The sequence below is a fragment of the Pelosinus sp. IPA-1 genome, from assembly GCF_030269905.1.
Classification (GTDB): domain Bacteria; phylum Bacillota; class Negativicutes; order DSM-13327; family DSM-13327; genus Pelosinus.
In genome coordinates, this window is record NZ_BSVC01000001.1 from 230,686 (window position 1) to 461,371 (window position 230,686).

199 protein-coding genes, 1 pseudogene, 14 riboswitches and 1 other annotated feature (2 of these 215 running past the window's edge) are annotated in these 230,686 nt (G+C 38.7%); of the genes and pseudogenes, 154 read left to right on the forward strand and 46 right to left on the reverse strand.

Annotated elements, in window-relative coordinates; genetic code table 11:
- The 3 genes in view from QSJ81_RS01000 to QSJ81_RS01010 are tightly spaced (at most 22 nt apart) and all read left to right on the forward strand, a layout consistent with a single transcriptional unit that may run on beyond the window.
- Positions 1–219, forward strand: the end of a protein-coding gene (locus QSJ81_RS01000; RefSeq protein ID WP_285715549.1) for a sulfite exporter TauE/SafE family protein. It extends 621 nt beyond the left edge of the window; only the last 219 of its 840 coding nucleotides appear in the window; the start codon falls outside the window, past its left edge; its stop codon occupies positions 217–219.
- Complete coding sequence (locus QSJ81_RS01005; RefSeq protein ID WP_285715550.1) at positions 216–599, forward strand: DUF1634 domain-containing protein; 384 nt, start codon at positions 216–218, stop codon at positions 597–599. The genes QSJ81_RS01000 and QSJ81_RS01005 overlap by 4 nt, the downstream gene beginning before the upstream one ends.
- A gap of 22 nt (positions 600–621) precedes the next feature.
- Positions 622–1,095: an HD domain-containing protein gene (locus QSJ81_RS01010; protein ID WP_285715551.1), complete on the forward strand. Its 474-nt coding sequence runs from the start codon at positions 622–624 to the stop codon at positions 1,093–1,095.
- 162 nt (positions 1,096–1,257) lie between these two features.
- On the opposite strand, the gene QSJ81_RS01015 is transcribed toward QSJ81_RS01010, so the two are convergent.
- From QSJ81_RS01015 to QSJ81_RS01045, 7 genes are all read right to left on the reverse strand, one after another.
- Complete coding sequence (locus QSJ81_RS01015; RefSeq protein WP_285715552.1) at positions 1,258–1,932, reverse strand: energy-coupling factor transporter transmembrane component T family protein; 675 nt, start codon at positions 1,930–1,932, stop codon at positions 1,258–1,260.
- The gene (locus QSJ81_RS01020; RefSeq protein WP_285715553.1) at positions 1,920–2,750 is read right to left on the reverse strand and encodes an energy-coupling factor ABC transporter ATP-binding protein; all 831 of its coding nucleotides are present in this window, start codon (positions 2,748–2,750) and stop codon (positions 1,920–1,922) included. Before QSJ81_RS01020 ends, QSJ81_RS01015 begins: the two co-directional genes overlap by 13 nt.
- A 2-nt stretch (positions 2,751–2,752) precedes the next feature.
- Complete coding sequence (locus QSJ81_RS01025; RefSeq protein WP_285715554.1) at positions 2,753–3,610, reverse strand: energy-coupling factor ABC transporter ATP-binding protein; 858 nt, start codon at positions 3,608–3,610, stop codon at positions 2,753–2,755.
- Positions 3,610–4,179 (reverse strand): tryptophan transporter, encoded by a 570-nt coding sequence (locus QSJ81_RS01030; RefSeq protein ID WP_285715555.1) that lies wholly within the window; start codon positions 4,177–4,179, stop codon positions 3,610–3,612. Before QSJ81_RS01030 ends, QSJ81_RS01025 begins: the two co-directional genes overlap by 1 nt.
- A 62-nt stretch (positions 4,180–4,241) precedes the next feature.
- Positions 4,242–4,503: a binding site (T-box leader), on the reverse strand.
- A 60-nt stretch (positions 4,504–4,563) separates the two neighbouring features.
- On the reverse strand, positions 4,564–6,246 hold the full coding sequence (locus QSJ81_RS01035; RefSeq protein WP_285715556.1) for a methyl-accepting chemotaxis protein: 1,683 nt from the start codon (positions 6,244–6,246) through the stop codon (positions 4,564–4,566).
- Positions 6,247–6,469: 223 nt separating this feature from the next.
- Positions 6,470–7,213, reverse strand: a complete 744-nt coding sequence (locus QSJ81_RS01040; protein ID WP_285715557.1) for an MBL fold metallo-hydrolase — start codon at positions 7,211–7,213, stop codon at positions 6,470–6,472.
- A gap of 35 nt (positions 7,214–7,248) precedes the next feature.
- The gene (locus QSJ81_RS01045; RefSeq protein WP_285715558.1) at positions 7,249–7,611 is read right to left on the reverse strand and encodes a winged helix-turn-helix transcriptional regulator; all 363 of its coding nucleotides are present in this window, start codon (positions 7,609–7,611) and stop codon (positions 7,249–7,251) included.
- A gap of 210 nt (positions 7,612–7,821) precedes the next feature.
- Here QSJ81_RS01045 and QSJ81_RS01050 point away from each other — a divergent pair, with 210 nt between their 5' ends.
- Positions 7,822–8,391, forward strand: coding sequence for a nitroreductase family protein (locus tag QSJ81_RS01050; RefSeq protein WP_285715559.1), 570 nt, complete (start codon positions 7,822–7,824; stop codon positions 8,389–8,391).
- Positions 8,392–8,728: 337 nt separating this feature from the next.
- Entirely contained in the window at positions 8,729–9,856 is a 1,128-nt protein-coding gene (locus QSJ81_RS01055) for a trans-sulfuration enzyme family protein (protein ID WP_285715560.1), read from the forward strand.
- 263 nt (positions 9,857–10,119) lie between these two features.
- Here QSJ81_RS01055 and QSJ81_RS01060 read toward each other — a convergent pair whose 3' ends face one another.
- Positions 10,120–11,463, reverse strand: coding sequence for an amino acid permease (locus QSJ81_RS01060; RefSeq protein WP_285715561.1), 1,344 nt, complete (start codon positions 11,461–11,463; stop codon positions 10,120–10,122).
- Between the two features lie 468 nt (positions 11,464–11,931).
- Here QSJ81_RS01060 and QSJ81_RS01065 point away from each other — a divergent pair, with 468 nt between their 5' ends.
- On the forward strand, positions 11,932–12,525 hold the full coding sequence (locus QSJ81_RS01065; RefSeq protein WP_285715562.1) for a DNA-3-methyladenine glycosylase: 594 nt from the start codon (positions 11,932–11,934) through the stop codon (positions 12,523–12,525).
- Positions 12,526–12,542: 17 nt separating this feature from the next.
- On the opposite strand, the gene QSJ81_RS01070 is transcribed toward QSJ81_RS01065, so the two are convergent.
- On the reverse strand, positions 12,543–13,331 hold the full coding sequence (locus QSJ81_RS01070) for a TIGR03943 family putative permease subunit (protein ID WP_285715563.1): 789 nt from the start codon (positions 13,329–13,331) through the stop codon (positions 12,543–12,545).
- A 15-nt stretch (positions 13,332–13,346) separates the two neighbouring features.
- Positions 13,347–14,309: a permease gene (locus QSJ81_RS01075; protein WP_285715564.1), complete on the reverse strand. Its 963-nt coding sequence runs from the start codon at positions 14,307–14,309 to the stop codon at positions 13,347–13,349.
- Positions 14,310–14,558: 249 nt separating this feature from the next.
- Here QSJ81_RS01075 and QSJ81_RS01080 point away from each other — a divergent pair, with 249 nt between their 5' ends.
- From QSJ81_RS01080 to QSJ81_RS01090, 3 genes are read left to right on the forward strand one after another with little or no spacing between them, the layout of a single operon-like run.
- Positions 14,559–15,512 carry an ABC transporter substrate-binding protein gene (locus tag QSJ81_RS01080; RefSeq protein ID WP_285715565.1) on the forward strand — a complete coding sequence of 318 codons (954 nt, stop codon included), beginning with the start codon at positions 14,559–14,561 and terminating at the stop codon, positions 15,510–15,512.
- Between the two features lie 6 nt (positions 15,513–15,518).
- Positions 15,519–16,271 (forward strand): ABC transporter ATP-binding protein, encoded by a 753-nt coding sequence (locus QSJ81_RS01085; protein ID WP_352230857.1) that lies wholly within the window; start codon positions 15,519–15,521, stop codon positions 16,269–16,271.
- Complete coding sequence (locus QSJ81_RS01090; RefSeq protein WP_285715567.1) at positions 16,268–17,014, forward strand: ABC transporter permease; 747 nt, start codon at positions 16,268–16,270, stop codon at positions 17,012–17,014. Before QSJ81_RS01085 ends, QSJ81_RS01090 begins: the two co-directional genes overlap by 4 nt.
- Positions 17,015–17,111: 97 nt before the next feature.
- On the opposite strand, the gene QSJ81_RS01095 is transcribed toward QSJ81_RS01090, so the two are convergent.
- Positions 17,112–17,357: a hypothetical protein gene (locus QSJ81_RS01095; protein ID WP_285715568.1), complete on the reverse strand. Its 246-nt coding sequence runs from the start codon at positions 17,355–17,357 to the stop codon at positions 17,112–17,114.
- Positions 17,358–17,675: 318 nt separating this feature from the next.
- Between QSJ81_RS01095 and QSJ81_RS01100 the strand changes: the two genes are divergently transcribed.
- The 21 genes and pseudogenes from QSJ81_RS01100 (at position 17,676) to QSJ81_RS01200 (ending at position 45,315) form a co-directional block, all read left to right on the forward strand.
- Positions 17,676–18,299, forward strand: a complete 624-nt coding sequence (locus QSJ81_RS01100; RefSeq protein ID WP_285715569.1) for an HD-GYP domain-containing protein — start codon at positions 17,676–17,678, stop codon at positions 18,297–18,299.
- 16 nt (positions 18,300–18,315) lie between these two features.
- Complete coding sequence (queF, locus tag QSJ81_RS01105; protein WP_285715570.1) at positions 18,316–18,813, forward strand: preQ(1) synthase; 498 nt, start codon at positions 18,316–18,318, stop codon at positions 18,811–18,813.
- Positions 18,814–19,049: 236 nt separating this feature from the next.
- Positions 19,050–19,319 (forward strand): metal-sensitive transcriptional regulator, encoded by a 270-nt coding sequence (locus QSJ81_RS01110; RefSeq protein ID WP_038668463.1) that lies wholly within the window; start codon positions 19,050–19,052, stop codon positions 19,317–19,319.
- Positions 19,320–19,344: 25 nt separating this feature from the next.
- The gene (locus tag QSJ81_RS01115) at positions 19,345–21,777 is read left to right on the forward strand and encodes a heavy metal translocating P-type ATPase (RefSeq protein WP_285715571.1); all 2,433 of its coding nucleotides are present in this window, start codon (positions 19,345–19,347) and stop codon (positions 21,775–21,777) included.
- Positions 21,778–21,953: 176 nt separating this feature from the next.
- Positions 21,954–23,321, forward strand: coding sequence for an N-acyl-D-amino-acid deacylase family protein (locus tag QSJ81_RS01120; RefSeq protein WP_285715572.1), 1,368 nt, complete (start codon positions 21,954–21,956; stop codon positions 23,319–23,321).
- Between the two features lie 321 nt (positions 23,322–23,642).
- Positions 23,643–24,947 carry an ABC transporter substrate-binding protein gene (locus QSJ81_RS01125; protein WP_285715573.1) on the forward strand — a complete coding sequence of 435 codons (1,305 nt, stop codon included), beginning with the start codon at positions 23,643–23,645 and terminating at the stop codon, positions 24,945–24,947.
- Between the two features lie 98 nt (positions 24,948–25,045).
- Complete coding sequence (locus tag QSJ81_RS01130; RefSeq protein ID WP_285715574.1) at positions 25,046–25,990, forward strand: carbohydrate ABC transporter permease; 945 nt, start codon at positions 25,046–25,048, stop codon at positions 25,988–25,990.
- Position 25,991: 1 nt separating this feature from the next.
- Entirely contained in the window at positions 25,992–26,837 is an 846-nt protein-coding gene (locus QSJ81_RS01135) for a carbohydrate ABC transporter permease (protein ID WP_285715575.1), read from the forward strand.
- A 25-nt stretch (positions 26,838–26,862) separates the two neighbouring features.
- Positions 26,863–28,362 (forward strand): arabinosylfuranosidase ArfA, encoded by a 1,500-nt coding sequence (gene arfA / locus QSJ81_RS01140; RefSeq protein WP_285715576.1) that lies wholly within the window; start codon positions 26,863–26,865, stop codon positions 28,360–28,362.
- A 166-nt stretch (positions 28,363–28,528) separates the two neighbouring features.
- Positions 28,529–30,376 carry a cache domain-containing sensor histidine kinase gene (locus tag QSJ81_RS01145; protein ID WP_285715577.1) on the forward strand — a complete coding sequence of 616 codons (1,848 nt, stop codon included), beginning with the start codon at positions 28,529–28,531 and terminating at the stop codon, positions 30,374–30,376.
- Positions 30,364–31,989, forward strand: a complete 1,626-nt coding sequence (locus QSJ81_RS01150; protein WP_285715578.1) for a response regulator transcription factor — start codon at positions 30,364–30,366, stop codon at positions 31,987–31,989. Before QSJ81_RS01145 ends, QSJ81_RS01150 begins: the two co-directional genes overlap by 13 nt.
- A 49-nt stretch (positions 31,990–32,038) precedes the next feature.
- Positions 32,039–33,151 (forward strand): ABC transporter ATP-binding protein, encoded by a 1,113-nt coding sequence (locus QSJ81_RS01155; RefSeq protein ID WP_285715579.1) that lies wholly within the window; start codon positions 32,039–32,041, stop codon positions 33,149–33,151.
- Between the two features lie 254 nt (positions 33,152–33,405).
- Complete coding sequence (locus QSJ81_RS01160) at positions 33,406–34,440, forward strand: glycosyltransferase family 9 protein (protein ID WP_285715580.1); 1,035 nt, start codon at positions 33,406–33,408, stop codon at positions 34,438–34,440.
- A gap of 227 nt (positions 34,441–34,667) precedes the next feature.
- Positions 34,668–36,059: pseudogene (locus QSJ81_RS01165) on the forward strand (PTS mannitol transporter subunit IIBC); the annotation flags it as partial.
- Between the two features lie 118 nt (positions 36,060–36,177).
- On the forward strand, positions 36,178–38,313 hold the full coding sequence (locus QSJ81_RS01170) for a PRD domain-containing protein (protein WP_285715581.1): 2,136 nt from the start codon (positions 36,178–36,180) through the stop codon (positions 38,311–38,313).
- Between the two features lie 2 nt (positions 38,314–38,315).
- Positions 38,316–40,166, forward strand: a complete 1,851-nt coding sequence (locus tag QSJ81_RS01175; RefSeq protein WP_285715582.1) for a PTS mannitol transporter subunit IICBA — start codon at positions 38,316–38,318, stop codon at positions 40,164–40,166.
- 31 nt (positions 40,167–40,197) lie between these two features.
- Positions 40,198–41,130 carry a 1-phosphofructokinase gene (gene pfkB, locus QSJ81_RS01180; protein ID WP_285715583.1) on the forward strand — a complete coding sequence of 311 codons (933 nt, stop codon included), beginning with the start codon at positions 40,198–40,200 and terminating at the stop codon, positions 41,128–41,130.
- A 28-nt stretch (positions 41,131–41,158) separates the two neighbouring features.
- Positions 41,159–42,418 carry a zinc-binding dehydrogenase gene (locus tag QSJ81_RS01185; RefSeq protein WP_285715584.1) on the forward strand — a complete coding sequence of 420 codons (1,260 nt, stop codon included), beginning with the start codon at positions 41,159–41,161 and terminating at the stop codon, positions 42,416–42,418.
- A 457-nt stretch (positions 42,419–42,875) separates the two neighbouring features.
- Entirely contained in the window at positions 42,876–43,571 is a 696-nt protein-coding gene (locus tag QSJ81_RS01190; protein ID WP_285715585.1) for a response regulator transcription factor, read from the forward strand.
- The gene (locus QSJ81_RS01195; RefSeq protein WP_285715586.1) at positions 43,564–44,688 is read left to right on the forward strand and encodes a sensor histidine kinase; all 1,125 of its coding nucleotides are present in this window, start codon (positions 43,564–43,566) and stop codon (positions 44,686–44,688) included. The genes QSJ81_RS01190 and QSJ81_RS01195 overlap by 8 nt, the downstream gene beginning before the upstream one ends.
- 102 nt (positions 44,689–44,790) lie before the next feature.
- Positions 44,791–45,315 (forward strand): hypothetical protein, encoded by a 525-nt coding sequence (locus QSJ81_RS01200; RefSeq protein WP_285715587.1) that lies wholly within the window; start codon positions 44,791–44,793, stop codon positions 45,313–45,315.
- A 213-nt stretch (positions 45,316–45,528) separates the two neighbouring features.
- On the opposite strand, the gene QSJ81_RS01205 is transcribed toward QSJ81_RS01200, so the two are convergent.
- Positions 45,529–45,726: a hypothetical protein gene (locus QSJ81_RS01205; protein WP_285715588.1), complete on the reverse strand. Its 198-nt coding sequence runs from the start codon at positions 45,724–45,726 to the stop codon at positions 45,529–45,531.
- A gap of 267 nt (positions 45,727–45,993) precedes the next feature.
- Between QSJ81_RS01205 and QSJ81_RS01210 the strand changes: the two genes are divergently transcribed.
- Positions 45,994–46,203, forward strand: a complete 210-nt coding sequence (locus tag QSJ81_RS01210) for a hypothetical protein (RefSeq protein ID WP_285715589.1) — start codon at positions 45,994–45,996, stop codon at positions 46,201–46,203.
- A 58-nt stretch (positions 46,204–46,261) separates the two neighbouring features.
- Here the strand turns inward: QSJ81_RS01210 and QSJ81_RS01215 are convergent, their stop codons facing one another.
- The 4 genes from QSJ81_RS01215 to QSJ81_RS01230 all read right to left on the reverse strand — a co-directional run bounded on the left by QSJ81_RS01215 (position 46,262) and on the right by QSJ81_RS01230 (position 50,432).
- On the reverse strand, positions 46,262–46,702 hold the full coding sequence (locus tag QSJ81_RS01215) for a hypothetical protein (RefSeq protein ID WP_285715590.1): 441 nt from the start codon (positions 46,700–46,702) through the stop codon (positions 46,262–46,264).
- 340 nt (positions 46,703–47,042) lie between these two features.
- Complete coding sequence (locus QSJ81_RS01220) at positions 47,043–48,158, reverse strand: mannosyltransferase family protein (RefSeq protein ID WP_285715591.1); 1,116 nt, start codon at positions 48,156–48,158, stop codon at positions 47,043–47,045.
- 19 nt (positions 48,159–48,177) lie between these two features.
- Entirely contained in the window at positions 48,178–49,326 is a 1,149-nt protein-coding gene (locus QSJ81_RS01225; protein WP_285715592.1) for a glycosyltransferase, read from the reverse strand.
- Between the two features lie 245 nt (positions 49,327–49,571).
- On the reverse strand, positions 49,572–50,432 hold the full coding sequence (locus tag QSJ81_RS01230) for an AraC family transcriptional regulator (RefSeq protein ID WP_285715593.1): 861 nt from the start codon (positions 50,430–50,432) through the stop codon (positions 49,572–49,574).
- 364 nt (positions 50,433–50,796) lie between these two features.
- Here QSJ81_RS01230 and QSJ81_RS01235 point away from each other — a divergent pair, with 364 nt between their 5' ends.
- The 3 genes from QSJ81_RS01235 (at position 50,797) to QSJ81_RS01245 (ending at position 53,424) form a co-directional block, all read left to right on the forward strand.
- Entirely contained in the window at positions 50,797–51,006 is a 210-nt protein-coding gene (locus QSJ81_RS01235) for a hypothetical protein (RefSeq protein ID WP_285715594.1), read from the forward strand.
- 124 nt (positions 51,007–51,130) lie between these two features.
- Positions 51,131–51,538, forward strand: coding sequence for a TRAP transporter large permease subunit (locus QSJ81_RS01240; RefSeq protein WP_285715595.1), 408 nt, complete (start codon positions 51,131–51,133; stop codon positions 51,536–51,538).
- Between the two features lie 41 nt (positions 51,539–51,579).
- A complete protein-coding gene (locus tag QSJ81_RS01245) occupies positions 51,580–53,424 on the forward strand; it encodes an APC family permease (protein WP_285715596.1) in 1,845 nt (614 codons plus the stop codon).
- A gap of 130 nt (positions 53,425–53,554) precedes the next feature.
- On the opposite strand, the gene QSJ81_RS01250 is transcribed toward QSJ81_RS01245, so the two are convergent.
- On the reverse strand, positions 53,555–54,844 hold the full coding sequence (locus tag QSJ81_RS01250) for a sensor histidine kinase (RefSeq protein WP_285715597.1): 1,290 nt from the start codon (positions 54,842–54,844) through the stop codon (positions 53,555–53,557).
- Positions 54,834–55,508, reverse strand: coding sequence for a response regulator transcription factor (locus tag QSJ81_RS01255; RefSeq protein WP_285715598.1), 675 nt, complete (start codon positions 55,506–55,508; stop codon positions 54,834–54,836). The genes QSJ81_RS01250 and QSJ81_RS01255 overlap by 11 nt, the downstream gene beginning before the upstream one ends.
- A gap of 249 nt (positions 55,509–55,757) precedes the next feature.
- Between QSJ81_RS01255 and zwf the strand changes: the two genes are divergently transcribed.
- A complete protein-coding gene (gene zwf, locus QSJ81_RS01260) occupies positions 55,758–57,275 on the forward strand; it encodes a glucose-6-phosphate dehydrogenase (protein WP_285715599.1) in 1,518 nt (505 codons plus the stop codon).
- On the forward strand, positions 57,272–58,024 hold the full coding sequence (gene pgl, locus QSJ81_RS01265; RefSeq protein WP_285715600.1) for a 6-phosphogluconolactonase: 753 nt from the start codon (positions 57,272–57,274) through the stop codon (positions 58,022–58,024). Before zwf ends, pgl begins: the two co-directional genes overlap by 4 nt.
- Positions 58,025–58,286: 262 nt before the next feature.
- Here pgl and QSJ81_RS01270 read toward each other — a convergent pair whose 3' ends face one another.
- From QSJ81_RS01270 to upp, 4 genes are all read right to left on the reverse strand, one after another.
- On the reverse strand, positions 58,287–59,150 hold the full coding sequence (locus QSJ81_RS01270) for a 2-oxoacid:ferredoxin oxidoreductase subunit beta (RefSeq protein ID WP_285715601.1): 864 nt from the start codon (positions 59,148–59,150) through the stop codon (positions 58,287–58,289).
- Entirely contained in the window at positions 59,150–60,895 is a 1,746-nt protein-coding gene (locus QSJ81_RS01275; RefSeq protein ID WP_285715602.1) for a 2-oxoacid:acceptor oxidoreductase subunit alpha, read from the reverse strand. Before QSJ81_RS01275 ends, QSJ81_RS01270 begins: the two co-directional genes overlap by 1 nt.
- Before the next feature lie 221 nt (positions 60,896–61,116).
- Positions 61,117–61,359, reverse strand: a complete 243-nt coding sequence (locus QSJ81_RS01280) for a hypothetical protein (protein ID WP_038668535.1) — start codon at positions 61,357–61,359, stop codon at positions 61,117–61,119.
- Positions 61,360–61,564: 205 nt separating this feature from the next.
- Positions 61,565–62,191, reverse strand: a complete 627-nt coding sequence (upp, locus tag QSJ81_RS01285) for a uracil phosphoribosyltransferase (protein ID WP_038668538.1) — start codon at positions 62,189–62,191, stop codon at positions 61,565–61,567.
- Between the two features lie 172 nt (positions 62,192–62,363).
- On the opposite strand from upp, the gene splB reads away from it, so the two are divergent.
- Positions 62,364–63,392, forward strand: coding sequence for a spore photoproduct lyase (splB, locus tag QSJ81_RS01290; protein WP_285715603.1), 1,029 nt, complete (start codon positions 62,364–62,366; stop codon positions 63,390–63,392).
- 28 nt (positions 63,393–63,420) lie between these two features.
- Here splB and pnpS read toward each other — a convergent pair whose 3' ends face one another.
- Complete coding sequence (gene pnpS, locus QSJ81_RS01295) at positions 63,421–65,196, reverse strand: two-component system histidine kinase PnpS (protein ID WP_285715604.1); 1,776 nt, start codon at positions 65,194–65,196, stop codon at positions 63,421–63,423.
- A 185-nt stretch (positions 65,197–65,381) separates the two neighbouring features.
- Between pnpS and QSJ81_RS01300 the strand changes: the two genes are divergently transcribed.
- From QSJ81_RS01300 to QSJ81_RS01315, 4 genes are all read left to right on the forward strand, one after another.
- Positions 65,382–67,187, forward strand: a complete 1,806-nt coding sequence (locus QSJ81_RS01300; RefSeq protein ID WP_285715605.1) for a GGDEF domain-containing protein — start codon at positions 65,382–65,384, stop codon at positions 67,185–67,187.
- Between the two features lie 98 nt (positions 67,188–67,285).
- Positions 67,286–68,146 (forward strand): phosphate ABC transporter substrate-binding protein, encoded by an 861-nt coding sequence (locus QSJ81_RS01305; protein WP_285715606.1) that lies wholly within the window; start codon positions 67,286–67,288, stop codon positions 68,144–68,146.
- A 121-nt stretch (positions 68,147–68,267) separates the two neighbouring features.
- Complete coding sequence (locus QSJ81_RS01310; RefSeq protein ID WP_285715607.1) at positions 68,268–70,415, forward strand: methyl-accepting chemotaxis protein; 2,148 nt, start codon at positions 68,268–68,270, stop codon at positions 70,413–70,415.
- Between the two features lie 414 nt (positions 70,416–70,829).
- On the forward strand, positions 70,830–71,909 hold the full coding sequence (locus tag QSJ81_RS01315; protein ID WP_285715608.1) for an HD-GYP domain-containing protein: 1,080 nt from the start codon (positions 70,830–70,832) through the stop codon (positions 71,907–71,909).
- 87 nt (positions 71,910–71,996) lie between these two features.
- On the opposite strand, the gene QSJ81_RS01320 is transcribed toward QSJ81_RS01315, so the two are convergent.
- Positions 71,997–73,226 (reverse strand): aspartate kinase, encoded by a 1,230-nt coding sequence (locus tag QSJ81_RS01320; RefSeq protein ID WP_285715609.1) that lies wholly within the window; start codon positions 73,224–73,226, stop codon positions 71,997–71,999.
- A gap of 232 nt (positions 73,227–73,458) precedes the next feature.
- Here QSJ81_RS01320 and QSJ81_RS01325 point away from each other — a divergent pair, with 232 nt between their 5' ends.
- The 3 genes from QSJ81_RS01325 to fliB all read left to right on the forward strand — a co-directional run bounded on the left by QSJ81_RS01325 (position 73,459) and on the right by fliB (position 75,913).
- On the forward strand, positions 73,459–73,839 hold the full coding sequence (locus tag QSJ81_RS01325; protein ID WP_285715610.1) for a pyridoxamine 5'-phosphate oxidase family protein: 381 nt from the start codon (positions 73,459–73,461) through the stop codon (positions 73,837–73,839).
- 133 nt (positions 73,840–73,972) lie between these two features.
- The gene (locus tag QSJ81_RS01330; protein ID WP_285715611.1) at positions 73,973–74,584 is read left to right on the forward strand and encodes an acetate uptake transporter; all 612 of its coding nucleotides are present in this window, start codon (positions 73,973–73,975) and stop codon (positions 74,582–74,584) included.
- 384 nt (positions 74,585–74,968) lie between these two features.
- Entirely contained in the window at positions 74,969–75,913 is a 945-nt protein-coding gene (gene fliB / locus QSJ81_RS01335) for a flagellin lysine-N-methylase (RefSeq protein ID WP_285715612.1), read from the forward strand.
- A gap of 83 nt (positions 75,914–75,996) precedes the next feature.
- Here fliB and QSJ81_RS01340 read toward each other — a convergent pair whose 3' ends face one another.
- Complete coding sequence (locus tag QSJ81_RS01340; RefSeq protein ID WP_285715613.1) at positions 75,997–77,211, reverse strand: 6-phosphofructokinase; 1,215 nt, start codon at positions 77,209–77,211, stop codon at positions 75,997–75,999.
- Positions 77,212–77,783: 572 nt separating this feature from the next.
- Here QSJ81_RS01340 and QSJ81_RS01345 point away from each other — a divergent pair.
- A complete protein-coding gene (locus tag QSJ81_RS01345) occupies positions 77,784–79,082 on the forward strand; it encodes an NCS2 family permease (protein ID WP_285715614.1) in 1,299 nt (432 codons plus the stop codon).
- Positions 79,083–79,136: 54 nt separating this feature from the next.
- Here the strand turns inward: QSJ81_RS01345 and QSJ81_RS01350 are convergent, their stop codons facing one another.
- A complete protein-coding gene (locus QSJ81_RS01350) occupies positions 79,137–79,835 on the reverse strand; it encodes a Crp/Fnr family transcriptional regulator (protein ID WP_285715615.1) in 699 nt (232 codons plus the stop codon).
- 175 nt (positions 79,836–80,010) lie between these two features.
- Between QSJ81_RS01350 and ric the strand changes: the two genes are divergently transcribed.
- The 7 genes from ric (at position 80,011) to QSJ81_RS01385 (ending at position 86,757) form a co-directional block, all read left to right on the forward strand.
- Complete coding sequence (gene ric / locus QSJ81_RS01355) at positions 80,011–80,724, forward strand: iron-sulfur cluster repair di-iron protein (RefSeq protein WP_285715616.1); 714 nt, start codon at positions 80,011–80,013, stop codon at positions 80,722–80,724.
- 73 nt (positions 80,725–80,797) lie between these two features.
- A complete protein-coding gene (locus QSJ81_RS01360; RefSeq protein ID WP_285715617.1) occupies positions 80,798–81,988 on the forward strand; it encodes an anaerobic nitric oxide reductase flavorubredoxin in 1,191 nt (396 codons plus the stop codon).
- A gap of 70 nt (positions 81,989–82,058) precedes the next feature.
- Positions 82,059–82,214: a hypothetical protein gene (locus QSJ81_RS01365; RefSeq protein WP_285715618.1), complete on the forward strand. Its 156-nt coding sequence runs from the start codon at positions 82,059–82,061 to the stop codon at positions 82,212–82,214.
- 153 nt (positions 82,215–82,367) lie between these two features.
- Positions 82,368–83,147: an SDR family oxidoreductase gene (locus tag QSJ81_RS01370; RefSeq protein ID WP_285715619.1), complete on the forward strand. Its 780-nt coding sequence runs from the start codon at positions 82,368–82,370 to the stop codon at positions 83,145–83,147.
- 371 nt (positions 83,148–83,518) lie between these two features.
- Positions 83,519–84,817: an NCS2 family permease gene (locus QSJ81_RS01375; protein WP_285715620.1), complete on the forward strand. Its 1,299-nt coding sequence runs from the start codon at positions 83,519–83,521 to the stop codon at positions 84,815–84,817.
- 180 nt (positions 84,818–84,997) lie between these two features.
- Positions 84,998–86,332, forward strand: coding sequence for a DEAD/DEAH box helicase (locus QSJ81_RS01380; protein WP_285715621.1), 1,335 nt, complete (start codon positions 84,998–85,000; stop codon positions 86,330–86,332).
- Positions 86,333–86,394: 62 nt separating this feature from the next.
- A complete protein-coding gene (locus tag QSJ81_RS01385; protein ID WP_038668578.1) occupies positions 86,395–86,757 on the forward strand; it encodes a VOC family protein in 363 nt (120 codons plus the stop codon).
- A gap of 73 nt (positions 86,758–86,830) precedes the next feature.
- Here QSJ81_RS01385 and QSJ81_RS01390 read toward each other — a convergent pair whose 3' ends face one another.
- On the reverse strand, positions 86,831–87,958 hold the full coding sequence (locus tag QSJ81_RS01390) for an HD-GYP domain-containing protein (RefSeq protein WP_285715622.1): 1,128 nt from the start codon (positions 87,956–87,958) through the stop codon (positions 86,831–86,833).
- A gap of 377 nt (positions 87,959–88,335) precedes the next feature.
- Between QSJ81_RS01390 and QSJ81_RS01395 the strand changes: the two genes are divergently transcribed.
- The 5 genes from QSJ81_RS01395 (at position 88,336) to QSJ81_RS01415 (ending at position 92,736) form a co-directional block, all read left to right on the forward strand.
- Entirely contained in the window at positions 88,336–90,315 is a 1,980-nt protein-coding gene (locus QSJ81_RS01395; protein ID WP_285715623.1) for an LTA synthase family protein, read from the forward strand.
- A 212-nt stretch (positions 90,316–90,527) separates the two neighbouring features.
- Entirely contained in the window at positions 90,528–90,725 is a 198-nt protein-coding gene (locus QSJ81_RS01400) for a hypothetical protein (protein ID WP_038668587.1), read from the forward strand.
- A 74-nt stretch (positions 90,726–90,799) separates the two neighbouring features.
- On the forward strand, positions 90,800–90,994 hold the full coding sequence (locus tag QSJ81_RS01405) for a YwbE family protein (RefSeq protein WP_285715624.1): 195 nt from the start codon (positions 90,800–90,802) through the stop codon (positions 90,992–90,994).
- A gap of 34 nt (positions 90,995–91,028) precedes the next feature.
- Complete coding sequence (locus QSJ81_RS01410; protein ID WP_285715625.1) at positions 91,029–91,376, forward strand: poly-beta-1,6-N-acetyl-D-glucosamine biosynthesis protein PgaD; 348 nt, start codon at positions 91,029–91,031, stop codon at positions 91,374–91,376.
- A gap of 16 nt (positions 91,377–91,392) precedes the next feature.
- Positions 91,393–92,736 carry an MATE family efflux transporter gene (locus QSJ81_RS01415; protein WP_285715626.1) on the forward strand — a complete coding sequence of 448 codons (1,344 nt, stop codon included), beginning with the start codon at positions 91,393–91,395 and terminating at the stop codon, positions 92,734–92,736.
- A 54-nt stretch (positions 92,737–92,790) separates the two neighbouring features.
- Here the strand turns inward: QSJ81_RS01415 and QSJ81_RS01420 are convergent, their stop codons facing one another.
- A complete protein-coding gene (locus QSJ81_RS01420; protein ID WP_285715627.1) occupies positions 92,791–93,606 on the reverse strand; it encodes a MetQ/NlpA family ABC transporter substrate-binding protein in 816 nt (271 codons plus the stop codon).
- A 130-nt stretch (positions 93,607–93,736) separates the two neighbouring features.
- Positions 93,737–94,927, reverse strand: coding sequence for a pyridoxal phosphate-dependent aminotransferase (locus QSJ81_RS01425; protein WP_285715628.1), 1,191 nt, complete (start codon positions 94,925–94,927; stop codon positions 93,737–93,739).
- 71 nt (positions 94,928–94,998) lie between these two features.
- A riboswitch (SAM riboswitch) is annotated at positions 94,999–95,103 on the reverse strand.
- Between the two features lie 171 nt (positions 95,104–95,274).
- On the opposite strand from QSJ81_RS01425, the gene QSJ81_RS01430 reads away from it, so the two are divergent.
- The 12 genes from QSJ81_RS01430 to QSJ81_RS01485 all read left to right on the forward strand — a co-directional run bounded on the left by QSJ81_RS01430 (position 95,275) and on the right by QSJ81_RS01485 (position 108,134).
- On the forward strand, positions 95,275–96,561 hold the full coding sequence (locus QSJ81_RS01430; protein WP_285715629.1) for an MFS transporter: 1,287 nt from the start codon (positions 95,275–95,277) through the stop codon (positions 96,559–96,561).
- Positions 96,562–96,573: 12 nt separating this feature from the next.
- A complete protein-coding gene (gene larAH10 / locus QSJ81_RS01435) occupies positions 96,574–97,869 on the forward strand; it encodes an NPN-dependent 2-hydroxyacid racemase, LarAH10 family (RefSeq protein ID WP_285715630.1) in 1,296 nt (431 codons plus the stop codon).
- Between the two features lie 128 nt (positions 97,870–97,997).
- A complete protein-coding gene (locus tag QSJ81_RS01440; RefSeq protein ID WP_038668607.1) occupies positions 97,998–98,768 on the forward strand; it encodes a DeoR/GlpR family DNA-binding transcription regulator in 771 nt (256 codons plus the stop codon).
- Positions 98,769–99,004: 236 nt separating this feature from the next.
- Positions 99,005–99,886 carry an HAD-IIA family hydrolase gene (locus tag QSJ81_RS01445; RefSeq protein ID WP_285715631.1) on the forward strand — a complete coding sequence of 294 codons (882 nt, stop codon included), beginning with the start codon at positions 99,005–99,007 and terminating at the stop codon, positions 99,884–99,886.
- 222 nt (positions 99,887–100,108) lie between these two features.
- Positions 100,109–101,494, forward strand: a complete 1,386-nt coding sequence (fumC, locus tag QSJ81_RS01450; protein WP_285715632.1) for a class II fumarate hydratase — start codon at positions 100,109–100,111, stop codon at positions 101,492–101,494.
- 113 nt (positions 101,495–101,607) lie between these two features.
- A riboswitch (Lysine riboswitch) is annotated at positions 101,608–101,781 on the forward strand.
- A gap of 120 nt (positions 101,782–101,901) precedes the next feature.
- Positions 101,902–103,185 carry a diaminopimelate decarboxylase family protein gene (locus QSJ81_RS01455; protein ID WP_285715633.1) on the forward strand — a complete coding sequence of 428 codons (1,284 nt, stop codon included), beginning with the start codon at positions 101,902–101,904 and terminating at the stop codon, positions 103,183–103,185.
- Positions 103,186–103,446: 261 nt separating this feature from the next.
- On the forward strand, positions 103,447–104,532 hold the full coding sequence (buk, locus tag QSJ81_RS01460; RefSeq protein ID WP_285715634.1) for a butyrate kinase: 1,086 nt from the start codon (positions 103,447–103,449) through the stop codon (positions 104,530–104,532).
- A gap of 15 nt (positions 104,533–104,547) precedes the next feature.
- Positions 104,548–105,453 (forward strand): phosphate acyltransferase, encoded by a 906-nt coding sequence (locus tag QSJ81_RS01465; protein WP_285715635.1) that lies wholly within the window; start codon positions 104,548–104,550, stop codon positions 105,451–105,453.
- 108 nt (positions 105,454–105,561) lie between these two features.
- Positions 105,562–105,777 (forward strand): 4Fe-4S dicluster domain-containing protein, encoded by a 216-nt coding sequence (locus QSJ81_RS01470; protein WP_285715636.1) that lies wholly within the window; start codon positions 105,562–105,564, stop codon positions 105,775–105,777.
- A 4-nt stretch (positions 105,778–105,781) separates the two neighbouring features.
- On the forward strand, positions 105,782–106,852 hold the full coding sequence (gene vorB, locus QSJ81_RS01475; protein WP_285715637.1) for a 3-methyl-2-oxobutanoate dehydrogenase subunit VorB: 1,071 nt from the start codon (positions 105,782–105,784) through the stop codon (positions 106,850–106,852).
- A gap of 2 nt (positions 106,853–106,854) precedes the next feature.
- Positions 106,855–107,607 carry a thiamine pyrophosphate-dependent enzyme gene (locus QSJ81_RS01480; protein ID WP_285715638.1) on the forward strand — a complete coding sequence of 251 codons (753 nt, stop codon included), beginning with the start codon at positions 106,855–106,857 and terminating at the stop codon, positions 107,605–107,607.
- Positions 107,604–108,134: a 2-oxoacid:ferredoxin oxidoreductase subunit gamma family protein gene (locus QSJ81_RS01485; protein WP_285715639.1), complete on the forward strand. Its 531-nt coding sequence runs from the start codon at positions 107,604–107,606 to the stop codon at positions 108,132–108,134. Before QSJ81_RS01480 ends, QSJ81_RS01485 begins: the two co-directional genes overlap by 4 nt.
- Before the next feature lie 80 nt (positions 108,135–108,214).
- Here QSJ81_RS01485 and QSJ81_RS01490 read toward each other — a convergent pair whose 3' ends face one another.
- A complete protein-coding gene (locus tag QSJ81_RS01490) occupies positions 108,215–109,282 on the reverse strand; it encodes an HD-GYP domain-containing protein (protein WP_285715640.1) in 1,068 nt (355 codons plus the stop codon).
- A gap of 129 nt (positions 109,283–109,411) precedes the next feature.
- A riboswitch (cyclic di-GMP riboswitch) is annotated at positions 109,412–109,503 on the reverse strand.
- 230 nt (positions 109,504–109,733) lie between these two features.
- Between QSJ81_RS01490 and QSJ81_RS01495 the strand changes: the two genes are divergently transcribed.
- The gene (locus QSJ81_RS01495; RefSeq protein ID WP_285715641.1) at positions 109,734–110,156 is read left to right on the forward strand and encodes a metal-dependent transcriptional regulator; all 423 of its coding nucleotides are present in this window, start codon (positions 109,734–109,736) and stop codon (positions 110,154–110,156) included.
- Positions 110,157–110,200: 44 nt separating this feature from the next.
- Here the strand turns inward: QSJ81_RS01495 and QSJ81_RS01500 are convergent, their stop codons facing one another.
- Positions 110,201–111,478, reverse strand: coding sequence for an Nramp family divalent metal transporter (locus QSJ81_RS01500; RefSeq protein ID WP_285715642.1), 1,278 nt, complete (start codon positions 111,476–111,478; stop codon positions 110,201–110,203).
- 243 nt (positions 111,479–111,721) lie between these two features.
- Positions 111,722–111,903, forward strand: a riboswitch (cobalamin riboswitch).
- A 186-nt stretch (positions 111,904–112,089) separates the two neighbouring features.
- Between QSJ81_RS01500 and QSJ81_RS01505 the strand changes: the two genes are divergently transcribed.
- From QSJ81_RS01505 to QSJ81_RS01575, 15 genes are all read left to right on the forward strand, one after another.
- Positions 112,090–113,640, forward strand: coding sequence for an ABC transporter substrate-binding protein (locus QSJ81_RS01505; RefSeq protein ID WP_285715643.1), 1,551 nt, complete (start codon positions 112,090–112,092; stop codon positions 113,638–113,640).
- Positions 113,588–114,577 (forward strand): nickel ABC transporter permease, encoded by a 990-nt coding sequence (gene nikB, locus QSJ81_RS01510; RefSeq protein ID WP_285715644.1) that lies wholly within the window; start codon positions 113,588–113,590, stop codon positions 114,575–114,577. The genes QSJ81_RS01505 and nikB overlap by 53 nt, the downstream gene beginning before the upstream one ends.
- On the forward strand, positions 114,574–115,407 hold the full coding sequence (gene nikC, locus QSJ81_RS01515) for a nickel transporter permease (protein WP_285715645.1): 834 nt from the start codon (positions 114,574–114,576) through the stop codon (positions 115,405–115,407). Before nikB ends, nikC begins: the two co-directional genes overlap by 4 nt.
- Positions 115,385–116,236, forward strand: coding sequence for an ABC transporter ATP-binding protein (locus tag QSJ81_RS01520; RefSeq protein ID WP_285715646.1), 852 nt, complete (start codon positions 115,385–115,387; stop codon positions 116,234–116,236). Before nikC ends, QSJ81_RS01520 begins: the two co-directional genes overlap by 23 nt.
- Positions 116,214–117,020, forward strand: coding sequence for an ABC transporter ATP-binding protein (locus tag QSJ81_RS01525; protein WP_285715647.1), 807 nt, complete (start codon positions 116,214–116,216; stop codon positions 117,018–117,020). Before QSJ81_RS01520 ends, QSJ81_RS01525 begins: the two co-directional genes overlap by 23 nt.
- A 19-nt stretch (positions 117,021–117,039) precedes the next feature.
- Entirely contained in the window at positions 117,040–117,558 is a 519-nt protein-coding gene (locus tag QSJ81_RS01530) for a GNAT family N-acetyltransferase (RefSeq protein ID WP_285715648.1), read from the forward strand.
- A 45-nt stretch (positions 117,559–117,603) separates the two neighbouring features.
- Positions 117,604–119,619: a TonB-dependent receptor plug domain-containing protein gene (locus QSJ81_RS01535; protein ID WP_285715649.1), complete on the forward strand. Its 2,016-nt coding sequence runs from the start codon at positions 117,604–117,606 to the stop codon at positions 119,617–119,619.
- A gap of 81 nt (positions 119,620–119,700) precedes the next feature.
- A riboswitch (cobalamin riboswitch) is annotated at positions 119,701–119,883 on the forward strand.
- A gap of 234 nt (positions 119,884–120,117) precedes the next feature.
- The gene (locus tag QSJ81_RS01540) at positions 120,118–120,396 is read left to right on the forward strand and encodes a hypothetical protein (RefSeq protein ID WP_285715650.1); all 279 of its coding nucleotides are present in this window, start codon (positions 120,118–120,120) and stop codon (positions 120,394–120,396) included.
- A 51-nt stretch (positions 120,397–120,447) separates the two neighbouring features.
- Positions 120,448–122,625 carry a methylmalonyl-CoA mutase family protein gene (locus QSJ81_RS01545; protein ID WP_285715651.1) on the forward strand — a complete coding sequence of 726 codons (2,178 nt, stop codon included), beginning with the start codon at positions 120,448–120,450 and terminating at the stop codon, positions 122,623–122,625.
- The gene (gene scpA, locus QSJ81_RS01550) at positions 122,625–124,811 is read left to right on the forward strand and encodes a methylmalonyl-CoA mutase (RefSeq protein WP_285715652.1); all 2,187 of its coding nucleotides are present in this window, start codon (positions 122,625–122,627) and stop codon (positions 124,809–124,811) included. Before QSJ81_RS01545 ends, scpA begins: the two co-directional genes overlap by 1 nt.
- A gap of 1 nt (position 124,812) precedes the next feature.
- Positions 124,813–125,961: a methylmalonyl Co-A mutase-associated GTPase MeaB gene (gene meaB / locus QSJ81_RS01555; protein ID WP_285715653.1), complete on the forward strand. Its 1,149-nt coding sequence runs from the start codon at positions 124,813–124,815 to the stop codon at positions 125,959–125,961.
- Between the two features lie 135 nt (positions 125,962–126,096).
- Positions 126,097–126,280: riboswitch (cobalamin riboswitch) on the forward strand.
- Positions 126,281–126,550: 270 nt separating this feature from the next.
- Positions 126,551–126,737, forward strand: a riboswitch (cobalamin riboswitch).
- 57 nt (positions 126,738–126,794) lie between these two features.
- A riboswitch (cobalamin riboswitch) is annotated at positions 126,795–126,976 on the forward strand.
- 197 nt (positions 126,977–127,173) lie between these two features.
- Entirely contained in the window at positions 127,174–132,237 is a 5,064-nt protein-coding gene (locus QSJ81_RS01560; RefSeq protein ID WP_285715654.1) for a TonB-dependent receptor domain-containing protein, read from the forward strand.
- Between the two features lie 159 nt (positions 132,238–132,396).
- On the forward strand, positions 132,397–133,698 hold the full coding sequence (locus QSJ81_RS01565; RefSeq protein ID WP_285715655.1) for a hypothetical protein: 1,302 nt from the start codon (positions 132,397–132,399) through the stop codon (positions 133,696–133,698).
- Between the two features lie 129 nt (positions 133,699–133,827).
- Entirely contained in the window at positions 133,828–134,808 is a 981-nt protein-coding gene (locus QSJ81_RS01570; protein ID WP_285715656.1) for a S8 family peptidase, read from the forward strand.
- A 25-nt stretch (positions 134,809–134,833) separates the two neighbouring features.
- Positions 134,834–135,436: a hypothetical protein gene (locus QSJ81_RS01575; protein ID WP_285715657.1), complete on the forward strand. Its 603-nt coding sequence runs from the start codon at positions 134,834–134,836 to the stop codon at positions 135,434–135,436.
- A 111-nt stretch (positions 135,437–135,547) separates the two neighbouring features.
- On the opposite strand, the gene QSJ81_RS01580 is transcribed toward QSJ81_RS01575, so the two are convergent.
- Positions 135,548–137,281: an ABC transporter ATP-binding protein/permease gene (locus QSJ81_RS01580; RefSeq protein WP_285715658.1), complete on the reverse strand. Its 1,734-nt coding sequence runs from the start codon at positions 137,279–137,281 to the stop codon at positions 135,548–135,550.
- A 309-nt stretch (positions 137,282–137,590) separates the two neighbouring features.
- Positions 137,591–137,775: riboswitch (cobalamin riboswitch) on the forward strand.
- 251 nt (positions 137,776–138,026) lie between these two features.
- A riboswitch (cobalamin riboswitch) is annotated at positions 138,027–138,209 on the forward strand.
- 347 nt (positions 138,210–138,556) lie between these two features.
- On the opposite strand from QSJ81_RS01580, the gene QSJ81_RS01585 reads away from it, so the two are divergent.
- The 20 genes from QSJ81_RS01585 to QSJ81_RS01680 all read left to right on the forward strand — a co-directional run bounded on the left by QSJ81_RS01585 (position 138,557) and on the right by QSJ81_RS01680 (position 158,289).
- Positions 138,557–138,883 carry a NifU family protein gene (locus tag QSJ81_RS01585; RefSeq protein ID WP_285715659.1) on the forward strand — a complete coding sequence of 109 codons (327 nt, stop codon included), beginning with the start codon at positions 138,557–138,559 and terminating at the stop codon, positions 138,881–138,883.
- A 131-nt stretch (positions 138,884–139,014) separates the two neighbouring features.
- Positions 139,015–139,989, forward strand: a complete 975-nt coding sequence (locus QSJ81_RS01590) for an ABC transporter substrate-binding protein (protein ID WP_285715660.1) — start codon at positions 139,015–139,017, stop codon at positions 139,987–139,989.
- A gap of 62 nt (positions 139,990–140,051) precedes the next feature.
- Positions 140,052–140,233: riboswitch (cobalamin riboswitch) on the forward strand.
- Between the two features lie 181 nt (positions 140,234–140,414).
- Entirely contained in the window at positions 140,415–141,242 is an 828-nt protein-coding gene (locus QSJ81_RS01595; RefSeq protein ID WP_285715661.1) for a sirohydrochlorin cobaltochelatase, read from the forward strand.
- A gap of 22 nt (positions 141,243–141,264) precedes the next feature.
- Complete coding sequence (gene cobO / locus QSJ81_RS01600; RefSeq protein ID WP_285715662.1) at positions 141,265–141,798, forward strand: cob(I)yrinic acid a,c-diamide adenosyltransferase; 534 nt, start codon at positions 141,265–141,267, stop codon at positions 141,796–141,798.
- A gap of 72 nt (positions 141,799–141,870) precedes the next feature.
- Positions 141,871–142,053: riboswitch (cobalamin riboswitch) on the forward strand.
- A gap of 190 nt (positions 142,054–142,243) precedes the next feature.
- On the forward strand, positions 142,244–143,554 hold the full coding sequence (locus tag QSJ81_RS01605) for a nitrogenase component 1 (RefSeq protein WP_285715663.1): 1,311 nt from the start codon (positions 142,244–142,246) through the stop codon (positions 143,552–143,554).
- Positions 143,555–143,649: 95 nt separating this feature from the next.
- Positions 143,650–145,563 carry a TonB-dependent receptor plug domain-containing protein gene (locus tag QSJ81_RS01610; RefSeq protein ID WP_285715664.1) on the forward strand — a complete coding sequence of 638 codons (1,914 nt, stop codon included), beginning with the start codon at positions 143,650–143,652 and terminating at the stop codon, positions 145,561–145,563.
- A 138-nt stretch (positions 145,564–145,701) separates the two neighbouring features.
- A complete protein-coding gene (locus tag QSJ81_RS01615) occupies positions 145,702–146,658 on the forward strand; it encodes a TIM barrel protein (protein WP_285715665.1) in 957 nt (318 codons plus the stop codon).
- A 12-nt stretch (positions 146,659–146,670) separates the two neighbouring features.
- A complete protein-coding gene (locus QSJ81_RS01620; protein WP_285715666.1) occupies positions 146,671–147,621 on the forward strand; it encodes an ABC transporter substrate-binding protein in 951 nt (316 codons plus the stop codon).
- Complete coding sequence (locus tag QSJ81_RS01625; RefSeq protein ID WP_285715667.1) at positions 147,618–148,688, forward strand: FecCD family ABC transporter permease; 1,071 nt, start codon at positions 147,618–147,620, stop codon at positions 148,686–148,688. The genes QSJ81_RS01620 and QSJ81_RS01625 overlap by 4 nt, the downstream gene beginning before the upstream one ends.
- Positions 148,685–149,926 carry an ABC transporter ATP-binding protein gene (locus tag QSJ81_RS01630; RefSeq protein WP_285715668.1) on the forward strand — a complete coding sequence of 414 codons (1,242 nt, stop codon included), beginning with the start codon at positions 148,685–148,687 and terminating at the stop codon, positions 149,924–149,926. Before QSJ81_RS01625 ends, QSJ81_RS01630 begins: the two co-directional genes overlap by 4 nt.
- A 71-nt stretch (positions 149,927–149,997) precedes the next feature.
- Positions 149,998–150,645, forward strand: coding sequence for a MotA/TolQ/ExbB proton channel family protein (locus tag QSJ81_RS01635; RefSeq protein ID WP_285715669.1), 648 nt, complete (start codon positions 149,998–150,000; stop codon positions 150,643–150,645).
- Complete coding sequence (locus tag QSJ81_RS01640; protein ID WP_285715670.1) at positions 150,632–151,042, forward strand: ExbD/TolR family protein; 411 nt, start codon at positions 150,632–150,634, stop codon at positions 151,040–151,042. The genes QSJ81_RS01635 and QSJ81_RS01640 overlap by 14 nt, the downstream gene beginning before the upstream one ends.
- Positions 151,043–151,047: 5 nt before the next feature.
- The gene (locus QSJ81_RS01645) at positions 151,048–151,818 is read left to right on the forward strand and encodes an energy transducer TonB (protein WP_285715671.1); all 771 of its coding nucleotides are present in this window, start codon (positions 151,048–151,050) and stop codon (positions 151,816–151,818) included.
- Positions 151,819–151,910: 92 nt separating this feature from the next.
- Positions 151,911–152,678, forward strand: coding sequence for an SDR family NAD(P)-dependent oxidoreductase (locus QSJ81_RS01650; protein ID WP_285715672.1), 768 nt, complete (start codon positions 151,911–151,913; stop codon positions 152,676–152,678).
- Positions 152,679–152,735: 57 nt separating this feature from the next.
- Positions 152,736–152,918: riboswitch (cobalamin riboswitch) on the forward strand.
- A gap of 196 nt (positions 152,919–153,114) precedes the next feature.
- Positions 153,115–153,822 (forward strand): precorrin-2 C(20)-methyltransferase, encoded by a 708-nt coding sequence (gene cobI / locus QSJ81_RS01655; RefSeq protein WP_038668667.1) that lies wholly within the window; start codon positions 153,115–153,117, stop codon positions 153,820–153,822.
- Between the two features lie 93 nt (positions 153,823–153,915).
- Positions 153,916–154,884, forward strand: coding sequence for an ABC transporter substrate-binding protein (locus tag QSJ81_RS01660; RefSeq protein ID WP_285715673.1), 969 nt, complete (start codon positions 153,916–153,918; stop codon positions 154,882–154,884).
- Entirely contained in the window at positions 154,874–155,890 is a 1,017-nt protein-coding gene (locus tag QSJ81_RS01665; RefSeq protein WP_285715674.1) for a FecCD family ABC transporter permease, read from the forward strand. The genes QSJ81_RS01660 and QSJ81_RS01665 overlap by 11 nt, the downstream gene beginning before the upstream one ends.
- A complete protein-coding gene (locus tag QSJ81_RS01670) occupies positions 155,890–156,681 on the forward strand; it encodes an ABC transporter ATP-binding protein (RefSeq protein ID WP_285715675.1) in 792 nt (263 codons plus the stop codon). The genes QSJ81_RS01665 and QSJ81_RS01670 overlap by 1 nt, the downstream gene beginning before the upstream one ends.
- 28 nt (positions 156,682–156,709) lie before the next feature.
- The gene (locus QSJ81_RS01675; RefSeq protein WP_285715676.1) at positions 156,710–157,549 is read left to right on the forward strand and encodes an ABC transporter ATP-binding protein; all 840 of its coding nucleotides are present in this window, start codon (positions 156,710–156,712) and stop codon (positions 157,547–157,549) included.
- Positions 157,549–158,289, forward strand: a complete 741-nt coding sequence (locus tag QSJ81_RS01680) for an ABC transporter permease (protein WP_285715677.1) — start codon at positions 157,549–157,551, stop codon at positions 158,287–158,289. The genes QSJ81_RS01675 and QSJ81_RS01680 overlap by 1 nt, the downstream gene beginning before the upstream one ends.
- Positions 158,290–158,336: 47 nt before the next feature.
- Here QSJ81_RS01680 and QSJ81_RS01685 read toward each other — a convergent pair whose 3' ends face one another.
- Positions 158,337–159,512: a M20 metallopeptidase family protein gene (locus QSJ81_RS01685; RefSeq protein WP_285715678.1), complete on the reverse strand. Its 1,176-nt coding sequence runs from the start codon at positions 159,510–159,512 to the stop codon at positions 158,337–158,339.
- A 189-nt stretch (positions 159,513–159,701) separates the two neighbouring features.
- Between QSJ81_RS01685 and QSJ81_RS01690 the strand changes: the two genes are divergently transcribed.
- Positions 159,702–160,643, forward strand: a complete 942-nt coding sequence (locus QSJ81_RS01690; RefSeq protein WP_285715679.1) for a metal ABC transporter substrate-binding protein — start codon at positions 159,702–159,704, stop codon at positions 160,641–160,643.
- A 75-nt stretch (positions 160,644–160,718) separates the two neighbouring features.
- Here QSJ81_RS01690 and QSJ81_RS01695 read toward each other — a convergent pair whose 3' ends face one another.
- Positions 160,719–161,414 carry a heparan-alpha-glucosaminide N-acetyltransferase gene (locus QSJ81_RS01695; RefSeq protein ID WP_285715680.1) on the reverse strand — a complete coding sequence of 232 codons (696 nt, stop codon included), beginning with the start codon at positions 161,412–161,414 and terminating at the stop codon, positions 160,719–160,721.
- 345 nt (positions 161,415–161,759) lie between these two features.
- On the opposite strand from QSJ81_RS01695, the gene QSJ81_RS01700 reads away from it, so the two are divergent.
- Both QSJ81_RS01700 and QSJ81_RS01705 read left to right on the forward strand, forming a co-directional pair.
- Positions 161,760–163,793: a PAS domain-containing sensor histidine kinase gene (locus QSJ81_RS01700; RefSeq protein WP_285715681.1), complete on the forward strand. Its 2,034-nt coding sequence runs from the start codon at positions 161,760–161,762 to the stop codon at positions 163,791–163,793.
- A gap of 92 nt (positions 163,794–163,885) precedes the next feature.
- Positions 163,886–164,932 carry a response regulator gene (locus tag QSJ81_RS01705; protein WP_285715682.1) on the forward strand — a complete coding sequence of 349 codons (1,047 nt, stop codon included), beginning with the start codon at positions 163,886–163,888 and terminating at the stop codon, positions 164,930–164,932.
- A gap of 70 nt (positions 164,933–165,002) precedes the next feature.
- Here the strand turns inward: QSJ81_RS01705 and QSJ81_RS01710 are convergent, their stop codons facing one another.
- Positions 165,003–165,341 carry a cupin domain-containing protein gene (locus QSJ81_RS01710; protein ID WP_285715683.1) on the reverse strand — a complete coding sequence of 113 codons (339 nt, stop codon included), beginning with the start codon at positions 165,339–165,341 and terminating at the stop codon, positions 165,003–165,005.
- Positions 165,342–165,530: 189 nt separating this feature from the next.
- On the opposite strand from QSJ81_RS01710, the gene asnB reads away from it, so the two are divergent.
- From asnB to QSJ81_RS01760, 10 genes are all read left to right on the forward strand, one after another.
- A complete protein-coding gene (gene asnB / locus QSJ81_RS01715; protein WP_285715684.1) occupies positions 165,531–167,375 on the forward strand; it encodes an asparagine synthase (glutamine-hydrolyzing) in 1,845 nt (614 codons plus the stop codon).
- Positions 167,376–167,489: 114 nt separating this feature from the next.
- A riboswitch (cyclic di-GMP riboswitch) is annotated at positions 167,490–167,580 on the forward strand.
- A 143-nt stretch (positions 167,581–167,723) separates the two neighbouring features.
- Entirely contained in the window at positions 167,724–169,439 is a 1,716-nt protein-coding gene (locus QSJ81_RS01720) for a methyl-accepting chemotaxis protein (protein WP_285715685.1), read from the forward strand.
- 270 nt (positions 169,440–169,709) lie between these two features.
- Positions 169,710–170,033: a hypothetical protein gene (locus QSJ81_RS01725; RefSeq protein WP_285715686.1), complete on the forward strand. Its 324-nt coding sequence runs from the start codon at positions 169,710–169,712 to the stop codon at positions 170,031–170,033.
- Between the two features lie 173 nt (positions 170,034–170,206).
- On the forward strand, positions 170,207–170,674 hold the full coding sequence (locus QSJ81_RS01730; RefSeq protein WP_285715687.1) for a hypothetical protein: 468 nt from the start codon (positions 170,207–170,209) through the stop codon (positions 170,672–170,674).
- 214 nt (positions 170,675–170,888) lie between these two features.
- The gene (locus QSJ81_RS01735; protein ID WP_285715688.1) at positions 170,889–172,025 is read left to right on the forward strand and encodes an iron-containing alcohol dehydrogenase; all 1,137 of its coding nucleotides are present in this window, start codon (positions 170,889–170,891) and stop codon (positions 172,023–172,025) included.
- Positions 172,022–172,930 carry a decaprenyl-phosphate phosphoribosyltransferase gene (locus tag QSJ81_RS01740; RefSeq protein WP_285715689.1) on the forward strand — a complete coding sequence of 303 codons (909 nt, stop codon included), beginning with the start codon at positions 172,022–172,024 and terminating at the stop codon, positions 172,928–172,930. The genes QSJ81_RS01735 and QSJ81_RS01740 overlap by 4 nt, the downstream gene beginning before the upstream one ends.
- Positions 172,931–173,013: 83 nt before the next feature.
- Positions 173,014–173,358 carry an SMR family transporter gene (locus QSJ81_RS01745; RefSeq protein WP_285715690.1) on the forward strand — a complete coding sequence of 115 codons (345 nt, stop codon included), beginning with the start codon at positions 173,014–173,016 and terminating at the stop codon, positions 173,356–173,358.
- Between the two features lie 15 nt (positions 173,359–173,373).
- Positions 173,374–173,781 carry a divergent PAP2 family protein gene (locus tag QSJ81_RS01750; RefSeq protein WP_285715691.1) on the forward strand — a complete coding sequence of 136 codons (408 nt, stop codon included), beginning with the start codon at positions 173,374–173,376 and terminating at the stop codon, positions 173,779–173,781.
- 24 nt (positions 173,782–173,805) lie between these two features.
- Positions 173,806–175,503 (forward strand): hypothetical protein, encoded by a 1,698-nt coding sequence (locus QSJ81_RS01755; protein ID WP_285715692.1) that lies wholly within the window; start codon positions 173,806–173,808, stop codon positions 175,501–175,503.
- The gene (locus tag QSJ81_RS01760) at positions 175,493–177,049 is read left to right on the forward strand and encodes a DUF4127 family protein (RefSeq protein ID WP_285715693.1); all 1,557 of its coding nucleotides are present in this window, start codon (positions 175,493–175,495) and stop codon (positions 177,047–177,049) included. Before QSJ81_RS01755 ends, QSJ81_RS01760 begins: the two co-directional genes overlap by 11 nt.
- A 186-nt stretch (positions 177,050–177,235) precedes the next feature.
- Here QSJ81_RS01760 and QSJ81_RS01765 read toward each other — a convergent pair whose 3' ends face one another.
- Positions 177,236–178,165 carry a DNA-binding domain-containing protein gene (locus QSJ81_RS01765; RefSeq protein WP_285715694.1) on the reverse strand — a complete coding sequence of 310 codons (930 nt, stop codon included), beginning with the start codon at positions 178,163–178,165 and terminating at the stop codon, positions 177,236–177,238.
- A 4-nt stretch (positions 178,166–178,169) separates the two neighbouring features.
- A complete protein-coding gene (locus QSJ81_RS01770; RefSeq protein WP_285715695.1) occupies positions 178,170–179,459 on the reverse strand; it encodes an ATP-binding protein in 1,290 nt (429 codons plus the stop codon).
- Positions 179,460–179,728: 269 nt separating this feature from the next.
- Between QSJ81_RS01770 and QSJ81_RS01775 the strand changes: the two genes are divergently transcribed.
- The 3 genes from QSJ81_RS01775 to QSJ81_RS01785 all read left to right on the forward strand — a co-directional run bounded on the left by QSJ81_RS01775 (position 179,729) and on the right by QSJ81_RS01785 (position 184,180).
- Positions 179,729–180,994, forward strand: a complete 1,266-nt coding sequence (locus tag QSJ81_RS01775) for a cation:dicarboxylate symporter family transporter (RefSeq protein WP_285715696.1) — start codon at positions 179,729–179,731, stop codon at positions 180,992–180,994.
- A gap of 306 nt (positions 180,995–181,300) precedes the next feature.
- Positions 181,301–182,704 (forward strand): DASS family sodium-coupled anion symporter, encoded by a 1,404-nt coding sequence (locus QSJ81_RS01780; protein WP_285715697.1) that lies wholly within the window; start codon positions 181,301–181,303, stop codon positions 182,702–182,704.
- A gap of 69 nt (positions 182,705–182,773) precedes the next feature.
- Positions 182,774–184,180, forward strand: coding sequence for an aspartate ammonia-lyase (locus tag QSJ81_RS01785; protein WP_285715698.1), 1,407 nt, complete (start codon positions 182,774–182,776; stop codon positions 184,178–184,180).
- A gap of 93 nt (positions 184,181–184,273) precedes the next feature.
- Here QSJ81_RS01785 and QSJ81_RS01790 read toward each other — a convergent pair whose 3' ends face one another.
- Positions 184,274–185,029 (reverse strand): DeoR/GlpR family DNA-binding transcription regulator, encoded by a 756-nt coding sequence (locus QSJ81_RS01790; RefSeq protein ID WP_285715699.1) that lies wholly within the window; start codon positions 185,027–185,029, stop codon positions 184,274–184,276.
- A 359-nt stretch (positions 185,030–185,388) separates the two neighbouring features.
- Here QSJ81_RS01790 and QSJ81_RS01795 point away from each other — a divergent pair, with 359 nt between their 5' ends.
- The 16 genes from QSJ81_RS01795 to nifJ all read left to right on the forward strand — a co-directional run bounded on the left by QSJ81_RS01795 (position 185,389) and on the right by nifJ (position 206,814).
- Positions 185,389–186,468, forward strand: a complete 1,080-nt coding sequence (locus QSJ81_RS01795) for a transaldolase family protein (RefSeq protein WP_285715700.1) — start codon at positions 185,389–185,391, stop codon at positions 186,466–186,468.
- A gap of 237 nt (positions 186,469–186,705) precedes the next feature.
- Positions 186,706–188,220: a sugar ABC transporter ATP-binding protein gene (locus QSJ81_RS01800; protein WP_285715701.1), complete on the forward strand. Its 1,515-nt coding sequence runs from the start codon at positions 186,706–186,708 to the stop codon at positions 188,218–188,220.
- Complete coding sequence (locus tag QSJ81_RS01805) at positions 188,201–189,205, forward strand: ABC transporter permease (RefSeq protein WP_285715702.1); 1,005 nt, start codon at positions 188,201–188,203, stop codon at positions 189,203–189,205. The genes QSJ81_RS01800 and QSJ81_RS01805 overlap by 20 nt, the downstream gene beginning before the upstream one ends.
- Positions 189,206–189,317: 112 nt before the next feature.
- Positions 189,318–190,283, forward strand: coding sequence for a sugar ABC transporter substrate-binding protein (locus QSJ81_RS01810; RefSeq protein ID WP_285715703.1), 966 nt, complete (start codon positions 189,318–189,320; stop codon positions 190,281–190,283).
- 382 nt (positions 190,284–190,665) lie between these two features.
- Positions 190,666–192,042, forward strand: coding sequence for a Sapep family Mn(2+)-dependent dipeptidase (locus QSJ81_RS01815; protein ID WP_285715704.1), 1,377 nt, complete (start codon positions 190,666–190,668; stop codon positions 192,040–192,042).
- Positions 192,043–192,130: 88 nt separating this feature from the next.
- On the forward strand, positions 192,131–194,032 hold the full coding sequence (locus tag QSJ81_RS01820; RefSeq protein WP_285715705.1) for a BglG family transcription antiterminator: 1,902 nt from the start codon (positions 192,131–192,133) through the stop codon (positions 194,030–194,032).
- Between the two features lie 14 nt (positions 194,033–194,046).
- Positions 194,047–194,502 (forward strand): PTS sugar transporter subunit IIA, encoded by a 456-nt coding sequence (locus tag QSJ81_RS01825; protein ID WP_285715706.1) that lies wholly within the window; start codon positions 194,047–194,049, stop codon positions 194,500–194,502.
- 26 nt (positions 194,503–194,528) lie between these two features.
- A complete protein-coding gene (locus QSJ81_RS01830) occupies positions 194,529–194,849 on the forward strand; it encodes a PTS fructose transporter subunit IIB (RefSeq protein WP_285715707.1) in 321 nt (106 codons plus the stop codon).
- A gap of 99 nt (positions 194,850–194,948) precedes the next feature.
- The gene (locus QSJ81_RS01835) at positions 194,949–196,175 is read left to right on the forward strand and encodes a PTS fructose transporter subunit IIC (protein ID WP_285715708.1); all 1,227 of its coding nucleotides are present in this window, start codon (positions 194,949–194,951) and stop codon (positions 196,173–196,175) included.
- 58 nt (positions 196,176–196,233) lie between these two features.
- Entirely contained in the window at positions 196,234–197,304 is a 1,071-nt protein-coding gene (locus QSJ81_RS01840; RefSeq protein ID WP_285715709.1) for a M24 family metallopeptidase, read from the forward strand.
- A 10-nt stretch (positions 197,305–197,314) separates the two neighbouring features.
- Positions 197,315–198,487 (forward strand): MalY/PatB family protein, encoded by a 1,173-nt coding sequence (locus tag QSJ81_RS01845; RefSeq protein ID WP_285715710.1) that lies wholly within the window; start codon positions 197,315–197,317, stop codon positions 198,485–198,487.
- 128 nt (positions 198,488–198,615) lie between these two features.
- Entirely contained in the window at positions 198,616–199,494 is an 879-nt protein-coding gene (locus tag QSJ81_RS01850) for a radical SAM/SPASM domain-containing protein (protein ID WP_285715711.1), read from the forward strand.
- 161 nt (positions 199,495–199,655) lie between these two features.
- On the forward strand, positions 199,656–200,312 hold the full coding sequence (locus QSJ81_RS01855) for a helix-turn-helix transcriptional regulator (protein WP_285715712.1): 657 nt from the start codon (positions 199,656–199,658) through the stop codon (positions 200,310–200,312).
- A gap of 306 nt (positions 200,313–200,618) precedes the next feature.
- Positions 200,619–201,827, forward strand: a complete 1,209-nt coding sequence (gene ilvA / locus QSJ81_RS01860; protein WP_285715713.1) for a threonine ammonia-lyase — start codon at positions 200,619–200,621, stop codon at positions 201,825–201,827.
- 17 nt (positions 201,828–201,844) lie between these two features.
- Positions 201,845–203,236: an amino acid permease gene (locus QSJ81_RS01865; protein ID WP_285715714.1), complete on the forward strand. Its 1,392-nt coding sequence runs from the start codon at positions 201,845–201,847 to the stop codon at positions 203,234–203,236.
- Between the two features lie 32 nt (positions 203,237–203,268).
- Positions 203,269–206,814, forward strand: a complete 3,546-nt coding sequence (gene nifJ / locus QSJ81_RS01870; RefSeq protein ID WP_285715715.1) for a pyruvate:ferredoxin (flavodoxin) oxidoreductase — start codon at positions 203,269–203,271, stop codon at positions 206,812–206,814.
- A 60-nt stretch (positions 206,815–206,874) separates the two neighbouring features.
- Here nifJ and QSJ81_RS01875 read toward each other — a convergent pair whose 3' ends face one another.
- Positions 206,875–207,231, reverse strand: coding sequence for a MerR family transcriptional regulator (locus tag QSJ81_RS01875; protein ID WP_285715716.1), 357 nt, complete (start codon positions 207,229–207,231; stop codon positions 206,875–206,877).
- Between the two features lie 74 nt (positions 207,232–207,305).
- On the opposite strand from QSJ81_RS01875, the gene QSJ81_RS01880 reads away from it, so the two are divergent.
- Positions 207,306–207,704 carry a carboxymuconolactone decarboxylase family protein gene (locus QSJ81_RS01880; RefSeq protein ID WP_285715717.1) on the forward strand — a complete coding sequence of 133 codons (399 nt, stop codon included), beginning with the start codon at positions 207,306–207,308 and terminating at the stop codon, positions 207,702–207,704.
- 192 nt (positions 207,705–207,896) lie between these two features.
- Complete coding sequence (locus tag QSJ81_RS01885; RefSeq protein WP_285715718.1) at positions 207,897–208,277, forward strand: hypothetical protein; 381 nt, start codon at positions 207,897–207,899, stop codon at positions 208,275–208,277.
- 71 nt (positions 208,278–208,348) lie between these two features.
- On the opposite strand, the gene QSJ81_RS01890 is transcribed toward QSJ81_RS01885, so the two are convergent.
- Positions 208,349–209,044, reverse strand: a complete 696-nt coding sequence (locus tag QSJ81_RS01890) for an LrgB family protein (protein ID WP_285715719.1) — start codon at positions 209,042–209,044, stop codon at positions 208,349–208,351.
- Position 209,045: 1 nt separating this feature from the next.
- Entirely contained in the window at positions 209,046–209,423 is a 378-nt protein-coding gene (locus QSJ81_RS01895) for a CidA/LrgA family holin-like protein (RefSeq protein WP_285715720.1), read from the reverse strand.
- 118 nt (positions 209,424–209,541) lie between these two features.
- Between QSJ81_RS01895 and QSJ81_RS01900 the strand changes: the two genes are divergently transcribed.
- From QSJ81_RS01900 to QSJ81_RS01970, 15 genes are all read left to right on the forward strand, one after another.
- Entirely contained in the window at positions 209,542–210,108 is a 567-nt protein-coding gene (locus QSJ81_RS01900) for a YqaA family protein (protein WP_285716054.1), read from the forward strand.
- 108 nt (positions 210,109–210,216) lie between these two features.
- The gene (locus QSJ81_RS01905; RefSeq protein ID WP_285715721.1) at positions 210,217–212,085 is read left to right on the forward strand and encodes a hypothetical protein; all 1,869 of its coding nucleotides are present in this window, start codon (positions 210,217–210,219) and stop codon (positions 212,083–212,085) included.
- Between the two features lie 402 nt (positions 212,086–212,487).
- On the forward strand, positions 212,488–213,276 hold the full coding sequence (locus tag QSJ81_RS01910) for an electron transfer flavoprotein subunit beta/FixA family protein (protein ID WP_285715722.1): 789 nt from the start codon (positions 212,488–212,490) through the stop codon (positions 213,274–213,276).
- A gap of 15 nt (positions 213,277–213,291) precedes the next feature.
- Positions 213,292–214,338 (forward strand): electron transfer flavoprotein subunit alpha/FixB family protein, encoded by a 1,047-nt coding sequence (locus QSJ81_RS01915; protein ID WP_285715723.1) that lies wholly within the window; start codon positions 213,292–213,294, stop codon positions 214,336–214,338.
- A gap of 13 nt (positions 214,339–214,351) precedes the next feature.
- On the forward strand, positions 214,352–215,776 hold the full coding sequence (locus QSJ81_RS01920; RefSeq protein ID WP_285715724.1) for an FAD-binding oxidoreductase: 1,425 nt from the start codon (positions 214,352–214,354) through the stop codon (positions 215,774–215,776).
- A gap of 214 nt (positions 215,777–215,990) precedes the next feature.
- Positions 215,991–217,067, forward strand: a complete 1,077-nt coding sequence (locus tag QSJ81_RS01925; protein ID WP_285715725.1) for a nucleoid-associated protein — start codon at positions 215,991–215,993, stop codon at positions 217,065–217,067.
- Between the two features lie 26 nt (positions 217,068–217,093).
- Positions 217,094–217,390 (forward strand): hypothetical protein, encoded by a 297-nt coding sequence (locus tag QSJ81_RS01930; protein WP_285715726.1) that lies wholly within the window; start codon positions 217,094–217,096, stop codon positions 217,388–217,390.
- A gap of 341 nt (positions 217,391–217,731) precedes the next feature.
- Complete coding sequence (locus QSJ81_RS01935) at positions 217,732–218,127, forward strand: PTS sugar transporter subunit IIA (protein ID WP_285715727.1); 396 nt, start codon at positions 217,732–217,734, stop codon at positions 218,125–218,127.
- Between the two features lie 50 nt (positions 218,128–218,177).
- Positions 218,178–218,651, forward strand: a complete 474-nt coding sequence (locus tag QSJ81_RS01940; RefSeq protein ID WP_285715728.1) for a PTS sugar transporter subunit IIB — start codon at positions 218,178–218,180, stop codon at positions 218,649–218,651.
- Between the two features lie 19 nt (positions 218,652–218,670).
- On the forward strand, positions 218,671–219,405 hold the full coding sequence (locus QSJ81_RS01945; protein WP_352230858.1) for a PTS mannose/fructose/sorbose transporter subunit IIC: 735 nt from the start codon (positions 218,671–218,673) through the stop codon (positions 219,403–219,405).
- 9 nt (positions 219,406–219,414) lie between these two features.
- Positions 219,415–220,227 (forward strand): PTS system mannose/fructose/sorbose family transporter subunit IID, encoded by an 813-nt coding sequence (locus QSJ81_RS01950; protein WP_285715729.1) that lies wholly within the window; start codon positions 219,415–219,417, stop codon positions 220,225–220,227.
- 85 nt (positions 220,228–220,312) lie between these two features.
- Positions 220,313–220,576, forward strand: a complete 264-nt coding sequence (locus QSJ81_RS01955; RefSeq protein ID WP_038668802.1) for an HPr family phosphocarrier protein — start codon at positions 220,313–220,315, stop codon at positions 220,574–220,576.
- 4 nt (positions 220,577–220,580) lie between these two features.
- The gene (gene ptsP / locus QSJ81_RS01960) at positions 220,581–222,299 is read left to right on the forward strand and encodes a phosphoenolpyruvate--protein phosphotransferase (RefSeq protein ID WP_285715730.1); all 1,719 of its coding nucleotides are present in this window, start codon (positions 220,581–220,583) and stop codon (positions 222,297–222,299) included.
- Between the two features lie 41 nt (positions 222,300–222,340).
- A complete protein-coding gene (pfkA, locus tag QSJ81_RS01965) occupies positions 222,341–223,303 on the forward strand; it encodes a 6-phosphofructokinase (RefSeq protein ID WP_285715731.1) in 963 nt (320 codons plus the stop codon).
- Between the two features lie 121 nt (positions 223,304–223,424).
- On the forward strand, positions 223,425–226,361 hold the full coding sequence (locus tag QSJ81_RS01970; RefSeq protein WP_285715732.1) for a sigma-54-dependent transcriptional regulator: 2,937 nt from the start codon (positions 223,425–223,427) through the stop codon (positions 226,359–226,361).
- A gap of 161 nt (positions 226,362–226,522) precedes the next feature.
- Here QSJ81_RS01970 and QSJ81_RS01975 read toward each other — a convergent pair whose 3' ends face one another.
- The 5 genes from QSJ81_RS01975 to QSJ81_RS01995 all read right to left on the reverse strand — a co-directional run.
- Positions 226,523–226,711 (reverse strand): hypothetical protein, encoded by a 189-nt coding sequence (locus QSJ81_RS01975; protein WP_285715733.1) that lies wholly within the window; start codon positions 226,709–226,711, stop codon positions 226,523–226,525.
- Positions 226,712–226,791: 80 nt separating this feature from the next.
- On the reverse strand, positions 226,792–227,523 hold the full coding sequence (locus QSJ81_RS01980) for an MBL fold metallo-hydrolase (protein WP_285715734.1): 732 nt from the start codon (positions 227,521–227,523) through the stop codon (positions 226,792–226,794).
- Between the two features lie 260 nt (positions 227,524–227,783).
- Positions 227,784–229,235 carry an APC family permease gene (locus QSJ81_RS01985; RefSeq protein WP_285715735.1) on the reverse strand — a complete coding sequence of 484 codons (1,452 nt, stop codon included), beginning with the start codon at positions 229,233–229,235 and terminating at the stop codon, positions 227,784–227,786.
- 351 nt (positions 229,236–229,586) lie between these two features.
- Positions 229,587–230,156: a DJ-1/PfpI family protein gene (locus QSJ81_RS01990; protein ID WP_285715736.1), complete on the reverse strand. Its 570-nt coding sequence runs from the start codon at positions 230,154–230,156 to the stop codon at positions 229,587–229,589.
- A gap of 77 nt (positions 230,157–230,233) precedes the next feature.
- On the reverse strand, positions 230,234–230,686 hold the 3' end of the coding sequence (locus QSJ81_RS01995) for a magnesium transporter CorA family protein (RefSeq protein WP_285715737.1). 507 nt of this gene lie beyond the right edge of the window; 453 of the gene's 960 nt are visible here — the last part of the coding sequence; the start codon falls outside the window, past its right edge; the stop codon is at positions 230,234–230,236.

The following is a 230,686-nucleotide window of genomic DNA, read 5'->3' on the forward strand; positions in this document are numbered from 1 at the left end:
GGTGTTACTGGTGCAGCGAGTGCTGGGATCTATTTATTTAGAGGAGATATTAGTCCTCTCATCTCAGCCCCTGTTGCCCTTGGTGTTTTGATTGGCGCTACCATTGGAACTAGAATTATGCAACGGTTAAAAAGCAAAACCATTCGTAAAATTTTTGTTCCAATTCTAATGTACGTGGCAATTCAAATGATGGCACAAGGATTGGGGGTTACATTATGAGTGAAGTATTAGAAAAGGAAAAACAAGCTTCTGTAAAGGCACTTAATGAAGCTGAAATCTTTGTGAGTAAGTCTTTGCGGGTTGGTGTGTTGTTAAGCGCCAGCATTATTTTTGTAGGACTTATGCTTTTTTTAGTAAGTGGGGAAAGTGGTTATCCTGGAGAAACGTATCCGACTCTTCTTAAAGATATTTTTGTAGGAGCATCAAAAATGAAACCATTTGCCATTATTTTGGCAGGGTTAGTTTTATTGATATTAACCCCTATTATGCGAGTGGGTGTTTCAATACTGGTTTTTTTAAAAGAGAAGGATTGGTTATATGTAGTTATTTCAGCTATTGTTTTTCTAATTCTGATTAGTAGTTTTTTCTTTGGTAAATAAATGAGTAAAATGGAGGAACTTTATGAATAGAGTGTTTCAGATACAAGAAAGATACCTTGCTGAAATTGCAAGATTTGAGAATACGAGTATGATTCGAGATATATCTTTAAACTGGGAAAAAATACATATGGCTAGTTGTGCAGCGGTAGGGCGAATTCTTGCAATAAAAAGAGGCGCGGACGCGGAACTAAGTTCCATAGCATGTTCGATACATGATTATGGCCGTATTATAACGGGGAAACAATATGATCATGCCGCTGTAGGTTATGAGCCTCTTAAGTTGTTTCTTGCACAAAATGGTTATTTTACCTCAGAAGAGATTGAACTTCTTGCAAAGGCCGCACAGAATCATAGTAGTAAAAAAGAAATCGGAAGCCCTTTAGAGGAAATTGTCAAAGATGCAGATGTATTTGATTGTTATCAATATGGTCTTCCCCTAGAGAGAGAAGAGCAAAGAGTTCGACTAAAGAGTATTCTAGAAGAATTGAGTCACTAAAAAAACAGCCTGATCCTGTAAAGTAGGATACTAGGCTGTCTTTTTTGCGGAATCAGAAAGTATAACACTTTCTTGATTCCAAGTAAGAACGGCTAAGGCTTCTGCCTGCGTCCGAGGACTTGGCACAAGCCAAGTCTTTTCTTAAAAGAAACAATAAAGTTTCTAGTTGATTTGAATAAAGAGATAGGACGTAAAGAGTACCATAGAAAATAATAAGGCATAGTCGCGGGGGGCGAGGGTTACCTGATTACCAAAGCTACGTTTCTTTCGACTGCCAAAGCCACGCAACTCTAAACTGAGAGCCATAGTCTCTGAGCGAGTTACGGCTTTTAAAACAAGGGGTTTAATAACAGCCATGTAGGAAAAAAAACGTTGGAAAAGATTACCTTGGGGGGAATAACCACGACAAGCTTGCGCTTCTTGAATGGCTTTGCTTTCTGCTAAAAAGTCGGGAATGAAGCGCAGCGCTGCAGTTAACATAAATGCATACTCATAGGGGATATGACATTGCAGAACTAGGGCTGCGGACAAATCTTGCATTCGTGTAGTTGCCAGCAAGATAAAAAAGACTAGCGTCATAGCGATCATTTTACCGGCAGTAATCCCGGCCAGCATGATATCATGGTTTAATACATACTGCATGCCAGCAAGAACAGCGGCGAAAACGAAGAGACTGGCAATTCCTTTATAGATAGTTATGCCTACTTTTGCTATAACGAGGAGGAGCAGTTGGCAAATGATAAGTGCGGCTAAGGCAGGAAGAGATTGTAATACCATGGCCCATATGGTGACGAAAACTGTCAGAGCTAATTTAGTAATCGGTGCTATTGTTTGCATGGATCATTCCTCCTTAACATAGTTGCGATGTCATTTCCTAATTGGTGAATAGAAGCTGTTTGTTTAATACCTAAAGAGGCAAGCTGACGAGAAATCTTAAGGGCTGTGGGTTCAATAAGGCCCCAATCTGACAATTGATGAGTGTCTTGAAACAATTCAGAAGTACTGCCATCAAAGACTTTATGCCCTTTTGCCATAACAATAGCTCTTTTAGCACAAGCAGATAAGAATTCCATATCATGGGTAACTAGAAGTATGGTAGTTCCTTGTTGGTTTAGCTTTAATAATAACTCTAGCAGTTGTTCCCGCTCTCGTGCATCTTGACCACTCGTTGGCTCATCCAAGATTAATATCTTAGGCTGCATAGCCAATGCAGAAGCAATGGTTACTCTTTGTTTTTGTCCCTTGGATAAAGTGAGGGGATAAGCATCCGCCAAATGAGAAAGTCTAGTCAGAGTCAAAGCTTCCGTGACGAAAGATTCGATTTGCTCTGGGGTATAGCCTAGTTGCCTTGGCCCATAAGAGACTTCCTCTGTTACCGTGTCGTGAAAAATTTGCCGATCGGGATTTTGAAAAACATAACCAATATGATGTGCCATTTTGGCGGGAGTATATTTTTCTACGCTATCGCCCTGATAGAGGATGGTTCCTTTGGTCGGTTTCTTTAAAGTCATCATTAGACGAGTTAGAGTTGTTTTTCCACTACCATTACGACCTACGATAGCAAGGAAATCACCTGGGTTTACTGTAAGAGAGACATTGTGAATGACTGGAGACTGAGCTTTATAAGAAAAAGAGATATTTTGTAGGTCGAGCATTCCTAAGCGTCCTCCTTTTCTTGCAAGATATGGTGAAGTTGGGTGATAGCATCTTCTTCGGTGTACCAAGGATCAAATGGTTGTTGCGTAAGCCCTTCCAACATGAGTTTAAGCTGCCATAATGGTGGAATAGCCTCTGGGAAAACTTGATGATTTGCCATAAAAGTGAGTACGTCTTCAGGAATTCCACTTATGGTCAATTTACCTTCTTCTAAAAGGATAAACTGATCGGCATAGGGGAGAATGGTTGCAATATCATGTTCAACTACCAATATTGTTATTCCATGTTCTTTATTAAGCTCACTTAGCAATTTATACAGTGACTGGGTACCCTCAGGATCCAGAGCAGAAGTTGGTTCATCCAGGACTAGAATTTTAGGATTTGTTGCCAGCACACTAGCAAGGACAAGACGTTGTTTTTGCCCCCCAGAAAGAGACGTGACAGCTTCCTTTTCAAAACCTGTCAAACCGACTTTATTTAGTGATTCTTTTACAAGAACTGCAGTTTTTAAAGGATCAGTACCTATGTTTTCTAGACTGAAAGCAACTTCTTCTTCTACTGTCATTGTGACCAATTGGGTTTCATAATCCTGTAAAACCGTGCCTACAGTTAAAGCGATTTGTTGCATAGTAGATTGCTGTGTAGGAATTCCAGTTACCTGTACTTGCCCAGCAGAACTGCCACCGTAGTAGTGAGGGACAGCGCCTGCAACAGCTAGACACAATGTTGTTTTTCCTGCTCCGCTTGGACCGATGATTGCAGAAAATGAGCCTTTTTCAATGGAAAGGTTAATGGTATCTAAAACTTTTTTAGGGTGATTGTAAGCATAACTGAAATTTTGCAGGGCAATATCTAGCATTATTGATCACCTTTCGTATCAAATAACTTTTTGGCAGGGAAATAAAGAATTTGGGTAATGGCAGCATTGGCAGCCGCTACTGAAAATACGACAGGAATCATAGCGTAAAGATATACAGACATAGGTAAAGAAAGAACTAATTTTAATATGGTTATAAAAGTCATACCACTTGCCACAGTACTGATAAATCCTGTAACTGCAGGCTTAATATTTAAGTTTCCTACAGATATTTTGTAGGAGAGGCAGACGATCAATGCGCACACAATAGCACCAATTGGCTCACTTATTAAATTACCATAAGGAAAGGCGGATTTAGAAGTAGGAATATTAATTGCAGCGGCCACAAGACCGATACCAAAAGATTGTTTAACGGTTGGCTTTGTTAAGTTGATAGCAATGCAATACATAGCTATTGTCCAGTTGGGGGTTATTCCGCCAATGCTAGGACTGACTAAATGAAGAATTGCTCCAATGGCCAAGAGTAGGGTTGTGATAGTAACCCAGCGGTATCTACCACCCTTAGTTTTTTCATGGATAATTAAATCTGTTTCATTTTTTTGAAGTTCCATTCTTATCGCGTCCTTTCATTTTTGAATACAAAAAACCCTCGTCCTTATATATAATAAATATATATAGGGACGAGGGGTTAACCCGCGGTGCCACCCTGATTGGCTTTAAAAAAGCCCAGCTTTACAAGATACGGGATATTTACTATCCGATACCTGCTTCCTGATAACGGCGGAAGAATCCCGACAGTTCCTACCTCGCAAATTGCGAATCAGACTGTATCTCCCAGGCCCATTCCACATACCAAGTAGTGCCAAACTTCCACTGTCATTGGCTCGCTGTAACCCTTTTGGGTATTGTGTACTCTTCCTGATCATTGATGATGAATATGTAGTTTAACGTATTGTAACAGATGGTACAAGCAATTGTCAATAGAATTTTTCAGGCTAGCAGCGGAATTGGCGAACGATTTCTTGCAAATGTTGTGCCATTTCTCCCAGTGTTTGGCTTGAAGCCGCAATTTCTTCCATGGATGCAGATTGTTCCTGGGTAGCAGCAGATACGGTTTGCGTTTCTTCAGAGGTTTTCTTACTTAATGTATCGATTTCTTTTACAGATAATACAATCTGCTGACTGCCATCAGCGATTTGTTGTATAGCGGCAGAAATATCTTTAATTTGAGTCGATACTTCTAGTACCAGGATAGCTATATCTTGGAATGATCTTCCCGCAATATCCACAACTTGTGCGCCGATTTTAACTTCACTCGTTCCTTTATTCATAGCTAAGACGGCATCGGCAGTATCGCCCTGGATTTCGCCAATTAGTTGGGCGATTTTTTTTGCTGCTTCCTGTGACTGTTCTGCTAATTTTCGTACTTCTTCTGCCACTACTGCAAAACCCCGACCTTGTTCGCCGGCTCTCGCGGCTTCTATCGCCGCATTCAATGCTAAGAGATTGGTTTGTCCTGCAATTCCAGATATAGTACTAACAATTTGTCCAATTTCCTTGGATTGCTCTCCCAGTTTTGCAATGACGTGGGCTGATGTATTTACTGTTTTTTCGATTTGTGCCATTTGCGTAATAGCCTTTTCTATAGATTCACCACCCTTAGTAGCAGTTTCAGAAGCTTGTGATGATTTTCCAGCGACTGTATTCGCATTAGTGGCTATTTGCTGTATAGTAACTGACATTTGTTGTACTGCATTTGTTGTTTCGGTAAAGGTAACTAACTGCATTTCCGAACTTTGGGCTACATCGGAGATTGAGGCGGCAACTTGATTGGCAGCCTGGGTTGCATGATCCGCACTCGATGTGAGCTGCTGGGAAGAAGCCGTAACTTGCTCTGCTGCGTTAGCAACTTTTTGGATTACCTGGCGCAATTTATCTTTCATCTCGTTAAAAGAACTTGCCAGTTGGCCTAGTTCATCAGTAGACTTTACTCCCAAATTATCAGCTGTCAGGTTCCCTTTCGTGATTTCTGATGCTGCCTGTGTAATCATTATTGCAGGCAGGGAGATACCCCGGCTTATATACATACTAATTACAACTGCGACTCCTGCAACAAAGAGGCTTACGAAAACCAATAGAAGTTGTACTTCTCCCGCTTTTTGTGTGCTGGTACTTTCCTTTTCTTTTACATGACCTTTGACTAACAAAATAAGCTCTTTGGTGGCGGCTATCGAATTTTCCGATGGTTTGCCAGCCTGATGCATATAGAAGCCAACCTGTTCAAGATTATTAGCGCGTTTCGCTTCAAAGGATTTAACCGCAATTGCATCAAATGCTAGTTTTTCTTTTTTTAATGTTGCAAGAATAGCTTGTGCATTTTCGGAGGGCAAAGAATTTTCTAACTTACTGATTTTGTCATCACCATATTTGCGGTGCCCATCAAAGGAGGCTACATCCGCAAGATCTCCTGTAAAATTGAAGCGGCGCATAGCTACAGCTTCATTCGATACATCAATGGCAAGCTCCTCAACAAGTTCAAGTTGATAGAGGCTATCTCTCGTTGTTTCTTGAGAGTAGGAGGTAAGTTCACCAACTTTAAAATATGTAAATGCACTCATGATAAATACCAAACCGATTATCACCATAAAACCACTAAAAATTTTCCTTCTAATTGTCATAACAAGGCGCCTCCTTCAACTTAAATTGGAAGATTACACAATGCAATAAACGCAATAAAGCAATTTTTATATACAAAAAAAGCTGGCAATCAAGCCAGCTTAATAAGCGTATATAGCATTGCAGTCGCAACATTGCGATACCCTTTATCCTGTTGTAATGTTTTCCAATTCTATTATAATAAGAATACTATAGAATAGTCAATCCTATTGTGTATATTTCGACCTATGTATTGGCAAGTTCAGCAATTCGGATGGAGGCTTTAGGGCCATACATACCACCATGATAGCAGATTACATGCTCTATATCATAGGCAACTAGTTTCTTTAGAGATTGTAATGCAGTAGGCATATCGGGAGTATACATTTCAGCTGGACCTACAAGACAGTCATTTTCTATACGCAATTGATCACCGGCAATAAGTAATCGATGAGATTTAACGTATAAACACACATGACCAGGAGTATGACCTGGGGTATGTATAATTTCAATTTCATGAAAAGGAAGTTTGTCTCCATCAGCTAGAACTTGATCAATGGAGAAAGTGGGGATGCTCTCGAAGATAGCTGCGGCTTTTGCTCGCATTGCCTCAGGAAGTGATTGGACTCTAACTGCTATTTTTTCGGGAGTCATTTTTAGATAAGGTATAGCGCCTTCAAGATAAGGTTTTTCATTGGAGTGAGCATAAATCTTTACTTCATTACTTGCCAAAGCAATAGCGGGGACGGTGCCAATATGATCCCAGTCTTGGTGGGTAATGATAACACGTTTAATTTGGGTAAAGGGGACACCCGCCTTGGTTACTGCTTGCATTAATTGTTCAAATTGGCCTGGGAATCCAGCATCCACAAGAGTTGCTCCAGTTTGATCCCAAATCAAAGTAGGATGTACTTTACTTTGTACTCCAAACATATCAACATCGAGGGTAAGCATTTGGATCTTTACTTGATTTTCCATGTAACAGGGCACTGTGCCCTATTTCACCTCCTGAAAAATTTACCTTATTATATACAGGTTTGGTTTACTTGATTTTCGGTTAGCTCCGTGTCATTTGCATAATTAAGTCCCCATTGGCATAAAGTACTTAAGATTGGCAAAAGACTTTTCCCTGCATCTGTAAGAGAATATTCTACTTTCGGCGGAATTTGGGTATGGATGAATCTATGTACAAGACCATGACTTTCTAAGTCTCTTAGCTGCTGTGTTAACATTTTCTGCGTAATTTGAGGCAAGGTTTTTTTTAGTTCGCTGAATCGTAAGGTGTTTTCACCTAAATGCCAAAGGATTAAGGCTTTCCATTTTCCGCCAATCAAATCTAAGGTTAGCTCCATGGAACACTGGTATTCCGTACCTTGAAATTTTATCATAGTTGTCACTCCTAATTATGTAATAATAAGAAAACGATATTGGTATACAAAAACATACTACAACACCAATCAGTGCGTACTTGCAAAAATGCAGATTATTCTCTAAGATTATAGCATGAAAAGAATTTCAAAGAAAGAACAAATAAGGAAGTTAATGTAGGTATTATTCCTGCCCAAACAATAAAATAAATAAAAATAAGTGGAGGGTACATGATGATAAAAAATGAAACTTTAAGTGTAATTAAAAACCGGAGAAGTATAAGAGCCTATAAAGAGGAGCAAATAACAGACGAAGAATTACAAGCTGTACTAGAAGCTGGACTCTACGCACCGAGTGCCATGAATCAACAGTGCTGGCATTTTACCATTTTGCAAAATAAAGAAATTATGAACCAAATCAGTGAAAGCTCTAAGTTGGTTGCCAAGACTTTTGATAATGAGCATTTGCAAAAATTAGCTAACAATGAAAAATTTCACATTTATTATGGGGCTCCTACAGTAATTATCATTTCAGGAGAGGAGAAAGCCCTAATGAGTGATGTGGATTGTGCTGCGGCAACGGAAAATATGTTGCTAGCTGCAGAAGCCATCGGGTTGGGGGCTTGTTGGATCAATTTTACTAGATTTGCTTTTGCTAGTGATAAAGCTGAATATTATAGAAAAACACTAGCAATTCCTGAAGGGTATAGCCCATTTTATTCTATTACACTAGGCTACAAAAAAGTTGAAACCTTGAATGCACCTCCTAGAAAAGAAAATATTGTGAATTACGTTAAGTAAGCTATCTCTTAAATTTAAAAAATGGAAGACCTTCTTTGCACGAAGAGAAGTAAATAAGGAAAAGGATATTTCAATTATAGGGCGAAGAAGTTATTTTCTAAAGAAATAATCTCTTCGCCCCATTTTGGTATTTATAATAGATAAAGGGCAGATTTTCTTATGGTATCAGAATTTATAAGTTTCTAGTTAAAAAGATTGAACTACAAAGACACAATGCCGCTATCACGGCACACAAAGAAGATGGAAATGAAATGGATAGAACTCCTTTGTGACCTTTATGTCTTTGTGGTTCGAAAAGGACGCGTAACGTTTTTCTTATAAAAGGAGAATTTAAAAAATGAAGATTGAAACCAAGGCCATTCATCTTGGTCATGAGGTAGACCCATTAACGGGAGCCATTGCTGCTCCGCTGCACTTATCAACTACTTTTGAAAGAGAAGCAGATGGAAGCTATCCTCGTGGCCATATCTATACTCGCTTAAGTAATCCAAATCGAGATGCACTAGAAAAATGTTTAGCAGGGTTAGAGGGAGGAGAAGGAGCTGTTGCCTTTGCCTCTGGATTGGCAGCGATTATGAACGTATTCCAGGCATTATCGCCTAATGATCACGTCATTGCCTCTCAGGACTTGTACCATGGAACTACCCATATCTTACAAGACATATTAGAACCATGGGGGTTACAGGTTAGTTTTGTAGACGTAACCGATTTGGACCAATTAGAAGGGGCTATTCAGGAGAATACAAAGATCATATATTTTGAAACGCCTTCTAATCCTTTATTAAAAATAACGGATATTAGTAGAGTTGCGGCTATTGCACATCGGATTGGGGCTCTTTGTGTCTGCGATAACACTTGGCCAACACCAATACTACAAAGACCCCTTGAACTAGGGGCTGATATTGTTGTTCATTCTACTACAAAATATTTTGGCGGGCATAGTGATGTCTTAGGCGGCGCAGTTATCAGCAAAGTTAAGGATGCATTTTTTGATCGAATTCGCATGTTACAGCAAATCGGTGGAGCGGTTCCCGCCCCTTTTGATTGTTGGCTGGTACTACGAGGGATTCAGACATTATGTTGTCGGATGAAAAATCATTCAGAAAGTGCCTTTGCCATAGCTAAATTTTTAGATAAACATCCTAATGTGGAAAAGGTTTATTATCCAGGACTTGCCAACCATCCAGGGCATGATATCGTCCTTAAGCAGATGAGTCAGTTTGGTGGGATGCTATCTTTTCAAATTAAAGGTGACAAAGAAGAGGCCTTAGCATTTACAGGACGTTTAAGAATTATTCGACGAGCTACTAGCTTGGGTGGCGTAGAAAGTTTGATCGAGCATCGTGCTTCCATCGAGGGACCACAAAGTAAAACACCTGATAATTTATTGCGTTTTTCTGTAGGTCTAGAGAATGTAGACGATTTGCTAACTGACTTAGATGAAGCTTTAACTAAAAAAGAATAAGGTTTAATGCTATTTGTTTGCTCAAGAAAGAAAAAACAAATGAATATTATATAAGATGAAGGTAGTGGTACAGGATGTCCCACTGCCTTCATCTATTTCACTGAATCAGAAAGTATAACACTTACTTGATTCCAAGTAAGAACGACTAAGCTTCTGCCTGCGTCTGAGGACTTGGCCTAAGCCAAGTCCTTTCTTATGATTTCTTGTTACTAGCCATTTTTGTATCCGGTTATTACATTTTCGATTTGAAGTCAGAAGCATGTTCATAGATCTCTCTTACGATGCAATGATTTTCTAATATAATATACAATACTAATTAAGGCTAGGATGATTACGCCAGCATACAAACCAGGAAGTTGATCTGGATATAGTGGTGTGGAAAGAATCGCAATAAATATTAAGAAAAAACAAAGCCAGGAAAGATAAGGGTATCCTGGAGCCTTGTATTTTAATTTTTCAGGTGCTGTTGCTACTATTTTCTTTCGATAGTAATAATGGGTGGCGGATACGCTCATCCAATTGATGAGCGCTAAAAATCCACTGGCACTAACCGTATAAATGAAGATTGTCTCTGGCAAAATATAAGACAGCATAGCGGTAGCTAAAAGAACGATTCCGCTAATCGCAACTGCTGTTACGGGCACTCCTTTTTTATTTTGGTAACTAGCTATTTTAGGTGCTTGTTTATCTTTAGCTAAGGAAAATAGCATACGAGATGAGGAATAGACCTGAGAATTCAGGGCAGATAAAGCAGCTGTTAAAAGAATGAAATTGACAATATCTCCCGCATAAGGAATCTTAAAAATAGTAAATAGCTGTACGAAGGGACTAACCGTCTCATCAAGTAATCCTATGGGTAGAAAGCTGACAATGAAGTAGGCAGATAGTGTGTAGAGAATTACAATGGAAACTGTAACGATTCTAGCGGCAGGAGGTACATTTTGCTCAGGTTTTTTTGTTTCTACAGCGGCGATACCAATAATACCCGTACCTGTATAAGCAAATAGAATTAAGAGCATAGCACCTAACATGCCCGTCAATCCTTTTGCTGGTGATTGGAATAATTCAGGGATAGGCCTACTTACTTGTGTAACATTCCCAATGGGCATGCCTAATAGAACAGCAAAGCCAATGACAACGAAAACTACAAGGGTGGCCACTTTGGTTATGGAAAGGCCTAATTCAATTTTGCTTAACCCTTTTAGATCGTTAAAGTTTAAAAATGTAATTCCCAAGGAAAGAACTAAGCTGCCTATCCATAAAGGGACGTTAGGTATCCACAAACGCATGAAAATTGCGCAAGCAGTCACTTCACTGGCCATTCCTAATACACCACTGACCCAAAACATCCAACCAATCAAGAATCCCCACCAATCACCAAATACTTCTTGGGCATAGACCTTAAAAGAACCATGCACAGGATTAGCAATTGTCATTTCAATTATGAAAGCCACTTCCATCATCATAATGAGCCCACCTAACAAATAGGCTAAGGGGGTCCAGGCTCCCGCAATGCTGATTACAAGGCTGCTAGCCAAGAAAATACCAGAACCAATAATATTACCTAAAGCCATTATGATAAAATCTGTTTTATTAAATGTCGCCAAACTAACATTGCCTCCCATTTTAAGACTCTATCTTGTATTTTTACTTTTTTCTGGTTATGTTATGCGAGAAAGTAAAACAAAAGGTAAAGTATAATAAAGTGCGATAAGAAAAACACTTTGCGTCCTTTTAGTCTACGGATCAAGCGATGGGTCCATGTTATTATAAGCGTAAGTCAAGTAACACGGTGAAGCGTTAATAATATGGACTCGAAGCGACCTACAAACAACAACAAAACTTATACTTTCTGGTACTATAAGAAAAGACTTGGCTTGTGCCAAGTCCTCGGACGCAGGCAGAAGCCTTAGTCGTTCTTACTTGGAATCAAGAAAGTGTCATGCTTTCTAATTCCGTAAAAAAACGACACGCAGCTGCATGCCGTATCTTTTTTAAATTTATCAATAAGGAAAGTAGAGGTAGGCAATAGTAGGGCAAAATCTAGTTCAAAACTGAAAAGAAGGTAATCACAAGTGGAAAAATTAAAAAGAGAATTTTATGAGAGGGAAACCTTAGATGTAGCGAGGGAGCTATTAGGGAAATATCTAGTTCATAATACAATTGGTGGCCAAACGATTGGTAAAATTGTAGAAGTAGAGGCCTATATTGGTGCGATTGATCTTGCTTGCCATGCTTATAATGGAAAATACACAAATAGAACGAAAGTTATGTTTGGCCGGGGAGGCCATGCGTATGTTTATTTGATTTATGGTGTTTATTATTGTATGAATATCGTTACCAATCAAGAAAATTATCCTGAAGCCGTGCTAATTAGAGCATTAGAGCCAATCGAAGGAATTGAATTAATGGAGACGCGGCGCAAAACAGATAAAGTCCGCAATCTATGTAGTGGACCTGGAAAACTGTGCATGGCAATGGAAATTACGAAATTGCAAAATGGAATGGATTTGTGTGATGATACCATGTATCTTCTAGAAGGGGAAAAGATTTCTCCTAAATGTATCCTTACCACTCCCCGCATTAATATTGATTATGCGAAGGAGGCAAAAGAATATCCTTGGCGTTTTATCATAAAAGATAACCTCTATGTTTCCAAAGGGAAGTAGTGGATTGGGTTGATTTTTTAATTATAGGGATAGACATAAGGTTCTTTTGGCTCGTTTATAGGTTGTAGAGAGGTTATTTTCACTGCAGGGACATTTTTATTTTCATACGTGCTCATTTGAATGACACCTTCAATCGATAACCAGGTTCCATCTGGATAATTCTCTACGTTGGCCCCTTCACACATAACTCCATAGGGCAGGGAATCGGCAGTGCAGCACATAACAACATAACGTACGAGGGAAATCTGATTTTTAGCCAGCTCTGGATTTCTAAAAACAAAACCTGTAATCATCACTTTTTTTCCAATGTAATCCTTGGGAAAGCCATTAATTTCAGAGATAACCTCTGTATAGTTGAGGTTGGTAACCTTAATAAGGCTTAGCGGCTTAAGTTCGGGAGCTAAAGGGCGGGGAACATCCTGAGTAGAATCAGATAGCACATTGATTTGGGTATTGAGTCCTTTATTGTTGACAAGATTTGCATTCAGTGTATTATCAGGCACTGCAAAAGCAATGATAAGAACAGCTAGAAAAGGGAAAAATCTCCATGCACCAGAATGATGGTGGCATTTCTGTTCATTACTATGTGGTGTAGGTAGTAAGGCGCTTAGTAGTTGTATGACAAACATTGGAATTAGTAAATAACAAGATAACTCAGTTAATATGATAAATTTGGGGTTGATATATAAGGATAATTGGTTTGTAATATCAAGCCACCCTAATAAGATAATGAATCCCAAAAGAATAATGGACTGCAAAATTGCGCCATTGTTAAAAGGGTCAGTTCTCGGCGATCTAGGTTCCAATAAAAACTACCTCCTTTAGAGATGATTTATAACATAGGCTGCACTGGAACATAAAAGGATAATCATTAGCGTTAGCCATATTACAAATCTTGTACGGAATGTATAGAGCAGCATTAGAAGATTTTTAAGATCGATCATCGGTCCCAATACCATAAAGGTGATAAGAGAGCCTAAGGAAAAACTGGTGCTAAATGATGCAGCAATAAAAGCATCTGCAGATGAGCAGACGGAGATGAAAAATGCAAACAACATCATGAATCCAGTTGATAAGAAGGAATTTTGTCCCAGTGTAAGTAGCATGGCGTGAGGCAGAAGAATTTGAGATAAGGATCCAAGCATAGCACCTATGAGTAGAAATTTTCCCATTTCAAAAAACTCGTTGCTAGCATCTCGAAATGTAAAAATAATTTTATTAAGAAAAGAAGGCTCAATAAGATGGTTATCAGTTGTATCATGGCAGCATCCATGGGTATGAGAGTGGATTTCGCCAGCCTTTTTCAGCTGATTACCGATAAAGAAAAAATTGATAAAGAGTCCAGCAAACAAAGCAACAAAGAAAGCTGCTCCTAGCCTTAGAAAAACTACCTCAATATGATTTCGAAAAGCAAATGCTGTCGCGGCTCCGACAATCGGATTTATAATGGGAGCGGCCAACATAAAAACAATAGCTGTAGGTAAGGGAACTCCCTTTAAAACTAAGCGTCTAACAATGGGAACCATTCCACAATCGCAAACAGGAAAGAGAATGCCAAGAAAGCAAGCCATGATAAGACTCAAAAATTTATTTTTGGGTAACATACTGCGAATTCTGCTTTCGGAAACAAAATGACTTAACATTGCAGAGACCATAACGCTAAGTATCAAAAAAGGAAAAGCTTCAATAACAATGCTAAGTAAGATTATCTTAAAGTTAATAAAATCATTCCAACTCATAACAGTTGATACCGTTGAAGAAATTATTGACACTATGAGATCCAATCTAACGCCCCCAATTCACCTTGTGAAAGTAATACAAAATCCATTATTTATATGAAGGAAATTCCTCTAGTATTCTAGAAAAATTATAATCTAGAAGAAATCAGTAGATTATTCTTTCTGAAATAAAAGAATATGGGCGAATGATATGGAAATGAGTGTAAGTTAGAGGTGAGGACAGAATAGTTGTCGAATTAAGTGCCAAGACAACAAAAATTATGAGATCCAATTTTAAGGAAACGAGGACAGAAAATGAAAAAAGCTACCATTCTATTAATTTTTGCTATGATGCTGTCTGTTTTAGCAGGATGCTCTAGCGACAAAAAGGATAATAACTCTTCTAAACAGGGGCAGTTACAGAATATTACGATTGGCCTTATGCCTGATGTAGATTCCATTCCTTTTATCATTGCGCAAGAAAAAGGATATTTTAAAGAAGAAGGTATAACAGTAACATTAAAACCTTTTAAAAGTGCTATGGACCGAGATAGTGCTCTTCAAAGTGGTAATTTAGATGGTGCTGTTTCTGATATGTTGGCGGAAGCTTTTGCCAAAGCAGGGGGATTTGATACTGTAATCACCTCGATAACCAATGGGAGTTATAAGTTGGTCGTTAGTAAAGATGAGACAGCTGCTTCCGTTCAGGATTTGAAGGGGAAAGAGATAGCGATTTCTAAAAATACCATTATTGATTATGTAACAGACAAAATCTTGACCGAGGGAGGACTCTCCTCTGCGGATAGTAATAAAGTTGTTATTCCCCAAATACCTACACGGCTGGAAATGTTACAGAATAGTAAAATAGCCGCGGCAACCTTACCAGAGCCGATGGCGACAATTGCTGTTAAAAACGGGGGGAAAGTTCTAAGAACGTCAGAGCAGCTTAATCTAAATCCTGGAGTACTCATATTCACTACTAAATCAGTAAATGAAAAGGAAAAAGAAATACAGGCTATGTATCGAGCTTATAGTAAAGCCGTTGCCTATTTAGCAAGTGAACCAATGGAGAATTATATTGATTTAGTCATTGAAAAAGGCGGCTTTCCCAAAGATGTTAAAGGGGCTCTTGTTCTGCCAAAATACAAAAAAGCTACGGCACCTCAAGAGAAAGATATAGAGGATGTCATAACATGGCTTCAATCAAGACAGTTAATTACGCAAAAATATTTATATAGTGATTTAGTCGATACTCGGTTTTTAAGGTAACTGAAAATGATTAGGATTAAAGATTTGAACATTACTTATGATTCTGGAGGAGTCCTTTTTGAGGTGTTCAGAAATATTAACATGGAACTTTCAGCAGGCGAAACTTGTGCCATTATAGGGCCCTCGGGCTGCGGAAAATCCACGCTTTTAAAAGTATTAGCCGGAATTATTACTAAATTTGATGGAACAGTCGAGATTAACGGGCAGCCCGTTAAACCCAAAGAGCAAAAGATTGGCTTTATTCCACAAAACTACGGACTTTTACCCTGGAAAAATGTACTTGAGAATATAAGTTTGGGTATTAAAATAAAAGACAAAAAAAATCAGAACAATGAGTATAACTTGGCTTTAATGATTGAATTGTTAGGACTTAGCGGGATGGAATACCGCTATCCAGGAGAATTAAGTGGAGGGCAGCAGCAACGGGTCGCATTGGCTCGTGCCTTTCTTTTAAAACCTGATTTACTTTTAATGGATGAACCCTTCTCTGCGTTAGATGCTATGACCCGGGAAGAAATACAGAATGTATTTTTAAACATTTGGAGGAAACATTCTGTTTCAACCATTCTAGTCACTCATCATATGGAGGAAGCTGTATACCTAGGGCAGAAGATCGTGATTTTATCTGCTGCGCCTGGAGCAGTCAGCAAAATGGTTGAAAATCCTCTGTTTGGAGTAGACGATGTTCGAAATCGTCAAGATTTCTTTCAACTATGCATTGAGCTACGTAAGATGATAAAAGAGGATTGGTCAAAGTGAAAGAGACAGGACAGAGGCTTTGGTACTTTTATGGCATACTTATTTTCTTAACTCTATGGCAGTGTGTTGCAAGTTGGATACAATTGCCCATCATTCCTTCACCTGGAAAGGTAATCGAGAACCTATTTAAAATATTTATACCGCAAATTGCAATTCATGGCTTTTATAGTTTATGGCGCATTGTAGCAGGAGTTTTTTTAGCAGCTCTTGTTGGCTTGCCTCTTGGTCTTTGTATGGGGTATTTCCCAAGGTGGGATCGGTTATTATCTCCTGTTGTATATTTGACCTATCCTATTCCTAAAATTGCCTTATTACCCGTTTTAATGTTATTGCTAGGCTTAGGAGAAGTGTCAAAAATATTGATGATATTTTTGATTATTGTGTTCCAAGTTATTATAGCTGTCAGAGATGGAGTAAAAGGAATTCCCAAGGAAACTTATTATCCTTTATATTCTTTAGGAGCTAGCTCCTTGGAAATTTTCCGGGAAATCCTCATTCCTGCCTCCATGCCAAAGTTTTTGACATCAATACGGGTAGCTATGGCTACAGCTGTCTCTGTACTGTTTTTTACAGAGACGTTTGGTACCAAGTATGGGATGGGGTATTTTATCATGGATGCATGGATGCGAGTGAATTACTTGGAAATGTACTCTGGTATCGTGGTGTTAAGCAATATAGGGTTAATTTTATTTGGTACAATTGATTACATAGAAAAGAGAAAATGCAGTTGGCAATATAAATAGGGGGAGATTACCTTAGATATCTTCAATACTAGCAGTTTCTTTACAAATAAAAGGCACTATTTATCGGAATGATAAATAGTGCCTCTTACATTGCCAGTTATTCTTTACTTAAACAAGTATAAATACTTTCTAAGGATTTTGTATATGACTTGCCTGACAATCCAATGATAAATTGACAATCAGGACACTTGCAGGCGTGTTCAGCGCTGCAATATTTTGTAAGTATTTCACTAGTGATTTGATTTTGTTGCATCGTAAGTGTATAGGCTGAAATTTGTTGCGCTACCTCTTTGCCGATGAAGGAACATTGAATAATTCGATTAATAGTAACTGTTTCTCGCACCTCTAATCCCTCCTAAAATTCCCCTATACTTTAAGAATATAACAAAGATTTAGTAGCAGAGATAGGTCAATTATGTTAAGAATGTGTTAATAATTGTTAATTATATGCAGAAGCCATTGCTTTAATTTTTTGTGAACATATAATAGCATAGTTTTATCCTGCAATAAGCAGAAGGAGAATATTACTAAATTCTATTTTATCGCAAAGATAACAGCAGGAATGATTTCACATAATGTAGAATTACGTAAAAGATTGTTATGCCAAAAACATGATATTAATGATAATGTTACCAATACTATAAATAATATAGGTGGACGCATGCATAATTTAAAACAGAACAAACTATCTGTAATAAACATAGTCAATATGGAGGCTATAGAGGAATTTTGTCATCAGGTATATTACTGTGACCCATATACCTCGATGCATGCAGAGCACGTGGCTGAGCTTATGGCTGGATTGGCTAATCAAATGAACATGTCATCGGATGAAATTAATCTTGCTTTTATTGTCGGATTAGTTCATGACGTAGGTAAAATAAAAACTCCTGGCGATATTCTAAATAAGTCAGGTAGGCTTACTGAGGACGAGTTTAAAATTATGAAACAACATGCTGAAAATGGTGCGGATATGCTATCAAACATCGAAGGGGCAGAAAAGCTGGCTACAATTATGCTTCACCACCATGAAAGATACGATGGTAAAGGATATCCAAAAGGGATTGCTGGAGAGAATATACCACTGCTAAGTAGAATGCTTGCTGTTTGTGACACTTTTGACGCTATGACTACCAATCGATGTTATAGGAAACCTGTGTCCCTTGAGGGCTGTATAACGGAAATTAAAAGATGTGCGGGAACACAATTTGATCCAGTGATTTGTGGGTTGTTTATTGAATTTTTAAATGAGAGGTTTATCTTTATGGGAGAGGCCAGCTATTGAGAAAAGGAGAATGTAAATGTCAAGAAATAGTAAAGAATTAGAAGGTATAACCCTTTTAGGGAATCAAAATGTTAAGTATGAATATTCATATACTCCGGAGGTCTTGGAGGTATTTGAAAATAAGCATATTGAAAATGACTACTGGGTAAAGTTTAATTGTCCTGAATTCACTACCCTTTGTCCCATGACAGGACAACCTGACTTTGCCACTATTTATATAAAATATATTCCCGATGTCAAAATGGTTGAGAGCAAGTCATTAAAATTATATTTACTTAGTTTCCGTAACCAAGGTGACTTTCATGAAGACGTTGTTAATATTATTATGAAGGATCTTATAAAATTAATGCAGCCTCGCTATATTGAGGTCTGGGGGAAGTTTCTGCCTCGTGGTGGTATATCCATTGACCCTTATTGCAACTATGGCAAACCTGATACTAAATACGAAACTCTCGCTTGGCATAGAATGCAGGAACACGATTTGCACTCTTTAGAGAAGATTGATAACCGATAATTAAAAAAAGCGGATCTAAGACAAGTTAGTAGTTGTTTTAGATCCGTTCTTCTATTTTGCATTCACAGTTTCATTATGACTCAAAAGCCGCTGTAATATTACAAGGTTAAGGGCATTATAAAAAACGAAGCAATTTACATAAAATACTAAAATAAACAAATCATATTGACTAGATACTAAAATCAATTTATAATTAAAACATACCCTAGGGGGGTATGGTATAAAGGGGTGAAAACATGTTAACAGAAAAAGAGAAAAGTGAATTAAAATTGCGACTGAAAAAAGTGGCAGGTCAAATAAATGGCATTGATAAAATGTTGGATGATGGGCGTTACTGCGTAGATGTAGTGCAGCAAATTTTAGCAGCACGGGCTGCCCTAAATCGCGTGTCAATGATTGTATTAGAAAGTCATGCAAAAAGTTGTGTGGTGACAGCGATTAAAGAAAATCGAGCAGAAGAAAGCATTGATGAATTGATGAATGTCTTAAAACAATTTACGAAATAACCATAGAGAAAAGGAGTTGAACCTCATGACCGATCAAAAGGATAGCACTAAAAATCTCGCCTTGCAGTCAGGTAGTTTTAAAGTTGGCGGTATGACTTGTGCCGTTTGTGCCACTCGTATTGAAAAAGGACTAGGGAAATTAGTAGGAGTAGATAAAGCAGTAGTGAATTTTGCCGCTGAAAAAGCAACTGTTTCTTATGATGCAGATAAAATTGGTTTACAAGAGATTGGGGCAAAAATTGAAGGCCTTGGCTACCAAGTCATTAAGGATAAGGCGGACTTTAACATAACAGGTATGCATTGTGCTTCTTGCTCCAATCGGATTGAGAAGGGCTTAAATAAGTTGCCTGGCGTATATAGCGCAATCGTTAATTTGGCTGCTGAAAAAGCCAGTGTGGAATACAACGCTAGCGAAATAACCGTGGAGCAGATGAAAGCTAGGGTAGCAAAATTAGGATTTACAGCTCATAGTATCACTGATGCTAGCGATGCGAACCAGGAAAAGGTGGTAAAGCAGGCTGAAGTAGCGCGGCAGCGATTTCGCCTTATTTTATCTGCAGTTCTCTCCTTTCCTTTGTTGTGGGCAATGGTATTACACTTTTTTGGCATAATAGGAAAAACTAGTGAATTTTTAATGAATCCCTATTTTCAATTGCTGCTAGCGACTCCTGTACAGTTTGTGGCTGGGTGGGAGTTTTATCGTGGCGCCTATACGGCCCTAAAAAATGGAAGTTCCAATATGGATGTATTGGTTGCCCTTGGAACATCTGCAGCCTATTTCTATAGCGTTTCTAATATGGTAAGGGGCATTCCTGAGTTGTATTTTGAGACGTCTGCAATTCTTATTACACTCATTATTTTAGGTAAATTATTAGAGGCAACAGCAAAAGGACATACGTCAGAAGCGATAAAAGCTCTTATGGGGCTACAAGCTAAAACTGCCCGTGTCATCCGTGGAGAAGAAGAAATCGATATTAGAATAGAAGAAGTAGTGGTAGATGATATTATTATCGTACGACCTGGCGAAAAAGTTCCTGTAGATGGCCAAATTGTAGAGGGAACTTCAGCCGTAGACGAATCTATGCTAACAGGTGAAAGCCTTCCTGTGGACAAAAAGGTGGGGGATAAAGTAGTCGGCGCTACGATTAATAAATTTGGCACGTTTAAATTCAAAGCCATGAAGGTAGGGAGTAATACGGTTCTCGCTCAAATTGTAAGGATCGTGGAAGAAGCCCAAGGCTCTAAAGCCCCGATTCAGCGATTTGCCGATGTTGTTTCTGGTTATTTCGTACCAACAATCATTGGTATTTCCCTATTAACCTTTTTAGGGTGGTACTTTGTATTTGATCCTGGCAATTTTTCCAGAGCTTTAATTAATTTTACCTCTGTATTAGTAATTGCTTGTCCTTGCGCTTTAGGCTTGGCAACTCCCACCTCTATCATGGTGGGAACAGGCAAAGGAGCGGAAAATGGTATTCTCATTAAAGGAGCGGAACACTTAGAAAATGCCCACCGACTGACCGCTATTGTGCTAGATAAAACAGGCACCATCACCAAAGGAGAACCAGATGTTACTGATATCATTCCCCTAGCACATTTGACACGAGAGGAAATACTACAAATTGCTGTAAGGGCAGAAAAAAAGTCCGAACATCCTTTAGCAGAAGCCATTGTCAAATTTGGGCAGACCAAAGGTATATCGGCACAGGATCCCGATTCATTTACTGCTATTCCTGGTTATGGCGTAGAAGTGAATCTTGATGGTAAAAGAATATTAGTTGGAACTCGCAAATTGATGAATGATAATAATATTGTGATTGAAGATTTGCTTCCTCAAATTGAAGCATTAGAAGAACAAGGGAAGACGGTTATGTTGATGGCCCTAGAAAATCAAATGGTAGGCCTATTTGCCGTAGCGGATACGATCAAAGAAAATTCTTTACAAGCAGTAGCAGAGTTAAAGAAATTAGGAATTGATGTATGGATGATTACAGGTGATAATGAACGTACCGCTCGCACGATTGCAGGGCAAGTCGGAATTGACAATGTACTATTTGAAGTTCTGCCTGAACACAAAGCGGAGAAAGTAGAAGCTTTAAAACGAGAAGGAAAAGTGGTAGCCATGGTAGGTGATGGTATCAATGATGCTCCAGCCCTTGCGACAGCCGATGTTGGTTTTGCGATTGGTACAGGTACGGATGTTGCCATAGAGGCTGCCGATATTACCTTGATGCAAGGAGATCTTCGTGGTATTGTTGCCGCGATTAAATTAAGTAAAGCCACCATGAGGAATATTAAGCAAAATCTATTCTGGGCATTGATTTATAACTCATTAGGTATCCCTATAGCAATCGCTGGTTATTTATCTCCTGTATTAGCAGGTGGCGCAATGGCCTTTAGCTCTGTTTCTGTAGTGCTCAATGCTCTTAGGTTAAAAAGGTTTAGACCGTATCATTGAAACGATGATAAACAAATCGATTAAAATCTAGTATTAATAGGTTGGATTTTATTTGTAACATAGTTAACGTAGCGTCATAACGTAAGATAATGATATAATTAATAAAAATAAGTAATCTGTATTTTCATTCAGATTACATGAAATTATCTTTGGTGATAGATAGGTGGTGGCGATACGTGTTTGATATAGTAATTAAAAATGGAATTCTGATTGACCCAGAATCCCTTACCAGAACCAATGGAAATGTAGGCATGAAAAATGGGAAAATAGCCTCCATCACTAAAGAAGAAATTCATGGTGTTCAAGAATTTGATGCTTATGGTAAGATGGTTTGTCCAGGCTTTATTGATATTCATGGGCATATTGATTGGGACGATTATTGTGGGGAACTTTCCCTGCGCCAAGGAATTACTACTACCGTAGGTGGTAACTGTGGATTAAGTCCTTTAGATATAAATGCCTTCTTTGCAGCGCAAGAAAAGCAAGGATTTATCGTCAACCAGGCAGAGCTCATTGGACATTCTATTAGTTTAAGGGCAGAAGTAGGGGCAGCAGATCCTCTAGAACCTGCTACAGCTGAGCAGTTAGCCCGTATGGAATATCTAGTTGAAAAAGCATTCGAAGAGGGAGCTTGTGGTTTATCCTTAGGCTTAGCCTATGCGCCGGGGAGCTCTAACGCTGAAATTATCAATTTAAGTAAAATTGCTGCTAGGTATGGAAGAATTGTAGCTGTGGACACACGGATGATTACAGGAATCGATATGTATTCCCTAGTGGAAGTGATCTCCATTGCACGCCAAACGGGAGCCCGCATTCAGGTATCTCATTTGGTTTACCAATATGGAACAGGTGTCATGAATGAAGCTCTCGCAGTCATTAATCGGGCAAGGGCCGATGGGCTGGATATACGTTTTGACAGTGGTATGTATACCCAGTGGGCAACTCATATCGGTGCGGTACTATTTAGTGAAGAATATATGGAGTTGAACGGGTGGAAACTAGAGGATATTTTGGTGATTACGGGTAAGTACAATGGTCAGCGCTTGACGATGGATATTTATCAGGAACTTCGTACCCATTATCCCCATACAGCAGTAGTGGTGTTTACAGGCATTGAAGAGGAAATTTATATGGCCCTTCATCATCCTTATGCCATGCCTTCCACGGATACGGGGACATATCTGCCTGGTGAGGGACATCCTCAAATTGCAGGCAGTTTCCCCCGTTATTTTAAAAAAATGGTGGCAGAACGCTATGAATTAACCATCATGGAGGCCGTTCGTAAGGCGACATTACTGCCAGCAGAGACGTTAGGCTTTAATACAAAAGGCCGCCTGCGAGAAGGAATGGATGGGGATATTGTAGTAGTTGATATGCAAACTATTACGGATAAGGCAGATTTTGGGCTGCCTAATGCTTATCCTGAGGGAATTGATTATGTTTTCCTCAATGGTAAGTTAGCTCTTGCCAAGGGAGAAATTATGGATAGACAGGCTGGAAAAGCAGTGCGTTGTACCAAACCTGTTTATGACTATCAGATATAGAAAACAAGATGTTGTCATGTAAGACAAAAAATAAGGCTATGTGAAAGACGCAAAAGAGTAAACAGCTTACTCATTTGCGTCTTTTTTACGGAATCAGAAAGTATAAAACTTTCTTGATTCCAAGTAAGAACGACTAAGGCTTCTGCCTGCGTCTGAGGACTTGGCACAAGCCAAGTCTTTTCTTATTTAGATACAGTTAAATAGACTGAAAATAAAAATAATTGAGTGAAATGTAAAATGATTTAAATGCTAAATGACTTTTGGATCGCTTATACTTAATGAGGAACCATATTTTGGTTAAATAATGAGGGGGAGACAATAGTGAAAAAGAGTTTAGCAATTTTACTTTCCACAGTATTACTGTTGGCCATGATACTCTCTGGTTGTGGTGCAAAGACGTCCACAGCAAAAACAGGCGATATAAAGCCTACCACCCTTAATTTTTGGACCTTTCAGGAATTGCATAAAGGCTTTATGGATGATGCAGTTGCAACCTGGAATAAGAATCACCCAGATAAGCCGATTGTATTAAAAACGGATGTATATCCTTATGACGAACAACACAATAAACTTTTAATTGCGCTTCAATCAGGGACAGGGGCTCCTGATATAGTAGATATTGAGATCAGTAAGTTTGCTAACTTTTTGAAGGGGAGCAAACCAGGCTTAGTAGAGCTTAATGATGTGGTAGAGCCTGTAAAGGATAAGTTAATTATGGGGAGAATGGAGAACTATGCAAAGGATGGTAAGTACTACGGTATTGACTATCATGTGGGTGCTGAGGTTATGTACTATAATAAAGCACTCTTTGAGCAAGCAGGCGTAAACATCAATGATATTGTTACTTGGGATGATTACATTGCTGCTGGCAAAAAGATTGTTGAAAAGACAGGAAAGCCGATGACTACCCTTGAAACCACAGAACACTGGTCCTATTATCCCTTGATCAATATGCAAGGCTCCGACTTATTGGGGAAAAATGGCGAAGTTATTTTAGATAACGAAATCAATAAGAAAACATTAGAAATGCTCAAAGATATGTTATACAAAGACAAGATTGCAGTCCCAGCACCTGGAGGTTTCCACCATTCAGAAGAATACTGGGCTTGGATGAATAAAGGAAATGCTGCTTCTGTTTGGATGCCCATGTGGTATATGGGAAGATTTGTACAGTATATGCCTGATTTAAAAGGTCAAATGGTTATCCGCCCTATGCCAATCTTCCCTGGTGGCAAGAAATCAGCAGGGATGGGCGGTACAGGAACTGCGATTACAACCCAAGGAAAAAACATAGAACTTGCCAAGCAGTTTTTAGCGGAAGCGAAACTATCGAAAGACGGCAGTATAAAAACATGGTCACTTTTAGGCTTTGATCCGATAAGAAGTGATGCATGGACAGATCCTGCTATGTCAGCAGACAATAAATATACGGATTACTTTGGTACGGATATTTTCAATACGTTAAAAGCCGTTATTGGTGATATTGGCTCTATCAATGTTGGCGCAAAGTTCCCCAATGCAATTACCTTATTACAAAAAAATATCTGTTTTAAAGTCTTAAAAGAACAAAGTCAGACTCCTGAACAAGCTCTTAAGGAGGCCGCTGAAGAGCTTAGGACAAAATAAAGAGAACGTAAAAGATTCAACCCCCTCCGCTGGTTGAATCTTTTACTAAATATAGTACTTTGGTAGACTATAGACTGCTAGGTGAAGGAGGCGCAAAGGTGGCAGATCCATCAGTAATTGGTCTGGGTAAACCCTTTATTAGACGAAGTCGATTGAAACAACTATTTTCCTCGCAAAAAACAGCACCCTATGTATTTGTTTTGCCCTTTATCCTATCTTTTTTAGTGTTTTTTTTGTATCCCATTGTCTCCACAGTGATTATGAGTTTTCAGAGGATCGATGGGCCAGGAGATATAACTTTTATTGGGCTCCAAAATTACAAGAATCTATTGAATCCCCATTTTTTTAATGCAGTATGGTTAACGACTCGCTATACCTTTTGGACTATTTTGGTGCTGGTACCTCTACCTCTTGTACTGTCAATTTTTTTAAATAAGAAAACTACAATCGGGAAAAATTTCTTCCGGTCCGCCTTTTTTATGCCAGCCCTTACCTCTGTCATCGTAGCAGGACTTTTTTTCCGTCTTGCTTTTGGAGAACAACAGACTACACTAGTCAATTCTATGTTAGGGGTATTTGGTATAAAGCCCACCATATGGCTTCAGGATGCGGATGCCAGCATGTTTGTCATGGTGTTGTTATGCACTTGGCGGTGGATGGGAGTTAACATCATATATTTTCTATCAGGCTTGCAAGGTATACCAGAAGAATTGTATGAAGCAGCTGCCATTGATGGTGCCAGTGAGTTTGAACAGTTTTTACATATCACTCTTCCCTCTTTAAAGCCGGTAATTATGTATGTAGTAACAATCAGTGTTTATGGCGGTTATTCTATGTTTGCAGAATCTTTTGCTTTATGGAATGGGCCACGTTCGCCGGGTGAAATTGGTATGACAATTGTAAATTATATTTATCAGGAAGGTTTTAATAATAACAATCTAGGATTTGGTTCGGCTATCGGTATTGCATTGTTTGCTATCGTCATGGCGGTAAATCTACTGCAACTTTTCTCCAGCGGATTCTTTAAGAAGGAGGGCACATGATATGAAAACGAAAGCTGGGAGTAAGGCCGCATCACTTTTGATCTTCTTAGTTTTAACGGTATTTGCCATATTCTGTCTTGCACCTTTTTTCTTTTTACTGATATCTTCTCTACGGCCAGGAGCTGAGATGATTCGGAATGGGATCTCATTTAACGTCGATTTTACAGCATTAAATTTAAATAATTATTGGCTGTTACTTGAGGGGAAAGATGGAATATATCTCCTTTGGTATATCAACAGTGCTATTATCACGGTACTTCATACTTTACTTTCTTTGTTGGTAACTTCTATGGTGGGATATGGGTTAGCAATGTATGAATTTAAAGGAAAAAATCTGATATTTACGATTGTACTTGTTGTGATGATGATACCAGTAGAGATCTTAATATTACCTCTTTATAAATTGGCGATCGGCATTGAAATGATTAATACCTATATGGGGGTAATTATGCCTTTTGTAGTGGCTCCTATGTCCATCTTCTTTTTTCGCCAGTATGCCGAGTCACTACCCAAAGAACTGTTGGATGCAGGCAGGATAGATGGTTGCGGGGAATTTAGAATTTTTTTTCAAATTATGATGCCCCTCATGTTGCCAGCTTTCGGCGCCATGGGAATTTTACAGGCTATGTTTAGCTGGAATGGTTTTGTATGGCCTTTGATTGTGCTTAGATCGAACGACATGTTAACTCTACCCATAGGACTGCAATCCTTAATTACACCTTATGGAAATAATTACGATATGTTATTTCCTGGTGCTGTTATGTCAGTTATCCCCATTATTCTTTTATTTATTATTAATCAGAAAGCTTTTATTTCAGGACTTACTGTAGGTGGCGTAAAGGGTTAGATCGACAAGATTATGGAGGTAGAAAATGAAAACAGCAAAATGTATTATCGATAAGGATTATAGCATCGCCGAAATTGATCCGAAATTATATGGTTCTTTTATTGAGCATTTGGGGAGAGCTGTATATTCTGGCATCTATGAACCATCCCATAAGACGGCCGATGAGCAAGGTTTTCGGCAAGATGTTATGGAATTGGTAGGTGACCTTGCTGTACCAGTTGTCCGCTATCCTGGTGGGAACTTTGTTTCAGGATACAATTGGACAGATGGTATAGGCCCGGTAAAGGATCGTCCTAAGAGATTAGATTATGCTTGGTTATCCATTGAATCCAATCAAATTGGTATTGATGAATTTGTCGATTGGTGTAAAAAAGTTGGTACAGAGCCAATGGCAGCAGTCAATCTAGGTACTGGCACACCCCAAGATGCTGGATATATGATGGAATATTGTAATCACCCAGCAGGTACCTACTGGAGTGAACTAAGGATAAAAAATGGTCATAAGGAGCCACATAATATAAAAGTTTGGTGCCTTGGCAACGAGATGGACGGACCTTGGCAGACTTGTGGGCTTACTGCAGAAGATTACGGTAAAAAGGCTCGTGAAGCAGCCAAAATTATGAAGTGGATTGACCCTTCTATCGAACTTGTAGCTTGTGGTAGTGCCTCCCCCTGGATGCCAACATACCCAGAGTGGGACAGAATTGTATTAGAACATACTTATGAACAGGTAGATTATATATCCCTTCACCGATATTATGAAAATGAAGGCTGCATAGAAGACTTCTTAGCTTCCTTTGCCGATATGAATGACTTTATAAAAACAGTAGCAGCTACTGCTGATTATGTGAAAGCAAAGGTAAGAAGTAAAAAAATCATGAAGCTGTCTTTTGATGAGTGGAATGTGTGGTATATCAAAAGACAGACACGTTTTCCTTGGACGGAGGCACCTGCCATTCTTGAGGATCAATATTCTTTGTTAGATGCATTAGTATTTGGTGGTATGTTATGTACCCTATTAAATAACTGCGACAGGGTGAGAATGGCATGCTTAGCCCAATTAGTCAATGTTATCGCCCCCATCTTTACCGAAAAAGACGGGCGGGTTTTAAAACAGTCTATCTATTATCCCTTCAAACAGGTATCTCTTTATGGCAGAGGAACAGCCCTAAAAACCTTAACCCAATCGGAAAAATTTTCTACACCCCTGTATGGAGAAGTTCCCACAGTGCAAACTGCTGCCATCTATCATAAAGAAGAAGGGAGGATCACCTTATTTGCTTTAAATTGTGATATGCAAGAGAATGCACAATTTTCTATCGACTTACGTTCCTTTGGCAGTGTTAAAATGACAGAGCATATTATTATGGATGGTCCTGACTTGTTCGCTAAAAATACATTTGACAAGCCTGACACTGTCATTCCAAGATCCGCATCTGTTGTAACTGGAAATCAAAGCTTTACAACAATATTGCCGAAACTTTCCTGGAATGTATTCCATTTTATAAGTATTCCCGAACAGTAAAGACAAAGTAAACATTTTGTTTGCCAGTGTGATACAATACAGATACTATATGTGGTAAAATATTCCATATGAATAAATTGTATTGCCCTTTAGTGGCAGGAAAATGGGAGATAGAGATGGATCATGGGAAAACTTTCTTCAGTGAAATAGCCATCAAAGGATGGCTATGATGATAAAAATCTTTCGAAATTTTAAAATAAGAACTAGATTAGTGCTATTGTTTACCATACTTTCAATTATTCCCTTACTAATCACTGTTATTTTGGTTTATAAAGATTCTAGCGATGCTTTAAAAGCAAAGATTAGTACCTATTCCTTACAAGTTATGAGTCAAGTAAGTGAAAATATAAAAAGGGAGCTAGATAGACTAGAAAACGATAGTGTGGAGATTGGATTTTCTGATGTAGTGCAAAACACACTTGTCCATTATGACCAAATGGGAGAATGGGAGCTTGAACATGCAATCTACATTATGAGAGAAAACCATGTAAAAAAGTTTTCCTTTCTCCACGATGTTTCCGATGTATTACTCTATACAAAAAGTGGGAAAAAGATAAATGCCTATGGTGATGCTGGATTTTCTTTTAATCTGAAACAGGATTATCTTGATAACTATCTCAGCCAGCTTCATGAAAAAGATGGCGGTGTGGTATGGGTACCCATTAATACAGAAAATGAATATCATTTAGTCAAACATGCTACAAGTGCCGAGCAACTAAGTAAAAGCAATGGCGTCTTACTTGGGCGTGCCGTTCGAGCTTTGTCCGAGGGAGATCGTATTGGCTATCTAATGATTCGTACCAATGAAAGATACTTATCAAATATTTATAAAGATATTGATATTGGTCAAGGGTCCGAAATTTTTGTTCTGGATAAGACGGGACGGGTAATATCTAGCCGTAGCCCTCACATACCAGTAACAAAACCTTATTTTGATGCAAAGATGATGGGGAAAATAAAAGAGAATTTTGAAGTTAGCCAGCATGTATTTTCATTAGACATTGAAGGCGAGAAATATCTTGTGTCCTTTGCCCCAGTGGAGGGAGTTGACTGGTTTGTAGTAAGCACAATCCCCTTTTCCTACATCAATTCTGATTCTCAGAAGATCTATGCGGGTGCTATTTTTATCGCTATTATTTGTTTTGTTATAGCGGTACTCTTGGCGTATCTTTTTTCTTCTAGTATCCTTGCACCCCTTAATCGGCTGCGCAAAGGAATGAAGCAGGTACAAGGAGGAAATCTATCGGTAATTGTTCAGGATCATTGCAATGATGAAATTGGTGAGCTTACTCAAAATTTTAATAACATGCTGATTGAGATTAAAAGCCTAATGGATAATATAAAAAATCAAGAAAATCAAAAAAGGTTAGCAGAGTTAAAGGCTTTGCAAGCGCAAATTAATCCTCACTTTCTTTCCAATACGCTAAATACAGTAAAATTTTTGGCAAAATCACAAAAGGCTAACAATATTGAGAGTCTTACCACTTCTCTAATTCAATTGTTTCACATGACCATGGGAAAGGGGGATGACCTTATCACAATTGAGAAAGAATTGGAATACATTACGAATTACATAAATATTCAAGAATATCGGTATCTGAATAAATTTAAAGTGAGTTTTGATATTGAACCAGAAATTTTAGAATGCAAAATTCCGAGGCTTCTTTTGCAGCCTGTGGTAGAAAATGCACTGATTCATGGTATCGGGCCAATGGATGGACAGGGCATGGTGGTAATTAAAGGCTTTTTCTATGACAAAGATATCAAAATTACGATAACGGATAATGGAGTTGGTATACCAGAAGAGGAGTTAGAAGTTATCTTGCAAAAGGATCAGGAGTGTGAGGCTATGCGGGTAAATGGAATCGGTATTGCCAACGCTGGTGAAAGGATAAAAATGTACTTTGGTGCCCAGTATGGCCTATCAATTGAAAGTGCTCAAGGTCTTTACACAACGGTTGAGATTACAATACCAGCGCTAAAGCAAGGAAGTGAACAGGTATGCTCAAGGTAGTAATTGTTGATGATGATTATACAGCTAGAAGTAATTTCAAAACAATGATAGATTGGAAGAAACATGGTTTTGTCCTATGTGGCGAAGCTACGAATGGTCAAAACGCTATAGCAGTCATTGAGGCTAGCACACCTGACATAGTGATTACCGATATGTTTATGCCCTTGATGGATGGAGTTGCTCTTATTTCCTATCTTAGCGTACATAATCCTGACATAAAGAGTATTGCTCTTAGCGGTTATGAAGATTTTGATTACGTAAAAGAAAGTCTTAAAAATGGAGCAGTCGATTATCTTTTAAAGCACAAATTGGATAGTGTAACCTTACTAAAAGTTTTGAGAATAGCAAGTGAAAAAATTAATCGCGAGCATAAAGTTATGAAGCAATTAGTACAAAGTAGGGAAATTTTACGACAGGATTTTATAAAGCGGTTAGTAGTAGGTAGTATGTATGATAGACAGCTCATCAGCAAAACAGTAAAAGAATTGGAGTTACCGATTGACGTGAGCCACTTGTTGTTAGTGGTGGTAGCAATTGACGACCTTCAATTTTTAAAAAACCGTTTCACTCAGGAGGAGATGAGCCGATTCATATCATCCGTTAAAGATGTAATGGAAGATATATTGCAGGATATGGGAAATGGAACCATGTCTTTTATTGATGAGGGTAAATTTGTTATTATTTTTCATTTTGGAACAATCCGCAGTGAGTTATATATCGATAATCATGTAGCGACAACGGTTAAGCGGATACGAGAGAGTTTTAAACGTTACCTAAACATTACAGCATGCTTTAGTCTCAGTCGTTTATTTTACAATATAGGAGATATAAGCAAACTTTATAAAGAGATTAATGAAACATTAAGTGAGAAGATAATCACGGGGCAAGATCAAATTTTCCGAGAATCTTCTAATCTTGGCAGTGGGATTGATTTCTTTAATCTTGATGTAAAAGATGAAAAACTGATTATGATGGCCATTAAGGCAGGTAATACCAAAAGTGTTACCCACTATCTTACTGTTGTTTTTGATAAGATAATAACACTCAAAGTCAGTTATAAAGCAATTCAAATGATTTGCATTGAACTTATCGGTATTGCAAATCGCATTGCAAGGGAATCTTCCATTGATGTGAAAGAAATATATAGTAATAAAGATATACCTTATGACGAGATGAAAAAGCAGGAAACGGTTATGGATGTGAAAAAATGGATTGGTGGTGTATACGAAAGACTCATCAATCTACTTTTAAGTGCAGATGATAGTGAAAATTATACAGACTCTACGAGAAAAGCCATACAATACATACGACGAAATTATACACAGGATGTATCTTTATATCAGGCAGCCCAAGAGATTGGTATTAACAGTTCTTACTTAAGCCGGACCTTTAAGGAGGATTGCGGCATTGGATTTGCCGAGTATTTGAACAACATAAGAGTATCTCAGGCAAAGTATTTAATGGAGCGCACAGATATAAAACTAAAAGAGATCGTAAAGATGGCAGGATTTAATAATTATACTTATTTTTTTAAGGTCTTTAAAGTCATGACGGGTAGAACTCCAGTCGAGTATAAGGCGATATGCAAAAGCACCACTTTGGAAGAGGGGTAGGTCTACCTGTTTGGTAGCAAGGGGAATTTTATAAAAGGGAGTAATACACATGGCGAGTTTACAATTGAAAAATATTTACAAACGATATCCTGGTAACGTCACTGCTGTAGAGGATTTTAATTTAGAAATCCCTGATCGTGAGTTTTTGGTCTTAGTAGGTCCGTCTGGGTGTGGTAAATCTACCACTCTACGAATGATTGCGGGACTTGAAGATATATCAGAAGGTGAACTCTATATAGATGGTAAGTTGGTAAATGAGGTACCTCCTAAAGATAGGGATATTGCAATGGTATTCCAAAATTATGCTTTATATCCTCATATGACAGTCTACGAGAACATGGTATTTGGTTTAAAAATTCGCAAAATACCGCAAGAAGAAATGAAACAACGGGTTATGGAGGCTGCAAAGATTCTTGACATTACCCATCTTCTTGATCGAAAGCCCAAGGCATTATCTGGTGGACAGCGACAACGTGTAGCCTTAGGGCGGGCGATTGTCAGAGATCCTAAGGTGTTTTTAATGGATGAGCCATTATCCAATTTAGATGCCAAGCTTCGTGACCAAATGCGTACTGAGATTAGTAAGTTACATAAGAGGCTACAAACTACCTTCGTATACGTGACCCATGATCAACGAGAAGCCATGACTATGGGGACTTGCATTGTAGTGATGAAAGATGGACTGGTACAGCAGGTAGATTCTCCCCAGATCCTTTATGCTAAGCCAGCCAACTTATTTGTTGCGGGATTTATTGGTAGTCCCCAGATGAATTTTGTCAAGGTTGAGATTGAAAATAAATCGACGGGTGTATATCTTACTTTTGGCAAAAACAGCATAAAATTGCCAGAGAGTAAGGGGGAGATCTTAAAACTTACAAAGTACATAGGCAAAGAAGTGATTATGGGGATACGCCCCGAAGACTTATATGACAATATAGAATGTCTTGAAGAGTTTAGTGATAGTATAATTGATGCTTCTATTGAAGTTACAGAGCTTATGGGAGCTGAAACCTATCTCTTTATGAAGGTAGAGGATAGTGCTTTTGTAGCACGTGTTACTCCTAAAACCACTGCCAAAGCAGGGGAACATATTAAGATAGCAATTGATACAGATAAAATATACCTATTTAATAAGGAGACAGAGCAGGCAATTTTAAATTAAGAAGAAGCATGGCAGCCATAATAGAAGAATCGCTAACTACAGGCTATTGATAGCTAAGTGGTCAGCGATTTTTTTAGTATGTAAAGTAAGACTAGGTATGGTTCATGACCTTATTAAATGGATTAGTAGTAGAGGTAATATTTGAGTCTTATCTTCACTTTATAGAAGGGAAAAACAGGATTTTTTTGCCGAAAAAAGGTACAATAATAAATAGGTTGTTTTTTCTATAACATTAGGCAAAGGTAGGTATTTTTGTGTCCAAGGAAATATTAATTATTCGATTAAGCTCGATTGGCGATGTCATTCACTGTACGCCAGTGGCAAGATCTTTGAAAGCGGCTTGGCCAGATTGTAGAATCACCTGGCTTGTTGGGGAGGTTTCAGCGGATCTTTTAAAAGAGAATCCTTACATAGATGAAATTATAGTTTGGTCTAGGGAAAAGTTTGAAAAGAAATTAAGAACATTCCAATTTAAGGAAGCTTTTGAGATGTGGCGCGAATTAAGAAGTAAATTACAAAAAAAAGATTTTTATGCGGCTCTTGATATACATGGCTTATTTTTAACCGGGATGATAATAAGAGAGGTAAAAACAACAAGACGTATCGGTATGAGGGATGCAAGAGAATTAAACCCACATTTTATGACCAAGACGGGTAAATCGCTAGGCAAACATATTACAGATAAGTATCTTGGTGTTCTACCCTGTTTGGGGATCCAATCAGTGGATCATAGGATGAGCCTTAGTATACCAGAAGACGCTAGAGCATTTGCCAAAAGCTTTTTTGCGGAGCATGCTGTGCTTGCACATGAAAAAATTCTAATATTAATTATCGCAACGACTTGGCCTACAAAAAATTGGCCGCCTGCTTATTTTATAGAAGCTGTTAAGCTTCTAGCTAAGGATTTTAAGATTATTATGTGTGGTGGTAGGGGAGAATTGAATATCGGCAAAGAGATTGAGGGCCAAGCAGGTGTAAAAATCGTGAATGCGATTGGTCAAACCGGTTTACTAGAGATGGCAGCTTTAATCGAGCAAGCTTCCGTCCTAGTAGCAGGAGATACGGGACCTCTTCATATGGCAGGGGCACTTGGAGTACCAACCGTAGGGATATTTGGACCAACAGATCCAGCTACATATGCACCCTTAGGTGAGCAAAATGGAATCGTTTCTAGTCAACTGTCCTGCAATTATTGTCATAAGCAAAGGTGCCCTAAGGGAGAGGCAAGTTGTATGAACAGCATTACTCCTCAGAGAGTAGTTCAAAAAGTGTATGATGTTGCTAGATAAATAAATTTAAGAGTTTAATGGGAGAATGAGAGATTCAAGTAGGGATAAAATATGTCTTATACTTGGATCTTTAATTTTGTCTCTAATCACTATGGACTTATGCATATATCTTTAAATTGAAGGTTTGTATAAAAGGACTTATAATGACATTACCGGAATAGAGAGAATATTTCTGCAGAAAAAACTTGGCGATTTGCGGTGAAAAAAATGAGGGAGGTTAATATTTGATGTCAACTATTCAACTGAATACTCAAACAGGCACCACGAGTACAAGCCAAAAAAACATTCAGAAATTTGGCAGATTTTTAAGTGGCATGGTAATGCCCAATATCGGAGCCTTTATCGCATGGGGCTTAATTACAGCATTTTTTATCCCTACTGGTTGGGTGCCAAATGAATATTTAAGCAAACTGGTTGGGCCAATGATTATCTACTTGCTTCCCCTTTTGATCGGCTACACCGGCGGTAAAATGGTGGCAGATAGCCGGGGCGGTGTTCTTGGTGCAATTGCAACTATCGGTGTGATAGTTGGGGTGGACATCCCTATGTTCATTGGTGCCATGATTATGGGGCCTCTTGGTGGCTATGTAATTAAGAAGTTCGACGAAACGATAGAAGGAAAAGTACCGGCTGGCTTTGAAATGTTAATTAACAACTTTTCAGCAGGTATCCTTGGCGCATTACTGGCATTATTAGCTTATACAGGAATTGGACCCGTGGTTGTATCCTTAAATGTATTTCTTAAAAATGGGGTAGAAGGCATTGTAAATGCAGGCTTATTGCCTTTAGTCTCCTTGTTTATTGAACCAGGAAAAATACTATTTTTAAATAATGCAATGAATCACGGTATCTTAAGTCCAATTGGCATACAACAAGCCAAAGAAGTAGGGAAATCCGTATTCTTCTTATTAGAAGCCAATCCTGGTCCTGGTCTAGGAATCTTACTTGCTTATTGGGCATTCTCTAAAGGCATGATCAAACAATCGGCACCAGGGGCTGTGATTATTCACTTCTTGGGTGGTATCCATGAAATTTATTTTCCTTATGTATTAATGAATCCACTTCTGTTACTCGCAGTTATTGGCGGGGGTGCAAGCGGCGTATTTACTTTTAATCTATTAGGTGCTGGCTTAGTAGCAAGTCCTTCTCCTGGTAGTATCTTTGCAGTGTTAGCTATGATACCAAAAGGCGGTTACTTTTCAGTACTTACTGGGGTACTGGTATCAACAGTTGTATCCTTTTTAATTGCTTCTGTATTTGTCAAACAAGCCAGTGCAAAACAGGATGATTCTCAATTAGAGGAAGCAAGAGAAAGTGTAAAAGAGCTCAAGGGCAGCCCAATGAGAAAAACAGTTAAGAAAGTAATTTTTGCTTGTGATGCGGGGATGGGGTCAAGCGCTATGGGGGCAACAACCTTGCGTAATAAATTTCAAAAAGCGGGTCTCAAGATTGAAGTAGTGAATTGTGCTATTGAGGCCATTCCTGCAGATGCTGAAATTGTTATTACTCATGAAAGTTTAACAGAAAGAGCAAAAACGATTGCTGCACATGCAGAGCATATTTCCATTAGTAATTTTCTAACGAGTCCTAAATATGATGAACTAGTTAGCCGATTACGTTAAGTATGGGGAAATGATTACATCAGGTAAACTGAGGCTAACTTGCTCTTAGTTTACCTGATAGTTTTAAAAATAGGGACAGTATAATAGCGATAAGGTAAGGGTATGGAGGGATTTTATGCAAGATAATAAACTGAATTCACGGATGAAAAAAATCTTGCTTAGAATTTGTGCAGAAGATAAGTATGTAACGATTTCTGCCATTGCCAAAGAATTAGGTGTTAGTGCAAAAACAATTTTAAGAGAATTACAAGAAGTGGAAGATTGGCTTATTTCCAAAGGATGCAGTCTGAGTAAAAAGACAGGGGCAGGTATTAAGGTAAATGGTAGTCACGATAGAAAGACAATGATTCTTGAGATTCTAAAAGGGGAAAAGGAAGAGAACTTATATTCCCCAAAAGAAAGACAAATCGTGATTGTTAGTGAGTTATTGCAGAATCAAGAATCAGTTAAGTTATATAATTTTACTAAAATATTAAAAGTAACAGAGGGAACAATTAGTAACGATTTAGATAAAGTAGAACAGTGGTTTAAAAAACAAGGAATTACATTGGTCAGAAAACCTGGTTTAGGGGTTTATATTGAAGGCCCAGAAACTAATATTCGAAAAGCTATGGTGCATTTTATTTATGAGAATATCGAAGAAGACCAATTACTAGGAGTTATAAGAAATAGCTTAGTGAAATCGACGAATCAAGCAACGGATATTGAAACAAAAACTCGTAGAAGATTACTAAACCTAATTGATAAAGAAGTGATTCATAAATTAGAATCATCGATACATGAAGCAGAAGAAAAAATGGAGCATAAGCTAGCGGACAGTGCTTATGTAGGGTTAATTGTTCATTTAGCGCTTGCTGTGCAAAGAATCAGAAAGAATGAAGAAATTACAATTGACCAAGAGTTTTTGCAAGAATTAAAAAGATATCCGGAGTATTTGGTGGCAACAGATATGGTGGCTAGTATTGCAAAAAATTTTGGCATCAATATCCCAGAATCTGAAATTGGTTATATTACGATGCATATTAGAGGTTCAAAAAACCGGAATGATTATATAAAAGATACTAGCAAAATTGTCGGTAATTTTGAATTGGTGAAGATTTCAAAGGAAATCATTAAAATTGCGGAAAGAGAAACAGGGCGTCTATTAATCCAAAATGAAAATTTACTTGTCGGCTTAGTCAATCATTTGGGGCCAGCTATTAGTCGATTGAAAATGAACTTAGATATTCGAAATCCTTTTTTGGAAGAAATTAAAAACTTCTATCCTGAGCTAGTAGCCATTAGTAGAAAATGTGCTGTCGTGGTAGAAAAACAATTAGGTATTATTATGCCTGACTCTGAGATTGCCTATATCGCAATGCACCTAGGAGCTGCTATCGAAACGGGTAAACGGTTGCCAAAACCTGTATATCGTTGTGCCATTGCTTGCTCAACTGGCATGGGGACTTCTAGATTGTTGGCAACAAAGATAGAAAAAGAGTACGACAACATTCAAATAGTAGAGATTATTTCTACGATTCACATTGAAGAAACAAGGCTAAAAGAAAAAAAAATTGACTTCATTATTTCAACAGTTTCGATTGATTATTGTTCTATTCCAGTAGTAACTGTCAATCCGTTACTCTTTGAAGAAGATAAAAATAGAATCAACACTCAAATGAAATTGTTAGTAAATAAGGTGGAGTATTATCCTAGTAAAAATGTTGATGGAGTTAGATTTGAAGATAAACTGCATGTACTGCAGCAATATGCAGTGGCAATTCTTGAAATTCTAGAAAATTTTTTCACCCTAAAAGACTATGAATCTAATACGATAGAAGAAATGATTCAGGGGGTAAGTTCCTTACTAGGTACAAATGATGAAATGGTAAATCAGTTAGCTACAGCCTTACAAGACAGAGAAGAAAAGGGTGGAACTTTTATTACAGGACATGGGTTTGTTCTACTTCATTGCCGGACAGAGGCAATGAAAAAACTACATTTTGGTGTAGTGCAGAACGTAAAACAAATTTATGCAATGAATGGAAAGGGAGAAAAAGAAGAAGTTACACTAGGAATTATTATGATAGCACCAGAAAAAAGTAGCGAACATGCGATAGAAACAATCAGCCATCTTAGTAAGATGCTTGTAGAAAGACCTGATTTTATCAGGCTGCTACAAGAAGGAGCAGAGAAAGACGCAGTGAAAGAAGTAAGCAATGTATTAGAAGAATTTTATTGGATGAAAAATAAAAATCTTATGGGGGTATAAATATGGGTGAGGGTAGAATACAAGAAAAAGTCCAAAAGTTTGGTCGATTTTTAAGTGGCATGGTAATGCCGAACATTGGAGCGTTTATCGCTTGGGGCTTAATCACAGCACTTTTTATTCCTACGGGATGGTTACCAAGTGAATATTTAAGCAAACTAGTTGGACCGATGATAATCTATTTACTTCCTCTCTTGATTGGTTATACCGGTGGTAAAATGGTGTCAGATAGTCGGGGTGGTGTTCTAGGGGCAATTGCTACCATTGGTGTGATAGTTGGGGTTGATATCCCTATGTTTATTGGCGCCATGATTATGGGGCCTCTTGGTGGCTATGTTATCAAAAAGTTTGATGAGGCGATTGAAGGAAAAGTACCAGCTGGCTTTGAGATGTTAATCAATAACTTCTCAGCAGGTATTATTGGTGCATTACTGGCATTATTAGCTTATACAGGAATTGGCCCTGTGGTTGTATCTTTAAATGTAATTCTTAAAAATGGAGTAGAAAGCATTGTAAATGCAGGCTTATTGCCGTTAGTCTCCTTGTTTATTGAACCAGGAAAAATATTATTTTTAAATAATGCTATGAATCATGGTATCTTAAGTCCAATTGGCATACAACAAGCAAAAGAAGTAGGAAAATCCGTATTCTTCTTATTAGAAGCCAATCCTGGCCCAGGTCTTGGTATTCTACTTGCTTACTGGATGTTTTCTAAAGGCATGATCAAACAATCCGCACCAGGAGCTATAATTATTCACTTCTTGGGTGGTATCCATGAAATTTATTTCCCGTATGTATTAATGAACCCACTTCTCTTACTTGCTGTTATTGGTGGGGGCGCGAGCGGCGTATTTACGTTTAATCTATTAGGTGCTGGCTTAGTAGCAAGTCCTTCTCCCGGTAGTATCTTTGCAGTGTTGGCTATGATACCAAAAGGCGGTTACTTTGCAGTACTCACCGGAGTTCTGGTATCGACAGTCGTTTCCTTTTTAATCGCTTCCATCTTTGTTAAACAAGCTAGTGCAAAACAAGATGATTCTCAATTGGAAGAAGCAAAAGAAAGTGTGAAAGAACTTAAAGGTAATATCGTTAAACACCACGATATTAAGAAAATTATCTTCGCCTGTGATGCAGGCATGGGGTCGAGTGCGATGGGGGCAACAACCTTACGCAACAAATTTAAGAAAGCTGGATTTAATATCGAGGTGGTGCATTGTGCGATTGAAGCGATTCCTAGTGATGCTCAAATCGTCGTCACTCACGAAAAGCTAGCGGCTCGCGCAAAAAGTAAAGCACCTAATTCTGAATATATATTAGTAAGAGATTTTATCGATAATCCTGTTTTTGAAACAATAAGTAAAAGGCTACAGCCTATAAATGGTTCCGTTATTGTAGAAGAAAATACTGATGATAAAGAAGATAGTGCAATTTTACGGAAAAGTAATATTCTCTTAGGTTTAAAAAGCATGGAAAGAGATGAAGTCATTCGCATGGCCGGCAGTTTGCTCTATAAGAGCGGTTATGTAGATGAAGAGTATATTGAAGCTATGATTGAAAGAGAAAAGGATCTTACGACCTATATTGGTAAAGGAATTGCCATTCCTCATGGTGTAGGTAAAGCAAAAGAAAATATTAAAAAATCTGGAATGGTTGTCTTGCAGTTCCCAGAAGGAGTTTCCTTTGGTGACGAAACGGCTTATATGGTAATTGGTATCGCAGGTGTAGGAAATGAACATTTGAGTATTCTTTCTAACATTGCTACCGCGATTAATGAAGAAGATGATAGTATGGTAGAGGTACTGAGAACAACAACAGATAGTGAATATATCTATAACTTATTTCATAGCTCAAATTAGCACAAAAAAATCAAGTCTCTGGAGGAAAATAATGATAATTACTGTTACTTTAAATCCAGCAGTTGATAAAACAGTAGAAATTAATGATCTGCATATAAATAGGGTGAATCGAGTAGCTTCGGCAAGGGTAGATGCAGGAGGCAAGGGGATTAACGTTTCAAAGGTTATATTAAACTTAGAAGGGAAAAGTAAGGCCATTGGGTTCCTTGGCGGCAAAGCAGGGACTTTTATCAAAGGTTATCTAGATGAAATGGGTATTGCCAATGAATTTGTTTTTGTCAAAGGGGAAACTAGGACGAATCTCAAGATTGTAGATCCGATGCAACATACAAATACGGATATAAATGAAATAGGACCAGATATCACCCTTGAGGATAGTAAAAAAATTGATAATATTATTTCAGAGTCTGTCAATGAAAAAACCGTTATTGTTTTCTCGGGCAGTGTCCCTCCTAATGTAGATCTTGCCACCTATCAAAAGTGGATTCAAAGGGCAAAAGAAAAGGGTGCCAAGGCTATTCTTGATGCAGATGGAGAACTGTTACAACTAGGAATTGAAGCGGGACCATATCTGATAAAACCAAATATTCATGAACTAGAAAGACTACTTGCCAGAAAGATTAATAGCATGGAAGACACGGTAGAATGTGCTAAAGATCTTATGGGAAAATACGGTATAGAAATTGTAGTTGTTTCTATGGGAGAGAAGGGAGCCTTGTTTCTAAATAAACAGGTTACTATCTTTGCTGAGGGTATTAAAGTAGATGTGAAAAGCACTGTGGGAGCAGGCGATTCAATGGTAGCTGCCCTTGCTTACGCCATAGATAAAGGAAGTTCTTTTGAAGACGCAGTAACACTGGCTGTTGCTGCTGGCACGGCCAATGTAATGACTTGTGGTACAGAACCTAGTTCTCTTGAGGTAATTAGAGAACTAGAGAAAAAAGTACAGTGGAAGTATTTGTAACATTAAAATTGATAAAGGTGGCTATAAAATGAAAACAAGAGCAGTACGATTATATGGTAAAAAAGATTTACGGTTAGATGAGTTTGAATTACCTGAAATAAAAGAAGATGAAATATTAGTACAGGTCATTTCCGATAGTATTTGTATGTCGAGCTACAAGGCAGCAGTACTGGCAAGCGATCACAAAAGAGTTCCTGCAGATATTGCCGAGTATCCGATTATCATTGGACATGAAATGGCTGGTAATATTGTTGAAGTGGGTTCTAAATGGAAAGATCAGTTTAAAGTTGGAGAAAAATTTTCTATGCAGCCAGCTTTGAATTATAAGGGCAGTATGGATTCTCCTGGTTATTCTTACCGTTATTGTGGTGGGGCTGCTACCTATGTGATTATGCCTCAGGAAGTTATGGAGCTAGGATGCTTACTCAAATATGAAGGTGAATCTTATTATGAAGCGTCCTTGGCAGAGCCAATGTCTTGTATTATTGGATCTTTTCATGCCAATTACCATACGACAATGGGCAGCTATGAGCACAAAATGGGAATTGCTGAAGGCGGAAAGTTGGCTATTTTAGCTGGGGCAGGCCCAATGGGACTTGGTGCAATTGATTATGCGCTCCATTGTGACCGAAGACCAAAAATGATTGTAGTAACGGATGTGGATGAGAACAGACTAAAAAGAGCAGAGAGTATTTTTTCCATAGAAGAAGCTAAGGAAAATGGTATTGAACTTGTTTTTGTAAATACAAAAGATATGGCGGACGCACCTGGATATTTGCGAAATATTACGGGGGGCACTGGGTTTGATGATGTTTATGTGTTTGCTCCAGTAAAACCATTAGTGGAACAAGGCGATAAAATTTTAGGACGAGATGGTTGCTTGAACTTCTTTGCAGGTCCTACAGATATTAATTTCTCTGGAGAGTGTAATTTTTATAATGTACACTATAATTCCACTCATATTGTTGGGACTACTGGAGGGAATACCAATGATATGATTGAATCATTACGGATGACAGAGAAGAAGCTAATTAATCCAGCTGTTATGGTCACTCATATAGGCGGGCTTGATAGTGCCGCTGAGGCTACTTTAAGGTTGCCAGAGGTACCAGCGGGGAAAAAATTAATTTATACCAGTATCAACATGGAATTAACGGCAATTGCTGATTTTGCAGAACTGGGTAAAGAAAATCCCCATTATGCAAAACTAGCTGAAATAACCCAAAGAAATAAGGGATTATGGTGCACGGAAGCAGAAAAATACCTGTTAGAAAATTGGAGTAAATAAGAAGAAGGCCTATAAATCTCAGTTATGAGATTTATAGGCCTTCTTTATTGCTATAGGATAAGAATGTTGAAACACAGAGAACACAGAGCACCACAGAGGGCGCAGAGTAGCATTTATAATATGGTTTGCCATAAAAATCTCCTATTCTCTGTATCCTCTGCGTCTCTGCGGTTCAATTCCCTTTTCCCTCCTATCCAATTTTTTCTTTGTGCTCTCTGTGTCTTTGTGTTTCAAAAAAATTGTTATCCCACACAATTCCCCAAAGGAATTTATATCCTTCATGTCTTCGTGTTTAAAATGTTTTTAATTAATATGCCAAGGCGTTTTTCTTAATCTACCTCCATCATTTCTCCACAAATGGTTTGTATAATATTATATGGGATGCACATTCTGTAATTGTAAGGTATGATTGTTTTAATGATATTTTAGTGCGTAAGTGAGAAGAAGAGGTGTTAATGTGAAGGTATTAGTCGTAGATGATGATGAAAAAATCTTAAAAGTACTAGTTACGTATTTAAATAAGGAAGGATATGTAACAGAAACAGCACAGGATGGTTTATCAGCAATTGCTAAAGTCGATAAAGGTAATCCAGATATAGTGTTACTGGACGTAATGTTACCAGGAATGGATGGCTGGGGCGTTTGCAAAGAAATTAGACGTAAAAGCAATGTGCCAATTATTATGCTGACGGCTAGAGTGGAGGAGGCTGACCGGATCATTGGTTTGGAGATTGGTGCCGATGACTATGTTACGAAACCCTTTAGCCCACGAGAGGTGATCGCCAGGATCAGGGCTATTCTTCGAAGGGTACAGCCTGTAGAGCAGAAAGGAGAAATGCAGGCTGTGTTGCGGTTCGGAGATCTAATCTTGCAGCCTCATAACCATAATGTAATTGTAAAGGGAACAACCATGGAATTAACACCTACGGAATATAAAATGCTGGAATTATTTATAGAACATCCAAAACAAGTTTTTTCAAGGCTGCAATTGATTGAAAAAGTACAGGGATATACCTTCGAAGGCTATGAGCGAACCGTTGATTCACATATAAAAAATCTGCGAAAAAAACTAGGTGAACCCTTTGGAGAATCTCCTTATATAAAAACCGTATATGGCGTCGGCTACAAATTGGCAGGTGAACAGCATGCGTAGTTTGCTTGCTAAGGTAACGATTATCTTTTTTACCACAACGACAGCTGTTGTTGTTGGGTTAATGCTTGTCGTAAATTTCCAGGTATCATCTCATTTTAGTCGCTATTTGAATATGCATGAAATGCATGGAATGCGGAATCATGGAGAAATGATGTCTATGATGGGAGGGCCAGAAATACAATTTATTAGCTCCTTACAACACTCCTTGTTATTCGTTGTTGGCGCTATGTTACTGATAGGTCTTATTGTGAGTTATTATCTAGCCCGTAGTATTACAATACCCATGATTGAACTTAATAAGGCGGTTAATGACGTGGCGGCAGGTAATCTTGATGCTAGTGTGATAGTGAATCGTCAGGATGAGGTTGGACAACTGGCAATGGCATTTAATGCTATGACGGCAAAGTTGAAATCCAATACTATTCTTCGGCAACGGTTTTTAGCTGGGGTAGCTCATGAACTTCGTACGCCACTCACTATTTTAAAGGCGAATCTAGAAGGTATTGGTGATGGAATTATCGAGGCTGATAAGGAACAAATAGATTCTTTAACAGAAGAAGTAGATCGATTAACAAAGATGGTCAATGACTTAAGGGATCTCTCTTTATTAGAGACGGGACAAATCCATCCTGAATGTACAACTTTTGATATTAATTCGATTTTGCGCCAAGTGGTGAGTAAAATGAAATCTGTAGCGGAGGAAAAAGGGCTTGCCCTTAACCTAGAAACAAATAAGATGCCTCCACTTTGGGGCGATGCTGCTATGGTTAATCAGATTCTGTATAATCTCGTTATCAATGCAATTCGGTATACAAGTGCAGGAGGTAAGGTTACTGTCACAGCAATTGAAGAGGCGGGTATGGCAAAAATAAGTGTAATTGATACGGGAATCGGAATTAGCGCAGAAGATCAGGAACATATTTTTGATTATTTTTATCGCGTCGATCCAGCGCGGACGAAAAAAAGTGGCGGTACGGGTCTTGGGCTTGCTATTGTCAAACAACTAGCCTTGGCCCAGGGAGGACAGATTCATGTAACAAGTACCTTAGGACATGGCAGCTCATTTTCATTGCTATTACCCTTGAAAATTCATGAAAATCTCACAGTTTCTCCATAAAAAATCCACATTCTTCGATTATACTATGAATATAGAAGGCATCTTATCAGTTACAGGATACTGATCAAGAGCTAAGCATATAAAATGTGGAGGGAAATAAATATGAAAAAGAAAATCTTATTAATGGTAGCGCTAGCGGCGCTTATTGCGATACCCGTTTTTGCAGCAACAGAGTCTGTTAATCCAATGAATGAACATCATAGTCAAATGATGACTCATCATCAACAAATGATCGAGCAAGCTGTTACCGATGGAACCATTACAACTGAAGAGGCAGCCACCTTAAAAGAAAACATGGAGAAAGTAGCACCTATCATGCAAAAAATCATGCAAAAGGGTGGCATGATGGGGAATGGCATGATGAAGAATCATGATAAGATGCAAGGCGACCATAATCAAATGATGAACCACCATCAACAAATGATCGAGCAAGCGGTTACCGATGGAACGATTACAAGTGAAGAAGCAGCTACCTTGAAAGAAGGCATGGAGAAAACAGCACCTATCATGCAGAAAATAATGCAAAAGGGTGGCATGATGGGTAAGGGCATGATGAAGAATCATGAGAAGATGCAAAACGGTATGATGGAAAATGGTAATAACAGTGGACCATGTGTGAACCAATAATTAATGAGCAAAGAACCAGAACTATTTCTGGTTCTTTTTTTTTGCACATATTATAATACCATTTTGCAGGGATTTCAGAGTCCTTTTAGCAACCATAGGGGTATTTTGTATCATTGGAGTTGGAAATACAGGAAAATCATCCCAATTAGGCTAATGAAAAACCTCCTATGGTAGAAAAAATAACTACCGTAGGAGGTTTTACTTTTAATAGATTTAATCACTTTGTGTTCCCTTTAACGTGTTTATACACCATCCAAAAGTCTTGCCTTCCTTGACTCCTTTCTTTAATCTTTCTTCTAGTTGCTTAGATTGTTGTAATGTTTTAGTTAAGACATATATAGAATTATCTTGCTTATCACTAAAAAAGGAGTCTATCTCTACTTTGAAACCCATTCTGGAGATCGTAATCACATGCAATCCTCCTTGCCTAGTTTTAGGTAAATTTCCTTTCTTATTACATGTCCGAATCAATAAATACAGTCTAAGTATTCCCTAAATTTTTTTATCATAATATTCTGAATCCCTTACAAATGTAATGCAATATAATATAAATACATGCCCTAATTTTAAATTGGTTTATATTGCATTATTTAATCAGATGAGAGTATAATATAAATGGGCATATGCTCAATAATTCTAGTTGGTTATATATAATAAAATAAAGGGGGCAGATCCATCGTGAATCGAAAATTTGAGTGTAGTGATTGCGGCGAAGTTTGGGAAGTAGAACCTTGTACAGAAGGGGGCAAACATGGATATGAAATTCCATGCCCAAAATGTAATAGTATGAAGAAAATAAAATTGGCACAGGATGGTACGCGCCATGCTTGTGGGGGTCACGGACATCATGGTCATAACCACGGGGGCGGATGCTGTGGCGGTCACTAAAACGTATTTTAGAAAAAAGGTGTAAGGATTATAATCCTCACACCTTTTTTTCTATATTTTATTCGTAGTCGTTGTTAACATCAGATTTAGCAGTCATTGTGCCATATTGTTTCTTGCTTTGTTGTGTTTGGCTGCTAGTTGCTTGGCTTTGGTTAGAAGTACTAGAAGAATAATCATTATTGGCATCGGATAAGGCGGTCATTGTGCCGAATTGACTCTTACTTTGCTGTGTTTGATTGCTGCTAGCTGCTTGGTTTTGGTTGTTAAAGCTATTTGAAAAATTTTGGCTACTGGAGCTAGAATAGTCATTATTAGCGTCTGACAAGGCAGTCATTGTACCAAATTTATTTTTACTTTGTTGGGTTTGGCTGCTAGTTGCCTGGTTTTGGGTAGAGCTAGAATAATCATTATTAGCGTCTGAAGTAGCAGTTAAAGTTCCAAATTGATTTTTACTTGAAGATAATTTACTTTGTTTATTGTTTTGGTTATTTTTGTTCATAATTGTGCCCCCTTTTATTTTTGTATTTATGGTGCAATCTTATTTTCCCCTATTTTCTTATTGAATATGTTACTGAAAATCAGCCTTTAATGGGTAACTAAGGAAGAAAATTATCCGATGACTAAACCGCTCTAAGATTCCCATCTTCATCTCGTTAACAGTCTGTAATTCCCTGCCCTTGACGACCAGGGAAACAGGCTGTAAATTCGAAATAAGTTCGTTCTAAGGGTCTCCGGACCCAAGGCTCACTTATATAAGCGGGAGTTAAGAGCGGTTAAGTTCCTGGATAAGTGTGACTAAGATTCAGATGAGTTAAAACTCCATCTGAATCAAGTCTTCTTTATCCGATCCAATACCAGTTGATAAATAGGGATGTAAATAAGACTAAAAAGAAGGCACTTAGAAAAATATAGCAATAAAAAATCTTAGAAGGGAGTTGGCCCCAAAATAAATAAAGCGGGAAAATAGGAAGGATAAAGCGAGACATGCTGTATAATGGTAGCTCAGAAGTTGTAGAGGATAGAGGAATCAAAAACCAAATCCAGCCAATGAGTAAATAGGAAGTGGGAATTTTAAACTGTAATAAAAAGGTGAGGGCGAAAAAGCCTATCAACCCGATAATGACAGTAAAGGTATCTAATGCTATGCCAGGCTGACTGTAAGGATTGTTAGAAAAGGTTAGAGGGAGATTCGCCCAAAGATTATACCAAGGCGGTGCGAAGTGCCTGCCCCAATTTTGTTGGGAATTAACAAATGAAATGGGATCTCCTAGCAAATAAAAGTTATATAGCATATAGAATGATAGTGCGATTGGCGGAATGAATAAGGGAATTGCTGTAAGAAGAGATTTTCCTGATTTTGGATATTTTTTCCAAAATTCATAGAGTAAAAACAGAAAAAGAAAAATACCTAGGTTTCTGGTTACGGCAGCAAATGCACCAGCAATTCCTCCATACCACCATTTTTCTAACCTTGAAAAATAGACGCAGAGAAGTGAAAAGGTGATAAATAATGGTTCAGTATAAATGCTATTAAGAAAAAGAGAGGTTGGCATCACTGCGTAAGCTACGAGAGCATGGCTTACTTGCCTCTCGGAAAAATCTAAACGAAAGGTAAGATCCATAATCCAAAAGCTTAAAAAAGTAAATAGATTACAGATTAGTAGTCCTGCAATTGCTATATGTAAACCTAGGTAGGATAATGACTTAATAAAAAGGGTAAGAAGGGGAAAAAAAACAATCGATTTTGCATTATATCCATGTCCAGCCACATAGGTATACCAGTGAGCGTCCCATTTAATCAGTTTTTCAGTTGTCGTTGACATTGGGTAAAGGGACTGGTCCACAAAGCCAGCCGGAGGATGGTGCGGTATTATATCAGACATAAAAAAAGCAATACTAATTAATAGTGTATGTACGAAGAATGCAAGCCATACACGTTTTGAAGGAAGCCTCATATGGTGTTACCCCTTGTGTCTAATTCCAGGAAATTTTACTTGGTATCTCTTGGGTTACTACTAGTTTTTCCTCTTGTGGATTTACAATTAAATGAGCGACAGACCATGTCCATTTTCGATTCGCCGAAAAATTCCAAAAAGTTGATAGCGCAATACCAGTTAATTGACCAACATATATACTCCATCCGAGAAAAAGAAAAGTTTGGGTACATAAAGTTGTTATGGCAATGCCAAGGCTAGAGATTAAAGCAAACTGGCAGAATTGCAGGAGACGTTTTCGAAGAATCTGTTGTTTGCTTCTTTTCCATGTCACTTTATCATTCCATAGAAAGTTATGAAACATTGCGATACAGGAAGAATTAATGGAGGCAGAAATTTCCTCCATATTAAGCAAAGAAAGACAAATGGTTAAACTTAACAAATTGACGAAAGTCCCTAAAATACCAATGGCACAAAAGGTGTAGAATCTGCGATCTTCCGCGCTATGCCCCATTAGTTTAATAATATGCTTTAGATAATTCCACTGCTCTTTGAAATTCATTTTAGATTCTCCAGCGTCTCGGGCAACAAAGGTATAAGGTATTTCATGTACAGTCTGGTACTTGCCTTTTACGAGAATTTCAATTAAAATTTTCCAGCCAATGGGATTTAAGTGGGCTTGGTCGATAACACTTCGCTGAAAGCCGAAATACCCACTGGTTGAATCAGAAATGGAGCGTAACTTCTTAATAGAGAGATAACCGATGCCTCTAGCAATCCCTGATACTAGTTTTCTAAATAGGTTTAACCCCCCGTCAGAGCCCCCCGGTATGAAACGGCTAGGAATTACAATATCTGCGCTGGCTAATCTTTTTAAAATTAAGGGAAGCAACTCGGGAGGATGCTGTAAATCGGCATCCATCACAATGATCTGATTACCTTGAGAGTGAAGAAAACCGTTAACTACAGCAGAAGCTAAGCCGCGTTCATTTGTCCTATGAATATATTTAATCTCTTTGTATTCTTGGGATAGTTCTTCTAATATAGTGGGAGTATCATCTAGACTATCATCGACAAAAACAATTTCGTAGAAATAGTTTTCCTGCTTTAATAAATTTATAATCTTCGTTGCAAGTATTCTAACGTTATTCTTTTCATTAAATGTGGGAATTATGATGCTAAGATCCATGTGAATCCTCATCCTTCCGTATCCGATATCTTTTTCTTTCATTAGTTTTTTACGATTTGTAGTCTGTTTATCCGAGGTAAAAAATGGTCTTACATAGTATAAAAATAAAACAGCAGCACATTAGTGCTGCTGTTTTACGGAATCAGAAAGTATAACACTTTCTTGATTCCAAGTAAGAACGACTAAGGCTTCTGCCTGCGTCCGAGGACTTGGCACAAGCCAAGTCTTTTCTTATTTTTATACTATTACTGTTTAATTCGGTATTGGGCAGGTGTAACTCCAGCATTCTTTTTAAACAGCTGACAAAAGTATGATACATTACCAATGCCAATTTGATTGCAGATTTCCTGTAAAGGTAAGGACGTAGTCCTTAGTAACAAAGAGGCTTCCCGCAGGCGGCGATAGGTAAGATATTCAGTAATGGTACTTCCTGTAGCTTTGCGAAAAAGATGGGATATGTGAAAGCGAGACAAATGGAGTTCTTTTGCTAGAGATATCAATGAAAATTCTTCGTGGTAATTTCTATCGATCCATCTCATAACCTGTTCGGCGTAATGAATGTGGCGAAGTTCAACTTCTCTTTCAGTCTGATTTTGGACAGTCCATTGATTTTTTACTGTATTTAAAAAAAGCATAAAAAATAGAGAAAATCCTTCTGTAACCTCCAACTCTTTCTGGCGAGAAGCATATAAATTGAAAAAAGTGCTAAATTCAGAGGGGTTGTCAACCTGAATGACTTGGCAATCCAGGTTACTTTGCCATAAATATTGAAAAAAGCGATATAAAATAGTAAAGCTTTGCATGTAAGAATTGACAGTAGACGGTTCTAGTAATAGCTTGGAGCGAATATAAAAAGTTTCTTCTGGTATGTCAGCCTTTACTCTATGAAGCTGAAAGGGTTGAAAATACATCAGTGATCCTGGCTTAAAGGGATAAATATTTTGATCAATAATGGCCGAGCCTTCTCCCTGCTCTACATAAATAAATTCCATGCCAGGATGGGAATGGAATTTATCCCAGAGATTTTTGGAAGATGTAGTATGTTCATGAATGAATTGATGTGGGTTTGCATTCAGTTCAAAGTTAAAATCGTCCAATGTAGACAAATAAATCACCCCACTAACTAAATTACATATAACAATATAACAACATTTTAACACAATCTTCAGTTAATGTAATAGACAATATTTCGATTATACTAAAAATAGAAATAGTCGCAGAATTTGTAAATTCCTAAGGGTATTAAAGGATGCGATAAAGAAGGATATGTATGATTATAACAAGGAGACTGTTATTATGCTGCTAAAAATGTGTTGCATGGTGTCGTTGCCTTAGAAGAGGATTCTATTTTAATAGATTCGTTTACGCTAATACGGCAGGATTTCTCATAAAAAGAAGCATTAGTAACTAATCTTTAATGAAGCTACATTGCTATAATATTTCGGTTAAAAAGTATAAAGAGAGATAATTGTGAGTAAAAATCGATGGAGTATTTTAGTTGCTTTATCATTGTTTCTAGTTTCGTCTTTGGTAACAGGCTGTAGTTCTAGTGCAACTAAAACTCAAATAAACATTGTTTTAAAAGCGGCAGATGTTCAACCTGAAGATTACCCAACTACTATGGGCTTAAAATATATGGCAAAACTTCTTGATGAAAAAACCAAGGATGTATCAAATTAGAAGTGTATGCAGGGGGCAACTTGGCGGAAAAAAAGAAACCATTGAAATGCGCAAATGGGATCCTTGCAATTAATCGTATTAGTGCATCGCCACTAGTTGGTTTTGTTCCTGATTCGGCTGGATTATGGCTTATGAACATATCCCTCAAAATATTGCAGCAGGAATATCATCAGTTACAAAGAATCCTATACATGTACTGATGATTATTAATGCATTTGTACTAATTGTTGGATTCTTTATGGATCTAGCGGCTTCTATTTTGATTCTCACTCCTATCTTTTTACCTATAGCTATGAGTATTGGTATGGATCCTGTTCATTTTGATATTATGCTATTACTAAACTTATCAATTGGCTTGGTTCATCCGCCTGTAGGAAGGGCTTTGTTCGTTGGGTGTGCGATCGCAAAATGCAGTCTAGAAAGTACTGTAAAAGTGGTGCTCTTATTTATCCCGGTTTTGATCGCTGTCCTTTTGTTAGTAGCTTATGTTCCAGCAGTTACAATGACTTTGCCTAAAATGTTTATGCCCTAAGTGGGACAGATTTTTTCAGATTTATGGAGGTGGAATAAAAGTTGATTCGAATTGCCCGCCGCCTTCTTATTGGAAAGCCGCTTCATAATAAAGAAATCATGCATGAGCGGCTGCCCAAATGGAAAGCCTTGTCTATTTTCTCATCTGACGCATTATCATCCGTTGCATATGGGCCAGAGCAGGCCCTACTCGTATTAGTGGCGGCGCAAGGGATTGTTGCATATGGCTATTTGTCCCCTGTTATTATCGCAGTATCCGTTCTTTTGCTTATTGTAGTATTATCTTATGTCCAAGTTTCCAGGGCAAATCCTGAAGGCGGAGGCGCCTACGCTATTGCAAAGAAAAATATTGGTGAATTTCCAGCCTTAGTTGCTGCAGGAGCCGTTTTCGCTGATTATGTATTAACGGCGGCAGTTAGTGTTGCTGCTGGTACAGCTGCGATCGTATCGGCTTTTCCTGCTTTAGCGGGGAAGGAAATAGGAATTGATTTAGCAGTCTTATTCTTTATTCTTATGTTGGTTAATTTACGAGGTTTGCGTGAATCTTCGACTGCATTTGTGTATCCTACCTATGCCTTTCTGCTGGGGATGGTAGTGCTAATCTGTACTGGAGTTTACCAAGCTTTTACTAGTGATGTCGCCCTCATCCCAACAGCATCATTGGAAAAACAGCCTATGAGTATGGCCATGTTATATATTGTTCTGAGGGCTTTTGCCAATGGTTGTAGCTCTATGACGGGGGTAGAAGCAATTGCTGATAGTGTGCCCTTGTTTAGAAAGCCAGAAGCGAAAAATGCCATTACGACAACTTATTGGATGGCAGGGATCTTAGTTACTATGCTTGGCGGCGTTACCTTCATGATGATGCATTTTCACATAAGCCCGATTCTAGAGGTTACCGCCCTATCTCAGCTTGCTGAACGTATTTTCGACCGGTCATTTTTATATTATTACATACAACTTACAACCATGGTAGTATTATATTTGGCAGCGAATACAGCATACAATGGTTTGCCAGTACTGCTATCAATTGTTGCGAAAGATGGGTACTTACCAAGGTACCTTAGCTCCCGGGGTGAACGCCTAACTTTCTCTAATGGGATTATCGTGATCACTGTTTCGGCAGCAGCTCTTATCGTTGCCTACGGCGGACAATTAGATCATTTGATCGCATTATACGCGATTGGTGTTTTTATTTCCTTTACCATAGCCCAATGCAGCATGGTAGTGCATTGGAAAAGGGAAAGGGGAAGAGGTTGGTTAGTGCGAGCAATTGTAAATGGTATTGGGGCTTTAGCAACTGGTTTGGTAGTTTTCATCATAACGTTAACCAAATTTAGTCATGGTGCCTGGGCAGTATTAGTCTTTATTCCATTAATGGTTTTTATTTTCAAAAAAATTCGGGCCCACTATGACGATATGGCAGAACAATTACATCTGCCTTTAGACGTTAAACTAGAAAATGATGATGAGGCAGTCGGAAGAAACTTTGTCATTGTGCCTATTTCCTCCCCAACGCGTGTAGTTTATGAATCCCTTAAATTTGCAAAAACGCTTAGTAAGGATATCATTGTCTTACATATTGCAAAAGATGATGAAAGTGCAGCGAGAGTACAAGTAAAGTGGGAAGAGTGGAATCCTGGCATGGATTTGGAAATCATTCAATCGCCTTATCGCCTTACGATCCAGCCACTCCTGGATTATGTGGAAGAGTTAAAGAAGAAGAAAAATCCTGAAGATTATATTACTGTTGTCATTCCCGAATTCGAAACGAGAAAATGGTGGCACAGACTGCTGCATAATCAGACAGGTTGGATTCTACATGCTATGTTAGTTATAAAGGAAAATGTAAGTGTGACGACCATTCCCTATCACTTAAACAAGTAATTCTATAGCTAAATGATAAGAAAGACTTGGCTTAGGCCAAGTCTTCAGACGCAGGCAGAAGCCTTAGTCGTTCTTACTTGGAATCAAGGAGGTGTTATACTTTCTGATTCCGCAAAAAGCCCATATCCTTTTAGGATATGGGCAAAGTTATGAGAAATTCCGTTTTTACCATAGGTTCACTGGTGACCTGGATAGTACCGTTATGTGCTTCGATAATCAATTTGGCAATCGATAACCCTAATCCTGTACCGCCTTTAAAACGAGATGTATCTACTTGATAGAAACGATCAAAAATCTTCCCTAGGTGTTTTGGGGGAATTCCTTCGCCAGTATCGGAAAAAGTGAGAATGATATTTTTGGAAATTTGTTGTAAATGCAGAGAAATTTGCCCACTTGCTGGGGTATGACGAATCGCATTATCAAATAAAATAGTTATTACTTGCCTGATGGTTCCTTCATCGCCATAACAATAAATATCTGGATTAACTAAAACATGAAGTTTCAGATCTTTGGTAGCAGCTAAAGGACTGAGTGATGCTAATGAACGTGTTATCGCTTCACTTAGAGAAAAGTGCTTCTTTTCGATTAGCGGTTGCTTAGAATCGGCACGCGCAAGAAAGAGTAAGGAATTTACCAATTTGGCCATAGCATCCGATTCTTCTTTAATATTATGTAACCATTTATACTGACTTGCGACCGTTTCTCCTTGGTTATCGAAGACAATTTCTAAATTAGTTTGCATGATGGTTAGGGGGGTACGCAGTTCATGAGAAACATCTGCTAAAAAGCATTTTTGCTGCTCCCACGCATTACGAATAGGAATTATAGCGCGATTCGCCATATAAAGACTTCCACCTAGAGATAAGAGGAGGCATATGAAACCAATGAAAAGTAAGGCAGTCACAAGGCTGCGAAGTAATTCTTTTTCCCGCTGAAAGTTTTGGAAAAGCAGCAGCATTCCAGGTTGGTTCTGAAGAGGAACTTTACAATAATAGTAATAAATGTCTTGAGAAGTAATAGTGCCTGTTGTCTCTACCTTATCTAAGGTTTTTTCCACAAGAGCAGACAATTGGCTAGGTTCTAAGGGTTGTGTAGAAGATTCAAAAAAAATCTCGCTGCTAGGACCAGTTTTAACAAAGAAAATGAGTGGATGGTCTGGTCGAGGGCCTGGTGGCGGGGGAAAAGAAGGGCGTTGCTCACCATTTGGTGGGCGATCTTCCCGATTAATTGGACCATTAAGGGGGATATCTTTAATAATACCAGCTTGGATATCAAAGATTATTTTTCTAGTAAAATCTTCTGTATGGGTCTTCATTTGACTTTCAGCAAAAAAATAAGTCCCTATGGTTAAGATTAAGAAAAGTGCGGCAATGATCACCAAATTAATAAGTGTAAGCTGTAAACGTAGTTTATGAAACATATTGTTTATCCTCAAAGAAATAACCTACACCACGTACGGTTCTAATCGAAGTAGTATTGAGCTTCTTTCTTAAATAATGAATATAAAGATCCACGTTCGCAATTTCAGTACCGGAATAGTAGCCCCAAATTTTTTCAAAGATACGTTCCTTGGTAATAACTTGTCCTAAATTTGACATTAAAAGTTCCAATAAAAGTGATTCCTTGACGCTAAGTTGAATAATTTCATTTTCTTTTGTTACTTCACCACGTAAAGGGTCAAACATCATTTCTGGAATTGTAATCTTGGCACTAACGAGTTCTTTGTTTTTTCTTCTGCTAAGTGCCCGCAATCTAGCAAGTAATTCTTCAGAAGAAAAAGGTTTGACTAGATAATCGTCTGCTCCAGCATCTAAACCTTGGACACGATCCTTAAGAGTATCCTTCGCTGTGAGAAATAAGACGGGAGTAGCAAAACCTTCATGACGAAATTCCTGTAAGATCGAGATACCATCTAGCTTAGGAAGCATTCGATCAAGAATGATTATATCATAGATGCCAGTTAAGGCCATTTCAATACCTGTTTCTCCATCCGAGGCAATATCAGTATCGTAACCACTCTTTTTCAGCAAATAGGATAACGCATCAGCCAAGCGATGTTCATCTTCGATGAGTAATAGCTTCATAGACAAACTCCTTTCCATTATATACATTATTTTATATCATCATTCTTTGAATTGCATTTAATTTTGGATAGAAAGGAAAAAAGATGTAGAAAAATAATCGGCTTTACGGATACGTTGTCATTATATAGTTAATTTGGGATAATATATAAGAAGACAGGAGTTTTAGATAGAAATAAAGAATGTCTAGTGATATAGATACATGATTTTAGTCAATTTCATAATTATAAAAAGAAATTGTGGGGTGAGTAGATGTTACGCGATGTAAAGATAGGTCCTACTGTTATTGTTATTTTTGGTGCATCTGGTGACTTAACCCGAAGAAAAATCATACCAGCTATTTATAATTTATTTATTGATGGCTGGTTGCCAGAAACGTTCTCTATCGTGGGAGTAGCACGTACAGCTTCCACAGATGAGGCCTTTTGTCATCAATTACGTGAAGGTGTGGATACCTTTTCCCGGAGGGGGAAAGCAAAAGAGGAGGAGTGGAGTAAATTTGCCTCAGCTATAAAATATATGGCAGCTGATTATAATGACAGGCAAACCTATCTTTCTCTTTTAGAAGATCTGGATGCAGGGTGGCGGCAGTCAGCCAATAAAATATTTTATCTTGCTACACCGCCCACCTTATTTACCGTCATTGTAGAGCAATTGGGACAGCTCAAAGCATTCCGTGGAGAAAAAAACTATCGTATTGTCATTGAAAAACCATTTGGCAAAGATTTAGAGTCAGCTCGTGCCTTGAATCAATCATTAACAGAAGTTTTTGATGAAGCCCAAATTTACCGGATTGATCACTATTTAGGAAAAGAGACAGTACAAAACATTTTAGCCTTCCGTTTTGCAAATGCCATGTGGGAACCTATTTGGAACCGTAGTTATATTGATCATGTTCAGATAACCGTAGCTGAAAAAGTGGGAGTTGGCAGGCGGGGGGGTTATTATGAGGGGGCAGGAGCCTTGCGTGATATGGTTCAAAATCACTTGCTGCAAGTAATGTGTCTGGTGGCAATGGAACCTCCTACTTCCTTTCAGGCAGATGAAATTCGTAATAAGAGGGTTGATGTACTAAGTGCCATTCGTCCAATTGAAAAGGATGAGGTAGAAAAATTTGCTGTGCGGGGACAGTACGATAGGGGCGTTGTGGATGATCAGCCCGTTCCCGCTTATCGGGAAGAAGAAAATGTGGCAGAGGATTCTGGGAAGGAAACTTTTGTGGCCATGAAATTATACATTGACAATTGGCGCTGGCAGGGAGTACCTTTTTATTTGCGAACTGGTAAGCACTTGCCAGGCCGTGTTTCCGAAATCTCACTACAGTTTCGTCCCGTTCCCCATCATCCCTTTTCGGACAGCGTCACTCCTGCTAATCGTCTTGCGATTCAAATTGAACCGAAAGAAGGTATTATGCTGCGTACCCAGGCAAAGGAACCTGGACTTGGCATGAAAATAAAACCGGTAGAAATGCATTATACATATCAAGAGGTTTTTAAATCTGCCTCTCCGGAAGCGTATGAAACCTTGCTGTTAGATGTGGTTCGTGGAGATCCTAGCTTATTTATGAGAAATGATCAAGTAGAAATGGCTTGGTCTGTCTTAGGTTCCGTGCTAGAAATTTGGGAGAATTCGATACCCGTTGATTTCCCGAATTATGCCCCTGGCGAATGGGGACCTAAAGGAGCAGAAGATTTAATTACACGGGATGGAAGAAGCTGGTTAGTGCCTGCATGTTTGGAATCCAATAGAAAGGATGGAATATGCCCATGATTAGGATTTATGATGATGTAGATGCACTCGGGTTAGGAGTCGCTGAATTATTCGTAGAAAAGGCATGTAAAGCAGTAAAAGAGCGGGGGCGATTTACCCTCTCACTAGCGGGTGGGGAAACACCACGGCGAATTTACGAGATGCTAGGTAAAGCGCCCTACAATCATCTCATTCCCTGGGAAAAGGTTCATGTGTATTGGGGAGATGAAAGGTATGTATCAGCCAATGACAGCCAAAGTAATCAAGGTATGGCCCGTAAAGCTTTATTAGAGCGTGTATCCATTCCCCCCGAACAGATTTACCCTATTGTTTGCGAATCAACTCCTCAGCAGACAGCAGAGGATTATGAAAAGGTCATTACTGCCAATTTCTATGGACAGACTCCAGCTTTTGATTTTATCTTCCTCGGTTTAGGGGCGGATGGCCATACAGCCTCTTTATTCCCGTTTACTTCTGTACTAAATGAGAAAGACCGCTGGGTTGGCCATGTGCATCTACTTGACTTAGATAGCCATCGCGTGACTTTGACAGCTCCTCTGATTAATCATGGGGTAACTATCGTATTCATGGTAACTGGTGCCGCTAAAGCCGAAATTGTTCGAGAAGTACTTGAAGGACCTAAGGATATTCAACGATTACCCTCTCAACTGATTGCACCGCAAAATGGTGAGTTATATTGGATGCTAGATCAAGCTGCAGGTAAGTTGTTACAAAAAAATAAAGAAGACTTGATTCAGATGGAGTTTTAACTCCATCTGAATCTTAGTAGCACTTATCCAGGGACTTAGCCGCTCTTAACTCCAACTTATATAAGTGAGCCTTGGATTCGAAAATCCTTAGAGCGAACTTACTTCTAGTTTTACAGACTGTTATCCTAACCAGAGGGCAGGATATTACAGGCTGTTAACGAGATGAAGATGGGAGTCTTAGAGCGGTTTAGTCATCGGATAAAAGGTAATAGACTAAGACTCCCTATATGCCACGTAGCATATAGGGAGTCTTAGTCTATCCTTAGTACAGTTTTTGCATGAGGTTTGTGATATCAATATTATCAATTTTTTGTTTGGCCAAAGGCTGGTGAGAGAGTTGGGGCAGTGAATCTTGAAAAGTGGGGCGCAAAGTTTGATAATATAGGCCTATGGGAATTTGCTCACCCCATAATCCAGCAAAGGTTAGTGCTTTTTCTAAATCAGCAGGATCATACCCTTCCATTTCTTCAATGGGTTTTACACGCTGTTGATACCACTGATAGGTATTGGTGTGATTAAAAGAGACACAAGGTTGCAGGATATCAATCACTGCAAAACCTGGATGGGAAATGGCCTGTTCCATAAGGGAAACCAGCTGAGTGCTATTGCCAACAAAAGCCCGAGCAACAAAAGTAGCCCCTACATTTAAGGCCATCTTTACGATATTAATAGGATGCTCGACGTTGCCAAGGGGGGCGGGAGTGAATTTTGTTACTGCTCCTAAGTCACTTGTGGGGGATGACTGTCCTTTTGTCAAACCATAGATTTGATTGTTATGAATAAAATAGGTTATATCTATATTACGCCTTGCCGTATGGACAAAATGTCCCATGCCAAGGCCCATGCCATCACCGTCACCGCCTTCTGCGATTACAGTAAGATTATGATTGGCTAATTTAACCCCAGTTGCTACAGGTAAAGACCGTCCATGTAATGTTTCAATTCGGTAAGTATTCATGTATTGGCCAATTTTACTAGAGCAGCCAATTCCCGTTGCTAACACAGTTTGCTCTAAGTCAAGGTTTAGGGAAGTCATAGCTTTCTTGAGTGCCATAAAAATTCCATAGTCACCACAGCCGGCACACCAAGTAGGGACATAAGGCAGATTAATATCATGAGCAGCCATTAGAAAAGCACCTCCTTGATTTTTGCCAGAATTTCAGAAGGAAGAAAGGCACGAGAATTATATTTTAGAAAAGTATAATCTGTTTTATGCCCAGTATTCGCCCGAAGAATGCTACCAAGCTGGGCTGTCTTATTGCCTTCAATTAGCAGGGTTTTCTTTGCTTGTTGTAAGACTAGTTCAGTAGCAGTGATAGGGAAAGGAGATATGTATAAAATTTGTAAGAAGTTAACGGAAATATTTTGACTCGCGGCCAGTTCCATAGCTTCTAAAATAGCGCCTTTAGTTGAGCCCCAAGCAATAATTGTTAGGTCAGCATTTGGAGGACCATAGAATTTAATAGCCGGTATTTCTTTTTCCATCGCAGGTAGCTTGTTATATAACTTATCCATACTATTGACTGTTACCATTGGCTCATTAAGGGCATATTCTTTATTCCCCGAGCTGTAAAACCCATCTTCTCCGTGGGTATAGCTAGTGGCAATATGGCGTCCACCTACCTGACCTGGGATAGCCCGAGCTGAAATTCCATCGGGAGTGTTTTCGTAGCGAAGATAAGGCTGCTCTTTGGCTTCAAAAAGCTTACCACGCTCTATCGTCAAACTTTCGGTGGCAAATGGAAGTTGAGAAACAGAGGAATCAGCTAAAAATTTATCTGTCAAGATGATGCAAGGCACTTGATATGTATCTGCTAAGTTAAAGATGCGAAAGGTTTCATAAAAACATTCTTCAATATCACCAGGGGCTAAGACGATCCGAGGAAACTCGCCTTGAGAGGCGTGGACAACAAAATTTAAGTCAGCTTGCGCCGTTCTGGTGGGTAATCCTGTGCTAGGACCACCACGTTGGGCATTTACCATTACTAGAGGTATTTCCGCTTGTGCAGCAAAGCCTAACGCTTCTACCATTAAGGCGAAACCACCACCACTGGTGGAACCTATGGCTCGTGTACCAGCAAAAGAGGCACCAATTAACATATTAATCGCGGCTATTTCATCTTCTGCCTGCTTAAATACTAAACCATACTCGGCACCATGATCCGCTAAATAGCTTAGGACACTAGAACCTGGTGTCATTGGATAGCCAGCGGAAAATTTGCATCCTGCTTTAATAGCTGCTATAGAAATGGCTTCATTGCCGTTAATCAACATTTTTGGTTCGGCTTTTGGTTCAAAAGGGAAAGGAAAGGTTTTGGAACTAGACAAGGTTTCCATCACAAGATGATAGACTTCATCTAAAATTTGAATGTTTTCTTGTTGTATTTTTTCATTGTGAAACTCAGTTTTCATTACGTCAATGAGTATCTGTTTTGGATATCCTGTGAAAGCTGCAAAAGCACCTAACATGGCACTATTTATCATGATTTTTGCTCCGCCCTTGGGAATAGAGCTTGCTAAAGCTACAGGACATAACAAGGTTCCCTCTGGGACCTTTGTTGCATCTATTTTTGTTGTGGTGGCATCATATAGTACAATAGCACCTGGGTTTAGTTTATCAGCATAACAGTCAAAAGCTTGCTGAGAAAATAACCCTAAGAAATCAATGGTTTCTTCATAAGCTGTTATTGGCTTATCTGATAAACGTACTAAACAAGAATTCAATCCGCCTTGGATCAAGGATGGATATTCATTTACTACAAAAGACCACAATCCACTACGATTTGCTCCTTTAGCAATGATGGAGCCAGCACTCATCACTCCATAACCTGCTTCACCGCCAAAGAGGCAAGTATAATAGCTTTTGTTCATAGCAGTATCCTCCTAGATATTATTTGTATATAAAACAATTTCGTGAAAATTAAGAATATCCCTTTTAAAATTTTCTAATAAAAGTAAAAAAAATATCAAAATTTGTAAAATGTTCTTGCTGCAACACCGTAATCGATAGAAATAGGGTCAGTGTTTCCTTTTTTCATGAGTATGAAGGAAACACTGACCCTATTTCTCCTATAAGAGGGAGCCTGTGCATGTTAATACAATTCACCTTTGAGTCTAGCTGCTTCTGCTTGCTGTTCTAAGTAATACCACCTTATAGATTTACCAATAATACATCTCATAGCATCAATTTTTCCTTCTTTGGCCAACTTTCTCATTTTATCTAAATCAAAGCCATTATAAGAAAAATAGCTTGCTGAGATAAAACCACGATTTTTCAACTTTTTGCGATATTGACTCACATCTCTACTGTCTAGTTCAACTTGCCAAATCGCCATACCTATCCCAGCCTTTCTTGTATTTTATTTTTTAAGTTCATTATACACCTTTTTCAGAAAAATGATATTGTTTTTGTGTAAATTTATTGTTAAAAAAGCTAGAAAAAAGTATGCATAGTATAGAATGTTTTTTAACAAGAGAAAGTTGTAGTAATAAAAAAATACATGCACTTCATCGAAAATGACGAAGCGCATGTATCGCTTTCTACTTTGTGCCAAAAATACGGTCACCCGCATCTCCTAGGCCAGGAACAATATAACCGTGATCATTTAATTTTTCATCCACAGCAGCTACATAGATGTCAACATCAGGGTGGGAGTCGTTAATCAATTTAATCCCTTCTGGAGAAGCAACTAAGCACATGCATTTAATGTTTTTTGCACCTTTATTTTTAAGAATATCAATCGATGCTGCTAAGGAATTACCAGTGGCAAGCATCGGATCAATTAAGATAAAATCTCTTTCTGCTACATCACTTGGTAATTTGCAGTAATATTCTACTGGCATTAATGTTTTTGGATCCCGATAGAGGCCAATATGCCCAACTTTAACAGCAGGAATAAGTTTTACTACTCCATTTGTCATACCCAGACCAGCTCGCAAGATGGGAACAATACCCAATTTTTTACCTGATAACATTTTACAAGTACATTTGGCAACTGGGGTTTCGATTTCAACATCTTCTAGTGGTAAATCTCGAGTAATTTCAAATGCCATTAACATTGAGATTTCTTCTAATAATTCGCGGAATTCTTTGGTTCCTGTATGTATATTGCGTATTAGGGATAATTTGTGTTGAATTAACGGATGATCAATCACTTTAACATTCATTTTCCTATCAACTACCTTTCTCAGTCTATTGAATAATTTACAACAAATCGGATAAAAAAGCAACCTAACAGCCACTTTTATTTTATTTTACTGCATTTTGCATAAGAATCTTCTAATTATGCCTAGACTATTAAAGAGAATAAATTAGAGTATGTCGATGAGGAGGAGAAGGATGAGCCATATATTTGTTCCGAAAAGGGTTTTTTTTGAACCAAAGGCTTTGGATTATCCCAAGGGAAAAGAAATATATGAACGGTTACAAGATATGAAGGTGCCTATTTCATTTACAGGTTCTCATAATCGAGTTACTGGCATACCTGGAAAAACCACTCAGGAGGCATACCAAGAGGCTAAAAGTACCTTAGTGGTGGGGGTTAGGAAGAAGTTAGATTTTGCTGGATGCAAGCCCTCGGCCCACTATCAACTGCCGTTAACGACGAGCTGTTCTAGCATGTGTGAATACTGTTATTTAGCAACTACTCTAGGTAAAAAACCATACCTTAGAGTCTATGTAAATATTGATGAGATATTGGATCAGGCATCTCACTATATGAAGGAGCGTGCACCAGAGGTAACTTGGTTTGAAGGGGCTGCTACTTCTGATCCCATTCCTACAGAGTATTTAACAGGACTACTATATAAAACAATTGAGTTTTTTGGTGCAGAGCCTTTAGGACGTTTCCGTTTTGTTACTAAGCATGATCAGGTGGATTCTCTATTAACAGCTAAGCATCAAGGACACACACGATTTCGCTTCAGTATAAACGCTGCAAAGATTATCGAAAAATATGAGCATAAAACACCATCCCTTAGCCAAAGAGTTACTGCTGCTGCCAAAGTAGCAATTCATGGCTATCCCATTGGTTTTATTATTGCACCTATTTTTTATTATCCAGGTTGGGAAGCCGATTATCATGAGTTAGTAAAAGAGTTAGATATACAGCTTCCCCATGAAGTACGTAAAGATGTTACCTTCGAATTAATATCTCATCGATTTACAACCAAGGCAAAAAGAAACATTCTAGAAATATTTCCGCAAACGACCTTGCCTTTAGAGGAAGAAGAACGCAAGTATAAGTACGGACAATTTGGCTATGGTAAGTATGTTTATCAAAGTGAGACCATGAAGGACATGAAAACATATATGCAAAAGGAAATACAGAACTATTTTCCCCAAGCTCAAATCGATTATTTTGTATAAGGATCTTTCTCCGGTAAGATGAAGTGAATTATGCCAGCGGTAGTGTAATGGTAAAGGTTGTTCCGATATTAACCGTACTTTTCACATCAATTCTGCCGCCATGCATTTCGACGATGAATTTGACAATGGCAAGCCCGAGTCCAGTACCACCAGCACCGCGAGAGCGGGCCCGATCAACTCGATAAAAGCGATCAAAAATGAGGGGGAGATCCTTTGCTGGAATACCAATTCCAGTGTCTTCGATGGTAAGTATTGCTTCGTCATTTTCCTGGAAACAGGTTAGGACCACTCGACCAAAAGGTTGAGTGTATTTAATGCTATTATCAAGTAGATTAATCAAAATTTGTTTTAGCCAGTCTGGATTCGCCATAATGATAGGGTCAGCAGTAGTATGAATATCTACGGTAATATTTTTCTCTTGGGCATTGGAGCTAAGGTCTTCTTTGGTAGTATAGAGTAATGGGTTTAATGGGGTCGCCTCTAGCGTTACTTGTTGCCTGTATTCTTGGGAATTGAGTTTAGCCAATTGTAATAATTCATGGATCAAACGCTGCATTCTTTCTGATTCTGTATGGATTATGTTGAGGAATTTGGTACTCAGTTGTGGATCTTCTATGGCCCCATCTAAGAGGGTTTCAGTAAAACCTTTAATCGTGGTAAGAGGAGTGGCAAGTTCGTGGGAGGCATTTGCGACAAAGTCAGCTTGCCGATCATGAATATCTTGCAGAGCTGTTACATCATGGAACACGCTTAAAACAGCTGTGATTTCATTTTCCGTAGTGGTAATAGGAGCAAAAAATACTTGAAAAACCCGGGGAGTATTTTTGATATTTGTTTTAAGATAGATGTGCATATTTTTCCCTTGGTCAAGGGTTTGGTGTACGGCCCGATCTAATTGACTGTGACCGAAAACTTGCATGTTATGTTGATGTAACATGGAATCACTAATATCAAAGGATTCACGGGCCATTTTATTAGCCGTCGTTACCCGACCATAACGATCAAGGAGGATAACAGCGTTATCCATATGCTGGAGTATAAGGTCCAGCTTTTTTGTTTCTGCAGTGGATTCGCTGATTTTATCATCTAAGTTAGAGGTCAAGTTGTTGAGAGTAGGAGCGAGAAGTTCGAGTTCATCGCCTGTGCGTATATGAAGCCTGCGATCTAAATTTCCATTCGCCATTTCTTGGGCAGCCCTAGTTATTTCCTCTAAAGGGGCTGTATATTTTTGGGCCAAGCGAATGCTTAAGAGAATGGCCAAAAAAGAAGTTAGTAACATAGTAACTAAAAGGGTAGATTTAATTTGATTAAAACCAGCTTCAACAGCGGCGAGTGTACTAGATATTCGCACTGCACCGACGATTTCACTGCCACTTAGAATGGGGTTTGCCACATATAACATATTCTGGTCTAAAGTAGTGCTATAACGGATGGATGTGCCGACTGTTCCGGCGAGAGCAGCAGAAATTTCTGGCCTATGCAGGTGATTTTCCATCGTTGCTGGATTTTCCCAAGAATCAGCAAGTACATCCCCATTTATGTTAGTAACAGTGATCCTTAGGTCGTCCTTTGTGGCTAATTCTTTGATTTGGTTATCAATATTGGCTTTTTCAGTTGGACCTATCATATAGTTCTCTAAAAAATGTTCTGTAACTCTTGCATGGGTTAGTAGGCTAGAGGTGAGAATTTCTATATTATGTCGGTGAAAATACCAAAGAAGATACCCGCTTAGGCATGACATCGTTACAATAATTAATATGAGATAGTTAACGATTAATCTTAATTTAATCCCCCATCTGAGCATAATGATCCTCCTTGGACGTTTATTCTAGAAAAAGCATACAATAAAATCAGAAAACTCGCTAGAAAAATATTCTAAAGGATGAATTAGTAATATTTAACACAAAATTAATGATTGCATAACATGAGATTTCAAATATTTCTTTACTATTAATATAGGATACGTATTAATAGTTTGGAGGAAAAGATATGCCAGCGGTGCTGTATAATCAGTTAATAAAAAATCAGAATTACAGCCAAAATGAGCAAAACATTCTTAATGCACTAGAAGAAATTCTAATTACAAGAGATGTGAAGACAGTTTTTCAGCCTATTGTTTCCCTACTAGATGGAAATATCTTTGGCTATGAGGCTTTGAGTCGTGGTCCACAAGGATCAATGCTAGAGCGACCAGATAACTTATTTGCAGCGGCAGAAAAGTTTAATAAACTATGGGAATTAGAGTTTCTCTGCCGAAGTAAAGCATTTACTAGATTAAAAGGTTTAGCAAAAGATAAAATGCTATTTATCAATGTAGATCCGAACATTATAAATGATGAACGGTTTAAAAAAGGCGCTACTTTAGAAATGTTGCCAACTTATGATATTGACGTTAGCAATATTATTTTTGAAATTACAGAAAAAAATTCCATTGATGATTATAAAAGTTTTCGCAAGGTTCTTGACCACTATACAAGTCAAGGTTACAAGATAGCAATTGATGATACAGGATCAGGGTACTCTGGTTTGAAACTTTTAGCAGAAACTAGGCCTCAGTTCATTAAAATTGATATGGATTTGGTGCGAAATATTGATAAGGATGTTTTAAAACAAGCCTTGATGAAGGCTTTTCAAGAATTTTCTATTGTGACGAATATGAAAATCATAGCTGAGGGTATTGAAACCATTGATGAACTGAATACTTTAATTCAAATCGGTATAACTTATGGACAAGGGTATCTGCTACAAAGGCCAGCCCCTGAATTTTTAGAGATAAATCCTTTGATTAAAGATAATATTCTGCAAAAGAATAAGGAAAAAAAACAAGAAGCTTTTCATACACCCTTAACCATGCCTATTGGTGAAATAAGTAGGCGGGACCCTGGTTTTCCAGAGCAGGTCACTGGATGCACAGTGCTGGATTACTTTAGTAAGAATCCGAGCTTAATGGGGATACCTCTTTTGCAAGGGGATGTTCCCGTTGGACTGTTGATGAAGAATAAGTTTCTTGCTCATTTAGCCACTCAATATGGAGTTGCTGTTTATATGAATCGCAGTGTTGGCTCCCTAATGGATAATAATGCATTGATCGTAGATTATGATATGCCATTAGAACAGGTATCAAAATTAGCGATTGCAAGATATGAGGACAGCCTATATGACTATATCATTGTAACCCAGAAGGGAAAATATTATGGTGTGATTACCGTAAGACAACTCTTAGAGAAAACGACCCAGTTAGAAATTAATCGAGCAAAACATAGCAATCCACTAAGTGGCCTGCCAGGCAATATATTAATTGAAGAAAAATTGCACCAGGTCATTGAATCAGGAGAACCGTATTCCGTACTATATTTTGATCTTGATAATTTTAAAGCCTATAACGATATTTATGGCTTTGATAATGGTGACAAAATTTTGTGCATGACAGCTCAGATTATCCAGTCCCAACTAAAGGATGCGAAAATGACAGATGTATTTGTAGGCCATATTGGTGGCGATGACTTTATTGCAGTACTGCGTAATGTTGATATTGTGTCTCTTTGTCAAACAATTATAGATTATTTTGATGTGCGGATACGGGGATTTTACACAGAGATAGATCAAAAGTTGGGGTATATTGTTGCGAAAAATAGACATGGTGTAGAAGAAAACTTTCCAATTGTATCTTTGTCTATTGCTGTAGTAACCAGTAGCGGGAAAAAAATTAGAAATCCTGCTGACATCGGAGAAGCCGCTAGTGCCGTGAAAAAGAAATGTAAGCTAGTATGGCGGAGTTGTTATTGTATTGATTAAATAGATGGATTTTAACATAATGTTAACAATGCCTTAACACATAATGTTTGAGATTATTTTACAATCTAAATATAGTAAATTTTTTAGGAGGTCTTGAAATGAAGTTCTTGAAAAAATCGAAAATGCTCGTAGCAGCTGTAGCATTAATGCTTGGTGTTAGTCTGATTGCTGGCTGTGGCGGTGGTAAAAAAGAAGAAGCAAAAGCTACAGATATTCAAGGAACAGTGACTGCTTCTGGTTCTACAGCTCTTCTCCCTTTATTAAAGCCGGCTCAGGAAGCCTTTCAAAAAAAATATGAGAAAGTTACTGTTAACGTTGCAGGTGGTGGTTCCTTCACTGGTTTGAATCAAGTAGCAGCCGGTTCAGTGAACATAGGTAACTCAGATGTTGCAGCTACTGGTGAATATAAAGATAAAGGTCTTGTAGACCATCAAGTAGCAGTTGCTCCTTTTGTGTTTATTGCTAATAATGATGTGAGTGTTGATAACCTGACTGGGCAACAATATGTTGATATTATGACTGGTAAAATCACCAATTGGAAAGATGTTGGTGGTAAAGATCAAAAAATTACTTTGGTTCACCGGGCAAAATCATCTGGCTCTCGTGCGACCATTGCTGAAGTAGTACTTAAAGGTGTTGAATTCACGGATAACGCTGTTATTCAAGACTCCAATGGAGCTGTAAGATCTGCGATTGCCAGCACACCTGGTGCCATTGGTTATGTTGATGCCGCATATGTTGATGCTTCCGTAAAAGCACTTGCTTTTAATGGCGAAAAATATACTCCTGATGCGGTGATAAATGGTAAATATCCTGTATATGCTTATGAACATATGTATACGAAAGGCGAGGCTACTGGTGCAGTTAAAGCTTTTATTGACTACGTAATGAGCAGCGAGTTCCAAGATGCCTTTGTTGCAAAAAATGGTTTTGTACCTATCACTAAAATGAAAAAATAGTTTAAATAGGTAAATAGTAAGCAGATAAGGTCATGTGAATATCATGGCCTTTTCTTTTTATGCAACTGGAAAATAGGATTGGTAGCATGGAGTCATTTTTGCTTGGGAGGAAAAGGGAAGTATGTATAAGAAACTTGTACAGTTTTTAAAAAGCACATCTGTACTTAAATTTACGGGGACTAAGAATGCTACATTTAAAAAAAATAGGTTAAAGATGCCTAGTTTACAATGGAAGAGGAAGAATATTTTTACTTTCATGAGAAATAGTAATATGAATTTTTTGCGGCAAATTTCGTGGAAGATATCTTGGTCATCATTGGCTACCCAGGCTACGATCGGTATTATTCTTATATGTGTTGTACCTTTGAGTTTGATCGGTTGGTATTTTACTAAGCAAACAATGGAAAGCTTAACCCAGGCTGCGATTGACAAAAATAATAAAGTTGCTGATCGAATTGCCAGTGATATTGGGGCTAATATTCAGGCAAAAAAGAATTTCTTAATGATTACCAGCTCAACGGCTGCTATTCGTGGACTGGATAAAGAAACAGTAAAAAACTATCTAGCTCAGGTTAAGCCTTATTATGGTAGTAACGAGGCTCTTTTTGTTGCTCAGAAAGATGGTATGCAAATTTGGCGTACTGACGGTGGAACTTTGGTCAATATTGCTGATCGCAGCTACTTTCAAAAAAACCTTCAAGGAGCAGTTGAATTTTCTGATCCCATACATAGTAAGGTGAATAATCAGTTAACCATCATAGCATCGGTACCTATTTTTGGTGCGGATAATAAAGTGCAGGGAGCGCTGGGGGCAAATCTCTCCATGCAGAATGTAAATAACCTAGTAGAGCAGATCTTGTCCCAGAATCCAGGTTATTCGATTACTATCATTAACAAAAGTAGAGTCCCGCTATTTTATCAAAGTGATTCATCAGCAGTTGAAGAATCAAAACAATTAAATGAAGAATATTATAAAGAAGCTGTGGAAAAACAAACAGGTAATACGATCGGAATGTTTCGTAACCAAGAATATTTTATCTCCTATCGCCCTATTGCCAATACGGATTGGATTGCAGTATCGGCTTATTCAAAAGATACCGCATTGCAAGCCGCATCAGATGTGATTGAAAATAGCACAAAGATTATTTTCTTAATGATCATCATGCTTCTTATTATTGGTTTATTTGTGATGAGAAAAGCTCTTGCTCCTTTACAGAAATTAGCAGAGGGTGCAGATATCGTAGCTGAGGGAAATCTAACCCATACCATGGATAACTATAAGCATGATGAGTTAGGCCATGTTGCTACGGCTTTTAATAGTATGACAGTTAGTTTAAGGGATATTGTTCAATCTGTAAAACAATCCTCTGCCCATGTATTAGAAGCAACAAATACGGTAGCAGCTACTTCTGAACAATCACGGGTAGGCAGTATTCAAGTTTCTCAGTCAGTTGCTGCAATTGCTGAACAAATCGCCAAGCAAGGGAAAGATACGAAAAAAACGGAAGAATTGTTACAAAAGTTAGTAGCTATTACGGCTGGTGTTTCGGATAGTATTCACCAAACCGCAGAATTTACAGATACTTGTTCGTTAGCGGCCACACAAGGCCAGCAGGTTATCAATGATACAGTAACTAAGATGCAAAATATTAAGGGACTTGTTGCGAGCACCGCAAAAACTGTTGGAGTACTAGGGGAAAGTACTAGAGAAATTAGTACCATTACAGGGATGATTACTGAAATCGCGAAACAAACCAATTTGTTGGCTTTAAATGCAGCTATTGAAGCGGCTAGGGCGGGAGATGCGGGCCGAGGATTTGCCGTAGTAGCAGATGAAGTCCGTAAATTGGCTGAACAATCAGCAACGGCTACTAAAAGTATCTCTTCCATTATAAATAAAATCCAATCTGAAAGTAGTGGTGCTGTTCTTGCGATGCAACAAAGTTTTGAGAATGTAGAGCAGGGGGTAGAAATTGCACAAAGTAGTGGTATGGCATTTAAAAAAATCGTTGAGGCTATCAGTCATGTGCAACAAAAGGCTAATGCCATTATCTCTGAAACAGAGAGTCAGGTTAGATTATGTAGAGAGGCCATGGAGACCGTTACCAGTATTAATACCTTAGCAGCCAATAATACCAGTGGTGCTCAAGAAATTGCCACAGTATGTGAAGAACAAGCAGCTTGTGCGCAAGATATTACTTCTTCGACAGAGAAGTTACAAGAGATGGCTTATAAGTTAGAAACCTTAGTAATGCAGTTTAAAGCGTAATGAGGATTAAAGAAGATTGAATTTTGGTAGAGTAATTTGTTATTGACTAATTTTCGCTAAAATATGATAATAGAAAATAGATGATTTCATTAACATTGGTGAATCTTTTCAACATGGTAAAGAACATAAGACAGGTCTAGTAAGTGTAACTAAGAAGATTGACTGAATGCCATCTTTACGAGGATCAAAAGCCAGGCATATGCCTGGCTTTTTTGTTTTGAAATCGCTAAGCATATAGATAAAAATTCTTTTGTAACGTTGCTCTTACGTATTCATACTTTTATATATTTTTTATGGTTAAGCTTATTTCACTTAAAGGCACCGTTGACGGTATGGATGTTGGAGGTGTACTTGATTTTTTTTGATGAGTGCATCTTTTCTATGACATGGTAAAAATATGAGGAGGAATCTAGAGTGGTTGCAGGAGGAGTATTCGATAAATATAGAGGCTGGCGAAGAAGCAAGTCCTTACTTGATAAAAATAAGAGTAACAAGGTACTTCATGTACTAAAAGAAAATATTGATTTTCTGCAAAAGTTAATTGATACAATTCCCAATCCTATATTTTATAAAGATTGTAAAGGTATTTATCAAGGTTGTAATCGTGCCTTTGAAAGCTATATTGGTAAAGAAAAATCGCAAGTAATTGGTAAGAATGTTCATGAACTGTCTTCTTATGAATTATCATCTACATATTATAAAATGGATGAAGAATTATTCCTACATCCTGGTGTTCAAAATTATGAAAGTTGTGTACAATATGCGGATGGTACTCAGCACGATGTTATCTTTGATAAAGCTACCTACACCAATACCAACAATGAAATTGCTGGGTTGGTTGGGGTGATAACTGATATTACAGAACGTAAAAAAATGGAGTTGGAACTAAAAAGGAGCACGGAAAAATTAAATGATATATTAGAACAAATTGTTCGTGCTATGGCAACTGTTACTGAAACTCGGGATATGTATACAGCTGGGCATCAGCGGCGCGTATCTGAACTTGCAGTAGCAATCGCACATGAAATGCAGATGTCTGATGAAGTAATTAAATCTGTTCAGGTTGCGGGAATGTTGCATGATATTGGAAAGATTGCCGTTCCTGCGGAAATATTAACAAAACCGAATGCATTAAGTACTCATGAATTTGGAATCATTCGTGAACATGCAGAGGCAGGTTACTTAATTCTAAGTTCTATTGAATTTCCTTGGCCGATAGCGGAAATTGTTTACCAACATCATGAAAGAGTAAACGGCACAGGGTATCCAAAGGGGTTAAAAGGGGAGGAGATGTTACTGCCAGCGAAAATTATTGCAGTCGCAGATGTGGTAGAAGCTATGTCGTCTCATCGTCCTTACAGGGCTAGTCAAGGAATTGTTCAAGCAATACTTGAAATAAATTCAAATCGTGGAAGTCTCTATGATGAAGAAGTAGTATTAGCTTGTATTAAAGTATTTGAAAAAAAGGCTCCCTTTACGTTAGAAAATGGATAAGGATACGTACTTAATACATAAATAAAACTAAGGCTCACACCTTCCCTCTAGGATTGGCGCGAGCCTTAGTTTTATTTATTCTATTTACTACTCTTCAGGGAAGAAGCGGGCGTGAATTGCATTTACAGCTTCCTTTACCCTGCTAGCTTGAATGAGGCAGGAAATACTGATTTCCGAGGTGCTAATAACTTCGATGTTTACCTCAGCATCGGATAAAGCCCCAAACATATTGGCGGCGATACCAGGGCTTCCTAACATGCCTGCACCAACTATAGATACTTTGGCTACATTATCATCTAGAAGAATTCCAGCGACTTGCATTTCTTTTCCTAATTCTTCTACGATTTTCTTAGTTTGAGCAAGATCAGGCAAGGCTATGGTAAATAACATATCAATTATATTTTTATCAGTATTACGAATGCTCTGTACAATCATATCCACATCAATATTGGCTGTTGCTAAAGCTGAGAAAATTTTAAAAGCAATACCAGGTCGATTGGGAACGCCTAATAATCCTATTTTAGCTACATTCGTATCGTGAGTGACCCCTTTAATTACAAATTCCTTTTCTTCCATTGTACATACCTCCTTAATAAATGTGCCTGAATCTTGGGTGAAAGTTGAACGTACATGAATAGGTACACCATAATGTTTACCCATTTCCACTGAGCGAGGCTGCATGACAACTGCCCCTAGCCTAGCCATTTCGAGCATTTCATCACAAGTAATTTCTTTCATGCGGCGAGCATTTTTTACAACCCTAGGATCCGCAGAATAGATACCATCTACATCCGTGAATATTTCACATACATCTGCCTTGAGTGCTCCAGCTAAAGCTACGGCTGAAGTGTCAGAACCACCCCGACCTAAGGTCAGAATGTCCCCCTCTGCATTAGAGCCTTGAAAACCAGCGACAACAACAATATTACCTTTATCAAGCTGGGCTAAAACTCTCTTAGGATTGACATTTAGAATTTTACCTTTAGTATAAGCGTTATTGGTTTTTATACCGGCTTGCGAACCAGTAAGGGAAATTGCAGGATGCCCCAATTTATTGAAGGTCATCGCCAGTAAGGCAATGGTTACCTGTTCGCCCGTTGATAATAGCATGTCCATTTCACGAGCATATGTATAAGGTTGTCCAACTAAGGTATTGGCTAAGGTTATTAAATCATCAGTAGTATCTCCCATTGCTGATACCACTACAACCATTTTATCTTCAGGACCTTTTTCCCGTAATACCCGTTGGGCTACTGCCATAATTTTTTCAGGTGTAGCAACGGAACTCCCGCCAAATTTTTTTACAATTAAAGCCATCCCAATCCTCCTTCAGTTCACTTAGTACTGTTAATATAATACACTATTCCTCCTGAAAATACAAATAACTTTTCAAGAAGGACATGTATTGCCTTATTTATTATATTATACGAATAGGTATACAATATATAATCATTAATAAAGGATAATTTTTCTTAAAAAAGAAGGAAACTGTAAAAATAAAGGGAATATATAGGTATAAATAGATGCTGAAGAGTGGGAGGTCATAATTATGGAATTAAAAGAATATTTTGCATCGGTTAAAGGTACAGGTATTTTATCTACTGCTGATGATAAAGGGGTAGTGAATGCTGCTGTATATGCAAGCCCCCATTGTCTAGAGGATGGCTTGGTCGCGTTTATTATGAGACCACGCAAGACTCATGAGAATATTATCCTTAACCCTAGTGCTTGCTTCTTATTTATGGAAGCGGGTAGGATGGAAGGGAAACGTATCTATCTCACTAAGGTAAAGGAAGAAAAAAATAGTGAATTGCTTTTTTCTCTCCGCCGCCATTGTAAACAAGATGAATCAGAAAGGAAAGAAGACTTATATCTTGTTTTCTTTAAGGTAGATAAAGTACGGAATTTAGTGGGAGATCAAGAAGTTTAATAGCGTAAAAAAGGAAAGAAGGTAATGGTAATATCATTACCTTCTTTTTTTGTCGTAATTTATAATATTTTAACATATTGACACGAATTTTAGTTTTGTGGTAACTTAGCTATAGAAAATAAAGGAGGCTTTTATGAACAATAATGACACGCAACATGTAAAACTCGTAGTAGCAGACCCATCTAGCTTAGGATTATTTGGTTTGGCAATGGTTACTTTCGTAGCATCAACTCAAAAACTCGGCATTACAACAGGTTTATCTTTTGTGATTCCATGGGCCATTTTTTTGGGAGCTTTTGCTCAATTAATGGCGGCATCACTCGATTTTAAACACAATAATATTTTTGGTGCTACTGCATTTGCTGGGTATGCTTTCTTCTGGTTTTCAGTTGCAGCTTGCTGGTTAATTAAATTAGGAGTTTTTGGACAGGCTCTCATGACGGGTATCGATATGGGACAATTAGGTTTTGGTTTTATTGGATATTTGATTTTTTCATTATTTATGACGATTGGCTCTACGGAAACAAACAAGGTATTATTTACCATATTCGTACTCATTGATGTATTGTTGGCAATGCTAGCCTTAGATGCTTTTGGCGTAAATCACTGGGCTCATACAGTAGCTGGATACACTGAATTTGCTATTTCTTTAGTATCTTTTTACGGCTCAGCTGCCGTTGTCTTAAATCATCACTTTGGCAAACCATTTTTACCAACGGGTAAGCCTTTCGGAATCTTTAAATAATATTAAATAAAATAAGACGCTTTTTAGAGGTGTATTTCGAATGACATTCAGTTGTCATTCAAAATACACCTTTTTGTTTTCCATTCAAAAAGTGTATACCCTTTGACGCGGCATTATTAATTAAGATGTCAATTTTATGATGGTTGACGATAATGAAATTGAACATTTCTTTGATAGTTTTAATATTTTCTAAATCTATTTCATAATAATATCCATTTAACTGCAGTAATATGAGAAGAGATTGTCACTAAATTGTAAAATTCACTATCAACACTATTATATATTTTCTATTTAGAAATAGGCATATATTTAAAAAAATGGCAGGGATTTATTAGAATATTAAGGAACAATATATCAATAAAAGTTATCGAATGGAGATAATACATGTATATTTATCTTGATATTATAAAAGAATTTTCTTGTGAAATGTGTGGACAATGTTGCCGCAATGATTGGCAGGTTACAATGGATGAAGAGAGTTATAGCCGCAATGCCTTATTATTTAAAGAGAGGGGCAGGGAAGAAGAATTTTCAAAGGCATTTATCCCCATTACAGGGAAAGGGGAGCTAGGTGAATATGCCTACATTGCAAAAAAAACCAGTGGTGGTTGTTGGTTTTTAGCGGAAGATCATCTTTGCCTTCTTCAAGGTGAGGCTGGTCATAGTCATCTTGATGCGGTCTGTCAGACTTACCCTCGCTATCCGATGAATACAGCTAGAGGAATGGAATTAACATTAAGTTTCAGCTGCCCAGCAGTTATTAAACTTGTCAGTCGAATTGAGCCCATAAAGATCTTGCGTTCAGAGGAACCACCTATGGTAATACTCCCCAATAATTATGTAGTTCATATATTTCCTGAACAACAATCTATTTATAATCCATTACATTATTATTTTGAAATAGAACATCATTTGCTTGATATTATACAGTGCAGACAAATTACCATAGGAGAGCGCATACAGCTCCTGAAAGAGACCATTTGGAAAATCGATGACTTAAAAAAAGATGATACCTTAGGACAAAAATTGAATTCCATTATCTATACTAATTATGAATTGATGGATGGGAAAGAAGCCATTACACAATCTACAGAGCATTGCACTCCAGAAATACTAATGGAAAACTTTTTTGTGAATTTTATCTTTAAAAAACCTTTCTATTTATATGGTCTTCAAAAGGGCATAGACCTTATAGAAAAGATATGGCAAGCTATTGAAAGTGTAAGAAAACATGCTGATAACTTACCAAAGGATATGGAGGATATCAGTCAGTCGATTATGGAGCTAGAATTACAATATAGTCATAACCGAAAAAGTTTGCTAACATGAAGATAAGGAATTGTATCAATAAACCTCCAATTATCTACAATTGATAACTGGAGGTTTATTGCTTTATGTTAAATAGTATTTTTTTATTTTAATATTTTTGCAACTTTGGGAGCTCTTAGTCTAGTTGCTGAGGGAAGATTAGAACCAAGCAGCGGTCTAAGATAATCTTTGAAAGCATTTGTTACATGATTGCCAGCAGCATTGATGAAATTATCAGGCATGTGCTTTGTTTTACCTGCTAAATCGGCCAGCGGTGTCATTTTATATTCTACTGCATAATCTCCTATACGATGAATTGTAACGGAACCATCGCAGTTAGTAGCGAGGGCAAATTGCACGGCTTTTTCGCCGACTTCTCGGGCTTCCCGTTGATCCACGTCGGAAGCACAGCCGAGGAAACAGCGCTGAATATAACCGAAAGTATCGCTACGAACTCTAGAAATTCCTAGTTTTTCTTTCACAGCTTGGGTAAGTAAATCGCCTAAGGCTCCTGTTCCCGACATGGTTACATTGCCATGGGCGTCTTTTTCTACATCTTTTAGTAAACTTAAAATAATAGGGCGGTCAGAAGAGTCTTTGATACCTTCTGATACTGCTACAACACAATAACCATACTGTAAATATACTTTCTGTACATCAGCAGCGAAGTTATCAATGTTAAATGGACGTTCTGGTAAGTAGATAAGATGAGGACCATCATCAGGAAATTTTTGTGCCGCCGCTGCTGCTGCAGTTAAAAAACCGGAATTCCTTCCCATGACGACACCGATATAGACTCCTGACAATGCTCTCATATCAAGGTTAATCCCCGAAAATGCCTGCATTACAAAACGTGCGGCAGAGCTATAGCCAGGTGTATGGTCATTAATCAATAAGTCATTGTCAATGGTTTTTGGTATATGAATGGCACGAAATTCATAATTATCCAGCTTAGCTTGTTCACTCACAATATGTACCGTGTCAGCAGAATCATTGCCGCCAATGTAGAAGAAGTAACGGATATCGTGGGCTTTTAATACTTTGAAAATTTCTTTACAATAGTTTTCATCAGGTTTAACGCGAGTAGAAAACAGGGCTGATGATGGGCTTTGTGCCACTTGCTCAAGATTACAGGATGTTTCTTGGCTTAAATCAATAAAGTCCTCATTCAAAATGCCTTCGACCCCTCGTAAGGCACCATAGATGTTCGTGATTTGACTATATTTTCGTGCTTCTGCAACCACTCCTGCCATACTTTGATTAATAACGGCAGTCGGGCCTCCCCCTTGGGCAATTAGTGCTTTTCCAATCAATTTCATATTAGCCTCCTGTGTTCAAATTATATATGTCATATTATCAGTGAAGCAAATGCTATGTATCTGATCCTATAAACAAAAAAGTGTAATAATATGAAATACCAAAGGCGGTCAGTTAAAGAAGACTTGATTCAGATGGAGTTAAAACTTCATCTGAATCTTAGCCCTTCTTATCCAGGGACTTAGCCGCTCTTAACTCCCACTTATATAAGTGATCCTTGGGGCCGGAGACCCTTAGAGCGAACTTATTTCGAGTTTACAGCCTGTTTCCCTGACCATAAAGGGCAGGGAATTACAGACTGTTAACGAGATGAAGATGGGAGTCTTAGAGCGGTTTAGTCATCGGATAACCAAACCTGCCCATAATGTGGTAAATCATTCTTCAAAAAATATAAATGTCCTGCCGATGAAATCCATTTAAGTTGAAATAATGGAAATATTCGCAAAAAAGTATAAGAATGATAAATTCATATAAGCTTTTGAAGGCAGGCCATCTCATTCTAGGTATTGTGTATACATAATACCATAATATGTGTTATAATGTCGCTTACTATTTATTATTAGAGGTGTGATATATGGAATCATTATTTAAGCTAGGGGAAAGAGGAACGAGTGTATCAACGGAGGTTTTAGCAGGTGTAACAACATTTTTAACATTAGCCTATTCTGTAATTGTTATCCCCTCCGTGCTGAGTTTGACGGGTATGGATTTTAACGGAGTTTTTATGGCAGTCATTTTGAGCAGTGTAATTGGTACCCTAATTATGGGTTTATTTGCAAATTATCCTATTGTTATCGGACCAGGATTGGGCTTAAATGCGTATTTTGCTTTTAGTGTAGTAAAAGGTGGAGGATTTTCCTGGGAAGTGGCGTTAGGAGCTGTTTTTATATCGGGTATCATGTTTTTGTTAGTGTCTCTTACTGAATTTCGCTCCATACTAATTGATGCCATTCCTGCTAGTTTGAAGCATGCTATCACAGCGGGAATTGGTTTTTTTGTGTGCTTTATTGGGCTTCAGAGTGCCAAAATTGTAGTGGATTCTCCTGCCACTTTAGTAACGCTAGGTAAGCTTTCAGAACCAATACCATTATTAACGATTATTGGACTTGTTGTGTCTCTTGTCTTGCTAACTTACCGGGTAAAGGCTGCTCTATTTATTGGTATGCTGGTAACTGCAGTGGTCGCTTACGCTATGGGATTTATGTCTTTACCGTCTCAGTTTATTGTTATGCCTAATGGACTAGAGCATACTTTACTAAAACTAGATATACAAGGTGTCCTAGATTCAGGTTTATATTCTGTTATTTTTACCTTCTTTTTGATTACTTTATTTGATACGACAGGTACCTTGCTGGGGATGGCAGAGCAAGCCAGATTATTAGTAAATGGTAAATTCCCAAATGCAAAAGGTGCTTTCTTAGCCGATGCAACAGGTACGGTTGCTGGAGCCCTCTTGGGGACTAGTCCAACGGCTACTTGTATAGAGTCTAGCGCAGGTGTAGCAGCAGGGGGACGTAGTGGATTAACGGCTGTTACAGTAGCTATTCTGTTTTTAATTACTTTGTTTTTTTCCCCGATTGCGAAGATGTTATCAAGTATTCCTTCAGTAACAGCACCTGCCTTGATTATCGTTGGCTTTTTTATGATGAATGGCTTGCGTGATATTGATTGGCAAAACATTGAGGAAGCCTTTCCGGCATTCTTAGTCGTAGCTGCGATGCCACTTACCTATAGCATTGCGACAGGTATTGGCATTGGATTTATCGTCTACCCATTACTAAAATTAATGAGGGGTAAAGGGCGAGAGGTTCATCCGATTTTATATTTATTTATGGTCTTATTCTTTATTCAAATTGGAATCTTAAATCACTAATAGGAAAGAAAAAACAGCTAGTTCGGCCTGTGTAGGCCAGCTAGCTGTTTTTTCTTAAAGTGAGTAATGCCTAAGTTTATCGAGAAGTAGTATTTGTTTCGGACTACTGATTTTTATAAATCCTTCTGCCTGTAGTTTTGAAATTTTACGGCTTAAGGTCTCGCGTGTAGTGCCGAATAGGCTGGCTAGCTCATGTCTTGGCAAATTAATGGTGAGTCGGGTGCCTTGAGGTGTAATGACTCCCTCTTTTTCTCCCATAATGCGCAGCCACGTAATTAATCGTTGTTCAATGGTTTGTAATGAAAGATTACTAATGAATTTCTCAGCGTAGGCAAGTCTTTCTGTTAGAGCATGCATCACACCTGCGGAAATTTCTGAGTTTTCCCTCATAATGTTTTTCAAGTCATCTCGGGAAAGTAGACAAATCCCTGTATCTTCCAATGTCTCTGCATTAAGAAGATAGTGCTGTTCATCCATCAATAATGCTAGCTCTCCGAAGAAGTCTCCAGGTTCTAGTAGGCGCACAATTTGTTGGCGACCATCCTCTGACATTTCATAGACCTTTACCCGTCCATAACGCACAATGTAAAGATGTTTGGCGATGTCTCCTTTATTAAAGAGTACTGTGCCCTTATGATAATTTTTCTTTCTAATTAGCATATTAATTTTTTGCAATTCATTGATGTGCAGCATCTTAAAGATAGGTACGATACTAGCGCAAATGTGTTCTATTTGGTCTGTGCAATTATGCATATGAATACCTCAATTATTATCTATATTCTTTTCTCTATTATAACTTGTTTAAGGCATAAAGTTAATTATAGAAAATTGATTTATATCACTTCTTTTAATCGGCATAGATAGTATGATTAAATCAAAGTTGTGGGAGATACTGTAGTTAAATAGATTATTTTGGAGGTAAGGAATTATGGAAAAGAAATTTACATCTAGTCAGGCTGTGGGTGCTATTGTTGCAGAATTCCCTCAAGCGGCTGAAATTTTTAAAGGATACAGAATCGATTTTTGTTGCGGCGGCGACAAAACGCTAAAAGTAGCAGTACAAGAATTAGGGCTTGATGAGAATACTGTATTAGAACAATTAAACCAAGCCTATAGTAAAACAGTAAATCAAAGTAAGAAAAGTGACGAAGTCGATTGGCGTAAGGAGTCCTTTACTACTCTTGTAGATCACATTGTCAATACACATCATCTGTACTTACAAAAAGAACTACCACAAATCAGTGAATTTGTAACAAAAATCTTACGTGTTCATGGTCAAAATCATAGTGAATTAACGAGGGTACATAAATTATTCCATACATTAAAAATGGAATTAGAGCAACATCTGATAAAAGAAGAGGAGATACTGTTTCCTCTTATAAAACAATATGAAAAGAATCCATCCGATCAGTTACTTGATAAAATTAAACAGGTGACCAATGATATTGAAGAAGAGCATGAGCAAGCAGGAGATATTATAAAAGAACTGCGTAACATTACTAATCAATATGAGTTGCCCGCGAATACTTGTACAACCTATCAACTTGCATATCAAAAATTAGAGGAAATGGAGTCGGATATTTTTCAACACATTCATTTGGAAAATAATATCCTTCATCCCCGTTTGCAAGGTAGAATTTAAGGATCTAAATAAGAGAGAGTAGCGTGAGAGATAATAATTTCTAAAGATGAAATAAAAGTGTGGGGGAATAAAGATGAGCTTTAAAATTAGAGACGGTCTTACATGGGTAGGGAAAATTGACTGGGAATTACGGACATTCCATGGCGAAGAATATTCGACTCACAAAGGGACATCTTATAATTCTTATTTGATTCAGGACGAGAAGACAGTGTTACTAGATACAGTTTGGATGCCCTTTGCCCACGAATTTATTCAGAACTTAGAACGCGAAATTCCGTTAACAAAAATTGATGCTCTTGTCATTACTCATGGTGAAGTTGATCATAGTGGAGCCTTACCTGAACTAATGAAAAAAATTCCTAATGTACCTATTTACTGCACAGCCAATGCGGTGAAATCCTTAAAGGGACAATATCATCAGGATTGGAATTTTAAAATAGTTAAGACTGGGGATAAGTTGAATTTAGGTTCAAAAGAACTCATCTTTGTAGAAGCACCAATGCTACACTGGCCCGATACCATGTTTGCCTATATGACAAGTGATAATATCTTGTTCAGCAGCGATGCCTTCGGTCAGCATTATGCATCAGCGCTCATGTACAATGATCTTGTGGACCAAGGAGAATTGTACCAGGAATGCACAAAATATTATGCTAATATCTTGACTCCTCTAAGTAAATTTGTTGATAAAAAGATCAAGGAAGTTGTAGGCCTGAATTTACCAGTTGATATGATTTGTTCTAGTCATGGCGTTATTTGGCGCGATAACCCATTACAAATTGTTACTCAATATGCTAAGTGGGCCCTAGATTACCAAGAAAATCAAATTACCATCATATATGATACTATGTGGAATGGCACTCGTCGCATGGCCGAGGAAGTTGCCAAAGGAATACAATCAGTAGATGATAAAGTAGTTGTAAAGTTATTTAATAGTGCAAAAGCGGATAAAAATGATATTATTAGCGAAGTGTTTAAATCAAAAGCAATTATTCTGGGTTCTCCCACAGTTTACAAAGGAGTATTGTCCTCTATTGCAGGGATTATGGAAGAAATAAAAGGTTTGGATTTTAAAAACAAGAAAGCTGCTGCTTTTGGTGCTTACGGATGGAGTGGGGAAGGGACTAAGGTTTTATCTAGTTTACTGCAAAGCAGTGGTTTTACCTTAGTCAATGACGGATTGCGTGAACTATGGAACCCAGACGAGCAGGCTATTGAAAATTGTAAAAAATTCGGTAGGGATTTTCTCGCAATGATCAAATAAAAGCAGGAAAAATAGATAGATATCGTGAAGAGTAACTAATCATAAATTTCTTGATGCAGGAGGATGGGTTTTGTCTGATATTATTACTCTTCTATTAATGATAGGTGTACCGTTTTTTTTATTTTTAGCAGTGAAAAAAAGGGTAAAGCAAGAGAGTAGCTGGAAATTATATGCAGGTGTAGCTGCAGGCATTTTTGTATTACTAATTATTATTGCAAAAATGTAAATAAGATCAAACATTGACTTTTTAGCAATAGTCAATGTTTGTTTTGTTACTTTCATGGATATCAGCAGGGAAAGATTGGGGAATGTAGAAAGAGAATAGATAGATTCATTAATGAAAAATGGTTCATGTAAATGAAATAGGAGGCTATAGGATATGAAGACATTGCAGAATAAAATTGTATTCATTAGCGGCGCCAGTAGTGGAATTGGTAGGGCTTGCGCTGAATTGTTTGCACAGGCAGGGGCAAAAGTAATCCTGTGTGCAAGAAGTGTTGAGAAGGTACAAGAAATAGCCGATGTTTTAAAGGCTAAGTACCAAACAGATGCATTAGCGCTAAAGCTTGACGTCCAAGATAAAAACGCAGTAAACGAGATAGTGGATACATTGCCTTCCGAATGGGAAAAAATAGATATTCTAGTCAATAATGCAGGTTTGGCCCGCGGTTTAGAAAAACTTCACCAAGGCGATGTAGAAGATTGGGAAGCTATGATTGACACTAATGTTAAGGGGTTATTGTATCTGACGAGAAAGATTGTTCCTCAAATGTTAGAAAATAAAGTGAATGGGCATGTCATTAATATCGGTTCCATTGCTGGCATTCATGCTTATCCAGGTGGTGCAGTCTATTGTGCTACAAAATCAGCAGTCAAATTTTTAAGTGATGGACTTAGAATGGATGTGGTAGATACACCGATCAGAGTCACTAATATTCAGCCGGGTATGGTTGAAACCAACTTCAGTGTAATTAGGTTCCACGGCGACAAAGGAAAAGCTGACAATGTATATGATGGGATTAAGCCTCTTGTTGCAGAGGATATAGCAGACATTGTTGTATATGCAGCCAGTGCACCAGCTCATGTTCAAATTTGTGAAGTAACAGTTACACCTACCAACCAAGCTACGGGTGGTATCTTACATAAAGAGAAAAAATAAAGAAGACTAAGATTCAGATGGAGTTTTAACTCCATCTGAATCTTAGCCCTTCTTATCCAGGGACTTAGCCGCTCTTAACTCCCACTTATATAAGTGATCCTTGGGGCCGGAGACCCTTAGAGCGAACTTATTTCGAGTTTACAGCCTGTTTCCCTGACCATAAAGGGCAGGGAATTACAGACTGTTAACGAGATGAAGATAGGAGTCTTAGAGCAGTTTAGTCATCGGATAAATAGATTGCTAAGAGAACCATCTAAACAGAAATGTTTAGGTGGTTTTTTAGTATATACATACTTAGTGATATATGATAAAATAAATTTCGGCCTTTTGGCCAAAATACATAATGAGAAAAAAGAATAGAGGTGTTCTAATTGAGTTCATGGTTTCGACTAGAAGAGCGGGGAACTACGATATCGACTGAAATCATTGCTGGTATCACTACTTTTTTAACAATGGTGTATATTGTCATCGTAAATCCTGCTGTTTTACATATTGCTGGCATGGATTTTGACGGTGTATTTATGGCGACCATTTTAGCAAGTGCTTTAGCAACTTTGATTATGGGGATATTTGCTAATTATCCCATTGCGATAGCACCAGGCATGGGGATGAATGCATACTTTTCCTATAGTGTTGTATTAGCAAGCGGACATTCTTGGCAGGTAGCACTAGGAGCCGTATTTATAACAGGAATTATATTCCTATTGCTTTCCTTAACCAAATTTCGTTATGTTCTCATTGATTCCATTCCTACAAGCTTAAAACATGCAATTACTGCAGGTATTGGTTTATTTATCTCTTTTATTGGGCTACAGAATGCGAAGATTGTGGTTGCCTCCCCGGCAACCTTAGTAACATTAGGTAATTTAGGTGAACCAATTACCTTTATGTCAATCGTTGGTCTTGTCATTGCCCTAATCTTAATGGTTTACCGTGTCAAAGGTGCCATATTTGTTGGTATGCTGATTACTTCTGCTATTGCCTATTTTCGAGGTATGTTAGTATTGCCAGATAGTTTGTTTATGGTGCCCCATGGTATTGTAAATACTGCGTGGCAAATGAATGTGGCGGGCGTATTTGAGCAAGGGCTCTATGCAGTGGTATTTACATTCTTACTGATCACCTTGTTTGATACGACGGGTACTATGTTAGGAGTAGCTGAGCAGGCTGGATTGTTAAAGGACGGGAAGTTTCCTCGTGTACGAGGAGCACTCTTAGCCGATGCCGTAGGTACCACCGTAGGAGCTGCTTTAGGTACGAGCCCAACTTCTGCCTACATTGAATCAAGTTCGGGTGTTGCCGTAGGGGGACGTACCGGTTTGACGGCTGTCGTAACGGCAATTTTGTTGCTGGTTACCTTGTTTTTTGCGCCTGTAGCAAAAATGTTGGCGAGTATACCAGCTGTTACGGCACCTGCTTTGATTATTGTCGGGTTCTTCATGATGGAAGGATTACGGAGTATTGATTGGGGAGATTTAGAAGAAGCCTTTCCAGCTTTTTTAATTGTGATTGCCATGCCTTTAACTTATAGCATTGCTACAGGTATTGGTATTGGATTTATTGTATATCCTATTTTAAAGGTACTGCGTGGAAAAGCAGGTGCAGTTCACCCTATATTATACGTATTTGCAATATTGTTTTTCATACAGCTAGGCTTTTTTAGCCATTGATGCAAAGAGAGTATTAGACGAAATGATGCTAATACTCTCTTTCTTGAAGGTAATCTTTATAGAGTATTTCCAGGAAATATGGCAAATGATTTCTCAATAATAAGGCATATGGTATGAAATAGTTGTACAAACTGGTATAATGACGAATAATCCAGAAGGATGAAGAAGAGGTGTTTTTAAATGGCTGATTTTAGTTCCCTAGGTATTAGACCCGAAATTAATGCTATATTGGCACAAAACGGTATTACCGTACCCACAGATATACAAATACAGGCGATTCCGGTTTTACTGGCAGGTAAGGATGTTGTCGGACAATCTCAAACAGGTACAGGAAAAACTTTGGCATTTGTTTTGCCAATTTTAGAAAAAATTGAAGTGAATAAACCCATCGTACAAGCTTTAATCATTACTCCAACGAGAGAATTAGCCCTTCAAATTACGCAGGAAGTAACCAAATTGGCGGATAAGCTAGGAGTTCAGGTATTATCTGTATATGGTGGGCAAGATGTAGATCGACAAATCAAGAAATTAAAAAGTGGTGCTCAAATTGTAATAGGTACTCCTGGTCGCTTAATGGATCATTTACGACGCAAAACTATTTATCTTTCAGGGGTAAGTAAGCTAGTATTAGATGAAGCGGATCAAATGCTACATATGGGATTTTTGGATGATGTGGAGGAATTAGTTCGTCAGACATCCCCCAAACGACAAACGATGCTCTTTTCAGCAACTATGCCCTCTAAGGTTCGTGGACTTGCAGATCGTTATATGCGAAAACCCGTTGACATTCGGGTACAAACCTCTAATATTACATTAGACGAAATCAAACAGATCATGGTAGAGGTTCCAGAACCGGAAAAGATGGCAAAGCTATGTACCATGATTGACGAATATCGCCCTTACTTGGCTATCGTTTTTTGTCATACAAAGCAGCGTGCCACGGCCGTGAATATGGCCCTTTCGCAGAAAGGGTATGATACAGATGAACTTCATGGAGATTTGTCTCAGGCAAAGCGTGAGCAGGTTATGAGACGTTTTCGTGAGGCGAAAATTCAGATCTTAGTAGCAACGGATATTGCGGCTAGAGGATTGGATGTAGAAGGAATTACTCATGTATTTAATTATGATATTCCACATGATGTTGATAGCTACATTCATCGTATTGGACGAACAGGACGTGCAGGACAAACTGGTATGGCAATTACTCTTATCGATCCTCATGAGCAGCCTTATGTGCGCCTCATTGAACAAGGGATCAGTGCATCCATTGAGAAACATAAAGTAAGTGGTCAAAGAGTAATTAGTAAAGATAAGAGAAGAGTTTTCCAAGAAAAGGGAGAAGAAAAAACAAAAGTACGAGTAGAAAAGAAGGAAAATCCATTTATCCTAGGAAAACCAGAGAAAAAAAAGCCAGTCGGTCACAGTGGGGCTAATATCAGAAGCCGACGTAAACCAAAGGATACTGAGAAGTCCAATCAGCAGTTCCAAGGCAAAAGCAAAGGCAAAAAAAAGTAGAACTTGACAAGGTCTTACTCTATTCTTATATAATATAATTAGTAAATAAAGGAGGTCGGGTTATGAATTTTAAATTTGCTCATAACAATCTAAATGTTTTAGATTTGAAAAAAAGCATGGAGTTTTACGAAAAAGCTCTGGGACTTGTAGAAACAGCAAGACGTGAAAAGGAAAATTTCACCCTTGTTTTTTTGGGCGATAACCAAACACCACATAAGCTAGAATTAACTTGGTTGAAAGATCGAACTACTTCCTATAACCTAGGGGACAATGAAATCCATCTTGCCTTTATTACCGATGATATGGAAAAAGCTCATGCGTTACATAAAGAAATGGATTGTATTTGCTATGAAAATAAGGCAATGGGTATTTATTTTATCCAAGATCCAGATGGATACTGGCTAGAAATAGTGCCTCAAAGATAATAGAAATAGAAGACTTAAAATGAAAAAACGACAGGTTGTTAGCTAACAGCCTGTCGTTTTTGCGTGTACTTCCTTATAAAGTTAACTTTGCAATAAATACATCTTTATTTTTGCTTAAATCAATAAATTGACCATTATCTGTACGGACGACAAGAGACATAAAGAAAGGATGATTATAAATAATTTCCGCCTTGCGCCCATCGTTTAGTTCTACATTTAAATTAAAATCAAAGCTTTCCAAGTAATGATCAAAAATATCGATGATAGCTGTATTGAATTTCGTTGCACCTTCTTGTGTTAACTTGGTACGAATTGCAAAAAAGTCAGGAGTTGTACCTTTTTCATGGAGTAAAGAATCAAAGAGATTCGCATACCCAACAATTTGTGCATAAGGATGAATTTTGGCGGCAGACAAGTGTAGCGGAAAACCACTACCATCTAGGTATTCGTGATGATGTAACAAGATGAGAGTTGCTTCTCGCGGGAGGCCTAGACTTTTCACTAAATCGTAGCCAGCTTGTACATGTCCTTGGTAAAGGGACTGCTCTTCTAAAGATTTGCAATCATCTTTACTAAAGATATTGTCCGGTAATTGTATTTTACCTATATCGTGGATTAAGGCACCTAACACAATGGTATGGATGGCATCCTCTGAATAACCTAACAACTTAGCTATCTTTGCAGAAATAATCGCGACAGACATACTATGATTGATTAAGTTCTCATGTCGGTCAGCAGTAATTTCCCGCTGCAAGGTATAGGCAAGTACGCCTGTTGTTGTTGTCGCATATTTGCAGATAATGTTGGCGATCACTGTCAATGAGGTAATGTCTTTCGATTCTTTAAGGTCTAATAAGATCTTTGAGAATTTGTGGCTAATATCACCATATTGTTGTGAGGATTTCTCATTAAAAATAGAGGTTATTTCAGTTGGTTCCGTTTCTGCGATTGTTTTTATTTTGTCAAAGAGTTGGCTGTTCTTTGCGATGATTTCATCGAATTGTAGAGATAAGCGTAAATCATCATCGGTGTCCTTTTCTTCACGTAACCGAATTTCATGCACTCCCCATAATGCTAGCAGTGAAATTGTTTTCTCAGAGAGAGTAGTGCCTGCTGCTAGTAGAACTTGCCCTTCTGGGTTTAAAATGTGTTCTGCGATTATATCGCCGGGTTTTAGCTCTTTTGTTTTGGCTTTAATCATGTTATATCCTCCTAGTTGAAAAACTCTAAATGAGTTTTTTACCTTTGTTCCGTGCAGCTAAAAAACATAGTTTAAAATAATTTACATTTTATAACAGTTGTAATCATAGCATTGTTTATAGAATAAAACATTTTCTAGGTATGTACCTCTATCAAAAGGTATAGAGATGCAAAAATACTAGGAAAAATCAATAAAAGTTTACTTATTAAAATCATATAACAAAATCGAAAATTTAGCGAGAAGAATTTGTCGAAGTATGGGAAAATAGATGGAAAATTATAATCACCATCACAGAGTAAGAAAAATGCAGGATAATGTTGATAAATCTAGAAATACAAGAAAGCAAGGAATATGTTATAGGAAGGATGTTTATTTAAGTGTCAAGGTGGGAAGAGTTAATTAAAAATATTCAACAAGATGTTAAATTATTTTTATTTATATTAGGAGTTTTTTGTTTATTTCGTATTGGCTTTATTACGGTTTTAAACTCTTATATTAGTGAGGCGACTACGCTTAAAGATATATTTTTAGCCTTATATTATGGCATACGGATAAGTTTGAAAAGTGCAGGTTTAGTGGCACTTACATCCTTTGCGTTTTGTACAATTCTTACTTTATTTATAAAGAAGGATAAAGTAAAACATGTTCGCTATATCCTAGGTTCCGTTTATATTGCAATACTAAGCCTTTTGTTTTATGCAAGAATTCCTTATTATGAACAGTTTCACATGGGGTTTAACCAACTATTATTTAATACCTTCAATGATGATGTGACCGCAATTTTTCATACGTTAGTCCAAGAATACAATCTACCCATTCGCCTTGTCATGACTGGGCTGACGGGATTATTTTTATCCCAAGCATTAAAAGCATTACTCCGTACCAAGACATTTGAATTGCCGCGTTTTTCTACATGGTATAAAAATATTGCCTTTCGTGTATCCCTGCTGGTTCTTATTTATTATATTGTAATATTTGTGCGTTTTGGTGGAAGTATGACTTATGCCTATAATATTGACTGGGAAAATTCAGGGGTTACAAAGGATGAATTCCTAAATGAAGCCATTTTAGACGATGTGCAAGCATTATACCGTGCGTATACCCTTCATGAACGGGTAACTGCATCTACCGGACTGGACATGGACCCAGGGCGAATGGTAGAGTATGGTAATTATTTGGCTGGTCATCAGGTTGATTCACAAAATGTAGATGATTTTCTAAAGAAAGAGGCCCAAGGGACAAAAATTAAAAAGCCACAGCATGTATTTTTGATAATTGGGGAAAGTTATGCAAACTGGCCTTTGCTGCCGCAATATAAAGATTTGAACATCGCAAATGGGATCAGAAACATTATAAGCAAAGAAGATGCTGCTTACGTGCCCACATTCTTGCCCAATGGTATGAGTACGATCTCTGGGATTATGGGAATTACTACAGGATTAGCGGAGGCTAATCTATATCTGACTTACTTGCCTGAATCTTATAAAGAGCCTTACTCCACAGCCCTTGCACCACAAATGAAGAACTTAGGATATAAGCCTAGGTTTTGGTATGCAGGACCGACTTCTTGGGAACGAGTTAAGGATTTTACCTTGGCCCAAGGTTTTGAAGAGTTTTATGGTATGGGCGATATAGAGAGTCAGTCTGGGAATGTATGGGGCTGCGATGACAAGTATTTATTTAAAGCTGTTGCCGCAGGAATCGATGATCCTCGCCCCACTTTTGATGTGATTATGAATATTTCGAATCATGCTCCTTATACTGTGGATTTAGAGAAGGAAGGGTTTGATCAGGATAGCGTGATTAGGGGCTTACCTGATAAATTAAAGGAAGATAAAGAACTCATTAAAAAATTAGGACATTTTTGGTATGCAGATAAGGTTATGGCCGAATTTATTGAGGAAATGAAGCAAAAATATCCAGATAGTTTGTTTCTCATCGTAGGTGATCATGCGGACCGTTTGAATATCCAATTAAATCCTAGTCTTTATGAACGCTATGCCATTCCTTTTATTGTCTATGGAAAAGGCATTACTAAAGATATTTTTCCCAAGCAGGTATCAGGTAGCCATATTAATGTAGCGCCAACCTTGCTTGAATTACTTTCCCCCCAAGGTTCTGTGTATCATTCCCTAGGGAATAGTTTGACGCGAGGCAATGATATCGGCTTTAATTACGGACTTTGGGTTACTCACGATTCAATCGGGAGAATAGGAAATGAGAGTGCGGAAAGTGTGACGGGGACACAGCCTGAAGAGCCTCCTGATTTAGCTCTTATCCAGAAAGATATTGATGCCCGAAGGGCGATGTCCTGGTGGCGAGTTAAAAACGGGAAAAATATGAATGCTAAAGAATGATTTGAACAGGACTTACCAATACTATGTAGAAGTAATAATAACCAACTGACAAAGAGGTTTTAGAAAACCTGCTGGTATTGCGGACAATAAAGTTATAAGAGATTTCTCTTGTAACTCTGAAGAAACCAAATAAAAGTAGATGTAGAAGATTTACAACTAGCATATTGAAGGTGCAATTCGTCCAATATGTTATGTTATAAAGGGGAAGTAAAATGACAAGATCCTTTACCTTATATAGTGATCAATTAAAGAAGCTTTTGCTTCAAGTAGAACAAAATGTGCAAAAAAATCCGTTGGCCACTGACGGTATTACTATTATGATTTCAGATGGTGATCCTTGTTTAAAAGTGTTTCAAAAGGTGGGCCATGATTGGATTTATTTAGATCAAGAAGAGTTTCGTGAATGGTAAATGCCAAGAAAAAAGACCCTGTACATCTTTGATGTACGGGGTCTAAAGTTGTGCTAAAAAGAAGGAGCAATAGTATGAATGGGACAGAACGAAAAAATATTAGACCGGGTACGAAAGTGAAAATTGTGCAAAAACAAGATCAACGTACCGGGCGGTTAACGGAAGGTGTAGTAAAAGATCTTTTGACTAATAGCGCGATTCATCCTCGGGGCATAAAAGTTCGTCTAGTGAATGGTATCGTAGGTAGGGTGCAAGAGATCGTTGGTTAATGTATTCTTAGATTCATGAAGGTAGGAGAGCTATGTGGACTATATATTGGTTACCAAATCAAGAAAAGATCGAAGAAACAAAAAGAAGGCAGTTAGCAGAAAACTATTTTTTCAGGGGCTAAAATCTCTCTTTGTTCTGTTGGCGTGGGCATTTTTAGTATATTTATTCCAACCGTTTATTACTGCTGTAGTATGGTGGCAAGGATATCAGCGACTACTACTAGGGAAAGCCACTGCTGTAGCCGCCGTAGTAAAAGTATTTACGATGATAGAATATGTCGTTTGCCTCGGAGTTTTATTATTTTTGGCCATGCTTTCCTGGCAAGAGTGGAAGAAATGGCATTCTTTACACCTTGTGGAAAACGATGTAGTAAAAAAATAAATAATAGGTGTGAGATATGGAACAAACATATTCCTTAAAGGAAAAAACAAAACAGTTTACGATTATTTTAATTCCTATTTTGGTGACACAGGTTTTCATGTGTGCCATGACTTTCTTTGATACTATGATGTCAGGACATGCTAGTGCAAATGATTTGGTAGGCGTTGCCATTGGCTCAAGTATGTGGATGCCTGTTTTCACAGGGCTAAACGGAATTCTATTTGCAGTGGTTCCCATCGTTGCTCAACTTCTTGGTGGCAAACGAAAAGAGGAAATTCCCTTTGTTGTAATTCAAGCTGTATATCTAGCTGTAGCGATAGGAGTCGTTGTAATAATTGGTGGTGCCTATGCTGTCCAGCCTATTTTGAATAAGATGGAGCTTAATCCTGTAGCCTATGATATTGCGCAAAATTTTTTGAAAGCTATTTCTTTTGGTATTATACCTTTGTTTATATCGACAGTGCTTCGCTCGTTCATTGATACCTTGGGTTATACAAACATAACGATGCTAATTTCTATGGTTGCCTTACCAATTAACGTCTTATTTAACTATGTACTTATTTTTGGCAAGTTTGGTTTTCCACAGTTAGGTGGTGTAGGGGCTGGATGGGCTTCAGCAATTACTTATTGGTGCATTGTTATCATCAGTGCCTGCGTCATACAGTACCGGCAGCCGTTTAAGACCTACCATATATTTAGTCAGTTTTATCGATTCTCTCTTTCTGTATGGAAAGAACAGCTTAGAATTGGGATACCAATTGGTAGTGCTATTTTTTGTGAAACGAGTATCTTTGCAGTGATTACCCTGCTTATGAGTGAATTTAGCGAAGCCACCATTGCTGCTTATCAGGTAGCGATTAATGTTGCGGCCCTTATCTATATGATACCTTTGAGCATTTCCATGGCATTAACCATTGCCGTTGGGTTTGAAGTAGGAGGTAAAAGATACAAAGATGCTAGGCAGTATAGTTATATTGGGATTGGTATCGCATTGATTATGGCTGTGCTTGCTGCTCTAGTCTTATATTTTTGGAATGAGCAGGTAGCCTGTTTATATACAGAAGATGTAGCAATTCGTAATCTTGTACAACAATTTTTACTATATGCAGTATTTTTTCAATTGTCTGATGCAATTGCTACACCAGTACAAGGATCGTTACGAGGTTATAAAGATGTACGCATTACATTTATTATGGCGATGATTTCTTACTGGGTTGTAGGTTTGCCCCTCGGATATGTCTTAGCGCATCATTCCTGGCTAGGAGCTTTTGGTTATTGGATTGGATTGATTGTTGGTTTAGCTTTTGGCGCGATATGTCTATCAGCACGATTAGTTAGAGTACAACGTAAATATATGTAAAAAACTGCCCTTTTAACCAAGGGCAGTTTTTTACATATTACATATATTTAACTTTTACCAAGCGGCTGTTACAGAACCTTTAAAGTGCTCTTGTATAAATGCTTTTACTTCATCCGAGTGGTATGCTTTTATTAATTTTTGTACGGCTGGGTTTTCTTTATCTTTGCTACGTACGGCAATGATATTTGCATATGGGGAATTAATATCTTCAATGGCAATCGCATCTTTAGTAGGTACTAATCCAGCGGTAATTGCATAGTTGGTGTTAATGGCGGCAACATCCATGTCAGCTAAGGAACGAGGAATTTGTGCGGCGTCTAACTCCTTAATTACAATTTTCTTAGGATTTTCAACAATGTCAGTAACAGCTGCCTTAAGGCCAATTCCTGGTTTTAGTTTAATGAGGCCAAGTTTTTCTAACAATAGCAGAGCTCTTCCGCCGTTTGTAGGGTCGTTAGGAATAGCAACAACAGCGTTTACTGGTAGGTCGGCAATATTTTTTAATTTACTAGAGTAAATACCCATTGGGAAAATAACTGTATTTGCTAAGGATATGATATCGTAGTTGCGATCTTTGATAATGTTATCAAGGTAAGGTTTATGTTGAAAACTGTTAACATCGATATCACCTTGATTTAAAGCTACGTTAGGTTGAATGTAGTCATTAAATTCAACAATTTCAATTTTTAGGCCGTCTTTTTCAGCTATTTTTTTTACTTGCTCCATTACTTCTGCATGGGGGCCAGCAGTAACGCCTACTTTAAGTGGTTTTTCTATCTTTGCTGTACTTTGTTGACTGCACCCAGCAGATAAGCCTAGGATAAAGATGAGGGTTAACAAAAGGGAAATAAACTTAATTGATTTCTTCATAATGAATATACCTCCTATTTAATAATTCAATGGATTATTTTACGGAATCAGAAAGTATAACACTTTCTTAATTCCAAGTAAGAACGACAAGGCTTCCGCCTGCGTCTTAGGACTTGGCCTAAGCCAAGTCTTATCTTAATTTTTGCAATCTTTCTACTGCAGCTTCCAGTGTGGCTAATTGTTTGCAAAAGCAAAAACGTATAAAACGATGTTTGTCATTGGCATTTTCTTGATAGAAACTAGAACCTGGCACGACTGCAACGCCAACTTTTTCAGCTAAGTAGCGAGCAAAGTCGATATCGTTTTTCCAGCCGAAGGAGGCGATATCAGCCATAATGTAGTAGGCTCCATCAGGACGAATGCACTCAAAACCGATGGCAGCTAATTCTTTTAACATAAAGTCCCGGCGGTGACTATAAAAATCGACTAACTTTTCGTAATAAGTAGCAGCAAAACCCATGGCGTGAGCAGCAGCTTCTTGCAACGGTGCAGCTGCACCTACTGTTAAGAAATCATGCATTTTGCGTATGGACTGGCTTATCTCAGGAGATGCAATAACATAACCAATACGCCAACCTGTAACACTGTAGGTTTTGGATATACTATTAATAGTAATGGTTCTATCTGCCATACCAGGTAAGGTAGATAGAGGAATATGTTTGATTTCGTCATAGATGATATGTTCATATATCTCATCAGTAATCGCTAAAACATCGTATTGAATACAAAGCTTAGCAATCAAGTCTAATTCTTCTCGATTAAACACCTTACCTGTTGGGTTATTGGGAGTATTAATAATAATAGCTCTTGTGCGTTCAGAAAAAGCGGCGATTAATTCTTCTTGATTAAAGGAAAACGTTGGAGGATGTAATTGTACATATTTAGGTGTTGCACCGCAGAGTATAGCATCTGGGCCGTAATTTTCATAGAACGGCTGAAAAATAATAACTTCATCTCCAGGGTTAATCGTCGCCAAAAGCGTTGCCACCATTCCTTCTGTAGAACCGCAACACACGGTAATTTGTTTTTCTGGATCAATGTCAAGGTTGTAATCTCGTTTATTTTTCTTGGCAATGGCATCTCTTAGGGATTTGGTACCCCAAGTAATAGCATATTGATTGTGGTTTTCTAAGATTGCTTTAACAGCAGCTTCTTTGATTTCATCTGATGCAGGAAAATCCGGAAATCCTTGTGCCAAATTGATGGCTTTATGAGCAGTGGCAATACGAGACATTTCCCGAATGACTGATTCTGTAAAGCGGCTAGCTTTTTCTGAGGCGTATTTTCTTAGATCCTGGGTTGGTTGTGAATTATGGTTCATGCTACTTACTCCTTTTTCTTTACAATAAAAAATCTTCTTCATAAGATGAAGAAGATTTTATTTCAAAATAATCTTCATCTCCCAGGAATACTCCTGTTGGAATTGGCACCGTTCGCAGTATGCGGTGGTTGCCGTAGCTTCATCGGGCCAATCCCTCAGCTAACTCTTGATGAATATATGCTGTTATTGAAAATAATAGTAGCATGCGATCTAGGTCATGTCAAGTAGGTTTAAAAAGACAGATTCTTTTGTCAATTGACATGTAAACTTTACAAACGTATAATGTATTTAATGGAAAAGGGTCTCTCTTAGAAGGACTTAGATGCTTATTCCGGGAGGTAAATTTTATGAATCAGAAAAAAACCAATTTTCGATGGACCTTAGCAGGACTTATGTTTCTTATTAGTTTTGTTTCTTACATGGACAGAGTAAATTTATCCGTAGCCACTCCAAGCATTATGCAGGAATTAGGTTTTAGTAAAATGGATATGGGTTTAATACAAACCGCTTTCTTTGTCGGTTATGCATTTATGCAAATACCAGGTGGTATTATGGGAGAGTTTTGGGGACATCGTAGAGTCTTGGCTATAGCAGCTACTTGGTGGTCCATATTTACCGCATTGACGGGCGCTTGTAGTAACTTTACCTTTTTCGCTGCCACTCGTGCTATGTTTGGTTTAGGTGAAGGACCTATGGCGCCAGCTATAGGACGTTTTATTTATCGTTGGTTTAATCCTAGTGAAAAAGGACGTGCCTCTTCTTTCATGTTAAGTGGTGTATTTTTTGGACCGGTTGTTGGCCCAACTCTTACCGTAGCCTTAATGATGGCTTTTGGCTGGCGCTCTGTATTTGTGATTTTTGGTGTGTTAGGTTTAGTCATTGCCGGACTTTGGTATTGGCTCGCAAAGGATTCGCCTCGGACCAGTCCTTATGTTGATGTGGCGGAAGCTGATTATATAGAAGAAGGCCTCAGTGCGAATGCTGATAAAAAAGAATTGGCACCATGGCGTAGTTTCTTAGGATCTTCTCAATTTTGGGCTATTGGGATTCAATATTTTATAACAGACTATATTATGTTTGTATTTTTGGCCTGGTTGCCTTTATACTTAATGGAGGCACAAAATTTTTCACTGCAAAAGATGGGAATTGCCGCTTCATTTCCTTGGGCTGCACTTTGTATCGTAACGGCTACGTGTGGTTATATCAGTGATAAGCTGGTAGCGTCAGGTGTTTCTCGGTATAAGTCAAGAACCTTGTTAGGGATTTCTGGATTGATTCTGTGTTGTATGACACTTTATTTAGGAGCCGTAGCGACAACACCTTCCATGAACGTGTTGTGGTTGACAATCTCCCTCGGATCTCTTGGATTTACTTTTAATGCATCCTGGGCTGCTTGTCTTGACATTGGTGGTAAATTTGCTGGTTCAGTGTCAGGATGGATGAACTTTTGGGGCAACCTGGGCGGTATTGCTGCTCCTGTTGTTACGGCATGGATTGCAACAAATTATGGATGGCAGGCCGCCATTGTGGCAACTGCAGCTTCGGCTGTAGTAGGTATTATCGCATGGCTAGCTGTAAAGCCTGATGTGCCGTTGGCTGTAAAAGTAGAAGAAAAGCTGGAAAAAATTGCATAGGAGAGATGCTATATGTTAAAAGAATTTTCCTTTGGTTATGGTGATCAGGAAGTTACTATAGCCTTGCCTGAAGAACGTATCTTAAACGTGGTAGAAGGCAAAGCAGTTAAGGCTCTAGTAGATGTAGAAGCCGCTGTAGCCGCTGCACTAAATAACCCGATTGGCACACCACCTCTTAAGGAAGTAGTACAGCAAGGTGACAAGATTATGATCATAGCCAGTGATATTACTCGCAAATGGGTACGTCACGATTTGTTTTTACCAACCTTATTGAATGAATTAAATAAGTCTGGAGTACCAGATGAAGATATTTCTCTAATTGTGGCACTGGGTGCTCATCGACACCATACACCTGAAGAAAATGTGGCAACCTTTGGTCAAGAAGTGGTTGATCGTATTACCATCTTGCAAAGTTATGCTCCAGAAGCAGACGATTTTGTTTGTATCGGTCAAACGTCTCGGGGGAAAGATGTCTGTATAAATAAACATGTAGTGAATGCAGATAAGGTTATATTGACAGGTGGTATTGTTCATCATTTAATGGCTGGATTTGGCGGAGGACGTAAGGCAATTATGCCTGGTGTTTCTTCTTATAGCACGATTCAGGGAAATCACAGCTTGTGCCTTCATGATATAGTAGGGCAAGGTGTTAGCCTAGAGTGTATTGCGGGTAAATTAGAAAACAACCCAATGCATGCCGATATGTTGGAAATGGCAGAACTCCTTAAACCCGCATTTTTACTCAATGCAGTCTTTACCCCAGAGGGACAGTTCGCTTCTTTTGTGGCAGGTCACTGGCATGAAGCTTGGCTGCAAGGTTGTAAGACTGCGAGTGATATCTTTGGTGTTCCTGTAAACGGTAAAGCTGACTTGGTCATCGCTTCTGCAGGTGGATTTCCTAAAGATATCAATTTATACCAAGGGTCAAAAACAATTGGTAATGCCTTTATGGCAGTAAAACCGGGGGGAGTCGTCATTTTATTGTTAGAATGCCGTGATATGATGGAACCACCTGATTTTAGTGATTGGTTTAACTATGAATCTTTATATGACCGGGAAGTAGCCTTGCGAAAAGCCTTTACCGTTCCAGGGTTTATTGCATTAAAACTAGGTACTATGGCCAAGGAAGTTCCTCATATTGTTGTTTCTTTGCCGCGCAATAAAGAGTTTATTGAAAAAGCAGGTATGCTGGCGGCTGCTAGCTTAGAAGAGGCTGTTCGTATGGCTGAAGAAAAGTTAGGCAAGAAAGACTATACCATTACAATAATGGCACATGGCGCGAATACCGTTCCAGTGGAAGGTGTTTGAAACGATTCGATATATAATTAATAGAGGAAGTTTACAACTTTAAGGTTGTAAACTTCCTTTTGCTACTATAGTAAAAAGATTTATGCAGTTATATAATGTAACTATCTGATGTTGTTAGGAGTGTGTGCATGTTAACGAATATTAAGAGACGAAAGGATATTTTGAATCTCATCTTTAAGCTAGGGTCGGTAAAGGTGACAGCTTTAGCTCAGCAATATGAGGTAAATGAAGCAACAATCCGTAGAGATTTGAAATATTTATCTGAGAGTAATAATATAAAGTTAGCCTATGGTGGAGCTTATATGGAAGAGGGGAAAACTTGCTACTCCATTGCAGAAGTACATCTGGCCAATAAAAGGATGCAGAACTTTGAGGAAAAGCAAGTAATTGCGCGCAAGGCTGCAATGTTAATTAAAGATGGTGAAACAATTGCTTTAAATGCAGGTAGTACCGTAGAATACATTTTGGATTATTTAGAGAATATTACTTCTTTAAACGTTGTTACTTTATGTGTACATGTTGCAGTTAAAGCGGCGAGTCTCCCTTATGTGTCTGTATATATGCCGGGAGGGAAAATGAGAAATTCTTCCGGTGTTTTTTGTGGCGGCGATAGTGAAGAATTTCTGAGAAAATTCAGTGTGGATAAATGCTTCCTCGGTGTAGCTGCTGTAAATCTTAAAAAAGGTGTCATGCATCCTGTCTTTGAAGAAATTGCTAACAATAGAGTTTTACTAGATATCGCCGAACAAAAGTATATGTTATCTGATTCTTCTAAACTTGATTGTGTTTCATTAGCTAGTATGGCAGAGTTAGAAGAATTCAATGGCTTTATTGTTGATAATAAATTTCCAGATGTATATAGAGAGTTTGCCGAATTGAATAATATTGAAATTATTTAAGGTTTTGAAGAGTCCTAATATGGGCTCTTCTTTTTTTATGATTGACAAAGAATGGAAGAGATGCAATAATGAAAACGACAAGAAAATACACAATATACACATGAAGTTCATATAATAGTGATGAAATATGTGTAATTTTTATGTAAATTGTGTGCAAATATAATGAAAGGCTGGTGCGTTATTTTTGAAATGAGCCTAATGTAAAAGTCGAGAGAAAAGAGAGGAGACTTTGTATTGTGTTCAATGAAAATAAGATAGTAACAAAACAAGAAAAGGTGAAATCATTAAAAGAGATAAAGTGTTTTGCACTTGATATGGATGGTACTGTATATTTAGGGAATAAAATACTGCCAGGTGTGCTGGAATTTCTGAGTTATTTGCGTACTACGGGTAGAGATTTTCTATTTCTGACGAATAACTCCTCTAGAGATGCAACTTTCTATGCCAATAAACTTAAGGTGTTAGGCATTGATTGCAGTGTAAGTAATATTTTAACATCTGGCGAAGCCACAGCCCTTTATCTAAAAAATACTAAAAATTGCAAAAATATATATTTAGTTGGAACGCCTGCTTTAGAAGAAGAGTTTAGAAGGCATGGATTTATAATAACAGCAGATAATCCTGAATATGTAGTATTAGGATTTGATACTACATTAACATATGAAAAATTAGTTATTGCATGCGATCTTATACGGCATAATATCCCTTATATTGCGACTCATCCAGACTTTAATTGTCCTACAGAAACAGGCTATATACCAGATTGTGGTGCTATGGCTGCTTTGATAAAAGCATCAACTGGTTGTTCGCCTCAGGTTGTCGGCAAACCAAATAGGGAGATCGTGGAAGCATTATTAAATAAAAAAAATTATCCTCTTGAAGAAATGGCAATGGTTGGTGATCGATTATATACTGATATAGCTACAGGATGTAATGCGGGTATGGTCTCTGTGTTAGTACTCAGTGGAGAATCCAAGATATCAGATGTTGAGCAGTCGGTCTTTAAACCGGACTATATATTTGATAACTTAGGGGGTTTAGGTCAGGCACTTTCTGCAAGTGACAAAGAAGAGGATTTAATTCATAGCGGATTTTCTAGAGAATTAGTCGTCGGGTAAGAAAGATTGTACGGCCAAAGCCTACCGCAAGAGGTTTAGAAAGATATAGGGTAAAGGTGTTTGCAATCAATAAGGTTGTAAACACTTTTTATTTTTAGAGAAGATTTAAAATTACTGCAGGATTGTTTTTAATTATGAAGAAGAAACTAAGAGAAGATCTAATTCACGATACCTTCTTCGTTTTTAGCTTATAGGTAATGAATTGATAAAGGAGTGCTTTATATGGAATATCGTATTGAGAAAGATTCAATGGGAGAAATAAAAGTGCCAGCTGATAAATTATGGGGAGCCCAAACGCAACGTAGTTTTGAAAATTTTCGTATTGGAATCGAAAAGATGCCCTATGAGTTAGTTGGTGTATTTGCCATATTAAAGAAGGCAGCTGCCTTAGTAAATGAGAAGCTAGGTGTACTTGATACAAAACGCTCTCAGGCCATAGTTAAGGCTTGCGATGAGGTGTTAGCCGGAAAGCTAGATGGTAATTTTCCTCTTGCCGTGTGGCAAACGGGGAGTGGCACTCAGTTTAATATGAATATAAATGAAGTATTGGCACACAGAGCGACTCAGTTGCTAGCCGAAGAAAAAGAACCTTTAATTGTTCATCCCAATGATCATGTGAATAAATCCCAAAGCTCTAATGATATTTTCCCTACGGCGATTCATGTTGCCGGCGTAACATTAGTGATTGATAAACTATTACCTGCAATTGCCTCTTTAAAAGAAACGTTAGATCAGAAATCCAAAGAATACAGTGAAATTATAAAAATTGGCAGGACTCATTTAATGGACGCGACACCTCTGACTATGGGACAGGAAATAAGCGGTTGGGTGCGGATGCTAGAGCGGAACGAAGAAATGCTGACCATAGGTATTAATTTTATGCGGGATTTGGCCATGGGAGGAACGGCTGTTGGGACTGGTATTAATTCCCCAATGAACTTTGGCGAACTCGTTGCTGCAGAAATTACCAAGTTAACAGGCAAGGAATTTCGTACAGCTCCTAATAAATTTCACGCGTTAACAAGTAAAGATGAGGTAGTCGTCGTTCATGGTATGATGAAGGCATTAGCTGCTGATTTAATGAAGATTGCCAATGATGTTCGTTGGCTTGCAAGTGGTCCACGATGTGGTATTGGAGAGATTAAAATACCCGAGAATGAGCCAGGCAGCTCCATTATGCCTGCAAAAGTCAATCCAACCCAATCTGAGGCATTGACAATGATTGTTGCCCAAGTATTTGGTAATGACACCACAATTTCTTTTGCTGCTAGCCAAGGAAATTTTCAATTAAATGTATTTATGCCTGTCATTGTTTATAATTTCTTGCAGTCCATTCGGTTACTTTCGGATGGGATGAACTCTTTTAATGTTAATTGTGCGGTAGGTATACAGGCGAATACTGAGATTATTGATTTTTATTTGCACCAATCCCTAATACTTATTACAGGCTTAGTACCTCTAATTGGTTATGATAAGGCAGCTCAAATTGCTAAAAGTGCAGTAAAAGAAGGCATTACATTAAAAGAATCTGCCTTAGCCACAGGGTGGGTTAGTGAAGCACAATATGAAGAATATATGAATCCAGCTATCTTGGTAAAACCAAGATAGTATCTGTAAGGCTTCAGATGATAGGCTATCTAAACTTTTACAAAAAAATATAGGATTAGAGTTGACATGACAAACTAGATTAGTCTATACTTAGAAAAATGACAGTTGAATAGCTAAAAGATAGAGGCGCGGTATATTAAGAATATGTATCTAGAGTAGCCAGCGATGAAAGATACAAAAAGGAATAACCGCCGAAGTAGAAGGGTTTGGCAAAGGCCCTTTTGTTGGTTTTGTATTGAATAAATACAAGACTGTCATCCAATTTTGGGTGGAGTGCTATCTGCATAACTGATTATGAGATACGTTAGATTCTTATAGCGGTTTGCGGGATGGTTTCCGCAAACTGCTTTTTGTTTTACTCGATAACTTTAGCAAATAATAAACAATTTCAGGAGGTCTATACAAAAATGGCAGAAAAAACATTACCCTTTACGAAGATTGAACTAGAAGAAATTATTGAAAAATATCCAACACCATTTCATATTTATGATGAGCAGGCCATTCGAAATAATGTTCGCAAACTCTTGGCAGCCTTTTCCTGGGCACCAGGATTTAAAGAATATTTTGCTGTAAAAGCAACACCAAATCCTCATATTTTAAGGGTGTTGAGAGAAGAAGGCGTTGGGGCTGATTGCAGTTCTCTGCCAGAACTTATTCTTTCTGAACAAGCTGGAATAACGGGAGAAGAAATTGTCTTTTCCTCCAACGATACGCCAGTAGAAGATTATCAAGCAGCTAAAAAACTGGGAGCTATTATTAATTTGGATGATATTAGCCACATTGAATATTTGGAGAAGCACGTTGGTTTACCTGACATCCTTTCCTTCCGCTACAATCCAGGTCCCTTATTGGAAGGTGGAAATGATATTATTGGGTATCCAGAGGAAGCAAAATATGGCTTAACGAGAGAACAAATTTTAGAAGCTTACAAAATTGTGCAAAGTAAAGGGGTAAAACGTTTTGCTCTGCATACCATGGTAATTTCTAATGAACTAAATTCAGATAGCTTTGTTGCAACGGCAAATATGATGTTTGATTTAGTCATTGAAGTGTATGAAAAATTAGGGATTCGGATTGAAATGATAGATTTGGGTGGCGGAATTGGTATTCCTTACCGTCCAGAACAAGAAGCTGTTGATCTTGATGTTGTCAGCCAAGGGGTGCGTAAAGCTTATGAAGAAAAAATTGTGGCGAAGGGACTACATCCTTTGAAAATTACCATGGAGTGTGGCAGAATGATAACAGGACCTTATGGTTACCTCGTATCTACTGTACTGCACAAAAAAGAGATTTACAAAAACTATGTAGGTCTTGATTCTTGCATGGCAAATTTAATGCGCCCAGCATTATATGGCTCCTATCATCACATTACGGTCGTGGGAAAAGAGAATGCTCCACTAGATCATGTATATGATGTAACAGGTTCCCTGTGCGAAAATAATGACAAATTCGCTATTGACCGTAGTTTACCTCGTATTGATATTGGTGACATTATTGTTATGCATGATGCGGGTGCTCATGGACATGCAATGGGCTTTAATTACAATGGAAAATTGCGTTCCGCAGAACTATTATTAAAGGATGACGGCCAGGTGCAGATGATTCGTCGGGCAGAAACCATTGGGGATTATTTTGCTACCTTGGATTTCGAAAAAACGGAAATAAAATTAGCAGCGGCTACTAGAAAATAATTAAAAATATTTGAACAGGCAGGTCGAAGTAGACCTGTCTGTTTTTTACGGAATCAGAAAGTATAACACTTCCTTGATTCCAAGTAAGAACGACTAAGGCTTCTGCCTGCGTCTGAAGACTTGGCCTAAGCCAAGTCTTTTCTTATTTAAAAGCAGGAAATAAGAAAAATAAAATGAAATAAATAAGCAGAACATATGAACAGAATATTTGGTGAAATGTGGATACATAGAATGAATTTGAAATGTAATGGGAGGAACTTTATGGCTAAAGAATATGGGGCAGCGGAAAGGCTATTGATAATTAACCCAGGGGCAACATCAACAAAATTTGCTGTATACGATGGAGAAAAAATAGTTTTTAAAAAGACCGTCGAGCATTCTGTAGCGGATACTAGTGGCTTCATAAAAGTAGTCGATCAATATGAATATCGTTTGCGATTAATTTTAAAACAAGTAGCAGCAGAAGGGGTTGATATTGCCACGCTAAAAGCAGTGGTGGCGCGTGGTGGAATTTTGAAACCTCTTAAGGGCGGAACGTATTGTATTAATCAAGACATGGTGGATGATCTCAAGGCAGCCCAATTTGGTGAACATGCTTCCAACTTGGGCGCTGTCATGGCTTATGGGTTAGCAGAAACATTGAAGATCCCTTCCTATATTGTTGATCCTGTTTCTGTAGATGAAATGGAACCAGTAGCGCGAATTTCCGGCTTGCCTGATTTACCAAGGATCAGCCTATCCCATGCATTAAACACCAAGGCTGTTGCGCGTAAGGTGGCAAACCAACTAGGTAAAAACTATGAGGATATGAATCTAATTGTTGCTCATTTAGGAACAGGTGTTTCTGTAACACCACATAAAAAGGGTAGAATGATTGATGTAAATAATGCAAAAGAAGAAGGGCCTTTTTCCCCAGATCGTTGTGGTGGACTACCGGTAGGTCAATTTTTAAAGTTGGCTTTGTCAGGTAAGTATACCTCTGGGGAACTGCGAGAGAAATTAGGTAATAAAGGCGGAATCTATGCCTATCTTGGCACAACGGATATTCGAGAAGCATTTGCGATGGCAGATGGGGGTAATGTAGAAGCTAAGCTAGTATTAGATGCCTTTTGTTATCAAGTAGCCAAAGAAATTGGTGCTATGGCTACAGTGCTGGCAGGCAATGTAGAACATATCATTTTAACAGGGGGTATTGCCCATTCAGAACGCATTACTGATGAAATAAAGAAAAGAGTTGCATTTATTGCTCCTGTAACCGTTGTACCAGGGGAAGAAGAACTAGAAGCATTAGCTTTTGGTGCCCTTAGAGTACTAAGAGGTCAAGAGCCGGCACAGAATTATTGTTAGATAGGAGGTGATTATTTGTACTGCTCTTACGAAGAAATAGTAACGGAAATAAAAAAACGTGATCAGGTAATGATTAGCGTAGCCGTGGCCCAGGATAAAGAGGTATTGTCTGCGATTAAAATGGTGCAAGAAGCCGGTATCGCTCAGGCTATCTTAGTAGGCGATACTGCTTTAATCACTCCTATGCTTGCTGAAGTTGGTCTGTCTGATGAAACCAAAATCATTCATGAAGCAGATATAGGGAAAGCTGTACAAAAGGCAGTTTCTATAGTGAAAAGCGGTCAAGCCCAGGTATTAATGAAAGGCTTAATTAATAGCAGTGATTTTCTGCGGGCTGTACTTCATAAAGAAGAAGGATTGCGAACTGGCAGATTACTCAGCCACCTCGGAGCATTTGAAATTCCAGGCCAAAAGAAACTTTTGTTTATTACGGATGGTGGAATGAATATTGCTCCTACAGTAGAAGAAAAAAAAGAAATTCTCCTTAATTCTATGTTGGCTTTGCAGGCGATGGGTATTAAAGAACCTCATGTAGCAGTATTAACAGCCAACGAAGTGGTAAATGGAAAGATGCCTGCCACGGTGGATGCACAAACCCTGTGTCAAATGAGTGCAGCTGGTAACTTCCCTTTAGGGATTATCGAAGGCCCGATTGCCCTTGATGTAGCAGTAAGTCAAGATGCGGCAAAACATAAAGGCATTACCAGCAAAGTATCAGGAAATGTAGATTTAATTCTAGTACCAAACATCGAAACGGGTAATGCTCTGGGGAAATCGCTGATTTATTTTGCCAACAGCAAAATGGCAGGAATTGTGTTAGGGGCAACCCATCCGATTGTTATGACTTCGCGGTCTGAAACACCGGAAGGAAAAATGAATTCTATTGCCCTAGCTTGTTTAGTAAATAGTAATATTTCATAAATACAAGAATAGATGTGTAATAAAGATGACAAGTGTATATCTTAGCCAAATAGTACATAGCTACATTTCGTTAATGCAGCTGTATGAAATTTGAAAGGAGTTGATTTGATGTCAAAAGTTGTTGTATTACGGGAGTACTGTAAGAGTTGCGGCTTATGCGTAGATATCTGCCCCAAAAAGGTACTAGCCATTGGTGATACGACCAATCAAAAAGGATATTATGCAGTTGTGGTAAAAGATGAATCAAAATGTATAGGGTGCGCTATGTGCGGAGCGATGTGTCCTGATGTAGCGTTGGAAGTTTCTCGAAAGAAAAGGAGCTGACCATATGAAAAAGATATTAATAAAAGGCAATGAAGCCATTGCAGAGGCTGCCATTCAAGCTGGCTGTAAATTGTTTTTTGGTTATCCGATAACACCTTCTACGGAAGTGGTTGAATATTTGTCTAAGCATTTACCCAAGGCCGGAGGTACTGTGCTTCAAGGGGAAGATGAAGTTGCTTCGATTAATATGTGTTATGGTGCGGCATCAACAGGTACTCGTGTAATGACGGCTACTTCAAGCCCTGGCTTTAGCTTAAAGCAAGAAGGGATGTCTTACTTGGCGGCGGCTGAGCTGCCAGTGGTCGTTGTGAATGTCAATCGAGCTGGCCCTGGATTAGGTGGACTGGGCCCTGCACAATCGGATTATTTTCAGTGCACCAAGGGCGGCGGCCATGGGGATTATCGATTGATTGTTTTGGCACCCTCGAAAAGTCAAGAATTATACGATTTTACCATGGAAGCTTTTGACCTAGCGGATAAATACCGGAATCCTGTACTGATTATGGCAGATGGATTTTTGGGTCAAATGATGGAACCTGTAGAAATAAAAGAACGGCCACAGGTAGAACTTCCCCCTAAAGACTGGGTTGTAGATGGCTGCCGAGGGCGAGAAAAGCGTAAGATCGTTAGTTATTCCTTAACGAATGAAATTGGGGAAGCAAATTGCCTAAGATGGCAGGCTAAATATGAAAAGATTAAAGAGACAGAGCAACGCTGGGAAGAATTTTATACTGAAGATGCAGAATATCTCATTGTAGGATACGGGACGTGCGGTCGCATTGGTAAAAGTGTAGTACTAAATGCTCGTAAAGCAGGAATTAAGCTAGGGCTTATCCGTCCAATCACTTTATGGCCCTTCCCTGAAAAGGGATTTGCACCTTATAAAGATAAGATTAAGGGAATCGTCACAGTAGAGCTTAATGCAGGACAAATGATTGAAGACGTAAAGTTGGCAATCGAATGCCGTGTGCCTGTTTATTTGTGCAATCGGCAAGGTGGAATGATGCCTTCTGAAAATGAAATACTAGAGTTTATTGGGAAAGTCTTTGATTTGTCATTGGTAAGGGAGGCATAAGAATGGAAGTTGTATTTAAAAGAACAACAGGCTTAACCGGAATCCCCTTTCATTACTGCCCAGGGTGTACCCATGGAATTATTCATCGTATCATTGGGGAAGTAATGGAGGAACTAGGTATTATTGAAGACACAATTGGTGTAGCCCCTGTAGGGTGTGCTGGATTTTCCTTAGACTTCTTTAGTTGTGACTTTGTGGGAGCAGCCCATGGACGGGCTCAAGCTGTGGCTACTGGGATAAAACGCTCTCTACCGGATAAAATGGTATTTACTTACCAAGGGGATGGAGATATTGCTGCTATTGGTACTGCTCATGCTATACATGTGGCAGCCCGGGGTGAAAAGATTACATCTATTATGGTAAATAACGCAGTATTTGGCATGACAGGTGGACAAATGGCTCCAACTACACTTCCGGGTCAAGTTACGACTACCAGCCCTTATGGGCGAGATTGCGCTTTATCTGGGTCACCAATCGATTTGCCTAAAACCGTAGCTACCTTAGAAGGGGCAGTCTATGTGGCAGCTGTATCTGTTGATTCTCCTAAAAACATTTTTGCTGCGAAAAAAGCCATAAAAAGGGCTTTTCAAGTGCAACAATTAGGACTAGGATTTTCCTTAGTTAGTATTTTATCAACCTGCCCAACAAACTGGGGCTTATCTCCTGTGGACAGTTTAAAATGGTTACAGGAAAAAATGTTACCTCTTTATCAAATGGGAGAACTTAAGGTTCCTGAGGAGGTAAAAGGGCTATGATTGATACAATTATATTATCAGGCTTCGGTGGTCAAGGTGTCATGTTTATTGGCAAAGTATTAGCATACGCAGCCATGGAAAAAGAGTTACAAGTTTGTTGGATTCCTTCCTACGGCCCTGAAATGCGGGGCGGGACTGCCAACTGTTCTGTGATAATTTCCGACGAAGAAATTCACTCACCAGTAATTGAAAAAGCAGATGTGGCGATCGTGCTCAATCAGCCTTCCTATGATAAATTTTTATCACGGATTAAACCGGGTGGTGCGATTGTTGTTAATTCTTCGATTATAGAATCTACTGCTATTCGGAATGATATTACACTTATTTCCTTGCCAGCAACAGAGATTGCCAACGAATTGGGAAAACCAGCCCTAGCTAATATGGTATGCCTGGGGGCACTTATTCCAAACTTGAAGTTACTCAATGTTAATGCCATAGAGAAAGCAATGCATGAAGTGGTAGGTAAGAAAAAGCCAGAACTCTTTGCCGTTAATATGGAGGCAATAAAAAAAGGGCTAGATCGGTAATAGCAAAAGGGCCTACTCTTTGGTTATCAAAGAGTAGGCCCTTTTACAGATCAGAAACGATATAGCATTTTTCTTATTCTTTAGGATTTTGAAATCTTGGAAATCAAAATTTGAGGGTTATCTGCTAATCGAATATCCCTAGTAGGCATATAGGGTGAGCCATCTGGATAAGAGATAAGGCGGATGACAGGTCGTTGTGGGGAAGAATTAGGGATGGAAACAACAACAGCCAAATCTCCCGTATTCAGTAAGACCTCCATGCCGGGCATATAGGTAGCTATCTTTGATAAGAAAATTCGCCCGTAAGTTTCGTCAAAACTAGTTCCGAGGCCAGAAGCAATAATGTTATATGCTTCGTCTGGTTCCATAGCCTTGCGATAAGGGCGGTGTCCAGTGATGGCTTCATAAACATCTGTTATTGTTAGTAAACGCGCATAATTGAGAATTTCTTCCCCTTGTAGTCCACGGGGATAACCTGTACCATCAACCTTTTCATGATGTTGCCAAGCCATATGAGCAACAAGACTTGAAATTTCCCATCGCTTGTTTACTAATAAATGAAATCCAGACTCTGGATGTTGCTTAATAATTCCAAATTCCTGTTCAGTCAAACGGTCAGGTTTATTGATAATTTCTTTATCTACTTCTATTTTTCCCAGATCATGAAGCAATGCACCGCAGGTAATTTCTTTGATTTGTACAATGGAAAAATCGCAAAAGCGGGCCAGTAATGCTGTGTATATGGCGCAATTTAGAGAGTGTGCTAAGGTATAATCATCATGGGTTGCAATACCCGTTAATTGAATGGCTACGGATGGTTGGAGGATTAATTCTTCTACAATATCAGAAGCAAGGCTGCAGATTGGATCCATGGCAAAATTTTCGCCCCGATTGACTTTCTCCATAGTAATACTTAATATAGCTAAAGCACGTTGTTGTGTTTCAAGGGAAAGATATTCTGGAATTTTTATATCGGCATATCGATTGTCTCTAATAAACAGGGCATTTACATCCAAATCTCGCAGTTTGTCGAGATATTCTTCAGTTAAAGTCACTCCCGAAGCCAACAATACCTGTCCCTTTTTATTTAAAAGATGTCGCGCTAATGTCATACCTGGGATAACATCGTTTAAACTGATTTGTCTCAAGATAAAAGCTCCTTTGTTGTATAAAAATCAGCATAAATTATGCTCGTGTTTCTAATCGATAAGGCTATTAGCAAAGTAAGCGTATAAAAAAAGCTTAACTGCATAATGAGCCAGTTAAGCTTATCATAATCATGCAGCGTGGCGATCATAGATCTTTAAAAAAATCCGTAGACCCTATAGCTTTGCGTCCATACTTTTCAGTATGTTTGCTAATAAAAGTTTTAATAATAGAAAACTAGGTAACTATCATTCGTGAATGGTGTCAGTTTTAAAATAATAGCATATAATTATAGCAGATTATGTCATATACTGAAGAGTATATCAGAAATTGTTAGCAGATGGAATATCTAGTCTTATTTTTCGATTTTTTTTTAGCGGTGGAATATTTTTTAGTGAAAAATCATAGTAGTAGAATAAGAGTGGGCGCTAATATCGTGGGAGGCGGCTGGAAATGCTATCACCTAGTTTAGAAGATTATTTAGAAGAATTGTATCGGTTGTCTCTAACGAATGAAATTGTTCGTGTCACTGATATAAGCCAAAAATTAGGGGTATCTTTGCCTTCTGTTAGTAAAGCCTTAGGGAAGTTAAAAGCAGACCAATATATTCATTATCAGCCATATGGTGTAATCAGCTTGACAGATTCAGGTAAAAAAATGGGAAGTTTTTTGGTTGAACGGAATAGACTATTACAAGAGTTTTTGACCTTGATTTGTGCTGATTGTGATAGCGATGCTGAGGCAGAAGCGATGGAGCATTATCTATCCCAAGGTACGATTCATTCTATCCAATTAGTAGTGAAATTTATGAAAAATCACCCAGAATGTTATCAGCTATTTTTAGAATATGTGGCTAAAAACCAAGCTGTAGAATAAAGCTTAACCAAAGCGTACCATTGGTCTTAAGTACATGAAATATATTATGCTTGCCCTGAAAAGATTAGGTACAGTAAGACTGCATTCAAGGTAAGTATCATGCAAATGATAATCCAACCCAATACATTAGTTATAGTACTATTCTTAAAACGTCCCATGATTTCCTTTTTGTTACTAATTAGCAAAAGGGGAATAATAGCACCCGGTAAAGCAAAACTTAATACGACTTGACTTGTTACAAGGGCACTCATCGGATTGATACCTGCTAAGATAATAGCCATACCAGGTAACATGGTAATGAGGCGCCTGATGCTAATAGGGATATCAAAGCCCACGAAGCCATTTAAGATAACTTCTCCAGCCATAGTGCCAACAGTAGAAGAAGATAATCCTGAGGCTAAAAGAGCGAGGCCAAAGGCTCCTGCTGCCATATTGCCCATAAGAGGCTGCAAGGTCATATAAGCTGCTTCAATACTGTCAACAGTAAGACCATTGCCTTTAAATATGGCTGCTGATACGATAACCATAGCGGCATTTACAATAAAGGCCATATTCATAGCAACGAATACATCTATTTTGGCCATCTTTAAATGATGAACACAGTCGTTTTCGTCATTTGTGCGGCGATTTTGGACCAAATGAGAGTGTAGATAAATAACGTGAGGCATAACCGTAGCTCCTAGCATGCCGACAGCTACCAGTAAGCTGTCAGCGGTGAGCATAGGAACAGCTACATGATAAGCAACTTGCCCCCATTCTGGACTAGACATAAACATTTCCCATATATAAGATATGCTTATAACGGCTACCATTGTCGTAATGATTCGTTCCACAATTTGCTGCCCATATTTTTGCATGTGGCAGATGAAGTAAGTAATAAACCCTGTAAGTATTGCAGACCAAACTAAGGGGATATTAAATAATAAGTAAAAACCGAGGACGCCTCCCAAAAACTCTGCAAGGTCGGTAGCCATAGCCGCTAAGGTTGCTATAGTCCATAAGAACCAATTCACGCCTCGTGAAAAGACATTGCCGCAGTGTACGGGCAAACTAACTCCGGTAGCAATGCCAACTTTTGCGGAGAGAATTTGGACAAAGATAGCCATCAAATTACTCCAAAGAATGACCCATAGTAAGTTATAACCAAATTGGGAACCACCACTAATATTAGTACCGAAGTTTCCTGGATCCATATATGCTACGCTGACAATAAAAGCAGGCCCGAGGTATTTTAATAGCCCTTTGGCCTTGGTTTTAATTTCTTCTCCAGGTATTAATGGCAAATTAATCGGTAAGCTGGTGATAAATTGATCATCTTTCAATATTCCCACTCCTTACATAAGTGCTATGTTTAATTAATACTACAAAACACAATAGTATGGTTAGCCATGGCTAACTTTTAAAACGCTTTAATTACTATATAATATGTAATGATAATAATTTTGTGACTAACAGCGTTACATCTTGTGCGGACTGGGCGGGATGCAAGATAATAGATCGTTAGCAAGGAACTGCTTGACAATTCTGTAAAAATATTATAGAGTCAATCCTATGATATTGAAAAAATTCATATGGATGGTATAGGTGCCCTTCGGGGCTTAATAGGGAAATCGGTTCAATGCCGATACGGTCCCGCCACTGTAATGAGGAGCAAACCCATGTTGTGCCACTGAGATAAATCATCTTGGGAAGGTTTGGGAGAGCGATGATCCAGAGTCAGGAGAACTGCCTATATAACAGTCACCGATATGACCTGCGAGAGATGGGGAGGGGATTTACGCGAAATTTTTATGTTTATTTTTTGTGCGTTATTATTTCCTAATTGTAATTTAGCGTTTCTCTTTGTGTTTCACTCTCGGTTTATACCGAGAGTTTTTTTTGTCTTCTTATGAAGACATTAGTAAAATACTATATAAGAAAAAGGCGGAAAAAAATGAAAAAATGTACTTACTTATGGATTCTTGTTGGATTATTCAGTTGTTTGATGCTGGCAGCGGCTGGTTGCTCCTCTGAAAAGAAGAGCGGTAGCGGTACAAAAGAGAAGGTACTTAAATTTATTACGGTTTGGCCTGCGAATACGATGGACCCTCATCGGTGTCATTTTAGTTTTATATTAAATTCTGGAGCTATGGAAACCCTGGTTGGATTGGATCCAAAAACAACAGAGCTTTATCCTTGGCTGGCTGAAAGCTGGAAATCCGAGGATGGTCAGCATTGGGAGTTTAAAATACGTAAAGGAGTGAAATTCCATAATGGAAAAGACCTGACTGCTGAGGCTGTTAAGGCTAGTTTGGAGCGTTCTATTTCTGCAAATCCTGGCGTAAAAGCGTCTTTAAAAATTACTGCTATCGAGGTAGCAGGTGATATTCTGAAAATCACTACGGAAAATCCGTATCCGGCTCTTCCGTCAGAATTAGTTCATTACAATACGGTGATAATGGATGTTGCGGTACCAGACAATAAGCCGCCTATTGGGACAGGCGCATTTATGTTTGCCAGTTTTGATATTGCTAAAGGTGCAGAGTTGGTGAAATTCCCTCAATATTGGAATGGTATAGCGAAGCTGGATCGAGTTATTATGACATTTAATGATGATGCAAATGCTCGTCTATTGGCACTGCAATCCGGTGATGCGGATATCATTTATCGCCCGGCACTGGATACGCTGCAAACATTGCGCAAAGATGACAAAGTAATAGTAGAGAGTGTTCCAGGCAAAAGAGTTTATCATTTAATTTATAATTATGCTGGCAAGAATCAAGATTTATGGAGTAATGAAGAATTCCGCAAAGGAATAGATGCTCTCATTAATCGTCAGGAAATTGTTGATAAGGTTATGGGAAAAGAAGCTGTTGTAGCCTATAATCCTTTTCCAGGAATTTATTCCTTCTCTCCTGATTCCAAACCTCATATTTACAGTATAGAAAAGGCATTACAACATTTTCAGGCTGCTGGTTTGACAGTGCAAGATGGTAAGGTGCTTAGAAATGGCCAGCCGATCAAACTTCGAATGGCTACCTATATTGCTCGTCCTGAATTGCCTCAGATTGCACAAATTGTTCAAGCAACGGCTAAGCAAGTGGGAATTGAAATGGAAATTCAAGTAGCAGAGAATATTGATGAATATCTGCCCCAAGGAAATTGGGATCTAGTGACTTACTCCTTACTGACAACCACCAGAGGGGATGGAGCTTTCTTCCTGAATGCTGCTTTTTCGCCAAAGGGTATGCAAAATCATGGTCGCCTCACTGTACCAGAATTAATTTCTTTATTGGATACCTATAATCAGACTATCGATAAAGCTAAGCGAAATGAAACGGCGAAGACAATCGCTACAATGATTGAAGAAAGAGCTTATAATGCCTATATAACTTCTCCATATGAAACGGCTGCATATCGTAAAAATGTGAAAGGTTGGGTGACTCCATCAAATGAATTTGAGTTCCAAATGGTTACCAAGGATTTGGATATCGTTTCAGAATAAAAACTGGCTATTGAAACGGATAAGTGAAGCCATTCTTCTTTTATGGATAATTTCATTGGTTAGCTTTGCCATTGTTCAAGTAGCTCCTGGGGATGCGGCGTTGTCCCTGCTCCGGGTGGATACAGTGGCTGTAACCACAGAACAGGTAGAAGCCTTAAGACAAGAAATGGGCATGAATGATCCTGTTTACCAGAAGTATTTTCGGTATATGGGCAATCTGCTGAAATTGGATCTGGGTGAATCTATAATGACGGGGCGTCCTGTTGTCGCAGAACTTTCCCACGCTTTTCCTGCCACTTTTTTGCTGGCTGGTACTTCATTACTATTGACAATAGTCTTGGTTGGAATTTTTGGATACTTATCTTCCCGCTTTGCCGGGAGTTGGATTGATAAATTCTCTACTGGTTTTTGCCTTATGGGGGCTTCCATTCCGACTTTTTGGCTGGGGCTGCTGCTTATTGATTTATTTTCGGTTCGTCTCCACTTACTGCCGGCAGTGGGAATGGCTAATGGAGGGCTTATTTTGCCCTCGCTTTCTTTAGCCATCGCCATTGCGCCTCCCTTTATAAAAATTTTTCGTAATAGCTTAATTGATTGTGCCCACCAAGATTTTATCCGGGCGGCACGTTCTCGAGGAATTTCTGAAAAAGTGATTTTTATGCGGCATATTTTAAAGGGCAGCTTAATCCCGGTTGTGACAATTTTGGGAGTTAGTTTCGGGAGCTTACTAGGCGGATCGGTAGTAGTGGAAGTGATTTTTGGACTTCCTGGTGTTGGTAAACTGGCCATTGAAGCGGTTACCCGCCGAGATTATGCTATTGTTCAAGGCTTTGTATTGTCGATTGGTATCTTAATTTTTCTGATTAATTTAGCAGTGGATTTGTCATATTGTTACTTGAATCCTGCCATTTCTTTGAAGGAGGCTGAACGTCAATGATACAAAGAAAATCTTGGGGCGTTTGCCTCACGATAGTCTTTATGCTAATCATTCTATTTGGACCTTGGCTAGCGCCGATGGATCCTAATGTAGTAGATCTTTCCAAGCGGCTTCAATTGCCAAGTGCGGATCATTGGCTAGGGACTGACCAATTAGGCCGGGATCAGTTGTCTCGGATTTTGACAGGCGGGCAGATGACGGTTGGGATCAGCCTGATGGCTTTAGGGCTGTCTATTTTGGTTGGAGTGCCCATTGGTCTTTTTGCTGGCTATCTAGGCGGACGTGTAGATTGGGTACTAATGCGTCTGGTAGATGCATTCATGGCATTTCCGGAATACATTGTTGCCATTGTTATCAGCGGTCTTTTGGGAGCGGGTTTCTTTAATCTGATGTTTGCTATTCTCGTTGTGAAATGGGTGGGGTATGCTCGGCTGGTACGCAGTGTGGTTTTGCAAGAAAAATCCAAAGATTATCTGCTCGTTGCCCAAATTAGCGGCGCGGGTAGCTATACCACTCTTAGACGTCATTTGATTCCTCATGTGATTGGTCCGGTACTGGCTTTGGCGACCCTTGATATTGGCAAGGTTATTCTTCTGGTTGCTTCCCTTTCTTATATCGGTCTTGGTGTTCAGCCTCCTCATCCTGAATGGGGTTCTATGCTCAACGAAGGTCGATCCTATTTTACACAGGCATCATACTTAATGATTGTGCCAGGAGTGGCGATATTCTTAGTGGTATTTGTCGTGAATTTGCTGGGGAATTGTTTGGTAGAAAAATTCGGTTCAGACCGTCAAGAGGAGGGGCGAGATGGAACTACTGAAAGTCCGTGATTTAAAAATTTTCTGCCCGGATAATCGTCCTTTGGTACATAGTATTGATTTTTCCATTCGTGCTGGCGAATGGTTTGCTCTGATTGGTGAAAGCGGCAGCGGTAAAAGTATCAGTGCCTTTTCTTTGGCAGGACTACTGCCAAATGGACTGCGACGAGAAGCCCAGGAAATACGAATGCTAGGTCAGGATTTGGTAAGTATCTCCGAAGAAGAGCTAAGAGGACTTCGCGGCACGGATATTGCCTATGTCTTTCAGGATTATCAGAGTGCTTTTACCCCCTACTTCACATTAGGGAAACAGATAGATGAAGTCATGCGGGCCCATAGGGACTGGACAAGGGAAGAAAGACAGAAAAAAGCTTGGGATGCCCTTACAGAAGTCGGACTGGAAGGGCCAGAAGCTTACCTGCGGTATCCCTTTCAACTGAGTGGTGGTCAGCTCCAGCGGGCTGCTTTGGCTCTGGCGATGATGATGGAGCCAAAACTGTTGATTGCGGATGAACCCACCACCGCTCTGGATGCAATGAGTGCCGCTAAGATACTGGATTTGATGGTTCGGCTGAAAAATGAAAAAGGCTGTGCAGTACTTTTCATTACCCATGACTTGCGCTGCGTTCGCCGTTATGCGGATCGAATCGCTATTATGCAAAATGGTTCCATTATCGAATCTGGTGAAAAAAGAACGATTTTTGAAAATCCGCAGGAAATTTATACTCGCAATTTGCTGGCGTCAGTGCCACCCCTTCATAATGTACCGCGGCGTCTGCCCATAGTAGGGGAAGATCTTTTGGAAGGGGGGGCTGTTTGTGCCGCTACAAGAAATGCATGATATAGGTAGACCAGAGGTGTTAAGACTTATAGATGTCTGGAAAACTTACTCTGGCGGTCATCAAGCCGTGAAAAGAATCTCCCTTACCATTGGGCAGGGAGAATGCCTGGGGCTGGTTGGCGAAAGCGGCAGCGGTAAAAGCACTTTGGCTCGCTGCCTTCTAATGTTGGAACGGATGGATAAGGGCGAAATTTGGTTAAATAACCGTCCTCTTCATGAATTGGGGACCTCAGGACTTCGTAATGCTCGCCGGGAAATGCAGGTAGTATTTCAGAATCCGTCGGGATCATTTAATAGCAAGCTGACGATAAAGGACTCTTTATTGGAACCGATTCGTTGCCAAAATAAAGGTTGCCCTAGCTTTTTAGGTAAGAAAAATAGCAATGAGGAGGAGATTGCCAGTAAACTGTTGGAAAAGGTTCATTTGCCTGCAAGATATTTGAACTGTTATCCTTCCGAACTTAGTGGCGGTCAAAAGCAACGGGTGGCTATTGCCCGGGCAATTAGCGTTGAACCAGCCTTAATTGTCTTAGATGAGCCGACTGCTAGTCTAGATGTATCCATTCAGGCAAGAGTGCTAAATCTCTTAAAAGACCTGCAAGAAGAATTAGGGCTGTCCTATCTCTTCATCTCCCATGATCTCAGTGCGGTTAACTTTATGAGTGAGCGTCTGATGGTCATGCAGTATGGAGAAATGGTTGATTTATGTAAAAGTAAGGAACTTTTTGCGACTGAACGGCACCCTTATACCAAACAGTTGTTGAAACTTTTTGATGTGAAATGAGAAAAGGGGATAGAATCATTTGAGTGCACAGGAGATTGTAATAAGAAAGATTGGAAAAGAAGATATTCATGCCGTACAAAACTTCCTACAGCGGCAGCTTCAGGACCTTTTTTCTCAGGAGGGTCATTTGGCTATTATGGATGATATTTGGGGTTTAGAAAAGTTGTATATAGAACCAGTTCGCAATCAGATGTGGGCAGCCTTTTCGCCAGAAGGTACAGTTGTCGGGACGATTGCTGTGTGTGAATATAATGATCGAATTCAGCTTTTAAAGAAGCGTTATCCTGATCAGATTACAGCAGAAATTGGACGCTGTTATATTGAAAAAAAACTAAGGAGACAAGGTATCGGATCTAAATTAGTAAAAGAAGTCGAAGAGTTTTGCAATGAAAAAGAGTATTTAACCATATATCTACACACGCATCGATTCTTGCCGGGTGGTTTTAATTTCTGGATAAAACAAGGGTTCACCATCGTAATTAAAGAGGACGGAGATGCTCAAATTGTGCATATGGAAAAATCACTCATGCCGAAGTAAAATGTCGAAGAAGTGATAAACAGAATGATACGAGGAGAGTGGATCATGAAAAAAATAGTAAATGAGAAAGAACTTGTACGAAAAATTGCAATTGGTATGCTAATGCCAGTAACTGTTATACTATCAGCAGGAACTGTAAGCGCGGCAGAAGAGACTGATGACTTTACATTAGATCCAATTATAGTAACCGCACAACGTTATGCAACAAGGGATATAAATACACCGGCAGCAGTTAGTGTATATACGCAGGAAGAGTTAAAGGCAACAGGGGCAACTAGTGTGATTGAAGCATTAAAATATAGTGAAGGCATTATTTATCATGCTCAAGGCCCAATGGGCAACGCCCAAGGGACGATGACCAGCAAAATTATTATCAGGGGTGTTGAAAAAGGAACATTAGTGCTCATTGATGGTATACCATTAAACCTGCATGGTCGCTATAATTTAGAAGATATTCCACTAGATGATATTGATAAAATCGAAGTTATCCGAGGGGGCGGTTCAGTACTATATGGCAGTGAAGCAACCGGCGGTGTTATCAATATTATTACCAAGAGCAAAAAGAACAATAGTATAACAGTGGCGACAGGTAATAATGGAGTGCAAAATTATAATATGAGCTTACAGGCTGGCAAGTTTGGCATAAATTATTCTGTTAATAAAACAGATGAAATTAACAACATATCAGATGGATATACTCGCAGCACAGCTGCGCCTACTAGTACCAGCTATGTACCCAAACGATATTATGATTTCTCTGGTAATGACCGGGAAGCGTTGTCTTGGCGCTATGCGTTTGATGATAATTTAGATTTTACACATTCTTATGGTACGAGTAATTCAACCTATTTCTATCGTCATGCAGAAACAGCAAATGCAGCAACAATTGGCAGCCTGAGTTCAGCAAGTAATTTTGATACCACCTATAATCGTATGCAATTAAATTATAAGAAAGAGAATATAAAAGCTACCTTTTATTTAAATCAAAAAGAGCTGAATAATAATAAAACTGAGTATTGGGCTACTGTAAGCAAAAAATATCAACAACTGACTACTCCTACCATAACGAATGGAACTGACAAAGACAGAACGGTTGGCCTAGATATGCAAAATACTTGGAAGGTAAAGGATAATACCTTACTTGTCGGTATGAATGCACAAAGAGAAAGCTATGAATCGAAAGAAAAAGCAGATAATGGTGCTTGGGATGGTCGTGATTTTGATCGCAACGTATATTCTCTTTACGGGCAATATGACCATAAGCTGGACACTTCCTCCAATCTTATTTTTAGTGCCCGCGAAACTTGGACAGAAGGGGCTGTGGATGATAAAAACTATAATAAGTTTACACCGCAACTGCAATATATGAAGAAATTAGAAGAAAACACCACTTTTTATGCTAATGCAGGGATGTCCTTTATGATGCCAACCTTTACTCAAATATATGGTTCTGCCAGTCGGGTAAAAGGTAATCCAAGCGTAAAACCGCAACAAGGTGAACATTATGAAGTGGGATTAAAACGTAATACTGATACTCATGCCTGGCGGTTAGCCGTATTTAACTATGCGATTGATGACAGTATCTCAACGACTTACACCGAATCAACAGATACCTTTACCACTAGCAATGAAGACATAAAGAATACAGGGCTTGAATTATCCTGTACTATTGATAATGGCAGGGGCTGGCATACTAACTGGGGCATTTCCTATAGCAATCCTCAAAAATATGAAACAGATAAAAATGGAGCTAGCCAGGGATGGCACAGATACTATGGCAAGCTGCAACTAAACGGCGGGATAAACTATACCAGTGAAAAATGGAAAGCGGCACTGACAACGAACTATTTAGCGAATCGTGAACGTGATACTGATGCTGGTGGAAGTATTAAGCCGATGTTATTAACAGGTGCAAATGTCATTTATAAACTGAAAGCGGACAAAGAGATCTTTTTAACAGTAGACAATTTATTTGACCGTAAAGATATTACTTCTCATGCAACATCTGAATACTATACAATGGGAAGAACCTTTCAGTTAGGCTATAAAATGAGTTTATAGGTTGTATAATTCTATTTTTTATTAATATGCCAAAACTTGACAATCTGGGAAAAATAGTATAACTTGTACATATTAAGATAATTTCATATGGATGGTATAGGTGCCCTTCGGGGCTTAATAGGGAAGTCCGGTTCAAAGCCGGCGCGGTCCCGCCACTGTAATGAGGAGTAAACCCATGATTATGCCACTGAGACAACAGTCTTGGGAAGGTATGGGCAAGCAATGATTCAAAGTCAGGAGAACTGCCTATATAGCAATCACCGATTGACCTGCGAGAGATGGGGAGGGGATTTACGCGCAAGATTCGCGTTTTTTCGTCCTGGCTGTTATGTAATGGCCAGGCTTTATTTATACGATTTCTATACTTGCGTTTAACTCTCGGCCTATGCTGGGAGTTTTTTTATTACAAAAGGAGGGGGGATAGGTTAAAATGCATCACATGTTAGCTAGAATCAGAAAGCAAGGAGAATAGAGTATATAAAGGAGAGTAGAACATATATGAGTACATTGAAATGGGAACCATTTACGCCCTTGATGGAAAGGATACCGCAGGAGGCACCGGGACTATTAACTGGACTGCAAACATTAAAAAACAATATGCCAACTGCAGAGTTTGAAAAATATATTAATTCTCTAACTAGTTTAAAACAAGGTAATGGTATGTTATTGCTTATTACGAAGAAGGAAATGTATCGATCCATAATTGAAAGCAAATTCATACCTGTTATTCAAGCTAGTTTTGGTGTAGAACGAGTGCGTATTATTAGTCAGCCCTAATGGGAAATTGGATAAATCCTAGAGAATGATGATGAAATGGATGGTGAAAGTATGTCAAATCAGGATGTAGAAAATAAAAAAGCAGTGAGCGAAGATCTGCCAGCACGATTTTTTGCTGAGTTTCCCTATCCCACCTATGAGGAATGGCGGGCTGAGTCAGAAAAAGCACTGAAAGGTGCAAATTGGGAAAAAAAATTAATCACAAAAACCTACGAAGGGATTAATTTGCAGCCGATGTATCGGATGGAAGACTTGGAAGATGTAAGTCATTGTGACTCTTTACCTGGCAGTTTTCCTTTTGTACGAGGTTCCAATGCTATGGGATACTTAAATAAACCATGGGAGATCAGCCAAGAATGTGCCGAGCCTTTTTCTACTAAAATGCATGATGTGTTGCAGCATGAATTAAACAAAGGCGGCACAACCATTCATATCGTGGCTGATAAAGCGACTTTGAATGGGATTGATGCAGATAAAGCAGAAGAGCTGCTGCTAGGAAAAGGCATATCGCTATCAACATTAGATGATGTACAACAGGCTTTTCATGGCTTTGACTTAGAAAAAACTCCCTTACTTATCTTTGCTGGTACTTCTGGCATACAATTACTTAGCTTATTTGTAGCCTTAATGAAAGCCAATGGGAGAGATTATCATAAATTAAATGGCTGCATTGGCGTAGATCCCATTGGCTACTTAGCAGCAGAAGGGCAAGTGGCTCATTCTTTAGATACCTATTACGATGAAATGGCGGCGGCAGCGAAGTGGGCTTATACGAATACCAAACAGTTAAAAACAATCTTGGTACAAGGACAACCTTATCATAATAGTGGTGCAAATGCTGTACAAGAATTATCCTTTATGTTGGCTACAGGTGTTGAATACTTGCAGGAAATGCAGCAGCGGGGTGTTTCCATTGATATTGCTGCACAGCAGATTTCCTTTTCCTTCTCCGTAGGAACTAATTTCTTTATGGAAATTGCGAAATTAAGAGCAGCACGTATGTTATGGGCTCAAATTGTCGAAGCCTTTGGCGGAGCCCAAGAGGCGCAAAAGATGCATATGCATGCGCGAACTTCCACTTTTACTAAAAGTGTATATGATCCTTATGTAAATATGCTTCGTACAACAACAGAAGCTTTTTCTGCCATTGTAGGCGGTGTAGACAGCCTGCATGTTGGTTATTTTGATGAAGCTATACGACCAGCAGATGATTTTTCCCGCCGAATTGCCCGTAATACACAAATAATGCTGCAGCAGGAATGTAATCTAACGCAACCAGTTGATCCAGCAGGTGGGTCTTGGTATATTGAAAAATTAACGAGTGAAGTAGCTGAAAAAACTTGGAGCCTGTTTCAAGAAGTAGAAGCAGCTGGAGGTATTGTAGAATCTTTAAAGCAAAATATACCTCAAGAACAGGTAGAGACTACAGCAAAAAGCAGGGCAGATGGTCTTGCGAAACGCAAAGATGTGATCTTGGGTACGAATATGTATCCTAACTTGTTGGAAAAACCCTTAGAAGTTCATGCCTTTGACTATCATACTTTTAAGGTACGGCGTAAAAATGAAATAAATGAATATCGCCAAGACATTGACGATGTAGAATGGAAAAGCAGATTAGAAGCATTGAGCGGGTTCTCTTCTAAAGGTAGAGTAGAAAACTCCTTGCTAGAGGCAACCATCGTCGCTGTTCTTGGTGGAGCTACTCTAGGAGATATTTCCGAAGTAATTCGTAAAGGGCAGGATGGAGTATCAATCAATCCGATGCATATGCATTCAGCTGATGAACAATATAGAGAGTTGCGCCAGCGTACTGAATCTTATATAGAAAAAACAGGCAAGAATGTAGAGGTGTTTCTCACCAACATGGGAGAAATTCCACAGCATAAGGCACGGGCCGATTTTGTCAGCGGCTTTTTGGAAGTAGGTGCTTTTACCATGTTAAAGAATAATGGGTTCGCTACGGTAGAAGAAGCTGCTAAAGCTACTCTGGAATCAGGAGCGACAATTGCGGTTATTTGCTCCACCGATGCTACGTATCCCGAATTAGTACCACCGTTGGCTAAGCTCATTAAAACAGGAAATCCTCAAATTACCTTATTTTTAGCAGGATTACCGCCAGAAGATTTACAGCCAGTATACAAAGAAGCTGGAGTCGATGATTTTATTCATGTTAGAGCCAATTGTTATAAGATGCTTGCCAAATTGCAGAAAGATAGAGGTATTGTGTAATGTTAATAAAACCAGACTTTACTAAAATTGCCTGCCGAAAAGACTTTGCGCCATCGGATATGTCTGCATGGCAAAGGGAAGTAGAAGCTAATAGTGGTAAATTATTGGATGAATTAGAATTTAAGACAATGGAACAAATTAATCTAAACCCCTTGTATACGAAAAAGGATCTTGAGGGAATTGACCATTTGCCTTATGTAGCGGGAATAGCGCCTTTCTTGCGGGGACCCTATGCCAATATGTATGTGCTTCGGCCGTGGACGGTACGGCAATATGCCGGGTTCTCTACCGCTGAAGAAAGCAATGCTTTTTATCGCCGAAATTTGGCTGCCGGGCAAAAAGGTTTGTCCATCGCTTTCGATTTGGCGACACATAGAGGCTATGATTCCGATCATCCACGTGTTGTGGGTGATGTAGGAAAGGCTGGCGTTGCTGTTGATTCCATCTTGGATATGGAAATTTTATTTTCAGGAATTCCTCTAGATAAAATGTCAGTATCCATGACGATGAATGGTGCGGTGCTGCCCATATTAGCTTTTTATATTGTGGCCGCAGAAGAACAAGGCGTAAAACAGGAATTACTGACAGGTACTATCCAAAATGATATTTTAAAAGAATTCATGGTGCGTAATACCTATATTTATCCGCCAGAGCCTTCCATGCGGATCATTGCTGATATTTTCTCTTATACCTCACAGTTTATGCCAAAATTCAATAGCATTAGTATTTCCGGCTATCATATGCAAGAAGCAGGGGCCACTGCTGATATTGAACTTGGCTATACACTCGCTGATGGCTTAGAGTATATTAAGACGGGTATTAAGGCAGGCATGGATGTGGATGCTTTTGCTCCCCGGTTGTCTTTCTTTTGGGCCATTGGTAAGAACTATTTTATGGAAGTAGCCAAAATGCGTGCAGGACGTTTGCTGTGGGCCAAGATTATTAAACAATTCAATCCTAAAAATCCAAAATCCATGGCTCTTAGAACTCACTCCCAGACTTCCGGTTGGAGTTTGACAGAGCAGGATCCTTTTAATAATGTAGGAAGAACCTGCATGGAAGCAATGGGCGCGGCCCTTGGCCATACTCAATCACTGCATACCAATGCACTGGATGAAGCCATTGCCTTACCTACAGATTTTTCGGCTCGCATTGCGCGTAATACACAACTGTATATTCAGGATGAAACCATGGTATGCAAAGTACTTGATCCCTGGGGCGGTTCTTATTATGTAGAAGCCTTGACCAATGAGCTGGTCAAAAGGGCATGGAGCCATATTCAAGAAGTAGAAAGATTGGGTGGTATGTCCAAGGCGATTGATACTGGTCTTCCTAAGATGAGAATTGAAGAGGCAGCGGCAAGACGCCAGGCACATATTGACTCCGGCAAAGAAACAATTGTTGGGGTAAATCGATATCGCCTGGAAAAAGAAGATCCTCTTGATATTTTATCTGTAGATAATACAGCTGTGCGTTTATCCCAAATTCAGCGTTTAGAAAAACTTCGCAGTAACCGGGATAATGATAGAGTAAGACGTGCATTAGAAGCCATTACCAAATCTATGGAAACAGGCGAAGGAAATGTATTGGCACTGGCTATTGAAGCGACCAGAGCCAGAGCTAGTTTAGGTGAAATATCCGATGCGATTGAGCATGTTGCCGGACGGCACAAAGCCATCATTCGTTCGATTTCTGGAGTATATAGCAGTGAGTTTGCTGAAGAAGAAACCATTAATAAAGTAAGGGCCATGGCTGATGATTTTGAAAAAACAGAAGGCCGTCGTCCCAGAATTATGATTGCGAAAATGGGTCAGGATGGTCATGACCGAGGCGCGAAAGTAATATCTACCGCTTTTGCAGATATGGGTTTTGACGTGGATATTGGACCACTGTTCCAAACAGCAGAAGAAACAGCGCAGCAAGCGGTAGATAATGACGTTCACGTAGTAGGTATGAGTTCCTTGGCAGCTGGACACAAGACGTTACTGCCACAGCTCATCGAAGAACTTAAAAAGCTTGGTAGAGAAGACATTATGGTTGTTATTGGCGGTGTTATTCCTGCTCAGGATTATGAGTTTTTACGTGAAAATGGCGCAGCAGCCATTTTTGGACCAGGAACCATTATTCCTGTTGCCGCAGAAAAAATATTAAAAGAGCTAGGACGTTATTCACAGGAAGTGAAATGATATGAATACTGAAGAAAAAAAGGACAGGTGGAAGCCGGAATGGATTCCACCTGATGCAGGGGATGCTTTCACCACGGAAGTCATGGGCGGAATTCGTAGTGGTCACGATGGTATGCCGAATCAAGAGAAGACAGAAACCCCTTTTAATTCTCGCTCCATTCGCCGCCAACTTTCCGTAGATGAATATGTCCAAGGTGTATTGAGTGAAAATCGAGTGATTTTGTCCAGAGCGATCACGCTCATTGAAAGTAATTTACCAGCTCATATGGAGCTGGCACAGGAAATATTAAAAAAGTTATTACCTCATACGGGTAAATCCATTCGTGTCGGGATTACTGGTGTTCCAGGTGCTGGTAAAAGTACCTTTATTGAAAACCTAGGATGTCAATTATGTGATAAAGGACATAAAGTAGCTGTACTCGCCGTTGATCCCAGCAGTACAGTAACCAAGGGCAGTATCTTAGGCGATAAAACGCGCATGGAGCAATTGTCCCGTAATCCAAGGGCTTATATCAGGCCTTCTCCCTCCAGTGGCACCTTGGGAGGGGTAACCCGTAAAAGCCGGGAAACAATACTATTATGTGAAGCGGCTGGTTATGATGTATTGCTGATTGAAACCGTTGGCGTGGGGCAAAGTGAAGTAACAGTGCGCTCTATGGTTGATTTTTTCCTCTTGCTGATGATTACAGGAGCAGGGGATGAACTGCAAGGGATGAAAAAAGGGGTAATAGAGCTGGCTGATGCCATTGTGATTAATAAAGCAGATGGTGATAATAAACAGAAAGCTTTAATGGCGAAAGTGGATTATGATCGTATTTTGCATTTCTTGCGTCCAGCTACGGAAGGATGGGTTACCAAAGGCCATACTTGCTCGGCAAGTACGGGTGAGGGGGTAGACGATGTTTGGCGGATGGTAGAAAAGTTCCACCAAATAACAACGGAATCTGGTATCTTTGAAAGGCGTCGTCGAACTCAAATGTTAAGTTGGGTGCAGTCTATGGTCCAAGAATATTTGCAGGCTTTATTTATCAATCATCCTGAGGTCATCAATAAGAAACCTCAAATTGAGCAGAATGTTATCGACGGGAAAATTTCTGCCACCATGGCAGTGAAGAAACTAATTGATATATTTGAAGGGGAAAAGAGATAAGAATACCAGATACACCGATCATATTCGGTCATACATGTATACATAATAATATGGATTGACATGTTTATCCAAAAATGGTATTATTTTGGCGTTGACAAAGAAAATCAAAGAAAGGTGTAATAGGTAAAAATTCATTAAAATTAAATAGGTACAGGTGCCCGTAAGGGCTTAATAGAAAAGTCCGGTGTAATACCGGCGCGGTCCCGCCACTGTAATGGGGAGTAAGTCCAAGATATGCCACTGAGACGTAATTGTTTTGGGAAGGTTTGGAGGAACTATGATCCAGAGCCAGGAGAACTGCCTGTACAACAATCACCGTTTTACCTGCGAAAGATGGGGAGGGGATTTTGGTTGTCGTTTTTTGCATTTTTATTCCGGAAGTTTTGCTGGATAATACAAGAAGCCTCTCTGGGTGGTGTCATCACAGGGGGGCTTCTTTTTATTTGACAGATTGTGCTTGCACAGAACAAAATCTTGCATAGCTTAGTGCTTTTGGTTCTTAGGAGGTACAAGCTTCAATATAGGCGGTTTATGACAGATTTTATCATAGATAATCCAGGAAAGAATAGAGAAATAGGATTGGTAATTGTGAGCAAATACGGGTGCAGGTGCCCTTTCAGAGGGCTCAATAGGGAAGTCCGGTGAAAAGCCGGCGCGGTTCGCCACTGTAATACGGAATCAGCCCTGACTGGCCACTGGCAGGAGATAAACTTGCCGGGAAGGCTGGGCTGGTGATGAAGTAGAGCTAGGAGAACTGCCTGTACTGACATCCTCGCTTGACCTGCGATTAACAGGGAGAGGATTAGGAAGCTACCAAGAATCAAAGGAAATAACAACAGAATACTGGGATAGGTGCCCTTCGGGGCTTAATAGGGAAGACCGGTGTAATGCCGGCACGGTCCCGCCACTGTAATGGGGAGTAATTTCGCAAAATGCCACTGGAGCTTAGGCTTTGGGAAGGCGCGAAAAAGCATTGATCCGAAGTCAGGAGAACTGCCTATCTAACGATCGCCATTTTACCTGCGAGTGACGGGGAGGAGATTACGTAAAGATTGCCGGAGAAAAAATGCTCTGGCAACATGGCGTAAGCACTCCCAAAATGGGAGTTTTTTTTATTGCTATTATTTTATATCAGCAACAGAATTGCTGGATGAATAAGAACATCCAGCAATTCTGCAAGAAGTAAAGAAAGTAACAAAGGAATGATATGTTTTGAACCATGTATATAGAATCATCTGGAATCGCGCCCGCTCCTGTTGGCAGGTCGTATCCGAATTGACAAAAAGTAATGGGAAAATGAAATCCAGTCGCCGCCGCGCCCGCCGGGACAGCGTACTTGCAGAAATAAGTTCCATACAGTCTTTCGCCAACATCCAGACTGGAGGATATAAGAAACTGTCTTTAGCGATGACGGTAATGCTTGGTGGATCGCTGGGAGCACTGCCCCCTATGGACTCAACCAATGTTGTTTACGCCGCCGAGGGGGAGACAACCGCCAGCGGGCTTTTAAGCTACAATGCTGGGGTGCATTCCTCTAATAACATATTTTCGGATTGGCAGGCTGGGACGGTAAATCAGGCTGGGAATTCGTATAATACCGTAGTTTTAGATTCGTCGTCCTCTCCTAGATTAGTTAATCCTGTCAATGGGGCGGCACTAGTATTTAATGCGAATTCATTTAAGACAATAGTAAACTATTATAATAGTTCAGCCGGTGGATCAAACAACTATGATACGATCATCGCCGTAATCCAGGTGCCTGATCCGGCCAATCCAGGATCAACAATTCCCAAAACCTATACGATTGCCCAGAAAGACAACAGCGGCAAATTGGTGTCTCTCCTCAACTATAGTGACCTTACCAGTCCAGCTTTAACTGGAAGTAATGTTGCTAACGACTATTGGAAGTTGCCGGAGATAGCACAACAAATCTATCAAGCTCAACAAGCTGCTCAAAGTAGCGACCCAGCCATAAAAGCTGCAGCAGAGGCTAAGTTGATACAATTGATCAGCAATGGTTTGCCCCATCTTTATGCGGCCCAGGGTAATGACTGGCAGAGTGGAACACTATTGACAGTAGGTACTTCTTTGAAACCTGTTAATTTTACGTCATGGCCGATAACACTTCCTTCCAGCCCTTCGGATCCAAATTATTCTTATTCCTATCAAAGTCGCATTGTGGGAGAGAGCGGTGTATGGCGCCCCATGGATCGTCTGGAAAGCACCAGTGCTATTGTCGGCAGTTATAGCATTGGACAGGGATGGATAATTAATGCTGATGGCACAATTACCCAGACTGACAATACGACGACTTCTATTGACAATGGCAGTGGCAGCGGAACGGTGGTAACCGGTCCAACTGCGATAACAGTCAAAGACCTGACTGTCGGTAAAAACGGCACAATTGATCTGTCTTATATCAATACTGTTGGTAATGATCCCATCGCCAACCACATTCAGGGGGGAGTGTATCCCACAGGTTTTAAGGATTCTAATGGAAGAATGATCACTAGAGCAGCTAATCGAACTCTTCTGGTGCGAAATGCAGCACTTTCCGACGGTACCGTTTTTCGGCTGGGCTCCTATAGTGTAATGGAAAGTGGAGGGCAGAATGGAACTACCAAGGTACAAAAGATAGGCGGTAACCAGGATCAGGTCTATATCACGAATGTCACTACCCCGGACGGTCATGCCAACCTGTACATTCAGCTGGGGTGGGTGCCAGGGGTGGGTACGACCACTCAAGGATCGGCGGCTAGTGACGGGAAGGGGAACGTGCTCCTTGGCATCCTAAACGGTGCCGACAACTTTACGGTGACAGGTCAGACCTCCCGGGCTGACGGGGTATTCAGCCAATATGAAATCACCCCGGTCATTGGTCAGCTGGACAATTATTTCACCAATCCAGCCGATAGTTCCTCCCGTATAGGAACGGCCTGGTACCTGGATAGCTACAGCTACCTGGATCTGGATACTGTCTCGGAGTCTGGTCGGTCGGTCAGCGATAACGCAGTCGTTATGAACAACCTGTGGAAAAGCAATTACCTGAATATGTTCCGCCGGGTGGGGAACCTCCACCGTAGTGGTTATATGGGAGAGCAGGATCAAAAGGAAAACGTGTGGGCTGATACCTGGCATGGCAAATACAAGAGTGCCTCAGGCTACGGCCGCCAGGTCAATCAGACCTATAATGGCATGCAGGTAGGTTATGACAAGCTGCTGAACAACAAGGTCGGCAATGGCAAAGTCTATACCGGATTTTCCCTGAGTAAAGTGGAAGGGGACTCCCATACCGCCACTGGTGCCGGTGATCAGGAGTCCAACAGTATCGGCATATATGGCGCCTGGGTGGGGGATAAGGGACACTATCTGGATGCATCTTTCCTGGCCGCCAAACTGAAAGACAACTATCACCTGACAGGCAATACGGGTGACGGCTCTATTGGCCGCGTCAATGGTGAGTATGACACCTGGGCCTATGGTCTGGGACTCCAGTATGGGTATCAGACGCCCCGGAGAAACGGCTGGTTCTGGGAACCATCCGCTGCCCTCTTTGTCGGCCGCACCGATGGAGTCAGCTACCGTCTCAGCAACAACCTGGGTATCCGGCAGGACAGCTACAATACGGTCACTGGCAGGCTGGGACTGTCCGTGGGCAAGGAACTGGACGGTGGGAGTAATCTTTATGCCGGAGTCGCTGCTCTGCATGACTTCACCGGTCCTAGTTCCATCGGTTCCTTTTACGGCACCCAGCAAAGGGCATTGGAGACGGCAGGGGGCAAGGATACCTGGTGGGAATTCAGCCTCGGCGGCAATCGGAGGATCTCCCCGGCAGGCGTCTTCAATTTGGATCTTAGTAAAACTGTTGGCAGCAGCATCGGCAATGAATGGCGGATTAACGGCGGATTCAACTGGACCTGGGGCGGCTTTGGGGGCAACGGTAAAGGGACAGCCAAGGACAGCGAGGGCCAGACTGGTGTTATTCCCCACAACAATACCACCGTTATCCTCGGACAGGCACCGGATAAAGCGGTAAAGGAAGCTGCGTCGTTGAGTACAAATGACTTGACAGCCAAGATTCAGGAAAACAAAGTTAACCCTAACGCAGAACAAGCAGTAGCGGCAGATGAAGGTATGATAAACACGGGGGAATCTGCAGAAAAGGTAGTACAACATGCAGTAAGCTCTGAACTCCCGCCAGGCAATGCCGTGAATGAAGGGGAATACTCCTTTGCACCGATAACGGTGGAGGCGGTTCGCCCTAACTGGGAGAAAAAACTTTCCCCCGGTCAGGTCAGTGTCATCTATCCAGAGAAATTCGAAGGGGAACAAAAGGATCTGCCGGCGTTGCTGGAGCGAGTACCGGGCATGTTTGTCCAGCGGGTCAGTGGTGATGGTCACTACACGGTGGCCCGGGTACGCGGATCAACGGGTGCCCAGGTCAACGTCTATGTGGATGGTGTGCTGATGAACCTGAACGGCGATTCGGCGGTCAACCTGTCTACTATTCCGGTGGACAATGTTGAGAGAGTAGAGGTCTACCGTGGCTACGTTCCGGCTCGCTTTAGCGGTTCGCCTCTGGGAGGCGTCATCAACATCGTTACCAAAAAACCAGATAAAATTGGCGGCAGCATCAGCCAGGGAATGAAATCCTATGGCGGCTATACCGGTAATTATCAAGTGACTGCACCCCTAGGGGACGGCAGCCTCATGGCAACCTACCAACGGGATATTTGGGATGGCGATTTCCCCTTCACCATAAATCCCGAAAACCTTATGGGAAATACAGAGTTTGGCGACACAAATCGTCGTTCTAATGGTTACCAAAACAGCAACGGTATGGTCAAATGGCAAAATGACAAATGGACAGTCAAAACCGCCTGGAAAAATATGCATGAACAGCTTCCGCGATCAGTCAGCCGCTTGAGTCCGGAAGTAAGCTCCAGTTATAACTATGAGGATTATCATAAAGGCCTGTATGATGCCGATCAGAATATCGACCAGAAAGAATTCCAGATCGGCTGGCGGGATACCAAGGGCAACCTGGACTGGGGGTGGAAGCTCTATTATCTGGACAGCCAGAAGAGCTACCGTGATGTTGGTTTGCTGCGGCAAGGTTTTACAGAAGGTAAATTCGCCAGCTATCCCGGCCTGTTGTGGTCTGATTTTCACTCCAAGAAATGGGGCGGCAATCTCAACACGGCTCTAAAAATGGGTTCTAGTCATCTGGTGGAAATGAACTTTGATTACAGCCGGGAAACTATGGATGCCGATGGAAGCAACTGGAAGAGCTTTGATGACAGCATGACCTATTTAAACAGGAAATTCATCAACGAGTACAAAATCCAGGAATACCACCTGACCCTGCAGGATACCATCACTCTTAATCAGGGTGGTGACTTTAAGCTCACGCCGGTGCTCCGAGCTGACAGGGTCGTCATGGACACCATGGCGGATAATGACACGACGTGGAAGTATTCCGGTGCGGCTGCTCTGCAAAAGCAGCTTAACGAAAATTGGAGTCTCAAGACTAGCTGGGGGACCTATAACCGTCATCCCAATTTCTATGAACTCTTCGGCGACGGCGCGACCATTCGCCCCAACAAAGGTGCGGCCAAGTTCTTCGACGTTGCCGGGAATGGCACCTGGGAGACGGGGCATCAGTTTGATTTCGGCATCAACTGGCAAGGCAAACTGGCCAAGGCGGATACGAATACCTCCCTCACCTGGTTCCAGCGGCGCTCGAAAAATCAGTTTGCCCTTTGGCAGCCCAATGTTCCCAATGCTCCTGCCAGTTATTTCCCCATGGATGATGCCCGTGTCCATGGCATCGAGCTGACCCAGAATATGAAGTGGCAAAGGCTCAACCTTAGCATGGCAGGAACCTGGCAGACTTCAAAGTACTCCGGTAATAATATGGGGGGAAATTACAACGGCATGAAATCCAATATTTCCTATACTCCGGAGTGGGTATGGAATGCCCGTCTGGATTACCTCTTCCCTGGAGATAAGATGAATGTCTTTACTGAATATACCTATACTGATAAACAGTTTCTCGGTGCCGATGACAATGATGGCAGATATATGCAGGCATTGTCCACCGTCGATTTAGGCTTAAAATATGCCTTTGATCAAAACTGGAAGTTATCCGCCGGTGTGAATGATCTTTTCAACAAAGGGTACGATCTCAGGCAAATTAACGGTTCTTATTCCAGTACTCTTGCCTATCCCCTCGCCGGGCGCATGTACTATGCAACCATGGAGTATAAATTCTAGGAGGTACAAATTCTTGCCTTGGGAGAAGAACTATAATGACCGGAGGTTCACGTAGAACATGGAAAGGGGGTGATTCCATTGAATGTAGTCTGAAAGACAGGATTCAAGATTGCATTATAAAGAAAGATGTTTAAAAAAATGAGGATGAGGTGATTGTTTATGTCAAGACTTGCATGCGGCGTAATCAACGGCAGCTATAGCCAAGGAATTGTCAGTTCAATAAATACGTTGGGAAATCGCAGGGTACCGGAAATAACACACATTGACGTTGGAGCTGGCTTAGATCCAGAAATAATATCAGGCGATCCCCGCGTACTAGGGTATAAACACGGCAGCGACAATTGCGTCATGATTTCCGCCTATACCTACACTACACCGGGAACAGCTGGAAATGCCCGGGTAGCATTGTTTAAGATTAACGCCACTACCGGCGCTTGGGAACAACTTGTTCAAAAGCTCAGTACAACTTGGGGCTTCAGCAATCCCTATGGGCTGGTTGTTGTTGGCAATAACATGTACGTGCAGGATTATGATTCGGGCAAAATCACTGCAGTGGATCTAACAACTTATAATACTTCCACGCTTTATACCATGGGTTCAGTAAGTAGTGGCGGGACCACCTATCTTCCCCATGGCAACGGCATGGATTACTCCGATTACGGTTTAATTGCTATTTTCAGCTATTTGGAATCAGGCAGTTATTCCAACTATACCAATTCCAAATTGGCTGTTGTGCCGGTTGACGGCAGCACTGCATCCGTGGTTTCAGGTTTGAATAAAAATGTCGTTTCTGTAGCGGTGGAAGGAGATTTTGCTTATATTTCTTCAATTGGTGGCGCTCAGCAAGGCGGCGGTAACCCTGCTTCCAAGATAGAATCGGTAGATCTGACTACTCCTGTGCTAGGAACTACGCCAGTTACAATTTCTGCGCTTCCCACAACTCCTTCGGGTGAGCAAAAAGGAGATTTCGTGGATGTTGCTTTTCGCAGCGGAGCTGCCTATGTGCTGCGTGCCAACTATGATACCAATTATACATCGTATTCTTATCGCCTGATTAAAACAACAGGCGCCAGCTTGCGAGCAGGATCTTTCGGTACTTATACCACCATAGTTGACACGGCAACACCAGCCGAGGCCACTTGGATGCTGGCTCCGGCTGTCGATACTCTCTGGTTTGTCAGCGGCAGCGCGGCAAATATTATCCAGCTTATCAGCGGTGGCTTGAGTACCGGTTCTGTTGTGAAGAAAGCCGATGCCTCCCTAAGCACTGCAAGCAGTTATGGTCTGGGTACTACGGTAAGCGGTGCCGCTATCAATGCTCATCTGAACACGGCATCTGTGATTATTGATGTTGCCGATGTCGCTGCCAAAGAGGCTGTAGGCGCAGCCGCAGCGGTCTCCGCGACCCGCACCAAGGTGGCATTCAGGTTCGTACGTCCAGAAGAACTCGAAAAGAAATAAGTACAAAAGCAATTTCCGCACGGCCTTCTTTAGCGAGGGCGTGCGGAATACTTTTATTCCCTTTAATGACGGTGGTGCTACTTCGAGATGCATGACAATTGACATATGAATTTTTAAGGAGGTGTTCTTATGCATGAAATGAAGCTTCTACCTTTTGAGGTGAAAGAAATCTTGGACAATGCGGAAAAAATACCCGATGGTATTCAATTAATGAAAGCACCGGAAGTTTGGGAGCCAAGCAAGCGGGGCCAAGGGGTAGTAGTTGCCATTCTGGATACCGGCTGCCAATTGGACCATCCCGATTTAAAGGACCGAATCATTGGCGGACGTAATTTTACAACGAATAATAATAGTGATCCGGATCAATTTGGTGATACCAACGGACATGGTACCCATGTGGCGGGAACGATTGCTGCTGTTGAAAATGGGCAGGGTGTTGTTGGTATGGCCCCGCAAGTTAGCTTGCTCATTCTCAAGGTACTTGACAGTAGTGGTGGCGGTGGCTACCAAAATTTGATTGATGCGATTAACTATGCCTTGGAGTGGCAGGGGCCTGAAGGACAAAAGGTGCGCATCCTGTCCATGTCCTTAGGTGGGGAAGCGGATGACCCGGCCTTACATACCGCCATTGCTCAGGCAATCGGCGCTGGTGTATTAGTAGTCTGCGCCGCCGGTAATACAGGGCAAGTGGAAAGGCAGTTTCCTGGCGGTTATAACGAAGTCGTTGGTGTGGGAGCTGTGGATTTGGATAAAAAATTGGCGTCTTTCAGTACGATGAATAAGGAAATTGATGTGGTGGCTCCCGGTGTTGGCATTCTTTCCACCTATCCAGATAATCGTTATGCCATTCTTTCTGGTACTTCCATGGCTACCCCTCATATTGCCGGGGCTGCGGCTCTCATCATTAATCAGTGCGAACAGGATTTTGAACGCACCCTGACCGAAACGGAGATTTATGCTCAGCTTTGCAAGCGGACAAGCGCCTTAGGTTATAAAAAAATAAAAGAAGGCAACGGCTTTCTGGATTTGACCGTCGGTTACCAGATTGTCTTACATCCTATGGCGCTGGAATCTGATGTTCAGCAAGTAAAGGTGGGGAGTCATGTTTGATAGGAGAGAAAGGATGTGGTTCATCATGAAGAAAACATTGGCACTCTTGCCACTGGCCCTTTTGTTTGCCTTTCCATCTTTTGCGGGTGCGGCGGACAGCGCGCCAAAAGAGGCTGCCCTTCCTGCCTCCTTTTATTGTGCCTCAGCCAAACAAATTGCAGAAAGTTATGTGCTGCTGATTAAAGAAAAATATGCCAAGCAAGCAAAAGACCAGAACTATTTTGAAGCGCAGCTGAAATATCAAATTGTGGCAGCAAAATTTTCAGGTATACGTTCCACCATTGAATTAGAAGCAATTGGGGGAAGCCGTATTCCCAATGTGAATGATTCCAGGTATCAGCCAATGGTAATGGAGGCATTGAGGGCTTTTGATGATTTTAACGCAGTTTCTCAAAAAATTATATTTTCTACTCCCAATACTGTCAGTACACAGGCCATTACCTCACTTGATTTTTCCACGGTCATTACCGATATTTTTTCCTTTGTATCCAGGTTTCAGGAACTTTGGGTGAAACAAGACGAAATCAGAGAAACCAGGTTAAAAAAATTGAGTGAATGGATTGATCAATATTACAAATGGTCAAATTGGGATGATATTGGCAAGCCAGCTACTACGAATGCCTCATAGTTTTTATCACTTGTGGGGTAAAATAAGTATAGAGATTCTATAATAAAATAATTATGGATTGAGAAAACTGCTTATCATAGATAGGCAGCTTTCTTTCGGTAACGTCATTTTTCACATTGCGGGCAGTTTTGATAATTCCCAGCGTCCTAATCCGTCTAGCTTCAGTTGTAAGGTATGAAATTTCTTTAATACATCCCGATGTCCTACACTGATTAGCACGGTTCTTGGCAAGGCTGTTTGCAAGAGGTTATACATATAGAGTTCGGTTTCTTTGTCGAGAGACGAAGTTGCTTCATCAAGTAGCAGCCAGTCCGGTTTGTGTAAGATGGCTCTGGCAATTGCTAATTTTTGTTGCTCGCCTAAGGATAAGATTTTCCCCCAATTTTCTTCTTGATCTAATTTTTCCGTAAGGAATGATAACTGACACAGTTTCAATGTTTTTTGCATAGATTGCCTGGTAATTGGAGTAGTATGGCGAGGGTATAGAAGTACGTTGTATAGTGTATGGATTGGAATATATGATTTTTGCGGTAGTAAGATTACGTTTTCCTTGGGTGGGTAAGAAATTGTACCTTGGGAAAAAGGCCAAAGCCCAGTTAAGGTCTTTAATAAAGTGCTTTTGCCAGAGCCGGAGGGGCCAATAATTAGTAGATTATCCTTTTTCATTAACTGTAGAGAAAAGTATTTTAACAAAGGTTCCCTCCGGGGACTTTGTATAGAAAGATCTTCGGCGATAAAAGTATTGTTTGCAGGGAACCTTATGGTAAGTGCTTGGGTTTCTTTTAGCAATAATTGAGCTTTATTCATATTTTGGGTAAAATACTTAAGACGAATCAAAATAGACTGCCATTCTGCAATTTTGCTAAAACTATCAATAATATAAGAAAGGGCAGAGTGGACATACCAATAAGCTCCGGATATTTCAAAGAGCTGACCTAACTGTATTTCGTTATTGAAATAGAGGGGCGAGGCCATGAGAAAGGCAAAAACGATGGATAAATGAGAATAACTGGCAGTTAACCAGGTTATATTTTTATTTGTATTCATTATTTTTCCAAAGTTAGTATAAATATTATGAAAAATATTTTTGAAATTATTATTTTCTGCAGCCTCGCCGTTATATAGTGCAATGCTTTCGTCGTTTTCTCTAAAACGGACAAGGGCGTAACGAAAATCGGCTTCGTAACCTTGTTGTAAAACATGTAGCTTCACCAATGGGCGTCCTACTTGCGTAATAATGTAGGTGCCTATGAAGGAATATCCTAAGGATGCCCAGACTAGATAACCATAGATGGTTATAGAAGTATGACCAACTGTAACGCCAAGGTTCCCAGACAGTTGCCACAAGACCATAATAAAGGTAAGAAGAGTAGCTAGTTGTTTTAATAGTCCGAAGAAAAGACTAAGTGTATTTGAAGCAAGTAAATGTAGGTCTTCACTGATGCGTTGGTCTGGATTGTCAGTACTATGGAGTAAATGATTCATGTAATAATAGGTTTTATCCTGAAGCCAGCGCTGCAGATAGTAGTGGGTCATCCATTGTCGCCAACGTATTTGCAGCATCATTTGAAAAAAGACCTGGCACCCGGAAATAATAATAAAAATGCCACCGATCTGGCTGAAATCAAATAATGCACTAATAAAACCAGCATAATTATAATATTGGAGTTGGTGATAAAAATTGCCTTGCCAATGATTTAAATACAGATGAATAAAAACAATTCCTACATTTAGTGAGATGGTGATAAGGAGTAATCCCCAGGCTAGAGGCGCCTTTTTTGAAAACCAATAGGAAGTGATTAACTGCCAGGGGGGAATCTGTAGAGGTGTTTTTCCTAGTCCCACAACTCTCCTCCTCGATACATGATTATTTACTCTTTATGCAGCATTTTTACATTATGCTAGAAAAAATCTCTAGTGGAAGAGACATTAGAGTGAACCAGAGAGTGTGCTAATAAAACTTTCGTCAAAAGATGTATCGGTCTTCATCTTATTAAAAGATATGATAAATATATGTAGTTATTGGTAGAATATGATGAGGAGTAGTCCGATTAAAAGATGGTATTGACAAATAAATACAACAGACTATGCGGAAACAAATTGACAAGAAAGTAGGAATGTGATATTTTAAATAAGTGAGTTACAAAATGCACAATCTAATAAAATGAGATAGGTGCCCGCAAGGGCTTAATAGGGAAGTCCGGTAAAAAATGCCGGCGCGGTCCCGCCACTGTATTGGTGAGCGACTTCAAGAAGATGCCACTGGGATGAAGATCTTGGGAAGGTTTGGAGAAGCGATGATCCAGAGCCAGGAGAACTGCCTATTTAACGATCACCGTTTGACCTACGAGAGATGGGGAGGGGATTATTTGAGTTGTCTATGTTATAGGCTGGTTTCGTGTCGTTTTTTTAGTGGAACTAGTATTAAAATGGATTTTTCAGATAGTCACCTCTTCCTGCGAAGAGTTAGGCTGACTATCTGAGAAATCCATTTTTGTTTGCCTAAAAGTGGCAATCCTTATAAGGTGGTGTATATGCGATTTGCAGTATTTAAGGTCAAATTAAACTTTACCTAATTTATTCTTTTGGATAATAGAATATAGAGATAGGTGCCCGTAAGGGCTTAATAGGGAAGTCCGGTAAAACGCCGGCGCGGTCCCGCCACTGTATTGGTGAGCAACTTCAAGAGTATGCCACTGGGATGGAAATCCTGGGAAGGTTTGGAGGAGCAATGATCCAGAGCCAGGAGAACTGCCTATTTGACAATCACCGTTTGACCTACGAGAGATGGGGAGGGGATTATTTGGCAGTCTATTATAGACTAGTTTCACAGTGCTTTTTTTCCTGTGACTAAGAATAAAAATGGATTTTTCAGGTAGTCAATTCTCCCTAGCAGAAGTTAGGCTGACAATCTGAAAAATCCATTTTTTATTATGTAAAAAATAAAAACGAGGAATTTACAATTTTATAAGTTAATATCCGATGTTACTGGATTAGATGGGGTAGGGTGCTGTTAAGGTTTAATCCGGAAGGTCCGTACCTTGGCTTCTAGGATATATTGTACCAACGAATGCAGAAGATTTGTTAGATGAATAATTGGGATTAATTGGAGGTGAGTAAATGAAAAAGCAAGTTAATAAAATTACAGTTGAAGAAAAAATTCGGCCAGTGTTAGATGCTTATCATGCCAATGTAGAATTAGTGAAAGTAACAGCAGACGGATTCTTAAAAGTAAGGATTACGGGTGCTTATGTTTCTTGTCACGATGCTGAAAAAAATATACTAGCAGTGGTAGAAAAGGCATTTAGAGAAGTAATATGCTCAGATATAAAAGGTGTCATAGTAGTAGGAAAAATGAAAAGAAAAATTAACAATATCTTGAATTTTTTGTATAGAGATATTACAAAACGTTATAAAGAATGTAACCCATCATCCTTCCATGTATGAGTCTGACAATAGAAGAGCTGGGGAGCAGTCCTTTCCAATTGAGAGTCAAGTTGAGTTAAACTCTGCGTATTAAGCATTCTTTATGGATGCTTGAGTAGAACTATTTTTATTCTAAGGAGGAAATGATTAGTATGAAGCGAATCAATTACATGTTTTTGACAATTTTAGTACTGATATCATTCTTATTTATAGGTTGTGCAAATAAACAAGCCACAAACTCTAGTTCTAAAGAACAACAGGGTGTAGTTGCGGTTAAAAACAATAAACGTACGATTGAATTTCCAAATGTTCCTCAGCGAGTTGTTACTTTAAATCAACATGCCACCGAAATTATGCTGGCACTGGGCCTTTCTGACAAGCTGGTAGGAGTAACCCATTTAAAAGGCGAAACGCAGTCTGAATACAAGGAACAATACAATAGAATTCCTGTATTATCAGATAACTATCCTTCAAAAGAGGTTTTATTCGGAGCAAAACCAGATTTTGTCTATGGTCATAAAGATGCTTTTGAGGATAAGTGGATTGGTTCTGCGGATGAGCTTGAAAAACAAAATGTTAAAAGTTATATTACTCAAGGAGCGCTTTTAGAGCATGCAACGATTCAGGATGTATACGATGATATCAGCAATGTAGGTGAAATTTTTCATATTGAGATGAAAGCACAAGATATCATTAAAAATGTAAAAACAGAGATTCAGCAAGTAAAAGAAAAAACAGACTTTGTAGATAAACGAGTCCAAGTTCTGATCTTTGATGGGGCAATGGGGAATCAGGTTACAGTCGCAGGTCGATCTTTAGAAAGTGACTTAATACGCTTAGCAGGCGGTGACAATGTATTTAGTCATTTGGAAAAAAATTGGGAAAAAACGAATTGGCAGGAAATAGTAAGACGTAATCCTGATGTGATAGTAATTAATGATCATGCCACACAATCAGCCCAGGAAACAATACAAATGCTTGTTAGAAATCCAGCATTAGCTGAGGTAGAAGCAATTAAGAAACAACGATTTGTTATATTTCCCTTCAATGATACAAATGAAGGGATCAGAAGCGGTAAAACGGTACAATGGCTAGCTAAGGCTTTTTATCCTCAGTTATTTCACTAATGAATTCCTAGCGTTGACAAATCATACCGCTTGTTATACGATACAAGCGGTATGATCCCAAAATACATATAGATGGTATAGGTGCCCTTTGGGCTTAATAGGGAAGTTCGGTTCAAAGCCGGCGCGGTCCCGCCACTGTAATGAGGAGCAAACCCATGATTATGCCACTGAGACAACAGTCTTGGGAAGGTTTTGGGAAGCGATGATTCTAAGTCAGGAGAACTGCCTATATAACAGTCACCAATTGACCTGCGAGTGATGGGGAGGGGATTAAGTAACGGCGTTATTTGTATTTTTTCTGGCGTACATAGGCTAGGATTTTATAGATTAAACAGATTACTTAACGATGTATCAAATCCTCTAACTAATTGGTTGGAGGATTTTTTGATTTGTCACTAGCAGGAAGAAAAAACAGGGAGTGATTCATGATGAAAAAAGCTATTTTAGTTGTTAGTTTTGGCACTACTTATCAGGATGGTCTACGATTAAACATAGAAAGTGTAGAGAATAAGATTAGAGCTACGTTTCCTGAGTATGAAGTACGCAGAGCCTTTACATCACGTATTGTTATCAAACGTTTAGCTGCTAGAGACGGTATTCAAATTGATACGGAAACCGAAGCAATACAAAAGTTAGAGCGAGAAGGCTATAAGGAAGTATATATTCAGCCATTGCATGTAGTGGCTGGCGAGGAATATGATAAGATAAAAAGGATTGTTGTACAGTATGCGCATCAAAAAGAGAAACATTTTGACAAGATAGTAATTGGACGTCCCCTGCTTTATTATACAGGTCAAGAAGAGAAGCCCGATGATTATCTAGAGGCAATTCAGGCTTTGAAAGTACAACTGCCCGAAATAGGAAGTCGAGAGGCTGTTGTTTTTATGGGGCACGGAGGCATACATCCCGCTAATACTGCTTATGCTGCATTGCAAATGAAAATGGAAGCGGCTGGTCTAGAAAATGTATTTGTATATACAGTGGAAGGCTTTCCATCTATCGAAAACGTCATTGATAAGTTAACCAAGCAGAATATCAAAAAAGTAACCCTAATGCCATTTATGCTGGTAGCTGGTGATCATGTCAATAATGATATGGCTGGTGATGAGGAGGACTCTGCTAAATCCCAATTGCTGGCGGCAGGATTTGAAGTAGCTGTTTATCTTCATGGTTTAGGAGAGAATGCAGGGATTCAGGATCTTTATGTACAGCATTTAAAAGATATCCTGATTTTAACAGGACAAAATCACTAATTTAAGAAAGGAAGAGGATTGCATGGAAAAAAGAGAAGGCCTAATTATTGTTCATACAGGCAATGGTAAGGGAAAAACCACGGCATCTTTAGGTCTTGGATTAAGAGCTTGGGGGCAGGGATTTAAAGTATTAATATTGCAATTTATAAAAGGCAATTGGAAATATGGAGAATTAAAAGCGGCAGAGGCTTTGGGGCCGAACTTTGTAATGCGCCAGATGGGTGAAGGATTTGTTCGTAATGCAAATGAAGATGCTATGGCGGAGCACTGTCATGCAGCTGAGGAAGCCTTGACGATGGCACGAAAAGAAATTTTAGCAAAACAGTGGGATATGATTATTTTAGATGAAATCAATTATGCGATTAAATTTGGTGTTATATCTTTAGCGGCAGTCTTAGAATTACTAGACGCAAAACCTACTGAGTTGCACCTTGTATTGACTGGGCGGGATGTTCGTCCGGAGATCATTGACAAAGCAGATTTAGTGACTGAAATGAAAGAGATTAAACATCCCTATAAAAAGGGAATAAAGGCTCAAAAAGGTATAGAATTTTAGCAGAACTGCTAGCTATCAATTGCTTGACAATTCTTTTGAAATATTATAAAGTGAATCTTATAACATAGAAAAATTCATATGGATGGTATAGGTGCCCTTTGGGGCTTAATAGGGAAGTCCGGTTCAATTCCGGCGCGGTCCCGCCACTGTAATGAGGAGCAAACCCATGTGTATGCCACTGAGACGAGCGTCTTGGGAAGGTATGGGCGAGCAATGATCCAGAGTCAGGAGAACTGCCTATATAGCAATCACCGTTAGAACCTGCGAGAGATGGGGAGGGGATTTGTACGATAGTTTCTTTATTGTGCTTATTTTTTCCCGGCGTATATGTATGCCGGGATTACTATTTGCTTTATGCTATTGTAAAATCTCTTAGCCTTTTTAGGTTAGGAGATTTTTTTTGCGGTTATTTTGGGAATCAGCAAAAAAAGAGGAGGTATTGTACATGGTAACTAGTCATTCAACCTATATGTGTAAAGAGGGCAATAGTTGTGGATTGACAGGTGCAGCTACCTTTTTTGCTGGCATCCCAGATGCTGTTATGGTGATTAACAGTTCTTTATGGTGTTACTTTTCAGCCCGTGGGTATAGTGAAAAACAATGCCCTACTGCAGCAATGCGTTTTTTTTGCTCTCAAAGAAGTCAAGATGTCGTATCTCTTGATACAGAAGAATATCTGTTACATATTTTACAATCCATAAAAGAAACATCTCAGCCATCAATAGTATTACTTGGAAATAGTTGTGTTATCAAAACTAGCAATGAAGAACTTCAACTCATTGCTAAGAAAGCAAAGATGGATTGTCCTGTAGTTTGTATGGATAGTTTGGATTTAAAAGGAGGATTTTGGCCAGGCTATCAGGCAGCTGCTAGGGCTTATTGCTGTGTAATGCCATTACAGGCCCGCAACGTGGTAAAGTCTAGTACTGTTAATTTACTAGGATGCAGTGTCGGCTATTATAATGCAGCCAATGATGTGCAGGAATTGCGAAGAATGTTGTCTTTAGCTGGCTATAAAGTGTTAGCTTGTCCAGGGGCAGGTAGCACTAGCCAAGAAATTGCCAACATGACTCAAGCCCAACTTAATATCGTGGTCCATGATGAATTAGGACGAGATATGGCGCAGCAACTAGAAGATCAATATGGGATGCCTTATGTATCTCTTTTACCTCCCTATGGGATAAATGGCTCGTTACATTGGCTAAAAGCGATTGACTATTATATGTCTGGTGAAAGTAATGGGCTAGAACCAATTCAGCGAGAAGTTCGTGATTTGCAAGAAAAACTAAACATTTGTAATAGCGAAAAGCAAAAGACATGGGGAAATATGCGGTTTGAAAGTATTTTTATTTCAGCACCTTCCTCTGTAGCTTTTGGCATATCTCAGGCAATGCGTTATGAATGGGTAAATCCTAATAAAATAATAACTGTATTACAAAATGGTATTCCTTTTAAACAGAGGTATCCTAAATATATTGGTACCGTATTAGACAGATATAAAGATCAGCAGACAATAGAAGAGCATTTGGCAGGGTTAGCGGGAGGGCTGCTTATGGCGAGTAGCAGAGAAATAGTTATTTTGCATCAAAAAGCAGTGGAGAATGTGCCATATCAACATATCTCCTTACCCATTTATGATGGAATGATACTTAAAAAGCGGCCACTTATGGGGTTACAGGGAGCTAGTCATATGGTAGAAGAACTGTGGGATAAATATATACAAGGACAAGAAAAAATTGGTTTGCTAAAAAAGTAACAGTTACTTAGTAAATAACTGTCGTAAAGCTACAGATAGATAATAGTTAAGCTGTTGAAAGAATGGTAAAAATCAAATATATAGGAGGGCAAATTGTGCAAGTAAATAAGATAAGGTTGAAAAAAGCCAAGCGATGTGCCTGTGTGTTAAGTAGTGCCCTATTACTACAAATGCAAAATGTGTATGCAGAAGAGAATGAGGAATATTCCTTTGATCAAATGGTGGTGACAGCTAATCGGGTACCTACCAAAATAACAGAAACAGCTGCGAATGTAACAGTAATTACGAAAAAGCAAATTGAAGAAGGTAACTATCATAATATCGGAGAGGTATTGCAACATATACCAGGGATTTCCATAGGATCTAATGGTGCTCCAGGCAGCATCAGTGCTGCATTTATTAATGGCAGTGAACAAGTCGTGGTGATGATTGATGGTAGGCGCATGAATTTGCCTAATGGTATAGGTGGACTTGGTATGGCTACGACCAATCTAGCTAGTTTGGTAGGTATAGGGAACATTGAACGCATCGAAATAGTAAAAGGCGGTAGATCTGCTTTATATGGTGCAGATGCTGTTGGCGGCGTAATTAATATCATTACGAAAAAAGGTGAAAAGAATCAAACAGCGGTAACAGTAGCAGGAGGTAATTGGGATAGTAAGAATTACACCCTGGTTAACGAGGGTAAAAAAGATAAGCTGAGTTGGTTCTTTACTGCTGATAAAAAGCAAATAGGTGATTATTCAGATGGAAATAACAAAACATATAGGTATACAGGTATTGATCAAGAGGCTTATACATTGCGGTTGGATCAAAAAATGAATAATGGTAATTTAAGTTTTTCTTATGAAAACTTTCATCATGAAAATGAAGGGAAAGCAGCTAATAAATATGAAAATACCAATCAGCATAATTGGGACTTTACCTATACAGAAGATACCTCTGCTAATACAGATTACCAAATTAAATTTTATCAAAATGCGAACCATCGTTTTGGTTTAGGCAGTAACACTTGGGATCGATATGATCATGACGTTAGAACAAAAGGTTTCAACTTTCAAGTAAATTCTAAAATAAATGAGAAAAACTCGTTAACGACAGGAATTGATTGGCGAAAAGACGAGATTGAAAGTAGTGAGTATGGCAGTAAAGATAGCACCGTAAAAGCGATTTATTTACAGGATAAATGGAATATAACGGATAAGTTTAGTGTTATTCCAGGGATTCGTTATGATAATAGTGATATATACGGAAATAAAACAACTCCACAGCTAGGGGCAAATTATAAACAAAATGAGCGCACTACTTATTACGCATCGTGGGGTAAAGTATTTCAAACACCACGTTTTGATGATTTATACTGGCCATCATCAGTTGATCCTGCAAATGCGTATTATCCAGGTTCACCAGAGACCCATTATGATGGTAATCCTCATCTAAAACCAGAAACTGGGTGGAATGCTGAAGTTGGAGTGAATCATAAATTTGATAATACATTAGAAGGAAATTTCTCAGCTTTTACTCGCAGGCTAAATGATGCGATTGCTTGGAAAAATGTTAGTACAAATTCTGCAATAGAATATTGGATGCCTTCTAATGTGGATAAGCAAAAAGCCGATGGTTTTGAAATGCAGTTAACTAAGAGACTTACTGCTGAATTAAAAACATTCATTGGCTATAACTATTTGCGTGTTAGGAATAAAACACAATATGATAGTAATTTTGTAAGGGACAAAAATATAGGGGATGAAACATGGAATATTGGCATGTCCTATGGATCTGAAAAAATGAATGCTGATATAAAAGGCACGGCCGTTCTGGGACGAACCAATAGCCAATTTATAGAAAAAAGTTACTGGTTATGGGATGCGCATGTTAACTTAAAATTAGATAAGAATAATACCGCATTTTTAACCGTAAATAACATACTCGATAAATATTATGATACTTCTGCTGGTAAGCCTTGTAGCGGACGTAATTACTTGATTGGATTAAAAACGATATTTTAGCTGTTAGTAACAGAAGATGAAGTGTTCTACTGAAACACTGCAGTGTAGTATATTGCACTTGTTAACAGTGTAAAGAAATCTATTTATGCTACAATTGGCAGGAAAAATAAGCTAATTTTGTTGTAAAGGACTTAAGCTATGTTAAAACTTGTAAATTTATCTAATTGTGCGTCGGATTTGGAGCTTATTCATAATAGTCCAGAATGTTTACGAGCATTCTTGAATCAGCATCATTTAGATGGGCTGGAAATGATGTTTTGTGATTCTTGGGATTCACGCGTCCATAAAAAGGAGTGGATCCAGGGAGTGCACCTACGTTTTTGGCCCAACTGGCTGGATTTTTGGCGTGGTAACAGACAAGAACTACTTAGGCAATTTGGCAGCGATGATCAAATTGAAGCTTGTTATGGTGCATTGAATCCCGAGGGGTGGTTGCATGTATACCGGGATAATATTCGTAAAGCAAAAATGGCAGGTGCCAAATACCTTGTGTTTCATGTCAGTCAGGCGCGGATTCCAGAATTGTTTAATTGGCAGTTTAACTATTCAGATCAAGAAGTTATTGAGGCTACCCTTGAGGTAGTAAATCAATTAGTCAAAGATATACCGTCTGATATGGAATTATTATTTGAAAATTTATGGTGGCCAGGGTTAACATTACAAAATAAAGAACTTACTGCTTTATTACTGGATAAAGTGAAGCATTCTAAAGTTGGTATTATGCTAGATGTTGGGCATTTAATGAATACCAATCCAGAATTAAAGAGCCAAGATGAGGGCATCGATTATGTACTAAAAATTATTGAATCATTAGGCCAATATAAAAATTACATTCACGGTATACATCTACATCATTCCTTATCAGGTGAATACATAAAGCAAAGTAGAGGTATAGCCGTACCACAGAAAAATATTTTGGCAAGAGCAATGAGTCATGTACTTAAAATTGATGAGCATCTACCATTTACGTCCTCAGCAGTCAACCGGATTCTTGAATTAGTACAACCTCGATATGTTGTGCATGAATTTATGTATACATCCATTGCAGATTGGTCAAGAAAAGTTACTACGCAACAGCAAGCCGTGCGATATTAGGAGAGATAACAAATGAAAAAAATGTTTATCATTAGTTTGCTAGTCAGTTTTACTCTCCTATTGATAAGCGGTTGCGCATCCCGTTCACAGCCTAATCAACCTACAGTAGGATATGAAGTACAAGATTCACAAGGTTACATCGTGAAACTTCCTAAAAAACCTATTCGTATTGCCTCTCTATCTTTAGGAGCAGATGAAATAATAGTAGGGTTAGTTTCTATGGAACGTATTTTGGCTTTGACCTATTTAGCCGATGATCCAGGTATATCTAATGTAGCGGAGCAAGCCAAGTTAGTGCCCAACAAGGTAAAGGCTAACCCAGAGACCATAATTGCCTTACAACCTGATTTATTATTTATTGCGGATTGGCAGCCAGTAGAATTAATTCAAATCCTTCGGGAAGCCGGGATCTCGGTGTATGTCTATAAAACACCGAAGACGATTGCTGATGTAAAACTTGTGATTTATGAAATAGCACATGCGGTTGGCGAAGAAAAAAGAGGTCAAGAAATGGTGGCACAAATGGAGCAGCAATTACTGATGGTCCAAAAGTCCCTGGAAAAGGTTAACGCTGCAGAAGGAAAGACGGTGGTATTGTTTTCTTTAATGGGGGGCATTGGTGGAAAGGGAAGTTTATTTGATGATATATGTCAGTATGCAGGTGTCATAAACGGAGCCAGCAAAGTAGGTGTTGGCAAGAATGACACCATGTCAAAAGAGCAAATTGTGGAGGCACAACCTGATGTTTTTATTATGCCAATGTGGGATTACTCAGGGAAAACAGATGTAAATCAATATAAGTCTGAGATACAAGCTGATCCAGCATTTCAAACTCTGACAGCAATTAAAAAGCAGCAATTAGTTATGATCCCCGATCGCCACTTAAGCTGTACTTCCCAATATATAGTCCAAGGAGTAGTGGATGTTGCGAAGGCAGCTTATCCGCAATATAACAATCTATGAGAGACGTAAAGTGCAAGAAAACACAAAATTTTCGAGCTAAGAAGGCTTGGAATATAATACTGATTATGAGCTTCTTGTTATTTGGCGTTATATTATTTTCTATCTCTAGGGGAACTATCGAAGTTCCTTGGAATGAGACTTTACTGATTATAGCTGGGCATATCCCTTTTGTTGGTCTGCAAATGCCAGACGTTAATCCTGAATATCAAGCTGTAGTATGGCAGATTCGTTTACCTCGTGTATTGGTAGGTATGCTGGTAGGAGCTGCTTTAAGTGCTTCTGGAGCTGTGATGCAAGGGGTTTTTGGTAACCCCCTGGCTGATCCGGGCATCATTGGTGTTTCGAGTGGCGCTGCTTTTGGTGCTGTCGTAGCGATTGCTCTTGGTCTCACGTCAATCAGTATATTTATTATGCCAATTTTTGCTTTAGTAGGAGCAATTTTAGCAGTTAGTTTAACTGTTTTTTTATCAATGTTACGAGGAAAAATACCAGTGATGACCTTATTATTATCAGGTGTGGCTGTTAGTATGCTGATGGGGGCTTTCACATCTGCCATCTTGACTTTAATGAGTGAATATCGTGTCCGTGAGTATTTATTTTGGATGGTGGGGGGCCTGGATTATCGCAGGTGGGAACATGTTTATTTAGCAGTTGGCCCTATTTTTAGCGGTATAGTGATTCTCTGTTTGTTAGCGAGACATCTCAATATTTTGGCTTTGGGTGAACAGGAGGCTAAGTCCGTGGGTGTGCCTGTAGTAGCCTTACGACTGCTATTATTATTTGTGGCTGCTGCCACTACGGCAATCGCTGTATGTGTAAGTGGTACTATTGGCTTTGTCGGTTTAATTGTGCCACATATTATGCGAATGATAGTAGGACCAGAACATCGCTGGCTGCTACCAAGCAGCGCCTTAGCAGGGGCTTTATTCTTAGTGTTCTGTGATGCATTAGGACGTATGATTTCTCCCCCCAATGAGATCCGCGTCGGCATTATGACGGCTTTACTAGGGGCACCCTATTTTTTATATCTCTTGCGAAAGGCGCAGCAAACGGGAGGCACTTCATGATGCAGGAAGTAATAACAGTTTGTGATAGTAGCATTACAATAGGTGATAAAAAGATCTTGAAACATATTACCTGCAGCATTGGTGCGGGAGAATTTGTGGGTATTATTGGCCCCAATGGGGCTGGGAAGAGTACTTTGCTCCTTGGTTTGCGCGGTTTTTTACCCTTAGCCACTGGTGAGGTACAGTTACTAGGTCGGCCTATTGCTGCCTTAGAGAATAAGGAGTTAGCCAGGCAAGTTGCCTATATGCAGCAGGAAGTAAATGTAGGCTTTGGTTATACAGCATTGGAAGTGGTATTAACAGGACGCTATCCTTACTTAAAGTGGTGGCAGCATGAAAGAGTCAAAGATAAAGAAATTGCCCATAAATATATGAAATTTACAGGTGTTGACACGTTAGCAGATAAACCTGTACATACTATGTCGGGAGGTGAAAAACAGCGGGTTTTATTGGCAAAAGTCTTGACTCAGGAAACACCTATTATTTTTTTAGATGAGCCTACTGCTAGTCTGGACTTACTATACCAAGAAGAAATCTTCCGTTATTGTCAATTGATTTCTGAACAAGGGAAAACGGTATTAATTGTAGCCCATGATTTAAAATTAGCAGCTAAGTTTTGTTCTCGCTTGCTCTTATTAGCCGATGGTCATATTGTTGCCGACGGTGCACCAGGCAGTGTGATTACAAAGGAAAATCTCCATACTGCTTATGGTTTGCAGGCTGCTGTATTTATGAATCAGGTAACTGGTAATTTAGATATCCACACCTATACTTCTGCTACTTATAATCATAATAAAGATATAACTGTTCACATTATTTGTGGCGGCGGATCCGGGGGACGAATTATACGTTTGCTTTATGAACTTGGGTTTCGTCTGACGGTTGGTGTAATACAGCCAAGTGATGTGGATGCCCATGTTGCAGAAGCTTTTCATATACCTTGTGTATTAGGCCAGCCCTTTTCAAAGATAGATGAGTCATCTGCACAACAGAATCGTACACAGATCAGCAAAGCTGATTGGATAGTATTGTCAAATGTAACTTATGGGGAGCAAAATATCGATAATTTACAAGCTGCTTTTGAGGCTAAAAAAGTAATTGTTATTGAGGACACACCGATTGAAAAGAGAGATTTCATTGGGGGTCAAGCCATTAAATTATATGTAAAACTAATAAAAATGCCTCATGTTACTGTGATGACATTGGAACAGTTTACAAAATCACTAGAGAAGAATTAAACGTATTAACAGGAAATATTATCATATTGCCAATGGTATGAGATAGAAAAAAGAAAGGAGTGATAAACAATATGGAATTTTTATCACAATGCATCAGTTTATTTTACAAGGGTGGCCCAGTTATGTATGTTATTCTAGGATGTTCTTTCGTTGTAGTAGTGATTGCCATAGAAAGGTTTGTATATTTTCGCGATATGTCTACAGATACTCAGATCTTTATTAATAAGCTGAAGCCCTTATTGGAGAGACAGAAGATTGTTGAAGCGCAGCAAGTGTGTGAACATACGTCAGCTATAATTGGACGTTTAGCTGCAGAAGGATTAGAGGCTTATCAGCGAGAGAGCAACCCAGAAGTGGCTATGGAAGGAACAGCTGCTTTATTAGCAGCTAGATTACGAGAATATTTAAATTATCTAAGCTCGATTGTTACCTTATCTCCTTTATTAGGGTTGCTAGGAACTGTAATTGGTATGATTAATTCTTTTAGTGTTTTTAATGTGAAAAATGGGCAGCCTATGGCAATTACAGGAGGAGTTGGTGAAGCATTAGTTGCAACGGCTGCGGGATTAATTGTAGCTATTATGGCATTAATCGTGCACAGTTATTTTACCCATCGTTTGGATAAATTGGTTACGGATATGGAACAAGTCTATACTCTAGTTACAACTCGACTGCCCAGCGGAAAAAGAACTCGGAGGGAAAATCATGAAATTGCGTAGCTTACGCATTGAAAATCAACCAGCGTTAATGATTATTCCGATGATCGATATTATATTTTTTTTGTTAGTATTTTTTATGATGAGTACCTTATATATGGTAGAGCAGCATACCATTCCGATTAATTTACCCCAGGCTGCGACTGCACAGCAGGAAATGGACAAGAATATTAATATTACTGTTATGCAAGATGGCAAAGTCATTTTTGATCAGGAAGAAATTCCTCTGTCTTTGTTACAAAAACGTATTGGTGTAGAACTGGTCAAGCAGCCTGAGAATATATTTATCGTGCGAGCGGATAAGCAAGCAGAGTATGGTCAAGTAGTGGCAGTATTAGATGAACTAAAATTGTCAGGGGCGCGTAGGGTGGCTGTGGCTACGGATCAGAAAGGAAGATAGCATACATGAGATACTATCCACGCTGGCGAAAAGCGATTGTCAGTTCTATCATTTTTCATATATTGTTTTTGAGTATTGTAGGTTGGCTGGCAAGGGATTTTTTTTCACCTATAGATCCCGAGACTTATATTGAATTAGAACTATTAACAGATGCAGCAGCGGCAGGACCAAAATCCAATGATGCATCGTCAGCTGCACAGGATACACAGCAGGCAGCAACAACGCAGCTTGCACCTGAGTCAGTTATGAAGAGTACTAGTAGTATGGTTTCATCAGCTGTTCCTAAGGTAGTGGCTATAACAAATGAGTTAGCGGTAGTAGCTGTGGAGGCATCAGCATCCCAAGCTAGCGGTGATTATGAGCAAGAAAGTACTTCTTCAGCTACAGGTACAACTAGTGGAGGGAGTTTGAACGAATCAGGCAAAGGCACTACTGCCGGCCATGGCGGCGGTGGTAGTGGAAAAGCAGGTAATGGTAGTGGTAATAGCTCTGGAACTACGCAGATCACTAGGCCAAGTATTTTATCCAAGGTAGAACCTACTTACCCTGAAGCAGCGCGAATGGCTGGTTTACAAGGTACTGTTCAGGTTAAAATACAAATATTGGCCAATGGTTTACCTGGAGAGGTAACGGTAAATAGTTCGTCAGGACAGAATAGTTTAGATGAGGCAGCGATAGAAGCGGTCAGGCAATGGCGATTTATACCCGCGAAAAATCGAGGGGGTGTTAACATCATGTGTTATACAACAATACCCATCGTTTTTCGCTTGAGGTAAGAAAAATAGGCGTAAACCTACTTATTGATGTAGTAAAACCATAGAGTCAGGGTATATAATGAAGAAATAAATAAAAAAACAGGAGCTGACTTATGGATTATTCTTTTGAGGGGAAAGTAGCTATTATTACTGGCGGTACTTCTGGCATTGGCTTAGAGACAGGACGCCAATTGTTATCACAAGGCGCCAAAGTAGCTCTCGTTGGGAGTCAGGAAGAAAAGGGAAAAATGGCCTTGCAAGAACTAGCTAGTTTTGAGGAACAGGTACGCTTTATTCAAGGTGATATTCGTAAGGTTCGGCAATGCCAAGAGGTCGTAGACAAGGCAGTGGCCTTGTTTGGTAGGCTTGATATCGTCATTAATTCTGCTGGCATCTATATGGAGAAACTTATTGGCGAAGTGAGCGAAGATGAGTTTGATAATATGATGAATGTGAATATAAAGGGAACTTACTTTATTTGTAAATATGCCTTACCTCACCTGCGTCAAAGAGGGGGCGGGGCGATTGTAAATATTTCATCTGATGCAGGGATTAATGGAAATTCTTTGTGTACAACATATTGTGCATCCAAAGGTGCAGTGACGACCTTTACAAAGGCGTTGTCCTTAGAGAGTATTCATTATGGAATTCGTGCGAATTGTGTATGTCCAGGTGATGTAAATACCCCTATGCTGCAGCAGCAATTAGCAGGAGTCGATAACCCGCAGGAATATTTACGCGATATGTCCTCGATTTATCCCATTGGGCGTATTGGTGAGGCTCATGAGATTGCCAATGTTATTTGTTTTCTGGCATCAGAGCAAGCATCCTTTGTTAACGGGGCTGTGTGGAGCGTTGACGGTGGTTTGACATCCTGTTAATATGCTTGACAAGTTAAATTTTTTATTATACAGTTATTACTAAGAGAACAGTGAAAATTAAATATTGACGGTATAGGTGCCCTTGTGGGCTTAATAGGGAAGTCGGTTTAAATCCGGCGCGGTCCCGCCACTGTAATGAGGAGCGAATCCATAGTTATGCCACTGAAAAATGATTTTTCGGGAAGGTGTGGATAAGTAATGATTCAAAGCCAGGAGAACTGCCTATATAGCAATCGCCGTTATAACCTGCGAGAGATAGGGAGGAGATTAGTGCAATTGTACTGAATGCGAGATCAAAATGCCCCTTGGCAACGATTTTTCATTATTACAGAGTTCTATAATTGTATTTATTGAAATCTTCCAGCTAATGTAACGGAAGGTTTTTTTGTTGTTACGAGATATTTAACATACTACAAATCATGCTGAGGAGGACGTTATGTCAGGAATTTTTTATGGTGTTGGTGTAGGACCAGGGGATCCCCAATTACTTACATTAAAGGCAGTAGAAGTAATCAAAAATGCGGATGTTGTTATTGCTCCTAAAACGGAGAAAAAAGAAGACAGTACAGCGCTATCCATTGCTCGTCCCTATTTGAAAGCTGATGTTGAGATATTAAAGTTGGTTTTCCCAATGGTAAGCAATACTGATACTTTGGCAGATGCATGGGAAAACAATAAAAATAGTATCTTAAAAGAATTACAAGCAGGGAAAAAGGTTGTATTTTTAACATTGGGGGATCCAATGTTTTATAGTACATATATGTATGTTTATCGCTTATTAAAGGACTGTGGACACGGGATCGAAACCATACCTGGTGTTCCTGCTTTTTGTGCCATAGGCAGTCAGTTAGGGCAACCTTTAGCAGAGGGCAATGATGTAATTAGCATTATTCCTGCTACAATGGCAGAGGGAGAAATGGATAAAGTATTAGCTATTTCTGATAATGTTGTATTAATGAAAGTATATAAGAACTTCGGAAAAGTAGTAGAAAAACTGGAACAGTATGGTTTTGGTGATAATGCGGTTATGATTAGCAAATGTGGTTTGCCTGATGAACAGGTAAGCTATAATTTAAGCGAAGTTGATGGAACAAACGTTAATTATTTGACGACAATTTTGGCAAAGAAACGCAAACTTGGCTAGACTTATATGGAATTATAAAAAAGGGATGAATGATTTCGCCGGATAGCTTTATCCGGCCTTTCCCATTTTTTTATGTATGAAAGGGGAATTGTTGTGAAAGGGAAATTTGCTTATTTGATTTGTATACTTAGTGTAATGAGTCTAATTTTTACAGGATGTGCTTCTCAACCTCAAGATAAGGCGATAACAAAATCATCTGGTGATTATTTGCAGATGACAGATGACGCGGGACGTTCAGTGGTACTTCCCAAAAAGCCACAACGTATCGTTGTGTTATCTACTTCTTATTTAGATATGTTATATGGTATCGGCGGCAAGGCTGTAGGACGCCCTAGTTCAAAGACACCTCAAACCTTTCCAGCATCCCAAGACCTTTCGGAAGTAGGGTTCGTCTATAATGTAAATAGTGAGCAGGTGTTAGCATTGCAACCTGATTTAGTAATTGGTTTTCAAGGAATTCATGATAAATTAGTTCCTATATTGGAAAGCAGTAAGATTCCCGTTATGATACTAAAAATGAAAACCTATGATGATATTTTAGCAAAGGTAAAACTATTTGGTGATATAGCTGGTACTCAAGAACAGGCTCAGAGTCTTCTTACTGAGATGCAGACAAAAATTAATGGAGTAACAGCCAAATTGCCAGCACAAAGTAAAAAAGTAGTGATATTACATGCGACAGCGAAAAATGTTACTGTAGAGCTAGAAAATACAATTGCTGGTAATGTGGCGAACATTTTAAAAATCAAAAACATTGCCGCAGGCAGTACGCCTATGGTTGGTGATGGCGAAGTCACTCCCTATAGTTTAGAAAAATTGGTAGAAGGCGATGCAGACGCTATTTTGGTGGTAACCATGGGGAATATGACAGAAATTGAAAAAAGAATGAAAGCAGACATTGAAAGTAATCCAGCCTGGAACGGTTTACGAGCGGTAAAGACAGGAAAGGTATTTTTTCTGCCAGGGGAATTATTTCAACTAAATCCTGGTATTCGTTTTCATGAATCTGTTGAATATATGGCAAAAGTAGTATATCCAGAGGTTTATGGCAATGTTAAGTAGAAAAATTCTCTTTAGTACTATACTTGGTGACCGGAGTCGATGGCGATTTTTTATTATCCTAGTATTCGCAGTTTGTGCTTTTTGCGGCATTCTGCTTAGTTTACGTGTTGGATCCTTAGCGATAAGTGTCAATGATATTGTATCGGCTATTCTTTCGGATAATTCAGGGGCTAATCGTCAAGTGATTTGGAATATTCGCTTGCCTCGTACTTTAGTGGGGGCCTTAGTGGGTATTAATTTGTCCCTAGCGGGGGCAATTCTTCAAGGTGTCATGAAAAACCCTTTAGCGGACCCTCATATTATTGGAGTGTCTTCGGGGGCGGGATTAGCCGGTGTAAGTATTATGGTGCTGTTTCCCCATAAGGAATACTTAGTGACGCCTGTTGCTTTTATGGGAGCGATGGTGGCCGCTGTCTTTATCTATATATTAGCGTGGAAAGGTGGCATTCGCCCTGTACGCATTATCTTAGCTGGGGTGGCTGTATCAGCCTTTTTAAATTCTGCTATTTCTGCCTTATTGGTTTTCTATAGTGATCGGGTTCATGGGGCGTTGATGTGGATGGTAGGGGGCCTATCAGCTCGTAGTTGGCCTCACTTAGATATTATATTGCCGTATACGATACTTGGTGGCACCTTAGCTATATTGGGAGCAAGACGACTTAATATATTAAACTTAGGGGACGAGATTGCCAGAGGGCTAGGGTTAAATGTGGAAGTTTCTAGAATTGCTATGACAGCAGTGGCGGCCTTATTAGCAGCAAGCGCTGTTAGTGTGGTAGGCTTACTTGGCTTTGTCGGACTTATCGTACCCCACGCGGCGAGGTTATTAGTGGGTTCTGATTATCGTTATTTATTACCTGCCTCCGCTTTACTAGGCGTAGCAGTTGTTACCTTAAGTGATACCTTGGCAAGAGTTCTATTCTCCCCAATTGAAATTCCCGTAGGGATCATTATGGCCTTTATAGGCGCGCCCTTTTTTCTCTACTTATTAAGGAGGGATGCCTAATGACCTTTATGAAAGGAGAGGGGTTGTCTGTAAGTTTCGGTGATGAAATAGTGTTGAAAAATCTTTCAGTAGAAATAGAAGAAGGGAAGATTATTGCTATTTTAGGTCCGAATGGTTCAGGTAAAAGCACCTTACTTAAAGTGTTATCTCGGAATATAAAACCGAATAGGGGTAGTGTATATCTAGATGATAAGAACTTAGTGCAGTTTAGTGGGAAAATCCTTGCTCAAAAAATGGCTGTATTGCCTCAATCACCCCAGGCACCTAGTGATTTAACAGTGAAAGATTTAGTCGAATTTGGACGTTTTCCTCACCAAAGTTGGTGGCAAGGTAAATCAAAACAAGATGATGATTGTGTAGGTTGGGCCTTGCGGCAAACAGGCCTTATCCAGATGGCCGATCGAGTGGTTAGTACCCTGTCTGGCGGTGAACGGCAAAGGGTTTGGATTGCGATGGCTTTGGCCCAAAAACCTGAGATTTTGCTTTTGGATGAGCCAACCACCTACCTTGATATTTGTCATCAGTTAGAAATAATGGAACTGCTAGCTAACTTTAATAATGAGCAACATCTTACAGTAGTGATGGTGCTGCATGATATTAATCATGCAGCTCGATATTCGGATTATGTTGTTGTTGTGCAAGAGGGACAGGTTTTTGCTGCAGGTAGTCCGCGGGAAGTCATTACAGAACATACTTTACGAGAAGTTTTTGGTGTTGAGAGTGAGGTTATTCTCGATAAGGCAGGAAAACCAGTAGTCATCATTCAGGGATTAACCTGTAAGATAGGCTAAGATTTGATGATAAGTAGGGGATAGTAAAATGATTCAAATAGAAGGTTTTAGCAAGAGCTTTGGTGAACGGGTTGCCGTGGATAATTTATCCTTAAGCATTGCTAAAGGAGAAGTTTTTGGCTTGTTAGGACCCAATGGAGCCGGAAAAACAACGACGATTCGAGTGCTAACCATGTTAACGCGTCCAACAACTGGAAAAATTATTATTGATGGTTCGGAAGCATCTCAAGATGAAAAGCATATTAAGGCTGTAATCGGCGTAGTCCCGCAGCATTTCAATTTGGATATCGATTTGACTCCCAGAGAAAATCTCGAGCTTCATGGCCGTCTGCATCATATGTTACCAGAGGTGCGGAAAAAAAGAATTGAAGAGCTACTAAAGTATGTGGAACTCGATGATCGAGCAAATGATATGGTACAGAAATTTTCTGGCGGCATGAAGCGGCGCTTAATGATTGCAAGAGCTTTATTGCACCAGCCAAAGGTTCTTTTTCTTGATGAACCGACAGTAGGACTGGATCCACAAGTGCGTCGCCGCTTATGGGATCTTATACGGCGTCTGAAAAATGAAGGACTTACGGTACTCTTGACAACCCACTATATTGAAGAGGCAGAGAACTTATGTCAACGAGTTGCGATTATGGAAAAAGGAAAACTGATTGCTATGGATAGCCCCATTGCGATTTGTAAGCGTTTTGGGGAATATGTGGTGGAGTGGTCAGACGATAAGGGGACAAAGACAAAATTCTTTCCTGATCGAAATTCTGCTGCTAGTTTTGCCACTACCTTAACGACTACGACTACTTTGCGTCAGGCAAATCTCGAAGATGCCTTTGTTGAGTTGACGGGACGAAAGGTGGTAAATTAATGGTATACGATATTTGGACAGTCTTTTGGCGGGATTGGCTGGTATTGAAACGGCGCATAGGCCGATTTATTCTCTCGCGGATGGTGTCGCCCGTCTTGTACTTAGTAGCCTTTGGTTGGGGGTTAGGACGCAGTATTCAAGTAAATCAAGGCAGTTATTTGGATTTTATCGTTCCTGGTATTATTGCGTTAAATTCCATGAATATTAGTTTTAATTCCGTAGGTAGCCCACTTAATATGAGTAGGTTGTATCATAAGACATTAGAAGAATATTTAATTGCACCGATTGCCTCTAGTTCTTTTGTGATTGGAAAAGTATTATCAGGTGCCTTAAGAGGATTGATTTCATCTGTTATTATTATTGCATTAGCCTATCTCTTTGGTGCTCATGCTTTGATTAACAGTTGGTTTTTGTTGACCTTGGTCTTAAACTGTCTGGTATTTGCCTCCATGGCCTTTGTAGCGGCTATGGTTATGAATTCACATGAAGATATGGCTAATTTTAATACCTACATATTATTGCCTATGTCCTTTTTGTGTGCCACTTTTTTTGTGCCAGATCATTTACCAACACTTATGCGTTTACTCATTGAACTACTGCCTCTTACTCATGCAAGCTACGCTTTGCGAGCAATTGCCCTTGGGGGAGATGTACCAAAGCTTTCTTTGCTGGTTATGCTAGTTTATAGTATCTCCTTTACAGGAATCGGCATATGGTTACTCGAGAAAGTTCGTGAATAGAGAAAAACATCTGCCTAATATAGGCAGATGTTTTGTTATTAGAAAGCCTAGCTTGTAGGAAATGCAAGTTTCATGGCGGCACGGACCATAATTTCTGTGCCGTAAGCTAAGGATCTTTCATCGATATCATATTTAGGATGATGTTGAGGATAGATAATACCTTCCTCTTCGTTACCAACGCCAATAAAAATAAAGGCTCCAGGAATTTTTTCAAGATAGCAGGAAAAATCTTCGCCACCCATTACAGGATCAATTAGTAAACTATTTTCTTTAGAAAGGCTAATGCCACTGGCATTAAACAGTACATCTGCAACCTCAGGGTTGTTGATGACTGGCGAAAATCCAAAGATTGTATCAATTTGGAAAGTGGCACCTGCTCCTTGGCAGATACCGCTGACCACTTCTTCAATTCGTTTAAAAATAGTGGTTTTAACTTCTTTCGAAAAAGAACGCACTGTGCCAACTAAGGTTGCTGTATCAGGAATTATATTGAAGGTATCTCCTGATCGGAATACACCAATGGACAAAACTGCTTGTTCTAGTGGATCAATATTGCGACTTACAATGGTATGAAGTGTTGTTACGACTTGGGCGCCGATAAGTAAGGCATCAATGGTTTGATGAGGCATAGATCCATGGCCGCCCCTGCCTTTTATTTGAATCGTAAACTGATCAGGTGAAGCCATCATGCGATTATAGCTAATTCCGCTTGTTCCGACCCTTAGGGTTTGCCAAAGGTGGGCTCCAATGATGGTATCAACATCTGTAAGAGCGCCCTCTTTTATCATTAAGGCTGCTCCTCCGGGGAAGCATTCTTCGCTAGGCTGAAACAAAAAGCGTATGTTTCCTGTTAAGTTGTCTTTTAGATCTACTAATGTTTTTGCTGCTCCAATGAGCATAGCAGTATGACCATCGTGCCCACAAGCATGGCATACTCCTGGATTTTGGGATTGATATGGCTTGCCGCATTCATCTTCTAGTTCTAAGGCATCTATGTCAGCACGGATGGCAACTGTTTTTCCAGGAAGAGCTCCTTTTAGGTCAGCAATGACACCTGTGCCTGCTATTTTGCGGGGGACAAGTCCTAAGGCAAATAATTCATCCATAATTTTTTGTTGGGTGTTAAACTCTTTTGCGCTTAACTCGGGATAGGTATGAAAGTGACGACGCAAGGCAATAATAGAGTCCGCATGTTTTTTAATGCTGTTTTTAATGGCTGGCAATCAAATGGCCCCCTTTTAAAGAATAATAAACCCCATTATATACCTTAGAATGGTGAAATAAAAGAAAAAATATGGGTGATTCCTATAGTCCTACAATCTAAATAAGAAAATTTATGGAAAAATAGACAAGAATGTTCTTATATGATATTATATACCACATAAGAACATTCTTAATAAGGGGAAATGAAGATGAAAAAAAAATGGTCAATAGCGCTAATTTTGCTAGTAGCTGTATTGTCTATGGCTGGGTGTGGCGGAATGAAATCTGCAGCACCAGAAGGAGCCCAAAAAATTAAAGTTGTAGCTACTATGTATCCAGTATATGAATTCGTAAAACAAGTAGGCGGTGATAAGGTGGATGTAGTTATGCTCATACCACCAGGCGCTGAACCGCATGATTGGGAACCAACTGCAAAAGATATTATTCAAATCAAGGATGCTAAGATCTTTGCTTACCATGGAATTGGGTTTGAGCCTGTTGAAAAATTGTTGAAAAAAGATGTATTGGGTAATGCCATTCCATTAGAAATAACGAAAGATGTTACTAAATTGCCAGCTAGTCATGAAGACGAGGAAGAAGAGCATGGCCATAGCCACGGAGAAGATCATAAATATGATCCCCATACTTGGCTTGATCCAGTGTCTGTACAACAAGAAGTAAATACAATCGCTCAAGCACTAGCTTCTGTGGATGAAAAAAACGCGGAAGTATACAAAAAAAATGCAGAAACTTATAATAAGAAGCTAGCAGATTTAGATGAAAAATATAAGAAAACTCTAAGTGGGATGACCAATAAAGAGATTGTTACAAGTCATAAGGCTTTTGCCTACTTAGCAAACCGTTATGGTTTTGAACAATTAGGTATTATGGGAATTTCTCCTGATGCAGAGCCTACCCCTGATAAAATGGCAAAAATCACGGAATTTTGCCGTGAGCATAAGGTGAAATATATATTCTTTGAAACCTTAACAAGCCCCAAATTGGCTCAGACGATTGCCAAAGAAACCGGAGCTCAGTTGCTAGTCTTAAATCCTATTGAAAGCCTAACAGAACAGGAAACAAAAGAAGGTAAAGATTATATTGCAATTATGAACGAAAATTTAGTGAACCTAGAGAAGGCTTTAAAGTAAAAATAAGTAAAGTAAGCACCCCTTCGTGTACAATTAAATGTACTCTAAGGGGTGCTATTTAATGACTTATTCCTGTTATTTGCCATGTATAACATATAGTAATGCTAATAAAATAGGCTGGTGTATAAGATAGATAGCTAAAGATTGCCTACCCAGCCAAGTAATAGCTTGAGGAGGATGCAGAGTTAGTGAGCTCTTTTTGGCGGCATATACTGTTTTTCCTGCAATAATGCCAGCTAAAAATACTCCATACCAAGGAAATAGGGGGTAAAAATCTAAAGAAGTGAAAGTAGCTGACTGTAGGCCTAAGGGAAAAAGATAAGGCGAGTTTACGAAACGTTCTGCAAAAATTAATCCAAGGGTAATGGATGTAATGCTTAGTGAAAATAGCCAGCGTATTGATAATTGCTGTATAAACCTAGCGGAGATTAGGCTAATGCCAAGAAAATGCAGGATACCAAAACGAATATAAAAATCGCTATTATAAAAATAAGTGACAGCGGTTAATACCATGGCCCAGGTAAATACCTTAATCCCATGGTTTGTGCTACGAAAACTTAGGGTACTACTGATGCCACAGAGGAACATGAACAATATGGCAGATAATTTTCCTTCTATATACCAAAAACCTCGGAAATAATCTACATTATAGAAATAAAAATCTTTTAAATCGACAATAAGATGAAAGAGTATCATGAGAAGTATCGCTATGCCGCGAGCAAAGTCGATTTCTTCAATACGTTTATTATTTGTTATATCGTTATGCAGCATAAGAGTCTCCTAATAAATGTTGATAGTATAATTAGTGTAATCATTTTCTAAGATAAAGGCAATCAAAAATAAGAAGTAAATACTAAATAGCACAAGAAAAGGAAACTTTAGGTGAATATAGCAGGTTAAATAGAATATTTGTCGAAATAAACAGTAAATTACAAAAAATGATAAGAAAAGACTTGGCTTAGGCCAAGTCCTCAGACGCAGGCAGAAGCCTTAGTCGTTCTTACTTGGAATCAAGGAAATGTTATACTTTCTGATTCTGTAAAATAAGACGAATTGACCGATACTAGTAATTTCACTGATTAATACATTTTATATAGGGTAAAAGGTGGTGAGTTTTTGGCAGAGACGAAGACAATAGAGGGGGCAGATTTTTTACAAAAAATTCTTGATACCATCTCACAGCCAATTTTCTTTAAAGATAATACAGGCAAATATTTAGGATGTAATAAAGCCTTTGAGAATTTTCATGAATTATCTAAAAATGAAATTCTAGGAAAAACCATATTGGATATAGAGTCGACGAAACTTGGTCAAATATATCATCAGCAAGATGTAGACTTACTTACTAAAGGTCAAGTGGAAAAACGAGACCTTGTTTTTATAAAAAATGATCGTGTTTTAATGATGAATAAAAACACCTATCTAAATACGGATGGTTCTCTAGGAGGTTTAGTTGGGGTTATTAATGATATTACTGAGTTAAAAGAAAACCAACAGCAGCTACGGGAGAGTCAAGAACAATTAAAAGTACTGATAACATCGATCCAAGATATGATATTTACATTGAATGTAGAAGGACGCTGCACAGGTTTTTATGGACAATGGGCCACAAAGGCTGGCGTACTCGATGCAGAATACATTGGAGAGACATTACATCATATATTTGCTGATAGTTACGAAGAGTTTGAAAGGGATATTTTCCCTAAGGTATTAGCGGGGCAAGATGTTATGTATGAATGTCAGCTAGGTAGTGTTATGGGGGGGAAACAGGCGCAGATATCTTTATCCCCTATTTATAATGAAAATCATCAAATTGCTGGTGTTGTAGGCGTGGGAAGAGATGTCACTGTCCAGCAAATGGTAGTGGAAGCCCTAAGGGAAAGTGAAAATATGTATAGGGGGCTGGTAGATACAACGCCTTATGGTATCATTCTGACAGATATTAGTGGAAGAATCCAAATCGTTAACCAACAGTCCGCTTTTTTACATAACTTCGATGATCTTGAAGAAATGATGGGTAAGAACTTCTTTTCTTTGGTAGAATCGGAAGAACAAAAACGCATGCAAGGGCTTTTTTCTAAAGTAATTGAAAAGGGTAAGGCGCAAAAGGCCGAATTTAGTTTAGTAAAACACAAGGGTGGATCTTTTCTTAGCGAGGTTATAACTTCATCCGTAGTAGACGCACAAGGAAACCCAAAATTCTTCATTAACGTGGAACGTGATATTACAGAAGAAAAAAGTATGCAGGAAGTTTTAAAAGGAAAAAATGAAGAACTGCATTTTACAATAGCCCAATTAAAAGTTGCACAAGTTAAACTTGTGCAGCAGGAAAAATTGGCTGGGATTGGCCAACTAGCTGCAGGGGTTGCTCATGAGATAAATAATCCTCTGGGTTTTGTTATTAGCAATTACTCTACCCTAAAAAATTATGTAGAACGTTTGCGAACCATTATTCAGGAATATAGCAATGTAAAAATGGTAGCAGAAAAAATCGATGATCCTAACCTGACAGAATTTGTTGCGAAAATGAATCAACTAGAGAAGGAAAAAAAGATTAACTTTGTATTGGAAGATATTCAAGATCTATTTAAGGAATCAAATGATGGCTTGGAACGGGTTGGTAAAATTGTTACCGGTCTTCGTAACTTCGCTAGAATTGATCAAGAGACAGACTTTCAAGAATATGACTTGAATGAAGGGATAAAAAATACACTAGTGGTTGCTAGAAATGAAATAAAATACTGTGCCAATGTGGAAGAAAATTTAGGTGATATTCCATGTATTGAGGCAGTCGGCAGCCATATTAATCAGGTATTATTAAATATAATAGTAAACGCGGGTCAGGCTATTAAACAAAAGCAGGTAGAAGCACTAGGTTTGATACGAATTACTACATATACCTTTGGTGAATTTGTTTACTGTGAAATCTCTGATGATGGTGTTGGGATAGCAGAAGAGAATAAAGAGAAGATTTTTGAGGCATTTTTTACCACCAAGCCAATCGGTCAAGGAACTGGTTTAGGTTTGAGCATATCCCATGATATTATTGTCAACAAACATCATGGTGAAATTATCCTCGATAGTACTGTAGGGATAGGTACTGTGTTTATTATGAAACTTCCAATTAAGCAGACTAATCAAAGTATATAGTGAGGTCAAAGGTATCCTCTTTTTAGCGTAAAAGTTAGTTAAAAGATGTAAATAGGTATTGGTAACGGTCGATAATTAGGAGGGGTAATAATATGGGAAACGTATCAGGAAACGAACAAGGTGTATCTTCTGTTTTATTTGTTGACGATGAAGCTAATATTCTAAGTTCCATACGCCGGGCAGTGATTGATGAGAAATATGTATCTTATTTCGCAGGGAGCGGTTTGGAAGCTCTAGGTATTATGGAAAAGAATGAGATTAGCGTAATTGTTACAGATATGAGAATGCCTGGAATGGACGGATTGCAATTACTAAAGATTGTAAAAGAAAAGTATCCTAATACGGTGAAAATTGTATTATCTGGATATACTCAATTATCCCAAGTATTAGCAACGGTAAATCAGGCAGATATTTTTAATTTTATTGCCAAGCCTTGGGATATGGAAACGGAACTCAAATATGTAATTGATAAAGCTCTTGAGCACTATCAACTTAAGAAAAACGAAGCTCAACTTAAAGAAAAATTAGAAATACGCAATATGGCTTATCAAAATGTTTTGAAAAAGATGGAATTTAATGCAAACCACAGAGAAAGGCAACTACAACATATTAGAAAAATCAATAAATTACTATTAGAATCGATAGAAAGAATTGATGACAATGAAAGTAAGTTCTTAGCAATGCTGCTGAATGATTATATAGAAAAATTGCCTGGAGGGGCGGATGAATTTTCTGTAGATAAACTAGTTGAGGCACTAAAAATCTTAGTTACGGCAGACCCTCTATATAGTTCGGCAACTTGTAAAGTCGATAATGTTTGGCAGGGGGGAGTTTGTGGAAATTATGATTTAATTCAACTTGCTGTAGCTTCTTTACTGAAGATTATTCCTGCACATCATTATGGTAAAGGCTTGTATATTCAAATCTCAGTAAAAGAGAAAGAGGATAAAGTAGTATTAGATTTCACCATCTTTTTTCTGGATGCTGATGGTATCTATAAAGATCAGTTTTCTCAACATTCTTATCAAGCAATGGAGAAAGTTATAAGTGAAATTATGGGTGGGAAATTTACGGCATTGCGTAAGGATGAGAAACAAAGCATACAATTAGAGTTTATTTTAGAAAAATCTCAACAGTAATTGGGCTTAATATGGTATATATGAATAAAGAAGACTTGGCGTAAGCCAAGTCTTCTTATTGTTTGTGCTATTATTGTTTTACTAAAATTAGCATCATTTTAAAATTTTCTATAGCATCCAAACCATGAGGAATATTAGAAGGCATAACTAGAGTTTGTCCCTTGCGGGCAGCAAACTTATTTTCCCCTACAGTAATACTGGCCTCACCGTCAAGTATGTAGACCATAGCATCGCCAGGTGCGGAATGCGTGCTCACAGCTTCTCCCTTGGCGAAAGCAAAAAGTGTTAGGGTAAGTGCATCGTTTTGCACTAGCGTAAGACTAACTACGCGTCCCTCTTGATATTCTACTAAACTAGCCATTTCTAAGGCAGTGCTAAACTCGATATTTTTAATGAATTTTTTTTCCATGTGAATCAATCCTCCGTCTTATTTATTTTTTTATTCTATTGTTATTGTACATGCTAATGTATCCGGTTTCTGTGATAATTATCACAATTATTATATTTTGGAGTATCACATTTAAAGATAATCTCATATATTATCTTGTGGTAGGCATAAGAAATATTCTCTTTATTTTCTCAAAGGAGTGAAATAATTATGTGTGGAATTACTGGATGGATCGACTGGGAAAGAAATCTTGAGAATGAAGGTCATATAGTAGGGAATATGATGGAAACATTAGCTGCTCGTGGCCCTGATGCTTCAGGTATGTATTTATCAAAACACGCAGCATTTGGTCATAGACGCTTGAGTGTAGTTGATCTTGTGAATGGTGCCCAGCCTATGATTAGAGATAGAGGGGAACAACGGTACGTAATTACTTATAATGGAGAACTTTATAACACACCTGAGTTACGGCAAGTATTAGAGTCTAAAGGATATACCTTCCGTACAACTTGCGATACGGAGGTTTTGCTAACTGCCTATATAGAGTGGGGACCCTCTTGTGTAGAACAATTTAATGGGATATTTGCTTTTGGTATTTGGGATGAGAGACAGCAAACCTTGTTTCTTGCACGTGATCGGATCGGAGTCAAACCTCTATTTTATACCAACAAAGGGAATTGGCTTTTATTTGGCTCAGAGCTAAAAGCATTGCTGGCACATCCTGAGGTTCGCCCACAGGTTGATAGTGAAGGTTTAGCAGAGGTATTTATCATTGGACCTGGTCGGACTCCAGGGCACGGTGTATTTAAAGGCATAGATGAATTAAGGCCTGGACATAGTATGTTATATAGTCGAAGTGGCGTAAAGATAAGTCAATATTGGGCGCTGGAAAGTATGCCTCATAAAGATGACTTTGATACCACAGTCAGTACGGTTCGGGAGCTTTTACAGGATATTGTTAAACGTCAATTAGTTGCTGATGTTCCAGTATGTACCTTATTATCGGGCGGGCTTGACTCAAGTGCATTAACTGCATTGGCGGCTATTAACTACCGCCAAGATGGATTAGGAGGTATTCATACATATTCTGTAGATTACCTGAATAATGAGCAATATTTTAAGGCAAACGATTTTCAACCTAATTCAGACGCTCCTTGGGTGCGCCGTGTTTCTGATTTATATGCTACTTCCCACCATAATATAATATTGGATACACCCGAATTAGCTGGTAGTTTACCGAACGCTGCAATTTCACGGGATTTACCAGGAATGGCGGATGTAGATACTTCCTTATATTTGTTTTGCCGGGAAATTAAAAAAGGAGCTACAGTTGCCTTATCAGGCGAATGTGCTGATGAAGTATTTGGTGGCTATCCTTGGTTTTATCGTGAAGAAATGATCAATGCCTCAAGCTTTCCTTGGGCACCAAAACCTGAGGTGCGGATGGAATGGTTATCTCCTGAGCTAGGGCTTAAGACTAAGCCTCATGAGTATTTAAAACGACGCTATCATGAAGCATTAGCTGAGGTGCCACAGTTACCAGGTGAGGATGCTCAATCGGCTCGTATGCGAGAAATATTTTATCTGAGTCTAACACGTTGGATGCCTACCCTGCTTGACCGCAAAGATCGTATGAGTATGGCTTTCGGTCTTGAGGTAAGAGTTCCTTATTGTGATCATCGACTAGTCGAATATGTATGGAACGTACCTTGGAGTATGAAAAATTACCATGAAAGAGAAAAAGGTTTATTAAGGCATGCTTTAGTTGGAATTTTGCCCGAGGATGTTTTATGGAGAAAGAAAAGTCCATATCCCAAAACTCATAATCCATCCTATTTGAGCACCGTACGTCAGTGGGTATTACGTATTTTAGATGATCCTTCTTCCCCGTTAAAAAATGTAGTGGATGTAGCTAAAGTGCGTTCTATGGCGCAACCTGATTCCCCAATATCTAATATACCCTGGTTTGGTCAGCTCATGACAAATGCCCAGTTATTTGCCTATTTAATTCAAGTAGATACTTGGCTAAGAGAGTATAAGGTGGAAATGGTATAACATTGCAGACGCCAATCATGCCCGAAGAGTTATCTTAGGGCATGATTTTATTGTTACCTATGAAAGATCATTTTTGCAGGAATTTGACAAAAAATGGCGAAGTAAATTATCAAAGTTAAATATTGGCAAACCTACCGAAAGATAGGGACGCAAAGCCATGGGTCTAAAGATTTAGTAAGGAATCTAAGATTGCCAGGTTGCTCAATGTATTGATATGAGTAATTTGGCAATCTTTATTTATGCCTAAAGGAGGATGAAAAGAAAATTAAATTAGTTGAAACATACATATAATTTGCAGGCTATATATGCAGAAAGGCATCGAAAATACATTACACTATGGAGGAAAAAATGAACATATTAAACGACATGAAAGTAAGCCTTAAATTAAGTATACTAATTGTTATTTCATTCTTATCCATGAGTATTATAGGATATACAGGATATTATTATCTTCAGCAGTCAAATGCAGATATTAACTCAATGTATGAGGATCAATTAGTGCCAATTGCTCTTATAAATGCAAATCGTGCTCATATTAATAAAGTTAATGGAGCTATACTGGAATTAATGATTACAACGGATAATAATAGAAATAACGAGCTAAAAAAGATTATAGATGAGCAGGTAAAAGCCTTTAATGAAAATATGGTAGAGCTTGAAAAAGCCAATTTAGATGAGAAGGCAAAGGAACAGTTAAATGGGATTAAAACAACCATAGGAAAGTATCGCGTTGCTAGACAACCAGTTATTGACTTGGCGCTTCAAAATAAAAATGTAGAAGCGTATGCACTCTACGTTGCTACGGTGGAATCAGTAGCGAGTGACACGATTAATAAATGCACAGACCTTTCAACATATAGTGTCCAAATGGCAAAACAAACACACGAGGATAGTAAAATATCATTCGAAAGATCAAAACATATTGCCATTGGCATTATTCTAGTATCCTTACTTATTTTAGGATTGAGTGGGTGGTATATAACCAAAATTATAGCCAATCCGTTAAATACAATGGTGTTGATTTGTAACGAATTTGCAGCAGGTGATTTTCGAGATAAAACGCGAAGAATTCTTAGAAAAGACGAAATTGGTCAAGTGGGCGATGCTTTGGCGGGTATGCGTGTCTCTATTCGAAATTTGATGAAACAGATCAGTGATTCTTCTGAGCAATTGGCAGCCTCATCGGAGGAATTGACTGCTAGTGCAGATCAATCGGCTCAAGCTGCAAACCAAGTGGCTGCATCCATTACCGACGTGGCACATGGTGCAGAAAAACAATTAAGTGTGGCGGATAACACATCAGCTGTGGTTCAGCAGATGTCAGTTACTATCCAGCAAGTTGCTGTCAATGCCAATGAAGTATCTGATCAATCAGCACAGGCTGCAAATAAGGCAAATGAAGGTAATACGTTAGTGGATAAGGCGATCAATCAGATGTCACACATAGAACAGACTGTTAATACCTCGGCTTTAGTAGTAGCAAAATTGGGAGAGCGTTCTAAGGAAATTGGGCAGATTGTAGATACGATCTCTGGTATTGCTAGTCAGACAAACTTATTAGCTTTAAATGCTGCTATCGAAGCAGCGCGTGCGGGAGAACAAGGCCGTGGCTTTGCTGTAGTGGCAGAAGAAGTTCGTAAGTTAGCAGAACAATCGCAAGATGCAGCTAAGCATATTGCCGAACTGATTGGCGAAATTCAAGGAGATACTGACAAAGCAGTAATAGCAATGAATGATGGTACTCGCGAAGTTAAGCTGGGGGCAGAAGTAGTAAATGATAGTGGCAAGGCTTTCCAGGAAATTGCATTTCTGATAAACAAAGTATCTGACCAAACAAAAGAAATATCAACCGCCATAGAGCAGATGGCGATTAATGGTCAACACATTGTTGGCTCAGTAAAGCAAATTGATGAACTGAGTAAAAAGGCCTCTGGAGAAGCGCAGACCGTATCTGCCGCAACACAAGAGCAATCTGCATCTATGGAAGAAATCGCTTCATCCAGCCAAGCGCTAGCCCATTTAGCAATGAATCTTCGGGAAGCTGTTAGTAAATTTCAAGTGTAATTAAATATGTCCTACTTATGACGATATCAGCTTCAAGTTGATATTTAGTTAAGAGAATAGATAAAAAATCGTATAAAAAAATTGAAACAATGCCTTAGGAAGAATGATCCTAGGGCATTGTTTTATTTTGTATCGGTATTTCGTTTCTTTATCTACTGAACGAATTTATGTAATCTTTAGTATAAATTACATGTAAATGTAACTTGACAGTCACAATTCTGTTACATTTCTACTCTATAATTAAAATAACAAATAAAGGAGTGATTTCTTATGAAAAATATAGCTAAAAAAATAGCGGTTTTATCAATGGTTGGTATGATGCAAATCGGTTTTGGTGCATCCGTAATAGAAGCTTCACCACTACATAATCAGCCCCCTGTGCAAGAGCAAGATGATCGACATGATAATCATGATCAGGGTCAAGATCGACATGAAAGAGAACGTGCAGAAAGGGAACGGCATGAAAGAGAAATGAGACGACGTCCTCATGAAGGCGAACGAGAATGGCATGAACGTCAAAATCGAGAAAATGAACGACACGAAGAAAACTTGAGACGAATTGCTCATGATATTTTAGACCTAATTCATGATTAACTAAAGAATTAGCATCTAACTTTAAATTAGCTGAAGTCTATAAAAGATTTAGCGTATTTATACGCTAAGTCTTTTAATGGATTTTTTTTTAGGGTGACTAAAATAGAATTTTGTGATAGAATGCAAGTATACATAACAAGTTTATGTTTAATTATGGAAAAGGAGAATGAGAAATGTTTAAACGAAATGTAAGGATCTTATTGGCTGCCAGTTTATTACTTATTGTAGCTTTAGTTGCAGGGTGTGGTGGTGGTTCAGGCCTTCAGCGTGTACCTGGACTTAGCCCGACGGAAACAGTGACTACTTTTTTTGATGCCGCTAAGAATAACCGTATGGAAGAAGCTAGTTTGTATGTTTCTGCTGCCTCAAAAAGCGATCCCAAAACAGTGGTAAAATTTATGACTGGGCAATCAGAATTAACACAAATCAAGAATTCTAATATTATGTCAGTCAAACAAGTAGCCCAACAAGGGAACTATGCAGCTCTTTTGGTAACAACACAAGAACAGAATACTTTCAAGATTAATATGAAACCAGTCGGATTAGAAAAAGTAAATGGTGAGTGGTATATTATAGATTTTGATCAAATCTATACAGATGCTAAATATAAAGTCTTGCAGCAATTGCTGGCGAATCTATAATAAGAGGAAAGTCTTATAAGGGCTTACCTTGGATTAGACTGCAAACTCTGGTAAAATAGTGTATACTATTTTACCAGAGTTTTTTTGCATTGGATGAGAAAAGATAAGAGTGAAGATCAGATTTTCTTGAAAATAATTGAAGATTTACTTTTCACTAGTGGATATTTTTAGTATAGTAGTGAATGAGTTGATAAAACAGTAGGAGCTGGATGCTATGCATTTTTCATATTATATGCCGACGAAAATACATTTTGGTTGTGGTGAGTTTGAAAAGGCTCCCGCTTATATTGGAATGGTTGGTAAAAGAGTGCTCATTGTAACAGGCAAATATGCTATGAAGAAGTATGGATTTACTAAGATATTAGTAGAGGGACTTACTTCTTTAGGGATACAGTCTGCATTATTTGAAGGTGTTAGTGCCAACCCTCTAGCTAGCGAAGTCAACCAGTGTGTTGAAAAATTTGCAAACTGGCAACCCGATGTTGTAGTAGCCCTTGGCGGGGGAAGTGCGATTGATGCTGGCAAGGGAATTGTTCTTGGGTTATCAACTAGGGAAAAAGTAGAACCTTATTTATTAGGGCAATCTCCCATCACCCATGTTGATATTCCTCTGATTGCCATTCCTACGACAGCTGGTACAGGGTCGGAAACCAATTGGGCGGCGATTTTAACGGATGAGTACAGTGGAATAAAAACCAGTTTTCGTCATAAGGGGCTCTTTCCCTGTATGGCAATTGTGGATCCGCAGTTAACAGTGTCTTTATTGCCTGGAAATACTGTAGAGACTGGTTTTGATGTATTTGCTCATGCTGTTGAAACCTATATATCGAAAAGTGGGGTAGCCCCCTTAATTGCCACTCATTCACTGGCCGCCATACGATTGGTTGGACAATATCTGCCTCAAGTGCTTATAAATGGTCAAGATATAACAGCCCGTACCAATATGATGTATGCCAGTATGCTGATGGGCTTTAATCTAGCTAATTCTAGTACCTGTTTACCCCATCGGTTGCAATATCCGATTGGAGTAAAAACGAATAGTAGTCATGGTAGTGGATTGATGGCGCTATTTAAGAGTTGGTTAGATATTACCTATGAGATTTCGGAAGAAAAGTTTAATTGTATTGGAGAGGCATTAAGTGGTAATCCTTGCAGGAATAAGGAGGAATTTATGCTGGCATACCAGCAATTTACCCAAAGTATACATAGGAATGGGAGTTTGGCAGATTTTTCTTTAGGAAAAGAGGATATACGCTATTTGGCTAGTAAAGTAACAGGGAGCTTAGCCAATGATCCTGCAGGGGAGATCCCTGAAATTGTAGAGAAGATATATAATGGAGCATGTAAATGAGTACTTTGGCAGAGGAAATCGTCAAAAAGGATAAATCCGGGAGCAAGGCATTACCCTATCTTATGGTGTTGCGTCCCAAGCAATGGACAAAAAATTTATTAGTATTTGCTGCTTTGATTTTTTCAATCAAAACAGTAAATATACATATGCTGCTAAAGGCGGTAGTCGGTTTTGCCTTATTTTGCATTGTATCAAGCTGTGTTTACATAATAAATGACTACATGGATCGTGAAGCGGATAGTCGGCATCCAGAAAAAAAGTATCGTCCCATTGCTTCGGGGAGATTAGACCCTATTAGAGCACTGGTATTTGGGAGTACCTTATTATGTTGCGCTCTTGGTATGGCCTACTTGTTAGATCCTTGGTTTAGCCTGCTGCTTTTTGGATATTTTATGATTAACGTAGCTTATTCGATTAAATTAAAACAGGTTGTAATTGTTGATATTATGGTAATTGCCTTTGGTTTTGTTTTGCGTGCCATTGGCGGAGGATTGGTAATCGATGTTTCCTTCACCCCTTGGTTTTTAATCTGTACTATGTTGCTAGCCTTGTTTTTAGCGATTAGCAAACGTAGGCATGAATTGTATTTGCTAAGCGAGAATAAGGGAGAGCACCGTAAAGTTTTAGAGCAATACTCTCCTGAATTGTTAAATCAATTAAATAGTATTGTTACTACTGCAGCCATTATGAGTTACTCTTTATTTACCTTTACATCAGGCCACACGATTCAATTGATGTGGACCATACCACTAGTTATGTATGGAATTTTCCGTTATTTATATTTAATACACATGAAGGGAAAAGGTGGCAGGCCAGAAAAAGTATTAGTAGAAGATGGTCATATTCTCGCTACCGTGTCGTTATTTGCTATTATGGTTGCTAGTATCTTATATTATTTTGAATAGATAATCATATAACTTTTAGGTAAAATATTGGTTACTTGATAAATTGTCATAGTAGGGTCAATAAAAAGTGAGGTACTATTGTAATGAAAGATTTGTTATTAATTCTTATATCAGTAGCCATAGGGGCAGTAGGACAAATTGCCTTTAAATTTGGTGCTATGCAAATGGTAGAAAACCCGGGTATCACCTTATTAGAAAAAATTAAATGGCCGATCGTTCTAGGCTTATTTTTATATGGTATTAGTACTATTATATGGATCATGGCATTGAAAAAAGTGGAGCTTAGTTATGCCTACCCTATGGTGAGTCTTGGCTACGTTTTTGTATTTATTGCGTCTTATTTTATTTTCCATGAGCCAATTAATTGGCTGCGAATTGGTGGTATGCTATTTATTTTGGCTGGCATTACTCTTGTTGCCAAGTCCTAATGGGAGGATGTTAGATTGGATTATAAATATGCCGTAATGCCCGTTTTTGCCTGGTTGGTAGCAGGATCGGTAAAATTTGTAGTGAATTATATTCGTTTTCGCAAAGAGGCTGTCAACTTAATCGGTAATGGAGGATTTCCCAGTACCCATACAACAGTAATAAGTAGTACGGTATTTTTCATTGGTTTTACTGAGGGGATTGCTACGCCTATGTTTAGTCTAGGATTGGCAGTACTGATGATTACCATGTTTGATGCCATGGGAATTCGACGTGCGGTAGGTAAACATGCTAGTATGATCAATCAGTACGTCACGGCAGATTCTAGCAAAACATTAAGAGAACGGCAAGGTCATACACCTATCGAAATCTTGGGGGGCCTTAGTACAGGTTTTTTAGTAGCTTTTTTATTACATAGTATCTAAGGCGCTTATGTTAGGGGGCAATCGATGTTAGTTACTTTTTCTTTTATTTTAGGATTAACCTTTTTAGCGTTTATGTTTTTTATCTTATTATTCTCAGCCATTAGTTTTGGCCTAGGGATGTCCTTAGTGCCATTACATATATGGATGGCGACTATCTGTAGTCTGATTTTTGCCTATGGTATTACAACTTCTTATGATAAAAAAAACGCAAGCAAGACATTTGCCAATGTTGGAATTAGTGCAATACTAATCATGGTTTTTCTTACGTATGTCAGCGGCATGTTTTATGATATATCCTATGATGGACAAGTTTATCATCAAGAGGCGGTGATTCAACTAGCGAATCACTGGAATCCATTTCAACAGTACTTGTTAAAAGAACAATCCCAATCTGCTATGTTACTAAATCATTATGCCAAAGGCCCTTGGGTGTACGAAGCGGCCTTATATACAGTCACTGGGCAAATCGAGCAAAGCAAAGCTTTTAATTTCTTAGCAATGATAGCATCTTTTTTACTAACATTCTCAACAATGAAAGGTAGTAGTAAATGGAGTACCAAGCAATCTTCATTATTTAGCTTGTTATTGGCCTTAAATCCTGTAAGTATTTATCAGGCGTTAAGTTTTTATATAGATGGACAGTTAGCGTCTTTAATGCTATGTTTGTTAGCTTTATCATATCGGATCTTTGTCCAATATGATAAATTCGTTTTAATTGGTTTTATTATGACAATTGGCTTATTGGTTAATGTTAAATTTACTGGTATTGTTTATGCAATTGCTTGTATTGGTCTCTTAGGTGGATGGTTGTGGTTAAGTAAGAAGAAAAAAACTTGCAATGATCTTGGGAAAACAGCAATCATCGGGTTAATTTTAGGCATTTGTGTTATAGGCTATAATCCTTATATGACCAATAGTATTTTTTATGGGCATCCCTTTTATCCCCTATATGGTGCAGGTTCTAACTCTATGGATATTATGACGAGCAATTCACCAAAGAGCTTTTTACAGCTGAATGCAGCTCAGAAATTATATGTTGCTAATTTTTCTATGTCCACAAATAAGTTTGATATAGAAGAGCCTCAAATAAAAATACCTTTTAGTGTAACCGCGCAAGAATTGAGGCCTTTTGTCTATGGAGCGGATATTCGTATTGGCGGTTTTGGACCTTGGTTTAGTGGTATGGTAGTAATTGGCGGCATCATATTGTTGTTGCTATTTATTTTTTCAAAGAAGGATGCTCTTTGTGGTGTAGGTTTTGTTATGAGTATTATGCTGACGGCCTTGATAAATCCTGAAGCTTGGTGGGCTAGATATGTACCTCAAATTTGGCTAGCGCTTATTTGCCTTGCAATCGTGGCTTGGTCTAGCAATCAAAAAGTAATACGGTATTTAGGGGGAGCGCTAGTCGGAGCTGCGGTAATAAATCTTGCTATCATTACTTATCCCTATGCTCTTGGCAATTATTACTGCACCCAAGCTCTGCGTCAAGAACTAACTGAAATAGCCATGTATCATAACCCAATTAAGGTACGTTTTGGCGAGTTTACGTCGAATTATGTTAGATTTGGCCAACATAATATTACTTATGTGGATGCTCCAGCAGATATTGCTGATATAAATATAGAAGTTCTTAGGTATAATTATTTGACAGCAGCAGCTAAAAAACAAGCTTTAGCAAGTATTTTTGTGTTGGGAAGGATGGACGAAAATGAAAAATAAAAAAGGAATCCTAGTAGCATTGTTATTCCTGCTACTAGTTATTAATGTTCCAGTTTATGCGCAAACGATAATGTATGTCCCTTTTGATAATCGACCCGTTAGTTATGAGTATGTTAAAGATACAGTAGAAAAAGGTGGATTTGAAATACTGGTTCCGCCTGAGGAGTATTTAGCAGCTAGAACAAGGAATGCTAATCCCGATCAATTATGGGAATGGGTATTTGCTCATGCAAAAGAAGCTGACAGAGTCGTTGTGTCAGCCGATGCTCTTATCTATGGTGGCTTAGTTGCCTCAAGAACTCATGAAATAGACGAAGACATATTGCTAAAAAGGACAGAAAACTTTAAAAAACTAAAAAAACTTAACCCATCATTAAAGCTATATGTATTTAGTACCATTATGCGCAGCCCTCATGCATCTAGTGGCGGGGTTGAGCCAGCTTACTATGAAACATATGGCCCGGCAATTTTTCGTATTCATGCTTTGCGGGATAAAAGTGAAATACAAACATTAACCCATCAAGAACAAGAGGAGTTAAAGGAACTCATTGCACAAGTCCCGACTGATGTAATGGTGAATTGGTTAAACCGACGTGATAAAAATTATGACGTGAATGTAAAGCTGATTCAGGAAGTAAAAGAAGATGTATTTAATTATTTGTTGCTTGGTCGTGATGATTGTTCGCCACTTTCTAGATCTCATCAAGAATCTAGATGGCTAGAAAAAGAAACGGCTGATTTACCTGCTAGTAAATATTTGTCCTTTCCTGGAGCGGATCAGCTAGGTATGGTCATGTTGGCTAGAGCAGCAAATGACCTTACCTTTACTATACCTTCTGTAGCTGTCATCTATACACAAGGTGTTGGTGACCAGACGATTCCTTCTTATGAAGATACTCCTGTAGGAAAAAATGTTCGTGATCATTTGATTGCAGCAGGATTTTTACCTTTACTTTCCGATAAAAAAGCGGATATGATTTTGGCAGTTAATACGCCTGCTGATGGTTGGACGAGGGAAGCAGGCGTGGAAGCAAATAAAGTAGAAGCAAATAAAGAAACGCTTGCTTTTGTTAAACAGATGCAAGCCTACTTGCTTGCTAAACGAAAAGTTGCCGTGGCAGATATCTCCTTTGCCAACGGATCAGATAATGCGCTATTATATGAAATGACGAAGAGTAAAATGTTGCCCCAGTTAGAATCCTATTCGGGCTGGAATACAGCTAGCAACACAATTGGTTATACCATTGGACAGGCGGCCTTTGCCCAGCGGATGACAACAGCCAATAAAAACAATCTGATAGCTATTCGTCTACTAGATGATTGGGCCTATCAGGCAAATATACGTGGGGCACTTACGAAAGAAGTATTAACCCCCGCAGGACACAGTAATGTACAATTAGACGAAATGCTGCCTACTCTAACTAAGGATGCGACAGAGCGTATGCAAGCCTTTAGTATGCAAAATTTAAAAACCTTTTCGTTGAAACAGATAGAAGTTTCTTTTCCTTGGAATCGCATGTTTGAGATAGACATTAAGGCAAAATAGTAATTATAAGAAAAGACTTGGCTTGTGCCAAGTCCTCGGACGCAGGCAGAAGCCTTAGTCGTTCTTACTTGGAATCAAGAAAGTGTTATACTTTCTGATTCCGTAAAATAAGAAAGAGATCAGTGGATATCAAAATCTGCTGATCTCTTTCTATTATTCTGTGTTTATTAAGAAGAAGGGGTTATTTTAGTGTCTTTTTTTTGACTCAAGAAACAATACTCTTACAAACTTTTTTATATTAATGTGTGTATTACCAATCGAAGGCTTACTATTATTTTGTAAGTTGAGCATTATTTTTCTCACTTCGGTAAAATCAAAAAACTTTGGAGCGTATTCTTCAAAACTAGGATTAGTATAATCAGTAACGCCAAGAGATGCTAAGTGAGTGAGTCCTTGGAAGATTGTTCTTCGTACTCGTTGTTCCATGGCTTTAGATTCCTTCTTTATGTCATTTAGATCTGAAATTTCTGCACCTAGCTTTTTTATTGCTACGCTGGTGAAAATTTCTTTTAAGGAAGGGAGTTCATGTTCAAGAGGGTGTTCACTTTCATATTGATATAAAAAGTCCAACATGCCTAATAAATCATTACTGCCACTTTCGCCAATCATTCCCAATTCAGCAAGCAGGTATTGACCTGAGGTACTTACGATATTTTTGGTTGGCGTAACTGGTGCTGTGTTACTATGGATAATTTTTTCTGAACTTAGCACATTTAAATTCTTTTCAATATTGCATATCACATTTTGTAGTCGAATGTGTTCTGTCACATTTTGAATGATACTGATTACCTCAAGCCGATTAATCGGTTTCGTAATATAGTAATGCACACCAAGAGAATAGGCATTACCAATCATCTCCTTATCCTCCACTTGAGAAAGCATAATGATTTTACCATGGAAGGTAGGTGTCAATTCACGAACCGTTTGAATTCCATCTCTTATCGGCATTAATAAATCAATAAGCAAGATATCAACTGCTTTGATGGTTAACAATTTTCCATCGATAGCAGCACCATTTTCTGCTTCACCGACTACTTCTCCGAGATCATAATCTTCTATTATTTCTGCCAACATAGATCGGATTGCTTCATCATCATCAACAATAAAAAAACGCATTGTATTATCCTTCCTTTATTACACTGTGTAGTGGTAGTTGTATGGTGAAAACCGTTTTATCATTAGGAATATCTTCTAGTGCAATACTGCCTTGCAGGCTATTTGCTAAATCTTTAATATAAGGCAAGCCCATACCAGTTGAGGGATTACCTGTTAGATCAAACTTAGTTGTATAGCCAGGTTTGAAAATAAGACTCCTTTTTTTTGGTGGGATGCCTGGTCCAGTATCGGTCACACGAAATACTATATTTTCGTTGATGCTATAAATAGACAGTTTGATTAAACCAGAGTCTTTAATGGCCTCTACAGCATTGGAAACCAAATTGTTCACAAGTGATAAAACAGTATAGACATGTAATGGTGGTAGCAAATCTTCAACCTGTAAATCAAAGGTAATTGTCTTGTGTAAGGAGCGAGCATATTTTTGGTGTGATTGTATAATAATCTCCGCCAGTTCGGAGGCCGTCATATAGTCATGTAATTTCTTTTCCGAGATTAACTGGGTAAGGCTGGCATAGATACGTTGATTATCTTTTTTGATTTCATGTACTTGACCAGCAATTCCTAATAGGGTTTGTGCTAATTGATTCTGATTGATTGGCATGTGGTTGTCCTGTAAATCCTTATAGAGATTATAACAATCTCGCGTGATATTTTCTGCATTTTGTAGGGATTTTCTAACGTGAATGCCTTCTTCGTAGAGAGCAGAAATAAGCATCAGTAGATGCTTATTTTGCTCTCTTTGTTGCTCTGCTGCTAGTTCTGCATGACGTAAATTTATGATAAAAAAGAAACTTAAAATAAAAAAACTGCGAATAACAGCAATAATTAAAATTTTACTGATAATGGGAAAAGCAATGATATCCGTTGCACTGGAATAGGTCAGTGAAAGCATAAGTTCCAGCATACTAGCGGTGATTTCAGCAATAATGGATAATAGTCCAATACCCAGCGGTTGGTTATATAAATCATGGGCTTTCGTCAATTGAAAAATAAGAGAATATACTACGTAATAAAAAAATGCTGGAATATGAAGCAGAAAACTAGAGGCGATGGTACTATCAATAGTAATCCAGTCCAATGCCATGCGAAAAACTAGAACGGACAATCCGACTAATAATCCGGAAAATACGAAGGAGGTATTGCGCTGCCATAATAAAAAAAATAAAAATGCCGGTGATCCGAAACTAACGCGAAAGGAACTAAATTCACTGTCAAAGGGATAAAACTTAAGTTCACCAGCTAAGGGAACAATTAGAACCATTAACAAAAGAGCAAACCATTTTTTTTTCATTAGATACCTTCCTTAGAGGAGAATCATGATGCGTGTAATTACAGCTACTGTGAGTTATATTGTATTACAGTCGATCTATTTATACATTATACAGAATAACAGAAAAAAATGTAGCCTTCTACAATTTTTTTTAAAATTTTCAGAAAGTTTGTAGGTTTATCTCGGATTATATAGGTTGTGTGATAAATTTGAATTGTAGAAGTTGTCTCATAGATTCGCAAGCAATATTTTTTCCATCATACCAAAGATTATAGAGAGGAAGATGAAAAATGAAGAAAATTAAGTTTGGTTTAGGAACACAGATTCTCATTGGACTTATATTAGGGGTTGCAGTAGGCGCTGCTTTTTATGGAGATCCGGCAATTGAAGGATATCTGAAACCCATAGGCGATATGTTCATCCGGTTGATTAAAATGATTGTGGTACCAATTGTCGTGTCCTCGCTGGTAGTTGGGATTGCAGGCGTTGGTGATGCAAAGAAATTGGGGAAAATAGGCGGTAAAACCATTCTTTTCTTTGAAGTCGTGACTACGATTGCCATCGTTATGGGGCTTATCATTGCAAATGTTGTCAAACCAGGAATTGGTATTGAGAACATCGGTAGTCTTGCTAAGACGAATATTGCCAGTTATGTAAATACTGCAGAAAGTGCAGGCCATCATAGTTTTGCTGATACCTTTGTCAATGTTGTTCCTACGAATGTGTTTGACGTACTTGCGAAAGGCGATATGCTTGCTATTATATTCTTTTCCGTTATGTTTGGCTTAGGTCTTGCTTCTATTGGCGAGAAAGGCAAAACGGTTCTCAAGCTTTGTGAAGGCGTAATGGAAACCATGTTTTGGGTAACGAATCAAGTTATGAAATTTGCACCATTTGGCGTGTTTGCCCTCATTGGCTCTACTGTTGCTAAATTTGGTTTAAATTCATTGATTCCCTTAGGGAAACTTGTCATCACAGTGTATGGTGCTATGATATTGTTTGTCTTTTTGGTACTTGGTGTAATTGCTAAGCTTTACGGACTCAATATCATAAACTTCATTAAAGTACTAAAAGATGAACTAATTCTTGCCTATACGACAGCAAGTTCAGAAGCTGTTCTGCCTAATATCATGCAAAAGATGGAAAAGATGGGCTGTCCTAAAGCGATTACTTCCTTTGTCATCCCGACAGGATATTCTTTTAATTTGACTGGTTCTACCCTTTATCAGGCAATTGCGGCTATATTTCTAGCGCAATTATATGGAATTGATTTACCGATTAGCACCCAAATTAACTTAATGTTGGTACTGATGCTTACCTCTAAGGGCATAGCAGGTGTACCAGGTGTTTCCTTTGTTGTATTATTAGCGACTCTCGGCAGCGTAGGTATTCCTGCAGAAGGATTAGCTTTTATTGCTGGTGTTGACCGTTTTATGGATATGGCAAGGACAGTTGTTAATGTTATCGGTAACGCATTAGCTGCTGTAGTCATTTCTAAATGGGAAAAGCAGTATGATATTCAAAAAGAAGAAGAAGTGCTGCGGAAAATTGCTTAAATCACTGGTTTAGGTTCAAGGGGGTCGGATAATTCCAATGTTTTATATACATTGGAATTGTCCTACCGTCGCCCTTTTTCTGAAAGAAAGGATATTGTTTATAAAGAGTGCCGTTAAACCTGATGACGATAGGTAGCATTGCAACATTTCGTGGGGTCTTGATACAATCAAAATTTTTTCGTCGCATAATGTATACAAAATACTATATACATTATGCGGGAGTTATTTCAACCTAAACTAAATATTGAGAACCTTTTTAGGCTATTCTTCATTTTTCATAAAATATTTAATAGGAGGTATATGTGTTTGAATCATAAAGGAGTACGAGGTTTAATATGTATTTTTATTGGATTGATCATTTGGTTCAGTCCCATTCCTGAAGGTATAAAACCGGCAGCGTGGCACCTATTAGCTGTATTTACAGCGACTATAGTAGCCTTCATTTTGCAGCCAGTAGCTATCGGTACGGCATCAATCATTGGATTAACGACGGTGGTTATTACCCGTGTTCTTACCCCTGGACAAGCTCTTGAGGGGTTTAGCAATACAGTAATTTGGCTCATTGTGGCGGCGTTTATGTTTGCCAAGGGCTTTATTAAAACCGGCCTTGGTCGGCGCATTGCATATATTCTAATGAACAAATTTGGTGATAGTACTTTAAAATTGGCCTACACTATGGCTGCAACGGACTTTATCGCAGCACCATTTACCCCGTCTAACACTGCACGAGGGGGCGGAATTATTTATCCGATTACCCGTAGTTTGTGTACAGCATTTGAATCTGAACCTGGTGCTACAGCTGGTAAAGTAGGGAAATTTTTATTATTTAGTGCATACAATAGCGTTGTTATCTCAGCATCTGTTTTTTTGACTGGTGCATCGAATAATGTAGTTGTTATGAAGTTAACTCAGGAGTTATTTGGACAAACCATAACTTGGTCTCAATGGTTTATGGCTTGTATAGTACCAGGCATAGTTTGTACTATTCTTATACCATACATCTTGTATAAAATTTATCCGCCAGAATTGAAAAAAACACCAGAAGCTAAAGAAATGGCACGAAAAGAATTAATTAGTATGGGTGCCATGAGTCGAAGTGAAAAATTACTTTTATTAATTTTTAGTGGTGCTCTTGTTCTTTGGGCTACTAGTAGCATTACAGGTCTTGATTCAGCTTTTGTAGCTCTTTTGGGGTTATCCTTCATGCTTATTACTAATGTTCTCAATTGGGATGATGTTTTGGGTGAGAAAGGTGCTTGGGATGTGCTCATTTGGATGGGCGTTTTAGTTAACATGGCAGCATATCTTGCAAAGCTAGGTCTTATCACTTGGTTTGCCAAGCTTGTAGGAGCCCAATTGGTAGGGATTTCTTGGTTTACAGTGCTTATTGTTTTAAGTATTGTTTATACTTTTATCCATTATGGATTTGCCAGTAATACGGCACATGTGATGGCTCTTTTTAGTGCTTTTGCAACTGTTGCAGTAGCTGCTGGTGCCCCAGTGGTCCTAACCGCTATTCTTTTGGGGGTATTTGCAAATACATGCTCAACTTTGACTCATTACGCTTGTGGAGTTTCACCGATTTTCTTCGGCTCCGGTTACATTAGCCAAGGTGAGTGGTGGCGCATTGGTTTTCTTCTTTCTGTACTACATTTGGTAATATGGTTAGGGATTGGTGTGCCTTGGATGAAGGTTATTGGCATTTGGTAAACTTTTGTAATTGTTTACCAGTTAAAAATAAATAAGAATAACTTTATTAAATTATAGGGGGAAATAATTATGCATTTAGAACACGATTTTTTAGGTGAAATGGAAGTTCCCGACAATGTCTATTATGGTGTACAGACACTTCGAGCTATGGAAAATTTTAAGATTACAGGTCAGAAATTGGATTCGGATTTTATAAGTTCAATGGCAATTGTAAAGAAAGCAGCGGCAAAAGCCAATATGCTTACGGGCCGTTTGGATAAAATCATTGGGGAGGCCATTATTGCAGCTGCTGATGAAATTATTAGTGGGAAGTTACATGATCAATTTTGTGTTGATCCAATTCAAGGCGGTGCCGGTACGTCTGTAAATATGAATATGAATGAAGTGCTTTCTAATCGTGCATTGGAGTTAATCGGTGAGGAAAAAGGCAATTATGAACGTATTTCACCAAATAATCATGCCAATATGGCACAGTCAACAAATGATGCATTCCCAACTGCTATTAAGGTTTGCACAATTCGTAAAGGCCGTATTCTAGTTGCCACACTTCAAGAATTGGCGGCAGCCTTAGATGAGAAGGCAATCGAATTTAAGGACGTTCTCAAAATGGGTCGAACGCATCTGCAAGATGCAGTACCAATTACCATGGGACAAGAATTTGCAGCTTATGCTTCTTCTGTTCGACGTGGTGCTGGACGCGTGGAGGATGTACTGCGTCGTTTATATACGGTGAATATGGGAGCTACAGCTGTTGGTACTGGACTCAATGCAGAGCCTGAATATATTAGTGAAGTAGCTAAGCAATTATCCCAAATGACGCAAGAACCATTTGTAACAGCTGCTGATCTAGTCGATGCTACGAATAATACAGATGTTTTTGCCGATGTGTCAGGCGCAATGAAAATTACGGCCTTGGCTCTTATTAAAATAGCAAATGATTTTAGAATGATGGCTTCCGGTCCGAGATGTGGACTTAATGAATTGGATTTGCCAGCGCGTCAGCCTGGTTCATCCATTATGCCTGGCAAAGTAAATCCGGTGATTCCAGAGGTATTAAATCAGACTTGCTATCAGGTTATTGGTAATGATTTGGCTGTTACTCTCGGGGTTGAAAATGGACAGTTTGAATTAAATGTAATGGAACCAGTTATGGCATTTAATATTTTCAATTCTATGACCTACTTGACGAATGCTATTGATACATTTAGCAGATTATGTGTTAAAGGCGTAAAAGCAAAAAAAGAGCAATGTGAAGCATGGTTAGAGGGAAGTGTTGGTATTGTTACAGCACTATTACCTCATATTGGCTATGAAAATTCCTCAATGTTGGCTAAAGAAGCTTATAAGACTGGACGACCAGTAAGGGAACTCATTATCAAGAAAAAATTGTTGACTAGAGAGGCGATGGATATTATCTTGTCGCCAGAGGAAATGACTCAACCAGGTATTGCTGGTAAAAAGTTAGTAAATATGTAATGTTTGAAAAGGAAATACGCTTTGCTCTAGCAGCAAAGCGTATTTCTTTTTTTATTATGGGACAAATGAGTAGTCCTTATAAAGTATTACATGTCAAGGAATAACCAATTTAATATTATAGTCGTTAAAGAATTTCTTATACGTAGCATCAGGCTCTTTGTTGGTTACAAGAACTTGAATGCTTTTTAAATCGTAGTAGGTCATTAAGGAGACACGATCAAATTTGGTATTGTCAGCTAAGACAATGATTTGCTCAGAATTTTCAGAGACATATCTTTTGATGTCATATTCAAAGGATGAGGAATTTGTTAGACCTTTTTCAATTGAGAGCCCAGTTGTAGCAACAAAAGACTTTGAAATATTATATTGTTTTAGAGAATTGACTGCTTCTATGCCAATAAAAGAATTGGTTCTTCTTAAAAAAGTTCCGCCAGTACAGATTATATTTAGATTAGAGAAGGGAAGTGAGCTAGTGATTACATGCAAATTATTTGTGATTATAGTCAAATTCTTTCGTGCCGCTAAATGAGGTATCATGCACATTGTAGTGGTTCCAGAGTCGATGTAAATAATATCGCCATCCTCAACTAAATTGCTAGCTAAGCTCCCAATTTCTTGTTTTTCATCTTTGTTTTTTACTTCTCTTGACTCAAAAGGTTCTGTAGTTTTTGTGTCATTTAAGATAACTCCACCATAGACTTTCTTTATGTAATTTTGTTTCTCCAGTTCTTTAATATCTCTTCTAATCGTGTTTTTTGAGATACTAAACAAGCTGCAAAGCTCTTCAATGGATGCTCTGCCATTTTTGCGAAGATGATTTTGTAATGCACTTATTCGGTCTTCTTTCAACGAACATTCACCCCTGTTTTATCTTAAAATTAGTATCTTTGCTTATTTTACCTAAATAGGATATGGGAATAATTAGCAAATTAATTATATCATGATAAGTATGAGTTTCAACCACAATCGTTCCAAATTGGATCATCAAAAAAGCAGTTCTATTTACAGACAAACTATAATATCATCATAAGAGAGTGGTAATATAACAAAGAAAATCAATTAATATCACAATAACATGCTCAGTGTGTATGCTTTTATACAATTAAGCTGTTGTTAAAGTAACCAAATAGGAAGTTCTCCAGGAGGTTAATTTGCTTACTACTAAAAAAGTTGTATCAAAAAAATAGTAAAAAGGATGGGACGGTAACATGTGTAAACAACAGTATAAAAGCCCCTTGCAGCAAATGGCAAAAACGACATTGACTGATTTTTGGAATGACTCCTGCTCAATATCCGAACTTCAATATGCGCTTGAATATGGGGCTGTAGGTGCTACAACCAATCCTGTCATTGTAAAAGAAGTTCTTAAAAATGAGATAGATTCCTATAAGGATAGAATTATTGAACTGATACATGAGTTCCCAACAGCATCAGAAGATGATATTGTATGGAAACTAAACGAAGAAATGGCTGTTGCTGGTGCGAAGTTATTATTTCCAATATATGAAAGAACGAAGGGGCAAAAAGGCAGGATATCGATTCAAACGAATACTAAATATTATCGAAATACTGACCTGATGCTTGAGCAGGCCTTACATTTTAATAATTTAGCACCAAATATACAAGTTAAAATGCCGACTACGAAAGCAAGTATCAAGGCTTATGAAGAAGCTACCTATCATGGCGTAAGTATTAATGGAACCGTTAGCTTTACCGTAGCGCAAGCAATTGCAGTAGCTGAAGCGGTTGAAAGAGGGCTAAAGAGACGGGAAAAAGAGGGTAAAGATACTTATATGATGCATCCAATATGCACAATCATGGTAGGTAGGGTAGATGATTGGCTAAAAACTGTAGTTGAGCGTGATGGAATTATTCTGGATCCAGGGTGTTTAGAGTGGGCTGGTGTTGCTGTAATGAAAAATGCCTACAAAATATTCAAAGAGAAAGGTTATAGAACCCAACTACTAGCTGCGGCATATCGGAACCATCACCAATGGTCAGAATTTATTGGCGGAGAGATGTCTCTAACGATACCTGCTAAATGGATCAAGCGTTTTAATGCTTCCGATATTTCAGTAGTAAATCGTATTGATGAGCCTGTTAATCCTATAGTCATTAACCAATTATCAAAATACATTCCTGATTTCAACAGAGCTTACCAGCCAAACGGAATGAGTATTGATGAGTTTGATAACTACGGTGCTGTAAGTAAAACATTACTACAGTTCCTTGGAGGATATGATGAGTTAGTTACTATGATTCGCGGAATAATGATTACTCCAAAGTAGATTAGTGGCGCTTCACTAAGGTTGTTCTTATTACTTTACATTATAAAAATTATCTTATTGAGGATAGATTAGGAGATCAAGTAATCGCTAAACATTCTTATGTTCTTTAAAATTGAAGTTATCTAAAATAGACGTAATATTCAGAGTTTTATCTTCGTGTTACTTTATTGAGTATGCCTTTATTTTAATGTATTAGTATGGTAGTAAAGCTTATAGTAGAGGAGGGGGAGGATATTTGTGAGTGAATACTTTTTAAGACTTAAAGGAATATGTAAGAAATTTCCTGGTGTAAGTGCTCTAACAGATGTTAGTTTAGATATTAAGCTTGGCGAGATTCATGCCCTCTGTGGTGAGAATGGGGCGGGAAAATCTACTTTTATTAAAATAGTAACAGGTGTATATCAGTATAGTGATGGTGAAATGATTCTTGAGGATAAAGTAGTTCATTTTAATAATACGAAGGAATCCTTCGCCCTTGGGATTACGGCTATATACCAGGAATTAAGTATGGCACCGAACATGACAGTAACGGAAAATATTTTTTTGGGGCGGGAGTTATATAGAGGATTTGGATTGTTAGACTATTCTAAAATGAATACGTTAGCAAAGAAGGCTTTGTTGGAACTTGGGATTGATATTGATGTGACCAAACCTGTCAGCAATTATACCATGGGATATCAACAAATGATTGAGATTGCTAGGGCATTAATAGCCAATACCAAATTGATTATTATGGATGAACCAACATCCAGTTTGTCCAATCGTGAAGTGGATATCTTACTTGAAAACATAAAAAAACTAAAAGAAAAAGGCATTGCTATTATTTACATTTCCCATCGTTTGGAAGAAGTATTTGCGATTGCTGATCGTATTACCGTTATTCGTGACGGCTTTAAAATTGCAACCTTAGAGAAGGAAGCAGCAGATGAGGATGAACTTATTAAATTAATGGTAGGACGTAGCCTTGAAGAAAAGTTTCCAAAGAACAAAACCGTAAGGGGAGACATTGCTCTGAAGGTTAAAAATCTAAACATTGAAGGATTGCTTCATGATATTTCTTTTGAGTTGTATAAAGGTGAGGTTATTGGATTTGCAGGTCTAGTTGGTTCAGGACGCACCGAATTAGCGCGGGCTATTTTTGGAGCAGACAAAATAGATGGTGGAATTATAGAAATATTTGGGAAAGAGGTAAAAATTAGCAGCCCTAAAGATGCCATTAAGAATGGGATGGCTTTTCTGACTGAAGACCGCAAGAATCAAGGGTTAATCCTAATGCATGATATTATATTAAATGCCACATTGACTGGTTTGCCTCAATTTTATAAATTGGGTTTCTTTATTGATCAAAGAAAGCTAAATGCCGAAGTTGACAAAATGATAGAGGACTTGCAGATTCATCCCAATATACCAACAATGATGACTCGACTGTTATCAGGTGGAAATCAACAGAAAGTCGTTATTGCTAAATGGCTATGTTCACAGGCAAAAATATTTATTTTTGATGAACCTACTCGTGGGATTGATGTGGGTGCTAAAGTTGAGGTTTACAATTTGATTAACCGTCTTGTTGGTGAGGGAGCGGGCGTTATAGTCATTTCCTCAGAGTTACCTGAAGTGATGGGAATAAGTGATCGCATTATGGTAATGAATGCTGGTCATATAACAGCTGAACTAAACTATTTGGAGGCTACGCCAGAAAAAATACTGAGAGCGGCTACAGGGGGGATTAGCAGTGAATACAGGGCTAATTAATGAATCTGAGAGTACAAAGAGTTTACGAAAAACACAGATACGTCAATTCTTAAAAAGAATGGGTTCTGTAATTGGGTTGTTAGGATTATCCCTTATGTTGACAGTAGCATCACCTCATTTTTTAACAATGGACAATATTATGAATGTTGCTCGTCAGTCGGCGATTAACAGCTTAATTGCTATTGGCATGCTGCTGGCAATTTTAACCGCTGGTATTGATTTATCTGTAGGCTCCATTTTAGCATTAAGTACGGTTATGATGGGAATCGTTGTAGTCAAGATGGGAATGTCGCCTCTAATTGGCATAGTTGTTTGCTTAGGTATCGGTATTTTACTTGGATTTCTCAATGGTGTTATGCTAACCAAATTGTGTCTGCCTCACCCATTTATTTCTACATTAGGAACGATGAATGTGGCCCGTGGATTAGCTCTAATTGTCACTGCCGCCTCGCCAATTTCTAATTTTCCGACGTCAATACAGTTTTTAGGCGCTACTTTTTTAGGCCCAGTCCCCGTTAGCTTTATCTTAGTACTAGTAGTGTATATCCTCTTCCATATATTTCTTAACTATACTGCTGTTGGCCGCTATATTTATGCAGTTGGCGGCAATCCAGAAGCAACTCGTTTATCAGGAATTAGCATTGATAAAGTGTTAATCATTGTATACACTATTAGCGGCCTAATGGCAGCGCTAGCTGGGCTAGTTCTTGTTGGACGCGTAAACTCAGCATACCCTTTAGCTGGCCTAGGATATGAATTTGATGCGATTGCAGCGTGTATCATTGGCGGTGCAAGTTTTATGGGAGGTGAGGGGACCGTTTGGGGAACATTAATTGGAGCCATGATTATGGCAGTTTTACGTAATGGGTTAAACCTCCTAAGTGTTTCTTCTGAAATGCAGACTGTAGCCATCGGCATTGTTATTATTTTAGCAGTATATGTAGATGTTTTAAGGCATAAGGCAGCTGCAAGGGTTAAAGCATAATAATGATAGGGATCTTAATCTATTATTATCATCAGGAGGTGAAATGGAACAAAAGAATTGCCCAAAACTAGTAATACTTCATAAGTATTAAATTGAAAAAGGGGAATTAAGAATGAAAAAAAAGTTTACGTTACTAATAGCAATGTCCTTACTACTTTCTTTGGTGGCTGCTGGCTGCGGTAGTTCTCAAACGCAAGCCCCAAAAACAAGCGAGAAAATGAATGTTGGCGTAGTTGTTAAAGCACTAAATAGCGATTATTGGAAAATAGTGGAATTCGGAGCGAAAGCAGCTGGGGATAAATATGGTGTTGAAGTAAAAGTTCTTGGCCCTAATGCAGAGACTGATGTAACGGGTCAGATCTCGTTGATTGAAGATCAAGTTACTAGAAAAGTAAGTGCATTGGTGGTAGCGCCTTCCCAATCAGCAAGTGCTATTCCAGTTTTTGAACGAGCAAAGACGGCTAAAATTCCGGTAATTCTAGCAGATACAGATGCTTCTTGGAATGATAAGGTTTCCTTTGTTGGAACGGGAAATTTGAATGGTGGTAAAATTGCTGGCGAATATTTTGGAAAAAAACTTCCTAAGGGTTCAAAAGTCGTTATCTTGCGTGGTGCCTTAGGTGATCCTACTCATGATGAACGAGTAAACGGCTGCATTGAAGGGTTAAAAGCTGCAGGTCTAGAAGTGGCAGTAATACAGCCCGCCAATAGTGAGCGTTCTATGGCAGTAACTGTAATTGAGAATATTTTGCAGAGCAAACAAGAATTTGCTGGTGTTTTCGCAACGAATGATGATATGGCACTTGGTGCAGCGAAAGCGTTGGAAGATGGCGGTAAGAAAATGGTTGTGGTTGGTTTTGATGGTTCTCCAGATGCCTTGGCTTCGATTAGTGCAGGAAAACTTAATGCATCTGTGGCACAAAGCCCTTATAACATCGGTTTTAAAGGCGTAGAAGCAGCAGTTAAAGCCGCTAAAGGTGAAGCTGTTGAAAAACGAATTGACACTGGAACTGAAATCATTGATGTAGATAATGTTAAACAAAAGAGTGAAGAATTGAAAAAGATCCTAGGAAAATAAATACCAAAAGACCTCTTATTAGTAGTGATTTATTTCTACAATAGGAGGTCTTTTTCTTAGCAGGTTGGCTACGAAAAACTCATTAGCACTGTTCAGTTGGGCGTTTGGGAAGCATAATTTCTTACTTGAAAAAGAATGAAAGCGGTAAGGCAAATGTAGCGAGAACAATTTTTAATGGAATGAATTTTGCAATCTTGCCAATAAATTAAAACTTGCAAAATAATGGTATTATTTACAAGGGATTTGCGCATAGGAGCAAGAAATTCATATTTAACCTATAAGGATTCGTTTAGTGTTGGTTGTTAAAGGGTGTTGAGGAGGAATTAGCCCTCCTTATTTTTTTATTCGTCAGGTAAATGGGTTGAGTAAAGGAGAGAATAACATGATAAATTTTGCAATCGAGGCTGAGAAATATAGAAAGGAATTTCTTATGCTTCTGGATCAATGGATCAGCATTCCTTCTATATATAATAATGAGACAGTCTCAGCAATGATGCCTTTTGGGACAGACATTGCACAGGCTTTAGAATGGTTTAAAAATAAAGGGGAGGAAGAAGGCTTTACTACAAAATTAGTAGATGGGTACGCCGCACATATAGAATACGGCAAAGGCGAGGAATATGTATATGTCTTTGGCCACTGTGATGTGGTACCAGCAGGCCAAGGGTGGAGCGGCGATCCCTTCAAACTTTTAAAATCAGGGGACATGCTTGTTGGTCGAGGTGTAATCGATGATAAAGGACCGTTGCTTGCTACATTCCTTGCTTTAAAACTTATACGGGACAAGGCACTACCTTTGAAAAGAAAAATCAGAATTGTTGCCGGTGGAAATGAAGAAAATGGTTTTAAGTGTATAAGGTATTATTTTCAAAAGGAGCCCAAACCAACATATGGATTTACGCCAGACGCTAAATTTCCCGTAATAAACGGTGAAAAAGGCGGAATGGTACTCCAGATTAGTGGTAAAGTTGAAAACAATAGGATGTTCATACTAGGGGGAGAGGTACACAATACAATTCCGCCCTATGTTACTGTTAGCAATTGTATGATTCACAAGGAGAAGATAGGAGATTATTTAAAAGAGAATCAGCTAACATTGGAATATTCCAATGCTAAAAATAAAGTTAAAGGTTTTACACTCTTTGGCCTTGGCGGGCATTCCTCTAAACCGGAAAAAGCAAATAATCCAATTGAAAAAGTGCTTCAGCTTTTGAATATGGAATTGCAAGAAAAATGGCTGGAAGACTTGACGTTCCTGTTTGCCGGTAACAATAGGGATGGAAGAATATTTGGATTGGGTGAAAAAGGGAGATGCGGTACTCTTACAATGGTCCCAACTATACTCCGATTGGAAGGTGGTAGGTTAGAATTAACTTTAAGTGTCAGGTATCCAGAAAATTTAGATGTGGAAGAAATACTAGAAAAAATTGCTGCTTTTCTAAAATATAAAGGTATAGAAGGCTATGAGTTAAAGGTCAGTAGTAATAAAAAACCTCATTATATAGAGACGGATTCTTTACTGGTAAGGAAACTTTACCAGGTTTATGTGAAACATACGGGGGATAGAGAAAATCCAGTTCGAGTTACTAGTGCGGGGACTTATGCAGCAGAGATGGAGAATGCAGTAGTATTTGGTGGAGAATTTCCAGATGGCTCAGCAGGCAATGCGCACATGGCAAACGAGTATGGAAGTGAAGACGCTTTTATAAAATCAATCGGTATTTATGCTGAGGCTTTATGGGAACTGGCTAATCTATAAAAAATGCGTGGCACTTGTGAAGGCATTCCGTATAGATACATGAATGGTAGAAAGGTTTACAATGTAGCTGTAGGATGGTGATAAAGGAATGATAAGTAAGAAACATTCCCAGATTATTAAGTACCTTACTGAAAAAGAAGAATATGTAACTGCGGAAGAATTAAGTCAGCAACTCGAGATATCTGTGAGAACAGTCAAGAGATACATCCAAGATTTAAATTACTTTTTTTATGATTATGGTGCTGAGATTTTCTCTACAAGAGGGATTGGATATAAGATAAAGGGACCAGCTAAGGAGATTCGGAGGATTAGCGAAAAGGCTATAAAGTACATAGAAGGTTTTCAAATAGACGATTCTACGGAAGGTAGAATTACAAAAATTATATGTACCTTTCTTAACAAGGGTCATACAAATGCGGAAGAGTTAAGTGATACCTTAAATTTGAGTATCCCTAGTACAAATAAGCTGATTGCTAATGTACAAAGTATCTTGAAAGAGTATGACTTAAGTATTATATCGAAGCCTTTCCATGGCAGCAAAATAGTAGGTGATGAAACGAAAATAAGAGGGCTGATTCTCAATTATGCCATAAAAAGCGATGAAAATAATTCGTTGGAAGTGAGATTAGATACTGTTTCAAAGCAAGAAATTAAAGAAATTGAAAAAATCCTTACGGAAGCTTTACATGCGGGTAATATTATTCTGGCCGATAAAGACTTTAGTATATTATTAACAAGAATACTCATTTCTGTAGCAAGAGTACGAAAAAACTGTTTTATTGAGAAGAATACTTTTCAAGAGAGCTATCGACTTCATAATTATGATTATATTAAATTCATTATGAATGAAATAGGGAAAAAGCTTGATTTAACTGTAGATGAGAATGAGGTGATTTATGTTTCATTAAGCAGTGGCATAATCATATATGACTATAATACAAGAATGAAACTTACAGTAGATTCAAAAGATGTGGTAAACAAGTTTGTCGAAGAAGTCCTTGCAGAGATTAGGTTAGTTACAGATCTTGATTTAACGGAAGATTCTGATTTTGTAAATGCATTAGTTATGCATTTAAAGATTTTTATAAATCGATTCAAAGCTGGAATTAGTGCGAAGAATCCTTTACTTAAGCAAATAAAATCAAAATTTCCTATAGAAACTAATCTAGCTACCATTATGGCAAAAAAACTTAAAGAAGAATTTAATGTCATTTTAGATGAGGACGAGATAGGATTTATAACCATGCATTTTGGTGCAGCCTTTGAAAGAAGGAGGAGTTCAAGCGGCAAGAAGGTGTGTATCATTTGTCACTATGGTATTGGGACGTCACAGCTGTTAGCAGAAAAACTAAAGCAAAGAATCAGTAATATTAACATCGTTGGGACCTATCCTGTAAGATACATAGATATTGCCTTAAAAGCAGATATTGATTTCATCGTTTCCACAGTGAAATTGGATAAAAAAGATTTTAAAGTGCCGGTTCTGTATATAGAAAACGTATTTTCGGATGAAATCGTAAATGAGTTACATCAAGTTTTTCAAGAAAAGGAAGAAAGAAAAAAAATATTCCAAGCAACTTTTAATAAAAATGCTTTTTTCAGGGTCAAAGCTGAGACACCGGAAGATGTGATAAAAAACATTGGTCAAGCAATGAAAGAGTACGGATTTATTGATGAGAGTGTAACCGAAATGGTACTAGAGCGAGAGAAGATGTCATCGACTGAGATTGGTAATTTGGTAGCAATTCCTCACACGATTTTGGAAGGATCCTATAAATCTGTTATTGGTGTAGGGATGTTGGAAAAGCCAATCATGTGGAATAAAGAAGAAGTCCAATTGGTTTTTATGGTTTGTTTTAACAAAAAGGAGAGTTATAACTTTCCAATGTTTAAGTACCTGTATCGGTTTATTCAGGACGAGGGTGAAGTAAGAAGGGTTATAAAAATCTTTAACTTTGATAAATTGATGGAAGTATTAGATGTTAAGTAGAGGAGCCGTTTTAGATGAGCGAAGTATTTACAAAAAATCATATTAAAATAAATTTAGATTTAAAGGATAAAGATGCCTATTTTAGGTATATTGCTAAACTTTCTATCGAGTTAGGTATTGGAAAAGAGGAGCAGGGTGTTTATGAAGGTTTAGTAAGTCGAGAAAAAGAATTTGCTACCAATTTGGGTGATGGAATCGCGATCCCACATACAAAATCTGACTATATTATAAAACCTGCAATACTTATACTAAAACCACAGAAAGAAGTTTCTTGGGGAAATGATACGGAAGAAGATGTAAGAATTATTATCAGTATTTTAAGTTTTAATGAACAGGGAGGGAATACTCATCTAGAGCTTCTTGCAAGTCTTGCAAGGAAGCTAGTAGATGAAAAATTTAAAAATGCATTGGTGAACTCCGTTGATGAGGAAGGGATATTCTTTCTGATAGAACAGGCTTTACATAGCTAGTTTATAAAAACAAAGGAGAGAGGGAAATGGCAAAAAAATTAGTTGCTTTATGTGCATGCCCAATGGGGTTAGCGCACACTTTTATGGCGGCGGAGGCAATACGAAAAGCGGCTGTAGAAATGGGGTATGATGTAAAGGTCGAAACCCAGGGGGCTGATGGAATTAAAAATGAATTATCAACCATTGATATTCGTGAGGCTGAAATCATCATTCACGCTGTTGCGGTGACACCACTTGGCATGGAAAGATTCGAAGGCTGTGAAGTGTATGAAGTTGGTCTACAAGAGGTTATAAAAAACCCAATAGGCATAATCAAGGAGATTGAAGAAGACTTAATAGCGCAATAAAACCGCTTCTTAATCTTCGGGAAAGGAGTAAAAAGCAAAGAAACAAATTTAAATGGTAATCAGGTAAGAATCCACAAAAATATTTGTAGGAGGTATACCATGGCAGTTACGAAAAGAACCATTGGTTCAACAGCATCGAGTAATAGCAAAACAAATGAGAACATATCCACAAATTCTGGTTGGCTAGAATTTAGCAAACACATCATGACAGGAATTTCTTATATGATTCCGATACTCATTATGGGGGGGTTAATTGGTGCAATCTCTCAGCTGATTCCTTATGTATTTTTTAATATAGATCCCTCTGTATCTATATTAGAGGCAATCAATTCGGGTAAATATGATGGTGTTAGTTTTACAATGCTTCAGTTGGCTAGCATTATGGAAATTTTCGGATTTACACTCTTTGGTTTTGCAATTCCTATTTTTACAGCCTTCACTGCAAATTCTATAGGTGGAAAGACTGCTTTAGCAGCAGGTTTCATTGGAGGATATATTGCGACTAAACCTGTTGCTATGTTAAGTCTCATGGATGGAAAATGGGTTACAAAGGCACCAGTTGCTTCTGGATTTTTAGGAGCTATACTCATCGCATTTATTATTGGATATTTTGTAAAATGGTTAAATAAGAAAATCGATTTGCCCCATGATTGGTTAGCATTTAAAGTTACATTTCTAATTCCATTGATCTCAGCTTTTGCATGTTTAGTTCTAATGGTATTTATCATTACTCCTTTTGGTGGGTGGATAAATACGCTAATAAAAGATTTGTTACAAGCGGCGGGAAGTGCAGGGCAATTTGCTTATGCTTTCGTGTTGGCAGCAACTACCGCTTTTGATTTAGGTGGACCAGTAAACAAGGCTGCTGGATTTGTGGCCCTTGGTTTTACGACAGAAAAACTCCTACCTATAACCGCAAGATGTTTGGCAATTGTAATTCCTTCCTTTGGTTTAGGCTTAAGCACTTTAATCGATAGAAAATTAGTAGGGCGAAGTGTATATGATAAACAATTTTATCAGCTGGGTAAAACTGCTATTTTCTTAGGATTTATGGGAATTTCCGAAGGTTCGATACCTTTTGCTTTAGAACGACCAGCCTTTTGTATTCCCCTTTATGTCACTGGTGCTATTTTAGGAGCTTTATCGGCAATAGCAATGGGGGCTATTCAATGGTTCCCTGAATCTGCAATCTGGGCTTGGCCATTAATAACAGGTATTTTCCCATATATCTTAGGATTGATCATCGGCTCTACCTTTATTGCCGTGGTAAATGTCTTATATAGAAATAAGCTGATAAAAGATGGCAAACTTGTAGTTAATGAATAAAAAATAAGAGTAGAGAACTGATGAGAAGTCGGTTCTCTACTCTTATAAGGAGGTAACAATGAATTATAGTAAGAGGATTGAGGATGTTAAGAAACTGATTATAACAAAAGGACTGGATGGCGTTTTAATAAGCAGTCCTCACAATAAGTATTATCTTGGGGAGCTCTTTAGTAGTTCTGGATATATAGTAATAACGAAGAGTAATCAGTATATACTGGTAGATTCTAGATATTTTGATGAAGCCAAAAGCAAAAGTAAGTTATTTGAAGTGATATTACTGACCAGTAAAAATACTATAGAAAAAAGATTGTATTCAATAATAATGGAAGAGGGATTACATGAGCTTGGCTTTGAAGGAAAAGAGATTTCCTATGATTTTTATAAATCTCTTCAGGAGAGCATAAACTGTAATTTATATTCTTTAGATTTATCCAAAATTAGAAGCGTCAAAGAAAGTAAAGAAATCGAATATATAAAAAAAGCTTGCAACATTGCGGATGTTACCTTCCAATATATCCTTACCTATATCGAGGCAGGTATGAGCGAAAAAACAGTGGAGAATGAATTAGTAAGGTTTATGAAAGAACAAGGGGGAGAAAAAGAATCTTTTGATAGTATTGTGGCCTCAGGGATCAGAGGTGCACTGCCCCATGGGAAGGCCAGTAATAAAATTATCAAAAAAGGGGAACTCATCACTCTGGATTTTGGCGTGAAATACAATTACTACTGTTCTGATATCACAAGAACCATTTCCTTGGGGAGATGTTCAGCGGAACTTTCAAACGTATATGCGGTAGTAAAAGCTGCAGGTGAAGAGGCCCTGAGAAAAGCAAAGCCCAATATTACCATGGGAGAATTGGATGATTCTGCCCGTAAGTTCATTAAAAAAAGCGGCTATGGAAATTTTTTTGGACATAATTTAGGGCATGGTCTTGGAATTCAGGTACATGAGTATCCGTCAGTTGCGCCTGACAGTGATGAACTTTTAAGAGAAGGTATGGTAATTACAATAGAGCCAGGAATATATATCCCGAATGTAGGTGGAGTAAGGATTGAAGAAGATATTTTGATTACAAGAGATGGTTGTAGCTTACTAACCAATAGTTCTAGGGAATTAATTGTGATTTAGGAGGGAGAGAATGTATCAGTTTGATGAGATTGCAGATCGAGTAAATGAAAAATCCAGAAAATGGGATAGAAAAATAATAGAAAAAAATTTTGGGTCAGTGCCAGAAAACTTTATACCCATGTGGATTGCAGATATGGACTTTAAAATGCCGCTAGAGCTAGAACAGGCTTTCCATGAAGCAATTTCTAGAGGTGTTTTAGGCTATACCTATTGCTACGAGGAATTTTATGCTGCGGTGATAAAATGGCAATATGATATGCACCATGTGACAGTTAAGAAGGATTGGATAACATTATCCTATGGGACAGTCTCTACCATCCACTATGTGATACAAGCTTTTTGTGAAAGTGGCGACTGTGTTTTAATGAACACCCCAGTATATGATCCCTTTGATAGTGCAGCAAGAAAGCAAGGGGTAAAGAGAATTTACAATAGTCTAAAGCTAGTAGAAGGAAGATATTATATAGATTTTGAAAATTTAAAATCACAGTTAGAGAAACACAAGCCGAAAATATATTTATTTTGCTCTCCACACAATCCGTCGGGGCGAATTTGGCATTTAGAAGAATTGACAGAAGTAGCAAGGTTATGCAAAGAGCATAATACAATACTAATTGCGGATGAAGTACACGGTGAACATATAATGTATGGGGAATTTCATTCTGCGCTAAATCTAACTGATAGATATGAAAATTTAATACTAGTAACCTCTCCTAATAAAGGGTTTAATTTGGGCGGGTTAAAGACTTCATACTCCATAATACCCAATGAGCATATAAGGAACCGTTTTAGAAAAAAACTAGAGCAGAATTCCATCACTTCTCCAAATGTTTTTGGTATTATTGGAGTCATTATTGCTTATGAGCAATGTAGACCTTGGCTTGCTGGGGCAAATGCATATATAAAAGAAAATTATGAGCTTTTTGAATCCTATATAGAAAAGAAAATTCCAAAATTAAAAGTGATGAAAATGGAATCATCCTACTTGGCATGGGTAAATATACAAGGAACTGGACTCACTTCAGAAGAGATTACAACCATGCTGGCTTTACAGGCTGGCGTGTTAGTTGAAAATGGAGTTCACTTTGTTAAAGATGGAGAAGGATACATAAGGGTGAACTTAGGAACACAAAAGGATAAGGTGCTTGAAGCATTAAGAAGGATGGAAGAGGTTTTGCTTTAGTTTAGGGTAAATCTCCTTTATTAGACAAGGAAGCTTGTTATACTTGTCTCCTTTGACAGATTAATATTCATTTAGTAAAATTAGCTGAAATGCTGGAATCGCATTATAAAAATTGGAGTTTATAGCCTATGAAAAAATATAAAAAATTATATTTAGAAATAACAAATGTATGTAATTTAAAATGTGATTTCTGTCCTGAAACGAAAAGGAAAGCTGAATTTATGACAGAAGCTGCTTTTGCACAAATTCTCGATCAAATTAAACCTTTTACAGATTATATATATTTACATGTAAAGGGCGAACCTTTATTACATCCTAACTTAGGGAGTTTTTTAGATATAAGTTATGAAAAGGGTTTTAAGGTAAATATTACAACAAATGGTACTTTAATAAATAAAGCAGCGAATACTTTACTAGAGAAACCTGCAGTAAGGCAAATAAATTTTTCCCTTCATAGCTTTGATGGTAATCGGCATGAGATATCTAAAGATGAGTACATCGACAATATCCTTGAATTTTCTCGTAGAGCAGCAATGGAGTCAAAAATAATAGTATCCTTACGATTTTGGAATTTAGACGAGGCCTTATTAACAGAAGATCAAAGAAAAAGAAATTTAGATATGATTGATAAAATTGAGGAGACCTTTAAGTTGCCTTATAAAATACAGGGTAATTTATCAGAAGCTAAAGCGTTAAAATTAGGGGACCGAATATATTTGAATCAAGATTATGAGTTTAAATGGCCTGATTTAAAAGAAAAAGAGGATTTTGGTAAAGGAACTTGCTTTGGTTTAAGAAATCAAATTGCTATTTTAGTGGATGGAACAGTAGTACCCTGTTGTCTTGATGGCGAAGGAATAATTAATTTGGGCAATATTCATGAAGCCAGATTTTCTGATATTATAAGTAAGAAAAGAGTTGAAGATATAAGATTAGGTTTTTGTAGTAATAATCTAGTAGAAGAACTTTGCAGAAAATGCGGGTATAGAAAAAGATTTAATAAATAGTTGTTGGCAAGGCGAGGACTTACTTCATTGTAGGTCTTTTTTATTTATAAAAAAAATAAAATAGTAAAAAAATATTATCATAGAAGGAATTTCTTACTAAATGGATAATAATAACAGTGTAGAAAATTTAGATAATTCGAACAAGGAGAAGATGGATTTATATGGAGTACAAAAAACTGCTAAATCGATATATCCCTCTCGTAGACTTTATTGCAGACATTATCGGGCCCCATTGTGAAGTCCTTTTGCACGATATCGTAGATGTAGAAAATTCGGTTATTGCAATTCGGAATGGATATATAAGTGGGAGGTATTTAGGATGTCCTTTAACAGATTTAGGATTTAAATTATTAGAAAATAAATCTCATTTACATCATAATGCCCTTATTAATTACCGAAGCCGCACTGATAGTGGTGAAAAATTAATATCTTCAACTTATTATATCAAAGATGAAAAAGAAGAATTGATCGGAATGATATGTGTCAATATTTTAAATTCGCCAGATCACCTTATCAATAAGATTCCTAAGGAATTTCCTGTTAATGCATTGTTTAGTAATGCAGTTCATGCTGGTGATATAGAAGAAGTATCAGAGTCCCTAAGTACGTCCTTGGTTAATGTAGTCGATGATGCAGTAAAAAAAGTAATTAACAAATATAATATTTCTGCTGAAAGATTGTCAGTAGAAGAAAAAAGTGCAATCGTTCAAGAATTACGCGAAAATGGAATTTTTAAGATAAAAGGTGCTATTACTAAGGTAGCTGCTACTTTGAAAACATCAGAAAGTACTATTTATAGATATTTAGCAATGAAATAAGTACTTATGTAGCGCTAGTTAGGTACCTCTCAGGAATTCCCTTATGCTTATTGCAATAACATAGCACTATAAGTGTGGGGAAACCTGGCTAATATAAGATGCTGGTACAAGGGGAAAAACACTTTATATTTACTTTTTGCGGGGGTGGTTATTGATGATATTGTAAAACCACTATCATTCGATATGAAAGATTTTTGTTGTTGTAAATTTAACTGCACATCTTTTATAGGCGCTGTCGTCCTATAGAAGGAACTTGCTAGAATAAAAACTATTGTATATTGCCAATATAAGTAAGGATGTGATCAAATGCATGTTTCATTAGAAGAAATAAAGAAGGCTCGAGAAGTTTTAAAGGGGGTGATTTGTAGAACAGGACTGGTGTATACCAATATCATTAGCGAGATGAGCGGCAATCATGTTTATCTCAAAATGGAAAATCTACAACGTACGGGGTCATTCAAACTAAGAGGAGCATACAACAAAGTTGCGAATCTTAGTGAATCTGAAAAGAAAAATGGAGTCATTGCTTCCTCGGCAGGTAATCATGCCCAAGGGGTAGCCCTCGCAGCAACAACTTTCGGTATCCAATCTACTATTGTTATGCCCAAACATGCTCCTTTATCAAAAGTAATCGCTACCCGGGGATATGGAGCGAAAGTAGTCTTACACGGTGATGTTTATGATGAAGCATATGCAGAGGCTAAACGAATTCAGGCAGAAGAAAACTCCACATTTGTTCATCCCTTTAATGATCCTATGGTAATTGCAGGACAGGGAACAATTGCTTTAGAACTGCTAGAAGATTTGCCAGATGTAGAAGTGGTAGTTGTTCCAATTGGCGGGGGTGGACTTATTTCTGGGATGGCAGTGGCGCTAAAAGAAATGAAGCCGAGTATAAAAATAATTGGCGTACAAACCCAGAATATGCCAAGCATGGTGCAAGCAATCGCTCAAAAGCATGTAGTTACTATTGATGGTATTCCGACCATCGCTGATGGCATTGCAGTCAAGACAGCTGGTAATTTGAATTTTGATATAGTTAAACAGTACGTAGACGATATTGTTACGGTAGATGAAGAAGAAATAGCCAGTGCTATTTTATTATTACTCGAAAGAGTTAAGAGTGTTGCGGAAGGTGCAGGTGCCGCAAGCGTTGCCGCAGTTTTAAATAGACTTTCTGGTTACAAAAATCGAAAAATAGCAGCCTTAATAAGTGGTGGAAATATTGATGTTAATACTATGACGCGTATTATTAATAAGGGGCTTGTTAAGACAGGGCGTAAGGTGTTTTTTGATACCATAATTTCAGATAAGCCAGGAGTGTTATGCCAATTATTACAATTAATTGCTAATGCTGGTGCAAATGTACTTGCTATTACACACAGCCGAGAAAATAGAGATGTGGCCTTGGGGTGTGCTAGAGTAGAGTTAGAATTGGAAACCGCAGATGATGAACAAATTTATACAATAAAAAGGTTAATGGAACAACGTCACTATAATGTTAATATTCGATAAGAAAGGGAGTGAGCCTCGTGGAAGAAAAACAATTAACCAGAGGACTTAAAGCGCGGCATATTGAACTGATAGCTCTGGGAGGTACAATTGGTGTTGGCTTGTTTATGGGGTCGGCAAGTACGATAAAATGGGCTGGTCCCTCCGTTCTGCTAGCGTACGCCTTAGCTGGTATTATTATGTTTTTTGTAATGCGTATCATGGGAGAAATGCTTTTTCTCGAACCCGTTACAGGTTCTTTTGCTACCTACGCTCATAAGTATGTCAGTCCTTTGGCTGGTTTCCTGACTGCGTGGTGTTACTGGTTTCTATGGGTTACGGTGGGAATGGCGGAAGTAACTGCAATTGGAATTTACGTTGCATACTGGTTTCCTGATATTCCCCAATGGGTACCAGCTTTGGCAGGGGTAGGAATCGTGGCAGCAGCCAATTTAGCAGCAGTAAAATACTATGGAGAATTTGAATTTTGGTTTGCCCTAATCAAAGTCATCGCAATTATAGTTATGCTTGTAATTGGTACTGGGATGATTTTTTTCGGCCTCGGTAATGGTGGTCAACCAATCGGTTTTGAGAATCTTTACAGTCATGGTGGATTTTTTGCTGGGGGCTTGGAAGGATTCTTGTTTGCCTTGTGTCTAGTAACTGCTTCCTATCAAGGTGTAGAACTAGTGGGAATTACAGCTGGTGAAGCGGAAGATCCTAAAAACACGTTACGAAAAGCCATTCAAAATATTATTTGGCGCATTTTGATCTTTTATGTTGGCGCGATCTTTGTCATTGTAACGATTTACCCTTGGAACCAAATTGGTGCGATTGGTAGCCCCTTTGTTATGACCTTTGCTAAAGTCGGTATTGTTGCCGCTGCTGGTATTATCAATTTCGTTGTCCTTACAGCAGCTATGTCCGGGTGCAACAGTGGTATTTATAGTGCAGGTAGAATGCTTTATACTTTGGCAGAAAATGGCCAAGCTCCTAAATACTTTGGTAAAGTATCTGAAAGTGGTGTGCCCCACAATAGTATTATGACGACAATTGCCTGCCTACTAGTAGGAGTAATTTTTAATGTTATAGCTCCAGACTCAAAATTGTTCCTTTACATTTATAGTGCCAGTATTCTTCCTGGAATGATACCTTGGTTTGTATTGGCATTCAGTCAAATAAAATTTAGAGAAAAATGGAAAAGTGAAATGCCAGATCATCCCTTTAAGTCCCCTTTATTCCCGGTTAGTAACTATATAACCATCATATTTTTAGCCCTAGTGTTGATTGGAATGTGGTTTAATCCAGATACTCGTGTTTCATTAATTGTTGGTGCAGTATTTATTGGAATTATCACAGTGGGCTTTTATGCCTTTGGTGTGGGGAAAAAACAGACAAAAACAGAACTAGAACCACAGAAGGATGCTAGGTAGAAAGTTATTATTGTAGGGGAGGAATTTAATTTATGGCAAGAAAAATGCAAACTATGGATGGCAATACGGCTGCAGCTCACATTTCCTATGCCTTTACTGACGTAGCGGCTATTTATCCTATTACTCCGTCAACAAATATGGCAGAGCATGCTGATGAGTGGGCCACTCAAGGGCGAACTAATATTTTTGGTCAAACTGTGAAAATAGTAGAGATGCAATCAGAAGCTGGTGCAGCTGGAGCCGTACATGGATCCTTGCATGCAGGGGCTTTAACGACCACATATACCGCGTCTCAAGGCCTGCTGCTTATGATTCCTAACATGTATAAAATTGCTGGTGAACTTTTGCCTGCGGTGTTCCATGTCAGTGCTAGAGCTTTGGGTGCGAATGCACTTAGCATCTTTGGTGATCATCAAGATGTTATGGCGACTAGACAGACTGGATTTGCTTTGCTTGCTGAAAGTAGTGTACAGCAAGTTATGGATTTAGCTGCAGTAGCTCATTTGTCGGCAATCAAAGGGCGTGTTCCTTTTCTTAATTTTTTTGACGGGTTCCGTACGTCTCATGAAGTGCAAAAAATCGAAGTTCTTGAATATGATGAGTTGGCTCAGTTAGTAGATCAGAACGCAATCGAAGAATTTAGAAGAAAGGCACTGAATCCTGATCATCCAGTTATAAAAGGGACAGTACAAAACTCTGATATCTATTTCCAACAAAGGGAAGTTTCCAATCGGTATTATCAAGCCCTTCCTGAAATTGTCGAAGAATACATGGCTCAAATCAATAAACTGACGGGCCGGGATTATCATCTTTTCAATTATTATGGTGCTTTAGATGCGGATAGAATGATTATAGCCATGGGGTCAGTATGTGAAGCCATTGAAGAAACAGTTGACTATTTGAATGCGAATGGGGAAAAAGTTGGTCTATTGACGGTACATTTGTACAGGCCTTTTTCTTTAGAACATTTTTTCAAGTATATTCCTAAAACAGTGAAAAAAATTGCTGTTTTGGACAGAACGAAAGAGCTAGGGGCATTTGCTGAACCCCTTTATTTGGATGTAAAAGCAGTATTTAGCGGTAGAGAATGGCAACCAATTATCGTTGGCGGCAGATGCGGTGTGGGTGGTAAAGACGTAACTCCTAGTCATGTTCACGGTATTTTTGAAAATCTAAAGCAGCACCAACCAAAAGACAACTTCACCGTTGGTATTGTAGATGATGTGACCTACACCTCTCTGCCTCTCGGAGAAGATATTGATACTACAGCAGCTGGAACGACTGCTTGTAAGTTCTGGGGGCTTGGTTCAGATGGGACGGTTGGCGCCAACAAGAGTGCGATCACCATTATTGGTGATCATACTGACATGTATGCCCAAGCGTATTTTGCCTATGATTCTAAAAAATCTGGTGGTGTTACCATTTCCCACTTGCGGTTTGGTAAAAGTCCAATAAAATCACCTTATCTAATAAATAAGGCTAACTTTATTGCCTGTCATAACCAATCCTATGTAGATAAATATAACGTATTGGAAGGTTTAAAACAGGGAGGGAATTTCCTCTTAAACTGTAATTGGACGGAGCAGGAGTTAGATACGAATTTACCTGCTGCAATGAAACGCTATATGTTCAAAAATAATATTAATTTTTATACCATTGATGCTGTTCGTATTGCCCAGGAAATTGGTCTAGGCGGCCGAATTAATATGATCATGCAAGCTGCTTTTTTCAAGATTGCGGATATTATTCCTGCCCAAGATGCGGTTACATATCTGAAAAAAGCGGTAGTAAAATCCTATGGAAACAAGGGTGAAAAAGTCGTAAATATGAACAATGCTGCCATCGACAAGGGGGTGCAGGCCATTGTCAAAATAACGATTCCTGCTTCCTGGCAAAATGCACAAGATAAAAGAAGTACGGAGGATAACGTACCAGCTTTCATTAAAAATATTTTAGTTCCAATGAACAGGCAAGAAGGAGACCAATTACCTGTAAGTGCTTTTGTTGGTATGGAAGATGGTGCATTTCCGATGGGGACAGCGGCATATGAAAAACGTGGTATTGCCATTAATATTCCCTGCTGGTTACCAGAACATTGTATTCAGTGTAATCAGTGCTCCTATGTATGTCCCCATGCTGCTATCAGACCCATATTAATCAATGAGGAAGAAATGGAAAAAGCCCCTTCTGGTTTCGTGAGTAAAGACGCTAGTGGTGTGAAAGGCTTGAATTTCCGCATTGCCATTTCGGCTTATGATTGTACAGGGTGTGGTAACTGTGCCCAGGTTTGTCCATCCAAAGAAAAATCTTTAGAAATGAAACCGCTTGAAACTCAGCTCGAACAAGCTGTTTTATGGAATTATGCGCTAGCTATATCACCAAAAGTAAATCCTTTAAATCCACTCACTGTAAAAGGCAGTCAATTTGAACAACCCCTGCTTGAATTCTCTGGTGCTTGTGCAGGGTGCGGTGAAACTCCCTATGCAAAACTCGTCACTCAATTGTTTGGGGACAGGATGATGGTTGCTAATGCTACCGGTTGTTCTTCCGTTTGGGGCGCTAGTGCACCATCGATGCCTTATACCAAGAATCATCGGGGGCATGGACCAGCTTGGGGTAATTCCCTATTTGAAGATAATGCTGAGTATGGATTAGGTATGCTGCTTGGTGTAAAACAGCTCAGAGAGAAATTATCTCGGGATATCCAAGTAGCAGCTGAATTGAGTGAGGACCTTGAATTTAAAAGGGCCTGTGAGGACTGGTTGTTGAATAAAGATCAGGGTGATGCTACCCGTGATAGAGCCGATAAACTGGTCGCTCTACTAGAAAAGAATAAAGAAAAAAATCCTTTGCTCAATGAAATTTACAAGAATAAAGATTTTATGGTAAAGAGATCTCAATGGATTTTTGGTGGTGATGGTTGGGCTTATGACATTGGCTTTGGTGGATTGGATCATGTACTGGCATCTGGCCAAGATGTGAATGTGCTTGTATTTGATACTGAAGTATATTCTAATACAGGTGGTCAGTCTTCCAAGTCAACCCCAACCGCGGCAATTGCAAAATTAGCTGCTAGCGGTAAACGAACTAAGAAAAAAGATCTTGGAATGATTGCGATGAGTTATGGGAATGTCTATGTAGCACAAATTGCAATGGGCGCTGATAAAAATCAAACTCTTAAAGCTATCGCAGAGGCAGAAGCCTACCCGGGGCCATCTTTAATTATCGCTTACGCCCCTTGTATTAACCATGGTTTAAAGGTAGGTATGGGTTGCAGTCATTTGGAAGCTAAGCGGGCCGTAGATAGTGGTTACTGGTCATTATATCGGTACAATCCTCAACTGATAGATACTGACAAAACGGCATTTGCATTGGATTCCAAAGAACCAATCATGAGTTTTCAGGAATTCCTTATGGGGGAAGTGCGTTATTCCTCACTAAAGAAACAGTTTCCTGAGTTAGCTGGAAATTTATTCAATGAGGCCGAACAAGAAGCAGCAAATAGACTGAAAGGTTATAGACGGCTAGCTGGTCAATATGCAGCAGTCATCCAGGAAGTTGCTGCGACTAAAGAGTAAAAATAAAGAGTTAGGGCTATCTCAATATCTGAGATAGCCCTAACTCTTTACTACAATTAATTATTTTAGTTTATCTTTGTAGAACTTAATTTTATCATTCAGATTTTGAAGGTTGTTTTCCCATTTCGCCTTTTCTTTTACCACAGCTACTTTATGTTTTTCTAGTATTTCTAATCGTTGCTGTGTTGTGGAATCTCCTTGATATCGTAATAAAGAGTATTCTCTAATCTCTTTAATCGACATCCCAGTGTCTTTCAGTTTTTGAATAAATAGAATCCAATCGACATCCTGAGGGGTATAAAATCGTCTTCCTGCCGAATCACGGCTGACAACAAGTAATTGTTCTTTTTCATAATAACGTAATGTATAAGAACTTATATTAGTTATATCTGAAAATTGTCCGATTGAATAATTCATTTTTATTTCCTCTTGACTTAGAGTTAACTCTAAGAGTTACAATTCAATTATAACAAATGCAGGAGGTAAGAACAATGAATTTAACTCGTTTTGAAAAAGGATTGAAAAAACTGTCAGAGGTGGATGGCACTGCTGGTGAACATGTTATTGAGGCCCTTAAGGATATTGCGCCTGATTTAGGGAAGTACATTGTTGAGTTTGCTTTTGGTGATATATACTGTAGGGAAAATTTGAACTTACAAGAGCGAGAGATGATAACCTTAGCGAGTTTAATGACGCAAGGAGGCTGTGAAAATCAGTTAGAGGTACATATAAATGGAGCGTTAAATGTAGGGATTACACCACAGAAGGTAATTGAAGTCTTCCTTCAAGGTATTCCTTATACAGGATTCCCAAGAGTTTTAAATGCTGTTGGGGTTGCTGCAAGAGTTTTTAAATCACGCAATGTAAGTGCTAAAGAGGCTGCTATATAGGATATTTAATCCAGCGCAATTCTTTAAGACAATGAAGTTGCTTTTCATAAGTTCTGGCGACAGAATAATGTGAAAAGCAACTTCATTTTTAATATGATATGCTTTATGGTATGCATTTTTCTTTTAACTGGAATGATAATATCATAAGGGAGTCCAAAATATATCCTCGCAATAAAGGAAGGAGTGTTTACTATGGAAAAAGAACAAACTATTATTTCATACTTTTTTACTGAAAAGAAAGTAAAAGAAGCGAAACAGGCATTAGCTTGTGTTGGTTTAGAAGACGTCCATATTCGAAAAGTAAGCCGCTTTGGTATAACTAACGATAGAACCCAAGATAATCCCATATCTAGAGCTGAGACTCTTACTGGTCTAACACTTTTTTCAGCGAATACTTCAAAAGAGGAAAACGCATCGGCAAGGGTTTTGCTCGGAGCAGATCCTTCGGTTAGTGGTATTAGCACCAGTGGCAATCAAATGCCTGGCCCAGTTTTCTCGCTAACTGCATTTGTTTCAGAAGAGCGGGTCGATGAAGCAGTGAGAATACTTAAACAAAAGGGAGGGCAAGTATAAAAACAAAAGAGTAAACAATTTTTCTCTATATATTATAAGTCTTGGAAGGAAATGAGTCCCTAAACGATAAATTAAAAGTTAACAAGCCAAGGAATATAAAATGGAGCGATGAAAGAGATAAATATGGCAGCAACCGCCATGGCTACTCCTGCCATGGCTCCTTGCAGAGCTCCTTCTTGAAGAATGGTAGCTGTACCTTGGCCATGAGAAGTAACCCCCATAGCTAATCCCCTAGCAATGGGATTCTTTATTTTGCAAAAAGAGAGAGCACCGGGACCAATGATGGAACCTAGTGTGCCTGTGAAAACAACAAAGGCGACAGCAATAGCCGGGTCACCGCCGGTAAGTAGAGAAATTTCAATGGCAATAGGGGCAGTAATCGACTTAGGCGCAATGGAAGCAGTGATCAGGGAGTCAAGTCCGCTAATTTTTGCTAATAAGACAGCCGTTGTTAAGGTTGACAAAGCACCGCAGCTAATTCCTACTAATATGGGTAGTAAGTTCTGGCGTAATACGTTTCGATTTAAATAGAGAGGGAGCGCCAATGCCACGGTGGCAGGGCCGAGTAAAAAAGTCATTACATCTTTACCAGGCTTGTATTGTTCAAAGGTTATGCCTGTATAGTGAAAGACGATAATAATGACTGTTGTACTGAGGAGTACAGGATTGTATAAAGGATTTTTAGTTTTCAAAAATAGTTTTCGACTAATGATATATAATGATATAGTAAGGAAGATGGTGAAAATTACTAATAATGTGGTGGGCAAGCTAGTTTGCGCCTCCTTTTCTTTCGAGATATTTTGTAAGAAACTGAGCGATTCCCCCTGTTGCTAGTAAGGCGACGAAAGCACTAATGACTAAAGGCAAAAAGAGCAGATGTCCTTTTTGGGTAAATAACCCTCCCCAGTCCATGAGTCCTACAGCAATGGGTATAAAGAAAAAAGATAAGTGTTTTAGTAATGGATTGGCACCGAGAGAAAGCCATTGCTCTTTAATAATGCCAGTAGATAATAAGGTAAATAAGAGAAGCATACCTAACACACTGCCTGGTAAGGGCAAGTGTAAAATTCCGATGATCCATGTACTGACAGAATAAATAAGCCATAGTAAGAAAATTTGTCCTAATGTTTTCAGAGCGTTTTGCAATGTTTATCACCTCTTATATATGATCTGGTAAAAGTAACCTTAGTATATACATAATAGCAGTAAATAGTATATAATGCTTCAAGAAATACTTTTTATTGAGGTGGATAAGTTGGAACAAGTGATTGTATTCTTTCAAAATTTTGGAGCGGCGGGCCTCTTTATTATTTCTTTTGTTGAATCTATTTTTTCGCCGATATTGCCCGATTTGTTATTGATTCCTATGGCTCTATCAGCACCAGAAAAAGCTATATACTATTCTGTGATTGCTACAACTGGGTCTGTATTAGGTGGTATTATAGGTTATTTCGTTGGCAACAAGTATGGAATCATTGCAGTAAAAAAGTTTGTGCCTGACAAATATGTTGTTAAAATAACCGGTTGGCTCGATCATTATGGTGGATGGGCTATTTTTCTTGCTGCCCTTGCACCAATCCCTTATAAGTTTGTTAGTATCAGTTCAGGTGTTTTTCGTATAAATATGATAGTTTTCTTAGTGGCTTCCATATTTGGCCGCGGAAAACGATTTTTGTTGGAAGGCATTCTGATTTTTTATTATGGTCCTAAAGCGTTGGAATTAATAAAAACCTATTCCAATACTTTTCTGATTGGACTCACTATCTTTATTGTCCTTCTTGTTGTCGGTGTAGTAGTGATGAGAAGACTTCCCCAAAGAAAATTGAGTTAAAAAGACTTGGCGTACGCCAAGTCTTTTTAACTTATTTTATGACTAGGATTATGTAAAGATTTACCGTATACTAGTATTATAGATTTATGCAGAAATAGAGGTGAAAAAATGGAAATTAGTAAAGTACCACAGACTCCCGGTCCTGGACAAGTGGAAAGTGCGAAATCGACAAACGTTCAGGTAGAACAGGATCTCGGGGTATCTAGTAGCAATCCATTGGTGCAAAAGGATTTTCAAGTTAAATTAGAAGATATTATTAAAAATAAATTGACAGATCTAACTACTTTGCTAGGAAGTCGGGATCAACGGATTGGTTCATTGCCAGAAGATATTAAAAAAATTGTCCAGGAAATTTTGCAGCAAATGACGTCCACTAAGGATGTAGCTCAAGGGATGGAGCACTCTTTAAATACACAAAAAAATATAGCAGAGCAGCTTACTAATTTGGCAAATATCCTAGAGATTGCAGCTACGTTACAAAAAGGTGAGTACCAAGACGTACAGTCAGTGTTAAAGAGAATTGCTGAAATGGTAAGAGGACAAGCTGAAATGTCTCCAGATCAATTGGCAAATCAACTCTCACAATTAGTAAAACAACTGAATTCGTTACCTCAAAATACTAGGCAGGCGGTAGAACAATTTTTGCAACAGCTTTTCCCAGAAAGCGGACAATCCTTAGGGCAAAATAAGGAAAATACGTTGTTGCAATTAACAAGTCAATTAGCCTCGAATACTAGTTTACCTCAAGGCGAACTAAAACAGGTTGCCAAACAGCTATTACAGCAATTAACACCAGAAAATCTAAAACAGCTGAGTCAAAATGATAAGAATTCATTGGTTCAACTAACTAAATTATTGGAAAAGAACATGCCTTCTGGATTACAACAATCATCAGTAGTAAATCAAATGCCAGATTTGCCAGAAGTGTGGACTCTATTACAGACAATTGATGCTCAGCAGTTTAAAGGTATACCACCTAAAGTCTTAGAGCAAACAGCAACTACATTACAAGAGCTTTATCAGGAGATGAAAGCATCACCGGATAAAGCTGCTGTAGCAGCAAAATTAGAAAATTTTGTGCAGAACTTGCCCCCAGAGCTGGGAAAAGCGGTTCAACAAGCGATAAAACAAGGAGTCCAAGATAACAGTGTATTGACCTTGATAAAAAGTTTTGGAAATGCTGCATTATTAAATGGACAAGAGTCAAAAGACGTCGAAACCTTTATGGCGAAATTAGCGGAAAATCCTATGCCCAAATCCTTGGCAGCACCAGCAGCGGATTTATTGGCGCAAGTGGCAAAGCAATTATCCGAAACGACGCTAACAATTGAGCAGTTAAAAACCCTAATGAAGCAGATTCAAAATCAACTGCTTTCGCCAAATGATAAGCTTATTGAAAAGGCGCAGCCAGGACTAGAACAATTGACCAAGGCAGTAGAGCAAAATATTCCACAAGCTTTGCAAGACATGGCTACAAAAAATAAGTTGCCAGAGCTTTCTAAAATGTGGGTACTATTGAAGGCCGCAGGGGGAGAACCATACCAAAATTCAAGTCTAGAGAGTTTGCAAAAATCTGCCGGGTCAATAAAAGAATTGGCCCAATCATTATACAAATCCTTGGCAGGTGAAACGGAGAAGCTGATAGATCATAAGTCATTATCTTTTTCACTACCTCTTTATTTCGCGGATGGAACACGTTATCCGGCTCATATTCATATTTACCAGCAAGAAAAGGAAAATAGCAACCAAGTGACAAAAAAACAATTTGAAACATGGATGCGGGTTAGTCTAGATACAGAAAACATTGGCATTGTTGACAGTGTTTTTAGACTATATGAAGAAAATAAGCTGGATTTACGGGTTATTTTTCCCGATTCCCCTGCTGTTAGTGAATTTACCCAAACTCTGCCTGAAATTAGAAAAAGTATTGATGATACCACGCTTAAACTTACCAATATTATGATCAATAAAATATAATTCTAAGGGCCAGAATCCCCAAAAAGGTTGTTACCTCTCAAAGGTGACAACCTTTTTTGGGATTCTAATAATCGAAAAAATATTATATAAGATGTAAAGTAAAAAGCAATAGCGTTCATGGTAAAAAAGAATTAAATAAGTTAAAAAAATAACATTCTATATGAGAATTGCTTCACAAGTTGCTATAGCTAAAACGCATAGATTCGATTACTATAAAAGATTTTACCTAGCATAACTTCTGTTGTAAAATAAAAAACAAGAATTATCCGACAAAATAATGAATTCAGTTAAATTCATTTATTACTGCTTTTTGCAATATTCTAGCAATGTTGTGAAAATATATATGTAAGAATAATGTAAGAAATCTCTTAATCTTGGCAGAATAAAATAGGAGGTGTATTTATGAAAATTATTGTACTTGTAAAACAGGTTCCTGGGACTGATTCGGTAAAACTTGATCCTGTAACTGGAGTTATGGTGCGTACTGGTAAAGATACAATTATTAATCCACTTGATGAAAATGCATTAGCTGAGGCCATTCGAATTAAGAATACTTATCCCGATGTAACAATCACTGCGGTGAGCATGGGTCCAGTATCAGCAATGAAAGCAATCAAAGAAGCAATCTCAATGGGCGCAGATGATGGGGTATTAGTATCGGGCAGAGAATTTGCTGGATCAGATACGATTGCGACAGCAAAAGTAATTGCGGCAGCAATTAAGAAAACAGGCGATTTTGATATGATTCTTTGTGGAGAACGTGCAACAGATGGTGAGACAGGACAAACTGCGGCAATGATTGCTCACTATCTTGACATTCCAGCACAGACTTATGTATCCCAATTAGAAATTTTAGAAGATGGCGTTATTGTAAAACGTACTGTTGAAAGTGGCTTTGAAAGAGTTCAAGTAACATTCCCTGTATTGGTTTCTGTAAATAAAGATATTAGTGATACTGGATTCCCTACATTAAGTGGCAAATTAAAAGCAAAACAGGTTGAAGTGCCAACATGGGGAAATGCAGAACTTGGTTTTGATAAGAGTGAGCTTGGACTTACCGGTTCACCAACTCGTGTAGTGAAAATCTTTAGCCCTAAACTTTCTCGTGATACGATCATGGCAAAGGCCAATGGTACCACGCAGCCGATTGATGAATTGATGTCCTTTTTAGCTCAAAAAGACGTTTTATAAGGGGGGGAGACAATAATGATGTCAAGTTATGTTAATTGTAGTATCGCAGAAGCGAAAAACCTTGCGGACTTTAAAGGTGTATTTATTCTAGGTGAACAACGTGATGGTAAAATACAAGCTGTTACTTATGAACTATTGACTTGGGGACGTGGAATTGCGAATGATCTCGGATGTGAGCTTGGTTGTATTTTGCTAGGTGACGAAATTGAGAACCTGGAAGAAGTAATTTTACGTGGCGCAGATAAAGTGTTTTTCATTCAAGATCCTATTTTCAAAAACTTTTTGCCACAACCGTACAGCAATGCAATTACCAGATTAGTTAAAGAAGAAAAACCAGAAGTTATTATCGCTGGTGCCACAACTACTGGCCGTACGGTAATGCCATTGGTCACAGCAAAAACCCATACTGGTTTAACGGCTGACTGTACTGAACTTACAATTGATCCTGAGACGAAATTATTATGGCAAACTCGTCCTGCGATAGGTGGCAATATTATGGCTACCATTAAAACTCCTGAAACACGCCCACAAATGGCTACAGTTCGTCCTAGATCAGCAAAACAATCTCCAATTGATACTTCTAGAACCGGTGAAATTATTGTTAAGAAGTATGCTGGTCCAACATTATTGACTGCAGAAAAGTTTTTAGAATTTATCGTTGATACTACACAAGCGGTTAGTATTGAAGAAGCTGATGTAATTGTTGCCGGCGGTAAAGGAATGAAAAATGCTGCAGGTTTCAAATTGATAGAAGAATTAGCAGAATTAATGGGAGCCGCTGTTGGTGCGACTCGTGATGCAGTTGAACTTGGCTGGTCAACTTATCCGCACCAAATTGGTCTTTCCGGTAAAACCGTATCACCTAAATTGATGATTGCTGCAGGAATAGCAGGTAAAATTCAATTCTTGGCAGGTATGCAGACCTCTGATGTCATTGTTGCAATCAATAAAGACCCTGAAGCACAAATCTTCAAAGTGGCGGATTTCGGTATAGTAGGCGATGTGTTTGAAGTAATGCCGATGCTAATTGAAACGGTCAAAAAAATGAAAGCTAAAGCATAAGGGGGGATATGAAATGCAATTTAACAAAGTAACAGCTGAGATTATTAGACAACTTCAAGATATTCTTGGACAAGCAAACGTAGTTGCAGATGAAGAAAAGATGGAAATGTACTCTCGTGATGAGACTTCAGATAAACTTTGGGAAAAAATGCCTGAAGTGGTTATAAAACCTGAAAATGCACAACAGATTGCGGAAGTTGTCAAATTAGCAAATCGTGAAATGATTCCGATTACTCCTCGAGGTGGCGGTTCAGGTCTAGCTGGTGGTGCTGTGCCATTGCATGGTGGTATGGTATTATCCTTAGAAAAGATGAATAAAATTATCGAAATAGACAAAGAAAATTTATTCATGGTACTAGAACCTGGTGTTACCACTGGGGAAGTACAAAAAGAAGCAAGAGAATTAAATCTGTTTTATGCTGGTGACCCTTGTTCTGCAGAATCTTCCTTCATTGGTGGTAATGTTGCAACAAACGCTGGCGGTAATAAAGCAGTAAAGTATGGCGTTACAGGAAGACACGTTTATGGTTTAGAGGTTGTTATGCCTGATGGTGACATTGTTGTTTATGGTGGTAAAAACATAAAAGACGTTACTTTCTACGATATGGTACATTTAATGGTTGGCTCAGAGGGAACCTTAGGAATTATAACAAAAATATGGCTTAAATTAATGCCTTTACCTCAATATGTTGCGGATTTATTAATTCCGTTCCCAGATATGCAATCAGCAATTAAGGTTGTGCCAAAAATCATGACAGCAGGGATCATTCCAACGGCAGTTGAATTTATGGATAGCTTATCCATTAAAGCAGCTGAAATGTATCTCAATAAAAAGCTGCCATATAGTGATGCTGGTGCCTACATTATTTGTGAAGTTGATGGAAATACAGAACTGCAAGTACAAGATGACTATGAAACCATTGGTAAATTATGCAAAGAAAATGGTGCCTTAGAAGTTTTTGTCGCAGATAATATTTCTACACAAGATCGTATTTGGAAATCACGTAAAGCGTATGCAGAGGCATTGCGTATGTTAAGCCCAGTCTATTGTATGGAAGACATTGTAGTACCTATTTCCAACATTCCTGCAGCTCTGGATGCGATTGAAAAGATTGCGAAAAAATATGATTGTAAGATTCCTAGTGCTGGTCATGCTGGTGATGGAAATATACATGCCACTATTTTAAGAGAAGATCGTGATGATCATGCTTGGCATGATTTAAAAGATGCAGTGTTGTCGGAAATTTATGATGCTGTATATGTACTTGAAGGCAACTTATCAGGAGAACATGGCATCGGAGCAAAACGTGTATCAGCCATGTATAAACATATGACTGCTGGACAAAAGAAGGTATTGCAAACCGTCAAGGATGCCTTTGATCCTAATAATATTATGAATCCTGGGAAAATTGTACTTTTAGGTAGAATAGCAGAATAAGAAAAACAGTCTAGATCTCCTAAAATGAGATTTAGACTGTTTCTTTTCTACTATAGAATACATTAAAATCATCATTTCCTTCCTTATTATATATACTGCAGAATTTAAGAAGTTAGTTTGAGCTCTTTATTATAGAAACAAATGGTTCTAGATTGAAAAACTTTGAAATTGTGATACAATGTAAAAATACTAAGTATCTGTAGTAGTAGGAAGGATGAAGCGATTGTTTGATTTTTCAAATGTAAGTCTAGAGCAGTTAATTATACATAAGGTAGGCAACAAGTTACGCGATGAGGGAATTTTTCTATCCCCATCCATTTATGACATGAAAGATGGCAATGTAGAAGAACTATTGCTAAAATATTTTTTATCTTCTTTTAAAGAGAAAGTTTTCTATAAATTTTCTCATGAAACAGATATTCATTTAAATGAATTGTATATGTATGTTAGCAGTATATTCATTGATCCTGAACAATTTTATGAACAATCTGTAAATATATTAAAACATTTATATGAAAAATCTTCTCATCCGCAAATTAAAGGCGGCGAGTTTTATATGGCCTATTTTAAAGATTGCATCATAAATGAGCAACGTGCAGATGGGATTGGAATTTTTAAAACAGAAAAGAAGGAAACCTATTTAAAGATTACCAAATACGCTGATGAGTTTATGATTGGCAGCGACAAAGGGATTAATGTTAAAAAATTAGATAAAGGCTGTATTATTTTTAATGTGAATTCTGCTGATGGTTATCGGGTTGCTATTGTAGATGCCATCAATAAGGGTGACAAAGAGGCATTATATTGGAAGGATGAATTTTTACGTGTAACAAACGTACAAGATGAGTATTTTCATACAGAAAATTGTTTGCAGGTGTGCCGCGATTTTGCCGAAAATATTTATGGACAAGTTTATCAGGCTGACAAAAAGGACCAGGTGGTTTTTGTTAATGAAGCAGTGGCCTATTTTGATAAGCATAATGAATTTCACTTAGATCAATTTGTTCAAGAAGTTGTAAAAGAGCCTGAACTTATTGAACAATTTATAGAACATAAGCAGAATTACGAAAGTAATCAAGGTTTTGTTGCAGCGGAAGGTTTTAGTATTTCGAATCCGGCAGTAAAAAGTGTAAAAAAGAAATTTAGAAACCTGATTAAATTAGATACTGAAATTGAAATCAAAATAAAAAATCCTACAACAGAAGCTGGTAAGATGCAAAACATTGAAAGAGGTTTTGATGAGGAGACGGGTATGCACTTTTATAAAGTGTATTTTAATGAGGAAGAATAAGAATTTAAAATAGAGGAGAATATAACATGGATTCTAGAAGCGAGTTATTAGAACTAATCGGACAATTACCAGAAGAGAAAGTCTCTACTGCTTTGACTTTACTTAAGGAACTGATTACTAAGCAAGAAAATAGTGAAAAGGTAATAGATCCTTTACAGGATTTAATGAAAGCCTTAATGTACTCGATGAACAATAGCTTATATGATTTGTCGATTGATGCAGGGCGTAAAGAGGAAAAAGTATTGTCTAACCGTTTGGAATCTTATCGCAAAAGAGTTGCAGAGGCTTGGGAAGTATATAAAAGTAAAAGTGGCATAAACTAATGTTCAAAAAATGACCTTATTCGTGGAGATAAGGTCATTTTATATTAAATTAATTTTATTTGACTGGATAATGCAATCCTGTTTATCATAAAGTAGTAATAAATTGAATATGTATTTAGAATTAATACATAATTGAGACAAATTCAAAACAGAAATAAAACACAGAATATTCTTGTTGTTTTGTTTGAAACAACAAGAATATTTGTAGAGCTGAAGGGCCTTATTTTGCTGACAATAATCCATTGTTTCAAGCTGTTGTCAGCAAATAAAACAAATCTTGGCATAGTTATTGCAAGTGTGTAATGTTAAGCACAAAAGCGAACAGTACATGGAGGCATAAGATGATTGGGGTAGTTATTGTAACACATGGAGGTTTGGCAGGCGCTTTACTCAATGCAGCAGAGTTAATTATGGGTAAACAAGAACAAATTGCGGTCGTTGAGTTCGAATTAGGAGACGCTATTGCTGATTTACAAGTACGTACTGCGCAAGCTGTGCAAAAAGTTGATACAAATCAAGGGGTTTTGCTATTAGTGGACCTAGTAGGGGGGAGCCCTTATAATGTGACCGCCATGTTGGCTATGCAGAAATGTGGTATTGAAGTAGTCACAGGTATAAATTTACCCATGTTACTAGAAGTCCTGCCCGCAAGGAATCTTGAATTAAGAACCTTGACTGATTTAGCACTTGAGAGTGGCTGTAATGGTATTAATAAGTTTGTAATTTCTAATTTCTAATATAGGATTTACATGATAAGGAAAAACCTGAAAAAGAAGGAAGAGAAGCGGTGAGTATTGAATTAGTAAGAATTGACGATCGCCTCATCCATGGGCAGGTTGTCATGGCCTGGAGTAAGGCTGTGTCAATAAAACGTATTGTAGTGATAGATGATAAAGTGGCTAAAGATCTTATTCGTAAAATGCTCCTAGAAACTGTAGCACCTCCTGGTGTAAAGGTTTCGGTTCTCAATACTCTTGAAGGCATTGAATATTTGAAAAGTAATACGAATGCTAATGAAAAATTACTCTTGCTATTTACAAATCCTGCCACGATAGTAACCTTAGTAGAAAATGGAATAGCAATTACAAAAGTGAATATTGGTGGGATGAGTTTTATGCAAGGGAAAACCCAGTTGACGAAGGCTGTTTCATTAGATGAAGATGATAAAAATGCTTTTAAAGCACTGCATAAATGTGGTATAATTTTACAAATTCAAGTATTGCCTAACGATAGTCCTGTAGATATTATGACTAAAATATAGCAAGGTAGGGAGGGATACTGTGTTTACAGCATTAATGGTGGCGCTGGTAGGGTTTCTAGCTGGAATTGAAAGTGTGCTAGATGAATTTCAGTTTCACCGCCCTCTTCTAGCTTGTACGTTAACGGGCTTAGTTATGAGTGATTTAGGGACAGGCATTTTAATAGGTGGCACTTTGGAAATGATGACTTTAGGGTGGATGAATATTGGTGCAGCCCAGTCTCCTGATTCTGCAATTGCTAGTATTTTATCGACGACCTTAGTGATTGGTGCTCATCAAAGTATGCCAGTCGCCATTGCTCTAGCCATACCCTTAGCGGGAGCTGGGCAAATTTTGACTACTTTTGTCAGAACTATCTGTGTATATTTTCAACATATAGCAGATCCTTATGCTGATCAGGGAAAAACTTCAGGAATTACTTTGGCTCATCTAGGAGCGTTATGCATACAAGGACTACGAGTAGCCATTCCTGCTTTTTTTATTGCTTACTATTCCGATGCTGCTTTGGTAAAAGAGCTATTGCAAAGTATTCCCCAAGTTATTACAGGTGGCTTGCAAGTAGCGGGAGGGTTTATTGTCGTAGTTGGGTATGCTATGGTTATTAACATGATGAAGGCTGGTCATTTGATGCCATTTTTCTTTTTAGGTTTTGTAGTAGCTACTTTTCTTAATATTAATTTAGTGGGCATTGGGATTATGGGTGTAGCAATGGCTATGCTATATCTGCAATTAAAATACAATCGGGAAGAATGCTAGGAGGCACACATGGTGAGTGATAAAAAACTTACGAAGGGTGACTTATTCTGGGTATTCTTGCGATCAAATCTTATTCAAGGTTCCTGGAATTATGAACGGATGCAGGCACTAGGATATTGTTTTTCTTTAGTACCTGTTATCAATCGATTATATGAGAAAAAAGAAGATAGGATAAGTGCCTTAAAACGTCACTTGGAATTTTTTAATACCCATCCTTTTGTCATATCACCGATACTAGGGGTGAACTTAGCCCTTGAAGAGGAAAAGGCAAATGGAGCGGAAATTGAGGATAGTACAATCCATGCAGTAAAGGTAGGGTTAATGGGGCCTTTAGCGGGAGTTGGGGATCCTATCTTTTGGGGAACCCTACGTCCCGTAACAGCAGCATTAGGAGCTGGCCTAGCAATGCAAGGAACTATTTTAGGGCCGCTACTATTTTTTATACTGTTTAATACAGTGCGTTTACTCATACGTTGGTATGGTTTATTATATGCTTATCGAGCAGGTCTTGGTATTATGCAGGATATTGGCGGAGATAAGTTACGTAAATTAACAGAGGGAGCCTCAATTCTTGGTTTGTTTGTTATGGGGGCTTTAGTAGCAAAGTGGACGTCAATCAATGTGTCCCTTGTTGTAGCAAAAAGTGGAGAAATGATTACTACAGTTCAGGATATTTTGAATCAACTTATGCCCAATATGTTATCCTTAGGCCTCACTTTTTTATGTATTTATTTATTACGCAAAGGTGTATCGCCATTAACCATTATCGCTGGATTATTTTTTATAGGCATTGCCGGTTATTGGGCAGGAATATTGAGTTAAGCTATGTTTAGTTATGGGTTTCTCTGCATTATTGCAGTATAAATAAATGTTGATTTTATAAAAAAAGAAAGGTTGTGTAAATTTCATGGAATTCAATTTACAAATTCAAAATCAAGCAGGTTTACATGCGAGACCAGCAGCGATGTTCGCACAAAAGGCTTCTTCTTTTAAATCCAATATTATGATATTTAAAGAGGGAAAAAGTGCCAATGCTAAGAGTATTATCAGTATTATGGGCTTAGGCGTTAAAAAAGGTGATAATTTACTTGTTAAAATTGATGGTCCAGATGCCGCAGCAGCAGGTGAAGCGTTAAAAAAACTAGTTATGGATAAATTTGGAGAAGAGTGATAGTATGTTGAAAATAGAAGGAATCGCAGCATCAGCGGGAATTGCTATGGGCCAAATTATGCATATTCAAGAAGGTTCCCATGACTTTGACCGCCGAGTAGAAGCATCACAAGCTCCTAAAGAAAAAGAACGTTTTATAGCAGCCCAGCAAAAAGCTGAAGCTGAGTTAGATGTTTTACAACAACGTATGGCAGCTACTGTAGGGGAACAACAGGCTGAGGTGTTTGCAGCGCATAAACTAATGGTGAATGATCCATCCTTGGTTGAAGTTGTTATGAATGATATTGATAATAACTATGCCAGCGCAGAAGCTGCTGTGCAGGATGCAGTAAATGAGATTGCAGAGATGTTTCTTGCCCTTGATAATGAATATATGCGAGAGCGGGCAGCTGATATTAAAGATATTGGCAAGCGGCTGTTACGTATATTACAGGGAGGGTCAGACGAGGTAAATTATGCGGGTATTTTGGCAGCGCAAGACTTATTACCTTCTGATACCGCTGCTATCGATTTAGCTAGTGTATCAGGATTTATTACTGCTCTTGGCGGTAAAACCTCTCATAGTTCGATTTTAGCTAGAGCTGCCGGAATTCCAGCAGTAGTTGGTGTCGGTAATGCCCTAGAAAAATTGAAAAATGGTGATATGGTTATTTTAGATGGCCATGCAGGTTATGTATTAGTAAATCCTGAAGAAGCAGTCTTAGAAGAATATCGTCAACGTATGGAAAAAGAACGGGCAAAAGCTGCAGCCTTGGCAGCAGTAGGGCATTTGCCAAGTACGACGATTGACGGAAATCATATTGAATTGGCTTGCAATATTGGAACACCAGGCGATATGGAAAAAGTAATTGCTGCCGGTGCAGAAGGAGTAGGTCTATTCCGTACAGAGTTTTTGTTTTTAGATAAAACAAGTGTGCCAACAGAAGAAGAGCAAGTAGAGGCCTATAAAGCCGTTCTGTCAGCTATGCCAGATAAAAAAATCGTCATACGGACATTAGATGCAGGTGGCGATAAGCAACTGCCATTTATCGGTGGTTTACCTGAGGCCAACCCAGCATTAGGGCTACGTGCAATTCGCTTGTGTATGGTATACAAGGATGTATTTAAGACACAACTGCGTGCCTTATTACAAGCCAGTGTAGCAGGGAACTTGCATATTATGTTTCCTATGATTGCCACTATCGATGAATTGGTGAATGCAAAAGCATTACTGCAAGAAGCAGCAGAAGAATTAAAACAAGAAGGCATTCCCTACCGTTCGGATGTACCTGTGGGAATTATGATTGAAGTTCCTGCAGCAGCTGCTATTGCAGATATACTAGCAGAAGAAGTAGATTTCTTTAGTGTTGGTACCAATGATTTGGTTCAGTATACGATGGCTGCAGATCGTATGAATGAGCATGTAGCTTATTTAAGCGACTATTTCCAGCCGCCTGTAGTTCGTTTGATTGGGAATGTTGCTAAAGCAGCGCAAAAATCGGGTAAATGGGTAGGTATGTGTGGCGAAATGGCAGGAGATCCTCTAGCAACACCACTTTTAATTGGTCTTGGATTGACGGAGTTGTCTATGAATGGCAGGGCCGTTCCTGTAGTGAAACATCGGATTCGTCAACTTACCTTAGGACAATGTCAAGAGTGGGCTGAACATATTCTGACTCTAAGGACCGCATCTGCTATTAAGCAGGAATTAGAAAAAATTGCTGAAAAATATGAAATAAATTAGATACATTTCATTTTTAATATAGCAATATGAGAGGTGTGCTTATGTTAAAACGTATTGCTGTCATGACAAGTGGTGGTGATTCTCCTGGAATGAATGCAGCGATTCGTGCAGTGGTGCGTGTAGCAATTCATGAAGGCGTAGAGGTATGGGGTATTTATAACGGCTATGCGGGTATGTATGAAGATAAAATGGTGAAACTTGAGTCAAGATCTGTGGGAGATATTTTGCAGCGGGGGGGAACTTTTTTAGGAACTGCACGCTGTGAAGTATTTAGAACACTAGAAGGGCGACAAAAGGCTGCAGAAAATTTACGCCGTCGTGGCATTGAAGGTCTTATTGTTATTGGTGGGGATGGATCCTTAACAGGTGCCCAATTGTTATCGGAACTCGGAATTGCTGTAGTTGGTCTTCCTGGTACCATTGATAATGATATTTGGGGTACAGATTATACAATTGGTTTTGATACAGCGATCAATACTGTAGTAGATGCCCTCAACAAACTGCGGGATACCGCTTCATCCCATGGCAGAGTAATGGTGCTTGAAGTTATGGGGCGCAATTCTGGCTGGATTGCTATGACTGCCGGACTTGCAGGTGGAGCAGAGCAAATTCTAATTCCAGAAATGAGTGTAAATTTAGACGAAGTATGTCAAAAGCTACGTACAAGTCATGATAATGGGAAAAAATATAGCGTGGTAGTTGTTGCCGAAGGAGTAGGCAGTGCTCTAGCTATTGGCGAAAAAATCGCTGCTGACACGGGTCTTGATACTAGAGTATCTGTATTAGGACATATACAACGAGGTGGGTCACCTAGCGTATTTGATCGCATTTTAGCTAGTACATTGGCTGAACATGCAGTCTTAGCTCTAATTTCAGGAATATCCAATGTATTATTCGGTTCTCGGAATGGAGCCGTTGTTCCAATTGATTTAGCAGATGCGATAGGACACAAGCGGACAATTGATACCTCCACATTCCGGTTAGCCGGCGTATTGTCTCAGTAAGATAATAAAAATAAAAGCATTGGGAAATAACCCTTTGCTTTTATTTTTATTATGACTTTTAACGTTATATAATAAGTATATAGTAATTTTCTGCTGGATGTGGCCTTAGAGGAGTGGGAAAATGAAACGCCAATTAAAGGTTTTAGAAGTGTTAGATGAGTTATGTGCTGAAAAACTAGATAAAAGTATGTTGCAGCAGCATAAACCATTAGGTTTTACTGCAGAAGAGGTAGCGGCAGCAGCAGGTTTTTCTCGTAGTAATGTGAGTAGCGATTTAAATGCGCTGCATAGAGAAAGGCTTGTAGTAAAATTGGTGAGCCGATCTACCTACTATATAACGGTTCGATGGGTAGAATCAATTTTCCCAACCTTACACGGGCAAGTGCCAGCAGTGGTGCGTCACCAGCGTCAGATTGAAGAATTAGCTACTACTAAAGTCTCACAGATAGAAAGTAGTGCGCCAAATGGTGAAGATTCTGCCAGAAGCTTTGATATCTTACAAAAGACAAAAGAGGATCATGATTCTTTTGAGGGATTAATTGGCGCCAAGGATAGTCTTAAGATTGCAGTGGAGCAGGCGAAGGCTTCGGCCCTTTATCCCCCAAAGGGGCTCGATACCTTGCTGGTTGGCTCTACTGGAGTTGGTAAAACATTATTTGCTGAATATATGTTTAAATTTGCTTATAATCAAGGAAAGATTTCCGCAGATGGCCAGTTTGTCGTATTTAATTGTGCCGACTATGCGAATAATCCTCAGCTTCTGATGTCACAGCTATTTGGCCATGTACGAGGGGCCTTTACGGGAGCAGAGAAGGACAAGGCTGGCTTAGTGGAAAAAGCAAATGGCGGCATGCTCTTTCTAGATGAAGTACATCGTTTGCCACCTGAGGGACAAGAGATGTTGTTTTATCTCTTAGACCGGGGTGAGTTTCGGCGTATGGGTGATACTGATAGGACACGTCATGTAACGGTAAGGGTAGTGGCTGCTACTACAGAGAACCCTGAGTCTGCCTTATTGAAAACTTTTTTACGACGTATACCTGTAGTCATTCAATTACCTGATTTAACGGTACGTCCATTGCATGAACGATTTGAGCTCATTAAGTTTTTACTAGCTCGTGAAGCAGTTCATATTCAATCTAGAGTTATTGTGAGCCAAGAAGCATTATGGGCTTTACTTTTGTATCGATGTGTAGGGAATATTGGACAACTACGTAATGATCTACAACTCGTATGTGCTAAAGCTTTTTTGCATAGGTCAGATAAGAGCAAACCAGTGCGGATCGCATATGAGGAATTGCCTCCTAAAATTAAACAAGCGATTGTTTATGATCCTCAGGCCCGTTTAGAAACCAGTAAAATTTTATGTACTTTAGGCAGTGAATTACTCATTCAACCAAATGGAGTGGCAGCGCAAGGAGAGGGCGACCGGAGCTTGCCTAAAAACTTTTACCAAACAATCAGTGATCGGATGCAATTTCTTAAATCCCAAGGTATTGGACAATCAGAAATTATTCAATGCATAGAAATGGATGTAGAAAGCTATTTTCAGCGCTTAGATCCTGAACAGTTAGAAATATCACAAGAATATTTACAAAGCATTTTGCCGCAGGAATTTCTCACGGCATTTGACATAGCCTGTAGTAAAGCCGAAAAAATGGGAAATCCTTTAAGTCGTCGGTTATATTATGCCTTAGCAATTCATATTGCCGCGACAGTGGAACGGATACGTAGTGGGTTACCCATTGTAAACCCTAATGTTAGGTCAGTTGCAGAACTGCATCCTAAGGCGTACGCGGTGGCAGAAGGAATGGCTCAGTGTCTTGGTGAGAAGTTAGGAGTATTAATTCCCTTAGATGAAATCGGTTTTATTGCTCTTATGCTGGCTACCTTTGATGATCGCCATGGAAAGGAAGATCGGAAAGTAGGGGTGCTTGTTATTACTCATGGTAATTCTACCGCTACAAGTATGGTTGAATTTTCGAATAAGCTTTTAGGAGTTAGTCATGCCCGCGGGATTGATATGCCTTTAGAAGTAAATGTAGATTGGGCAATCGAAAGAGCTGTGCAGGTAGCCCGTGAAATTGATGAAGGAAAAGGCATTATTTTATTAGTTGATATGGGATCTTTATCAAGTGTGGCAAAAGCAGTAACAAACCGAACTGGAATTATCGTCAAGAGTGTAGAGATGGTAAGCACACTAATGGTATTACATGTTTTACACAAGGCTATTTTGCCTAAGAATGATATAAATGTAGTTTATCGATCGGCGTGGACAGCACGTAGTATGTCTCAGACTGTAGTACAAGCCGAAGAGCCAACAAATTTTATTAGTGGCAAGGATAAGGCCATTATGACTACTTGTTTTACTGGTGAAGGGGCAGCACTTAAAGTTAAAAGTTTATTGGAAAAACTTTTAAGTCAATGGCAGCTTTTCAATATTCGCGTGATAGCTGTAGAAGCTGGAAACCAAGAGGTATTGCAAAATCGTCTTACTTCCTTATTGCAGTCCTACGATATTGTTGCGAGTGTGGGAAGTATTGACCCTGAGATTGAAGACCGACCTCATATTGCCATTGAGGAGTTAATGCAGGGGGGAGCAGGTAGTGAATTACGCCGTCTGCTAACAGAAGGATTAAAAGCATCTGATATTGCAGATCGCTATACGGATCGAGGTATGGATTGGGAAGTTATGCGTGGTATGGTTGCTGGCATGTTGGATGAATTTCTGACTTTTGTTAATCCACGTAAGGTTATGGATACACTAATGATATGTATTAAAAAGTTAGAAGAAGAATTGGAAGTTGAATTTTCTTCTTCGGGTCTGGTGCGTATGCTAGTACATTCTGCTTGCATGGTAGAACGCTTGCTAACCCAGGCTGGTATTAGTTACCCTGACACAGCTACCTTTATTGCTGAACATCCTCTTGAGTATGCTGTTTTAAAAAATGTTACGAATGCATTGGAACAACAATTTGCAGTGGTAGTCAATGATGAAGAGATATGTCATCTCATTGAAATTATTAAGTTAGAACGACAAAGAAATGTTGGGGCATAAGAAAACGCGACGCGTCCTTTTTGAACCACAAAGACACAAATGGGTTCTATCTATTTCATTCCCATCTTCTTTGTGTGCCGCGATAGCGGCATTGTGTCTTTGTGGTTCAATCTTTTTAACTAGAAACTTATAAATTCTGATGCATAAGAAAAAAGAGCAGATTATATCTGCTCTCCACGGTCATAAGTGTAATCAAATTCTACATTGGAAATGTTGTTAGACACAATCGGATCTCTTACTGGATCTGGCAGCAAAGAAAAATCCCTAGCAGAATACGATTTCATGTTACGAGGCTTTTGTTCAAAGAAGCCTCTTTTGTTTGGGGCATAGGCTGGTTTACTTTTTCTCATAAATATAACCTCCTTAGTTGGAATTGTTACATTGGGAGTCATTATTAGTCTTCCAAGTAAAAGGAGAGATATTTACTTTATTAAAAAAAGATTTCTTGTCCCAGTTGCTTAATTTCAACGGTAGGAATCGATAATTCTTTTGCTCTTTTACTAAAATCATGACTGGCACCAAAATCTTTCCCAAAGTGCATTGGCAACAATAACTTTGGTTTGCATTTCATCGCAAAGTACTCGGCACCTATGCAGTAAGCTTCCTCTAAGCGACGGTCTACAGGGAAAAAGGCAATATCAATGGTCTTGCCAACGATTTTTTCTACTTCCTCTTTAAAGGCCTTTTCGGCAATAACTCGATCTTCTTTCGGCTCTCCGGACCAATGCCACCAATTCAAGTCACCAGCATGGAAGATAGACAAGCCATCAACTGTTAGGAGAAAAGAAATACCTTGATCTGTAGATCCAAAAGTTTGGATTTTTACATCATCAATAATACTTTCTTCGTAAGCAGCTACCATATGGCATTTATAGGGAGCTGTATTTGTTCGAATATCATTGCTTAGTATGTAGTTTATATCAGGATTTTCTTTTGCCCAATCAAAAATGATACGGTCAAAATGATCTGCATGAGCATGAGAAGAAAAAACCATGATATTTTTTTTGCTTTTAAGAAACTCACTGGTAATAACTCCATCAGTCATGCTAAGCTTATTGCCAGGAAAAGGTTGATAATAATCGAAAATCATAAAATGATTTGCTGTTTCCACAGCATAGCCGCTGTGGAATAGATAAGTAATTTTTGCGTTAGAAGGATTCATGTTATCACCTCATAGAATTTATTTATTATTATCTATTTTTTTTACTATAGATAATCTTCTCATAGTAGATATTCGAATGGGGTAAACAAAGTACTACTTTTATTAAAAACGAGATACGTTTAATGACCACATTATAACATAGAATTTGGTAATTAGGCTGTACTCTCTAACAATTAATATCTTTATCTTAATATGATTAAAGAATAAGAAAAGAAGGTTTCTGCTAAATTAAATCAGCAGAAACCTTCTCTTTGATAAGATTAAGATTGTATTTGGTTACTGTCTTTTTTATTAGTCAACTTGGCAATCGAGGGGAGGATAAGTCCTAGGCCAAGAAGGATAAAGGGAGTAAGTAGGTTTAGAGACAATTGGAAATACCATTGGGAAGTAAAAAGTTGAACACCTTTCGGGAACATACCCATGATACAAGCAAAAGAGGTAAAAAGGAAGCACCATAAACCAATGGAAATTGCTCCAGTAGAATTTTTCATAAAATGATATTCTGCTGAAAATTGACCTGCAAGGCGACGTACCGCGATATAGGCAGCAAACACCCAAAGGTAGCGTAATGGCATAACTATAGAATTTAGATCCAGTAACCAATTGTAGAGGTCATTCATATTACCGATACCAAGTGCTGGAATGATAATCAGTGTACCAACTAGAACAGCAGTCATTTTATAACCATTAATCGGTGCACCGTATTCATTAGTCTTGCTTAATGCATTAGGAATATACTTGGAATCGCTTTCTGCTAATAATACTTTGAGTGGTGCATCAATCGAGAATACTAATGCTGAAATTTGTGATAAAAAGTTGGTAAAGGCGTACAAGATGAGGAACAGGTTACCAACCCCGTAGTGTTGTCCTAATAATTTAAATGCGTAATATTGACCATTCATCTTTAAATCTTTAGGAATATTGTTGGAATCAAACATCATACCCATAGCAAGAGATCCTAATAAAGCGGAAAGAGCTACTAAAATTGCCAAAATAATCATGGCTCTAGGGAACTCTTTACTAGCATTCAAGGTGTTTTTAACATAAGGAGAAATTTTTTCACATCCCCCAACCGCAAAAACTAGCATAGAAATGGTAGTAAAGTAGGTAAAGTCAAAATTAGGTAGAAAAGTGTGTAAACTTAGATCAGTGGTGGCTATTGAAACGCCTCTGATAGAAGGTGCCGCTAACATTAACAATACATACATAAATGACATGATGAGCATACAAGTACCTGCAACCATTCCAATTCGTTTCAAGGATGTAATGCCTCGAGAAGCAACCCACATGAAAAAGATGAATAAAACCAATGTAATGAGTTGTAGTACCATTGGACTGAATGTCTTAATAAAAGTACCATCTTGGAATACACCCCAGCCTAAAGCAATTAGGATTTGTTGAGGCTTTTGTGCAAGATAAGGCACATGTACTACCCAGTAAGTCCAACCAGCCAAATAGGCCAATAATGGGCCCATAGTAGATCCAACCCAAGTGCTGACCCCTGCTTTACCTTCTTGAAATGTAGAACCCATTTCTCCTACCATTAATACGTAAGGGATAAAATAAAGTGCAATAATAAGTATCCAGGAAACAATAACTGTCAGTCCTTGATTGGCATAGTTATTCACAACGTTACCAAAACCCCATACCATGACAAAAACCATTAGTGCAAGATTGTACCATCTTAATTTTTTTGCTTCATCTTGGGCCATAGATTAACCTCCTAAAATTAATTGTCTTTTCATAAAAGACAATTAATTTTATCATCCTTTACAAAAATAGACAATCATGCCACAATAATAAAAAAATATGGATAGTGAAGCCTTAATTTAAAAAAATAAACGGAAGTGTATTGAGGGTAAACAGTACCAACACATTTAGAAGAACTAATTTTAAAAAAAGTATAATTATTTTAAAACTAGTCCATTGTAAATGGAAAAAACGTCTCATATACGGACGTTTTGCTAAAAAATATTTTTAACGGATAAGGTAATAGGGCTAAGATGCAGAAAGAATGAACCTCTTCTGATCTTAGCCCTAGTTTATAAAGAATAGAGTTACAGTTAAATATTAATTTTTGCACCGAGTAAATCAACAAAGGCTTTCAACCATGCAGGGTGATTGGGCCAAGCTTGTGCAGTGACTAAGTTGCCACAAGTCACAACAGGCTGATTTTCCCACTTGGCTCCTGCTAGACGACATTCAGCAGAACAAGCTGGATAAGAAGTAACAGTATGGCCTGTCAATACATCCGCTGCAGCTAAGAGTTGTGTTCCATGACAAACAGCCGCGACAGGCTTGTTTTCAGCAAAAAAAGCTTGAACAAGTTTAATTGTTTCATCATACATTCTAATATATTCAGGTGCTCTTCCGCCAGGAATGACTAAACCGATATAGTCATCTGGATTTACATCAGATGCAGCAATATCGACTGGAATGCGATGCCCAGTCAGTTCGATATAGGTATCTAAACTTACAAAATCATGCACTACAAGCTGCAGAGTATCACCAGCTTTTTTATTAGGAGCGGCGACGTCAACTTGATAGCCCAGCATCATTAAAGCTTGTTGGGGTACTTTTACTTCATAGTCTTCTGCACAGTCACCAGTAAGCAATAAGATTTTTTTTGTCATGATAGAACCTCCTTATTATTCGAAAGTTACCAATGTGTTCTATATAGATCAAGATTTTCCTGCTAAATAAACAAATCTTAAAACATTCCTTTTTTTCGTAAAAGTAAACCAACTGCTCCGCTGGTAATAAGTGCTAACAATAAGACGATCCAAAAACCTGCTGCCGTACCTTGCCAGGGAACCACAAGGCTCATGCTCCAAAAGCTGGAAAGCATAGTAGGAATCGCTAATAAAATCGTTACAGAAGCTAAAAATTTCATAATATGGTTCAGGTTATTATTAATAACAGAAGAAAAAGCGTCCATCATATTGCTTAATATTTCACTATAGGTTTGAGCTAATTCTAGCGCTCTTTTATTTTCAATAATTACACTTTCTAATACATCTTCATCTTCTTCATGCATCTGTAATAAATAGCGCATTTGAGGGTCAGACCGCATACGAAGAATTGTTTCTGCTACAATAACATTACCACGTAAAGCAGCCGTAAAGTAGGTTAGGCCCTTTTCCAAATCAAGAAGTTGAAATAC

Coding starts and splice junctions, on each gene's coding strand:
- QSJ81_RS01420 (WP_285715627.1), bottom strand. CDS start 93,606: ATGAAGAAATCAATTAAGTTTATTTCCCTTTTGTTAACCCTCATCTTT.
- QSJ81_RS01775 (WP_285715696.1), top strand. CDS start 179,729: ATGAAGAAAATTAAGTTTGGTTTAGGAACACAGATTCTCATTGGACTT.
- QSJ81_RS01370 (WP_285715619.1), top strand. CDS start 82,368: ATGAAGACATTGCAGAATAAAATTGTATTCATTAGCGGCGCCAGTAGT.
- QSJ81_RS01425 (WP_285715628.1), bottom strand. CDS start 94,927: ATGAACCATAATTCACAACCAACCCAGGATCTAAGAAAATACGCCTCA.
- QSJ81_RS01055 (WP_285715560.1), top strand. CDS start 8,729: ATGAAGATTGAAACCAAGGCCATTCATCTTGGTCATGAGGTAGACCCA.
- upp (WP_038668538.1), bottom strand. CDS start 62,191: ATGAATGTTAAAGTGATTGATCATCCGTTAATTCAACACAAATTATCC.
- QSJ81_RS01155 (WP_285715579.1), top strand. CDS start 32,039: ATGGCGAGTTTACAATTGAAAAATATTTACAAACGATATCCTGGTAAC.
- QSJ81_RS01175 (WP_285715582.1), top strand. CDS start 38,316: ATGGGTGAGGGTAGAATACAAGAAAAAGTCCAAAAGTTTGGTCGATTT.
- QSJ81_RS01200 (WP_285715587.1), top strand. CDS start 44,791: ATGAAAAAGAAAATCTTATTAATGGTAGCGCTAGCGGCGCTTATTGCG.
- QSJ81_RS01955 (WP_038668802.1), top strand. CDS start 220,313: ATGGAATTCAATTTACAAATTCAAAATCAAGCAGGTTTACATGCGAGA.
- QSJ81_RS01850 (WP_285715711.1), top strand. CDS start 198,616: ATGAAAAAATATAAAAAATTATATTTAGAAATAACAAATGTATGTAAT.
- QSJ81_RS01820 (WP_285715705.1), top strand. CDS start 192,131: ATGATAAGTAAGAAACATTCCCAGATTATTAAGTACCTTACTGAAAAA.
- QSJ81_RS01505 (WP_285715643.1), top strand. CDS start 112,090: ATGAAAAAATGTACTTACTTATGGATTCTTGTTGGATTATTCAGTTGT.
- QSJ81_RS01045 (WP_285715558.1), bottom strand. CDS start 7,611: ATGATAAAATTTCAAGGTACGGAATACCAGTGTTCCATGGAGCTAACC.
- ilvA (WP_285715713.1), top strand. CDS start 200,619: ATGCATGTTTCATTAGAAGAAATAAAGAAGGCTCGAGAAGTTTTAAAG.
- QSJ81_RS01710 (WP_285715683.1), bottom strand. CDS start 165,341: ATGGAAAAAAAATTCATTAAAAATATCGAGTTTAGCACTGCCTTAGAA.
- QSJ81_RS01100 (WP_285715569.1), top strand. CDS start 17,676: ATGCATAATTTAAAACAGAACAAACTATCTGTAATAAACATAGTCAAT.
- QSJ81_RS01920 (WP_285715724.1), top strand. CDS start 214,352: ATGCAATTTAACAAAGTAACAGCTGAGATTATTAGACAACTTCAAGAT.
- pfkB (WP_285715583.1), top strand. CDS start 40,198: ATGATAATTACTGTTACTTTAAATCCAGCAGTTGATAAAACAGTAGAA.
- buk (WP_285715634.1), top strand. CDS start 103,447: ATGGCTAAAGAATATGGGGCAGCGGAAAGGCTATTGATAATTAACCCA.
- queF (WP_285715570.1), top strand. CDS start 18,316: ATGTCAAGAAATAGTAAAGAATTAGAAGGTATAACCCTTTTAGGGAAT.
- zwf (WP_285715599.1), top strand. CDS start 55,758: ATGTTACGCGATGTAAAGATAGGTCCTACTGTTATTGTTATTTTTGGT.
- QSJ81_RS01970 (WP_285715732.1), top strand. CDS start 223,425: ATGAAACGCCAATTAAAGGTTTTAGAAGTGTTAGATGAGTTATGTGCT.
- QSJ81_RS01495 (WP_285715641.1), top strand. CDS start 109,734: ATGCTATCACCTAGTTTAGAAGATTATTTAGAAGAATTGTATCGGTTG.
- QSJ81_RS01025 (WP_285715554.1), bottom strand. CDS start 3,610: ATGCTAGATATTGCCCTGCAAAATTTCAGTTATGCTTACAATCACCCT.
- QSJ81_RS01910 (WP_285715722.1), top strand. CDS start 212,488: ATGAAAATTATTGTACTTGTAAAACAGGTTCCTGGGACTGATTCGGTA.
- QSJ81_RS01675 (WP_285715676.1), top strand. CDS start 156,710: ATGATTCAAATAGAAGGTTTTAGCAAGAGCTTTGGTGAACGGGTTGCC.
- QSJ81_RS01020 (WP_285715553.1), bottom strand. CDS start 2,750: ATGCTCGACCTACAAAATATCTCTTTTTCTTATAAAGCTCAGTCTCCA.
- QSJ81_RS01390 (WP_285715622.1), bottom strand. CDS start 87,958: ATGATTAAAGCCAAAACAAAAGAGCTAAAACCCGGCGATATAATCGCA.
- fliB (WP_285715612.1), top strand. CDS start 74,969: ATGTATATTTATCTTGATATTATAAAAGAATTTTCTTGTGAAATGTGT.
- QSJ81_RS01630 (WP_285715668.1), top strand. CDS start 148,685: ATGATGCAGGAAGTAATAACAGTTTGTGATAGTAGCATTACAATAGGT.
- QSJ81_RS01030 (WP_285715555.1), bottom strand. CDS start 4,179: ATGGAACTTCAAAAAAATGAAACAGATTTAATTATCCATGAAAAAACT.
- QSJ81_RS01785 (WP_285715698.1), top strand. CDS start 182,774: ATGCATTTAGAACACGATTTTTTAGGTGAAATGGAAGTTCCCGACAAT.
- QSJ81_RS01670 (WP_285715675.1), top strand. CDS start 155,890: ATGACCTTTATGAAAGGAGAGGGGTTGTCTGTAAGTTTCGGTGATGAA.
- QSJ81_RS01930 (WP_285715726.1), top strand. CDS start 217,094: ATGGATTCTAGAAGCGAGTTATTAGAACTAATCGGACAATTACCAGAA.
- QSJ81_RS01310 (WP_285715607.1), top strand. CDS start 68,268: ATGTATAAGAAACTTGTACAGTTTTTAAAAAGCACATCTGTACTTAAA.
- QSJ81_RS01405 (WP_285715624.1), top strand. CDS start 90,800: ATGAATGGGACAGAACGAAAAAATATTAGACCGGGTACGAAAGTGAAA.
- QSJ81_RS01575 (WP_285715657.1), top strand. CDS start 134,834: ATGAAGAAAACATTGGCACTCTTGCCACTGGCCCTTTTGTTTGCCTTT.
- QSJ81_RS01050 (WP_285715559.1), top strand. CDS start 7,822: ATGATGATAAAAAATGAAACTTTAAGTGTAATTAAAAACCGGAGAAGT.
- QSJ81_RS01035 (WP_285715556.1), bottom strand. CDS start 6,246: ATGACAATTAGAAGGAAAATTTTTAGTGGTTTTATGGTGATAATCGGT.
- QSJ81_RS01935 (WP_285715727.1), top strand. CDS start 217,732: ATGATTGGGGTAGTTATTGTAACACATGGAGGTTTGGCAGGCGCTTTA.
- QSJ81_RS01385 (WP_038668578.1), top strand. CDS start 86,395: ATGAATTTTAAATTTGCTCATAACAATCTAAATGTTTTAGATTTGAAA.
- QSJ81_RS01380 (WP_285715621.1), top strand. CDS start 84,998: ATGGCTGATTTTAGTTCCCTAGGTATTAGACCCGAAATTAATGCTATA.
- QSJ81_RS01170 (WP_285715581.1), top strand. CDS start 36,178: ATGCAAGATAATAAACTGAATTCACGGATGAAAAAAATCTTGCTTAGA.
- QSJ81_RS01645 (WP_285715671.1), top strand. CDS start 151,048: ATGAGATACTATCCACGCTGGCGAAAAGCGATTGTCAGTTCTATCATT.
- QSJ81_RS01215 (WP_285715590.1), bottom strand. CDS start 46,702: ATGAACAAAAATAACCAAAACAATAAACAAAGTAAATTATCTTCAAGT.
- QSJ81_RS01110 (WP_038668463.1), top strand. CDS start 19,050: ATGTTAACAGAAAAAGAGAAAAGTGAATTAAAATTGCGACTGAAAAAA.
- QSJ81_RS01615 (WP_285715665.1), top strand. CDS start 145,702: ATGTTAAAACTTGTAAATTTATCTAATTGTGCGTCGGATTTGGAGCTT.
- QSJ81_RS01755 (WP_285715692.1), top strand. CDS start 173,806: ATGTTAGTTACTTTTTCTTTTATTTTAGGATTAACCTTTTTAGCGTTT.
- vorB (WP_285715637.1), top strand. CDS start 105,782: ATGAAAAAGATATTAATAAAAGGCAATGAAGCCATTGCAGAGGCTGCC.
- QSJ81_RS01795 (WP_285715700.1), top strand. CDS start 185,389: ATGTGTAAACAACAGTATAAAAGCCCCTTGCAGCAAATGGCAAAAACG.
- QSJ81_RS01625 (WP_285715667.1), top strand. CDS start 147,618: ATGAGAGACGTAAAGTGCAAGAAAACACAAAATTTTCGAGCTAAGAAG.
- QSJ81_RS01620 (WP_285715666.1), top strand. CDS start 146,671: ATGAAAAAAATGTTTATCATTAGTTTGCTAGTCAGTTTTACTCTCCTA.
- QSJ81_RS01015 (WP_285715552.1), bottom strand. CDS start 1,932: ATGCAAACAATAGCACCGATTACTAAATTAGCTCTGACAGTTTTCGTC.
- QSJ81_RS01135 (WP_285715575.1), top strand. CDS start 25,992: ATGAAAACGAAAGCTGGGAGTAAGGCCGCATCACTTTTGATCTTCTTA.
- QSJ81_RS01730 (WP_285715687.1), top strand. CDS start 170,207: ATGTTTAAACGAAATGTAAGGATCTTATTGGCTGCCAGTTTATTACTT.
- QSJ81_RS01325 (WP_285715610.1), top strand. CDS start 73,459: ATGGAATTAAAAGAATATTTTGCATCGGTTAAAGGTACAGGTATTTTA.
- QSJ81_RS01010 (WP_285715551.1), top strand. CDS start 622: ATGAATAGAGTGTTTCAGATACAAGAAAGATACCTTGCTGAAATTGCA.
- QSJ81_RS01565 (WP_285715655.1), top strand. CDS start 132,397: ATGTCAAGACTTGCATGCGGCGTAATCAACGGCAGCTATAGCCAAGGA.
- cobI (WP_038668667.1), top strand. CDS start 153,115: ATGTCAGGAATTTTTTATGGTGTTGGTGTAGGACCAGGGGATCCCCAA.
- scpA (WP_285715652.1), top strand. CDS start 122,625: ATGTTAATAAAACCAGACTTTACTAAAATTGCCTGCCGAAAAGACTTT.
- QSJ81_RS01185 (WP_285715584.1), top strand. CDS start 41,159: ATGAAAACAAGAGCAGTACGATTATATGGTAAAAAAGATTTACGGTTA.
- QSJ81_RS01705 (WP_285715682.1), top strand. CDS start 163,886: ATGGGAAACGTATCAGGAAACGAACAAGGTGTATCTTCTGTTTTATTT.
- larAH10 (WP_285715630.1), top strand. CDS start 96,574: ATGTTAAAAGAATTTTCCTTTGGTTATGGTGATCAGGAAGTTACTATA.
- pgl (WP_285715600.1), top strand. CDS start 57,272: ATGATTAGGATTTATGATGATGTAGATGCACTCGGGTTAGGAGTCGCT.
- QSJ81_RS01480 (WP_285715638.1), top strand. CDS start 106,855: ATGGAAGTTGTATTTAAAAGAACAACAGGCTTAACCGGAATCCCCTTT.
- QSJ81_RS01690 (WP_285715679.1), top strand. CDS start 159,702: ATGAAAAAAAAATGGTCAATAGCGCTAATTTTGCTAGTAGCTGTATTG.
- QSJ81_RS01985 (WP_285715735.1), bottom strand. CDS start 229,235: ATGGCCCAAGATGAAGCAAAAAAATTAAGATGGTACAATCTTGCACTA.
- fumC (WP_285715632.1), top strand. CDS start 100,109: ATGGAATATCGTATTGAGAAAGATTCAATGGGAGAAATAAAAGTGCCA.
- QSJ81_RS01975 (WP_285715733.1), bottom strand. CDS start 226,711: ATGAGAAAAAGTAAACCAGCCTATGCCCCAAACAAAAGAGGCTTCTTT.
- meaB (WP_285715653.1), top strand. CDS start 124,813: ATGAATACTGAAGAAAAAAAGGACAGGTGGAAGCCGGAATGGATTCCA.
- nifJ (WP_285715715.1), top strand. CDS start 203,269: ATGGCAAGAAAAATGCAAACTATGGATGGCAATACGGCTGCAGCTCAC.
- QSJ81_RS01880 (WP_285715717.1), top strand. CDS start 207,306: ATGAATTTAACTCGTTTTGAAAAAGGATTGAAAAAACTGTCAGAGGTG.
- ric (WP_285715616.1), top strand. CDS start 80,011: ATGGAAAAGAAATTTACATCTAGTCAGGCTGTGGGTGCTATTGTTGCA.
- QSJ81_RS01085 (WP_352230857.1), top strand. CDS start 15,519: ATGATTAGGATTAAAGATTTGAACATTACTTATGATTCTGGAGGAGTC.
- QSJ81_RS01275 (WP_285715602.1), bottom strand. CDS start 60,895: ATGAACAAAAGCTATTATACTTGCCTCTTTGGCGGTGAAGCAGGTTAT.
- QSJ81_RS01305 (WP_285715606.1), top strand. CDS start 67,286: ATGAAGTTCTTGAAAAAATCGAAAATGCTCGTAGCAGCTGTAGCATTA.
- QSJ81_RS01735 (WP_285715688.1), top strand. CDS start 170,889: ATGCATTTTTCATATTATATGCCGACGAAAATACATTTTGGTTGTGGT.
- QSJ81_RS01005 (WP_285715550.1), top strand. CDS start 216: ATGAGTGAAGTATTAGAAAAGGAAAAACAAGCTTCTGTAAAGGCACTT.
- QSJ81_RS01145 (WP_285715577.1), top strand. CDS start 28,529: ATGATGATAAAAATCTTTCGAAATTTTAAAATAAGAACTAGATTAGTG.
- QSJ81_RS01635 (WP_285715669.1), top strand. CDS start 149,998: ATGGAATTTTTATCACAATGCATCAGTTTATTTTACAAGGGTGGCCCA.
- QSJ81_RS01740 (WP_285715689.1), top strand. CDS start 172,022: ATGAGTACTTTGGCAGAGGAAATCGTCAAAAAGGATAAATCCGGGAGC.
- QSJ81_RS01485 (WP_285715639.1), top strand. CDS start 107,604: ATGATTGATACAATTATATTATCAGGCTTCGGTGGTCAAGGTGTCATG.
- QSJ81_RS01545 (WP_285715651.1), top strand. CDS start 120,448: ATGTCAAATCAGGATGTAGAAAATAAAAAAGCAGTGAGCGAAGATCTG.
- QSJ81_RS01875 (WP_285715716.1), bottom strand. CDS start 207,231: ATGAATTATTCAATCGGACAATTTTCAGATATAACTAATATAAGTTCT.
- QSJ81_RS01455 (WP_285715633.1), top strand. CDS start 101,902: ATGGCAGAAAAAACATTACCCTTTACGAAGATTGAACTAGAAGAAATT.
- QSJ81_RS01330 (WP_285715611.1), top strand. CDS start 73,973: ATGAACAATAATGACACGCAACATGTAAAACTCGTAGTAGCAGACCCA.
- QSJ81_RS01590 (WP_285715660.1), top strand. CDS start 139,015: ATGAAGCGAATCAATTACATGTTTTTGACAATTTTAGTACTGATATCA.
- QSJ81_RS01350 (WP_285715615.1), bottom strand. CDS start 79,835: ATGCATAATTGCACAGACCAAATAGAACACATTTGCGCTAGTATCGTA.
- QSJ81_RS01980 (WP_285715734.1), bottom strand. CDS start 227,523: ATGAATCCTTCTAACGCAAAAATTACTTATCTATTCCACAGCGGCTAT.
- nikB (WP_285715644.1), top strand. CDS start 113,588: ATGAATTTGAGTTCCAAATGGTTACCAAGGATTTGGATATCGTTTCAG.
- pnpS (WP_285715604.1), bottom strand. CDS start 65,196: ATGCTCAGATGGGGGATTAAATTAAGATTAATCGTTAACTATCTCATA.
- QSJ81_RS01915 (WP_285715723.1), top strand. CDS start 213,292: ATGATGTCAAGTTATGTTAATTGTAGTATCGCAGAAGCGAAAAACCTT.
- asnB (WP_285715684.1), top strand. CDS start 165,531: ATGTGTGGAATTACTGGATGGATCGACTGGGAAAGAAATCTTGAGAAT.
- QSJ81_RS01280 (WP_038668535.1), bottom strand. CDS start 61,359: ATGGCGATTTGGCAAGTTGAACTAGACAGTAGAGATGTGAGTCAATAT.
- QSJ81_RS01540 (WP_285715650.1), top strand. CDS start 120,118: ATGAGTACATTGAAATGGGAACCATTTACGCCCTTGATGGAAAGGATA.
- QSJ81_RS01695 (WP_285715680.1), bottom strand. CDS start 161,414: ATGCTGCATAACGATATAACAAATAATAAACGTATTGAAGAAATCGAC.
- arfA (WP_285715576.1), top strand. CDS start 26,863: ATGAAAACAGCAAAATGTATTATCGATAAGGATTATAGCATCGCCGAA.
- QSJ81_RS01745 (WP_285715690.1), top strand. CDS start 173,014: ATGAAAGATTTGTTATTAATTCTTATATCAGTAGCCATAGGGGCAGTA.
- QSJ81_RS01225 (WP_285715592.1), bottom strand. CDS start 49,326: ATGGATCTTAGCATCATAATTCCCACATTTAATGAAAAGAATAACGTT.
- QSJ81_RS01650 (WP_285715672.1), top strand. CDS start 151,911: ATGGATTATTCTTTTGAGGGGAAAGTAGCTATTATTACTGGCGGTACT.
- QSJ81_RS01340 (WP_285715613.1), bottom strand. CDS start 77,211: ATGAAATTGATTGGAAAAGCACTAATTGCCCAAGGGGGAGGCCCGACT.
- QSJ81_RS01840 (WP_285715709.1), top strand. CDS start 196,234: ATGAATTATAGTAAGAGGATTGAGGATGTTAAGAAACTGATTATAACA.
- QSJ81_RS01680 (WP_285715677.1), top strand. CDS start 157,549: ATGGTATACGATATTTGGACAGTCTTTTGGCGGGATTGGCTGGTATTG.
- QSJ81_RS01770 (WP_285715695.1), bottom strand. CDS start 179,459: ATGAAAAAAAAATGGTTTGCTCTTTTGTTAATGGTTCTAATTGTTCCC.
- QSJ81_RS01115 (WP_285715571.1), top strand. CDS start 19,345: ATGACCGATCAAAAGGATAGCACTAAAAATCTCGCCTTGCAGTCAGGT.
- QSJ81_RS01470 (WP_285715636.1), top strand. CDS start 105,562: ATGTCAAAAGTTGTTGTATTACGGGAGTACTGTAAGAGTTGCGGCTTA.
- QSJ81_RS01825 (WP_285715706.1), top strand. CDS start 194,047: ATGAGCGAAGTATTTACAAAAAATCATATTAAAATAAATTTAGATTTA.
- QSJ81_RS01220 (WP_285715591.1), bottom strand. CDS start 48,158: ATGAGGCTTCCTTCAAAACGTGTATGGCTTGCATTCTTCGTACATACA.
- QSJ81_RS01320 (WP_285715609.1), bottom strand. CDS start 73,226: ATGGCTTTAATTGTAAAAAAATTTGGCGGGAGTTCCGTTGCTACACCT.
- QSJ81_RS01760 (WP_285715693.1), top strand. CDS start 175,493: ATGAAAAATAAAAAAGGAATCCTAGTAGCATTGTTATTCCTGCTACTA.
- QSJ81_RS01605 (WP_285715663.1), top strand. CDS start 142,244: ATGGTAACTAGTCATTCAACCTATATGTGTAAAGAGGGCAATAGTTGT.
- QSJ81_RS01595 (WP_285715661.1), top strand. CDS start 140,415: ATGATGAAAAAAGCTATTTTAGTTGTTAGTTTTGGCACTACTTATCAG.
- ptsP (WP_285715730.1), top strand. CDS start 220,581: ATGTTGAAAATAGAAGGAATCGCAGCATCAGCGGGAATTGCTATGGGC.
- splB (WP_285715603.1), top strand. CDS start 62,364: ATGAGCCATATATTTGTTCCGAAAAGGGTTTTTTTTGAACCAAAGGCT.
- QSJ81_RS01885 (WP_285715718.1), top strand. CDS start 207,897: ATGGAAAAAGAACAAACTATTATTTCATACTTTTTTACTGAAAAGAAA.
- QSJ81_RS01725 (WP_285715686.1), top strand. CDS start 169,710: ATGAAAAATATAGCTAAAAAAATAGCGGTTTTATCAATGGTTGGTATG.
- QSJ81_RS01810 (WP_285715703.1), top strand. CDS start 189,318: ATGAAAAAAAAGTTTACGTTACTAATAGCAATGTCCTTACTACTTTCT.
- QSJ81_RS01585 (WP_285715659.1), top strand. CDS start 138,557: ATGAAAAAGCAAGTTAATAAAATTACAGTTGAAGAAAAAATTCGGCCA.
- cobO (WP_285715662.1), top strand. CDS start 141,265: ATGGAAAAAAGAGAAGGCCTAATTATTGTTCATACAGGCAATGGTAAG.
- QSJ81_RS01300 (WP_285715605.1), top strand. CDS start 65,382: ATGCCAGCGGTGCTGTATAATCAGTTAATAAAAAATCAGAATTACAGC.
- QSJ81_RS01080 (WP_285715565.1), top strand. CDS start 14,559: ATGAAAAAAGCTACCATTCTATTAATTTTTGCTATGATGCTGTCTGTT.
- QSJ81_RS01845 (WP_285715710.1), top strand. CDS start 197,315: ATGTATCAGTTTGATGAGATTGCAGATCGAGTAAATGAAAAATCCAGA.
- QSJ81_RS01150 (WP_285715578.1), top strand. CDS start 30,364: ATGCTCAAGGTAGTAATTGTTGATGATGATTATACAGCTAGAAGTAAT.
- QSJ81_RS01535 (WP_285715649.1), top strand. CDS start 117,604: ATGAAAAAAATAGTAAATGAGAAAGAACTTGTACGAAAAATTGCAATT.
- QSJ81_RS01430 (WP_285715629.1), top strand. CDS start 95,275: ATGAATCAGAAAAAAACCAATTTTCGATGGACCTTAGCAGGACTTATG.
- QSJ81_RS01250 (WP_285715597.1), bottom strand. CDS start 54,844: ATGTTTCATAAACTACGTTTACAGCTTACACTTATTAATTTGGTGATC.
- QSJ81_RS01720 (WP_285715685.1), top strand. CDS start 167,724: ATGAACATATTAAACGACATGAAAGTAAGCCTTAAATTAAGTATACTA.
- QSJ81_RS01990 (WP_285715736.1), bottom strand. CDS start 230,156: ATGACAAAAAAAATCTTATTGCTTACTGGTGACTGTGCAGAAGACTAT.
- QSJ81_RS01830 (WP_285715707.1), top strand. CDS start 194,529: ATGGCAAAAAAATTAGTTGCTTTATGTGCATGCCCAATGGGGTTAGCG.
- QSJ81_RS01640 (WP_285715670.1), top strand. CDS start 150,632: ATGAAATTGCGTAGCTTACGCATTGAAAATCAACCAGCGTTAATGATT.
- QSJ81_RS01925 (WP_285715725.1), top strand. CDS start 215,991: ATGAAGCGATTGTTTGATTTTTCAAATGTAAGTCTAGAGCAGTTAATT.
- QSJ81_RS01815 (WP_285715704.1), top strand. CDS start 190,666: ATGATAAATTTTGCAATCGAGGCTGAGAAATATAGAAAGGAATTTCTT.
- QSJ81_RS01270 (WP_285715601.1), bottom strand. CDS start 59,150: ATGGCTGCTCATGATATTAATCTGCCTTATGTCCCTACTTGGTGTGCC.
- QSJ81_RS01195 (WP_285715586.1), top strand. CDS start 43,564: ATGCGTAGTTTGCTTGCTAAGGTAACGATTATCTTTTTTACCACAACG.
- QSJ81_RS01240 (WP_285715595.1), top strand. CDS start 51,131: ATGGCTTATGAACATATCCCTCAAAATATTGCAGCAGGAATATCATCA.
- QSJ81_RS01520 (WP_285715646.1), top strand. CDS start 115,385: ATGGAACTACTGAAAGTCCGTGATTTAAAAATTTTCTGCCCGGATAAT.
- QSJ81_RS01855 (WP_285715712.1), top strand. CDS start 199,656: ATGGAGTACAAAAAACTGCTAAATCGATATATCCCTCTCGTAGACTTT.
- QSJ81_RS01570 (WP_285715656.1), top strand. CDS start 133,828: ATGCATGAAATGAAGCTTCTACCTTTTGAGGTGAAAGAAATCTTGGAC.
- QSJ81_RS01440 (WP_038668607.1), top strand. CDS start 97,998: ATGTTAACGAATATTAAGAGACGAAAGGATATTTTGAATCTCATCTTT.
- nikC (WP_285715645.1), top strand. CDS start 114,574: ATGATACAAAGAAAATCTTGGGGCGTTTGCCTCACGATAGTCTTTATG.
- QSJ81_RS01905 (WP_285715721.1), top strand. CDS start 210,217: ATGGAAATTAGTAAAGTACCACAGACTCCCGGTCCTGGACAAGTGGAA.
- QSJ81_RS01400 (WP_038668587.1), top strand. CDS start 90,528: ATGACAAGATCCTTTACCTTATATAGTGATCAATTAAAGAAGCTTTTG.
- QSJ81_RS01345 (WP_285715614.1), top strand. CDS start 77,784: ATGGAATCATTATTTAAGCTAGGGGAAAGAGGAACGAGTGTATCAACG.
- QSJ81_RS01665 (WP_285715674.1), top strand. CDS start 154,874: ATGTTAAGTAGAAAAATTCTCTTTAGTACTATACTTGGTGACCGGAGT.
- QSJ81_RS01950 (WP_285715729.1), top strand. CDS start 219,415: ATGGTGAGTGATAAAAAACTTACGAAGGGTGACTTATTCTGGGTATTC.
- QSJ81_RS01835 (WP_285715708.1), top strand. CDS start 194,949: ATGGCAGTTACGAAAAGAACCATTGGTTCAACAGCATCGAGTAATAGC.
- pfkA (WP_285715731.1), top strand. CDS start 222,341: ATGTTAAAACGTATTGCTGTCATGACAAGTGGTGGTGATTCTCCTGGA.
- QSJ81_RS01415 (WP_285715626.1), top strand. CDS start 91,393: ATGGAACAAACATATTCCTTAAAGGAAAAAACAAAACAGTTTACGATT.
- QSJ81_RS01360 (WP_285715617.1), top strand. CDS start 80,798: ATGAGCTTTAAAATTAGAGACGGTCTTACATGGGTAGGGAAAATTGAC.
- QSJ81_RS01765 (WP_285715694.1), bottom strand. CDS start 178,165: ATGCGTTTTTTTATTGTTGATGATGATGAAGCAATCCGATCTATGTTG.
- QSJ81_RS01255 (WP_285715598.1), bottom strand. CDS start 55,508: ATGAAGCTATTACTCATCGAAGATGAACATCGCTTGGCTGATGCGTTA.